Genomic DNA, 226,702 nt, shown 5'->3' on the forward strand with positions numbered 1-226,702 from the left:
TGCGCCGTGCGGTATATTCGCGCGCCAGACCGGGCATTGACAACGCTGACGAAACCGCCCGGCAAGCTGCCGCAGGGCGTGAATCTTGAGTATCCATGACTGTAATTCCGCCTTCCCCCTCCGAAGACAGCGACCTCCAACTGGTGGAGCGCACGGTTGCGGGCGACCAGCGCGCGTATGAATTGCTGGTCATCAAGTACCAGCGCCGCATTGAGCGACTGATCGGTCGCATGGTGCGTGATACGGACTCGGTCCAGGACATCGCCCAGGAGACTTTCATTCGTGCCTACCGGGCGCTGCATCAGTTCCGAGGGGACGCCCAGTTCTACACGTGGCTGTACCGGATTGCCGTCAATACGGCCAAGAAGGCGTTGATGGACATGAAGCGCAACCCGGTCATTTCCGAGAATGCGTTCCGTGGTTCTGAGGATGAGGATGAAACTTCCCGCCTTGGACACGAACTAACCAGCGACGAAACCCCCGAAACTGTCCTTGCGGCCCAGGAAATCGCCCAGGTCGTGAACGCAGCCATGGAGGCCTTGCCCGACGATCTGCGTCAAGCGGTCACGCTGCGAGAGATCGAGGGGCTCAGTTACGAAGAAATTGCCACCGCGATGGGGTGCCCCATTGGTACGGTGCGATCTCGAATTTTTCGGGCGCGTGAAGCCATTTCGGCCAAAGTGCGTCCCTTGCTTGAAAACCAGTCGGGCAAACGGTGGTGAGGTGATGGAATGAACAAGGCGGAAACAGGTATCAATGTCTCGGCAGGTGTCAGCCTGCGCGAGGGGCTGGGGCGCGGCGAGCAGTTATCGGCCCTGGCGGACGGCCAACTTCAAGGCGATGAGTTCGCTGCTGCGCTGGCCTGGGCTGCAGAGGATGAAGGGCGTGACACCTGGGAGGTCTATCACCTCGTGGGTGACGTGCTGCGCTCTTCGGAGCTGGCGCGACCTGTGAGTCCGGCATTTCTGTCCCGCTTGCGCGAAGAGCTTGCCAAGGAAGCCCCGCCGCAGCGCCCCCAAGTTCCGGCCCAGTTGGATAACGTAGCGGTCCACCTGCCTGTGGCTGCCAACGCTTCGGTCTTCCGTTGGAAGATGGTTGCGGGTTTTGCTTCACTCGCTGCCGTGGCAGCCATCGGCTGGACTTCTTTCTCCCAACTGCAGGGGGCGGGCGGGGCAGGTTCTCAGTTGGCTGCTGCCCCAGAAGGTGCGCGGGCCCAGGGTGCACCTGTCGTGGCTGTTGCTGACGCAGACGGCCAGCAAGTGATGATTCGGGACCCACGCTTGGACGAGCTGCTGGCCGCCCACAAGCAGTTCGGCAGCACGTCTGCGCTGCAGATGCCGGCAGGCTTTTTGCGCAACGCTACTTTTGAGACTCCTGGCCGCTGAACCTTGAATGGCAATTTCTGGCGCTGAGATTGTGTGATGAACCCCTCTGGAGTAGCGAAGGTCTTTGAAATTCCCTGGGTTCGATGGTTTGGCACGCTGATAGCTGCCGTTCTGTGCGGATTGTGCGCGGCACCGGCGATGGCAGCTTCTGCCGCATCCCCTGAATCCACAGCCAGCGCCGCGGCAGAACGCGATACGGCACAGTGGATCGAGCGCATGCACAGCGCACCCTGCAGCCGCGCCTATGCCGGGACCTTTGTGGTGTTGGCGGCCAACGGTGCGATGTCCAGTTCGCGCATTTGGCATGCCTGCGATGGGCAGCAACAATTGGAGCGGGTCGAGTCACTCAGCGGCACACCGCGCACCGTCTATCGGCGCAATGACGAGGTTCGTACCTTCCTGCCTCAGGCGCGCATCGTGCGATCAGACCGCCGCGATGCGTCGGGGCTCTTTCCGCGCGTGCCTGTGGTCAGCGGCACATCCATCGCCCAGTTCTATACACCCCGCATGCTGGGGCAGGAGCGGGTGGCGGGCTTCGTGTCGGATGTGGTGTGGCTTCAACCCACAGACACCCTGCGCTTTGGCTACCGCCTATGGAGTGAGCGTGAAACCGGATTAGTGATGAAGCTGCAGACGCTGGCCCCAGACGGCCGGGTGCTGGAGCAGGCGGCCTTTTCGGAGTTGGACCTGAATGCCTCGGTGAAGGTCGATCAGCTTGCACGCCTGATGGACACCACCTCGGGCTACAAGGTTGTGGCGCCCTCGGTGGTCAAGACCACGGCCAAGGCTGAAGGCTGGGCCTTGCGGCAGCCCGTGGCGGGCTTCGTGCCCGTCAGTTGCCATCGGAGGGCGGTGTCTGACGCGCAGGACGCCCCCAGCGTGCTGCAGTGTCTCTACTCCGATGGACTGGCCTCTGTGTCGTTGTTCATGGAGCCCTTCGACCCTCAGCGGCACCCTGCTCAGCCCCAGGTATCGAGCATGGGTGCTACACAGTTGCTGGCCCAGCGCGGGCCATCGGACGTGTGGGTCACCGCCGTAGGTGAAGTGCCATTGCAGACATTGCGCCTTTTTGTGGGCCAGTTGGAACGCCTGCGCTGAGGGGCGGGGTGCAGCGGTCTGAGTTCTCATCTCCGTGTCTGTGCCCGGCCGTGGGGACATGGAGAGAGCCACACGTCCGGGGAACCATTTGGCGTCACACTCTTCACAGTCACACACAATTCGTGAACAGCATTCGCCAAAAATCAAGAAAGGTCAAAGATGCCGAAGTTTGATGGAAGTATGTTGCGTTCGATGGCACTGGCATCCCTGATGGGTGTTCTGGCCACGGTCTCGTTAGCACCCCATGCTGCGTTGGCACAACCCGCCTCGTCGGTTCGGGGTTTGCCAGATTTCACCGATTTGGTTGATCAGGTGGGGCCTTCCGTGGTCAATATTCGCACCGTGGAAAAAGCGTCCAGCCGAGCCAACGCCAATGGCATGGACGAAGAGATGCTGGAATTTTTTCGCCGGTTCGGGGTGCCTATTCCCAATGTTCCGCGCCAGCAGCGGCCTCAACGCCCTCAGCAAGAAGAAGAGCCGCAACCACGCGGCGTAGGGTCGGGTTTTATCTTGACTGCCGACGGCTTCGTGATGACCAATGCGCACGTGGTTGAAGGCGCCGATGAGGTCATCGTGACCTTGACCGACAAGCGCGAGTTTAAGGCGCGCATCGTGGGAGCAGACAAGCGCACCGATGTCGCCGTGGTGAAGATCGAAGCGTCTGGCCTGCCTGCGGTGAAGGTGGGGGATGTGAGCCGTCTCCGCGTGGGTGAATGGGTGATGGCGATTGGCTCACCCTTCGGGCTGGAAAACACGGTCACTGCGGGCATCGTCAGCGCCAAGCAGCGTGATACGGGAGACTATTTGCCCTTTATCCAGACCGACGTGGCCATTAACCCCGGAAATTCCGGCGGCCCCCTCATCAATATGCGTGGCGAAGTGGTGGGCATCAATAGCCAGATCTATTCCCGCTCGGGCGGGTTCATGGGGATCTCGTTCGCCATTCCCATGGATGAAGCCATGCGTGTGAGCGAGCAGTTGCGCGCATCGGGCCGTGTCACGCGTGGTCGCATTGGTGTGCAGATCGGGCAGGTCACCAAGGACGTTGCTGAATCGATTGGCTTGGGCAAGGCACAAGGTGCGCTGGTGACCGGCGTGGAGACAGGATCGCCCGCTGACAAGGCAGGCGTGGAGGCGGGGGACATCATCACGCGCTTCGATGGCAAGCCCATCGAGAAGGTGGCCGACCTGCCGCGCCTGGTGGGCAACACCAAACCAGGCAGCCGCAGTACTGTGACGGTATTTCGTCGCGGAGCATCCCGCGACCTAGCCATCACCATCGCGGAGATCGAGCCCGACAAGCCAGCTGCCAAAGCGACCGAGCGCGAGGAGAAGCCCAAGGCTTCTGCGGCGGCACAACAGATCGGGTTGTCGGTGACGGACCTGACGGATGCGCAGAAGAAGGAGCTCAAGCTCAAGGGCGGGGTGGTGGTAGCTGCCGCTACCGACGCGGCGGCACGCGCTGGCCTGAGGGAAGGGGACATCATCTTGTCGGTCGCCAACACCGAAGTGTCGGGCGTGAAGGAGTTTGAGTCCGTGCTGTCCAAGGCCGACAAGAGCAAGTCCATCAACGTGCTCTATCGCCGTGGAGAGTGGGCGCAGTACGCGCTGATTCGCCCTGGCAAGTGAGCGTTGTAAACCCACAGGGGATGGTCCAACAGCGGGCGATTCCCTACCTGGTGAGGGGGCCATTGCAGCAGTTGGTGGATTTTTTATCGAACCGATTCCGGGTGTCTTGATCTGCCTGGATGTTAGCTTTTGCTAACTTTTTGGAGGCCCATCAACCAGTTTCGATAGAATAGAGACTTGCGTTCAACGCTTATCTGCATATCGACCGGCTCACTGTTCACGATGTGGGATGTTTTTGTGCAATGCACAGTTGATCCACAGCTCACCCACAAGTTGTCCAGCGTTGTTCTTGTGCAGACTGTGTATAAACTGTGTATAAAATTCCTGTTGCACCCTGGCAACTTCCCTGGGATACCGAGGGACGGGCTTTTTCAGATGGCCTTTTTGCCTACAATGAAGCTCCAACTATCGCAGTTGCCAATGATTGTTGGTTCAGGGCGCGTCGCCACTCGACGCGCCCTTTTTTCTTGTGCGCGCTGTTTTAATTCAATCACTTGACGCTTTCCGTTGATGAATCACATCAGAAATTTTTCCATCATTGCGCACATCGACCATGGCAAGTCGACGCTTGCCGACCGCTTGATTCAGCGGTGCGGAGGTCTTGCAGACCGTGAGATGGAGGCCCAGGTTCTGGACTCGATGGATATCGAAAAAGAGCGTGGGATAACCATCAAGGCGCAGACCGCTGCGCTGCAGTACAAGGCCCAGGACGGACAGGTTTACAACCTCAATCTGATCGACACGCCGGGGCACGTGGACTTCTCTTACGAAGTGAGCCGCTCGCTGTCTGCGTGCGAAGGTGCACTGTTGGTGGTGGACGCATCGCAAGGGGTGGAAGCGCAGACCGTGGCCAACTGCTATACCGCGCTGGACTTGGGCGTGGAAGTGGTCCCGGTGCTCAACAAGATGGATCTGCCCAATGCCGACCCGGAGAACGCGAAGGCTGAAATCGAAGATGTGATCGGCATCGATGCGACCGACGCGATTCCCTGCTCCGCCAAGACCGGCATGGGCATCGATGAGATTCTGGAAGCCATCGTTGCCAAGGTTCCCGCACCGCGAGGCCGTGCCGACGGTCCGCTGCGGGCGATGATCATCGACAGCTGGTTCGACAGCTATGTGGGCGTGGTCATGCTGGTGCGTGTGGTCGATGGCCGTTTGCTCAAGGGTGAGCGCATCAAGATGATGGCCACGGGCGCGGTGTACAACGCCGATAACCTGGGAGTGTTCACGCCTGCCAACGAGCCGCGCAACTCACTCGACGCTGGGCAGGTGGGCTACATCATTGCGGGTATCAAAGAGTTGCAGGCCGCCAAGGTGGGCGACACCATCACGCTGGAGAAAAAACTCCCCAACAACGCCGGCCCAGCGGCCGAGGCGCTGCCAGGTTTCAAGGAAATCCAGCCGCAGGTGTTTGCCGGCCTCTACCCGACCGAGGCGAGCGAATACGACTCCCTGCGCGACGCCCTTGAGAAGCTCAAGCTCAACGATGCCTCGCTCCACTACGAGCCCGAGGTAAGTCAGGCGCTGGGGTTCGGATTCCGCTGCGGATTCCTGGGGCTTTTGCACATGGAGATCGTGCAGGAGCGGCTGGAGCGTGAGTTTGACCAGGACCTCATCACGACCGCCCCCAGTGTGGTCTATGAGGTCGTCAAGGCCGACGGCGAAGTGATCATGGTCGAGAACCCTTCCAAGATGCCTGACCAGGGTCGTCTGGAGGAAATCCGCGAGCCCATCGTGACGGTGCACCTGTACATGCCGCAGGACTACGTGGGCCCGGTGATGACACTGGCCAACCAAAAGCGTGGTGTGCAAATGAACATGGCGTACCACGGTCGCCAGGTGATGCTCACTTACGAAATGCCGCTGGGCGAAATCGTGCTGGACTTCTTCGACAAGCTCAAATCGGTCTCGCGTGGCTATGCGTCCATGGACTATGAGTTCAAGGAGTACCGGGCCTCCGATGTGGTGAAGGTCGATATCCTGCTCAACGGCGACAAGGTGGACGCCTTGTCCATCATCGTGCACCGCTCGCAGTCGCAGTACCGTGGCCGCGCGGTGGTCGCCAAGATGCGGGAAATCATCAGCCGCCAGATGTACGACGTGGCCATCCAGGCCGCCATCGGGGCCAACATCATTGCGCGCGAAACCATCAAGGCGCTGCGCAAGAACGTGCTGGCCAAATGTTATGGGGGCGACATCACCCGTAAACGCAAGCTTCTTGAGAAGCAGAAAGCCGGCAAGAAGCGCATGAAACAGATCGGATCGGTCGAAGTGCCCCAAGAGGCGTTTCTGGCCATTTTGCAGGTGGAAGACTGATGCAGTTCATGCAAATTTTGACGTCGCTGGTCCTGGCAGCCTTCGTTGGCTATATCGGTGCCTGGTACACCGGCGCGATCGAGGGCAACTTTGCGCTGCTCCTGTTTCTGGCGACGCTTGTGACCGGTGTCTACTGGCTGGCAGAGCGTATTTATTTTCTGCCCCGGCGCCGCAGGGCGGCGCAGGCCATCGAGGACGCTGCAACCGAGCGCCGTGCAGAACTTGATCGCATGGGCATCCAGAAGGTGGACGTCGATGTGCAGGAGACCAAGGGCCGCATCCTCATGCAACCCTGGTGGCTGGACTGGACGGCTGGTCTGTTCCCGGTGATTGCTGCAGTGTTCTTCTTGCGCTCTTTCCTTTTTGAGCCCTTCAAGATTCCTTCCGGCTCGATGATTCCAACCCTGCTGGTGGGGGACTTGATCCTGGTGAACAAATTCACCTACGGCATCCGGCTGCCCGTCATCAACACGCGGTTGACCGAGGGCACGAGGCCGGTGCGTGGCGACGTGTTGGTGTTCCGTTATCCGCCCCAGCCCAGCATGGACTACATCAAGCGGGTGGTGGGGGTGCCGGGCGATGAGGTGGCCTATCTCAACAAGCGCCTCACCATCAATGGCAAAGCTGTTGATACCAAGGCGCTGCCCGACTTCCTTGAAGAAGACTCGATGCGCTACTTCAAGCAATTTGAAGAGCAGCTGGGCGACCAGCGACACCGGCTGTTGAACAACCCCGATGTGCCTGCCTTTGTGCAGGGCGCCAGCAACTTTGCCTATCGTGAAAACTGCCGCTACAGTGTGGAAGGTGTCACCTGCAAGGTGCCGGAGGGGCACTACTTCATGATGGGCGACAACCGCGACAACTCGCTCGATTCCCGTTATTGGGGGTTCGTGCCTGAGGGCAATATCGTGGGCAAGGCCTTTTTTGTCTGGATGAATTTCGGTAATCTCAAGCGGATCGGCGCGTTCCATTGAACGCGAGCGGTTGCACACAACATTGAGGGGGTCATTGATGAAGACACATCGCACTGCAAGCCGCTCGCGCCAACGTGGGCTGTCGTTTTTTGGACTGATTTTTGTGGGACTGATCGCAGTAGCTGTCTTTGCCATTGGCGGTCAGTCAGTACCGATCTTTCTGGAGTACGCATCAGCCAAGAAGGCCATTGAAAAAGCCAAGGTCGAAACCACAGTGCCTGGAATTCGTGCTGCTTTTGACCGCGCCGCGTCCATTGATGACATCCGATCCATCAAGGGGTCAGACCTGGAGGTGACAAAGCGTGGCGAGAAGGTGGTGGTGTCGTTTAAATATGCGCGCGAAATTCCCCTGGCGGGTCCGGCCTATCTGGTCTACCGCCTTGAAGCGCAGACCAACTAGGTGCAGGCCGGTCTCCTCGCGCTGCAGGGGCGCCTGCAGCATGTGTTTGCTGATCCCTCACTGCTCCAGCGTGCCACCACACACCGCAGCTTTTCTGCGGACCACAACGAGCGGCTTGAATTTCTGGGTGACTCCGTTTTGAATCTGGCGGTGGCCAGCCTGCTCTACCTCCGGCTGTCGGCCTTGCCTGAAGGCGACCTCTCTCGGGTGCGTGCCAATCTGGTCAAGCAGGACACCCTGCACCAGCTGGCCCTGCGGCTCAAAGTGGCTGATGTGCTGCGTTTGGGCGAGGGTGAGGCCAAATCCGGGGGGCAGCAGCGTCCATCCATCCTGGCGGATGCATTGGAAGCGTTGATTGGGGCGGTGTATCTGGATGCCGGTTACGCCAGCGCGGAAGCCCTGGTGCATCGTCTCTTCGAGGGCGTGGAGATCAACCCGCAGATGCAGGCGGCGTCCAAGGACGCCAAAACCGCATTGCAGGAGTGGCTCCAGGGCCGCAAAATGAAGCTGCCGCAATACAAGGTGGTGGCGACGGTGGGGGCGGCCCACCGCCAGACCTTTGACGTCGAGTGCGATATTCCGGAACTGGGCCTGACCGAGCGTGGCATCGGTGGGTCCCGCAGGGCGGGCGAGCAGGCCGCCGCTGCTGCCATGATGGCCACATTGAAAGCAAAGAATTTATGAATGACGCTACCCAAGATGTAGCTGCTGACGACGGTGCTGAGGGCGCCCCGGTGCAAAACGATCTGGACGCTATGCTGGCTGCCGCGGGCGCGCCTGCTGCAGTGCTTGGCCAGCGCTGCGGCGTGATCGCCATCGTTGGCAAGCCCAACGTGGGCAAATCCACCCTTCTCAACGCCTTGGTGGGGCAGAAGATCAGCATCACCTCGCGCAAGGCGCAGACCACGCGCCATCGCATCACGGGCATCCGCACCCTGGAGCAGACGCAGTTCATCTTTGTGGACACCCCGGGCTTCCAGACCCGGCACGCTACAGCCCTCAATAAGTCGCTGAACAAGACCGTGATGGGCGCGATTGGCGACGTGGACCTGATCCTCTTTGTGGTCGAGGCCGGTAATTTCACCCTGGCCGACGCCAAGGTGCTGTCGCTGTTCAAACCCGGCATTCCCACGCTGCTGGTGGCCAATAAACTGGACATGGTGCACCGCCGTGCTGAGCTGGCCCCCTGGCTCAAGAGCATGCAGGAGCGCCATCCGTTCGCCGAATTCGTGCCCATGTCGGCCAAAAACAAGGGCGACATCGAGCGCTTGTTTGGCATCTGCGCCAAATACCTGCCCGAGCAGGCTTGGTGGTATGCCGAAGACGAGTTGACAGACCGTAGCGAGAAGTTTCTGGCCTCCGAAACGGTGCGCGAGAAGCTGTTCCGCTTTACCGGCGACGAGCTGCCCTACACCTCGACTGTGGTGATCGACAAGTTCGACGAAGAAAAGAGCAAGCAGCACAAACGCTTGGTCAAGATCGCAGCCACCATCGTGGTGGAGCGTGACAACCACAAGATGATGGTGATTGGTGACAAGGGCGAGCGCCTCAAGCGCATTGGCACCGAAGCCCGTCAAGAGCTGGAAAAGCTCATGGACGCCAAGGTGTTCCTCGAGCTGTGGGTCAAGGTCCGTTCCGGTTGGGCCGATGACGAAGCCCGGGTGCGCTCCTTCGGTTACGAGTGAACCCCGAACGCTGAATTCCCTTGCCTCCTGCGCGCGCACTGCGCAGCAGGCGTCACAGGCGATCCCTCCGTACCATTCATCCCCGTAGCACCGTGGCCGTAGCCAAGCGCATTTCCGATGAACCTGCGTTCGTGCTGCACAGCTACGACTGGAGCGAATCCAGCCTGATCCTGGAGACTTTCTGCCGCCAGCAAGGCCGGACCGCTCTGGTGGCCAAAGGGGCCAAGAAGCCCAGCTCCAACTTCCGCCCGGTGCTGCTGCCGCTGCAGCCCTTGCTGGTCACCTACACACTCACGGGCGATGGCCATGCGGACATTCATACGCTCAAGGGCGCCGAATGGGTGGGTGGGCATGTGATGCCCACGGGGGATGCTCTGCTGTCGGGCATGTACCTCAATGAACTGCTGCTGCGCCTGCTGGCGAGGGCAGACCCGCACCCGGCATTGTTTGATGCCTATGCAGGGGTGGTGCGCGTGCTCGCCAGTGAACATGGCGATGCGCTGGAGGCGGTGCTGCGCAGTTTTGAGCTGCTGCTCTTGCGCGAGATCGGCCTGTTGCCCGGCCTGGACGTGCAGACCATGACCTTCGCGCCCCTGGAGCCCGAAGCCCGCTACACGCTGGTGCCCGAAGGCGGCCTGCGCGCTGCGTCCGCCGCAGACCGTGCAGGCCTGACGGGCAGCCAGTGGCAGGCCCTGCAGCGTGGCCTGGATGACGTGGCCAGCTACACCGCCACCTTGCGCGCTTGCGCCTCCGTGGCGACCGAACTCAAGCCGCAGCTGCGTGCCCTGCTGCAATACCATTGCGGTAGCCCGACGCTGCGCACCCGCCAGCTCATGATCGATTTGCAGGCTTTATGAACCCATCCTCCCGTTCCCTCCGGCGCACCGCCTTGTCCGTCAACGTCAACAAGGTGGCCCTGCTGCGCAACACGCGCCATCTGGGCATTCCCAGCGTCACCCGCGCGGCCGAGCTGTGCCTGACGGCGGGGGCCCAGGGCATCACGGTGCACCCGCGGCCTGACGAGCGTCACATCCGCAGCCAGGACGTGCATGAGCTGGCAACGCTGATGAAGGCCTGGCCCGAGCGCGAATACAACATCGAGGGCAACCCTTCGCAGAACCTGATGGACTTCATCCGCCAGGTTCGCCCCCACCAAGCGACCTTTGTGCCCGACAGCGAGGACCAGTTCACCAGCGACCACGGCTGGAGCTTTCCGCAAGATGCCGAGCGTCTGGCGCCCCTGGTGGCCGAATGCAAGGCGTTGGGCGTGCGTGTGAGCCTCTTCATGGACCCGGTGCCCGAGCAGATGGCCGCCGCCAAGGCGGTGGGCGCTGACCGGGTGGAGCTGTACACCGAGCCCTATGCAGCCGCTTGGGGCTCGCCGCAGCAGGCGTTGGAGCTGAAACGCTATGCCGCAGCCGCCCAGGCGGCGCTGGATGCAGGTTTGGACGTGAACGCAGGCCATGACCTCAACCGGGACAATCTGGCGGCCTTTGTGCGCGAAGTGCCGGGCGTGCTCGAGGTCTCGATCGGCCATGCGCTGATCGCCGATGCGCTGGAGCTGGGCTACACCGCGACCGTACAGGCCTACCTGGATTGCATTGCCCAGGGATTTGCGGATGTGGGAAACTCCTGATTTGATAGCTTTAGAGGCATATCACACTAGCGCTTCCAGCCATTTTGATTGAAATTTCATGATCTACGGTATCGGTACCGACATCTGCGACGTGCGGCGCATTGCGGCCAGCTTGGCCCGCCACGGCGACCGTTTTGCAGAAAAGGTGCTGGCCGAGGGCGAACTGGCCACCTGGCGTGAACGCAGCGCGCGCTGGCCCGACCGGGGCTTGCGCTACCTGGCCACCCGGTTCTCCGCCAAAGAGGCTTTCAGCAAGGCGGTCGGCCTGGGCATGCGCATGCCGATGACGTGGCGCCACTGCGAGGTCGCCAAGCTGCGCAGCGGCCAGCCCGTCATCGTGCTGCACGGCGCGCTCAAGGAATGGTTTGAGGCCCAGGGCCTGCAGGCGCACCTCAGTGTGACCGACGAGACCGACTATGCCGCCAGCTTCTGTGTGGTGGAGAAAATTCGAACCAAATCACCTTGAAGCGCTGGATTGATATGCGCTGATAGCTATCCATTGAGTAGCAATTGCCCTTTGAAATGTCCCATGACTGAACACGCTCCCCTGATCCTTGACGTCGCTGGCACCACCCTCAGCGCGGATGACCGCCGTCGCCTGGCGCACCCGCTCACGGGCGGCGTGATCCTATTTGCCCGCAACTGGGAAAACCGCGCGCAGCTGCTGCAGCTCACCAGCAGCATCAAGGCCGTGCGCGACGACCTGCTGATCTGTGTGGACCACGAAGGCGGCCGCGTGCAGCGCTTTCGCACCGATGGTTTCACCCACTTGCCGCCCATGCGCGCGCTGGGCGAGATGTGGATGGACGATGGCAGAGGCGCCAAGGCCGTGCCCGGTAGCGGCGCCCTGCGTGCCACCAACGCAGCCACGGCGGCGGGCTATGTGCTGGGGGCGGAGCTGCGTGCCTGCGGCGTGGATTTCAGCTTCACACCGGTGCTGGACTTGGACTGGGGCGAAAGTGGTGTGATCGGCGACCGCTCGCTCCACCGCGACCCCCGTGTGGTGGCGCTGCTCGCCAAGAGCCTCATGCACGGCCTGCTGCAGGCGGGCATGGCCAACTGCGGCAAACATTTCCCTGGACACGGCTTCGTCAAGGCCGATTCGCACACTGAAGTACCCGTGGACAAGCGCAGCCTCAAGGCCATCCTGGCCGACGATGCAGCGCCGTACCCCTGGCTCAGCAGCACGCTTACCAGCGTAATGCCGGCCCACGTGATCTACCCCAAGGTCGACAGCCGCCCCGCCGGTTTTTCGCAGCGCTGGCTGCAAGACATCCTGCGCCGCCAGATGCGCTTTGACGGCGCTATCTTCAGCGACGACCTCAGCATGGAAGGGGCTCGGCGCCTGGACGGCCAGGTGGTCAGCTACACCGATGCCGCCGTGGCGGCGCTGGAAGCAGGTTGCGACCTGGTGCTGCTGTGCAACCAGAGCGTGGGCGATGGCAAGGCAGTGGACGAACTCATTAATGGCCTGGAAAAGGCTCGCAACCAGGGCCGCTGGCAGCCCAGTGTGGACAGCGAATCCCGCCGCCTGGCGTTGCTGCCCGAAACCCTGCCGCAGGCCTGGGACGAACTCATGTACCAGCCCGCCTACCTGCAGGCGCTGGATCTGTTGCTCTGACCTCGCCGGTGGCGGGACGTGCGCTGCGGCGCTACCCCGCGCGGCGGTGCACCCGCACCCGCTAGGGCGTGTTGAAAGGCCCCGGCATCACCGGCGTCGGTGCGGCCGGGGAGGCGTTGGCTACCCCATCCGTGGCGGTAGCCGGTGGTGTGGGTGGGGTGGGGGGCGGTGGCACTCCCTGAAATCGGCGCACTACGCGCTGGAACACCAGCGCATTCGGAATCTGCAGCCAAGCCACCTGGCCGGTTGCTGCGCCGTGGTCTTCCAGCGTGGTGTAGAGCAGGTTGATGTCCACCACGCGCCCCTTGGCGCCTGGCTTCTCGGCGGTGTCTAGCACCTCGATGTAGTCGCCAATCTTGAAAGGCCGCACGGTAAAGATCAGCAGCGCGCAAAACAGATTGGACAGCACGCTCCAGGCCGCGAAGAACGCCACGGCCCCCACGGTGGCAAAGCCGGTGAACGCGGTCCAGAGCACCGTGGCTGACACCCCCATGCGCTCCAGCACCAGCAGCAAGGCGCTCGCAATGATGGTCCATCGGATCAAGCCGTTGATGGGCACCAGCAGTTCATTGGGCAACTGGTAGTGCGCGCTCGCACGGCGCACCAGGCGGCGCAGGGTGCGCTGCAGCAGCCAAGCAGCGAACAGGATCAGCAGGATCTGCGAGCCCGGAATAATGACTTCGAGCCAGTCCTGCATCCACTCGGGCAGTCGGGTTTTCAAAACTTGCATGCGGGAGACGGCGGTGCGGGCGTTGCGTTCGGTCGCGTCAAACGAGAGGAAATGAAAGAAACTCAATTGCGCAACTGCTCCACGGTGTCCATCTGCATTTCAAAGCTGAAGAAGCGGTTGCGGCCCTGGGCCTTGGCGGCGTAGAGCGCCTGGTCGGCACGCATGATCATGCTTTCGGCGTTGGTGCTGTCGTCGGGCACGCAGGTGGTGATGCCGCCCGACAGGGTCAGCGTGTCACCCAGTGGAGAACCAGCGTGCGCAATGGCGCGGACCTTGAGCACTTGCCCCAGAGCCCGCGCAAAGGTCATGGCGCCCGAGCGCGGCGTGTTGGGCAGAATGAGGGCGAACTCTTCACCCCCGTAGCGCGAGGCCACATCCCGGGGCCGCACGCAGACCTCACGCAGCAGCCGGCCCACCTCTTTCAGGCAGGCATCGCCTTGCACATGGCCGCTGGCATCGTTGAACAGCTTGAAGTGGTCTAGGTCGCACAGCATCAGCGTCAGCGGCGTGCCATCCCGTCGTGCGGCCAGGATCTCGTTGTGCAGGATGCGATCAAACCCGCGGCGGTTCACGAGGCCTGTGAGGGCATCGATTTCCACCATTTCATTGAGCCGCTGGTTGGCCGCGTGCAATTCGGCCGACATCGACACCAGCCGTCGGCGCATGTCCAGCAGGCGCCGCATGGCGCGCAGCTTGGCCATAAGCACGATGGGTGTGACGGGTTTGACCAGGTAGTCGTCGCCCCCCACCTCAATGCCGCGCCACACGTCCAGTTCATTGTCAAGGCCCGACAGGAAGATGATCGGCGTCCAGTCCCCGCCTTCACTCGCGCGCATCTGCTGCGCCACCCAGTAGCCGTCTTGGCCGGGGAGCCGGATGTCCAGCAGCACCAGGTCGGGGCGATGGGTTTTGAACAGATGCAGCGCTGCGCTGCCTTCAGGGGCCTCAAAGATGTCTGATACGCCCGCCCGCCGCAGTTCGGCCACGAGCGCCGCCCGCACGGAGCCCTGGTCTTCGACCACCAGCACCGAGAAAGCATTGCCAGAAGGCAGGGGAGACCCGGTCGAAGGGTAGGGAGCGCTGCTGGAACTGAAGGGCACGGTGTGTCTCCTTGGGGCCGGGGGCGAGGACGGTCAAGACCGCCCTCAGGGCAAATCCAGGCCTCAGGACTCGCGGCGCAGCGCGGGGAACAGGATCACGTCACGAATGCTGGGGCTGTCGGTCAACAGCATCATGAGACGGTCAATGCCAATGCCGCAGCCCCCGGTGGGAGGCATGCCGTATTCCAGCGCGCGCACGAAGTCGTGGTCATAGAACATGGCTTCGTCGTCGCCGCTGTCCTTGGCGGCCACCTGGGCGTGAAAGCGTGCTGCCTGGTCTTCGGCATCGTTGAGCTCGCTGAAGCCGTTGCCGAACTCGCGGCCGGTGATATACAGCTCAAAGCGCTCGGTCACCTCGGGGCGGTTGTCGTTGGCGCGGGCCAGGGGCGAGATCTCGGTGGGGTGTTCCATGATGAAGGTGGGCTGCCAGAGCTTGTCCTCCACCGTTTCTTCAAAGTACAGCACCTGCAGGCTGGCCAGGGTTCGGGCCGAGAGCTTGTCCTTCTCTTCGGTCATGCCCAGCTTCTTGAGCGCACTGATGAGCCAGGCGGCGTCGTCCACATGGGCACCGGCCTCGGTGTACTGGAAGATGGCTTCGCGGATGGTCAGGCGTGCAAAGGGTTGCGACAGGTCTACCGCGCGGCCCTGGTAGGTCATCTGCAGCGAACCGGTGGCCTTGAGCGCCACTTCACGGATCAGCGTTTCGGTGAAGTCCATCAGGTCCAGGTAGTTCCAGTACGCCGCGTAGAACTCCATCATGGTGAACTCGGGGTTGTGGCGCACCGAGATACCTTCGTTGCGGTAGCTGCGGTTGATCTCGAACACGCGCTCAAAGCCGCCCACGATCAGGCGCTTCAAGTACAACTCGGGCGCGATGCGCAGGTACATCTCCTGCTCCAGCGCGTTGTGGTGTGTGACGAACGGCTTGGCATTGGCGCCGCCCGGGATGGGGTGCAGCATGGGTGTCTCGACTTCGAGGAAACCATGGCTCACCATGAACTCGCGCAGGCCACTCACGGCCTTGCTGCGCGCCATGAAGCGTTTGCGGGCTTGCTCGTCGGTGATCAGGTCCACATAACGCTGGCGATATTTCTGCTCCTGATCGGCCATGCCATGGAACTTGTCGGGCAGGGGGCGCAGGCTCTTGGTCAAGAGTCGCAGGCTGGTCACCTTGACCGACAGTTCGCCGGTCTTGGTCTTCATCAGCGTGCCTTCGGCGCCCACGATGTCTCCCAGGTCCCAGTGTTTGAAGGCCGCATACAGTTCTTCGCCCACAGCGTCGCGCGTCACGTAGAGCTGGATGCGTCCGCCTACTTCGCCGAGAGAACCATCTTGGATGGTCGCGAAGCTGGCCTTGCCCATCACACGCTTGAGCATCATCCGGCCTGCCACGGAGACGCTCACGGGCGCAGCTTCCAAGGACTCGTTGGTCGCAGCGTTGTGCTCCAGGTGCAACTGTGCCGCCTTGTGGCCAGGTTTGAAGTTGTTGGGAAAAGCAACGCTACCGCCATTGGCCTGGGCTTCGCGCAGAGCGCGGAGCTTTTCGCGGCGCTCTGCGATGAGCTGGTTGTCGTCCTGGGGTGCGGGGGCGTGGATTTGGTCTGACATAGGTGCCGTCGATGCGGGGCGTGAAATGGAGGGCTGGGTTCAGCCGAACCACTGATTTTATCGGCTACGGGCTGTCTTCCGGCGCCATGCCCTTGGCAGGGCGGTCGCTCCATAGTGCCCTGGCGGTCATGGCGATGATTTTCACGTCGGTCCAGAGCGGGTGCGAGCGGGCATACTCGGCGGCATAGCGCAACTTGATGGGCAGTATTTGCTCCACATACGTGCGCTCCGGGTCTTTGCTATGGCTCAGCAGGGTGCTTTCGTCGCGGAATTCGATGGAGGCGCGGTCGGTGATGCCTGGCCGCACGCTGAGCACCAGATCCCGCACGGTGTCCGGGTAGAGCGCGACATAGTGCGGCACCTCGGGCCGGGGGCCGACGAGACTCATGTCACCCCGAAGCACGTTGAAAAGCTGCGGCAGCTCGTCGGCCTTGGTGCGTCGCAGCCAATGGCCAGCCCGGGTAATGCGAGCGTCTGCCCCGATGGTGATGGCCGGGCCCGCAGCTTCTGCGCGCGAGTGCATGGTACGGAACTTGTAGATGCGGAACAACCTGCCCGCGCGGCCCACACGCTGTTGGCGAAAAAGTGCCGGACCGGGCGAGTCCCACACCACCCACAATGCCACGGCCAGCAGCACGGGGGCGAGCAGCAGCAGCCCGAAGGCGGCAATGCACAGGTCGAACAGCCGCTTGGGCATGTTCAGCCCAGCACCTCGTGCAGTGCTGCAATCACGCGGTCCTGGTCGCTGTCACCCATGGCGGTGAACAAGGGAATGCTGATCATGGCTTGGTAAGCTGCATCGGCCTGGGGGAACATTGCCGGCGTAAGCTGATAGCGGTCCCGCCAGTACGGGTGCCGGTGCAGCGGCACATAGTGCACGCTGGTGCCGATGCCCCGGTCTGACAGCGCCTGGATCGCCTCGTCACGACCCATTGGCGCATCCGCTCGCAGCCGGATGACATAGAGGTGCCAGGCGTGGGTGTCGCCTTGAGGAGCCCGGGCGGGCAAGGTCAGGGGCAGGGGCGCCAACTGCTCATGGTAGCGGCTTGCCAGCACCTCGCGCCGCTGCACAAATTGCGGCAGCCGCGCTAGTTGCTCCACGCCCATGGCGGCGGCTACGTCCGTCATGTTGTACTTGAAGCCGGGCGCGACGACCTCGTAGTACCAAGCGGGGGTTTTGGAGGTGAATCGGTCAAACGTATCGCGGCTCATGCCGTGCAGCCGCATGGTGCGCATGCGCTGCGCAAGTGCCGGGTCGCGCGTGACGGCCATGCCCCCTTCACCGGTGGTGATGGTCTTGTTGGCGTAGAAGCTAAACACCGTGACATCGGATGCCAACTGCCCCACCAGGGTGCCACGCCATGTGGTGGGCAAAGCATGAGCCGCATCTTCCACCACCTTGAGGTGATGCTCTTTAGCGATGGTCAGTATGGCGTCCATGTCGCATGCCAGCCCCCCGTAGTGCACCGGCATGATGGCTTTTGTACGGGGTGTGATGGCCGCACGTGCTTTGGCCGGATCGATATTTAGAGTCACCGGGTCTACGTCCACCAGTACCGGTTCGGCGCCCAGATAGCGCACCACCTCTACCGTGGCGGTAAATGTGAGGGTGGGTGCGATCACTTCGTCGCCCGGGCCGATGCCTAGAGCTTCCAGCGCCAGGTGCAGCCCGGCTGTGGCGGAGTTGACGGCGATGCTCTGTAGCTCATTGCTTCCCAGATAATCTGTAAAGGCTTGCTCGAAAACGCGTGCCTTTGGGCCAGTGGTCACCCAGCCCGAGCGCAGGGCCTCGGAGACGGCCGCGATCTCGGCCTCGCCGATATCAGGGCGAGCGAAGGGGAGGAAAGGCTGGATCATGACTTGGCAATCCAGCAAATGATGTGTGTGCGCAGCCAGGGCAGGCTGTTAAACAGGGTGTAAAGCATGGGGTGAATGGGGGCCACGCGGCGCGCGAGTGGCGGGGCGAGTGTGACGCGCTGTGCACTGATGGTAGCTTGGGGGAACAGTGCTTTCACGCGCTGTAGCGGTACACCGCGCACGTCAGGATTATGTGGGTTATCGAAGGTGAAGTCGTACCAAAGCACTGCGCCGCCTGGCTTGACCCATTGCCACAGGGCGGCGGCCAGTTGCTGTTGAAATAATTCATCCAGCAGCGAAGAAAAAACCGTAGAAACCATCACGACGTCTTGAGACCCGGGAGCAATGGGGACTTGCAGCGCATCGCCCTCCACTAGCTCCAGCGTCAGCGGAAGCGTCTGGCGCGCTTGGCGGTAGCGTTCGGGCAGCAATTCAATGCCGCTGAGGTGTTGGGGGGCGAAACCCACGCGCAGAAGTTCCAGCAAATTGCCGCCGGTACCGCAGCCGACCTCCAGCAAGCGCAGCGCTGCCAGGTCGGTCATGCTGTGCTGTCTGAATAGCTGCAGCATCGCGCGCTGCCGTTCTTGCACGCCCAAATAAACCTCGGGGCGCAAGAAGTTGTAGCGCCCATCGCCCGGCGAGCGGCGGGCATACCTAATGCTGACCGCGCTGGGCTCGTCCGCGGGGCTCATGCCATGGCCTCCAGAAACTGCTGCGCAAGCACAGGGTAGGTGTGGTGAGCCAACACAAAAGCGCGCCCTCGTTGGCCCATGTCGCGTCGTTGTTGGGGTGTGGCTGCTGCGAGTTGGCGCAAGCCCTGAGCCACGGCCTGGGGTGACTCAGGCGTCACGGTCAGCCCGCAGTTTGCCTCTGCCACGGGGTCATTGCCCGCCTCTACCGAGTGCAAAACAGCGCAGCCCGCCATCATGTAGTCCATGAGTTTGTTGGGGGCAATGCCGAACCGATACAAAGGTGTGCGCTGCCAGCCAATATAGGCAATATCGAACTGTGCTAACAAAGCCGGTATCTGCGTTTTAGGAATGGGATCAAACAGCGCGACGTTGTTCAGACCCTCGCTCTGCACCCGTTGTGCAAGCCGCGCCTTTTCATGACCGCTGCCCACCAATACGAAAGAGAACGGTGCATTGCGTAGCAGCACAGCAGCATCCAGAAGCACATCCATCGCGTTAGGCAGCCCGTGCGAGCCAGCGTAGCCGACGATGGTTCTGTCTACGCTCTTCAGTACCTTCAGGTAATCCGCCAGTGGGCCCGTCAGCGGCGCTGGTAGGTCGGGCCAATCTTCTGGCGATATGCCGTTGGGCACGATGTGCAGCTTGTGAAGGCTCAACCCGTGATTGGCCATATGCTCTGCCACCTTGGGCAGCATGGACACCACACAATTCGCATCGCGGTAGGCGTCGTTCTCTGCCTTTTGACACAGCAGAATGAAGGGGTGCCACCAGGGCATGCCTGAAAGTTCCATTGGCGAGGCCGGCCAGAGGTCATGCACCTCATAGACTAGCTTTGCGTTCGCCAGCCGGGCGATGCGCCTTGCAACCCAGATATCCATGGGGTAAGTGCTGGATGCAATCACCACGTTGGGCTTGCACTCGACCACCAGTGAAGGCGCCATTCGCCACACCTGGTGCAGAAAACTCCAGATGTTCTTTACCCGGCCTAACCCGTTACCTTGATAGGCTGGGGTGGGTAGCCAACGGTAAGCAATCCCGTCCACTTCTTCTCGTGCCTTTCGCGGCTGCCGGGCGCGTACGTGCGAGAAGTCGGCCGCAACGATGGTGACCTCGTGGCCAGTCCGCACCCATTCGCGGGCCAGGTAGTAGGGGCGGTATTCCATGCCCAGCGATGGGGTGCCGGCATAGTGATTGAGGTAGAGGACGTTCACGTACACAGGTCCGCGTAAAAGTACTGCACAACGCGCGGTGCAACGTACCCCTCGCCATTGGGGCGGATGTCTGAGCCCTGAGTACACACCGTCTGAAGCACTGTCACGCCGACAGCCCCGGGCGAAAGTGAGGGGGGCAAACAATTCCAACCCGATTCCATGTGAGCAATTACGTGTAATGTTATGCCTGTCTTGATAAATTGCAGATTGACGTCCAGGATGGCGAGGGGGTTTTTCATTGTGAACTACGAGACATCAACCGGGGGACTCGACGTTGGATTGATATCTGAATAGTCCTATCAAACTACAAACGATACACATGCTTATCAGCAAGCTAAAATTGATAAAATGGATCAACGGCTGGTCCAGTTCGATTGACTTCATGATGAAACCTATACCGAGAAAAACTATATAGGCCAATACTGCGAGAACGATTCGTCCGAGCTGAATCGGCAGTCGGTAGCTTTGCTGGCTTGCTCGGGCCCAAATCCAAAGATATAGCACTGCAGTGATCAGAGTGGAGATTGCAGCGCCTAAGCCTTGAGCTATTGGGACAAAGATGAGGTTGAGAATCAATGCTACTAGACCGGTTAGCACGGTGATTGATAGCTGGGTCAGTGAGCGACGCGCAAGGGCTAAGCCCGGGAAGAATACATACATTTGCGACAGTAGTGTCGCTGGAACTAACCAAGCTACTAGTACGGCACTTGACAGGTATGCGGGTCCCGAAATCCACAAAATGAGATCTTGCGCATACAAGCTCAAACCCAAGCTAAGTACCAATGCCACTGTGGTGAAGCCTTCGAGCAAGCGAACTAATTGCCCCGGGGTTGCGGGTGCCGCATGGTAGCGGTACACGAGTGGGGTCAGGGCAGTCTGAACGCCGACGGTCAGTAGCGCAGTAACTGCCGCCGCTCTTGACGCGACAGCGTAGTATCCCACCTGCTCCAAATTAGCATAGGCGTTCAGAATGAAACGATTTACGTGAAAGCTGGTGAAGGTTGCCAGGCCTGCTGGAGCCAACGGCAGTGAGTAGGCAAGCATGCTGCGCAAAGGTTTCAGATCGAGCGTCCAATCGAACTGGGTTCGCAAGGCCCAGATGCTCACCCCGACCGCGCTGGCAGCCGCTAGCGTCTGGCCTGCCAGCACACCGGTAACGCCCCACTCGCGACCGAGGCTATACCCGAGTAGTAGTGTCAACAGGCTATACAAAACGCTAGTTGCAGCGTAGCTTAACGGTCGCATCGACCAGCGGAATTGGGCTTGTAGCTGAAGATACAATGCGTTGCAAGCGATGTAAGCTAGACCTGCCTGTACCAAGCTTGAGCGGTTTGTGGTGCGGTACAGAATTTCGGACAACGACTCAGAAAACGACAGAGCTAGCGCTAGAAAAGCACTGTGCATCAAAGTAGTGAAGCTTAGTGCGGTGCCTGCCATCTTGCGCCGTGCCTCCGGGTTCTGCAAGGCGGCCCACTCACGAGCTAGGCCTTGACCAACTTCCAGGGCAACTACTAGTGTTACTAGGACGCCCGAAGTGAGGATCAGATCTAGTGCGCCAAATGCTTCAGGGTCAAGGAAGCGAGTGTAAACAGGCACAGTGAGCAAAGCGAGTCCACGTGACGCGATCGCGCTGGCGGCATAAATACTGCCGTCACGCGCGAGTTGCTTCAACATTGCTTGCCTTGGATTCGTCGTGCCGGGCCCAAAAGAGGTAGGCTTTGCTAAGCGATGGCTTGTCGTCCAAGCCCAGCGCACTTTCTCCATACGCGTCAACCAACTCGCGAACGCGACGGCGTCCTTCAATTTCGTCAAGCCCGCAACCGTGTAGGTAGGTTGCCGTCCGCGGGTCAAACCACCAAGCATCTGGCACCTCACCCCTTAGACATGCCACCAAACGACCTGCCACTGCCTCGCAGGACCACGTAGATTGGACAAAATTGATGGCAGCTTTGCCCAAAGATCGACGTGCGTCTGCGTCTCTCACCAACGCCTCCAGCGCCGACTCGAATTGATCAGGATCTACGAAGCGGCTGGGGGGCATTGGCCAATCGCCTTCTATCAAGCTCGGTGCGCGTGCGAGGTAGCTGCCTACGATTGCAGGCTTGCCGAGCTGGGCTGCCTCGGTTGCTAGCCCAGCCATCGGTGTATCAGAAAACAATTGATCCACAACCAGATCGCAACGTCGGATTTCGTCGAGCACGTGGGCGTTACTGAGGCCGCTGATCTTTATCCACTCGATTTGAAGTCCACGCGACAACAAAGAGTTGACTATCCGCTCGATCCTCTCCGTTCCCTTCACTTGAGGATTGGAAGGGCTGTGGAGTAACTTAATTTTTTTATTGGTGGGTGTGGTCTGTATATCCAAGTGCTCGTCTTGCATTGAGGCTGGTTGTGCTTGACGTTCAGTGAGCGTGCAGGGAAAACCAAAGGCAAACCAGTTGATGACAGGTCTGCGATTGAACTGCGCGGTGCCCGGGGCATTGATGCAAGTCACTCCAGCACTTTCGAAACGATGAACGCGTCGGCGAATCTTTTGAGTGAGTCGTTTCATCGCCTTTGCTCCAGACCAAGGCCAGGCACCATTAACGTATGGCGGACGAGCATCTGAGCCTACAAATAGCACTATGGTGCGTTTACCAAGATGACGCATCAAGAGGAGTTCAAAGCGAGTATTCGTGATGGACTTGCCAGATAGAAATACAAACGCTTCGTACCGGATCAAAGAAAGCACAAGGACCGGCCATGCCAACAGCAGGTGGATCGCCGCGACCGGCCAAGTCCACACAGAACCTCTGGACCGCAGGTTGCGCGAAATACCTCCAGTGGCATGCCACCATCGAGTGACGATATTAGTGTGTTGAACTGCCTCGTATGCGAAAGGGTGCGGTGACTCGAAGACTCCGTCGGCGTGGTAACCCAGACGGCGCAAACCGTGTGTCAGGCCATGTCCAATGCCAGCAACCTCAGTTGGACCGATAAAGATTCTCACGTATTTTCTCTATTCAGACTTACTCACCGCGTTGAGCCTGCAACTCAGCTTGGAGTGCGGTAAGAAAGCTGTCATTCACTTGGCCAACCGGCCGCGCAGGTGCGCCAGCGACTATCACTCCGGCTTCCACATTGGATGTGACGCACGAATTGGGAAGTACAACCGCACCGTCTCCGATCGTTATCCCTGGATTGAGTACGGTATGACCAACGATGTAGCATCGGCTGCCGATGCGTGTCTGGCGTTGAATCACGTGTGCTCCACCGGGTATATTTGTTCCTAGTAGGTTGGCTAAGATACTGGTATGAGTCCAAACGTACACGCCAACACCTATCGTCGTGTGGTCGCCGATCTCAAGTCCTCCTGATGCATCTATATAAGTATTTTCACCAATCCAGACATGCTCGCCGCAGATCAACTTCTCTGGCATAAGAATTTTGGTTTGCTCGCGGACTCGGCAACTTTCAGGTAATCCATAGAGCTTGGCTCGTTCGTCGTCAGCCAGTAATTCAGAGAGCCATCGAAGCGATATTTGCCGACGCAGCGCGGCGTTTCTTGGACTTTCTATTTTGGCCGCTAAGACTTCATCAATCAGGCCATCAAGATTTGGTACAAAGGCTCTTAGTAGTTGATCAAGGGCATCCATCGCGAGTAATCAGGTGGTCTAATGGTTGTTTGGGTGCAACAGCAGTCGACTCAGCAAATTGGTGACTCGCTCCACCTCTGGTGATCCATAGCTTTCGCAGAACGGGAGTGCCAACCCGTGCTTGTAAAGATTCGAGGCATGGACTCCAGTTGGTAGGGGTTGAATATTTTCAAACGCCGGTTGCATAGAAAGGCATTGGGCGCCAATGTTGGTCTCGATACCTTCTCCGGCCAAGTCGCGTATCAGCCTGTCCCGGTCGATGTCGGCTCTCAGCACGACCATGAAGGTTTGCCAACTGTGTCCTGGATGTTTGGCTGGGAGGGTCATGATCCCCGCAGACACCATAGGTGCTAAGGCTTGGCAGTAATTAGCTGCAAGTACGCGCCGTTGATCAATCCAACGTGGCAGATGCGGTAACTGGACTACTCCCATTGCGGATTGAATGTCTGTCAATCTCAGGTTGTAGCCAGGCTCCTCGAATCGGACTCCCTGGGGTTGACGAACGATGCCATGATTACGTAAGAGGCGAAGCTTGGCCGCCAAGACGTCGTCGTCCGTCGAAAGAATGCCGCCTTCACCAGTGGTCAGAGTCTTGCGCGGATGCAATGACCAGCAGCCGATGTCTCCCTGCGTGCCGCAAGCCTTCCCGTTCTCAGTTGCGCCTATGGCGCAGGCCGCGTCTTCGACCACCTTCAAGCCGTGATATCGTGCGAGCGGGAGGAGCGCTCGCATGTCGGCGGGATGGCCAAATTCGTGTACAGGGATGAAGGCTCGTAATAGTTCAGGGCCTCGCCATGCGTCGATTGCGGCCGCGACTGAGTCAGGTGTGACGCAATAGGTCGAAGGGTCAACGTCTACCAGAACGGGGTGGGCGCCTACCAAGCGAACGACATTACCAGTGGCTGGAAACGTGAAATTTGGAATGAGCACTGCATCACCTGGTCCGATGCCTAGTGCTACGAGCGCAAGGTGTAAAGCCGCCGTGCCGGAGGAGACGACTATTGCATGGCGCACGCCAAGAAAGTCTTGCAATATGGCTTCGAAGTGCTGACCTTGCGCGCCATAAATGAGTTGACCCGATCGCAAAACAGCGTTGACAGCCTCGATTACAGACTCGTCAATTGAGGGAGTGGACAGGCGAAGCATCGAAGCATTCCGATTCAGTTAAGGAAGATCGGCGCTAAGCTAGGCAGACTTGTTTCGTTAGCTGCGATCCATTTGGCTGTTTGTCGTAAACCATCTTCAAGCTCGATGGCCGCTGAGAAACCGATTAGTTCCCGCGCCTTCTCGACATTGGGAATTCTTAACTCAATGTCTGCGGATAAGGCTGGGCGAAATTGTACCCGCGAACGGCTTCCGGTCACGCGTAATACTGCCTCGGCTAGACCATAGATGGTCACCACGGCACGAGCATTACCGATGTTGAAGGATTCGCCGATGGATTTGGGATGCTGCAGACACTGCATAACGCCCTCTACCATATCATCGACAAAACACCAAGCGCGAATTTGAGTGCCATCTCCAAAGATGAGTAGATCCTCGTTTTTTAGTGCTTTGCGGATGAAGATGGAAAGTGCGCCCTCTCCGGTTTGCCCTGGCCCGTAGACGTTGAAGGGCCGTACCGTTACTGTCGGTAAGCCGTACTGCTTGAAGTATGCGTGAGCAAGGTGTTCCCCAGCTAGTTTGCTGACTGCATATGTCCAGCGCGCTTCACCGACTGCGCCGGTTACTGTACTGGCTGTTTCCTGCACCCGAAAGGCGTGGGAGCCGAATACTTCGGAAGTTGAGAATTCCAAAAAACGCTCTACGCCACCGATCTGGTGGGCCGCTTCGAGTGTATTAGCTGTGCCGATCATATTGACCCGCATTGTGGTCACCGGGTTACGAACCGTGCTCTCGATACCTGCAATTGCGGCAGCGTGTACCACCAACTGGGAACCAGCCATAGATTTCTTTAGATGGTCAAAATCCAGCACATCCCCTCGAATTTGCCGTACGTTTGAATGATTGGCGTAGGTGGTGTCTTTCAAAGTATTGCGCGTATAGTTATCAAAAACAACGATGTGATTGTGGTCTGCCAAGCGTGCAATTAGAGTGCTGGCGATGAAGCCGGCACCGCCGGTGATGAAAATTGTTTTATTGCTAATCATTTTTTTCTGTGGACCCAGTAAATAGCCCTTGGGGTTCAACTTTGCAAGTGTCCTTGCCAGATGCCTGCGATATTAGCCTTTATCAGAGCGCGGGGCAAATGAGAAGATTAAACTGAACTCTCGTCTCTGCGATGAGGTACTGTTTTTAGATCGATTTTTAATTATCGTCTTTCCCCCAAAGGGGCTAAAAATAATATTTTCCAAAAGCAGCCTCGATAGTGGCTTGTGCGACGCGATGAATAATATTTACATCCAAATACGGGTGCATAGGCAAACCCAGCACACTTTGTGCTACCGCATCGCCCACGGGTAAAATGGCGCGGGTATCAGCTACGGCAGGTTGTTGATTCAAAGGGAGTGGATAATGCACCGCGGTGGGGATGCCAACTAGCTTCAGTTGGTCTTTCACTTGTTCGCGGTGGGGCACTTGCACGGTGTATTGTGCCCAGGCACTGGTATTGTGGGGTTCGATATGAGGCGCGGTGATAGCGAGAGGGCCATCACTTCCGCCCTCTCCTTGAAGTAGGCGAGGGCGTAATAGCGCGGTGTAATGTTTGGCCGCTTGTTGGCGGGCTGCAATTTCTTCGTCCAGGATACCTAGCTTGGGCAGCAGAATGGCGGCCTGCAGCGTGTCCAGTCGGCTATTGACGCCCACGCGGATGTGGTGGTAACGGCGGTCCTGGCCATGGCGGGCGATCTGGCGCATCACCTTGGCCAGTTCATCGTCATTAGTGAAAATAGCTCCGCCGTCCCCGTAGCAGCCCAGGGGTTTGCTGGGGAAGAAGCTGGTACAGGCGATTGAAGTCAAGTTACAACTTTTGCGGCCTTTGTAAGTGGCGCCAAAGCTTTGAGCCGCGTCTTCGATGACGGTAATGCCGTGTTTTTGGGCGACAGCGTTAATGGCGTCGTAGTCTGCACACTGGCCGTAAAGACTGACGGGGATGATGGCTTTGGTACGTGGTGTGATTGCGGCCTCCAGCAGGGCTGGATTCAAGTTGTAGGTACGCGGGTCAATGTCCACATATATGGGTTTGGCGCGCAGCAATGCCACTGTTTCTGCTGTCGCAATGTAGGTAAAACCGGGTGTTATGACTTCATCGCCCGGGCCTATGCCCAGGGCCATTTGCGCGATCTGCAGTGCGTCAGTGCCATTGGCCACAGTGATGCAGTGTTTGGCGCCAGTGTAGGCGGCCAACCTTTCTTCCAACTCGGCGACCTCAGGGCCTAGGATGTACTGCCCGTGTGCCAACACACGGGTAATCGCGGAGTCGATCTGACTTTTGATACGTGCCTGCTGGGCCTTGAGGTCGATGAAGTCAATCATGGCGTGACGTCGGCAGCTTGGTAACCGTTTGGTCTTTAAGCATATAGCGGGCCCCAGTGTGGGGGCAGGTGGCTTCACCGTGGCCTTGCAGGGGGAGCGCGAGTTGCTCGCCATATTCACTCATCCAGCCTACGTGTCGTGCGGGCACTCCCACCACCAAGGCATAGGCGCGTACGTCCTTGTTGACCACTGCGCCAGCCCCTACAAAGGCGTATTCGCCAATAGTGGTGCCGCACACAATGGTGCAGTTGGCACCCAAGGTGGCGCCTTTTTTGACCAATGTGTTGCGGAACTCGTTCTTCCGTTCGATGAATGCGCGCGGGTTGTGGACGTTGGTAAATACCATGCTTGGACCGCAAAAAACACCGTCTTCGAGCGTGACGTTGTCGTAAACGCTGACGTTGTTTTGTATCTTGCAGTGGTCGCCAATCGCAACCCGGTTGCCCACAAAGACGTTCTGGCCTAGCGTAACGCTTTTGCCAATGCGTGCACCGCTGCACACGTGAACCCAGTGCCAGATTCGCGACCCTTCGCCAATGGCTGCACCTTCGTCCACGACGGCGCTGTGATGGATGGTGGTTCTCATTTCAACCGCGACACAAACGGGTGCATTTCGCGCAGCGTGCTGATGTGCGGCATGGCTGTGCGAATGGCGTGCACAGTTTCAATACAATGGCGCGCATCTTCGAGTCCATAACCCCGGCCCGCCAGAATTTCGGCATAACTTATGGTGTGCAGGTCGGTAAAGCCGTCAGAGAACTCGAGAGGCTCTCCGCGGATGTCAATGTTACGGTAGGTTGTCTTTTTGCCTTTGACTGCATCGGGCAGGTCGTGGGCATCAATGGAAAGAAACCACCGAACCCGTGCGCGCTGGTATTCGAGATACCCGCCAGCCTTGGTTTCGCCGTTGTAATGGACTTCATTGTGCTGCAGCGCACCAAAAATGAAGTGCAGCATGTCGAAAAAATGGACGCCGATGTTGGTGGCAACGCCAAACGATTTGCGGGGGTCACCCTTCCAGCTGGCGGCATACCACTTGCCGCGCGAGGTGATGTAGGTCAGATCGACATCAAACTTGGTGTCTTGTGGGGCTGCAGCCACCTTGTCGCGTAGCCGGACAATCGCTTCGTGGTGGCGCAGTTGCAATATGTTGAATACACGTTGACCGGTTTCTTGTTCCACCCGAGCGAGCTCATCCACCATTGAGGGCGTGGGTACCAAGGGCTTCTCGCAAATCACGTCACCGCCCAGGCGCAATCCTGCCGCGATGTGCGCGTGGTGCAGATGGTTGGGGGAGCACACAGCCACGTAGTTCAGCGCCCGATCAGGGTTGCGCCTCAGCGTGTGTGCATGCTCGTAAAAGCACTCGAAGTCGGTGAAAAAATCGGCGTCCGGCGCCAAGCTGTCGATGATGCCCACGGAGTCGTTCACGTCGTAAGCGGCGGCTAAGCGATTGCCGGTGTCTTTGATGGCGCGCATGTGGCGCGGGGCTATGTAGCCAGCGGCACCGATCAGTGCAAAGTTTTTCATGGGTTCAAAGTCGGTATACGGTGAATCCCGCTTGACTCAGCTCGTCTCGGTCATACAGTGACTTGATGTCCGTCAGAACCGGGCTGGGATGGCGGCAGTAGGAGCGCAGTTGTACGGCGCTCAAGGTGCGATAACTATTGTGTCCAACAGCTACCACCAGTGCATCCACGGGGTGGGTTTCGTCCACAATGCCGAGGTTCAGGTTGTATTCATGACGCACTTCGTCTGCGCTGGCTACCGGATCGGCCACAACAACTTCTATGCCCCAGGCCTGCAACTCGTGCACCAGATCGACGACCTTGCTATTGCGGATGTCGGGGCAGTTCTCTTTGAAGGTGATGCCGAGCACTCCTACTTTGCAGCGCGGCGCATCCATGCCCGCGCGCAGCATCATCTTGATGGTATTGCGCGCAGCGTACCCCGCCATGGTGTCGTTGATGCGGCGTCCTGCCAGAATGATTTGCGGGTGGTAGCCCACTTGCTCGGCTTTATAGGTCAGGTAGTACGGGTCAACCCCGATGCAGTGGCCGCCGACTAGACCAGGGCGGAAGGGAACAAAGTTCCATTTGCTGCCAGCGGCTTCTAGAACATCCAGCGTGTCAATATTCAGTCGGTCGAAAAGCACAGAAAGCTCGTTCATCAGCGCGATGTTCAGGTCGCGCTGTGTGTTCTCGATGACTTTGGCCGCCTCTGCTACCTTGATGCTGGGTGCTTTGTAGGTGCCCGCTGTGATGATGCGGCCGTAGAGTTCATCAATGGCGTCTGCAGCTCCCGGCGTGCTGCCGCTCGTGATCTTCCGAATGCGTGTGAGGGTGTTTATCTTGTCGCCGGGGTTAACGCGCTCGGGACTGTAACCGCAAAAGAAGTCTTGGTTGAACCGGAGTCCGGACGACTGTTCTAGTACCGGCACGCAGACCTCTTCGGTGACGCCTGGATATACCGTGGATTCATAGATCACCAGGACATTCTTGCTCATGGCGCCGCCAACGGTCTGGCTTGCTTTGATGAGCAGCGACAGGTCCGGACGGTTGGCCGAATCCACGGGGGTGGGCACGGTGACAATGAATACATTGCAATCGTGCAGGTCCGCCGGGTTGGCGCTGTATTGCAACAGTCTGGCTGCCTGCAACTGCTCGACCGATGTTTCACGCGTGCGGTCATGCCCGGACTGAAGTTCATGGATGCGTTGCGGCAGTATGTCGTAGCCGATGACAGGGAGCACTTTCCCAAATTCCACGGCCAGTGGAAGGCCTACGTAGCCCAGGCCAATGACTGCAATTTTTTGGGGAATGTTGGGCTGGTGCATCATGGGCTGATTATTGTTTCTGACCGATAGCCGGGCACGATTTGATTTAACAATTGTTTCAAGGTTGCTTCATCGCCACTTTGCGCTGCCTGGTACAGAGGCTGTAGGAGCGCACGTAAATCAGGCCAGGTACGGTGCTCTTCCCTCGCCCGCAGGATGCGCGGGTGTGCGGTGGGCAAGGGGTTGTCGCCGATGAGTAATTCTTCGTAGAGCTTTTCGCCGGGGCGTAGGCCGGTGAATTCGACGGCGATGTCTGCGTCTGGGTGTTGCGCGTCGCGTACGGTCAGGCCTGATAGTGCAACCATACGCCGAGCCAGCTCCAGGATGCGGATCGGCTCGCCCATATCGAGCAGAAACAGGTCGCCGCTTTCGGCCATGGCGCCGGCCTGTAGGACAAGCTGGGCGGCCTCTGGGATGGTCATGAAATAGCGTGTGACATCTGGGTGCGTGACCGTGACGGGGCCACCCGCTGCGATTTGGCGTCGGAACAATGGAATCACGCTGCCGCTCGAACCCAGCACGTTCCCGAACCGAACCATGGAAAAGCAGGTGGGACATTGCCACTGTCCGTTGCTCAGGTGCTCTTCCTCAAAGGGCGGTTGACGGCTAGCCGCAATAGCCTGCAGAACCAACTCAGCAACACGCTTGCTTGCTCCCATGACGTTGGTGGGGCGAACAGCTTTGTCGGTGGAGACGAGTACGAAGTGAAGTGTGCCGCTCTCCAGAGCCATCTGGACCATGTTGAGCGTGCCAAAAATATTGTTCAGAACGCCCGCGCCTGCGTTGATCTCGACCATGGGTACATGCTTGTACGCAGCTGCGTGATAGATGGCGTAAGGGCGGTGTAGCCGGCAGATGTCGGCCATGCGGACGGAATCCACCACACTTGCCAGCAGCGGCAGTAGTTCACACCGAAGTTGACCCTGGTCGCGCAACGTCTGAAGTTCCTGGTGGATGAGGTACAGCGCGTGTTCGCTGTGGTCCACCAGCAGTAGGTGAGATGGACCTTCGTGGATGATCTGGCGGCATAGTTCACTTCCTATGCTTCCCCCGGCTCCAGTGACCAGAATCACTTTATCTTTTAGGTTGCGGCTCAACAGCTCGGGGTTGGCTGCCACAGGTTCACGGCCCAGCAGGTCTTCAATATCCAAGTCTTGAAAGTCTGTGACGGTGACTTTTCCGCTGGCGAGGTCTGTCAGGCCTGGCAGCGTACGTATCCGCACAGGCAAATCGCGCAGGCTTTGGATGATTTCGCGGCGGCGTTGGCGAGAAGCACTGGGCAACGCCAACAATACGTCGGTGATACCGAATCGATCAACGATTGTCGGTAGCTCTTTCGGTGCGTATACCCGGGTGCCGTTGATACTGCGCCCGGCCTTAGCAGGGTCGTCGTCGACGAAGCCCTGGAGTTGGTATTGGTGTACGCCACCAAGCCCCGCTGCAGTTTGGGCTCCTGCACTCCCTGCGCCATAGATCAGTAAGCTGCTGGACGCTTTGCCTGGTCTTCCCTTGAGCCAAAGCCAGCCAAGCGCGCGGCTGGCGCCGACCAATAGCAAGAAGATGAGTGGCTGTAGGATACCTACGCTACGTGGAACACCTTCCCACTGCACGTTCAAGAGGATGGCCAGCAGCATTGCGCCGTAGATGGCCACCGCTCTGCCCGTGGTAATGAGTGCGGTGATCCCGGTGTACCGAAAGATTGCGCGGTAGAGTCCTTGATTCACAAGAACGGGGAACGCCAGGGCGGGTGCCAGGGCGTACGCAATCCACTGTAGTCCCTCGGGCCAATGCAATGTGTCAAGCCGCAAACTGAAGGCAAGCCACATGGCAAACACGCCCATGACCGCGTCCATTGCAGCTACAAACAGCCGCTTGGCTGGGCGTGGCCACTCAAGAATATGACTCAGCAGATACGGGCCTGGGTTCATCGATTTACTGGGGCGCTATCCCTGTCCGCTCCAACACATCCCCCACCAACTCCAAGCGCACCAGCGGATTGTCCAGCTCCATCAGCCGTTGTTTCAGCTCCAGCGGCACAGGCAGTAGTTCGCACCATCGGTTCGCCACCCAGCCGCAATCATCCAGTTGCGCCGCAGTGGGGGTCAGCAGGTGGGGCATGTCCGGGTCGCGCAATTGCAGTGTGTGCAAAACCTGCGCCAAAGCGGTGGATGCCTTCTTGAGATCGTCAGGAACCGGTATCGGCAGATCTTTTTCGATGTGGCCTACATCGGCAATCCACAGGCCGTGTGGCAGGTAGTGGCGCTGGGTGATACGGAAGCGCTGGCTGCCTCGGCACAACAGCGTGATCAGACCAGGCTGGGGGGTGTCGATCTGCTCGATCACGGCCAGGGTGCCGACGTCATTGAAACGTTCCTCCGGAGCGCCGGCCTGGCGCACTTCCTGGCCGTGCGTGAGGGCGACCACGCCGAAGGGGGCTCCAGCCTGGTGGCACTTGCGCACCATGTCCAGGTAACGCACCTCAAATACCCGCAGTGCCAGCACTCCGTCAGGGAACAGAACGGAGCCCAGGGGGAAAAGCGGCAGAGACGACAAGGTAAGGGGTGGGGTCATGGACGCGTGAATGCCTTCGCCCGCTATCATCCCATGACACTGTCGGCTTTTGCTGCGCCCCACTGCTTTTGTCTCATCCATGCTCTATCAGATCGCCTCTTTCCTGCTTGATGTTGTTGGCGGCTTGCTGACCGGGGCCTGCCTCTTGCGGCTGTACATGCAGTGGCAACGGGTGCCGTTTTCCAACCCCGTCGGTGGGTTGGTGTTTGCGTTGACCGACTGGTTGATCATGCCGCTGCGCCGGGTGATACCTCCCGTGGGGCGTTGGGATGTGTCCAGCCTGGTGGCAGCGATGCTGGTCCAGCTGGTGCAGTACGCGTTGTTGACGTTGCTGCTGGGAGCTGGCTCGGCGTGGGCATGGTTACCCTGGCTGGCCTTGTTCGGGCTGCTGCGCGTGGCGGTCTCGGGGCTGATCGGCCTGTTGATCGTCTATGCGGTCCTGTCCTGGATACAAGGCGGTCGTTCGCCCCTGGCCGATGTGATTGCGCGCTTGTGCGAGCCAGTGTTGCGACCATTTCGCCGGGTGATTCCGCTGATGGGTGGCTTTGATCTGTCACCCTTGGTGGCGCTGGTGGTGCTGCAGGTCGCGATGATCGTTTTGGGCCATTTGCAGGCCAGTGTGATGCGTTGAAGCACCAAAAGGCCTGATGTGCTAGTCGTGCATGTCTTGTTTGCTATTGAAAATATAGCATTGGCGGGCGGATGGTAGGCCCGACCCAGTCCCCTCGCGAGGACTGGGTGTTGTTCACATCACCGCATCGGCGGGCAGTCGCTGCAGCATGGCCAAGCTGCTGGCCACGGTGTTGCGCAGTTCACGGCGGTCGCAGATGAAGTCCACGGCGCCCTTGGTCTGCAGGAATTCGGCGCGCTGAAAGCCCTCGGGCAGGGTCACACGCACGGTGGATTCGATCACTCGGGGGCCGGCAAAGCCAATCAGGGCCTTGGGCTCGGCAATCACGATGTCGCCCACAAAGGCAAAGCCAGCGCTCACGCCGCCCATGGTCGGGTCGGTCAGCACGCTGATGTAGGGCAGGCCCTTCTTGGCCAGGCGGGTGAGGGCCGCGTTGGTCTTGGCCATCTGCATGAGCGACAGCAGGCCTTCTTGCATGCGCGCGCCGCCGGTGGCGGTGAAGCAGATGAAGGGTACTTTTTGCTCGATGGCGGTTTCCACGCCGCGCACGAAGCGCTCGCCCACCACGGACCCCATGGAGCCGCCCATGAAGTCGAACTCGAAGCAGGCGGCGACCACGTTGATGCTCTTGACGGCACCGCCCATCACGATGAGGGCGTCGGTCTCGCCGGTGTTCTCCAGGGCTTCCTTCAGGCGCTCGGGGTACTTGCGGCTGTCCTTGAACTTGAGGGCGTCCACGGGCAGCACTTCCTGGCCGATTTCATAGCGGCCTTCGGCGTCCAGAAACGCATCCAGGCGCGCACGGGCGCCGATGCGGTGGTGGTGGCTGCAGTGGGGGCAGACGTTCTGGTTCTGTTCCAGATCGGCCTTGTAGAGCACCGTTTCGCAGCTCGGGCACTTGATCCACAGGCCTTCGGGCACCTGGCGGCGCTCGGTGGGGTCGGTTTGCTGGATTTTGGCGGGCAGAAGTTTCTCGAGCCAGGACATGGTGTTCTCCTCTTCATTGGCGCGACCTGTTGCAAAGCCCGTGGGCACTTGCGGGGCAGGCCGGGTGTGAATCTGTCGGCGCACCCCGCAGGATGCGCCGGGCTGCATTATGCGACTAGGCGTCCAGGGCCTTGCGGATGCCGCGCAGGAAGTCGATGGTCAGGGGCACCACCTTGGCGTGCTCCTGGTCTTCAATCAACTGGATGATGCGGCTGCCGATGACCACGGCGTCGGCCACCTTGCCGATGGCCTGGGCGGTGGCTGCGTCGCGGATGCCGAAGCCCACACCCACGGGAATGGTCACATGCTGTCGGATGCGGGGCAGCATCTGCTCCACGGCCGCCGTGTCCAGCGCGCCTGAGCCGGTCACGCCCTTGAGCGACACGTAGTACACATAGCCGCTGGCCACACGCGCTACCTGGGCCATGCGCTCGTCCGTGCTGGTGGGAGCCAGCAGGAAGATCAGGTCCATGTCATGCGCGCGCAGGCTAGCAGCAAAGGCTTCGCATTCTTCGGGCGGATAGTCCACGATGAGCACGCCGTCCACGCCCGCTGCCGCGGAGTCGCGCACAAACGCGGCGTCACCGTGCTTCTGGTCGTAGCGTTCCACGGGGTTGGCATAGCCCATCAGCACCACGGGCGTGGTGTTGTTGCGCTTGCGGAACTCGCGCACATGGTCCAGCACTTGAACCATGCCAATGCCCAGGCTGAGGGCCTTTTCGCCCGCTTTCTGGATCACCGGGCCATCGGCCATGGGGTCGGAAAATGGCACGCCCAGCTCAATCACGTCGGCACCGGCCTCGACCATGCCATGCATGAGCGCGGGGGTGATGTCAGCGAACGGGAAACCGGCGGTCACATAAGGAATCAGCGCCTTACGGCCCTGCGCCTGCAGGGCAGAGAAGGTGGATGCGATACGGCTCATTTATTTCACCACCTTGATGGGTTGCTCGCCGCCCTTGACAGACTGCCCCTGGCAGCTGGGTCGGCAGTAAAAGTCGGCGCCGCTCAGATCGGCCACGGTGCCGATGTCCTTGTCGCCCCGGCCCGAGAGGTTGACCAGGATCGACTGGTCTGGGCGCATGGTTTTGGCCAGCTTCATGGCGTAGGCCATGGCATGGCTGGATTCGAGTGCGGGGATGATGCCCTCGGTGCGACACAGGTAGTGGAAGGCTTCCAGCGCCTCCTGGTCGGTGATGCCGACGTATTCGGCGCGGCCAATCTCCTGCAACCAGGCGTGCTCCGGGCCCACCCCGGGATAGTCCAGGCCCGCGCTGATGCTGTGGGTTTCGGTGATCTGGCCGTTGTCATCCTGCAGGATGAAGGTGCGGTTGCCATGCAGCACGCCCGCGCTGCCTTTCTGCAGCGATGCCGAGTGCTTGCCCGACTCCAGGCCTTCGCCTGCGGCTTCGACGCCGATGAGGCGCGTTTTCTCGAACGGGATGTAGGGGTGGAAGATGCCCATGGCGTTGCTGCCACCGCCCACGCAGGCAATCACGGCGTCAGGCTGATTGCCCAGCACCTTTTGCTCGGCCAGCATGGCAGGCATCTGCTCGATGCATTCCTTACCGATCACGCTCTGGAAGTCGCGCACCATCATGGGGTAGGGGTGCGGGCCCGCCACCGTGCCGATGATGTAGAAGGTGTTGTCCACATTCGCCACCCAGTCGCGCATGGCGTCGTTCAGGGCGTCCTTCAGGGTCCTGCTGCCCGATTCCACGGGCACCACGGTAGCACCCAGCAGCTTCATGCGGTACACGTTGGGGCTTTGACGCTTGACATCCTCGGCGCCCATGTAGACCACGCATTCCAGGCCGTAGCGCGCGCAGATGGTGGCGGTGGCCACGCCGTGCTGGCCGGCGCCGGTCTCGGCAATCACACGGGGCTTGCCCATGCGCTTGGCCAGCATGGCCTGGCCGATCACGTTATTGATCTTGTGCGCGCCCGTGTGGTTCAGGTCTTCGCGCTTGAGGTAGATCTGCGCGCCGCCCATTTCGCGGCTGGTGCGCGCTGCGTGGTAGACGGGGGAGGGGCGGCCGACGAAGTGCTTGAGTTCGTAATGGAATTCGGCCAAAAACTCAGGGTCATTCTGGTAGCGCGCGTAAGCCTCGCGCAGTTCCTGGATGGCGTGGGTCAGGGTTTCGCTGACGAAGCTGCCGCCATACGGGCCGAAATGCCCGGAGGCATCAGGTTGCTGATAGGAATTCATGGGGGTTCTTTGCAAGTTGGGCATCGGCCGCACGCACGGCGGCAACGAAACGTTGAATCTTCACGGCGTCCTTGATGCCCTTGATGGGCTTGCCATCAGGGCCATCGGCTTCGACGCCGGAGCTGACATCAACCGCCAGCGAGTAGCCTCGCGGGCGGACTTGCAAAATGCCATCGGTCACGTTTGCAGGCGTGAGTCCACCAGACAAAACGAGGTGAGAGCTGACGCTTGGTGGAAGGAGTGACCAATGGAATGCCTTGCCGCCGCCGCCAAAACCTTCGACATGGGCGTCGAGCAGGATGGCCTGGGCGTGAGAGTAATCGTGCGCATATTTTACGAGGTCAAACTGTGCCGCTCCGTCACCGAGGGGAATTCGGGCGGCGCGCAGGTAGGGGCGCGCGCCTTGGCTGGTGGCGGCGAGGCAGTCCTGGGGTGTCTCATCACCATGAAATTGCACGGTGGCGCCGGCAATCATTGTGCTGGCTGCTATCACATTAGGAGTGGACTCGTTCACGAACAGCAGTACGGGCGTGACAAACGGCGGCAGGCGACGGGCCAACTGTGCGGCCCGCTGGGGGGTGACCGCGCGTGGGCTGGGGGCGTAGAGCACAAAGCCGACCGCGTCGGCGCCTGCAGCCACGGCTGCATCCACGTCTTCCTCGCGGGTCAGCCCGCAGATCTTGATGCGGGTGCGAACGTTGGCGGACGCCTGCAAAGGGGCGTGGAGGCGTTGGCTGGCAGCGGTGGTGGTGGCGGTCGGAGCAATGGCCTGGTTCATGGAAGCCAATCATACGCAGCCGTGCGCTGGGGCAGCCCCCAGACGGCGTCGTAGACGGGCCCTTGAAAGTACAGCCCGTCCGGTGAGAACGTCGGTGCCGCCACCTTGCGCGACCGGGCGGCGAGCACCTGGGCCATCCACTCAGGAGGCTGCGTGCCCTGACCGATGGCGATCAGGCAGCCCATGATGTTGCGGATCATGTGGTGCAAGAAGGCGTTGGCTTCGAATTCGAACCGCCAGTAACAGGGGCTCCAGCCCAGCTCCGGGTGCGGGGCGGTCGCGCCCCGCCGCACGATATCGATGCGGTGCAAGGTCTTGACGGGGGTCTTGGCCTGGCAGGCAGACGCGCGAAACGAGGTGAAGTCGTGCTCGCCCAGCAGGCAATCGGCCGCTTGCCGCATGGCATCGTGGTCCAGCGGGTGAAACACCCAGCCCACCCGCCCGGCATCTACGCTGGGCCGGACCGGGGACTGCAACAGCACATAGGCGTAGCGCCGCGCCACGGCACTGGCGCGCGCGTGAAAGTGGTCGGGTACGGCCTGCGCCCACTGGACCGCAATGTCGGGTGGCAAGAAGGTATTGGTGCCTCGGACCCAGGACGCGGGGGGGCGATTGAGGGGGGTGTCAAAGTGGACCACCTGCATCAGTCCGTGTACCCCGGCATCGGTACGGCCTGCGCACAGCGTGCTGACAGGATGCGTAGCAAAGCGGCCCAGGGCCGCTTCGAGTTTGTCCTGTACGGTGTTGCCAGACAGCTGACTTTGCCAGCCACTGTACGCCTGGCCGTTGTAGCTGACACCCAGCGCCACCCGGGTCATGGGGTGGCCTGGAGAAGTGCTGGGGGCTGGATCAGCGCCAGAACTGGGCGGCATCAGCCCAGTTCGGCCAGCATGCGCTGGGCGCGGGTCTTGAGGGCTCCGCTGGACTCCGCCACAACCTCTTCAATCAGCGTGCGGGCTCCATCGGTATCGCCAATGGCGTTGAACTCTTCGGCCAGCGCAAGCTTGGTGGCCAGTGGGTCGTCCTGCGCTGCTGCCGAGCCATCGTCGGTGAATTCTGGTGCAGGGGCCGGGGCTTTGGCGGCAGGCGCCGCCATGGGCTTGGAGGGAGCGTTCAGGTCCAGCGACAGGTCGCCCAGATCAAACTCCATCGGGCCGGAATCCTGGGGCTCGCCGCTCAGCGGCATGGGGCCCGAGGGCGCCATGGTCAGGTCGTCGCTGCTGGGGAAGTCCAGGTTGGCAACCGGCGGCGGTGCCATCGCAGGGCTGGGAGCGATGTCCTGGCTGCTCCAGGCGGCTGTGGGCTCGTCGGGAAGGCTGGGCAGGTCGAATTCGGGGTGCAGCGTCTGGGGCTCGTTGGCCTCGCTGTGGCTGTTGGCTGCGGCGGCGGCCGCTGCAGCGGCAAAGCCACCGGCTGGTGCGGGGGGAGCGTCCGTCAGCGCGTCATCGGGAAGGTCCAGATCCAAGTCCAGATCCAGGTCTGGCGGCAGGGCGGCTGCAGGGGCTCCTGCGCCGGAGAAGGTGCTGGGGAATCCGCCCGGTGGCACGGAGGGGGATTCGTCCTCGCCCATGCCAGGGCGGCCGCCGGGTTGGTACAGACGGTTTTCTGGCTCCAGATCGCGCCCGAGTTCGGCAATGCGGTTCCAGTCAGGCCCTTCGCCCTGGGTCAGCTTGAACACTTCACCCGCAACGGCCTCCAGGGCTTTGCGGTCTTGGCGCTTGGCGTAAATTTCACCCAGCTTGACGTGTACGGAGACGCGGCCGGGATTGTGGCGTACGGCTTCTTTCAGGATTTCTTCGGCCTGGAGGTCGCGGCCATAGGCCAGATAGACGTCTGCTTCAGCCACAGGGTCTACGTCGCCGCCCGCGTCCAGCTGGCTGGGCGAATAGGCCATGGACGAACCGGTGGTCATGTCGCTGTTGGCGGTATCCACGCGCTGGCCGCCGCTGGCACCAAAGAAGGAGTCGGGCTGAATGCGGCTTTCGAGGAAGGAACTGTCCACCCCGCCGTTCTGGCGACGGCGCTGCACCAGGCGGTATGCGCCAAAACCGAGCAGACCAGCTACCAGAATGCCGCCACCGATGGGCAGCAGCGGGTCGTCCATGAGGGTGGACAGGAAGCCTGGCTCTTCCACGGGAGCGGGAGCAGATTTGGGAGCCGGTGCTGGCTTGGGGGCCGGTGCTGGTGCAGATGCCTCTGCGGCGGGCGCCGAGGCCGCCGCTTCCGCTGCCACTGCGGTATCTGCCGGGGTGCTGGCCGCCGCTGTGGGGGCAGATGCCGGGGTTTCGGGAGCCGGTGGTGCGGTCGGCGTTGCGGGAACGGCTGGGGCCTGCACGGCCACCCCTGCAGGAGTGCTGGCCGCACCGGCTGCGGCTGGCGCAGGGCTGCTGCCGGCGGCTGCAGATGCCGCGCTCAGCTTGTTCAGATCGGTGATGTTCTTGGACAACTCCGCCATCCGGGTGGCGGATTCATTGGCCTGTTTGTCCTTGGCGACTTGTTCTTCAGCCGCCTTTTGGCCCTTGACCGAGCCCTTGGACAGGGTGAGTTTGTCGGGTGCCGCCGTCGCGGGCTTTTTGTCTTCGACGCGTGTCTGGACGGTGCCGGAGGCGGATCGCTGGGCCGCAGCCACCTCGGTCGAAGGGGCTGCACCGGCAAGCTTGCGGCGGAAGTCGTTGAAGTCGCGGGCCTGCGCAGTCAGAATCTGACGCGCCTCCGGGGCCGTCGTGGACTGGGCCGTGGCCTGATCGGGCATCTGCAGCACAGCACCCGCCTTCAGGCGGTTGACGTTGCCCTGGATGAAGGCGTCCGGGTTAGTGCGCATCATCGCCACCAGCATCTGGTCGAGCGAGACGCCTGCAGGTTTGTATGCGTTCGCAATCCGGCCTGCGGTATCACCCGCTTGCACTGCAACGCCATCTGCCGGTGCCGGGCGTGGTGCTGCTGCAGCGCGGGGCGTGGCTGGTGCGGCCGCTGGCTCGGTAGCGCGGGTCGCTGCTGCGGAGCGCGCTGCAGGTACCTGGGGCGCGGTGGGGGCCGAAATCTGGGGGGCAGCTGTGACGGCAGGCGCGGCACGGCGCATGCTTGGAGGGTCAAACAGCATGGTGTAACTGCGAACGATACGGCCGGAGCCCCAGTTGGCGTCCAGTACCAGATCCAGGAAGGGCTCGTTCACAGGCCGGTCGCTCGACAGGCGCAACACGGCGGTGCCGTCGGCACGGCGCTGCAGCTGGATCTGCAGGTTGTTCATGGTCTGTGTGTATTCCATGCCCTGGGCACGGAAGACCTCAGGCGTTGCCATCGTGGCACGCAGCGAGTCGGCTTCGGCGGGAGTGATCTGTGGCAGGTCGATTTCAGCGCGCAGGGGCTCGCCCAGGGCAGACTGCACGGTGATGCGGCCCAATGCCAGCGCAGACGCGTCGCTGGTGTAGAAGCCAGCGCAAGCCACGGCAGCCGCCGCCAGGACAGAAAATTTCCAACGATGCATGTTTGCCAACAACTGATTAGGATTTTTTGCGGCTCGGACGAGCGGTGCTTTTGTTCTCATGGTCTGGTCCCGCCCCGGCGCGTGAAAATATGTAAAAAGCACCATAGCATCAATGTTTTGCACTGACAAGCTGAGGTGGCTCCGAAGCTTTGAGAGGGGTCCCGGCGCCCCAAATTGGGGCGTGAGGATGTTGCCAATTGCCAACGTCACGTAACCGAGTGTGTCTGTCGCTTCAGACGTAAAAAAGCGCGCGCAACGGAGTTGCGCGCGCTTTTTGAGGCGGGGTGATCAGGCGTCGAGCAGGATGCGCAGCATGCGGCGCAGGGGCTCTGCAGCACCCCACAGCAACTGGTCACCAATGGTGAAGGCGCCCACATACTCGGGGCCCATGGCCAGTTTGCGGATGCGGCCCACAGGGATGGTCATGGTGCCGGTGACGGCCACAGGGGTCAGGTCCTTGATGGTGGCTTCGCGGGTGTTAGGTACCACCTTCACCCACTCATTGTCCGCAGCGATCATGGCTTCCAGGTCGGCCACAGGCACGTCTTTCTTGAGCTTGAAGGTCAGGGCCTGGCTGTGGCAGCGCATGGCGCCCACGCGCACGCAGAAGCCGTCCACGGGAATGGCCGCAGAGCCGAAGCCCTCGCCCAGTCCGAGGATCTTGTTGGTCTCGGCCATGCCCTTCCATTCTTCCTTGGACATGCCGTTGCCCAGGTCCTTGTCGATCCAGGGGATCAGGCTACCGCCCAGGGGCACACCAAAGTTGGCGGTTTCTGCGCCGGTCAGTGCGCGCTGCTTGGCGATGACCTTGCGGTCGATTTCCAGGATGGCGCTCTTGGGGTCGTCGAGCAACGCCTTCACTTCGGCGTTCAGCGTGCCGTACTGCGTGAGCAGCTCGCGCATGTGTTGGGCGCCGCCGCCCGAGGCCGCCTGGTAGGTCTGGGTGCTCATCCACTCGACCAGGCCGGCCTTGTAGAGTGCGCCCACGCCCATCAGCATGCAGCTCACGGTGCAGTTGCCGCCCACCCAGTTCTTACCGCCGTTGGCCAGCGCGTCCTTGATGACGGGCATGTTCACGGGGTCCAGGATGATGACCGCGTTCTTTTCCATGCGCAGGGTGGAGGCGGCGTCGATCCAGTGGCCGTTCCAGCCCGCAGCGCGCAGCTTGGGGAAGACTTCGGTGGTGTAGTCGCCGCCTTGTGCGGTGATGATGATGTCGCAGCGCTTCAGGGCGTCGATGTTGAAGGCGTCTTGCAGGGTGGTTTCGTTCTTGGCCTGTGCGGGGGCCTTGCCGCCCGCGTTGGACGTGGAGAAGAACAATGGCTCGATCAGGTCGAAGTCTTTTTCCTCGACCATGCGGTCCATCAACACCGAGCCGACCATGCCGCGCCAGCCGACCAAACCTACCAACTTGCTCATTTCAACGCCCCTTTCAGATTAAGAAACAGTGCCAGACCAGACTGTTTGCCCCGGCTCGTCTGGCCGGGAGAGGGCGCACGACGGTACCGGAGCTGGATCAGCCCTTAATAATGGTCGTGGTTTTGGTGGTGATTGCGCGCACAGCCACGCCTGCCAGGGCGGCAGTAGCGGTGTTCAGGGTGAACGGGCGGGCGGCAAACATCATCGCGATTGTAATGGATAGAGTCTTGCACGGGGCTTGCAGCGTTGCTTGGGCACCCAGCGCAGCCCGGGTTTGATGTGCCGGCCAGCCAGACGGGTGTGTGAATCGGTACCCCGCAATAAGAAAGGCGACCACAGAGGGCCGCCTTCTCGGTCACGCAACGCGCCGCCGCTGGGGGCAGGAAGGCGCGGGAGTCTGGGGCCGGTCAGCCTCTGAGCGCGCGCACCACCGCGTCGCCCATTTGCTGCGTGCCGACCTTGGTCGTGCCTTCGCTGTAGATGTCGGGCGTACGCAGGCCCTGGGCCAGCACCTTTTGCACCGCGGCTTCGATGCGCTGGGCGGCTTCCTCCTGGTTCAGACTGAAGCGCAGCATCATCGCGGCGGACAGGATGGTGGCCAGCGGGTTGGCCACGCCCTTACCAGCGATGTCGGGCGCGCTACCGTGGCTGGGTTCGTACAGACCCTGGTTGCTGCTGTTCAGGCTGGCTGAGGGCAGCATGCCGATGGACCCGGTGAGCATGGAGGCTTCGTCCGACAGGATGTCGCCAAACATGTTGCCCGTCACGACCACGTCAAACGCCTTGGGAGCCTTGACCAGTTGCATGGCGGCGTTGTCCACATACATGTGCTGCAGTTCCACGTCGGGGTACTGCTGGCCCACTTCGGTCATCACGTCCTTCCAGAACTGGAAGGTTTCGAGCACGTTGGCCTTGTCGACGCTGGTGACCTTCTTGCTCCGCTTGCGGGCGGCCTGGAAGGCGACGTGGGCGATACGCTCGATCTCGGGGCGGCTGTAGCGCATGGTGTCGAAGGCTTCCTCGGCACCGGGGAAGTGGCCGTCGGTGGCCACGCGGCGGCCACGGGGCTGGCCGAAATAGATGTCGCCGGTCAGCTCGCGGATGATGAGGATGTCCAGGCCCGCGATCAGTTCAGGCTTGAGGCTGGAGGCGCCCACCAGCTGCTCGTAGCAGATGGCGGGGCGGAAGTTGGCGAACAGGCCCAGGTTTTTGCGCAGGCCCAGGATGGCCTGCTCGGGGCGCAGGGGGCGGTCGAGCTTGTCGTACTTCCAGTCGCCCACAGCGCCGAACAGGATGGCGTCGGCCTCCTTGGCGAGCTTGAGGGTGGACTCGGGCAGCGGGTGGCCGTGGGCGTCGTACGCCACGCCACCCACGAGGGCGGATTCCATCTCGAAGGGAAGCTCCAGCGCTTCGAGCACCTTCACGGCTTCAGAGACGATTTCTGTGCCAATGCCGTCACCCGGCAGAACTGCGATTTTCATGAATGTTGCTTTGTTTTTGATAGCTGCTAGCGCAGATGGATGAAGCGCTAGCAGCCAATTTGGCTGAAATTTAGTGGATCACGACACCATGGTGTGTGCCAGCCAGGGCTTGGTAGCCAGGCGTTGGGCTTCAAAGGCCTTGATCTTGTCGGATTGGCGCAGGGTCAGACCGATGTCGTCAAAACCGTTGAGCAGGCAGTACTTGCGGAAAGCCTGCACGTCGAACGGAATCTCTTCGCCTTGGGGGCGAACAATCACCTGGCGCTCCAGGTCGATGGTGAGCTGGTAGCCGGGGAAGGCCGCCACTTCGTCGAACAGCTGGGCCACGGTGGCCTCGGGCAGCACGATGGGCAGCAGGCCGTTCTTGAAGCAGTTGTTGAAGAAGATGTCGGCAAAGCTGGGGGCAATCACGGCGCGAAATCCGTACTGGTCCAGCGCCCAGGGCGCGTGTTCGCGGCTGGAGCCGCAGCCGAAGTTCTTGCGCGCCAGCAGGACGGAGGCGCCCGCATAGCGCGGCTGGTTCAGCACGAAGTCGGGGTTGGGCTTGCGGCTGGCGGGGTCCTGGCCGGGCTCGCCGTGGTCCAGGTAGCGCCATTCGTCAAACAGGTTCACGCCAAAGCCGGTCTTCTTGATCGACTTGAGGAACTGCTTGGGGATGATCGCGTCGGTGTCTACGTTCTCGCGGTCCATGGGGGCCACAAGGCCCTTGATCAAGGTGAATTTTTGCATGGCGGTACGGGTTACTTGGCAGCGCGCTCGATGGCGCTGCCGGCTTTGCCAATGTCCTGGCCCACACCCTTGACGGTGTTGCAGCCAGCCAGCACAAAGGCCAGCGACAGGGCGATGAGGGTGGCGGTCTTTTTCATGACAAGGCTCCTTCAGGCAAATTGACGAATATCCACAAAGTGGCCATGCACGGCCGCGGCGGCTGCCATGGCGGGGCTCACCAGGTGGGTGCGGCCACCGGCGCCCTGGCGGCCTTCAAAGTTGCGGTTGCTGGTGGATGCGCAACGCTCGCCGGGCTCCAGGCGGTCGGCGTTCATGGCCAGACACATGCTGCAGCCGGGCTCGCGCCACTCGAAGCCTGCGGCCACGAAGATCTTGTCCAGGCCTTCGCGCTCGGCCTGTTCCTTGACCAGGCCCGAACCGGGCACCACCATCGCCAGCTTGACGTTGCTGGCCACCTTGCGGCCCAGGTTCTTCACCACGGCAGCGGCTTCGCGCATGTCTTCGATGCGGCTGTTGGTGCAACTGCCGATGAACACCTTGTCGATGGTGATGTCGTTGATCGGCTTGCCGGGTTGCAGGCCCATGTAGGTCAAGGCGCGCTCGATGGCGCCACGCTTGTTGGCGTCCTTTTCCTTGTCGGGGTCGGGCACGCGGGCATCCACGCCCAGCACCATCTCGGGCGAGGTGCCCCAGGTGACCTGCGGCACGATCTCTGCAGCGTCGAGCTTGACGACGGTGTCGAACTTGGCATCGGCGTCAGAGTGCAGCGTCTTCCAGTAGGCCACGGCCTGGTCCCATTCCACGCCCGTGGGCGACAGGGGGCGGCCCTTGACGTATTCGATGGTCTTGTCGTCCACCGCCACCAGACCGGCGCGTGCGCCGCCTTCGATGGCCATGTTGCACACGGTCATGCGGCCTTCCATGCTCATCGCGCGGAATACGGAGCCGGCGAATTCAATGGTGTAGCCCGTGCCACCCGCCGTGCCGATCTTGCCGATGATGGCCAGTACCACGTCCTTGGGCGTCACGCCCTTGGCCAGCGTGCCGTCCACCTGCACCAGCATGTTCTTGGCCTTCTTGGCCAGCAGGGTTTGCGTGGCCATCACGTGCTCGACCTCGGAGGTGCCGATGCCGTGGGCCAGTGCTCCGAACGCGCCGTGCGTGCTGGTGTGGCTGTCGCCGCAGACCACGGTCATGCCGGGCAGGGTGGCGCCGTTTTCAGGGCCGATCACGTGCACGATGCCCTGGCGCTTGTGCATGAAGGGGAAGAACGCCGCCGGTGTGATCTGTGCGATGTTGTCGTTCAGCGTGGTGATCTGTTCCTTGCTGATCGGGTCAGTGATGCCGTCGTAGCCGTTTTCCCAGCCCGTGGTGGGCGTGTTGTGGTCGGCGGTGGCCACGATGGAGCTCATGCGCCACACCTTGCGACCGGCTTCGCGCAGGCCTTCAAACGCCTGGGGGCTGGTGACCTCGTGCACCAGGTGGCGGTCGATGTAGAGGATGGAGGTGCCGTCCTCTTCGGTGTGGACGACATGCTCGTCCCAGATCTTGTCGTACAGGGTGCGTCCCATGGCGTGGCTTTCTTTCTGCTTTCAGGTGGGTGATTGGATTTTAGTGTCGGGGGCTGGGTGCGTCGGGGCGGGTTCTGCCCGGGGTGAGAGGTGTTCCACCAGCAAGCGCGCCGTGACAGGCAAGGCATCAAAGTCGCGGGCCACCACCCGCAGCTCGCGGTGGGCCCAGGCATCGGTCAACGGGATGGCCTGCAGATTGCCCACGCCGCGCATCAGCGCAAACGCCCGGTCGGGCAGCAGGCCCACGCCCAAGCCGTTGTCGATCATGCGGCACATGGCGTCCAGCCCGGTGACCTGGATGCGCTGGCGCAGCGGGCGCCCGGCGGCAGCGGCGGCTGCGCGCATGGCCAGGCTGATGCTGCTATTGGCGTGCAGGCCTACGATGTCCCAATCCAGGATTTCTTCAAAATTGATAGCATTCAGCGCAGATAAATCGTGCGCCCGGGGCACAACCAGCACCAAATTGTCGGCACGGTAGGGGCGGCTTTGCAGTGCAATGACGCCCCCGCTGTTCGCCATGCCGATATTGCAGATGCCCAGGTCGGCGGCGCCTTCTTGCACGGCGTGCAGCACGTCGCTGGAGAGGTGCTCCTGCAGGTCGATCTTGATCTGGCTGTGCTCGCGCGCAAAGGCGCCCAGGTCTTCTGGCAGAAACTGGAAGATGGCGGAGATGTTGGCGTGCATGCGCACATGGCCGCGCACGCCGTCGGCGTATTCGCTCAGTTCGCCTTGCATGCGCTCCAGGCCGAACAGTACGGTGCGCGCATGGTGCAGCAGGCTCTCGCCAGCGGGCGTGAGGGTCACGCCCCGGCTGTGGCGGTAGAGCAGCGCGGTGTCCACGGCCGTTTCCAGGTCCGACAGGCGCTTGCTGACGGCCGATGCCGCAATGAACTCGCGCTCGGCCGCGCGACCAATGCTGCCGAGCTCGCACACCGCCACAAACAGTTGCAGCGAGGTGAGGTCGATACGGCGCGCAAAACTGCGCTCGGAGCTTTTCATGGTGGGGGCGGAGTCTTCTTGCTTTGAGAAGACTGGTTATTTTCCACCTATTATTTTGCCCTTGTCATCGCTGAATGCGATGGCATTCATCGTGCAAGGGCGATGAAACCTCAAAAAGTGAGCTGCTCACGCTCCGTTGAAATGCATTTCAGGTGTTTTTGTCCAGAAACCCAATGGATGCGTGCGCTGGCAGCTCATCTTTTTGATGCATTGCGGTGGGGGTGCACCTTATGCGGGCAATGTGCTGTCATGTTCCGGCACGGCGGCCCGCCAGCGCAGTTCGTGCTCAATGCGCTGGCGCAGCATGTCGGCGGCGCCCATTTCGCCGTGCACCACATACACCTGGTCGGGCGCGTGGCCCATGCTGCGCAGCCAGGCAATGAGCTGGTTGCCGTCGGCATGGGCCGACGCGGAAGACAGTTTGACCACCTCGGCGCGAACGGCCACGTCCTGGCCGTGGATGCGGATGGTCTTTTCGCCCTCTGCCAGGCGCGCGCCACGGGTGCCCGGCGCCTGGTGGCCCGTCAGGATGATCATGTTGCGGTGGTCGCCCGCGTGCAGCGCCAGGTGGTGCAGCACACGGCCCCCGGTGGCCATGCCACTGGCCGACAGGATGACCATGGGACCATGCAGCCGGGCCAGGCCCTTGGATTGCTCGGGCGTCTGGACCATGGTGGCACCATGCTCCAGCGCCTGCACCTCGCGGCCGCTCAGGCGGTGCTCTTGCATGTGGTGCTGGAACAGCCCGGTCGTGCTGACAGCCATGGGGCTGTCCAGGAAGACCTTGAGCGATGCGGGCACCACGCCCTGCGCTTTCAGCAAGCCAATCGCATGCAGCACCACCTGCGCTCGGCCCACGGCGAACACCGGCACCACGGCAATACCGCCGCGCGCTGCCAGGCGCTGCAGCGCGGGGCCCAGCTCTTCGAGCAGGCCCTCGGGCGGGTGCTCGCGGTCGCCGTAGGTGGACTCAATGAGCACCGTGTCGGCCTGGGGGGGCGCGTCGGGCGGGTTCATGAGCAGGTCATCGGGCCGGCCCAGGTCCCCCGAGAACAGGATGCGCTTGCCGCCTACCTCCAGCAGCACGCTGGCCGCACCCAGGATGTGGCCAGCCGGCGAAAACGTCACGCGCCAGCCGGGCAAAGGCTCGAAGGCTTTGTGAAAGGGATGGATCTGGAACTGCTTGAGGCAGTGCAGCGCATCCAGCCGGGTATAGAGGGGCAGGGCGGGGCTGTGGCTGCTGAGCTGGTGGCGGTTGAGGAAGGCCGCGTCTTCTTCTTGCAGATGCCCGCTGTCAGGCAGCAGGATGGTGCACAGGTCGCGCGTACCGGGCGTGCAGTGGATGGCATGGGTGTAGCCATCGCGTGCCAGCAGTGGCAGGTAGCCGCTGTGGTCCAGATGGGCATGGGTCAGCACCACGGCGTCGATCTGGTGCGGCGTGACGGGCTGGGGCTGCCAGTTGCGCAGCCGCAGCTGCTTGTAGCCCTGGAACAGGCCGCAATCGACCAGCAGGCTTTTGCCGTTGTAGCGCACCAGGTATTTGGAGCCGGTGACGGTGCCGGAGCCTCCCAGGAAAGTGATGTTGACGTTCATAGGTCCAAACTCCCGGGTGATCATCGATAGAACCCATCCTACTTTGCCGATCGCGCTGGTGGACGTTGCCAGGGAGTTTCTTGCCCTGCATCAAGAAAAAAACCGCCTGGGGCCAAAGGCCCCAGGCGGTTTTCGGTGGGAGACCGGGGTGCGGTCAACTGAAGAAGTTCTTCAACCGGTCCGTCCAGCTCTCGCCGCTGGGCGAATGGCGTGCTCCGCCTTTCTTGAGGGAGTCCTCCAGCTCGCGCAGCAGCTTGCGCTGGTGCTCGGTGAGCTTGACGGGCGTTTCGACCGCAATGTGGCAGTACAGGTCGCCGGGGTAGCTGGCGCGCACACCCTTGATGCCCTTGCCGCGCAGGCGGAACTGCTTGCCGGCCTGCGTGCCCTCGGGGATATCGATCGCGGCCTTGCCCGCCAGCGTGGGCACCTCGATCTCGCCACCCAAAGCGGCCGTGATGAAGCTCACAGGCACCTGGCAGTGCAGGTCGTCGCCATCGCGCTCGAAGATGTCGTGCTTCTTCAGGCGGATCTCGATGTACAGGTCGCCCGGTGGGCCACCATTGGTGCCTGGCTCGCCGTTGCCGGTGGAGCGGATGCGCATGCCATCGTCGATGCCGGCGGGGATCTTCACTTCCAGCGTCTTTTGCTTCTTGAGCTTGCCCTGGCCGTGGCAGGTCGTGCAGGGCTCAGGAATGATCTTGCCCGTGCCGCGGCAGTGGGGGCAGGTCTGCTGCACGCTGAAGAAGCCCTGGCGCATCTGCACCGTGCCCGCACCCTGGCAGGTGCCGCAGGTCTTGGCGCTGGTGCCGGGCTTGGCGCCGCTGCCGTGGCAGGTGTCGCAGGTGTCCCACGAGGGGATGCGGATCTGCGCGTCCTTGCCACGTGCGGCTTCTTCCAGCGTGATCTCCATGGCGTAGCTGAGGTCAGAGCCCCGGTACACCTGACGGCCACCGGCTCCACGCCCGCGTCCGCCTTGCTGGCCGAACATGTCGCCAAAGATGTCGCCAAACGCCTCGGCAAAGCCGCCAAACCCTTCCGCACCCGCACCGCCGGGCCCGCGCATGTTGGGGTCCACCCCGGCATGGCCGTACTGGTCGTATGCAGCACGCTTTTGCGGGTCGGAGAGCATCTCGTAGGCCTCCTTGGCCTCCTTGAACTTCTCTTCAGCAGGCTTGGCCGCATCACCCTGGTTGCGGTCAGGGTGGTGCTTCATCGCCAGCTTGCGATAGGCCTTCTTGATTTCTTCGTCCGAGGCGTTTTTTGGAACGCCCAGGATTTCGTAAAAGTCTCGTTTGGACATAGTGATTCAGAACCCGGTTGGAACAGGAACGCCGCGCAGCCCCTCAGAGCAATGCGCGGCGGCTCGGATCAACGGGGGCTCGTTCAGCCCTTCTTGACTTCCTTCACCTCGGCATCAACGACGTTGTCGTCATCTGCGGGCTTGTTGGCTGCACCAGCCGATGCGCCTGCGGCGTCTGCACCACCGGCCGCCTGGGCGGCTTGCGCTGCCTGCGATTCGGCGTACATCTTCTCGCCCAGCTTCTGGCTGGCGGCCATCAGCGCCGTCGTCTTCTCGTCGATGGCAGCCTTGTCTTCACCCTTGAGGGCTTCTTCCAAGTCCTTCACGGCGGCGGTGATCGCATCCTTCTCGCCTGCGTCAAGCTTGTCGCCGTGTTCGGCCAGGCTCTTGTTCACGCTGTGCACGGCGGCTTCACCCTGGTTGCGGGCCTGCACCAGCTCCAGCTTCTTCTTGTCGTCGGCGGCGTTCAGCTCGGCGTCCTTCACCATCTGCTGGATTTCTTCTTCCGACAGGCCGGAGTTGGCCTTGATGGTGATCTTGTTTTCCTTGCCCGTGCCCTTGTCCTTGGCGCCCACGTGCAGTATGCCGTTGGCGTCGATGTCGAACGACACTTCGATCTGTGGCACGCCGCGCGCTGCAGGCGGAATGCCTTCGAGGTTGAACTCGCCCAGCAGCTTGTTGCCCGTGGCCATTTCGCGCTCGCCCTGGTAGACCTTGATGGTCACTGCGGGCTGGTTGTCATCGGCCGTCGAGAAGGTCTGTGCAAACTTCGTCGGGATGGTCGTGTTCTTGGTGATCATCTTGGTCATCACGCCGCCGAGGGTTTCGATACCCAGCGACAGGGGCGTCACGTCCAGCAGCAGCACGTCCTTGCGGTCGCCCGACAGCACCTGGCCCTGGATGGCAGCGCCCACGGCCACGGCTTCATCGGGGTTCACGTCCTTGCGGGGGTCCTTGCCGAAGAATTCCTTGACCTTCTCCTGCACCTTGGGCATGCGGGTCATGCCGCCGACCAGGATCACGTCATGGATGTCGCCGACGCTGACGCCAGCGTCCTTGATCGCCATGCGGCAAGGCGCGATGGTGCGCTCGATCAGCTCTTCCACCAGCTGTTCCAGCTTGGAGCGGGTCAGCTTGATGTTCAGGTGCTTGGGGCCCGACGCATCGGCCGTGATATAGGGCAGGTTGATGTCGGTGGCGGCCGAGTTCGACAGCTCGATCTTGGCCTTTTCGGCGGCTTCCTTCAGGCGTTGCAGAGCCAGCACGTCCTTGGACAGGTCCACGCCCTGTTCCTTCTTGAACTCGCCGATGATGAAGTCGATGATGCGCTGGTCAAAGTCTTCGCCGCCCAGGAAGGTGTCGCCGTTGGTCGACAGCACTTCGAACTGCTTTTCGCCATCCACGTCGGCGATTTCGATGATGGACACGTCGAACGTGCCGCCGCCCAGGTCATACACGGCGATCTTGCGGTCGCCCTTTTCCTGCTTGTCCAAGCCAAAGGCCAAGGCCGCAGCGGTGGGTTCGTTGATGATGCGCTTGACGTCCAGGCCTGCGATGCGGCCAGCGTCTTTGGTGGCCTGACGCTGGGCGTCGTTGAAGTACGCGGGCACGGTGATCACGGCCTCGGTCACGGGCTCGCCCAGGTAGTCCTCGGCCGTCTTCTTCATCTTGCGCAGGATGTCGGCAGAAACCTGCTGGGCCGACAGCTTGTTGCCGCGCACTTCGATCCAGGCATCGCCGTTGTCGGCAGCCACGATCTTGTAGGGCATCAGGTCGATGTCCTTTTGCACTTCTTTTTCGGTGAACTTGCGGCCGATCAGGCGCTTGACGGCGTACAGCGTGTTCTTGGGGTTGGTCACGGCCTGGCGCTTGGCCGATGCGCCGACGAGGATCTCGCCGTCTTCCTGGTAAGCCACGATGGAGGGCGTGGTGCGAGCACCTTCGCTGTTTTCGATCACGCGGGTCGTGTTGCCCTCCATGATGGAAACGCAGCTGTTGGTCGTGCCCAAGTCAATGCCGATGATTCTTCCCATGATTTTTCTCCGAATGCTTGAATGGTTTGGATGGCTAGTAACTTGTGGATAACTTGGTTTGGTTCAAGTCTTCCAGGTCGATTTTTTTGAGGCTTACTTGGGCGCCGTCACGGTGACCAGAGCTGGGCGCAGCACGCGCTCGGCGATCACGTAGCCCTTTTGCAGCACTGCCACCACCGTGTTGGCTTCTTGCTCGGCGGGTACCACGCTGATGGCCTGGTGCTGATGGGGGTCGAACTTGGCACCTGCGGCGGGGTTGATGGCCACTACCTTGTTGCGCTCCAGCGCAGACGTCAGCTGACGCAAGGTGGCGTCGGCGCCTTCGCGCAGCTGCTGGGGCGTGGCTTCCTTGATGGCCAGGGCGGCATCCAGGCTGTCGGCCACGGGCAGCAGGCTCTCGGCAAAGCTCTCGATGCCGAACTTGCGGGCCTTGGACACTTCCTCTTCAGCCCGACGGCGGGCGTTCTCAGCCTCGGCCTTAGCACGCAGGAACTGGTCAGCCAAATCGGCACTTTTGGCCTTCAGCTCGGCCAGCTCGCCCTGCAGGCGTGCCAGCTCATCGGAGGCGTGGGCAGCCATGGCGGCTTCGACTTCTTCGGGGGCGGGGGCGCTTGGGGCGGGGTTGGTTTGGCTGTGGTCTGACATGTCAGGATTTGAAGGGGTGAAAAAAAGGTACGCGCGGCAGTTGGGGGCTTGCCGGGCAATATCAAGGTCCGCGCCAGGGATATGCCATTGTGATGGCCCCGACTCGCGCGCCTTGTTGTAACGCATGTCGGCCCGGCCGTCGTTTTTGCAAGGGCCGGGCCTCTGGTGGCTGGGTAATTTGGCGCGGCCGATGCGGTTGCGGGAGCCTTGAGTGTACAAGCGCAAGCGGCCGGGCTATAATCGCAGGCTTTCCCTTGCCACACCACTTCTAGACGCGGTGGGTGGTCTCACCCAAAAGGAGTCTGCATGCGTCATTACGAAATCATTTTGTTGATCCATCCGGATCAAAGCGAACAAGTTCCAGCCATGCTGGAGCGCTACAAGGGCATGATCACCACTGGCGGTGGCAAGGTGCACCGCGTGGAAGACTGGGGCCGTCGTCAACTGGCGTACCTGATCAACAAGCTGGCCAAGGCCCACTACCTGTGCGTGAACATCGAAGCCGACCAGGCTGTGATGGCTGAACTGGAGCACGCCTTCAAGTTCAACGACGCTGTGCTGCGCCACCTGACCGTGCAAAAGAAGAAGGCTGAAACCGGCCCATCTTCCATGATGAAGACGGTCGAGCGCGAAGAAGCCCGCAAGGCCAGCCAAGCTGAATACGCAGCGGCCGGCGAGCGCTGATCTTCTCTCTTTGGAGTGGAGAACCGCGTTGCCCTGACCGCCTGTATCGCAGAGGCTGAACCCCTGCGCTACACGCCCGCCGGATTGCCTGCTCTCACGCTGCGCCTCGAACACGAGTCCCGGCAAACAGAGGCAGGCCACCCCCGCGAAGTCAAGGCTGCCATGAAAGCCATTGCGTTTGGAGCGATGGCCGAGCGACTGGCAAGGCAGAACATCGGAAGTCTCTGGACTTTTCATGGATTTCTGGCCAATCCGCGCAATGGCAAGACCGCAGTGCTGCACATCCAGGATATTCAACAAAATTAATTTTCAAGGGGTCCGCAATGGCCACGTTCAAGAAGTTCAACAAAGACAAGCGCCCAAAGCGCAACACCCAGTCCCTGCTGTTCAAGCGCAAGCGCTTCTGCCGCTTCACGGTGACCGGTGTTGAAGAAATCGACTACAAGGATGTTGATACGCTGCGCGATTTCATCGCCGAAAACGGCAAGATCATCCCCGCACGCCTGACCGGCACGCGCGCCATCTTCCAGCGTCAGCTGAACACCGCCATCAAGCGCGCACGCTTCCTGGCCCTGGTGCCTTACAGCGACCAGCACAAGATCTAAGGAGCACAACCCATGCAAATCATCCTGCTCGACAAGGTTGTGAACCTCGGCAACCTCGGTGAAATCGTCAAGGTCAAAGACGGCTACGCCCGCAACTTCCTGATCCCCGCTGGCCGCGCCCGTCGCGCCACCGAAGCTGCCAAGGCAGAGTTCGAAGCCAAGCGCGCTGAACTCGAAAAGGCTGCTGCCGCCAAACTGGCAGAAGCCCAAGCCCAAGGCGAAAAGCTGGCCGGTACCACCGTCAAGCTGACGCAAAAGGCTGGTGTGGACGGTCGTCTGTTTGGTTCCGTGACCAACCACGACATCGCTGAAGAGCTGAACAAGCAAGGCTACAAGGTCGCCAAGTCGCAAATCCGCCTGCCCAACGGCCCGATCAAGGTCGTGAGCGAAAGCACCGTGAGCGTTGCTCTGCACACCGACGTGGTGGTGGACGTGACCGTGTCGGTCTACGGCGAAACTGCCTGATTGATCGTCCCTCAGGACTTTTCAAAAAAGCCGCCTTCGGGCGGCTTTTGTCTTTGTGTGACTGTGATTTGTACACGGTTGCCCACGGGTTACCCCCGCCTTATCCACAGACTTGTGCCATGACGACGCGCCGTGTGGGCGATAGCATGCCGGGTTAGCTCCAAGGATTCCATGTCTGCCGTGTTCCCCCCCCTTGACGATGGCTTCACACCCGTGCCGGACCGTGAAATTGCCCAGTTGCGTGTGCCGCCGCACTCCATCGAGGCAGAGTCCAGTGTGCTGGGTGGCTTGCTGCTGGACAACAACGCCTGGGACCGCGTGGGCGACCTGCTGGTAGAGAGTCATTTCTACCGCCATGAACACCAGATGATCTACACGGCCATCGGCGCTCTCATCAACGCCAGCAAGCCGGCCGACGTGATCACGGTGTTCGAGCACCTGCAGAACCAGGGCAAGGCCCAGGAGATGGGCGGGCTGGCCTATCTGAACAACCTGGCGCAGTATGTCCCGAGCGCCAGCAACATCCGGCGCTACGCCGAGATCGTTCGCGAGCGCGCCATCCTGCGCAAGCTGGTCACCGCCAGTGACGAGATCTCGACCAATGCATTCAACCCCCAAGGCAAGACGGTCGAACGCATCCTGGACGAGGCCGAGGCGAAGATCTTTGCCATTGGCGAAGAAGGTTCGCGCACCAAGCAGGGTTTTCAGTCGCTTGACACGCTGGTCATCGACCTGCTCGACCGGGTGCAGGAAATGGCGGATAACCCGGTGGATGTCACGGGCGTGCCCACCGGTTTCGCCGACCTTGACCGCATGACCTCGGGCCTGCAAGCGGGTGACATGGTGGTGCTGGCAGCGCGTCCCTCGATGGGCAAGACTTCGTTTGCGGTCAACATCGCCGAGCATGTGGCGCTCAACGAGGGTCTGCCGGTTGCCATCTTCTCGATGGAAATGGGCGCTGCCCAGTTGGCTGTGCGTATCGTGGGCTCCATTGGCCGCGTGAACCAGGGCAACCTGCGCACCGGCAAGCTCACCGACGACGAATGGCCGCGCCTGACCGAGGCCATCGAGAAGCTGCGCACGGTGTCGCTGCACATCGACGAAACCCCGGGCCTCACGCCCAGCGAGCTGCGCGCCAACGCCCGGCGACTGGCGCGCCAGTGCGGCAAGCTGGGCCTGATCGTGGTGGACTATTTGCAGCTCATGAGCGGCTCAGGTTCGTCGGGCTCGGACAACCGGGCCACGGAGCTGGGCGAAATCTCCCGGGGCCTCAAGATGCTGGCCAAGGAGCTGCAGTGCCCGGTGATCGCGCTGTCTCAGCTCAACCGCTCGGTGGAGCAGCGCACCGACAAGCGCCCCATGATGTCCGACCTGCGCGAGTCGGGCGCCATCGAGCAGGACGCGGACATCATCATGTTCATCTACCGCGACGACTACTACAACAAGGACTCCAAGGAGCCCAACGTGGCCGAGGTCATCATCGGCAAGCAGCGTAACGGCCCCACCGGTACCGTGAAGCTGTTCTTCCAGAAGAACCAGACGCGCTTCGAGAACCTGGCGATGGGTTCGGGCGACGATTTCTAATAAAAATAGCTGCTAGCGCATGATTTATATACGCGAGCAGCTATTGAATGCATAGCAAACGAAGGCGGGCGCTATGCAACCCTGCTTTTGTGGCCCCGGTCGCGCAGCGTGCGTGTTGGCTCTATTGCCGCAACACCCACACCAGCAACCCCGTGCATGCCACGGCAAGGACGCCTGCGGCTACCGTGAGCCGTTGCTGGCGTTGGCGTAGCACTTCCACAGCCCGCACCACCTGGGCATTCTGTTCGGCCAGCGACTGGATCAACACGGCAGACTCTTGCTGCTCCTGCTCCAACTGCGCCACCCGGTCGCGCAGATGCTGGAGCTGCAAGGCGACCGGCATGGCGGGTTCGCCACCCGTGCCGCCTTCCAGTGCACCCGCGGCAGCGTCGGCATTTCCTTTTTGGGTGGTGCCCAGCAGCTTCCTGGCTGCCTGCAGGATCTGGGGCGTCGCCTCGATGACGTCGCCCCAGGGCACCAGCTTCAGTGCTGCAACCCAGCCCGCCGCCAACTCAGAGCACCTCGCTCGCGAAATCCGCCAGGCGCGAGCGTTCGCCGCGCGCCAGCGTGATGTGGCCGCTGTGTGGCCAGCCCTTGAAGCGGTCGACCGCGTAGGTCAGACCCGACGAGCCCTCAGTCAGGTAGGGCGTGTCGATCTGCGCCAGGTTGCCCATGCAAATGATCTTGGTGCCAGGGCCGGCGCGGGTGATCAGCGTCTTCATCTGCTTGGGCGTCAGGTTCTGGGCCTCGTCGATGATCACGTACTTGTTCAGGAAGGTGCGCCCGCGCATGAAGTTCATGCTCTTGATCTTGATGCGGCTGCGGATTAGCTCGTTGGTGGCCGCACGGCCCCACTCGCCGGCGTTGCCGCCGTCGCCCTTGGCCAGGAACTCCAGGTTGTCGTCCAGCGCGCCCATCCAGGGGCCCATCTTTTCTTCTTCGGTGCCGGGCAGGAAGCCGATGTCTTCGCCCACGCTCACGGTGGCGCGGGTCATGATGATCTCGGTGTAGCGGCGGTCGTCCAATACCTGGGTGAGGCCTGCGGCCAGGGCCAGCAGGGTCTTGCCGGTGCCAGCGGTGCCGGTCAGCGTCACGAAGTCAATCTCGGGGTCCATGAGCAGGTTCATGGCGTAGTTCTGCTCGCGGTTGCGCGTGGTCACGCCCCACACCGCGTTCTTGGCAGAGCCGTAGTCCTTGAGCGTCTGCAGGACCGCCGTCTTCTCGCGGATCTCGCTCACCCGTGCAAACAAGCTGGGCTCGCCAGGGGCCTCGAAGTACACGAACTGGTTGATCATCAGCTGCGGCACGATGGGCCCGCCGATGCGGTAGTAGGTGTGTGCGCCGCTCTGCCAGCTTTCCACATTCTTGCCGCTCTTGGCCCAGAAGTCGGGGGGCAGGGCGAGCACACCGGCGTACAGCAGGTCGCCGTCCTCCAGTGTCTTGTCGTTCTGATAGTCCTCGGCGTTCAGGCCCAGCGCGCGTGCCTTGACACGCATGTTGATGTCCTTGGACACGAGCACGACCTCGCGCGGGGCGTGCAGCTTGCGCAGCGCCTCGACCACCCCCAGGATCTGGTTGTCGGCCTTGCCGGGGGGCAGACTGGTGGGCAGGCTGTAGTCCAGCGGTACCGTCTGGAAAAACAAGTGGCCGCCCGCGGCGCGCTGGCCGGTGGAGTCGAGCTTCAGGCCATGGGCGATATCGGCACCTTGCACGCCGGCCAGCGCGTCGAGCGTGCGGCTGGTCTGGCGGCCATTGCGGGCGACTTCGGTCATGCCCTTCTTGTGACCGTCGAGCTCTTCCAGCACGATCATCGGCAGGAAGATGTCGTGCTCTTCAAAGCGGAACAGGCTGGTCGGGTCGTGCAGCAGCACGTTGGTGTCCAGCACAAAGAGCTTGGTCGGGCCTTGGGGTGCCGATTTGCGTGTACGGGGGGTCGTCGTTGTAGCGGGTGCGGCGCCGGCGGCAGCAGCGGTGGTGCCGGTGCTGCGGGCCTTGCGTGTACCGGTGCTGCGGGCCACGGCGGGGGTTGCCGCGGGTTCGGGAGCGCGTGCGCGGGTCTCGACCTGGACCAGCGAAGCCGTGTCTGGTGCAGCCGGCGAAGATGCTGCACTGTCCGCCTTGCGTCCTGCGCGGGCCGGGGCTGCAGCGGTGCGCTGAGGGGTGGCAATGGCCTCGTTGGCCGAGGCAGTGGCTATGCGGGGGCGGGCTGTGACTTCAAAGGCTTCTGGCGCGAGGAGTGCAGCGCGCCGGCTGGGGGCGGGGGGCAGGGGCATGGTGGCAGGGCCTCGGTCGGTAGATGGAAAACGGGCGGTCAAAAAGCAAAAAGCCGCCTGGAGGCCAAGGCGGCTTTTGGGGGAAGGGTTGGCGGTGCAATAACCAGGGGCATTGATCCATTATGCCCACTCCGTGTGTCATGCCAGGGCAAAACCAAGAGGGTGTAGCGTGGATGCTCCAAGCCCCTGTGGCGGCGCGACGGCCCGGACGACCCTTATGCAACCAGATCGTCAGCTAGATCATCAGCTCAGGCAGCCTTTTTCAGGGCCTTCAGGGACTTGACGGTCTTGAGGACCTCGTCCACATGGCCCGGCACCTTGAGGCCACGCCATTCTTGTACCAGCAGGCCATCGGGGCCGATCAGGAAGGTGCTGCGTTCAATGCCCTTGACCTTCTTGCCGTACATGATCTTGTTCTTGACCACACCGAACATGTGGCACATCTTCTCTTCGGTATCAGCGATCAGCTCGAAAGGCAGTTCCAGCTTTTCCTTGAAGTCGTCGTGCGACTTCATGTTATCGCGCGACACGCCGAACACGGCGGCGCCAGCCTTCACGAAATCCTTGTACTTGTCGCGAAACTGCATGGCCTCCGTGGTGCAGCCCGGTGTGTTGTCCTTGGGATAGAAGTAGAGAACCAGAATTTGGCCAAGGTGGGAGGTGTTGGAAACCTTGATACCACCGGTTGCGTTGGCTTCAAATTCAGGGAGGGGTTTGTTGACAACGATCGCCATATCACTTCAATCTCTCAGGATGTAGTCGTTGGTAAGCCGGGGGAGTGGGTGTGTTATTGCTCTTGGTGGTGCCCCCGACCGCAACCCGTGATTTTACCCTGAAATCGGTTCCCGGCCAAATGTAAGACAGTGTGTCTTGCACGGGTTGGCGGGCACTTTGGCAAGGCCGTGCATAGGTTGCAGTGCTGGTACGCCCGGCCCCCGCGGCAGGCGATGGGCTGGTGCTCAGACTTCCAGGATCAGCGCGGCGACCACGTTGCGCCCTTCGCTGGCCAGGATGTTGTAGGTCCGGCAGGCTGCCTGGGTGTCCATGGTCTCCAGCCCGAGTCGGCGCGCGATCAGGGGCGCGAGCCACGCGGGCGGTGGAAAACGGTTGCGCAGACCGCTGCCAAAAATGACCAGCTCCGTCTCCAGTCCGGCCAATTGGGCGAAGTGCTCCGGGGTCAGGTCCTCGAAGCGGGTGCAGGGCCAGGGCTGGCGCAGCCCCCCAGAGCCGATGATGACGCTGTGGTTGATTTTGTCGGCGTCGATGCCGATCCAGCCGGGGCCGTAGCCGCTGATGGTCTGTGCGTTGGAACGATCGGGCTGGAATTTCATGGCGGGAGGTGGTGGGCCGCAGGCGCCGCGGCGGGTGGCAGCGGCGCTGGGCGCCGAGGGAGGGCTGCGGTTCTGTGGTCAAATTATAGGTTTCGCCTGAGGGCGCCGTCTCCGGCTGCCTCCTGACCCCACCGCACTACTGTCAGCGCATGAAAACCGTCCAAAAATCTGCCAAGCTTGCCAATGTTTGCTACGACATCCGGGGCCCGATCATGGACGCGGCCAAGCAGATGGAGGAAGACGGGCACAAGATCATCAAGCTCAACATCGGCAATCTGGCGGTGTTCGGCTTTGACGCTCCCGAGGAGATCCAGCAGGACATGATCCGCAACCTGCCCAACTCGGCGGGCTACTCGGACAGCAAGGGCATCTTCGCCGCCCGCAAGGCGGTGATGCACGAGACCCAGAAGCAAGGCATCAAGGGCGTGGCGCTGGACGACATCTATCTGGGCAACGGCGCCAGCGAGCTGATCGTGATGGCCACCAATGCGCTGCTGGACACGGGCGACGAGCTGCTGCTGCCGTCGCCGGATTACCCGCTGTGGACCGCTGCGGCCAGCCTCTCAGGCGGCACGCCCGTGCACTACCTGTGCGACGAGGCCAATGGCTGGATGCCTGACCTGGATGACATTCGCGCCAAGATCACGCCGCGCACCAAAGGCATCGTGGTCATCAACCCGAACAACCCTACGGGCGCGCTGTACTCGGATGCGCTGCTCAAGGGCATCGTCGCCATTGCCCGCGAACATGGCCTCGTGATCTTCGCGGACGAGGTGTACGACAAGGTGCTGTACGACGGCGCCAAGCACACGGCCATTGGTTCGCTGAGCGAGGACGTGCTCACACTCACCTTCAACTCGCTGTCCAAAAGCTACCGCTCCTGCGGCTACCGCGCGGGCTGGCTGGTGGTGTCGGGCGACAAGAAGCCCGCCCGTGACTACATCGAGGGCCTGAACATGCTCTCCAACATGCGGCTGTGTGCCAACGTGCCGGGCCAGTGGGCCGTGCAGACGGCGCTGGGCGGCTACCAGAGCATCAACGAGCTGGTGTGCGAAGGGGGCCGCCTGCGCAAGCAGCGTGATCTGGCGTACGAGCTGATCACTGCCATTCCGGGCGTCACCTGCGTGAAGCCGCAGGCCGCGCTGTACATGTTCCCGCGCCTCGACCCGGCGGTGTACCCCATTGAGGACGACCAGCAGTTCTTCCTCGAACTGCTGCAGGAAACCAAGGTCATGCTGGTGCAGGGCACAGGCTTCAACTGGCCCGCACCTGACCATTTCCGCATCGTGTTCCTTCCCCATGAAGACGATCTGCGCGATGCCATTGGCCGCGTTGCACGCTTCCTGGAGCAGTACCGCAAGCGCAAGCAGTCCGCAGCGGCTCTCGCGGCCTGATCCGGCGCATTGCTCATAGACAAGGCGATCAGTTCCATGCGTTGCCTCCCCGCTTTTGACCTGGCTCGGCTTGCTGTTGCCTGTGTGCTTGCGGTGGCGGGGTTTCACGGCTCTGCGCAGGCCGCCGACAAGGGCAAGGAGCCCGTGAGCTTCCAGCACAAGGACTGGGCCTTGCAATGCGACAACACCCGCACTTGCCGGGCCGCGGGCTACCAGTCGGAGGGTGGCGAATCAGAGCCGGTCTCCATGCGCCTGACCCGCGAGGCCGGGCCTGATACGCCGGTGCTGGTAGACCTGCAGGTGTCCACCGAGAAAGCCTCCCCGGCGTCGCTGCACCTCAAGGTGGGCGCGCTCTCGTTGCCGGGGCTCAAGGGCGACACACCCAGCGTGCCTGCAGCGCAAGTGCCCCGCCTGCTGCAAGAGATGCTCAAGAACGAAGAGGCCACGGTGGCTGCTGGCAAGGACCGCTGGGTGCTGTCACTGGCGGGTGCCACCGCTGTTCTGCTCAAGATGGACGAGGCCCAGGGCCGGGTGGGTACGCCGGGCGCTCTGGTGCGCAAGGGCACCAAGCCAGAGGCTTCCGTGCTGGCGCCCTTGCCCGCTCCCGTGATCAAGTCCGTGACCCCGTTGCCTGCGCGCAAGGGGGATTCGGCGCTGGCCAAGCCGCTACTGGCAGCGTTGGACCGTGCGAGCACGGAAGGGCAGTGCAACGGCGACGATGCGTTCAACCCCGCCAATGTGCAGGTCTATCGCCTGACCGAGCGCAAGGTGTTGCTGTCCGTGCCGTGCGGCATGGGGGCCTACAACTTCAGCAGTCTGCTGTGGGTAGCCAATGACCGTCCCCCTTACAAGCCGGAGGCCTTGCAGGATGTGGATGGCGATTTTGATCCTGCATCGGGCTCTGTGCACTCCGCCATGAAGGGCCGCGGCATAGGCGACTGCTGGTGGGTGCGTGAGTGGCAATTCGACGGTCGGGGCTTTGTGCTCAGCAGCGAGGCGGGCGACGGCATGTGCCGGGGCTTTGCGGGCGGCGCCTGGCAGTTGCCGACCTACGTCACGCGCTGATGGAGTCCTGACAAAACACCGCGCCTCCTTCGTCCTCTCTGATTCATTGTTTTTGTTTCTCTTTCTATTGCTATGAAACCCATCCAAGTAGGCCTTCTGGGCATCGGCACCGTCGGTAGCGGCGTGTTCAACGTGCTGCAGCGCAACCAGGACGAGATCAGCCGCCGCGCTGGCCGTGGCATCGAGATCACCATGGTGGCCGACCTGGACGTGGAGCGCGCCAAGGCCGTGGTGGGTGACGGCGTCCAGGTCGTCAACGACGCCCGCGCCGTCATTGCCAACCCCGACATCGACATCGTCATCGAGCTCATCGGTGGCTACGGCATTGCGCGCGCGCTGGTGCTGGAGGCGATTGCCGCAGGCAAGCATGTGGTCACCGCCAACAAAGCGCTGCTGGCTGTGCACGGCACCGAGATCTTCGCGGCCGCGTCGGCCAAGGGCGTGATGGTGGCTTTCGAAGCGGCTGTGGCCGGTGGCATCCCCATCATCAAGGCGCTGCGCGAAGGCCTCACCGCCAACCGCATCCAGTGGATCGCCGGCATCATCAACGGCACCACCAACTTCATCTTGAGTGAGATGCGTGACAAGGGCCTGGACTTCGACGTGGTGCTCAAGGAAGCCCAGCGCCTGGGTTATGCCGAGGCCGACCCCACCTTCGACATCGAAGGCGTGGACGCTGCGCACAAGGTCACGCTGATGAGCGCCATTGCCTTCGGCATTCCGGTGCAGTTCGACAAGGCCTACGTCGAGGGCATCACCAAGCTCGGCGCGGCCGACATCAAGTACGCCGAGCAACTGGGCTACCGCATCAAGCTCTTGGGCATCACCAAGCGCGCGGACAAGGGCATCGAGCTGCGCGTGCACCCGAGCCTGGTGCCCTCCAAACGCCTGATCGCCAACGTCGAAGGCGCGATGAACGCCGTGGTAGTGCAGGGCGATGCCGTGGGCAGCACGCTGTATTACGGCAAGGGTGCGGGCAGCGAGCCCACGGCCAGCGCCGTGATTGCCGACCTGGTGGACATTGCCCGCCTGCACACGGCCGACCCTGAGCACCGCGTGCCTCACCTGGCCTTCCAGGCGAACACCCTGGCGGACGCCATGGGCACGCTGCCACTGCTGCCGATGAGCGAAGTGGTCACCAGCTACTACCTGCGCCTGCGCGTGGCCGACCAGGCCGGTGTGCTGGCCAAGGTCACCGGCCTGCTGGCCGAGGCGGGTGTGAGCATTGACGCGGTGCTGCAGCGCGAAGCCGACGAAGTGGGTGGCGAAGGATCGACGCAAACCGACCTCATCATCCTGACCCACGACACCCGCGAAGGCACCATGGATGCCGTCATTGCCCAGATGCAGGCCCTGCCCACCGTACTGGCGCCCATCACGCGCATCCGCAAGGAGGAACTGAACTGATGCTGTACATCTCCACGCGCGGCCATGCCGACCGCAAGCATTTCTGCGACATCCTGCTCGAAGGCCTGGCGCCCGATGGCGGCCTGTATCTGCCCGAGCAGTACCCCAAGGTCAATGGCACCGTGCTCACGCGCCTGCGCAAGGCCTACCATGAGCAGGGCTACGCGGAGCTGGCGTTCCAGATCCTGTCGCTGTACATCGACGACATCCCCGCTGCGGATCTGAAGGCCATCTGCGCCAAGACCTACACCGCAGAAGTCTTTGGTACGGGCGAGATCGTGCCCCTGCGCCACCTCGAAGATGGCCTGTGGCTCGAAGCCCTGTCCAACGGCCCCACGCTGGCCTTCAAGGACATGGCGATGCAGCTGTTGGGCAATTTGTTTGAGTACGAACTCAAGCGCCGTGGCGAGCAGCTCAACATTCTGGGTGCTACCAGTGGCGACACCGGCAGCGCCGCCGAATACGCCATGCGCGGCAAAGAGGGCGTGCGTGTTTTCATGACCAGCCCGCACGGCCGCATGAGCGCCTTCCAGCAGGCGCAGATGTTCAGCCTGCAGGACGAGAACATCCACAACATCGCCATCGAAGGCGTGTTCGACGACTGCCAGGACATCGTCAAGGCAGTCTCCAACGACCATGCCTTCAAGCACAAGTACAAGATCGGCACGGTCAACTCGATCAACTGGGCGCGCCTTTTGGCGCAGGTGGTGTACTACTTCGCCGGCTACATCCAGGCCACCGAGAGCAATAGCCAGAAGGTCAGCTTCACGGTGCCCTCGGGCAACTTCGGCAACGTGTGCGCAGGCCATGTGGCGCGCATGATGGGCCTGCCGATTGCCAAGCTGGTGGTGGCCACCAACGAGAACGACGTGCTCGACGAGTTCTTTCGCACCGGCGTGTACCGCGTGCGCGCCGCGGCCGACACGCACGAAACATCGAGCCCGTCGATGGACATCAGCAAGGCCAGCAACTTCGAGCGCTTCATTTTTGATCTGCTGGGTCGCAACGGCCAGCGCACCAAGGCCTTGTTCAGCGCCGCGCTGCAAACCTACGGCCGGTTCGACCTGAGCGCCGACCCGCTGTTTGCCGATGCCGCCAAGAAATACGGCTTTGAAAGTGGCAAGAGCACGCATGCCGACCGCCTGGCCACCATCAAGGACACCTATGAGCGCCATGGTGTCACCATCGACACCCACACCGCCGACGGCGTGAAGGTGGCCCGCGAGCACCACAGCGACGCCAAGGTGCCCATGATCGTGCTGGAGACCGCACTGCCCATCAAGTTCGCCGAAACCATCGTCGAGGCCCTGGGCCATGCGCCCGAGCGGCCCGCCAAGTTCGCGGGCATCGAAAACCTGCCCAAGCGGGTTCAGGTGATGCCCGCTGACGTGGAGCTGGTCAAGGCCTACATCGAGCGCCATTGCGCCTGAACCGGCGCGGGTGGAGGGCTCTGCCAGGGTCCAGGCCGACGCGAAGTGCCTGCAGGCACTTCGTGGGCCTGGGTGGCACGGATTTGTGATCAAAATTGCCCCAAGCGCTAGTCTGATATGCGCTGAAAGCTATAAATAGCATAGCTAATCAAGGAGCCGTGGATGAAGGTTGTCGGTTTTGCGGGGTTCTCCGGCAGTGGCAAGACCACGCTGGTCGAGCAGTTGATCCCGGCGCTGCGGCTGCGGGGCCTGCGGGTATCGGTGGTCAAGCACGCGCACCACAGTTTTGATGTGGACCACCCGGGCAAGGACACGTACCGCCACCGCGAGGCGGGGGCTTTCGAGGTGGTTGCCGCATCGGACAAGCGCCTGATGCTGGTGCGCGAGTTCGAACAGCCCGCCACCCTCAGCGTGCACCATCTGCTGGCCGAGCTGTACCAGGGCGTGGACTGGGTGCTGGTGGAGGGCTTCAAGGACAGCGATCTGCTCAAGATCGAAGTCTGGCGAGCGCCCGAGCCGGGCCAGCTGGCCAAGGCCGTGCGCTATCCCGAAGACGACTTTGTGGTGGCCGTGGCCACCGACGCGCCCGACAGCCTGCCGGTGCCCACGCAACTGCCCCTGCTGGACCTGAATGCGCCCGACCAGGTGGTGGACTGGCTCCTCCAGTACGAGCACCGCTTTGAATACAACTGGGAACTGCACGGAGGGTTGCTGCCATGCGCCCCGCAATGAAGCCCCTGAAGCCGCTGGACGAAGCGCTGCGAGACCTGCTGTTGCAGGCGGCGCCGCTGCAAGGCCAGGACACGGTCACGACTTTTGACGCCGACGGTCGCGTGCTGGCACAAAGCTGCGTGTCGGCGCTGCAGGTGCCACCACAGGACAACAGCTCCATGGACGGCTACGCCGTGCGCTGCGCCGATGTGACGGCGGCGGGCGTGGTGCTGCCGGTGTCGCAGCGCATTGCTGCGGGCAGCGCAGGCGACCCGCTATTGCCAGGCACGGCGGCGCGTATCTTCACCGGCGCGCCGGTGCCTGCAGGCGCCGATGCGATCCTGATGCAAGAAGACTGCGAAGTGCTTGCCGCCGCTGCGGCCGAAGATGGCCTGGGCTCGGTACGCATCAACGCCGTGCCCCAAGCAGGCCAGTGGATCCGCAGCGCGGGTGAGGACATCACCCGAGGAGCTGTGGTGCTGTCCGCTGGCACGCGGCTCACCCCCGCCGAGCTGGGCCTGGCGGCCAGCATCGGCCAACACCAGCTGCAGGTGGCGCGTCGACCGCGCGTGGCGCTGTTCTCCACCGGTGATGAACTGGTCATGCCTGGCGAGGTGCCCCCCGAGCAGATGCGCCCCGGGGCCATCTACAACAGCAACCGCTTCTTTCTGCGCGCCATGCTGCTGCGCCTGGGCTGCGAGGTGACGGACTTCGGCATCGTGCCCGACCGGCGCGAGGCCACCATCGAGGCCTTGCGCGCGGCCGGCGCGGAGCATGACCTGATCCTGACCAGCGGTGGGGTGAGCGTGGGAGAGGAAGACCACATCAAGCCCGCCGTGGAATCGCTGGGGCGGCTCGACCTCTGGCAGATTGCGATGAAACCCGGCAAGCCGTTTGCCTACGGCCAGATCCCGCGTGAAGTCGGCACTGCCCACTTCATGGGCCTGCCTGGCAACCCGGTGTCGAGCTTTCTGACCTTTGCCTTGTTGGTGCGGCCGTTTGTGCTGCGACTCCAGGGCGTTACCAAGGTGGCTCCTCAATCCACGGCTGCACGTGCAGATTTCACCTGGCCCAAGGCCGACAAACGCCGCGAGTTTCTGCGCGTGCGGCACAACGCGGCGGGCGGGCTGGACCTGTTCCACAACCAGAGCTCGGGCGTGCTCACATCGGCTGCCTGGGGCGACGGCGTGGTGGACAACCCGGCGGGGCAGACGATTGGGCCCGGCGATACGGTGCGTTTCATTGCGTTTTCGGAGTTGCTGGCATGACAGGCATGAAGATATCTGTGCGCTACTTTGCCTCGATCCGCGAGGCCATTGGGCAAGGCAGCGAGGCGGTCGAGACCTCTGCCACCACGCTGGGCGCACTGCGCGACGAACTCATCGCACGCGGCGGTGCCCATGCCAGCAGCCTGGCGCGGGGCCGTGCCGTGCGCATGGCGCTCAACCAGACCTTGAGCGAAGAAACCGCCACCCTGGCCGATGGGGCCGAGGTGGCTTTCTTCCCCCCGGTTACCGGGGGCTGAGCCCCGGCAGGGTTTGCAGGCGCTGCATCAGGGCGGCCGAGGCCGCCACCATCGGTGCGCGCAGTTCATTGCGTATCCAGCCCGCGTGTGCCAGTGCGGCCTTGAGCGGCGCGGGGTTGGGTTCGGCAAAGCAGGTCTCCACCCACGGTCGCAAGATTTGCCACACGCGGCGGGCCTCGGGCAGGTTGCCCACACGCAGCAGATCCACCAGTTCCACGAAATGCGGCGCGTGCCAATGCGCGCTGGCGGCAATGGCGCCGTGGCCGCTCCATGCCAGGGTGCTGAACATTTGCGCATCCTCGCCCGCCAGCACGGCCAGGCGCCCATCGGCAATCAACGCCTGCGTCTTGGCGGTGTCGCCTCCACAGTCCTTGATGGCGCGGATGCGCGGGTGCTCGGCCAGGGCCAGCAGGGTGTCGGTGGTCAGCGTGGCGCCGGTGCGGTAGGGAATGTCATAAACGATCAATGGCACAGCGCTGGCATCGGCCAGCGTGCGGAACCAGTGCAGCAAGCCCTGCTGTGATGGGCGGATGTAGTGCGGTGGGGGCACCAGCAGCCCGGCCAGCGGGTACTGCGCCAGGGCCGTCACCCATTCCACCGTATGGCCCATGTGGTAGCCCGACAGCCCCATCACCACCGGCAGGCCCTGCGCCGCGCCGAGCACGGTGTCCAGCACGGCCAGTTGCTCGGCCTCATCGAGCGCAGCGGCTTCGCCGGTGGAGCCACAGGCCACGAAGCCTGAGACACCTTGTCGGGCCAATGTGGTGGTCAAGGCCGCGAGAGCAGGGTGGTCCACGGCGCCGTCCTTGAACGGGGTGACCAGGGGAATCCAGAGGCCCTGAAATGGGGTGAGGGAAGCAGAAGCTGCAGGCATGCGAAAAATCCTTAGAAGGTTCGACCGATGGAAGAACCGTTTCAGGTGCGCGTGGAGTGCCAAGATTCAAAAAAGGAGAGTTTTTGCCAAGGGTTCCGTCGCTCATCCGGGACGGAACCGCACAGCTCCGGTCAGATGAGCTGGGGTTTTTTGGCTTTGACCACGCACTGCAATGCCAACACGGAAGCGGTGGTCATGGCAAAGAGGCTGCGCGTGGTCATCGGCGGAGTATAGCGAAGCGTGCGTTCAGCTGGCCGGCCTGACTTCTGGCGCTACCAGCTCAGGACACGGCCAGTTCAGCAGCTCGGCCAGTCGGATGGTGATCCAGGTGGCCTCCGCCACTGGGACGCCCGATTCGGCAGTGCACAGGCCGGCGTGGATGCGCCGCAGGATTTCGGCTTCGGAAGGAGCCTGCAGGTGGTAGAGCGTCTGCGCTTGCTCCACCAAGTGGCCGGCCAAGTCCTCGCACAGCTCGTAGCGGGTGCGCACGCCGTCTGCCTTTTCGGTCAGGCGCCCCCGTGCGTCGGTGTATACCGCCATGAAGGATGGCGGCACATGAATCTGGTTGTCGTCGTACATGGAGGTCTCAGTCCGGCGTGAATAGCCGCTCGAACTTGGCCTGGTCCGAGGCCAGCTCGAAGGTCACGACCTGACCCATTTTCATGTCCGACAGGCGGCACGCGCCAAACAAGGTGGTTTTTCCTGCCAGCTCCATCACATCCAGGTCGATGATGGCGTAGGGGTGAGGCACGAACACCTGGTGCTCGAACACGTCACGGACCATATTGCGTGGGGACGGGTAGAGCTTGTAGAGATCGGTCTGAATCGTTTGGGTGGCCATGGGCTTTGAGGGCTTGGAAGATCGCGGACAGGATCGCATGCGGGTACAGTGCGGGCGAATCGTACAGACAAACCCTTTTACCGATCTATGGCACGCAACAAAAGTGAATGGCCCGCCAAGGTGCTGGCGCTGGTCCGTGGCGGCAACCTTCCTGCCGCCATCGCACAGATCAAGGTGGCGCCCACCGTAGGTGACATCACGCGCCTGCAGACCCTTTTGTCCCAACTGCCCTCATCACCCGCCCTGGCGCAGTTGAACAAGGTGGTGGAAGAAGAGCGCGCCCTGTTGGCCGCCCCACGGCTGCACCGCTCGCCCTGATGCGCCTTCGTGCCCGACGTTCACATGCCCCGCTGAGAGTTTTTTGCCATGACTTTGCCCCGCGTTTCCATCCAGACCGAAGATTTTGACCTCTCCGCTGAGATCGCAGCCCTGCGCCGCGAAAACAAGGGAGTGGGCGCCGTCTGCAGCTTTGTGGGTACCGTGCGTGATCGCAATGATGGCGACCAGGTGTCCTCCATGGAGCTGGAGCACTACCCCGGTATGACCGAAAAATCCATCGAAGCCATGGTGGACGAGGCCTTTCGGCGCTTCGATATTTTTGGCGCCCGCGTGATCCATCGTGTGGGGCTGCTGCAGCCTCTGGACCAGATCGTGCTGGTGGCGGTGACCAGTGCCCATCGGGGCCAGAGTTTTCAGGCCTGCGAGTTTTTGATGGATTACCTCAAGACCCAGGCGCCATTCTGGAAAAAAGAGGAAACAGCCCAGGGCGCCCGTTGGGTCGATGCGCGTGTGAGCGACGACGCGGCGCTGGCGCGCTGGGGAATCGCTGTGACAAATGCCTGAACCAAGGGGCCGTCATCGCATCGCACAGCCTCTGCGCGAAAGCCGAGGGTGGGACCCGGTCGTCACGGCGCGCGGGCTGAGCGGCGGTGCGTTAGCTCACGGCTTTTGCGTATAACCCAGGCAAGCGCCCGCGTTGGCGCGGCCCTTGCACTCCCGGTAAAGCCGGCGATCACGCTCGGAACGGCTTTCTTCTGAAGGGCTGCGTTCTTGTTTCACTTTGGTGGATTTCTTCTTTTTGCTGACTTCGCCGTGGGCGCTCCTGGTCGAGTCCTTGGTGGTGGCATGGCCCACCCCGGGTAGCGGCGCCAGGAATAACGTCAAAACCAGCAAGAGCAGTGGTGCCGCCCCCTTGCGGCGCGCGGATGAGCGGGTGAACTGTTGACGTGATGGAAATGGCATGGCGAGTCTTCTGGAATATTGCGTGGCCTGAAACTGGGGTGCCGCGCCATCTTAAGGCGCCCCGTGGCTGACTGGGGGGGGGCATGCTCGTCCCGCAACACAGCGGCTGTGGACAACCCGCGACGGTCTGCGGGCGCGCAGACAGGGCGTCGGCCGTGCCATCCGTGGTTTTGGGCGCTCGGGTTATAATCCGCAGGTTTTGCATGGTGCAAGACGCACGCCTGCGGCCGTTCCAGCTGCTGGCGCAAGTAAAACCATGGCCTTCCGCCTGCGGCAGGCCACATCCAAGGAAAAAACATGATTGCATCCTCCATCAAGGCCGAAGTCGTCAAGGCGAACGCCCGTGCTGCCAACGATACTGGTAGCCCAGAAGTGCAAGTGGCCCTGCTGACCGCTCGCATCAACGAACTGACTCCCCACTTCAAGACGCATGCCAAGGACCACCACGGTCGCCGTGGCCTGCTGCGCATGGTGAGCCGTCGTCGCAAGCTGCTGGACTACCTCAAGGCCAAGGACGCTGACCGTTACACCGCGCTGATCGCCAAGTTGGGTCTGCGCAAGTAATCTTCATTGCATGCCAAAACGCCTGGGTTAGTCCGCTAGCTCAGGCGTTTTTTACTTCGGAGCCGCAAAACAGAGCGAAGCTGTGTCATTCCAATGAAGTTGTTGCCACTGTACGGCGCAGCGCTTCCCTGGAATGGCATCGTGTTCTGAATTGCTCTCCAAGACAATCTGGTAGGGCACTACCAGCTATTAAATCAGGAGCTGAACATGAGCATTTTCAACAAAGTCACCAAGACCTTCCAATGGGGTGGCAAGACCGTCATCATGGAAACGGGCGAGATCGCCCGCCAAGCCTCCGGCGCCGTGCTGGTGAACATTGACGACACCGTGGTGCTGGCCACCGTGGTGGCTTCCAAGTCCGCCAAGCCCGGTCAGGACTTCTTCCCCTTGACGGTGGACTACATCGAGAAGACGTACGCTGCCGGCAAGATCCCTGGTAGCTTCTTCAAGCGCGAAGCCAAGCCCAGCGAGCACGAAACCCTGACCAGCCGCCTGATCGACCGCCCGATCCGCCCGCTGTTCCCCGAAGGTTTCTTCAACGAAGTGCATGTGGTGATCCACACGGTGTCGCTGAATCCTGAAGTGGACGCTGACATCGCGGCCCTGATCGCTACCAGCGCAGCCCTGGCCGTCTCTGGCATTCCGTTCAACGGCCCCATTGGTGCAGCCCGCGTGGGTTACATCAACGGCGAATACGTGCTCAACCCCGGCCAGACTGCGCGCAAGAGCTCGCAGATGGATCTGGTGGTGGCGGGGACCGAGGCCGCTGTGCTGATGGTTGAATCCGAAGCCCAGCAGCTGTCCGAAGAAATCATGCTCGGCGCCGTGGTGTTCGGTCATGAGCAAGGCAACGTGGCCATCAACGCCATTCACGAACTGGTGCGCGACGCAGGCAAGCCTGTGTGGCAATGGGAAGCACCCGCCAAGGACGAAGCCCTGATCGCCAAGGTAGTGGCTCTGGCTGATGACAAGCTGCGCGCTGCCTACCAAATCCGCAACAAGCAAGCCCGCACCCAAGCGTGCCGTGAGGCCTATGCCGCTGTGATGGCTGGCCTCAAGGCCGACGGCGTTGAATTCGACTCCGTCAAGGTCGAAGGCATGCTGTTCGATATCGAAGCCGGTATCGTGCGCAGCCAGATTCTCGCCGGCGAGCCCCGCATTGACGGTCGCGACACACGCACCGTGCGCCCCATCGAGATCCGCAGCAGCGTGCTGCCCCGCGCCCACGGCTCGGCCCTGTTCACGCGCGGCGAAACCCAGGCGCTGGTCGTGACCACGCTGGGTACCGAGCGCGATGCGCAGCGCATTGATGCGCTGGCTGGCGAGTACGAAGACCGCTTCATGATGCACTACAACATGCCTCCCTTTGCCACCGGCGAAGTGGGCCGCATGGGCTCGACCAAGCGCCGCGAAATCGGCCACGGTCGTCTTGCCAAGCGCGCGCTGGTGGCTGTACTGCCAACCAAGGAAGAGTTCCCCTACACCATGCGTGTGGTGTCGGAAATCACCGAGTCCAACGGTTCTTCGTCGATGGCTTCGGTGTGCGGCGGCTGCCTGTCGCTCATGGACGCTGGCGTGCCCATGAAGGCGCATGTGGCGGGTATTGCGATGGGCCTGATCAAGGACGCCAGCCGCTTCGCCGTGCTGACCGACATTCTGGGTGACGAAGATCACCTTGGTGACATGGACTTCAAGGTGGCGGGTACCACGGGCGGTATCACGGCCCTGCAGATGGACATCAAGATCCAGGGCATCACCAAGGAAATCATGCAGGTGGCACTGGCCCAGGCCAAGGAAGCGCGCATGCACATCCTGGGCAAGATGCAAGAGGCCATGGGCGAGGCCAAGACCGAAGTGTCGAACTTCGCTCCCAAGCTGTACACCATGAAGATCAACCCTGAGAAGATCCGTGACGTGATCGGCAAGGGCGGCGCCGTCATCCGTGCGCTGACCGAAGAAACCGGCTGCCAGATCAACATCGAGGAAGACGGCACCATCACCATCGCGGCCACCGACGCTGCCAAGGCTGACGAAGCCAAGAAGCGCATCGAGCAGATCACCGCGGAAGTCGAAATCGGCAAGATCTACGAAGGCCCTGTGACCAAGATTCTCGATTTTGGCGCGCTGATCAACCTGCTGCCTGGCAAGGACGGCCTGTTGCACATCAGCCAGATCGCTCACGAGCGTGTCGAGAAGGTGTCCGACTACCTGACCGAAGGCCAGATCGTGAAGGTCAAGGTCATGGAAACCGACGAAAAGGGACGCGTCAAGCTGTCCATGAAGGTGTTGGCCGATCGCCCGGCAGGTGGTAGCGACCGTCCTGCGCCCGCAGAGCGTGGTGATCGCGAGCCGCGCCGCGACCATGGCCGTGATGGTGGACGTCATCCCGCAGAGCAGCAACAGCAGCAGGCCTTGCCTGCAGATGGTGCGCCTGCTCAGGTGAACGGCTAAATTGTTGATCTGCTATTGATTTGGTAGCTGCCGGTGCATATAAATCAAGCGCTAGCGGCCCAAATCACCTCTATCCATCCCTGATGAACCCTGCTATGCATGCTGTCGAGATCACGTCTTTCGGTGGGCCTGACGTGCTGCGTCTGGGCGAGCGCCCGGTGCCCCTGGTGGGTGCTGGTGAACTGCTGATCCGCGTCACGGCCAGTGGCATCAACCGACCGGACGTGTTGCAGCGCCTGGGTCACTATGCGCCGCCTCCTGGGACCTCGGATCTTCCGGGGCTGGAAGTCGCGGGTGTGGTCGAGTCGGGTGATGCGTCGTCCATGGCAGAGGCGGGTATCCGTGTCGGTGACCGCGTTTGCGCGTTGGTGGCCGGCGGTGGGTACGCGCAATGGTGTGTTGCGCCGGTGGTGCAGTGCCTGCCGGTGCCCGAAGGCTTCAGTGACGTGGAGGCCGCCTCACTGCCTGAGACGTTTTTCACGGTGTGGAGCAATGTCTTTGACCGTGCCCGCCTGCAAGCGGGTGAGACGCTGCTGGTGCAAGGTGGGACGAGTGGCATTGGTGTGACAGCCATCCAGCTGGCTCGCGCTTTTGGTGCCACCGTGATTGCCACTGCTGGTAGCGATGACAAGTGTGCAGCCTGCCTGACGCTGGGCGCACACCATGCCGTCAACTACAAGTCTCAGGACTTTGCGGCCGAGGCGAAGCGAATCACCGGAGGGCGTGGTGTTGACGTGGTGCTCGATATGGTCGCTGGTGACTATGTCGCTCGCGAGGTGGAGTGCCTGGCGGAGGATGGCCGTATCGTCATCATCGCCGTGCAAGGGGGAGTGCAAAGTGGCTTCAATGCCGGGCTGGTGCTGCGCAAGCGGCTCACCATCACGGGGTCTACCTTGCGTCCGCGTCCCGTGGGTTTCAAGGGGGCGATTGCACGGGCACTGCGTGAGCATGTCTGGCCCCTGCTGGCTGCTGGCAAGGTGCGACCGGTCATTCACAGCACGTTTGCTGCTGCCGACGCTGCCCAAGCGCACGCACTGATGGAATCCAACCAGCACATCGGCAAGATTGTTTTGACCTGGTAATCACATGAGCAACAAGAAAAAACTCATCGCAGGCAACTGGAAGATGAATGGCAGCCTGGCTGCCAACGAGGCCTTGTTGAAGGCCTTGATGGCAGGTGTGGCGGATGTGGCTTGCGATGTGGCCGTCGCAGTGCCCATGCCTTACCTCGCGCAGGTGCAGGCGCTGACGGTTGGCACCGCGATTGCGGTGGCGGCGCAAGATGTGTCTTCGCACGAGATGGGGGCCTACACGGGTGAGGTGTCGGTGGGCATGCTGAAGGATTTTGGTGTGCAGTACGCTTTGGTGGGGCACTCGGAGCGTCGTCAGTACCATGGCGAGACGGATGGGGTCGTGGCTGAGAAGGCTCAGCGCGCATTGGCGGCAGGCGTAACCCCCGTGGTCTGTGTGGGTGAGACGCTGCAAGAGCGCGAAGCAGGGCAGACCGAGGCCGTGGTCAAGCGGCAACTCGCGGCGGTGATTCATCTCAACGGCCACTGCATCAGCGAAATCGTGGTGGCTTATGAGCCTGTATGGGCGATCGGCACGGGGCGCACGGCGTCGCCGGAGCAGGCGCAGGCCGTGCATGCGGTGCTGCGCACCCAGCTTGCTGCGGCGAGCGAGCATGCCGACCGCATCCGGTTGCTGTACGGCGGCAGCATGAACGCCGCCAATGCGGCTCAACTGCTGGCGCAACCCGATATCGACGGCGGTTTGGTCGGCGGTGCCTCGCTGAAGGCGCCCGACTTTCTACAAATCATTGCAGCGGCCCGTTGAGGCGGCTGCGAAGCAAACAATTCAATCAGGAGTGAACAGAGAATGAACGTGATCGTGAATGTGATTCTGGCGGTGCAGATGTTGGCGGCCTTGGCCATGATTGGCCTGATCCTGATCCAGCATGGCAAGGGTGCTGACATGGGGGCGGCCTTTGGCAGCGGTAGTTCGGGCAGTCTCTTCGGTGCCAGCGGAAGTGCCAACTTCCTGTCGCGCACAACGGCCGTGTTGGCTGCTGTGTTCTTTGTTTCGACGCTCGCGTTGGCCTATTTTGGTAACTCGCGTCCCGTCAGTTCGGGCAGCGTTCTTGAAACGCCTGCGACCGCTGTACCTGCGGGCGCGCCCGCCTCTGAGGCTGTAGTGGCGCCTGCTGTTCCTGCCTCCGGTGCAGCGCAGATTCCGACCAAATAATTGAACTGAATTTCGGCCTGTTGGGCCGAAGCAGGGTTTTTCCGGAGTAGAATTCTGGATTGTCTGGAAAGCGAAAAGCCGCAAGGTTCCTCATGCCATCCAGATGCAAAAATCAGCCGTCGTGGTGAAATTGGTAGACACGCTATCTTGAGGGGGTAGTGGCGAAAGCTGTGCGAGTTCGAGTCTCGCCGACGGCACCAAAACAAAGGCCTGCCTGCATGACCCGGCTTGGGTCCTGGCGGGCAAGGCCACAGCGGTGAGCACATCCTCAAGATGAACCTCGATCAGTACCTCCCCGTCCTTTTGTTCATCTTGGTCGGCATCGCCGTTGGCGTTGTCCCCCTCGTACTCGGCTACATACTGGGCCCCAATCGCCCGGATGCCGCAAAGAACTCCCCCTACGAATGTGGCTTTGAAGCCTTCGAGGATGCGCGCATGAAATTCGATGTGCGCTACTACCTCGTGGCCATCCTCTTCATTCTGTTCGACCTTGAAATCGCATTCCTTTTCCCTTGGGCGGTGACGCTGCATGAGGTGGGTGTGGCTGGTTTTGTGGCGGTCGTGATTTTCCTGGCCATCCTGGTCGTGGGTTTTGCCTACGAGTGGAAAAAGGGTGCCCTGGATTGGGAATGAGCGGACTTCAACAAGGACAATGCAATGATTGAAGGCGTGATGAAGGAAGGCTTCATCACCACGAGCTATGACTCTGTGGTGAATTGGGCCAAGACCGGTTCCCTGTGGCCGATGACGTTTGGTCTGGCCTGCTGTGCTGTCGAGATGATGCACGCTGCAGCTGCCCGGTATGACATTGGCCGTTTTGGTGCGGAAGTGTTTCGTGCCAGCCCCCGTCAGTCCGATCTGATGATCGTGGCGGGCACGCTGTGCAACAAGATGGCACCTGCGCTGCGTAAGGTGTACGACCAGATGTCCGAGCCGCGCTGGGTCTTGTCGATGGGCTCGTGTGCCAATGGCGGTGGTTACTATCACTACAGCTATTCGGTGGTGCGCGGTTGTGATCGCATCGTGCCTGTGGATGTCTACGTGCCCGGCTGCCCCCCAACGGCAGAAGCCTTGATCTACGGGATCATTCAGCTGCAGCAGAAGATCCGCCGCACCAACACCATTGCTCGCGTCTGAAGGGTTGATGATGACAGCTGTTGCCATTCGGCCGGAAAAGCTCAAGGACAATATCTCTGCGGCGCTGGGTGCCAAGGTGCGCCAGATCTCTGTAGCCCTCGATGAAGTGACTGTGGTCGTTGCGCCTGCGGACTACCTGGACGCCATGCTTCTGTTGCGTGACGCGGAGGGTTGCCGTTTCGAGCAATTGATCGATTTGTGCGGCGTGGACTATTCCGCGTACGGCGATGCTGTCCACGAAGGTGCTCGCTACTGCGTGGTGTCTCATCTGTTGTCTGTCAGCCTGAATCAGCGCGTACGTGTGAAGGTCTTCTGCCAGGATGATGATTTCCCGGTGGTTTCCTCGGTGTCCGAGTTGTGGAATTCTGCCAACTGGTATGAGCGGGAAGCCTTCGACCTGTTTGGCATCGTGTTTGACGGTCATAACGACCTGCGCCGCATTCTCACCGACTACGGATTCATCGGTCACCCTTTCCGCAAGGACTTCCCATTGTCCGGTCATGTCGAAATGCGGTACGACGCCGAGCAGCGCCGCGTGGTGTACGAGCCCGTGTCCATCGAGCCGCGTGAAATCACGCCGCGCATCATCCGCGAAGACAAGTACGGAGGCCTGCACTGAGCCGCTTTGCGTCTCATGTGATCCATCATGGCTGAAATCAAGAACTATTCCCTGAACTTTGGTCCGCAGCACCCTGCGGCGCACGGTGTGTTGCGTCTGGTGCTCGAGCTCGATGGCGAGGTCGTGCAACGCGCTGACCCGCACATCGGTCTTCTCCACCGCGCCACCGAAAAGCTGGCCGAGCACAAGACCTACATCCAGTCGCTGCCCTACATGGACCGCCTGGACTACGTGTCGATGATGTGCAATGAGCACGCCTACTGCCTGGCCATCGAAAAGCTGCTGGGCCTGGAAGTGCCGGTGCGCGCGCAGTACATCCGCGTGATGTTCTCCGAGATCACGCGCCTGCTGAACCACCTGATGTGGCTGGGCTCGCACGGTAATGACTGTGGCAGCTCCACCATCCTGATCTATACTTTCCGCGAGCGTGAAGACCTGTTCGACATGTACGAAGCCGTCTCTGGCGCGCGCATGCATGCGGCCTATTTCCGGCCTGGTGGTGTGTACCGCGATTTGCCCGACAGCATGCCGCAGTACAAGGTCAGCAAGATCAAGAACGCCAAGGCGCTGGAGGCTTTGAACCAGAATCGCCAGGGTTCGATGCTTGACTTTATCGACGACTTCACCCAGCGCTTCCCCGGCTGTGTGGATGAGTACGAAACCTTGCTTACCGATAACCGTATCTGGAAGCAGCGTACCGTGGGTATTGGCGTGGTGCCGCCTGAGCGTGCTCTGAATCTGGGCATGACGGGGCCCATGCTCCGGGGCTCCGGCATCGCCTGGGATCTTCGCAAGACCCAGCCCTACGACGTCTATGACCGCATGGACTTCGACGTGCCGGTGGGCAAGACGGGCGACTGCTACGACCGTTACCTGGTGCGCGTGCAGGAAATGCGCGAGTCCAACCGCATCATCAAGCAGTGCGTGGACTGGCTGCGCGCCAACCCCGGCCCTGTGATCACCGACAACCACAAGGTGGCTGCACCGGCACGCGAATCCATGAAGTCCAACATGGAAGAGCTGATCCACCACTTCAAGCTCTTCACCGAAGGTTTTCACGTTCCCGAAGGCGAAGCCTATGCGGCCGTCGAGCACCCCAAGGGCGAGTTCGGCATTTACCTCGTGAGCGATGGCGCCAACAAGCCTTACCGCCTGAAGATCCGCGCGCCGGGATTCGCGCACCTGGCCACGCTCGATGAAATGGCTCGCGGCCACATGATCGCCGACGCCGTGGCCATCATCGGCACCATGGATATCGTGTTCGGGGAGATCGACCGATGAGCAGCAGCACCAATACCAAGATTACCGACTCCACGCTCGCCCGCTTTGCGCGCGAAGTGGCCAAGTACCCGCCCGAGCAGGCGCAGTCCGCCGTGATGGCCTGCCTGTCCATCGTGCAGCAGGAGCAGGGCTGGGTCAGCGTCGAGAGCGAGGCTGTGATTGCCGACTACCTGGGCATGGCCCAGATCGCGGTGCATGAAGTCACCACGTTCTACAACATGTACAACCAGCAGCCGACGGGCAAATACAAGCTCAACGTCTGCACCAACCTGCCTTGCCAGCTGCGCGACGGCCAGAAGGCGCTGCACCACCTTGAGAAGAAGCTCGGCGTGACCATGGGCGAGACCACGCCGGACGGCCTGTTCACGCTGCAGCAGTGCGAATGTCTGGGCGCCTGCGCCGACGCGCCCGTGATGCTGGTCAACGACCGTACCATGTGCAGCTTCATGGACAACGACAAGCTCGACCAGCTGGTCGATGGCCTCAAGGCAGCGGAAGGGCAAGCATGACCACCGCCGCACAAATCCTCTCGCAGTTCCAGGCCACCGGCGTCCAGACCTGCTTCCATGACCGCCACATCAACCCGCAGATCGTCGCGGGCCTGGATGGCACGAACTGGAGCATCAAGGACTACGAAGCACGTGGCGGCTACGCCGCGCTGCGCAAGATCCTGGGCACTGACGGCGGCGAACCGCTGACACAGGACCAGGTCATCGCCACCGTCAAGGAATCGGGCCTGCGCGGTCGTGGCGGTGCGGGCTTTCCCACCGGTCTCAAGTGGAGCTTCATGCCCCGCTCGTTCCCTGGCCAGAAGTACCTGGTGTGCAATTCCGACGAGGGCGAGCCGGGCACCTGTAAGGACCGCGACATCCTGCAGTTCAACCCGCACATCGTCATCGAAGGCATGATCATCGCGGCCTACGCGATGGGCATCTCTGTGGGCTACAACTACATCCACGGCGAAATCTTCCAGACCTACGAACGCTTTGAAGAAGCGCTCGAGGAAGCACGCGCGGCGGGCTACCTGGGCGACAAGATCCTGGGCAGCAACTTCAGCTTCCAACTGCACGCCGCGCATGGTTTCGGCGCCTATATCTGCGGTGAAGAGACCGCGCTGCTCGAATCGCTGGAAGGCAAGAAGGGCCAACCGCGCTTCAAGCCACCATTTCCGGCCAGCTTCGGTCTGTACGGCAAGCCCACCACCATCAACAACACCGAGACCTTCGCTGCCGTACCGTGGATCATCCGCAATGGCGGGGCTGCCTATCTTGAGTGCGGCAAGCCCAACAACGGCGGCACCAAGATCTTCTCGGTCTCAGGTGACGTGGAAAAGCCCGGCAACTACGAAGTCCCCCTGGGGACGCCGTTTGCCAAGCTGCTCGAGCTCGCCGGTGGCGTTCGCAAAGGCCGCCAGCTCAAGGCCGTGATCCCCGGCGGCTCGTCTGCACCGGTGCTGCCAGCGTCCATCATCATGGAATGCACGATGGACTACGACTCCATCGCCAAGGCCGGCTCCATGCTGGGTTCGGGCGCCGTCATCGTGATGGACGATTCCCGCAGCATGGTCGAAAGCCTGTTGCGCCTGTCGTACTTCTACTCGCACGAATCCTGCGGGCAATGCACGCCCTGCCGCGAAGGCACGGGCTGGATGTGGCGCGTGATCGACCGCATCCAGCACAACCAGGGCCGTGCGGGCGACCTGGACCTGCTCAATTCGGTGGCAGACAACATCCAGGGCCGCACGATCTGTGCGCTGGGTGACGCTGCCGCGATGCCGGTACGCGCCATGATCAAGCATTTCCGTCCCGAGTTTGAAGCACTGATCCGGAACAACGCCTCCCAGGCCGCGACCTCCGCCTGATCGCGAGAAGACATATGGTTGAAATTGAACTGGACGGTCAGAAAGTGGAAGTCGCCGAAGGCTGCATGGTGATGCATGCAGCCGAAAAGGCGGGCACCTACATTCCGCATTTCTGCTACCACAAGAAACTCTCGATTGCCGCCAACTGCCGCATGTGCCTGGTGGACGTCGAGAAGGCTCCCAAGCCCATGCCCGCCTGCGCCACGCCCGTGACGCAAGGCATGATCGTGCGCACCAAGAGCGACAAGGCCATCAAGGCCCAGCAGTCGGTCATGGAGTTCCTGCTGATCAACCACCCGCTGGATTGCCCCATCTGCGACCAGGGCGGTGAGTGCCAGCTGCAGGATCTGGCCGTGGGCTACGGGGGCTCTTCCTCGCGCTACGAAGAGGAAAAGCGCGTAGTGCCCGTCAAGGACGTGGGGCCGCTGATTTCCATGCAGGAAATGAGCCGCTGCATCCACTGCACCCGCTGCGTGCGCTTCGGCCAGGAAGTGGCCGGCGTGATGGAGCTCGGCATGATCCACCGTGGCGAGCACTCCGAAATCACCACCGTGGTGGGCGACACGATCGACTCCGAGCTGTCGGGCAACATGATCGACATCTGCCCTGTGGGTGCCCTGACCAGCAAGCCGTTCCGCTACAGCGCCCGCACCTGGGAGCTGTCGCGCCGCCGCTCCGTCAGCCCGCACGACTCCACCGGCGCGAACCTCATCGTCCAGGTCAAGAACCACAAGGTCATGCGCGTCGTTCCGCTCGAGAACGAAGCCGTGAATGAATGCTGGATCGCCGACCGCGACCGCTTCTCGTACGAATCGCTCAACAGCGACGACCGCCTGACCCAGCCCATGCTCAAGCAGGGCGGGGTGTGGAAGACCGTCGACTGGCAGACCGCTCTCGAGTACGTGGCCAACGGCCTCAAGAACATCAAGAACGACCATGGCGCCAACAGCATCGGCGCCTTGGTGAGCCCGCACAGCACCGTGGAAGAGCTGTACCTTGCCAGCGCCCTGGTGCGCGGCATAGGCAGCGACAACATCGACTACCGTCTGCGCAACGCCGAGTTCGCGGCGCCCGAAGGCATTCGCTGGCTGGGCACTTCCATCGCTTCGCTGTCCACGCTGCAACGCGTGCTGGTGGTGGGCTCCAACCTGCGCAAGGACCATCCGCTGTTTGCCCAACGCATCCGCCAAGCGGCTCGCCATGGCTGCCAGGTCAGCGCCATCGCTTCGGCCGCCCACGACTGGGCCATGCCTGTGCAAACACTCGTCGCCCAAAGCGCCGGCGCATGGGTCCAGACGCTTGGAGGCATCGCCTTTGCCATCGCCCAGGAAAAGGGTGTTGCCGCTCCGCAAGGCGCGACTGCTGCCAACGACGCTGCCCAAGCCATCGCCCGCTCGCTGCTGGGCGGCGAGCGCAAGGCCTTGCTGCTGGGCAACGCGGCAGCGCACCATGCGCAAGCCACGCAATTGCTGGCGCTGGCCAATTGGATCGGCGAGAACACGGGAGCTTCCGTGGGCTACCTGACGGAAGCTGCCAACACGGTGGGCGCGCAGTTCGCGGGTGCTCATCCGGTCAACGGTGGTTTGAATGCGGGCCAGATGCTCTCCGGTGGTCTGAAGGCGGCTGTGCTGCTCAACACCGAGCCGGTGCATGACTCGGCTGTCGGTGCCAGCGCCGCTGCTGCACTGTCTGGTGCTGACATGGTGGTGACCATGAGCCCCTTCAAGGCCAACATGGAGTTCAGTGACGTTCTGTTGCCAATTGCTCCGTTCACCGAAACGTCGGGCAGCTTCGTCAATGCCGAAGGCCGCCTGCAGAGCTTCCACGCCGTGGTGCGTCCGCTGGGCGATACCCGCCCCGCATGGAAGGTGCTGCGTGTGCTGGCCAACCTGTTGGGCGTTCCAGGCTTCGACTTCGAAACCTCGCAAGACGTGCTGGCCCGCGCCACCAACGCAGCAGCCGGTGCGGTCACTGAAGTGCCTGCAGCCCAACTGTCGAACGTGGTGACGAACGCCGCGCCTGCGTCTGCCGCCGCTGCTGGTGAGCCCGTGGTGGCCTCCATCTATCAACTTGACGGCCTCGTGCGCCGTTCGACGTCGCTGCAGCTCACCGCTGACGCACGCCTGGCACGTGAAGGAGTGGCCGCATGATCGACGCGATCTACAACGCGGGCCTGAACCTGCTCTCCTTTGGCTGGTGGACGGGCATCGTCTGGCCAGTGCTATGGATCTTGATCAAGATCGTCTGCATTCTGGCGCCCCTGATGGGGGCGGTGGCCTATCTCACTTTGTGGGAGCGTAAGCTGCTGGGTTTCATGCAGGTGCGCCATGGTCCCAACCGCGTGGGCCCCATGGGTCTGCTGCAGCCTATCGCTGATGCGCTGAAGTTGTTGACCAAGGAAATCATTCAGCCCACGGCGGCCAGCAAGGGGCTGTTTGTGCTGGGCCCGGTCATGGCGATCATGCCTGCCCTGGCTGCCTGGGTCGCCATTCCGTTCGGACCTGACGTGGCCCTTGCGAACGTAAACGCCGGTTTGCTGCTCGTCATGGCCATCACCTCCATCGAGGTCTATGGTGTGATCATTGCCGGCTGGGCGTCCAATTCCAAGTACGCTTTCCTGGGCGCTCTGCGCGCCTCGGCCCAGATGGTGAGCTATGAAATTGCGATGGGGTTCTGCTTCCTCGTTGTGATCATGGTGTCGGGCAGCATGAATCTGACCGAGATCGTGTTGGGGCAGGGCCGTGGCATGGCCGCGGACAAGGGCCTGACTTTCCTGTCCTGGAACTGGCTGCCGCTGCTGCCGATTTTCTTGGTCTACCTCATCTCCGGCGTGGCTGAAACCAATCGCCATCCCTTCGACGTGGTGGAGGGCGAGGCCGAGATCGTGGCCGGCCACATGGTCGAGTATTCGGGCATGGGGTTTGCCATCTTTTTCCTGGCAGAGTACGCCAGCATGTGGCTCGTATCCATCTTGGCCGCGCTCATGTTCCTGGGCGGCTGGTTGTCGCCTATCGATAGCGCGGTGTTCAACTGGATTCCTGGTTGGATCTGGCTGGGTATCAAGACCTTCCTCGTGGTGTCCATGTTCATCTGGATCCGGGCGACTTTCCCCCGATTCCGGTATGACCAGATCATGCGTCTGGGCTGGAAGATCTTCATTCCGGTCACGCTGGTGTATTTGTTGTTTGTCGGCGGGTGGTTGCTCTCGCCTTGGAATATCTGGAAATAGGCGGGGACACAAATGACTGCTGTTGCTGCTGCTGCACCTTTTTCATTCAGGGACTTCTTCAAGAGCTTCATGCTCGTGGAGTTGCTCAAAGGGATGGCCTTGACAGGCCGCTATGCGTTTCGCCGCAAGGTGACCGTGCAGTTTCCCGAAGAGAAGACGCCTTTGTCGCCACGTTTTCGTGGCCTGCATGCACTGCGCCGTTATGACAACGGTGAGGAGCGTTGCATTGCCTGCAAGCTGTGCGAGGCCGTATGCCCCGCGATGGCCATCACCATCGAATCGGATGTGCGCGCGGACGGCTCGCGCCGTACCACGCGCTATGACATCGACCTGACCAAGTGCATCTTCTGCGGGTTTTGCGAGGAAAGCTGCCCGGTCGATTCGATTGTCGAAACGCACATCTTTGAATACCACGGTGAGAAGCGTGGTGACCTGTATTTCACGAAGGACATGCTCTTGGCCGTGGGCGACCGGTACGAAGGTGAAATTGCGGCAGCCAAGGCTGCAGACGCCAAATACCGCTGAGCGGTGTTGGGTTCAGCCTCTTTGCCAGACTTTCTATAAAGACCCGATTCATGGACGCCAAGACTGGTTTTTTCTATCTCTTCTCGGTGGTGCTGCTGTTTGCTGCCTTCCGGGTGATCACTGCGCGCAACCCTGTGCATGCGGTGCTGTACCTCATCCTTGCTTTCTCGCAGGCCGCAGCTGTCTGGCTGCTGCTCAAGGCGGAGTTTCTGGCCATCGCACTGGTGCTGGTGTACTTGGGCGCGGTGATGGTGCTCTTCCTGTTCGTTGTGATGATGCTGGACATCCACATCGATGCCGTGCGCAAGGGATTCTGGAAGCACTTTCCGTTGGCGGCCTCCGTGGGTGCGTTGATTGCGCTCGAAATGGCGGCGGTGTTGATGGGCGGTTTCCGCAGCATTGACGAACCCAAGGCGGTGGCGACGGCAGTGGATGCTGCGGGGCACGTCGTACAGTATTCCAACACCAAGGCGCTGGGCAAGCTGCTGTACACCGAGTACCTGTATCCCGTCGAGGTCGCGGCTGTCATCCTCTTGGTTGCCATGGTCGCTGCCATCGCTTTGACCCTGCGCCAGCGCAAGGACAGCAAGGCCATTAATCCTGCATCTCAGATCCGTGTACGCGCTGCCGATCGCCTGGCGGTGATCAAGGTGGCTGCCACCCAGAAGCCAGCGGCCGAGGAGTCGGTCCAAGCTGCTGTCGAGGAGAAAAAAGCATGACGCTGACTTTGGGCCACTTCCTCTCGCTGGGCGCGATGCTGTTCGCGCTCGCGGTGATCGGCATCTTTCTCAACCGCAAGAACCTGATCGTGCTGCTGATGGCGATCGAGCTCATGCTGCTGGCAGTGAACATGAACTTCGTGGCTTTCTCCCATTATTTGGGAGATATGCACGGCCAGGTGTTCGTGTTCTTTATCCTGACCGTGGCGGCTGCTGAGTCGGCGATCGGCCTGGCCATCCTGGTGCTGCTGTTCCGCAACAAATCCAGTATCAACGCGGAAGACCTCAACACCCTCAAGGGTTGACGGGTCACGAGTATTCCCAAGGTTCTCAAGAATGAGTCAAACCCTCTCTGCTTCAACGCTCCTGGCTGTGCCACTGGCTCCGCTGGCGGGCGCCCTGCTGGCCGGTATCTTCGGTACGACCTTCGGTGGTAACTGGATCGGTCGCCGCCTGAGTCACACCCTGACCATCCTCGGGGTACTGGCTGCGTTCATTCTCTCGGCCATGACGCTCAAGAGCGTTGCGATCGATGGTGCCCGCTTCAATGAAACCCTCTACACCTGGATGGTGGTCGGCGGCTTGAAGATGGAAGTGGGCTTCCTGATCGACAGCCTGACGGCCATGATGATGGTGGTGGTGACGTTCGTGTCGCTGATGGTCCACATCTACACCATCGGCTACATGGAAGAGGACGAGGGCTACAACCGCTTCTTTGCCTACATCTCGCTGTTCACGTTCTCCATGCTCATGCTGGTCATGAGCAACAACCTGCTGCAGCTGTTCTTTGGCTGGGAAGCCGTGGGCCTGGTGTCCTACCTGCTCATCGGCTTCTGGTTCAACAAGCCTTCCGCCATCTTTGCGAACATGAAGGCGTTTTTGGTCAACCGCGTGGGTGACTTCGGCTTTATCCTGGGCATCGGTCTGATCGCAGCCTACACCGGCACCTTGAACTATGGCGAGATCTTCGCCAAGGCCGGTGATCTGGGCGCCTTGTCGTTCCCCGGCACCAGCTGGATGCTGGTGACCGTGATCTGTATCTGCCTGTTCATCGGTGCCATGGGCAAGTCGGCACAGTTTCCTCTGCACGTCTGGCTGCCGGATTCGATGGAGGGTCCCACCCCCATTTCCGCGCTGATCCACGCCGCCACCATGGTGACTGCGGGCATCTTCATGGTGTCGCGCATGTCACCCCTGTTCGAGCTGTCGGATACCGCACTCAATTTCATTCTGGTGATCGGTGCCATCACGGCGCTCTTCATGGGTTTCCTGGGCATCATCCAGAACGACATCAAGCGTGTGGTGGCGTACTCGACGTTGTCGCAACTGGGCTACATGACGGTGGCACTGGGTGCTTCGGCCTACTCGGTGGCCGTGTTCCACCTGATGACGCATGCGTTCTTCAAAGCCTTGTTGTTCCTGGGCGCTGGCTCGGTCATCATGGGCATGCACCACAACCAGGACATTCGCTGGATGGGGGCTGTGCGCAAGTACATGCCCATCACCTGGATCACCTCGCTGCTGGGCTCGCTGGCCCTGATCGGCACGCCGCTGTTCTCGGGCTTCTATTCCAAGGACAGCATCATCGAGGCAGTGCATTTCAGCCACCTGCCAGCCGCCGGTTTCGCGCATTTTGCGGTGCTTGCAGGTGTCTTCATCACGGCGTTCTACTCCTTCCGCATGTACTTCCTGGTGTTCCATGGCAAGGAGCGTTACGACCAGAACCCGGACGCGCATCATGACGATCACCATGGTCACGGCCATGACGACCACCATGAGCCGCACGAATCCCCTTGGGTGGTGACCGTGCCTCTGGTTTTGCTGGCAATCCCTTCGGTGGTAGTGGGCTTCCTGTTCATTCAGCCCATGCTGTTTGGTGATTTCTTCAAGGATGTCATTTTTGTGGATGCGGCAAAGCACCCCTCCATGGCGCACATGACAGAGCACTTCCACAGTGCCTGGGCCATGGCATTGCATGGTTTGCAAACGGCACCGTTCTGGTTGGCATTGGCGGGTGTGGCGCTGTCGTACTACATGTACATGGTCAATCCCGCGCTGCCCACTGCGATCAAGGCGCGCGCGCAGCCCATCTACACCCTGCTGGAAAACAAGTACTACCTCGACTGGATCAACGAGAACATTCTGGCCCGTGGTGCCCGTGCGCTGGGCATGGGGTTGTGGAAGGGCGGAGATCAGGCAGTGATCGATGGCGCCTTGGTCAATGGTTCTTGGAAACTGGTGCGTGGCGTTTCCGGAGTCGTCCGTTGGGTGCAGTCTGGCTTTATCTTCCATTACGCGCTGGTGATGATCCTGGGTGTATTCGCACTGATGACCTGGTTTGTCTGGGGCGATGTGTTCATGCAGCTCATCAAATAAGGAAAACAACAAATGGGTCTGTTGAGTCTTGCAATCTGGACACCGATTGCTTTTGGCGCGCTGTTGCTCGCCATCGGGCGCGACGAACATGCGCGTGCGGTGCGGTGGTTGGCGCTGGTGGGTGCCTTGATTGGGTTCCTGGTCACGTTGCCTCTGTACGACGGTTTCAAGCTGGGTACGGCGGCCATGCAGTTTGTGGAGAAGGCCGACTGGATCGAGCGTTTCAATGTCCACTACCACCTCGGGGTGGACGGCATTTCGTTCTGGTTTGTGCCGCTCACGGCCTTCATTACCGTCGTCGTGGTGATTGCCTCATGGGAGTCCATCACTGAGCGCGTGAACCAGTACATGGGCGCATTCTTGATCCTTTCGGGGCTCATGATCGGCGTGTTCAGCGCACTGGACGGCATTCTGTTCTACGTGTTCTTCGAGGCAACGCTGATCCCGATGTACCTCATCATCGGGATCTGGGGTGGTCCGAACAGGATCTACGCTGCGTTCAAGTTCTTCCTGTACACGCTGCTTGGCTCGCTGTTGATGCTGATCGCGCTGATCTACCTGTACAACCAGTCCGGCGGCAGCTTCGACATCGCCACCTGGCACCAGTTGCCTTTGAGCGGTCGTGCGCAAACCCTGTTGTTCTTCGCCTTCTTTGCCGCCTTCGCTGTGAAGGTGCCCATGTGGCCTGTCCATACCTGGCTGCCTGATGTGCACGTGGAAGCACCCACTGGCGGTTCTGCGGTGCTGGCTGCCATCATGCTCAAGCTGGGCGCCTATGGTTTCCTGCGGTTTTCGCTGCCGATCGCTCCTGACGCAGCACGTCAATGGGCTTGGCTCATGATTGCCCTGTCGCTGATCGCGGTGATTTACGTGGGCCTGGTGGCCATGGTCCAGAAGGACATGAAGAAGCTGGTGGCCTACTCGTCGGTGGCGCACATGGGGTTTGTGACCCTCGGCTTTTTCATCTTCAACGACCTGGGTGTTTCGGGCGGCATCGTCCAGATGATTGCGCACGGTTTCGTGTCCGGTGCGATGTTCCTGTCCATCGGCGTGTTGTACGACCGTGTGCACTCGCGTGAGATCGCCGCCTATGGCGGCGTGGTCAACACCATGCCCAACTTCACCGCGTTTGTTCTGTTGTTTGCCATGGCCAACTGCGGCCTGCCGGGTACGGCCGGTTTTGTGGGTGAGTGGATGGTGATCCTGGGCGCGGTCAAAGCCAACTTCTGGATTGGTCTGGCTGCGGCCACGGCGTTGATCTTTGGCGCCGCTTACACCTTGTGGATGTTCAAGCGCGTGTACCTGGGCCCTGTGGGCAACGACAACGTCAAGGGCTTGACGGATATCGACAGCCGTGAATTCCTCGTGCTTGCGGTGCTTGGCATTGCGGTGCTGGCCATGGGCCTGTATCCCCGTCCGTTTACCGATGTGATGGACGCCTCGGTGGCAGAACTGCTCAAGCATGTGGCGCTGACCAAGCTGAACTGAACAGACCAGACTGAACTGAGAGATTCGAGATGATTGACAACATCAGCTGGCTAGCGATCTACCCTGAAATTGTGCTGTTGACGATGGCCTGCGTGATTGCGCTGGTCGATCTGGGTGTTCACAGCCCTCGCCGCACCAGCACCTATGTGCTGACGATGCTCACCTTGGCCGTGGTGGCCGCCTTGCAGGCCATGTACGCAAGCAGCGGCAATACCTTCTACGGTTTCGGCAACATGGTGGTGAGCGACGCCATGGGCAACTGGCTCAAGTGTTTTGCCACCGTGGCCATGATGGTCACCCTGGTGTACGGACGTCCTTACGCAGCTGACCGCGACATGCTGCGGGGCGGCGAGCTCTTCACGTTGTCCATGTTTGCCTTGCTGGGCATGTTCATCATGATTTCGGGCAACAACTTCCTGGTGATCTACCTGGGCCTGGAACTGCTCACGCTGTCGAGCTATGCCCTCGTGGCATTGCGCCGCGACAACGCCACGGCCACGGAAGCAGCGATGAAGTATTTTGTGCTGGGTGCCATGGCCAGCGGCTTCCTGCTTTATGGCCTGTCCATGGTGTACGGAGCCACGGGCTCGCTGGATATTGGCCAGGTGTTCAAGGCCGTTAACTCCGGCCAGATCAAGCATCAAGTGTTGGTGTTCGGTCTGGTGTTTGTGGTGGCGGGTCTGGCTTTCAAGCTGGGCGTGGTTCCGTTCCACATGTGGATTCCCGACGTGTACCAAGGTGCGCCTACGGCCGTGACGCTGATGATTGGCGGCGCCCCCAAGTTGGCAGCCTTTGCCATTACGGTTCGTCTGCTGGTCGATGGCTTGCTGCCACTGGCCATTGACTGGCAGCAGATGCTGGCTGTGCTGGCAATTGGGTCACTGCTGGTCGGTAACCTGGCGGCCATTGCACAGACCAACCTCAAACGCATGCTGGCGTACTCCACGATTTCCCAAATGGGTTTCGTGTTGCTGGGCCTCATGTCGGGCGTCATCAACGGCAATGTGGATGCCACTGCAGTGGAGAACGCCTACAGCGCGTCCATGTTCTACGTCATCACTTACGTGCTGACTACCCTGGCTGCTTTTGGCGTGATCCTGCTGCTTGCTCGCGAGGGTTTTGAGAGCGAAGAGATTTCCGACTTTGCGGGTCTCAATCAACGCAGTCCTTTGTATGCTGGCGTGATGGCAGTGTGTCTGTTCTCGATGGCGGGTATTCCTCCGCTGGTGGGTTTCTATGCCAAGTTGGCCGTCCTGCAGGCTCTGGTGGCCTCGGGCCAGGCGATCTACATCGCAATGGCTGTCTTTGCGGTGATCATGTCGTTGATTGGTGCGTTCTACTACCTGCGTGTGGTGAAGGTCATGTACTTCGACGCGCCACTGACGGCCACCAGTGTTTCTGCACCCGTCGATGTGCGCGTGGTGCTGACCATCAACGGCGCTCTGGTGCTGGTGTTGGGCTTGCTGCCGGGCGGTTTGATGGCCTTGTGCGCCGACGCCGTGGTCCGCGCGTTGGCAACCTGAGCCGTTGCGCCGGCGCATGCATAGCGTCGGCTGCATTTCCCACTCCTTTCTGCTGCCTGGATCCCTTATTCTGTGTCACTCACCGGTTCGGTTTGGCTTGTGATTGTGGCGGCGTTGGTCGCTGCCAATCTGCCATTTGTCAATCAACGCTGGATGGTGGTTGGTCCTTCGGCGGCCGCTGGCAAGCCGCTGGTAGGGCGTTTGGCCGAGCTGATCCTGCTGTATTTTCTGGTGGGTGGCCTCGCCTTGTTACTGGAGCGCCGCGCGGGTCAGATTGCGCCGCAGGGCTGGGAGTTTTACGCCATCACCGGCACCATGTTCCTGACCCTGGCCTTCCCTGGCTTCGTCTATCGGTACCTGTTGCGCAGGCACAGCTGAGTGGACTGCGAGCCATTGGTCAAGGGCTACAGGGTTTGTGGCCTTGCAGCATCCTGGCCACTCCGGCTGGGAAAGGCACCTCCGAGCATGATGACGCAGCTCGACGTGCGTGATCGCGCCCATCACCGGTTTTCGCCCTCCGGCGTACCATGTCAGCTATGAAGGTTCTGGATCTCCAATGTCAGCATGGCCATGTCTTTGAAGGCTGGTTTGGTTCTGAAGATGACTTTCAGAGCCAAAAGCAACGCGGATTGGTGCAGTGTCCCTTCTGCGCCGATGACCAGATCGACAAGCGCCTCAGTGCACCGCGTTTGAACCTTGGTGCGCGCGAGCCCGCTGCGTTGACAGCCTCCTCCCATTCCTCTTCTGTCACGCGCCCTCGCACCACCCCCAGCGCGCCGGTCGAGGCATCGATGCTTCCCCCTGCGCTGCAGGCCGCATGGCTGGAGCTGGCCCGAAAGGTGGTAGCGGGTACGGAGGATGTGGGCTCCCGCTTTGCCGACGAGGCCCGGCGCATGCACCATGGCGAGGTGCAGGAGCGGGCCATTCGTGGGCAGGCCACGGCGCACGAGGCGTTGCAGCTGCTGGACGAGGGCATCGCCGTCATGCCCTTGCCACTGCCTGCCGCAGCCAAGGAGACGCTGCAGTAACTGGCGTTGTCACCCGCGGCTATCCAGGTGCTTGTGGTGAGGCTACCGGCTCCCGATGGGAGTCACGCCGTGAACTGCAGAGCAGCCAGACGCGCATACACCCCACCTTGTGCCAGCAAGGTGCTGTGAGTGCCTTGCTCCACGATCCGCCCATGGTCCAGCACCACGATGCGGTCTGCATTCTGCACGGTGGCCAGCCGATGCGCGATCACCAGCGTGGTCCGTCGCCCGGTGTGGCGTTGCATCGCGGTGTCCAGAGCTGCCTGCACCATGCGCTCGCTTTCTGCATCCAGGGCGCTGGTTGCCTCGTCAAGCAACAACAGGGGCGGGTCCTTGAGCATCGCACGAGCGATGGCAATGCGTTGGCGCTGCCCGCCCGATAGGCGGACACCCCGTTCTCCCAGAAAGGTGTGGTAGCCCTCGGGCAGGGCCATGATGAAGTCATGTGCGAAGGCGGCGCGGGTCGCTGCCATGACATCCTCGTCGGACGCGTCTGGGCGCCCATAGCGGATGTTGTCCATGGCAGAGGCGGAGAAGATCACTGCGTCCTGGGGAACGGTGCCCGTATGTGCGCGCAGCGTGTCGAGCGCAATGTCTCGGATGTCCACGCCATTGAGCAGGATGCGTCCTGGCCTCGGGCGGTGCGCTACGGCGGCACTGGCGCCTCCCGTCGCATGCTCGTCCACGTCATAAAACCGCTGCAGCAACTGGAACACCGTGGTTTTGCCTGCACCGCTGGAGCCGACGAGTGCCACGGTCTCACCGGGAGACAGGTGCAGCGAGAAGTCTTGCAGCGCAGGCTGATCCTGGCGCGACGGATAGTGGAACCAGACGTTGTCAAATCGCACCTCCAGACCCTGCCCGGACGTCGGGAGCTGTTGGGGCGACGCAGGGTTCGCCACGGGCGAGCGGCTGGACAGCAGTTCCATCAACCGCTCGGTGGCACCGGCGGCTCGCAGCAGGTCTCCATACACCTCACCCAGCACCGCCACTGCACTCGCCAGCAGGATGACGTACACCACGGTCTGACCCAGGTGGCCAGCGCTCATCTGTCCGGCCAGCACGGCTTCCGTGCCCCGGTACAGCCCCCACAACAGCAGGGCCGCGTTGGCGATGATGATGAAGGCCACGAGCAAGGCGCGCGCCTTGGTGCGTTTGACGGCGGTGTAGAAGGCGTCCTCCGTTGCCCGCGCAAACCGCGCGGCCTCGCGCGGCTCGGCGGTGTAGCTTTGCACCACGGGAATGGCGTTGAGCACCTCTGCGGCGATGGCGCTCGAGTCCGCTACCCGGTCCTGGCTGTCCCGTGACAGCCGGCGAACCCTTCGGCCTATCCACATCGTGGGTAGCACCACCAACACGACTGCCAGCAGCACCACGGCCATGACGTAGGGATTGGTCCACACCAGCATGGCGAGGGCCCCCAGGCCCAGCACAGCGTTGCGGAGTCCCATGGACAGCGAAGAACCGACCACCGTCTGCACCAGCGTCGTGTCGGAAGTCAGGCGCGACAGCACCTCTCCGGTCTGTGTGGTTTCAAAGAACTCTGGACTCTGCTGCAGCACATGGCCATACACGGCGTTGCGCAAGTCGGCGGTGACGCGCTCACCCAGCCAGCTCACCATGTAAAAGCGTGCCGCAGAAAAACCACCCAAGGCAATGGCCACGGCAAACAGCTCTTCAAAGTGCCCGCGAAGTGCCATGGCCTGCGCGCCCCGGTCGCCGGTGGCACTGACCAGGCCTCCATCAATGAGATTGCGCAATGCCATGGGAAACGCCAGTGTGGCCAACGCGGCCAGCACCAGGAACACCAGCGACAGTGCAATGCGGGCCCTGTAGGGACGCAGAAAGGGCAGCAGACCCGTGAGTGAGCGGGGCGCACCCCGGGCGGGTGTGGAAGAGGGGAGGGATGCCATCTTGGCAGTGTAGGGCGCGGTGAGGGAGGCCGGGTGAACGGGCGCGAAGGCCCCAGGTTCGAGGTGACTGCGCCCGCCGCGCAAGGCGACGGATGTCAGCAAAAAGTCAGTGATGAGCGCGAGGCCGCGCGACCTTCGTGTGCCGGTCTTCGAGCTTGGAAAGGCGTCAGATCGAGCGCTGGCGCGCAGCACATGCCCGCGCCATTGCCTCGCAGTGGATGCTCAGGGCGGGTACGTAGGCATTTATACATAGGCATTAGTCCCAGTATCTACGGCAGGGTTGGGGGACATACGATGCGTTGCGATCCAAACTACCTGGAGACCTTGTCGCAAGGCTCCTCTTTTCAGCACCCAACGGAGCGGCCAAGGCGCAATGAGCGACGTCATTCTTGAAACCAACAGCCTGACCAAAGAGTTCAAGGGCTTCACCGCCGTCAGCGATGTGAACCTGGCCGTTCGCCGGGGCTCCATCCACGCGCTGATCGGCCCCAATGGGGCGGGCAAGACCACGTGCTTCAACCTGCTCACCAAGTTCCTGGAGCCCACCTCGGGCGTCATCCGCTTCAACGGACATGACATCACTCGGGAGCAGCCCGCGCAGATCGCGCGCCGCGGAGTGATTCGCTCGTTCCAGATTTCGGCGGTGTTCCCGCACCTAACACTCATCGAAAACGTGCGCCTGGGTTTGCAGCGCAAGCTGGGCACCTCGTTCCATTTCTGGCGCAGCGAGCGCACCCTGCGCCAGCTGGACGACCGCGCCATGCAATTGCTGACCGAGGTGGGTCTGGAAGACTTGGCCGACGAAGTCACCGTGAACCTGCCCTACGGCCGCAAGCGCGCGCTGGAGATCGCCACCACGCTGTCGATGGAGCCGGAGTTGATGCTGCTGGACGAGCCCACGCAGGGCATGGGCCACGAAGACGTGGACCGCGTCACACAGCTCATCAAGAAAGTGTCGGCGGGCCGCACCATCCTGATGGTGGAGCACAACATGAAGGTGGTTTCCACCATCGCCGACCGCATCACGGTGCTGCAGCGCGGCGCTGTGCTGGCCGAAGGGCCCTACGCAGAAGTGTCCAACAACCCCCAAGTCATGGAAGCCTACATGGGCACGACCGACGGCCAACTGCAGGGAGCGCACTGATGGCTGGCGTTCCCGCACTCGAAATCAAGAACCTCGAAGCCTGGTATGGCGAGTCGCATGTGCTGCACGGCGTGGACATCGTGGTCCAGCCGGGCGAAGTGGTCACACTGCTGGGTCGCAACGGCGCGGGCCGCACCACCACCATGCGCGCCATCATGGGCCTGACCGGTGCCCGCAAGGGCTCGGTCAAGATCAATGGCGTGGAAACCGTGAACATGCCCACGCACCGCATCGCGCACCTGGGCGTGGGCTACTGCCCCGAAGAGCGTGGTATTTTTTCCAGCCTCTCTTGCGAAGAAAACCTGCTGCTGCCGCCCGCCCTCAAGACGGGCACGCCGGGCATGTCGGTGCAGGAGATCTACGCCATGTTCCCCAACCTGGCCGAGCGCAAGAACAGCCAGGGCACGCGCCTCTCGGGGGGCGAGCAGCAGATGCTGGCCGTGGCCCGCATCCTGCGCACAGGGGCCAATCTGCTGCTGCTGGATGAAATCTCCGAGGGCCTGGCGCCCGTCATCGTGCAGGCCCTGGCCCGCATGATCACCATGCTGCGCCAAAAGGGCTACACCGTGGTCATGGTCGAGCAGAACTTCCGCTTTGCCGCACCGCTGGCTGACCGCTTTTATGTGATGGAGCACGGCCGCATCGTCGAGAAGTTCGGCGCCGCCGAACTCGAGGCGAAGATGCCTGTGCTCAACGAACTGCTGGGCGTCTGAGCCACGTCCACACCTTTTCCCCACCGTTTTCTTCCACCACACCAACAGGAGACAAATTCATGAAGAAACAACTCAAAGTGCTGGCACTGATGCTGGGCGTTGCAGGTCTGGCCACCTCGGCCGCGCACGCGCAGGACAAGGTCAAGATCGGTTTCATCACCGACATGTCCAGCCTGTACGCGGACGTGGAAGGCAAAAACGGCGCAGTGGCCATTCAGATGGCCATTGACGACTTCGGCGGCAAGGTGCTGGGCATGCCCATCGAACTGATGAGCGCCGACCACCAGAACAAGGCCGACATCGCAGCCTCCAAGGCCCGCGAATGGATCGACACCCAAGGCCTCACCATGGTGTTTGGTGGCACCAATTCGGGCACCGCACTGGCCATCGCCAAGGTGGCAGCCGAGAAGAAGCGCGTCTACATCAACAATGGTGCTGCCAGCTCCGCGCTGACCAACGAACAGTGCTCTCCCTATACCGTGCACTATGCCTACGACACCGTGGCACTGGCCAAGGGAACGGGCTCGGCCATTGTGGATGGCGGCGGCAAGAGCTGGTACTTCCTGACGGCAGACTACGCCTTCGGCCATGCGCTCGAGGCCGACACCACCTCAGTGGTTAAGGCCAAGGGCGGCAATGTGGTGGGTGCAGTTCGCCACCCATTGAACGCGTCCGACTTCTCGTCCTTCCTGCTGCAGGCGCAGAACTCCAAGGCGCAGATCCTGGGTCTGGCCAATGCAGGTGGTGACACCATCAACTCCATTAAGGCCGCCAAAGAGTTCGGCATTGGCAAGAGCATGAAGCTCGCTGGCCTGCTGATCTTCATCTCCGACGTGCACAGCCTGGGCCTGCGCAACACCGAAGGCCTGCAGTTCACCACCAGCTGGTACTGGGACCTGAACGAAGACACCCGCAAGTTCTCGGCCCGCTTCTTCGAGAAGACCAAGCGCATGCCCGGTGAAATTCAAGCGGCAGACTACTCGGCCACCATGAACTACCTCAAGGCCGTGGAAGCAGCCAAGACAGTGGATGCCGACAAGGTCATGGAAACCTGGCGCAAGATGAAGATGAACGACTTCTTTGCTTCGGGTCAGATTCGTCCGGACGGCCGTTATGTGCACGACATGTACCTGATGGAAGTGAAGAAGCCCGCCGAGTCCACCAAGCCCTGGGACTACTACAAGCTGATCAAGAAGCTGCCTGGTGACTCGGTGTTCACCACCAAAGCCGAGAGCAAGTGCCCGCTCTGGAAGTAAACCCCTGAGAGGGCTCACGCCGGCCTGGCTGTCCCTGCGGGGCGCCGGGCCCGGTGTGGTCCTCTGACCTGAACTCTCTCCACCTGCCGCTGCCTCCCATGGAAATCTTTGGTGTCTCATTGCCTGGTTTGTTGAGCCAGCTCCTTCTGGGGCTGGTCAATGGATCGTTTTACGCAATCCTCAGCTTGGGGCTGGCTGTGATCTTTGGCCTGCTCAACGTCATCAACTTCGCGCATGGTGCGCTGTTCATGACCGGGGCGTTGTTGACATGGATGGCCATGAACTACTTCGGCATCAACTACTGGTTGATGCTGGTGCTGGCACCGCTGGTGGTGGGCCTGTTCGGGGTGCTGATAGAGCGCCTGTTGCTGCGCTGGATCTACAAGCTCGACCATCTGTACGGGCTGCTGCTCACGCTGGGCCTCACGCTGCTGATCGAAGGCGTGTTCCGCTCCATCTACGGCGTCTCAGGCCTGGGCTACGACACGCCTGAACTGCTGGAAGGTGCTACCAGCCTGGGCTTCATGATCATGCCCAATTACCGCGCCTGGGTCGTGGTGGCTTCGGTGGTGGTGTGCCTTGCCACCTGGTATGTGATCGAAAAAACCAAGCTCGGTGCCTACCTGCGCGCCGGCACTGAAAACCCGCGTCTGGTCGAGGCCTTCGGCATCAACGTGCCGGTGATGGTGACACTGACCTACGCCTTTGGCGCAGCGCTGGCCGCCTTTGCCGGGGTGTTGGCCGCCCCGGTGTACCAGGTTACGCCGCTCATGGGCCAGAACCTCATCATCGTGGTGTTTGCCGTGGTGGTGATCGGTGGCATGGGCTCCATCATGGGCTCCATCCTCACCGGGCTGGGCCTGGGGATCATCGAAGGTTTCACCAAGGTGTTCTACCCCGAAGCGTCTTCCACCGTGGTGTTTGTCATCATGGTCATCGTTCTTCTCATTCGCCCCGCCGGCCTGTTCGGCAAAGAAAAATAAGGGGCTGCCAGCATGAATCCCAAGAACACTGCCACCATTGGTTACGGCCTGCTGTTGCTGGCCCTCATTGCCGCACCGTTTCTCGGCGCCTACCCGGTCTTTGTGATGAAGCTCATGTGCTTTGCACTGTTTGCTTCAGCGTTCAATCTGCTGCTCGGTTACACCGGCCTGCTGTCTTTCGGCCACGCGGCCTTCCTCGGTGGCGCTGCCTACGTGGCTGGCCACGCCATCAAGGTGTGGGGCCTGACGCCTGAAGTGGGCCTGCTGCTGGGCACCGCCGGGGGGGCGCTGCTGGGCTTGCTGTTTGGCTGGCTGGCCATTCGTCGCCAGGGCATCTACTTCTCCATGATCACACTGGCGCTGGCGCAGATGCTGTTCTTTGCCTGCCTGCAAGCTCCCTTCACGGGCGGTGAAGACGGCCTGCAGGGCGTGCCGCGCGGCAAGCTGTTTGGCGTGATTGATCTCCAAAGCGACCTGGTGATGTACTACGTGGCGCTGGTCATCGTGGTCGCAGCCTTCCTGCTGATCGTGCGCACCATCCATTCGCCTTTTGGCCAGGTGCTCAAGGGCATCAAGGAGAACGAGCCCCGCGCCATCTCGCTGGGCTACGACACACACCGCTTCAAGCTGCTGGCATTTGTGCTGTCGGCCGCGCTGGCTGGCCTTGCTGGCTCTCTCAAGACCCTGGTACTGGGCTTTGCCACGCTGTCCGACGTGCACTGGACGGCGTCGGGCCAGGTCATCTTGATGACGCTGGTGGGGGGGCTGGGCACGTTGTCGGGTCCGCTTATCGGCTCGGCCGTGGTGGTGCTGCTGGAGAACAAGATTGGCGAATTCGGCAACCTGCTGGCCGCACTGACCAGCGTCGAATGGTTCAAGACCTTGGGCGAGTCCGTCACCATGGTCACTGGCCTGATCTTCGTCGTCTGCGTGCTGGCCTTCCGCCGCGGCATCATGGGCGAGATCATCGCCTGGCTGGCACAACGCCGCGCAGGGAACTCCGCCAAGCATTGAGGATGTGACACCGCCCGATCTGGCGGTATCTTTCTGACACCAAGCCGCTGCAGCCTTTAGATGCGCAGCGGCTTTGCATATCCGGTCATCTCCAGGTACCCCCTGCCTACGGGTTGGCCTTTGGCACCCATCAGGTCCGACAGCCCTTCCCAATAGATCGCACCTGTCGATCCGCTGCTGTCCAGCTCCTGGTTGTCCAGTAGCGCGTTCACTGCAAAGGTGCCTGCGGGCGTTTGCACCTGCCATTGCACCGGGTAGCGCGCGCCACTGCGCGGGCTGGTCCACCACCGCAAGGGCGTGAACGCCACAGATTGCGCCCCAAACACCTGCGCCGGCTGCCCGGGCGCCCGCCACGACCCCCCCGCCCATAACGCAGTACCATCAGCCCGCCGCAGTCGGAAGGCGGTCAGCGCGCTGCCGTCGTGCAGGTTCATGCCGATCCAGTCCCACCCTTGGGCCTCGGGGTGCAGCAGTGCCTCGCTCCACTCGTGGTCCATCCAGGCGCGGCCCGTGTCGGGCGTCACCGCCATGCGTTTATTGCCCACCTGCAAGGTTCCGCTGACGGCGAGCTGGGGCTGGCTGTAGTAGTAGCTGGCCTGCTCGGCGTCCGGCCCCTTGCGGGACAGCCCTTGTTGCCCCTGCAGCAGTGCGGGCTGTGTGCTGTCAAACACCAGGTCCAGCCCAAATTCGCTGCCCACGATGTGGGTGGTGTAGCGGCTGGCTGCAAAGTCTGGCTTGCCGCGTGCGGTGTTGCTGCGCTCCAGCGTCCAGTCCTGCAGGCGGATGCGGGTGTCGGCCTCACTGGCTTGCGCCACCCCAAAACCGGCACGCGCAATCCGCTGGTCATGCACCAGCCGCTGGCCGCGCACATCGGTGATGGCGGCGTGTGCAAACAGCAGGTGTTTGGCCGCAAAGGCCGACTGCAGCTGCTGTGTGCCATCTACCCGAGAGCGGAAGAACGTGATCTGAAAACCCCAGGGTTGCCCCTGCGCCTGCACATGACCGGTGATGTACCACCACTCGGTGCGCAGCTCCGGGTGGCTGCCGTGATCGCGTGGAAAGACCAGCGTACGTGCCGGCAAGGCATGCGCGGCAGGGGGCAACCACCCTGCAGCCCCCACGGCCGCCAGGCCCCAGGGCATCTGCTGTGCCAGCCACTGCCGGCGCGTGACCATGGGGCCGGGGACGAGCGGCAAAGAACCTAAGGGCAACGGAGAAGAGGGCATGGTGCGGTGCGTGGCTGGCATCAGCCGATCAGGCCATCCACCTTCTGCTGTGCGGCCGAGCAATCGCCAAACGTGCGGTCTACCCACGCCGTGTCGAAATACGTGGGTAGGTAGCGCTCGCCCGCATCGCACAGCAGCGACAGGATCGAGCCGCGCTCGCCCCGCTCACGCATCTCGCTGGCCAGTGTGAGCATGGCCACAAAGTTGGTACCGGTGGATGGCCCCACGCGCCGCCCCAGCAGCTGCGACAGCGCGCGCATGGCGGCGATGGATTCGCAGTCCGCCACATCCACCATGCGGTCCACGAGCGTGCGGATAAAGCTCGGCTCCACACGCGGGCGGCCAATGCCTTCAATGCGCGATCCTGGTGCCGTCAGCTGGGCATCGCCCGTGCGGTGGTAGGCGCTGAACACCGACCCCGCCGGGTCGGCCACACACACCTGCGTGGCATGGCGCTGGTAGCGCACATAGCGGCCAATGGTCGCACAGGTGCCACCCGTGCCCGCGCCCACCACAATCCAGCGCGGCACAGGGTGCGGCTCGCGCGCCATCTGCGTGAACATGCTCTCGGCAATGTTGTTGTTGCCCCGCCAGTCGGTCGCGCGCTCGGCATAGGTGAACTGGTCCATGTAGTGGCCGCCCGTTTCTTCGGCAATCGCACGGGCTGCGTCGTACACCGCGCCCGCGCTGTCCACAAAGTGGCAACGCCCGCCATGGAACTCGATCTGTGCGATCTTTTCGGGCGAGGTGCTGCGCGGCATCACCGCCACAAACGGCAGCCCCAGCAGGCGTGCAAAGTAGGCCTCGCTCACCGCCGTGGAGCCGCTGGACGACTCGACGATGGTCGAGCCCTCATGCACCCAGCCATTGCACAGCGCGTACAGAAACAGCGACCGCGCCAGTCGGTGCTTCAGGCTGCCCGTGGGGTGGGTGGATTCGTCCTTGAGGTACAGGTCAATGCCATGCGCGGCAAAGGCGGGCAGGCGCAGCGGGATGAGGTGCGTGTCGGCGCTGCGCTGGTAGTCGGCTTCGATGCGGGCGATGGCTTCGTGGAGCCAGGGGGAGGGGAGGGGCATGGGGGCGCTTGTGTGTAGTCACACAATGGTTTCTGCTGCAAGCCAAGAACAGCCGACAGTCAAAAGAGAACATTGACAACCGAGGATGTTTAAAAGCTATGTTCCTCGAATACTCTTGATGAGATTCGCAAGCTGTTCCGCACCATCAAATGTCGAAGGAATACCTTCGCTCTCTGGAACTAGGCTGCTAAAAACGACTGCTTCAAACTTTGCGAGAGTGCTCGGATCATCCTTTTTTATTTTCGCTGAATACTCGGCATAGCTCTGAATAAATTGGCACAACACTATGCGGAGGTCAAGCTGAAGTACCTGGGCCTTTACGGATCTGAACTGGCCTAAGACTACGCGAAAGAAGTAAACCAGCAAGACTTCGATAGTCAGGATAGTAGGGAGCGTGTAGAGAAGCAGTCCTTTTTTCGATTCGATGATTTCCATGTGCGCAAGTACATATCCAATTTGGGCTGCGGGTGGAACGACCATCACCAAAGCAAGTGCCATCAATGACCAAAATGCGATTCTGCGCTCGGTGACCTTCGCCGTTGCCAACTGGCGGAATCCATCCACAAGTCCAACAAAGTTGTAGGAAGACGTTAGTCCTTTTAAACCCTCGCTGAGGGAGTCAACGTGGGCTCGTCTCTGATCCAGTTCTGAGTCCCAATCTTCCTTGAGCTTAGTCGCCGCTTCCACGGTCTGAGAAAACTTACGGAACTCGGCAATAGCAGGATCATTCAGCAGTTTTTTTGCGATTTGCACCGGCATCGCGTATCTTGCGAAAGTAATTTGGTGCCTATCGTTTCCCTTGAACATCTCAAGGTTCTCGTCGACAAAGTTCCCGATCCGCCGGATTTCGAAGCTAGGTTCGGCCGGTTGCGTGAACTCCAGCTCACACAAGAATCGATAGGCTGAAGTGAAGTCGGAAGTGACCGCTTCTGCTTTCTTGTCATGTGGTAGGTCGGGGAAGTCACGTACGGCGCGCATGAAACTATCGCCGATCCACTCAATGTTGACTGCGCAGTACTCGTCAAACTTTGCGGCGTTGGAGATCATCAATTCAATGATCTATAGTAGCAACTTGGCAATCTGAGGTGATTCAGAGAGAGATGCATAGCTTCGCAGCGTTCTGGAATAGTGTCGCAGTGCTTCCAGATTCTCTGGCGTGGAGAAGAAGAGCATTTGAGAGTGTCTCGTCGTAGTTGCTCTGCTGACTATATCGTTCAGATCCCGCAGCTTGAGAGCGCTTGCATATGGGGACGTTTAACGGTTTGGCTTACCTACCAATCCTCCTTCACCGCCATCACCGCATCCCTCCCCGCCGCAGCCCGCCCCGCCAGCCACGCGGTGACCGTGCCAGACACGATCACCGCAGCACACAACCCCAGCAGCCTCCCCCCCGGCACCGCCAGATCCATCGTCCAGTGAAAACTCTGCGGGTTGACCACGTGCACCAGCACTACGGACACGGCCAGCCCCAGCAGTACGCCCGCCGCTGCACCCACCGCGGTCCATGCGGCGCCTTCGCCCGCCACCACGGTCAGGATCTGCCGACGTGTGAGGCCCAGGTGGGCAAGCAGGCCAAACTCCTTGCGGCGGGCCAGCACCTGGGCGCTGAAGCTGGCGGCCACGCCGAACAGGCCGATGCCGATGGCCACGGCCTGCAGCCAGTAGGTGACGGCGAAGCTGCGGTCGAAGATGCGCAGCGAGCGCTCGCGGATGGTGGCGGCGGAGCTGAATTCCACGAGGCCCTCGCCGCTGTCGCCCGTTGCGGCACCCGCCGCATTGGAGGGTTGGCGGCCGGCTTGCGTGGCAGCGAGCGCGCGGATGGACGCCTGCAGGGCCGACACATCGGTGCCCTCGCTGGGCCACAGGGCCAGGTCGCTGGTGCGGGCGTCGCCGGTCAGGCGCAGCCACACGGCGCGGTCCATCACCACGGCGCCGGTTTGTCGGGCATAGTCGCGCCAGATGCCTGCTATGTAAAAGATAGCTGCTGGCGCATGATTCTCTATCGCTTGGGCGCTAAAAGCCTTGGAAAGCGCAGGCCACTCCATGCCGGGGCGCAGGCCGTACAGGTCCACCACGGCCTCGCTGATGTACACGCCGGTGCGGCCAGGGGGCACGGGCAGGGCCTCGCCCACCAGGGGCAGGGTCTGCGCGGGCTCATCGCCCAAGGGGCGGCTTAGCACCGTAAGCGAGGGCAGGGTGGGGGACAGCTGCAGCGGGCTGGCGCGCAGGGGCTGCACGCGGTCCAAGCCCGGCAACTGGCCCACCGCCTCCGCAAAGCCCGCAGGCAGCAACGCGGCCTCACCGCCGCCCGTGCCACCCGCACTGAGGGCCGAGCGCACATACAGCGGCGACGGCAGCACCGCGTCCAGCCACTGTGTGACCGAGCCGCGAAAGCTGGACACCATCACCGTCAGCGCCACGGCCAGGCTCAGCGACGCCACCACGCCGCCCACCGCGATGGCCGCGCTGCCGCGCATGCGCCGCGCGCGCTCCAGCGCCAGCAATGGCAGCGCATAGCGCGCTGCCAGGGGCTGCAGCCACTCCAGCAACCGCGCCATGCCCCAGGGCAGCAGGGCAATGCCGCCCACCAGCAGCAGCGCAATGGCCATGTAAGCGGCCAGTGGAATGCCAAATACGGGTGGAGCGCTAGTGAGCAGTGCCCCGGCAGCTATCAAAATAATACCAATGGTGCCTTTGTCCGCCTGGCTGGCTGCGGCACCAAGGCCTTTCAGGGTCTGGGCGGGGGGCAAGGTCTGCGCGGCGCGGGCAGGCCACCAGCCACCCGCCAACGCGGCTGCCACGCCGAGTGCGCCGTACACCAGCGCGGCGGGGGCGCTCCATTGCAGCGCGGGCCGCACGCCCGCAAAGTAGCCGCCGCCCAGGTCGCCGCCCAGCAGTTGCAACGCCGTGGCTGCCAGCGCGGTGCCCAGGGCAATGCCCAGCACGCTGCCCAGCAGGCCCAAGGCTGCCGACTCTGCCAGCACCAGCGCCAGCCGCTGGCGCGGTGTGGCGCCCAGCACGGCCAGCAACGCAAATTGCGGCCCGCGCTGCGCCACGCTGAGGGCCAGCACCGAGAACACCAAAAACGCCCCGGTGAACAGCGCCACCAGCGCCAGCACCGTCAGGTTGACCCGGTAGGCGCGCGACAGGTTGCTGATGCGCTGGGTGGCATCGCCGGGCTGCGCCAGCACCAGGTTGGCGGGCCAACCGGGCTGCGCGCGCAGTGCGGCCTCCCACGCGGCGCGGTCGGTGCCTGGCTGCAGTTGCAGGTCGATGCGGGTGAGTGCGCCTGCGCGGCCAAACAGGTCTTGCGCGGCGCCAATGTCCATCACAGCCAGCGGCGCGCCGCCGGCGGTCACGGTGCCTGCCACCTGCACGGTGAGCGCTGGCTGCAAGCCCACCTGCAGCGTGAGGCGGGGCGGGGATGACGATGCAGAGGGCGCGGTGGCAGGCAGCCCGAGTGCCTGCAGCGCCGCCGTGTTGAGGAACACCGTGGCGGGTGCGAACAGGGCGAACCGGTCGGCGCTGTCCCAGGGGCGTGGCACCAGCGCTGGGGCTGTGGTGGGCAGCAGCAGTGCATCAGCGCCCAGTACGCGGATGGGAGTGGGAGTGCGGGGGGACTGGGCCTTGGCGCCCGCTGCATTCGCGCCCCCTGTGGTGGCTGCCTGCGCCACGGCCGACAGCTCCAGCAGCGGGCTGGCGCGGGCCACTTGCGGGTCGGTGGCCAGGCGTTCGTATAGCGCCTCGGGCAAGCTGCCCTGCATGGCGCGCAGTTCCAGGTCGGGCTGGCCGTTGACGGCGCGCACAGCCTGCGAGAACTCGTCCAGTGCCGACGCATTGATCACATGCACGGCAAACGCCAGAGCCACACCGAGCATCACGGCCGCCACCGCTGCGGCGCTGCGCCAGGGGTGGTGGCGCAGGTCTTGCCAGGAGAAGGTGCGGAGCAGGGCGAGCATGGCCTGCATTGTGGCCGCAGGGGCCCGGCGCAGCAGCGTTTGATGCATATCAACCTTGCGTTTTGCACCCTCTTGAAGTGCTGAAAGGCTGCGCCTATCTTGGCATCAGGGTCTGCACTCCTGCGCAGGCTCAGTTGTCCGTTTCAACCCCTTTTCAGGAGCCATAACCATGAACTCTCTCGTGAACCGCGGCAGTCTGTTTGATGACTTTTTCAAGGACATTGCCCCCGGCTTTTATGTGCGCCCGCTGCATGGCGACAACCTGCCTTCGCCCAGTCAGATCAAGGTGGATGTGAAGGAAACCGAAAGCGGCTACACGGTGCAGGCCGAAGTGCCCGGCGTGGCCAAGGAGGACATCCATGTCTCGCTCGAAGGCAATGTGGTGAGCCTGCGCGCCGAGGTGCGCCAGCACGATGAAAAGCGCGAGGGCGAAAAGGTGCTGCGCAGCGAGCGCTACTTTGGCGCTGTGGCCCGCAGCTTTCAGCTGCCTGCCGATGTGGACGCCGCGCAGGCCAAGGCCAAGTACGACAACGGCGTGCTGACGCTGACTTTGCCCAAGAAGGTGAACAAGGCGGCGCAGCGGCTGAACATCGAGTAAGCGCGGCTCACACAACCCTTCTGGCGTTGTTGCTGCGTCTTGTCGTACTAAAAGTACTGCCTGCGACGCAGCGCCTAGCCAGAACCGCTGCGCTGGGTTGTGTGATCCGCTTCAAGTCTTCGCGCGGCCTCCGCTGAGCGCGCGCGAGGCCTAACCGGCGATGCCGCTGGCCGTGAGGCGCAGCACCCGATCGGCCCGTGCGGCGGCAGCGTCGGAATGGGTGACCAGCACCAGCGATGCGCCGTGCTCGCGCGTCTGGGCCAGCAGCAGGTCCATCACGCGCGTGGCGGTGGTGGGGTCGAGGTTGCCGGTGGGCTCGTCGGCCAGCAGCAGGGCGGGGCGGTGCACCAGCGCGCGGGCGATGGCCACACGCTGCAGCTGGCCGCCGCTGAGCTGCTGCGGCAGCCGTGTACCCAACCCTTCCAGGCCCACGGCGGCCAGCATGTGCTGCACGCGGGCCACATCGCTTTGGCCCAGCAGCATCAGCGGCAGGGCCACGTTCTGCGCGACGTCCAGGTGCGGCAACACGTGGAAGGCCTGGAACACAAAACCCACCTGCGCGCGGCGCCACAGGGCGCGGGCAGTGTCGTCCAGCTGGCCCAGGTCGGTGGTGCCGTGGGTAATGCTGCCGGTGTCCCAGGTGTCGAGTCCCGCCAGGCAGTTGAGCAACGTGGACTTGCCCACACCCGAATCGCCCACGATGGCCACAAACTCGCCCGGCGCCACGGCGAACTGCACGTTGGCAAACACCGGCGTGCTGCCGTAGTGCTTGCCCAGGTTCTGCACACGCAGCAGCGTCATGGTGTGCGCTGCTCCAGGCGCTTCAGCACGGCCTGCACCAGGTGGGCCACGGCATGGGGCTGGTCGCAGGCGATGGCGTGGCGCTGCGGCATGCTGCGCAGCCAGGTGATCTGGCGCTTGGCCAGCTGGCGCGTGGCGGCAATGCCGCGCTCGCGCAGGAAGGCGGTGTTCAATGGCGTGCCTGCGGGGCGGCTGGCCTGGAAGTCCAGCTCCTCCCACACCTGCCGGTAGCCCACGCAGCGCATGGAGGGCAGGTCGGGGTGCAGGTCGCCGCGTGCGCGCAGGGCCGTTACCTCGTCAATGAAGCCACCGGCCAGCATGGCGTCAAAGCGCTGGGCAATGCGCTCGTGCAACCAGGCCCGGTTGTCGGGTTCCAGGGAAAAGAGTGCGCTGGCGCCGGTGTTGTTTGTGTTGTCTGCTACTTTTTTGATAGTGTGAAAGCTCGACAGCGGCTGGCCTGAGACATGCCACACCTCCAGCGCGCGCTGGATGCGCTGGCTGTCACCGGGGGCCAGGCGTGCGGCCGTTACCGGGTCTACGCGGGCCAGCTCGGCGTGCAGGGCGGGCCAGCCTTGCTCGGCCGCCTGGGCTTCGATCTTGGCGCGCACCTCCGGGTCGGCAGCGGGCATGTCGTCGATGCCATCAAACAGCGCCTTGAAGTACAGCATGGTGCCGCCCACCAGCAGCGGCAGTGCGCCGCGCGCGCGGATCTCGGCGATGAGCCGGGTGGCGTCTTGCACAAACTCGGCGGCGCTGTAGGCCTGCAGCGGGTCGCGGATGTCGATGAGGTGGTGCGGCACCGCAGCGCGCTCGTCGGGCGTGGGCTTGGCGGTGCCAATGTCCATGCTCCGGTACACCAGGGCCGAGTCCACGCTGATGATCTCGACCGGCCGGCCCTGCTTGCCCAGCACGGCAGCCAGCGCCAGCGCGCCGGCCGTCTTGCCGGATGCGGTGGGGCCTGCCAGAGCGATGGTGGGGAGGGTGTCAGGCGTGCTCACGGGGCGCTCCAAACTTCTGCACCAGGGTCCACGAGATCACGGCCAGTGCTACCGACCAGAACCAGATGCCATTGACCAGCGGCCACACCGTGCCATCGAGCCGCATACCCAGCCAGCCGCCGATGGCAAACGCCGCCAGCATCATCATGAAACCGTTCAACGCCGATGCCACGCCGGCCGCCTTGGGGAAGGGGCCCACCGCACCGCTTTGCCCGCAGGGCTGGTGGATGCCATGCCCCACCATGAACAGGTAGAACGGCAGCGTCAGCGCCCAGGGCTGGTGCCAGCCCATCCAGGCCACCAGCGCCATCAGCGTGCCGCCCCCGGCGCTCAAGGCCCCGGCAATGGCCACCGTGCGCTGCAAGCCAAAGCGTGCCAGCAGAGCGCGGCACACGAAGGTGCCCCCAAAGTAGGCCACGCAGGCCGAGGCCATGACCCAGCCGTACATGGTGCGCGTGAGGCCCAGCACATCGATGTAAACGAACGAGGACGACGCCAGAAACGTGAACAGGCCGCCGTAGGTGGCGGTGGTCTGCAGCGAAAACGCCCAGAAGGTGGGGTTGCGCAGCACGTGCAGCCAAGTGCCCACCAGCGCACGGGGCTGCAGGGCCTGCGGGTTGCGGTGGGCCAGGGTCTCGGGCAAGCGCAAGGCCACCAGCGCCAGCGTGACCACGGCATACACCGTGAGGGCCAGCAGCGCAGCGCGCCAGCCCAGCCATTCACTCAGCAGGCCCCCCATGGGCGCGCAGATACAGGCCACGACGCCGAGCCCCGTCAGCGCCTTGGACATGGCGCGGGCTCCCTCCAGTGGGGTGTACAGGTCGCGCACGATGGCACGCGCGCACATCACCACGGCGCCCATGGCAGCCCCTTGGGCGATGCGCCATAGGATGAGCAGCCCCATGGTCGGCGCAAAGGCGCTGCCCAGCGAGGCCACGGTGTAGATAGTGAGCCCTGCCAGCAGGATGGGGCGGCGGCCAAAGCGGTCAGACAGCGGGCCCCACACCATTTGCGAGCAACCGAACGCCAGCAACAGCCCGCTGAGCGTGAGCTGCGCGGCCGCCATGGGGGCGCCCAGGCTGCGGGTGAGCGCGGGCAGGGCGGGCAGGTACAGGTCGGTGGTGACGGGCTGGATGGACAGCAGCAGGGCCAGCACCAGAATGGCCAGGCCGGGACGGATCGAGACAGGGGCGGCCGCAGACGCTGCGGTGGCGGAGGGGGCAGACATATCTGTCTGAGCGTACCAGAAGGGGTGGGCGCGCCGCTGGCAGGTTGATTGCCGTGGGCCCGTGAGAACTTGCGCAGATTTGTGTATGACAAAGGTCGCACCGGTGACATCCTGGCGAGCGCGGGGCGAAGCACCATGGCGGCGCGGTGGCTGGCGGACCGACTGGCCTTGGACGCTGTTCTGAGGGGTGCCGCGCCCAGATGCTGCACAACACTACATAACGAGGAGACAAGACATGCAAAAGATCCACAGCGCCTCTGTGGCGTACCCCCATACCTCCTCAGTGCGCTCTGCACCGCCCCGGCGTTCTAGTACAGCCGCTGCTACGCTGTGGCAAACTGCCTGCGCCGTGGCGGCGTTGGGTGTGGCCTTGGCGGGCCCAGCCCAGGCGCAGGCCCCGGCATTGCCTGCGCCCGAAACGGTGACGCTGGACAAGCTGGGCTACATGAGCACCTTCCCGCCCGAGGGGGCGCAGCGGGTGGACCTGAGCAACTCGTACAAATACCCGCAGCTGCGCTGGGCCGTGCAGCACCTGCGCGAGCTGCAGCCCACGCGCAATATCCGCAGGGGGGGTGCCGCGCCCTCGGCCCTGCCCGCCGACCCGCGACCACTGGGCACTGTGGCATTCGATGACGACAAGGGCCAGCCCATCACGGTGGACCAATGGTTCACCCGCACCTACACCGATGCCCTGGTGGTGATGCACAAGGGCCGCGTGGTGTACGAGCGCTACGACAACCAGATGAAGCCCTACACGCCGCATCTGCTGTTCTCGGTCACCAAATCGTTCACCGGGCTCATGGCGGCGCAGCTGGTGCACGAGGGCAAGATCGACCCCGAGGCGCTGGTGACCAAGTACGTGCCCGAGCTGGCAGAGTCGGCCTGGGGCGACATGAAGGTGCGCGATGTGATGGACATGACGGGCGCCGTGCGCTTCCGCGAGGTCTACACCGACCCGACCACCGAGATCTTTGGCTACAGCTGGTCCAGCGGCCTGCTGCCCCGTCCGCCGGGCTACCAGGGGCCGACCAACGTGTACGACTTCCTCAAGACGCTCAAGAAGGAAGGCGAACACGGCGCCGGGTTTGTGTACCGCACCGTACATTCGGAGGTGCTGGGCTGGATCGTGTCGCGCGCTACCGGCAAACACTGGGCGGAGCTGATGAGCGACAACATCTGGCAAAAGCTGGACACCGAGGAAGACGCCCATGTGATGGTGGACAGCGTGGGTACGCCCCTGCAGGGCGCAGGCCTTAACGCCACGGCGCGCGACCTGGCGCGGTTTGGCGAGATGCTGCGCCTGGGCGGCAGCTTCAACGGCCAGAAGATTTTTGACAAGGCCGTGATCGACGACACCGCCAAGGGCGGTGACCGCGAGAAGTTCAAGATGGGGGGCATGGCCTTTCGGCCCGGTTACAGCTACCGCAACCAGTGGTGGGTGCTGCACAACGCCGATGGTGCCTACGAGGCTGCGGGCATCCACGGCCAGTTCATCCATGTGAACCCTGCCGCCGAGATGGTGGTGGTCAAGCTGTCGTCCCACCCTGTGGCGGGGGCAGGCTTTACGCACCCGCTTACCCTCAAGGCCTGGGCGGCGCTGGCGCAGGCGGTGCGCCGCTGACGATACGCCTACTTCAGGTGAAACAGCGAGGCCACGGCCTCGCGGTACTGCCGCTGCCCCACAGAGTTGGTGTTGTGGTGTGAGCCGCCTTCCACCAGCACAAACTGCTTGGGCTCCCGCGCTGCCTCGTACAGCTGGCGGCCCAGCGTGGGGCGGATCAGGCTGTCGTCGCTGCCATGCACCACCAGCAGCGGCGAGCCGATGTCGGCCACCTTGCGGATGGATTCAAACCGCTGCGTGATGAGCGGCGACACCGGCAGCCAGCCCCACTTGAAGGTGCTGACCACGTCGGGAATGCTGGTGAAGGTGCCTTCGACGATGGTGCCCTGCTCGTCGGGCACCTGGCGCGCCAGGTCGATGGCAATGGCACCGCCCAGCGAGTGGCCGAAGATGTAGCGGGGCTTGCCCGGTTGCTGAGCGGCCAACCAATCCCAGGCGGCGCGGGCGTCTTCGACGGCCGTGGCCTCCGACGGCAGGCCCGCGCTGCTGCGGCCAAAACCCCGGTAATCGATGGCCAGTACCGAGAAGCCCAGCTCCTGCATGCGCCGGATGCGGCCCGACGAGCCCGCCACGTTCCAGCGCGCGCCGTGCAGGTACAGCAGCACCGGCGCGCTGGCCTTGCCATGGGGCAGCCACAGGCCGTGCAGGCGCTCGGCCTTGCTGCTGGTGTCAGAGGTGAAGTCAATCCACACGTCCTGCATGCCTTCGGTGGACTGCGCGCCGCCCCAGCTGCGGTCGCTGGGCTGGAAGATCCATTCGCGCTGCTTGGCGTCGAGCGTGGCGCAACCGACGCTCACGGCCACAACCACTGCGAGGGACACAAGGAGGGGGGCTCTTTTCATCATCCAGCAGATTCTGGCCGAGGCACAAAAGTTCGGTGAGGCTGGGGATACCGCAGGAAGCAGCTGGCAGTCGGGTAACAGGCGGCGTTGCCGAGCGCTGGCTCGGCACCGTCGCTACCCACTGTTACGACAACCGGGAGGCCGACTGCATCGGCGAGGACGTGTCGATGGAAAGATCCCCCGCATCCTGCGTGGTCACGCCCGCCGCCAGGCGCACACGCAGCGCCAGGTCGGTGCGTGAATCCGCGTTGTGCAGCGCCTCGTCCAGTGCGATGCGGCCGTCGGTGTAGAGCTGGTACAGCGCCTGGTCAAAGGTGCACATGCCGATCTCGGTGCTGTGGCCCATGGCCTCCTTGATGCCCGAGAACTCGCCCTTGGCGATCAAATCGGCGATGTAGGGCGAGTTGAGCATCACCTCCACCGCAGGGACCAGTTTTTCGTGCAGGCCGGGGATGAGGCGCTGCGAGATCACGCCGGCCAGGTTCAGGCTCAGATCCATCAGCAGCTGGTGGTGGGCGTCCTCGGGGAAGAAGTTGATGACCCGCTCCATCGCCTGGTTGGCGTTGTTGGCGTGCAGCGTGGACAGGCACAGGTGGCCGGTCTCGGCATAGGCAATGGCCTGCTTCATGGTGTTGCGGTCGCGGATCTCGCCGATCATGATCACGTCCGGCGCCTCGCGCAGCGCGTTTTTCAGGGCTTCTTCGTACGACTGCGTGTCGATGCCCACCTCGCGCTGGTCCACCACCGAGCGCTTGTGCGCGTGCAGGAATTCGAGCGGGTCTTCGATGGTGAGGATGTGGCCCGTCACGTTCTCGTTGCGGTAGTTGATCATCGACGCCAGCGTGGTTGATTTGCCCGAGCCGGTGGCGCCGGTCACCAGCACCAGGCCGCGCTTGCGCAGCACCAGCTTTTCCAGCACCTGGGGCAGGCCCAGCGCGGCCAGCGGCGGGATCTTGTTCTTGATGTAGCGCACCACCATGCCGGTTTCGCCGCGCTGCACAAAAACGTTGACCCGAAAGCGCCCCAGGTTCTCGGCCGAGATCGACAGGTTCATCTCCTGCTTGGCCTCGAACTCGCCGATCTGCTTTTCATTCATCACCGAGTAGGCCAATTGCTTGACCTGGCCTGGCAGCAAGGCAGGCATCTTCAACGGGTGCGTAACCCCTTCGATCTTGAGATTGACCGGCGCACCGACACTGAAGAAAAGGTCCGAGCCTCCCTTTTCGACCATGACGTTCAAGAAGCTGAAGATTTCCATGGCGGACTCCCGAAAGTGTGCGTATTTGTTTCCAGGTGCAGCATAGCCTGCACTGCCCTGAGCACCAAAAACAAAGGGGCCGAAGCCCCAGTGATTTGCTGTGTGAACAGGCTCTTGGAACGCAAACACGTTCCAAGGCCCGGCCCTTCCCCCTACACCACGCCCTGCGCCAGCATGGCGTCGGCCACCTTCACAAAGCCGGCGATGTTGGCGCCGTCGATGTAGCTCACGCTTCCGTCAGCCCGCTTGCCGTAGTGCAGGCAGGCTGCGTGGATGCCCTGCATGATCTGCAGCAGGCGGGCGTCCACCTCTTCGCGCGGCCAGGACAGGCGGGCCGCGTTCTGGCTCATCTCCAGGCCAGATGTGGCCACGCCACCCGCGTTGCTGGCCTTGCCGGGCGCATACAGTACGCCTGCGGCTTCAAAGGCCTTGGCCGCTTCGATGGTCGAGGGCATGTTGGCACCTTCGGCCACGCATAGCACACCGTTTTGGATGAGCAGCTTGGCGTCGTTGGCGTCCAGCTCGTTTTGCGTGGCGCAGGGCAGGGCCACATCCACCTTCACATGCCAGGGGCGGACACCAGGCCCGAACTTCACACCCGTGCGAGAGGCGTAGTCGCTGACGCGGCCGTACAGGTGGTTTTTCACGTCCATCAGGATGGCGAGTTTTTCGGGGGTGAAGCCGTCTTCGTCCACCACCGTGCCGCTGGAGTCCGACACCGTCACCACCTTCGCGCCCAGTTCCATCGCCTTTTGCACCGCGTATTGCGCCACGTTGCCCGAGCCCGACACCGACACGCGCAGGCCGTCAAACGAGCGGCCCCGGGTCTTGAGCATCTCTTGCGCGAAGTACACGGTGCCATAGCCCGTGGCTTCGGGGCGGATCAGCGAGCCGCCGAACGACAGGCCCTTGCCGGTGAACACGCTGGCCGCGTTGTTGGCCAACTTCTTGTACATGCCCGCCATGAAACCCACCTCACGGCCGCCCACGCCGATGTCGCCGGCGGGCACATCGGTGTCCGGGCCCACATGGCGGTACAGCTCGGTCACGAACGCCTGGCAAAAGCGCATGACTTCGCCAGGGCTCTTGCCCTTGGGGTCGAAGTCGGAACCGCCTTTGCCACCACCCATGGGCAGCGTGGTCAATGCGTTCTTGAAGGTCTGCTCAAACGCCAGGAACTTGAGCACCGACAGGTTGACCGACGGGTGAAAGCGCAGGCCGCCCTTGTAGGGACCAATGGCCATACTGTGCTGGATGCGGTAGCCGCGGTTGACCTGCACGGTGCCATGGTCGTCCACCCAGGACACGCGAAACATCACGACGCGCTCGGGCTCCACCAGCCGCTCCAGCAGGCCGTGCTCGGCATAGCGCGGGTGCTGCGCGATGAACGGCCACAGGCTTTCCATCACTTCGGTGACAGCTTGCAGAAATTCCGGCTGGCCGGGATTGCGGAGCGCCACGTGGGAAAGGAAGCTTTCGGCGGTCGCGTGTTTCATGGTTCAAAGGGCTTTCAGCATTAAAGGGTCAACAACATCGAAGGCAGCAACGCACCGGTTTGGCGCGCTGCAACATCGAATTATGTCCAAAAGTTATACGTTCATGCCGATGTCTATGCACAATGGTGGGGAATGTGGTCCGGGTATTTGCCACATGTTGGTGCGTTTGGTGCGCGGTCTGGCCGTCATGCGTTTGCAAAACACGGGTCATGGCCTTGTCACATGCCGAGCCCACAGTTCGGCGGTTCTACCAACAACATAGCGAGGAGAAGAGCATGCACATCACTGGTGTGAAATGGGGAGCGCTGGCCTTGGTGGCCACGCTGGCAGCTTGCGGCGGCAGCGATAACTATCCTTACCCCACGTTGAACGGCGACAAGCCCCTGGTCATCGGTCACCGTGGCACGGCGGGCTACCGGCCCGACCACACGCTGGAGGGCTACAAGCTGGCCATCGACATGGGCGCCGACTTCATCGAGCCCGACCTGGTCGCCACCAAGGACGGCGTGCTGGTCGCCCGCCATGAGCCCAACATCACGGGCACCACCGATGTCTCCACCCGCCCCGAATTCGCCAGCCGCAAGACCAAGAAGATGGTTGACGGCGTAGAGGAAGAAGGCTGGTTTGTCACCGACTTCACCCTGGCCGAACTCAAGACCCTGCGCGCCATCCAGCCCCTGTCCGACCGTGACCAGTCGTACAACGGCAAGTTCCAGATCCCCACCTTTGAAGAAGTGCTGGACCTGGCCAAGTCCGAAGGTGCCAAGGCGGGTCGCACCGTGGGCGTATACCCCGAGACCAAGCACCCCACCTACCATGTCAAGCAGGGCCTGCCGCTGGAAGACCGCCTGCTGGCCATCCTGGCCAAGTACGGATACACCTCCAAGAGCTCGCCCGTCATCATCCAGTCGTTCGAAGTCTCCAACCTCAAGTACCTGCGCACCAAGACCCAGGTGCGCCTGGTGCAGCTGGTGGACGCAGACGATGTGAACCCCGATGGCACCATGTCGCTGGTGGCCCCATACGACAAGCCCTATGACTTTGCCGTGGCCGGTGACTCGCGCACCTTCGCCAGCCTGCTGACCCCCGCAGGCCTCAAGGAAGTCAAGACCTATGCCGACGGCATTGGTCCCTGGAAGCCCTACCTGATCCCCTCCAAGCAAGTGGATGCCAACAAGGACGGCAAGGCCGATGACCTGAACGGCGACGGCAAGATCGACGAGCGCGACCGCGTGATGATGGCGCCCACCGATGTGGTGAAGAACGCCCACGCCGAAGGCCTGTTTGTGCACGCCTACACCTTCCGCAACGAAGCCAAGCGCCTGGCCTCGGACTTCAAGGGCGATCCCAAGGCCGAATACAAGCTGTTCTACAACCTGGGTGTGGACGGCGTGTTCAGCGACTTTGCCGACACGGCCAAGGCAGCGCGGGACAACTGAGAATTCATAACGGCAACCGACCGCTACAACGCGGCCCGCTTGCTGTGCAGCCGTTAAAAAGCCCGCTCTGGCGGGCTTTTTTCATGCGGCGGAGTGGTGCGGGGTCAGAACCCCAGCGCAAATCCCACGCTGAGCAAGGTGCGCCCCTGTTGCCGGCCTATGGTGGCGTCGAGCTGCCTGCCGGGCGCCCATTCCCACCGCGCGCCGGTCTGGAACGTGGGGGCGCTGTGCTGGGTGCCAAAGGCTTCCAGGTGCGGGGTGATGGCACCCCAGCTGCGTTCCACCGAGGCGCCCCAGGTGGCGCGCCAGGACTGGCCGCGCTCGCGCTGGCTGCCCAGGTTGGCATTGACCACGCCCCAGGTCGCGGCGCAGGTGCCGATGAGATTGAGTGCGACCACGCTGTCTGCGCTCTGCCCGGCACCTTGGCGCCTGTGCACGACGCCGACGCTGCTGCCTGCGTTGCAGCCTTGTTCTTGCGCGGGGCTCCACAGCCACTTGGCCTGCAGGCCTTGCAGGGTATGGCGCTCGTTGCGGTCACGCGCCAACACGGCGCCCAGCTCCAGACCAGCGATGGGGGTGAAGGCAGGGGCCATGTACACCGTGCCGGGCTGGCCGCGCTGGCCCTCCCACCACACTTCTATGTGGCCATGGCCCACCTCGTCCACGCCGGCATCGTCCACGGACAGGGGGCGCCCGGCGTGGGCGGGCCAGGCCAGGCACAGGGCAGTGGTGGCCGCCAGCAGGTTTAGGGCGGGTGTAGGAGCGGTGCTGCAACGAGGGGTCATGGAGGGCGATGGGCAATGGCTGGAGGAGAGGGCTCTGGCTATGTCGCGGGCGGTGCGGTGCCCGCCGCTACCGTCCACGCAGGAACAGCGCGTCCAGCTCCTTCATGCTCAGCTGCCGCCAGGTGGGGCGGCCGTGGTTGCACTGGTCGGAACGGTCGGTGGTTTCCATCTGGCGCAGCAATGCGTTCATCTCGTCGATGGTGAGCTTGCGATTGGCCCGCACGGCGCCGTGGCAGGCCATGGTGCCCAGGATTTCATTGCGGGCGCGTTGCACTACGGTGGTGGCGTCGTGTGCGGCCAGCTCGGCCAGCACGCTGCGGGCCAGCTCCACCGGGTCGCCCTGCGCCAGGGTGGTGGGCACGGCGCGCACGGCCAGCGTCTTGGGGGAGAAGGGCACCACCTCCAGGCCCAGCGTGGCCAGCACCTCGGCAGACTCTTCGGCTGTGGCGACTTCCTGTGGCGTGGCGGCGAAGGTGGCAGGGATCAGCAAGGGCTGGCTCGCGATGCGCGCGCCGCTGTCCACCTGGGCCTTCAGGCGCTCGTAGACGATGCGTTCGTGGGCGGCGTGCATGTCCACCACCACCATGCCCTGGGCGTTTTCGGCCAGGATGTACACACCGTGCAACTGGGCCACGGCCTTGCCCAGGGGCCAGGCGGCTTCCTGGCCATCGCGGCCCACGGGCCAGGCCGTGGCCGGGTTGCTGGCGAGGGGTGCGGTCGTGGACGCTGCAGAGGGTGCAGCTACCTCTGCAGGCTGCGCGCCGTCCCACCCCGTGGCAGAAGCGCCGGATGCGCCGGGCATCGCGGGCGCTGCGTTCGCATCGGCCTGGGCCGAAGGTGCCCACAGCCCGCCCACTGCAGCGCCAGACGCTGGCTCAGCCATGGGGCTCGCGGAGGGCGCACCGCGGGGCGCCCACAAGGCCGCCAGATCTTCCACACGGTGACCACGTTCTTCAAATTTGATAGCGGCCTGGGTATTCCACACCGGCGCTTGGGGCGTCTGGGGCTTGAAATGCTCCGCATCACCGGCTGGAGTGGAGTTGGGCGCCGCCGCAGCCGCTGCCAGTGCGGCGGCACGGGGCGCAGCCAGCGCGTTCTCTACCGCATGGCGCACGGCCTGGTGCACCTCGCGGCTGTCCCGGAAGCGCACCTCGATCTTGGTGGGGTGCACGTTCACGTCCACACGCGCCGGGTCGATCTCGACATACAGCGCGTAGATGGGCTGCTTGTGGCCGTGCAGCACGTCTTCGTAGGCGCTGCGGGCAGCGTGGGTGAGGACCTTGTCGCGCACAAAGCGGCCATTGACGTAGCAGTACTGGTGGTCGGGCCGCGAGCGGGCAGCGTCGGGCAGCCCTGCGCGGCCGGTGACGGTGACGGGCCCTACGCGGTGCTGCACAGCAACCGACTGGGTGACGAAGTCTTCGCCCAGCACGTCCGACAGGCGGCGTGCCAGCGCGTCATGGGCGTCCTGCACATCGCCCTGGCCGGGCACGAAGGTGGCGCGCCACTGCTCCACCAGCTTGCCTTCGTGCCAGATGGCAAAGCCCACATCGGGCCGCGCCAGCGCGTGGCGGCGCACCGATTCAATGCAGTGCGCCAGCTCGGTGGCGTCGGTCTTCAAGAACTTGCGGCGCGCGGGGGTGGAGAAGAACAATTCCTTCACCTCCACCGTGGTGCCGGTGCTGCGTGCGGCGGGGCGCAGCTCGCCGCTGCGGGCGTCCAGCAAGAAGGCGCTGGCCTGAGCGGCCGGGCGCGAGAGCAGGGCCATCTCCGACACCGACGCAATCGCAGCCAGTGCCTCGCCCCGAAAGCCCATGGTGGCCACGGTTTCCAGGTCGTTCAGGTTGGTGATCTTGCTGGTGGCGTGGCGGCGCAGGGCCACGGGCAGTTCTTCTTGCGGAATGCCGCCGCCATCGTCTTCCACCGTGATCAGCCGCACCCCGCCTGCCGAAAGGCGCACGGTGATTTGCGTGGCACCCGCGTCCAGCGCGTTGTCCACCAGTTCTCGCACCACCGAGGCCGGGCGCTCCACCACCTCGCCGGCCGCGATCTGGCTGATCAGCTCGTCGGGCAGATCGCGGATGGGGCGGCGCGCGTTGGTGGGGGGGGTAGAGGCAGGTTGCGCCGCAGCGAGGGAGGGAGTGGTGTCGTTCACCCGGGTGATTTTAGGGCGGGGCTGCGCAGGGGTATCGGGCCGGGTCAGGGTGCGATGGGGATAATGCGCCCACCTTTTTTAGCGGCGCCAGGACCCCTTCTTCATGGAACTTGTCACTTTTCTCATCGACTTCATCCTGCACGTGGACAAGTACCTGGAGGCGTTTGTGCAGGCCTACGGCATGTGGGTGTATGCGCTGCTGTTCGCCATCGTGTTTGTCGAGACCGGGCTGGTGGTGATGCCGTTCTTGCCGGGCGACTCGCTGCTGTTCATCGTCGGTGCACTCTGCGGTGCGGGCATGATGAACTTTCCGCTGGCGTGTGCGGTGCTGCTGGCGGCGGCCATCCTGGGCGACCAGTGCAACTACTCGATCGGCCGCTACTTTGGGCCCAAGGTGTTCCAGTGGGAGGATTCGCGCTGGTTCAACCGCCGGGCGTTCAACCAGGCGCATGAGTTTTATGAGCGCTATGGCGGCATCACCATCGTGATTGCGCGCTTCATGCCCTTCATCCGCACTTTCGCGCCCTTTGTGGCAGGCGTGGCCGAAATGGGGCGTGCCAAGTTCACGGCCTACAACGTGGGCGGGGCGCTGCTCTGGGTGCTGGGCATTGCCACGGCGGGGTACTTCTTTGGCAACTTTGCCTGGGTAAAGGAGAACCTGGACAAGATCATCTGGGCGATGATCTTTGTGCCCGGCCTGATTGCCATCTTTGGCGCATGGCGCGCCGGACGCCAAGCCCGCGCGGCCTGAGCGTCGATTAATTTGCTACCAAAAGAAGAGCGGCAGGCGCATGTGATTCATGCGCCTGCCGCTTTTTTGATGCCTGAAGTGGTGTAACGAGCATCAGCCAGGGCGCTCAGGGCCCTGCGGACTGATTAACGGCGGTAGGGGCGACGCTGATCGCGGTCCTCACCCACTTCATGGCCGATCAGTGCGCCAGCTGCGGCGCCGCCAATGGTGCCCACGGGGCCACCGAAGATCGCGTTGCCGGCAACGCCGCCGACCACGGCGCCCACGCCGGTGCCGACTTGTGCGTTGGTGGGGTTGGAGGCACAACCACCCAGAGCCAGGGCCGCAGTGCAGGTGGTCGCAAGAAGGATGTGACGGATGTTCATGGCGAGATTCCTTGATGGTTGTGGAGTCAGGCCGTGGACCCCAATCCGCGGTGGCGGCTGAAGCTCGACCTGTGCCTCTACTGTGGCTCGTCATGCCGCCCGCCGGTGTAGGCAGGCGAGGGCGCCGACTGTAGGACAGGCTCTAAGGGTTTCCCTGAGCCCGGTGCTGTTGCCAATCGCGTTTCACAGGCAGATCATTTCCTTGATTTACAAAATTTACACAAGGACACGCGATGACCCAGCACATCCAGCAGGCCGGCCGGGGGGGCGTCGGCGCTCAGTTGACGGTGGCGCAGCAGATCGGTTTGATCGTGGGGGTGGCGGTGCTGGCGCTGGTGGTCGTCCTGGCTTTGAGCCTGGTGCGGGTGCAGCATCTGGGGGCCACGGTGGATCACCTCGCATCTGAGCAGGTGGAGCGGTTGCAATTGGCGCTGCGCTGGCGCAGCAACATTGCCGTCAATTCCACGCGGGTGTTCTCCATCGCCCAGACCGAGGGCGACGACCTGCAGAACTATTTCAAGGAGGCAGTGGCAGCCACCACCGCCGACACCAGCAAGGTGCAAAAACGCTATACCGAACTGGAAAACAGCCCTGAGGGCCTGCGCATCCAGGAGGAGCTGGCCACCATTCGCAAGTCGTACCTGGAGGCCCGCGACAAGTCGCTGGAGCTGAAAAAGGCGGGCGACATGGCCCAGGCCCGCGCTTATGCGCTGGGCACGTTTGCGCCCGTGCTGGACAAGTACAACGCCATTGCCGACAAGATGGTGGATTACCAGGTGCGCCGCTCGGCCGAGCAGGCGGCCGAGGCGGCAGAGCTCATCCGGTCCTACCGCATGACCGTGCTGGTGGCCGGTGTGGCGGGGCTCGCGCTGCTGGTGGTGCTGTCCTGGGTGGTGGTGCAGCGCATCCGCCGCTCGCTGGGGGCGGTGAGCGCAGTGGCGCAGCGGATTGGCGAGGGCGACCTGTCGCATCCTATCGAGGTGCAGGGGCGTGGCGAGGTGGCCGAGATGATGCGGGCCATGCAGGGCATGCAGACCTCGCTGGTGCGCATCGTGGGCGACGTGCGGCACAGCAGCGACAGCATTGCCACGGGCTCCAGCGAGATCGCCATGGGCAATGCCGACCTGAGCCAGCGTACGGAAGAGCAGGCCAGCAACCTGGAGGAAACGGCCGCCTCGATGGAGCAGATCACCAGCACCGTGAAGAACAACGCCGACACCGCGCGCAAGGCGGCCACGCTGGCCGGCTCGGCATCGCAGGCGGCGGTCAAGGGTGGCGAGGTGGTGGGCCAGGTGGTGACCACCATGCAGGACATTTCGGCTGCATCCCGAAAGATCACCGACATCATCAGCGTGATCGACGGCATTGCGTTCCAGACCAACATCCTGGCGCTGAACGCGGCCGTGGAGGCCGCACGTGCCGGTGAGCAGGGTCGGGGCTTTGCCGTGGTGGCCAGCGAAGTGCGCAACCTGGCCCAGCGTAGCGCCGAGGCCGCCAAGGAGATCAAGGCCCTGATCGGCGCCAGTGTGGAGAAGGTGGAAAACGGTACCCAGCTGGTGAGCAATGCCGGGCAGAGCATGCAAGACATCGTCGCCCAGGTGCAGCGGGTGAGCGACCTGATTGGCGAAATCTCCAGCGCCACGGGCGAGCAGACCGTTGGCATCAGCCAGGTGGGCGAAGCAGTGATGCAGCTCGACCAGGTCACCCAGCAGAATGCCGCGCTGGTGGAGCAGAGCGCGGCGGCGGCCGACAGCCTCAAGCACCAGGCAGCGCGGCTGTCAGAGATCGTGAGCGTGTTCCGGCTGGGGTGAACAGGCCCTAATCGCCCTTGCAGTCTGCGGCCGCTCAAGCGGTCTGAGCAGGCCTGAGGCACATCGTGACCAGCAGTGAGGCAGGCTCCACGGCCTTCAGGGAATGCAGCGCGCGCGGCGCCAGGTGCACAAAGTCGCCGGGGTGCAACTGCTGCACGCCCTGCTCGCTGACGAACTCCACCACGCCCTCGACGCACTGCACGGTGGCCTCGCCAGGTGTCTGGTGTTCTTTCATGGATTTGCCAACGGGCAGGACAACCCGCATGACCTCAAGCTGGCCCGCTTTGAGGATGGCGGTGGTGACGGTGTCGGCCAGCCGCGCCCCCAGGGGGCGCACGCTGACGATCTGGCCAGATAGGGCGTGGGGCAGTGCCATGGCGGTTCTCCTTCCTTGCCGGGGCGCGGTGCGCGCCCGGCCGATGAAGGCTACTGTGCCTGCAGTTGGCTGCGCGCGCAAGGTGGGCGAACCACCCCGTGGAGGACGACCGGCCCGGCCTATACCGACCGGCTGCGCGCCAGCGGCGGGTTCTTGGCGAAGTAGCGGGTGATGCCGCGCATCAGCGCGTCGGCCAGCTGTTCCTGGTAGGCGCTGCTGCGCAGGCGGCGTTCTTCGTCAGGGTTGCTGATGAAGGCGGTTTCGACCAGCACGCTCGGGATGTCGGGAGCCTTCAGCACCGCAAAGCCCGCTTGCTCCACGCGCGGCTTGTGCAGCTTGCCCACGTTGCCGATCTCGCCCAGCAGCACGGTGCCGAGCTTGAGGCTGTCGTTGATCTGCGCGGTGGTGCTCATGTCCAGCAGCGCGCGCTGCACATGCTGGTCCTTGGACTGCACGTTGATGCCGCCCACCAGGTCGGCCTGGTTTTCCTTGTTGGCCAGCCAGCGCGCCGCAGTGCTGGAGGCGCCGCCCTGGCTCAGCGCAAACACGCTGGCGCCACGCGCCTCAGGGGTGGTGAAGGCGTCGGCATGGATGCTCACGAACAGATCGGCCTGCACGCGCCGGGCTTTTTGCACGCGGGTGCCCAGGGGCACAAAGTAGTCGCCGTCGCGCGTGAGGTAGGCGCGCATGGGGTTGCCGCCAATGGTGGTGGCGTTGATGCGGTCGCGCAGCAGGTGGGCCACGCGCAGCACCACGTCTTTTTCGCGGGTGCCGGAGGGGCCGATGGCGCCGGGGTCTTCGCCGCCGTGGCCGGGGTCCAGCGCCACGATGATGATGCGGTCGGTCTCGGTGGCTGTGGCGCGGTTGCCGGGGCGTGTGGGGGCGGCCGCGGCGGGGGCTGGTGAGGGGGCCGCAGCCACCAAAGGCGGTGCAGCCGGGGGTGACGCGGGCACGGTGCCGTTGGCGCGCTGGGCAATCAGGTCGCCCAGCGGGTCGTGCTCCGCAGGCGGCGTGGGCGCGCGGGTGGTGGCTGCCGGGGAGGGCGTGGAAGCGGGGGCATCGCGCAGGCGCTCTGCAATCAGTGCCTCCAGCGGATCCACCGGCGCGGCCGGGTAGAGGTCGAACACCAGCCGGTGCCGGTACGCTGCCACGGGGGGCAGCGTGAACACCTGCGGTATGGCCGCCTGTTTGAGGTCTACCACCAGCCGCACTACCCCCGGCGCGTTCTGCCCGACGCGAATACCCGCAATGTTGGGATCGTCGGGCTTCACCTTGGCCACCAGTTCGCGCAGTTCGGGGCTGAGGTCAATGCCCTCGATGTCCACCGCCAGCCGCGGTGGGGTGGTCACGAAAAACTGCTTGGCCACCAGCGCGCCATCGGATTCGATGGTCACCCGCGAATACTCGGGGGCGGGCCAGACGCGCACGGCCACGATGGTGGCGCCGCGTGCAATCTGCTGTGCGCCCAGCAACAGCACCAGGCTGCTGGCGCGCAGCACGGCGCGGCGCGAGGGCAGGGGGGCTTGGCGGGCAGGCAAGGTGGGTTGGTTCACGGCGTCTCAGAGAGCTTGCAGCAGGCTGCGTCCGGTGGCTGTGTGGGCATGCAGCGTGACCTTCCTTTCGGTGTCATCCGTTGCTTCAATGTGAATAGCAAGGTCTGCAAGCGGAGTAAGCGCTGCAGCCTTTTCCGGCCATTCTGCCACCTTGAGACCGGGGTTGGCAAAAATGTCCCTGAAACCGGCGTCTTCCCACTCGCGCGGATCGTCAAAACGGTAGAAGTCGAAGTGCCAGATCGAAAGGCCTGGTGCGTCGTGGGGCTCCACCACCGCATAGGTGGGGCTCTTGATACGGCCCTGCACGCCCAGCGCGCGCAGCAGGTGGCGCACCAGGGTGGTTTTGCCCGCTCCCAGGTCGCCGTGCAGGGTCACGAAGGCGTTGGCCAGCAGGGGCTGCGCGGCAAGGCGTTGCGCAAAGGCGCTGGTGTCTTCCTCGCCATGCCAGATGAATTGGCGCGTAGGTTCGGCGGTGTGGGCGGCAGGGGCATCGCTGCCGCTTTCTACAATCTGGCCGGTATGTGGTGCAACAGTCAACTCGTTCCTCAAATTCGGGAGTGGGCCCGCGAGCTGGGATTTTCCCAAATCGGCGTGGCGGGTGTGGACCTGTCTGCGGCAGAGTCAGGTCTTGCGGCCTGGCTGGCGCAGGGCTTCCATGGTGACATGCATTACATGGCATCCCACGGCATGAAGCGCGCACGCCCGGCCGAACTGGTGCCCGGCACCGTGAGCGTGATCACGGCGCGCATGGATTATTTGCCGCGCGACACGGTCATGGACACGCACGGGGGCTGGCAGGCGGTCGAATTCTCCCGCCTGCAGCGCCCGCAGGAGGGCATCGTCTCGGTTTACGCCCGGGGCCGCGACTATCACAAGGTGCTGCGTGCGCGGCTGCAAAAGCTCAGCGACCGCATTGCTGAGGCCATCGGCCCGTTTGGACACCGCGTGTTCACCGACTCCGCCCCGGTGCTGGAGGCCGAACTGGCTGCGCGCAGCGGCCAAGGCTGGCGCGGCAAACACACGCTGGTGCTCAACCGCGAGGCCGGGTCCATGTTCTTCTTGGGCGAAATCTATGTGGACATGGCGCTGCCCCAGAGTGAGCCCGTCACCGCGCACTGCGGCAGCTGCAGCGCGTGCATCGACATCTGTCCCACGCAGGCCATCATCGCGCCGCACCGCATCGACGCGCGGCGCTGCATCTCGTACCTCACCATCGAACACGCCGGGCCCATCCCTGTAGAGCTGCGCCCGCTGCAGGGCAACCGCATCTATGGCTGCGACGACTGCCAGCTGATTTGCCCCTGGAACAAGTTTGCGCAGGTCAGCCGCCTGCCCGATTTTGATGAGCGCAAGGGCCTGGCGGGCCAGCAGCTGGTGCACCTGTTTGCTTGGGACGAAGCCACCTTCTTGCGCATGACCGAGGGCGGCCCCATTCGCCGCATTGGCCATGAGCGGTGGCTGCGCAACGTGGCAGTGGCGCTGGGCAATGCGCTGCGCGCCACCGGCGACGAGGCCTTGCGCACTGCGCTGCAGTCGCGCGCAGAGGACGCCAGTGCGCTGGTGCGGGAGCATGTGGCCTGGGCGCTGGATGCGGGTTGAGGGTGTTTTTGAAAGAAATTACCTGGTAGCGCTAGTGCAACATGCCTGGGCAGCTATCAAAATGGTAGTGAATGCCGTGGCGCCGGGGCCTCACTGCACCAGCAGCCCCGTCTGCCGCAACGTGCCCACCAGCCCCTGGGCAAACTCGGCGTAACCGGCGGCGTTGGCGTGGATTGGGTCGGACCGTAGCCGCTCTTGCGCGAGCACGCTCGACCAGCCCTTGGCGTGCAACGGGATCTTCAGCTCTTCGGCAATCTCTTCGTACATCGGGTGGTCGCTCAGGCGGCCGGCAGCGGCCAACAGCGACAGCTCGGGCACGGCCACCAGCAACACCTGGGCGCCGCTGCCCTTGGCCTCGGTGCAGATGCGCAGGATGTTGGCGCGCGCGGTGGCCGCACTCTGGCGCCGCAAAAAGTCATTGCCGCCGATGCCCACGATGACCAGTGCCGGCTGGTGCTGCTGCAGCAGGCCCGGCAGGCGCGCAAGCGCCTGGGCCGAGGTGTCGCCCGACACGCCCCCGTTGACCACCTTCCAGCCCGTCAGGCGCGCCAGCTCGGCCGGGTAGGCCGTGTCGGCCGAGGCCCCCACGCCCGATGTGAGCGAGTCGCCCAGCGCCAGCACCGTGGCGGCTGCCGGTACCGCCTGGGCACGCGGCGGTTTGCGGCCGCAAGCGGCCAGTCCGAAGGCAGCGACCAGGCTGGCACCGAGCAGCCGCCTGCGGTTCAGACCCTGGTTCATCGCAGCACCCCCAGCGCAAACGGCAGGCTCACCATGCCCAGCAAGGTGGACAGCGTGACCAGCCCCGCTACGTAGGGCCCGTTGTAGCCCATGCGCGCGGCCAGCACATAGCAGGTCGATGCCGTGGGCAGCGCCGCAAAGGCCAGCAGCACGGTGGTCTGCACAGCATCGAGTCCGAACATGCGGGCCATGCCAAACGCCACCAGCGGCTGCACCAGATGGCGGATGGCCAGCACGGACACGCTCAGTACCTTGCCCCGCGTGAGCAGGCCAAACTGCAGACCGGCACCGGCCGCCATCAGGCCCAGCGCCAGCGATGCGGCGCTGATGCGGCTGACCGTGGGCACCGCCCATTCGGGGATCTGAAAGCCCAGCAGGTTGGCCGCCAGCCCCGAGGCGGTGGCGATGATCAGCGGGTTGCGCAACAGCTCGCGCGCAAAGCTGTGCTGTCCGTGCCGGGCCATGGGCCACACGGCGGCCACGTTGAACAGGGGCACGCACACCCCGATCAGCACGGCAATCATCAACAGGCCCTGGGTGCCCGCCAGCCGCTCGGCAATCGCCAGGCCAATGAAGGAGTTGAAGCGGAACGCCACCTGCGCGCTGGCCGCGTGGTCACGCACGTCGATGTGCTTGCCCAGCCAGGGCCAGTGCGGCAGGCTGTAGGCCAGCGCGATGCCGATCACGCCCGACAGCATGCCCGCCCCGATCAGCCCTGACGCCGCGCCAATGTCCATCGGGCTCTTGACGATGGACTGAAACAGCAGCACCGGGAACAGCAGGTAGTACACCAGGCTCTCGACCGGCTGCCAGACCGAGCGGTTCAGTGCGGTGTACCGGCAGATCAGGTAGCCCAGGAAGATGAGGGAAAAGTCGGGGAGCAGAAGGAAGGCGTAGTTCACACGCCGAGAATACTTGATGCATGGCAAGCCGCCCGGGGGGCTCCCTGCCGGTTGAATGGCGCTGGGCGGGCTGCCCACCCGCTCGGTTTTTAGGGTTAGCCCTTATGTGGAATCCGCAGGGCGGTTTGCCGGGTGTTGGGCATACCATCGGCGCTGTTTGTTGTTACCCCGCACGAAGGAGATTTCCATGCATCGTCGTCAATGGCTTGCGCTGACCGTACTGGCAGCCGCCGCTGGATCCGCCGCCGCACAAGGCTACCCCAACAAGGTGATCCGGCTGGTGGTGCCCTTTGCACCCGGTGGCACCACCGACATCATTGCGCGCGTGATCGCCGAGCCGCTGGGCCGCGTGCTCGGCCAGAGCGTGATCGTGGACAACAAGGCCGGTGGCGGCGGCATTGTGGGTGCGGCCGAACTCGCCCGCGCCACGGCCGACGGCTACACGCTGGGCGTGGCGACGGTGTCCACCACCGCAGCCAACCCTGCCATCAACCCCAAGACGCCGTACAACCCGCTGACGGACTTCTCGCCCATCATCAACATCGCGGCCACGCCCAACATCATTGCGGTGAACCCCAGCTTCCCGGCCAAGGACTACAAGTCGTTCGTGGCCGAACTGAAGAAGTCGCCCGGCAAGTACTCGTACTCGTCGTCCGGCACGGGCGGCATTGGCCACCTGCAGATGGAGCTGTACAAGAACCTCTCGGGCACCTTCGTGACCCACATCCCCTACCGCGGTGCGGGCCCGGCCCTGAACGACACCGTGGCCGGCCAGGTGCCCATGATTTTTGACAACCTGCCCTCGGCGCTGCCCTTCATCAAGGAAAACCGCCTGGTGCCCATCGTCGTCGCAGCGCCCCAGCGCGTAGCGGCCCTGCCCAATGTGCCCACCTTCAAGGAACTGGGCCTGGAGCCGGTGAACCGCATGGCCTACTACGGCATCGTGGGCCCCAAGGGCCTGCCCAAGGATGTGGTGGACAAGATCAACGCCGGTGTGCGCAAGGCCCTGGAAGACCCGGCAGTGAAGAAGCGCATCGAAGACACGGGATCACTCGTGATCGGCAACACGCCCGAGCAGTTTGCCGAGCAGATCAAGGCCGAGTTCGCGGTCTACAAGGACGTGGTCGTCAAGCAGAAGCTGACGCTGGAATAAAAGCCACCGCTTCCATCCCCAGCCGCCTGCGGGCGGCTTTTTTGTGCCCGTGGAGTCGAATGCACGCGATGCATGCTATGGTTTTTGGATGCTTGCTCCCAGTCTGAACGCCATCGACACCTTTGTGGACGCCCTGTGGCTGGAGGACGGCCTGTCGCGCAACACGCTGGCCGCCTACCGGCGCGACCTGACGCTGTACGCACAGTGGCTGGCCGACCAGCAGCCCGCGCTGGCGCTGGACGACACGGCCGAACACCACCTGCAGGCCTACTTTGCCGCACGCCACGCGCAGACGCGCGCCACTTCGGCCAACCGGCGCCTCACGGTGTTGCGCCGCTACTTTCACTGGGCGCTGCGTGAGCGGCGCATCACCGCCGACCCCACGGTGCGGCTGCAGGCCGCACGCCAGCCGCTGCGTGTGCCAAAGACGCTGTCGCAGGCGCAGGTGGAGGCGCTGCTGAACGCGCCCGACCTGGGCAACCCCCTGGGCCTGCGCGACCGCACCATGCTGGAGCTGATGTACGCCAGCGGCCTGCGCGTGACCGAGCTGGTCACGCTCAAGACCTTCCAGGTCGGCCTGAACGAGGGCGTGCTGCGCGTGATGGGCAAGGGCAGCAAGGAGCGCCTGGTGCCGTTCGGCGAAGAGGCGCGGGCGTGGCTGCAGCGCTATCTGAACGAGGCCCGCGGCGCCATCCTGGGCGGGCAGCAGACGGACGACCTGTTCGTCACCCAGCGCGGCGGCGGTATGACGCGGGTGATGTTCTGGGTCATCGTCAAGAAGTGGGCGCAGGTAGCGGGCATCACGGTGCCGCTGTCGCCCCACACGCTGCGCCATGCGTTTGCCACGCACCTGCTCAACCATGGCGCCGACCTGCGCGTGGTGCAGCTGCTGCTGGGCCATGCGGATATCTCCACCACCACCATCTACACCCATGTGGCGCGCGAGCGGCTCAAGTCGCTGCATGCGCAGCACCACCCGAGGGGCTAACGCGGCAGATGGTCTCCTTTCGTTTTTCCCTCTCTCCGTTGACAAGAAAGTCCTGCATGAAGCAACTGATCATTGGCGCCTGCCTGGCGGGTGCCACCGCGCTGGCCTTAGCGCAGACCTGGCCCACGGCCAAACCCATTCGCATCGTCGTGGCCTACCCGGCCGGGGGCGTGAGCGACAACATCGCCCGCGCGCTGGCCGACAAGCTGGCCATGCAACTGGGCACACCGGTGGTCATTGAAAACAAGGCAGGCGCCAGTGGCAGCCTGGGCGTGGACGCGGTGGCCAAGGCGGCGCCGGACGGCTACACCCTGGGTTTTGCGGCGGTGAGCCCTCTGGCGCTCAACCCGCACCTGGGAAAGTCCCCCTTCGATCCGCAGAAGGACATTGCCCCGGTGGTCAGCGTGATGTATTCGCCCGTGCTGTTGCTGGGCACGCCTGCGAGCCGCGCGACCGACTTCAAGGACCTGATCGCGCGTGCACGGGCCCAGCCCGGTACGGTGCGCTGGGCCACCTCGGGCCAGGCGTCGCTGGGGCACATCATGCTTGAGCAGATCCAGTCGGTGGCGCAGGTGCAGATCACGCACATCCCGTACAAGGGCGGTGGCCAGCAGATGAACGACGCGCTGGGCGGGCAGTTCGAGGTGTTGTCGACCAACGCCGGCCCTGCGGTGCTGCAGCACATCCAGGCGGGCAAGCTCAAGCCGCTGGCGGTGGGGGCTCCGGCGCGGCTCGATTCGCTGCCCCAGGTGCCCACGCTGGCCGAGCTGGGGCAGCCAGCGGCCAATCTCTCATCCCTGTTTGGTCTCTATGCCCCGGCGCAGACGCCCAAGACGGTCATCACCCGCATCAACGCCGAGGTGAACAAGGCCCTGGCCCTGCCGGACATCCGCGCCAAGCTTGATGCCACCGACAACGTGCCCACGGGCGGCACCACAGCCGAGTTCGCGCGCCAGATCGCGCTGGAGTCCGAGAGCAACGCGCGCATCATCCGCGCGGCGGGAATCCAGGGCAACTGACCGTGTGCAGGGGCTGAGCCCCAGAAACGCCACAGGCCCTTTCAAAGCAGGGCCTGTGGGCTTTTGAAGGGGAAGAACGGGGCTATTCGTCGCTCAGGCTCTCTGCCCAGGTCAGCGCCTGCAGGTGGGCCCAGTTCACCTGGCGGTTGGACAGGTGCAAGGCATCGGCGTTTTTGGCAAAAGCCACTTCATCGCCGCTTTCGCAGGCCTTGGTCAGCTCCAGGAAAGGCGCGAACACGCCGGTGCCGCGCAGCAGAGCGTCCATCACCGGCTCGGGCAGGGCTACGGACTCCAGCGCTTTTTCGATCGGCACGCCCAGCATGGTGTCCAGCAATGAGAACACGCCCACCACAAAGGCGTTGTCGCATTCTTCGGGCGGCAGCAACTCGGCAGCTAGCAACTCCATGAGGCGGCCACGCACCACGGCGGTCTGGCCTACGGCTGGCGGAGCACCGCCTGCGCGCGAGGTGGTCATCAGCAGCGCGGCCCAGCGGAAGAGCTTTTTCAGGCCCAGGATCATCACCGCATGGCGGAACGAGGTGATCTCGCACGACAGGCCAAAACCCGACGAATTGATGAAACGCAGCAGGTTGAAAGACAGGGTGGGGTCTTTTTTGAGCAGGTCTTCGATCTCGGCCGTGCTGGCCTGTTTGCGCACCAGGTTGATGAGCTGAATGATGGTCGCTTGCGAGGGTCGGATGGTGGTGGCCTTGACCAGCGAGGGCTTGGCAAACCAGTAGCCCTGGAACAGCTTGACGCCCAGGTCGCGCATCAGCTCGTACTGCTCGGCGGTTTCGACCTTTTCGGCCACCAGCGTGGCCTTGCTGTGGGTGTTGGCAAATTTGACCAGCGGTGCGGCCAGCTCGGGCTTGAAGGCCTGCATGTCCAGCTTGATGAAGGCTGCCATGGGCAGCCAGCTGGTGTAGGCCCGTTTGAGCGCCTGCTGGTCGAACGCGAGGCGAAAGCCGCGCGTGCGCAGCGCCTCCAGCGTAGGCAGGCGGCCTTCGATTTCTTCGGGGGTGGCGTTGTCGGGCAGCGGGGGCACCTCCAGCACCACCTTTTCGGGGTAGATCAGCTCCAGGTGGCCGCCAGAGAGGCTGTCGTGCGTGCAGTTGATGAACACCGTCTTCTTGCCGACCAGGGCTTCGGTGCCCGCATAGGACAGCGCGTTGAACAGCAGGGCTGCATCGCTGGCGGCGGTGTGCGAGTCGGAGGCGGTGGACCGGTCAAACAGTTCGTAGCCATAAACCGCGCGGTTTTCGTCCACGATGGCCTGGCGCGCAATGATGGCCAGGTTCTCGTCCACGGGATCGGCGGCAGGCGCTGCGGCGTCCGGGGTGTCTTGTTCGGGTGTGCTCGACATGGGGTCCACTGAAATGAAGGGCTGTGCGACCATTCTAGACCGCAAGGGGCCCTCTGGACGACCGCTGCACGAATGAACGCGCCATATGCCTGTGCGGTCTTGAGCAGCCTGCGTTTTGGGCCCTTCAGCCCTCCCGATCCGCCGCGTGCACTTTCCGCTCGGTGCGTGCAGGAAGTCCCCGGGGCACTCGCAGAAAATTCAAAGTCGGCCCGCCATCCACGGCGATGGCGGCCGCGCTTGTCAGTCGCTGATGTGGTCGGCCCAGGCCAGAGCTTGCAGGTGGGCAAAGTTGATCTGCTGGCTGGTCAGGTGCAGCAGGCCGGCGGTGCGGTCAAACACGGCGTCGTCGCTGGACTCGCAGGCCTCGGCCAGCGTGAGAAGGTCGCCCAGGAAACCTTCGCGCCGCAGGAGCGCGGCAGCCACGGGTTCGGGCACGTTGAGCAGGCCGATGGCGGACTCCATGGGCATGGAGAGCATCACATCCAGCAGCGAGAAGATGCCCACGACAAAGGCCTGGTCGGCCTCCTCGGGGGGCAGCGTCTCCAGCGCCAGCAGCTCCATGAGGCGCCCGCGCACCACGGCCGTGTGGCCCACCGATGACGGCGTGCCGTTGTTGCGCGATGCGGTCAGCAGGAGCGCCGCCCAGCGGAACAGCTTCTTGAGGCCCATGAGCATCACGGCCTGGCGGAACGAGGTGATCTCCCGCTGGAGGCCAAATCCGGCCGAGTTGATGAGGCGCATGAGGTTGAAGGCCAGGCCCGCATCCTTCTTGAGCACTTCCTCGATGTCTTCGGTGCTGGCCTGTTTGCGCACCTGGTTGATCAGCTCGATGATGCTGGCCTGCGACGGCGTGAGCAGTTTGGTCTCGACCAGCGCAGGACGGGCAAACCAGTAGCCCTGGAACATCTGCACGCCCTGGCTGGACACCATGTCGTATTGCTGGGCGGTCTCGACCTTCTCGGCAATCAGCTCGGCTTTGCAGTGGCGGCCCGCGTAGCTGATCAGCACCGCCAGCTGGTCCGGCGCCAGCACCGACAGGTCGAGCTTGATGTAGTCGGCCAGTGGCAGCCAGGGCGCGTAGGCCGACTGCAGCACCGTGTGGTTGAAGGCCAGGTGAAAGCCCCGGTCGCGCAGCTCGCTCAGGATGGGCAGGCGCGTGGCGACCTCTTCGGCGGCGACATGGCCCAGCGGTGGAATCTCCAGCACCACCTTGTCCGGGTCCACCAGCTCCAGATGGCCGCCCGACAGGCTTTCGTGGGTGCAGTTGACGAAGATGAGTTTTTTGCCGACCAGCTCCTCCGTCCCGGCATGCGACAGGGCGGTGAAGACCAGGATGACGTCGGTGGCGGCGGTGTGGGCGGCGCCGCTGCGCGAGCGGTTGAACAGCTCGTAGCCAACGACCACCTGCTGCGCGTTCACGATGGCTTGTCGCGCAATCATGGCGACCGACGACTGGTTGCCGGAGGGGGGCGCGGAGGGCGCGCCTGGGGTGGAGGCTTGGGTCATGGGCGTGTTCTTGAAATAGTGTGCGCGGGCCCGCCGGGGGCATTGCCAAGAATTGTAGGAGCCATCGTATTCCCCTCAGATCGTGAGCAGCCTCTTGGCCATGGCGTGGGAGTCAGGCCTGCTGCAACCAGCGCAGCTCGGCATCGCTGAAACCGGCGCTGCGTCGCGCGGACTCATTGAACGGCGGCTTCAGGCGCGGGGCTTCGTACCGCTGCACCAGGGTGCCGTAAAGGGTTTCAGGGTCCTGGCCCGTGCGGTCGCACAGCCAGCGGTACCAGTGGTTGCCGATGGCGACATGGCCCACCTCGTCGTGCAGGATCACGTCCAGGATGGCGACGGCAGTCAGGGCATCGGGTGTGCCCACCTGGCGCAGCTTGGCCTGGATCTGCGGCGTGGCGTCCAGCCCCCGGGCCTCCAGTGTGCGTGGCACCAGGGCCATGCGCGCCAGCACATCGTGCTGTGTCTTCTCGCACATGGTCCACAGCCCCTGGTGGGCCGGAAAGTCCCCGTAGTCGTGCCCCTGGCTGCGCAGGTGGTCGCGCAGCAGCCGGAAGTGCTTGGCCTCTTCGGCCGCCACGCGCATCCAGTCCAGGTAGTACGCGCGGGGCATGCCATCAAAGCGCCACACGGCGTCGAGTGCCAGATTGATGGCGTTGAACTCGATGTGGGCGATGGCGTGGATGAGGATGGCTCGGCCCTCGGGCGTGGCGGGCGAGCGGCGCGCCACCTGGGTGTGTCGCAGCAGTTCGGGGCGCTCGGGGCGGCCGGGAAGCGCGCCTGGCTCACTAGGGCCCTGCGGGGCGGTGTCTGCTATTGAAAGCGTAGCTGCATGGGCATACAAGTCCAGCGCTGCAGCCGCTTTTTGTTCGGGGTCTGACAGGCTCAAGACCTGCAGTGCACGGTGGCGAAGCTCCATCCTTACAATTCTAGGCCTTGCCATCGGCACCAAGGCTTGCGCTTTGTAACGATTGGCGACCTCTTTGAACAGGTCCTTGAGGTGCGCCATGGCGTGCCGTTTTTTTGTATCGAAGGAGTGGGTGCATGGCAATTTACGAACTCGACGGTGTGTCGCCCCAGCTGGCGGCATCGGCCTGGGTGGCCGACAGCGCGCAGGTGATGGGCAATGTGGTGCTGGGCGAAGACGCCAGCGTGTGGTTTGGCACCGTGGTGCGCGGCGACACCGAGAGCATCACGATTGGCGCTGGCTCCAACATCCAGGATGCGAGCGTGCTACACGCCGACATCGGCAAGCCCCTGGTAGTGGGCGAGCGGGTGACGGTGGGCCACCAGGTCATGCTGCACGGCTGCACCATCGGCGACGAGTCGCTGATCGGCATTGGTGCTGTGGTGCTCAACGGCGCCAAGATCGGCAAACACTGCCTGGTGGGCGCTGGGGCGCTGGTCACCGAAGGCAAGGAGTTTCCCGACGGCTCCATGATCATCGGCAGCCCCGCCAAGGCCGTGCGCGAACTCACGCCGGAGCAGATCGAAGGCCTGCGCCAGAGCGCGCAGCACTACATCGACAATGCGCGCCGCTTTCAAAGTGGCCTGCACAAGATCGGCTGAACGCTGCCCACTGGCGCTCGCTGCTGTTTTTTTCTCCTGGAACCCTTGCGTGTCTGAACTTCACAAGTTTCTTTTCGATGGTCTGCCGGTGCGCGGCATGATCGTGCGCCTGACGGATGCCTGGACCGAGATCCTGCGCCGCCGTGCCAGTAACACCAGCACGGGCGCCTATCCCGCGCCGGTGAGCGAGCTGCTGGGCGAGATGGCCGCCGCTGGCGTGCTGATGCAGTCCAACATCAAGTTCAACGGCGCGCTGGTGCTGCAGGTGTTTGGTGATGGCCCCGTCAAACTGGCCGTGGTCGAGGTGCAGTCAGACCTGAGCCTGCGCGCCACTGCCACGGTGAATGGCGAGTTGCCCGAGGGCGCGCGCCTGTCCCAGATGGTCAATGTGGGCGGCGGTGGCCGCTGCGCCATTACGCTGGACCCCAAGGACCGCCACCCCGGCCAGCAGCCCTACCAAGGTGTGGTGCCGCTGCACGGCGACCACCACGAAAAACTGGAGCGCCTGTCGGACGTGCTGCAGCACTACATGCTGCAGTCCGAGCAGCTCGACACCATCCTGGTGCTGGGTGCCAACGAGCAGGTGGCGGCGGGCCTGCTGATCCAGCGCATGCCCATCAAGGGCGAGGGCAATCTGGCTGCCGGTCTCACGCACCGGGAGAACGAAGACCAGATCGGCCACAACGAGGACTACAACCGCATTGCGCACCTGGCCTCCAGCTTGACCCGTGAGGAACTGCTGACCCTAGACGTGGATACCATCCTGCGCCGCCTCTTCTGGGAAGAAAAGCTGCTGCGCTTTGAACCTCAACAGGGGACCAGCGGCCCGCGTTTTGCCTGCACCTGCAGCCGAGAGCGTGTGAGCAACATGCTGCGCAACCTGGGGCCGGAAGAGGCCGAGAGCATCCTGGCCGAGCGCGAAGACATTGAGGTGGGTTGCGAGTTCTGCGGCCAGCAATACCGCTTTGACGCAGTGGATGCGGCGCAGATTTTTGTCTCGCCAGCGGCTGCGCAGCCCCCGGGGCCCACGGGCATCCAGTAACCCCCGGGGGGCTCACCCCGCGCTGCGGGGGCTCCTGCGCTGTTGCGCGGAAGGTGCTCAGGCGCGGTCTGGCGCGATACCGGATGGCGGCGGAGTGTCGCGCTGCTCAACAAGCGCAGTGAACAACCGGTGCTCGCAGGTGGGGTCGCTGCATTTCTCGCAGTTCCAGGCCCGCAGCCGAGCGGCCTTGGAAGCATTTTCGATGCCTCTTGCGGCCATTGTGCTGGTGGGGTATGCCTGGGGCGCTATTTTTTGTATAGCAATGAGGGCATTGCGGATGCGTTGCTCGCCAGCGCCGTACACCACGCGGTAGGGGATGGATGCAGCCGCCAGGGCGGTGCGCAGATGCGCGTCGGTAGCTTCTTGCGCGGTCCGCTCCCCGGCCGGGCATGGTGAATCAAGTCCCATCAGCAAAGTCAACGCCACCGCGTCTGGCTCTGAGGACCTTGCGGGCAGCGGGCTGGTCAGGTGAGGGTGGTGGAGGCTGATGCGCACCGAGCCTGGGGCGATCTGCTGCCGCAGCGCCTGGGCCAATGCTTCCACACCCGTGTGGGGGGCGCCCAGCAAGGCAATCAAGGGGGATGGGGGGGCAGGCTGCAGCACGGAGAGGAAAAGGGGCACGCCGCTGCCACGTCGGTATTGTTGGGGGAGATGCTGTGGGGCTCAACGCGGTGGTCGGGCCCACACGGCGGCTCAACGGGGGGTGAACTGCACGTACACCTCGTTGGGCTTGACCATGCCCAGCTCGCTGCGCGCCTTTTCTTCCACCATGTCCAGGCCCTCCTTGAGGTCGTGCACCTCCGAGGTCAGCCGCGCATTCACCTGGCGGGCCTGCTCGTTGGCCGCCTTCTGCACATCAATCTGCCGCTGCATCGCATTGACGCGCGGCACGCTGCCCCGCCCCAGCCAAAGCTGGGCGTGCAGCGCTGCCAGCAAAGCCAGCAGGATGACGGGGACGATGCGGGAGACCAAGGCGGGGCTCGCTCAGGCGAGGGGTGCCAGGGCTCAGCGCAGGTTGTAGAACGCAGCGCGGCCGGGGTACTGCGCGATCTCGCCCAGGTCTTCCTCGATGCGCAGCAGCTGGTTGTACTTTGCGATACGGTCAGAACGGCTCAGGGAGCCCGTCTTGATCTGGCCTGCGTTGGTGCCCACGGCGATGTCGGCAATGGTGCTGTCTTCGGTTTCGCCCGAGCGGTGCGAGATCACGGCGGTGTAGCCGGCGCGCTTGGCCATCTCGATGGCGGCAAACGTTTCAGTCAGCGTGCCGATCTGGTTGATCTTGATGAGGATCGAGTTGGCGATGCGCTTGTCGATGCCTTCCTTCAGGATCTTGGTGTTGGTCACGAACAGGTCGTCGCCCACCAGCTGGACCTTGTCGCCCAGGCGTTCGGTGAGGTGCTTCCAGCCGTCCCAGTCGCCTTCGTGCATGCCGTCTTCGATGCTGATGATGGGGTACTTGTCCACCCAGGCCGCCAGCATGTCGGTCCACTGCTGGGCGGTGAGCTTCAGGCCGCCTTCGCCTTCCAGCACGTAGTGGCCGTCCTTGTAGAACTCGCTCGCGGCGCAGTCCAGGCCCAGTGCAATCTGTTCGCCGGCCGTGTAGCCAGCGGCTTCGATGGCTTGCAGGATCAGGCGGATGGCCGCTTCGTGGTTTTCGACGCTGGGGGCAAAGCCGCCTTCGTCGCCCACGGCGGTGCTGATGCCCTTGTCGTGCAGGATCTTCTTCAGTGCGTGGAACACTTCGGCGCCCCAGCGCACGGCTTCGCGGAACGTGGGCGCGCCCACGGGAATGATCATGAACTCTTGCAGGTCCAGGCTGTTGTTGGCGTGTGCGCCGCCGTTGATCACGTTCATCATGGGCACGGGCAGTTGCACGCTGCCCATGCCGCCCAGGTAGCGGTACAGGGGCAGGCCAGACTCTTCGGCGGCGGCGCGGGCCACGGCCATCGACACGGCCAGCATGGCATTGGCGCCCAGGCGGCTCTTGTTCTCGGTGCCATCGAGATCAATCAGGGTCTTGTCCAGGAAGGCCTGCTCGGAGGCATCCAGGCCCAGCACGGCTTCGCTGATCTCGGTGTTGATGTATTCCACGGCCTTTAGAACGCCCTTGCCCAGGTAGCGGCTCTTGTCGCCGTCGCGCATTTCAATGGCTTCGCGACTGCCGGTGGAGGCGCCCGACGGCACAGCGGCCCGGCCCATCACGCCCGATTCGAGCAACACGTCGCATTCGACGGTGGGGTTGCCGCGGCTGTCCAGAATCTCGCGACCGACGATGTCAACGATGGCACTCATGGTTTTCCTTTTGCAGAAGTTTTAAATCAAATCAGTCTCTAGCGCACAATGTATAAGCGCTAGTAGCTATCAATTAATGAGCAAAGCTGGTGTGTGCGCTCAGACGCCTTCGACGCACACCATGCGCATGATGGCTGCGCCTTCGCGGGCCGCCTTGGCTTTTTGATACTCGGGCGTGTCGTAGAAGGCGCGCGCGGCCTCGAAGCTCGGGAACTTGAGCAGCACGGTGCGGCCGGGGTTCCAGTCGCCTTCCAGCACTTCCACCTTGCCGCCGCGAATGCACACCTCGGCGCCATGCGCCTGCATGGCCAGCGTGCTCCACTTTTTGTACTCTTCGTACTGCTCAGGGTTGGTGACGGTGACGGATGCGATGACGTAACCACTGCTCATGTCTCAAGCTCCAAAGTTGTTTTCGAGGAATCCGTTTTTCTTGGTGACGTCGTCCAGTGCCACCAAGGTCTCCAGCAGCGCCTTCATGTGCTTGAGCGGCACGGCGTTGGGGCCGTCCGACCAGGCCTCGGCGGGGCGGGGGTGGGTTTCCATGAACAGGCCCGCCACGCCCACGGCCACACCGGCACGCGCCAGCACGGGCACCATCTCGCGCGCGCCGCCGCTCACGGCTCCCAGGCCGCCAGGCTTTTGCACCGAGTGGGTCACATCGAACACCACAGGTGCGCCGGAGTTGCGCATCTCGGCCAGGCTGGTCATGTCGGCCACCAGGTTGTTGTAACCAAAGCTCACGCCGCGTTCGCAGGCCAGAAACCGGTCTTCCGACAGGCCGACTTCGGCCGCTGCAGACCGGGCCTTGTCAATGACGTTCTTCATGTCCCAGGGCGCGAGGAACTGGCCCTTCTTGATGTTCACCGGCTTGCCGCTTTGCGCCACGGCACGGATGAAATCCGTCTGGCGGCACAGGAAGGCGGGCGTTTGCAGCACGTCCACCACGCTGGCCACCTCGGCCACATGCGAGGTGTCGTGCACATCGGTCAGGATGGGGAGTTGCAGCTGGCGGCGCACTTCGTCCAATATCTTCAGGCCGGCTTCCAGCCCCACACCGCGCTTGCTGGTGCCGGAGGAACGGTTGGCCTTGTCGAAGGAGCCCTTGTAGATCAGCGGAATACCCAGCGGTGCACAGGCTTCCTTGAGCTGGCCCGCGACGTCAAGCGACATCTCCAGGCCTTCAATGGAACAGGTGCCCGCGATCAGGAAAAAGCGATGTTGAAGGCCGACATTGAATCCGCACAGCTGCATGGTGAGGTCCCCTTAGGCTTTTTTCGCGGCTTGCTGGTGTTCCACGGCCGCCTTGATGAAGGCGTTGAACAGCGGGTGGCCGTTCCAGGGCGTGGACTTGAACTCGGGGTGGAACTGCACGCCGATGAACCAGGGGTGCACGTTTTGCGGCAGCTCCACGATTTCGGTGAGTTCTTCACGCTGCGTCAGCGCCGAGATCACCAAGCCCGCCTTGCGCAGCTGGTCCAGATAGTTCACGTTGGCTTCGTAGCGGTGGCGGTGGCGCTCGGTCACCACGTCGCCATAGATGCTGTGGGCCAGCGTGTCCTTGGACACGTCCGAGCTTTGCGCGCCCAGGCGCATGGTGCCGCCCAGGTCCGAGTTTTCATCACGCTTCTTGATGGTGCCGTCCGCATCCTTCCACTCGGTAATCAGCGCGATCACGGGGTGGGGCGTGGCGGGGTCGAACTCGGTGCTGTTGGCGTTGGCCAGGCCCGCCACGTGACGGGCGTATTCGATGGTGGCCACCTGCATCCCCAGGCAGATGCCCAGGTACGGCACCTTGCGCTCGCGAGCGAACTGGGCGGTGGCGATTTTGCCTTCCACGCCGCGCACACCAAAGCCGCCGGGCACCAGGATGGCGTCGTATTGGGCCAGCTTGGCGGCTGCGTCGGCGCTATCGATGGTTTCGGAATCGACATGGTCGATTTTCACGCGCACGTGGTTGCGCATGCCGGCATGGCGCAGGGCTTCATTGACGGACTTGTAGCTGTCCGACAGGTCCACGTACTTGCCGACCATGGCGATGGTGACTTCGCCTTGGGGGTGCTCGGTCTCGTGCACCAGATCGTCCCAGCGCTTGAGGCTGGTGGGTGGGGTGTTCAGGCGCAGCTTGTCGCAGATGAGGCCGTCCAGGCCCTGCTCGTGCAGCATGCGCGGTACCTTGTAAATGGTGTCCACGTCCCACATGCTGATCACGCCCCATTCGGGCACGTTGGTGAACAGCGAAATCTTGGCGCGTTCTTCCTCGGGAATGCGGCGGTCGGCACGGCACAGCAGGGCGTCGGCCTGGATGCCGATTTCGCGCAGCTTCTGCACGGTGTGCTGGGTGGGCTTGGTCTTGAGTTCGCCCGCTGCCGCAATCCAGGGCAGGTAGGTCAGGTGCACAAAGGCCGCGTTGTTCGGGCCCATGCGCAGGCTCATCTGGCGCACGGCTTCGAGGAAAGGCAGCGATTCGATGTCGCCCACCGTGCCGCCGATCTCGACGATGGCCACATCCACGGCATCGGGCGTGCCGATGCCGGCGCCGCGCTTGATGAACTCCTGGATCTCGTTGGTGACGTGGGGGATGACCTGCACGGTCTTGCCCAGGTAGTCGCCGCGGCGTTCCTTCTCCAGCACGGACTGGTAAATCTTGCCCGTGGTGAAGTTGTTGGTTTTCTTCATGCGCGTTTCGATGAAACGCTCATAGTGGCCCAGATCGAGGTCGGTTTCTGCGCCGTCATCGGTCACGAACACCTCGCCGTGCTGGAACGGCGACATGGTGCCCGGGTCTACGTTGATGTAGGGGTCAAGCTTGATGAGGGTGACTTTGAGTCCCCGCGATTCGAGGATCGCGGCAAGGGAGGCTGAGGCGATTCCCTTACCGAGGGAAGACACCACACCGCCGGTGACGAAGACAAATTTGGTCATGTCTTTTTTGGTGGTGGGAAATTGGGATTATAGATGGCGCCCCGGCGACACCCCCGCGGGCAGGGTCACCCCCGTCTGCTAAATTCGCCCCATGAATGAGCTTGCTGGCAAACACATTGTTCTGGGTCTGAGTGGAGGCGTGGCTTGCTACAAGGCGGCCGATCTGTGTCGCCAGCTGATCAAGGAGGGCGCCACCGTGCAGGTGGTGATGACCGGGGCGGCCGAGCAGTTCATCACTCCGGTCACCATGCAGGCCCTGTCGGGCCGCACGGTGTACGGCTCGCAATGGGATGCCCGCGAGCCCAACAACATGCCCCACATCAACCTGAGCCGCGAGGCGGACGCGATCTTGATCGCGCCCTGCAGTGCGGACTTCATCGCGCGCCTGGTGCAGGGCCGGGCGGATGAGTTGCTCAGCCTGATGTGCCTGGCGCGCCCCGCGCAGCGCGTGCCGTTGCTGCTGGCTCCTGCGATGAATCGCGAAATGTGGGCCCACCCCGCGACGCAGCGCAATCTGGCGCAGGTGGCGCAGGATGGTGCCGTGGTGCTGGGCGTGGGCAATGGCGACCAGGCCTGTGGCGAGACGGGTGACGGCCGCATGCTGGAGCCGCTGGAGATGCTGGACGAGCTGATCGCTTTTTTCACGCCCAAGACCCTCGCGGGCCGGTCGGTGCTCGTTACGGCAGGGCCCACGTTTGAAGCCATCGATCCGGTGCGCGGCATCACCAACCTGTCGAGCGGAAAGATGGGCTTTGCCGTGGCCCGTGCGGCGCGCGAGGCAGGTGCCGATGTCACCCTGGTCGCGGGGCCTGTGCATGTGCCCACGCCACGCGGTGTGCGGCGCGTCAATGTGCAGTCTGCCCAGGAGATGTTGGCGGCGGTGGAGCGGCATGTCCAGGCTGTGTCGGTGTTTGTCGCCACGGCTGCGGTGGCCGACTGGCGCCCGGCCCACCAGTCTGATCAGAAGATCAAAAAAGACGGTTCGGGCCAGTCCCCGTCGCTGGAGTTTGTCGAGAATCCTGACATCCTGGCCACCGTCGCTCGATCGCCCCATGCGTTGCAGGGCGACCTCTTTTGTGTGGGTTTTGCGGCCGAAAGCCATGATCTACTCGCCCATGCCACGGCCAAGCGGGCACGCAAGGGTGTGCCGCTGCTGGTGGGCAACATCGGCCCGGCCACTTTTGGGCAGGACGATAACGCGCTGTTGTTGGTGGATGCGCAGGGCCATCGCGAGCTGTCCCGCGCCTCCAAGCGCGTGCTGGCGCAGCAGCTCATCGCCGAAATTGCCGCGCGTTTGCCACCCTTGCATGCTTGACCGCCACTGCGGTGGGGAGGTGTGATGACAACTGGTGCGACCAAGCCCGACTGGGACACGCCGCCCGATGGCGACTTCGCGGCCTATGTGGAGCGCCTCACGGCCCCGCTGCCTGCGCAAGAAGCCCGAACACCGCAGGCAAATGCAGCGGTCGCCACCAGGGCTGCGCAGCCATCCGCGCCCGGTGCCAAGCCCATCCCGGTGGCCCAGGCACTGCCGCCCGATCTGCTGCAGATGATGCGGCCCCTGGCTGGGGTACTGCGCACGGTGCGTGCGTTGTTGCTGGTCATGATTGTTCTGCATGGCATCGCGCTGCTCCTGCTGGGCAGGGGCTCGCTGGCGGGGTTGGTGGTCATGGGGTCTGTGTGGTGGGCGCTGGGCTGGCTGATGCAGTCGGCTGCGCAAGTTGGGGGGGCTCAGGCCGCGGATGTGCGCGCGGGGGCGCAACCGTTGCAAGAGCGCCTGCGGCAAGTGGCGCAGCAGCGCAGTAGTACAGGAACAGGAAAGAAAAAACCGTGAAGATTGACGTCAAGATTCTCGATCCGCGCATGGCGGACCAATTGCCCACCTATGCCACGCCCGGTAGCGCGGGGCTGGACCTGCGTGCCTGCCTGGATGCGCCGCTGACGCTGCAGCCTAACGCGTGGCAACTGGTGCCCACGGGTATTGCGATCTACCTTCAGGATCCGGGTTACGCCGCGCTGATCCTGCCGCGCTCGGGTCTGGGTCACAAGCACGGGATCGTGCTGGGCAATCTGGTGGGGTTGATCGACAGCGATTACCAGGGGCAGCTCATGGTGAGCGCATGGAACCGCAGCAACGTGGCTTTTACCCTGGAGCCCATGGAGCGCCTGGCTCAGCTGGTGATCGTTCCGGTGGTGCAGGCGCAGTTCAATGTCGTCACCGAGTTTGCGGCCACGCAGCGGGGCGAGGGCGGGTACGGCTCCACCGGCAAGTCCTGAAGCGCAACTTTGTCCGGCTCTGGGCTGGTTGCTCGTTTGCGGCCGGGTTGTAAGACCCCGCTTACGTTTCGATGGACCTGTTACCGACAAGGCGATGGCTCCTGTGTCTACGCAGCGGCATCCTCAAGCGTTGTTCCAATCTGCACATGGGCCCCGAGCTTCGTTCGCCAGGGCCTCTCCCCAACAACTTCAGGAGATTGAAAATGCAATTCACCCGTCCTCTCGCCCTCGCGGGTACCGTGGTTCTGGCTGCTTCGCTGGCCGCTTGTGGCCATAGCCGTCCAGCGCCTGCTCCGCAATATTCCGGCGGTTATTCCAGCGGCTATCAGACGGCGCCTGCCTATCCCCAAAACCAGACGGGCACCGAATATGGGCGCGTATCCAACATCGAGGTGCTGCAAGGCCGCAGTCAAGGGCAGACCACTGGCACTGGTGCCGTGCTGGGTGCGGTGGTCGGCGGCGTTCTGGGGAACCAGGTGGGCAAGGGCACCGGTCGCGCCGCAGCGACCGCCGTTGGGGTATTGGGCGGCGCGGTGGCTGGCAACGCCATCGAGGGGCGCAACAACCAGGAGTCCGTGCAGGGGTATCGCTTGTCGGTGCAGCTCGACCAGGGGGGCTACCGCGTGTATGACGTGAGCAGCCCCGGCGATCTGCGCATTGGCGACAGGGTGCGCCTGTACAACGGCCAGATTTCGCGCCTGTAAGCGAACAGGCTGACCTAACTGCCACGGGCGCCCTGAAACGATTCAGGGCGCCCGTGGTGCTTTTGAAAGGGCGCTCTCAGTGCAGCAGCGAGTTGCCCGGCGCCTGGGGCTGGACGCGGAAGAAGCCGGTTCCGGCTGTGCCGCGTCCGATTTCGTCTTCGGTGGCTTCGCGCACGGCCTGTACCGTCAATTGCAGGCGCAATGCAATGCCTGCGAGCGGGTGGTTGCCGTCGAGCACGATATGGTCGGGATAGATCTCGGCCACGGTGTAGAGAGCCGTGCGGGGGGCATCAGGGTTGCAGCCTTCGGGCAGGGCCATGCCGTCAAAGGTCATGCCTTCTTCAATCTCGGCGGGGAAGAGGGCGCGGGGCTCCAGAAACAGCAATTGGTCGTTGAAGTCACCGAAAGCGTCCTCGGGTTCGAGGTGCAGCGCCAGCGTGGCGCCGGGGCCGTGGCCCTGCAGGGCTTCTTCGATACGGGGCAGCAGATCGTCACCGCCGACCAGAAACTCCACGGGCTCGTCGAGCACGTCGAGTTCTTCGCCCAGGGTGTCTTTCAGGGTCCAGGTCAGTGCGACCACACATTGTTGGGTAATTTCCATAGGAGAATTGTCGCAGTTTGACCAACGGCCCCACCAAGGGGCAACACTTCTCCCATGGACATCCAGCAACCCCTGGCCCTGCTCGGCGGCCTCACTCCCGCGCAATTCATGCGCCGTCACTGGCAGAAGAAGCCTCTGCTGGTGCGCCAGGCCATTCCACAGTTTGCGCCACCCGTACTGCGGGCCGAGCTGTTTGCGCTCGCGGGGCAGGAGGGGGTGGAGTCCCGTTTGGTGCAGCAGCTCAAAGGCGCCTGGAAGCTGCGTCACGGGCCCTTCAATCGCCGCGCTCTGCCTGCGTTGCAACAGCCGGACTGGACGCTGCTCGTACAGGGCGTGGACTTGCACAACGACGCAGTGCATGCACTGATGCAGCAGTTTCGTTTTGTGCCCGAAGCCCGGCTGGACGACCTCATGATCAGCTATGCCAGCGATGGTGGTGGCGTGGGGCCGCATTTCGACAGCTATGACGTCTTTTTGCTGCAGGCGCATGGCAAGCGCCGCTGGCGCATCGGACGCCAGAAGGACCTGTCGCTGCGCGACGGCATTCCGTTGAAGGTGCTGGCCCAGTTCGAGCCCGAGGAGGAGTTTGTGCTGGAGCCGGGCGACATGCTGTACCTGCCCCCGCGCTACGCCCACGACGGCATTGCCGAAGGCGAGTGCATGACCTACTCCATCGGGTTTCGCGCTCCGGCCCGCGCCGAGATGGCGCAGGAGCTGCTCGTGCGGCTGGCAGAAGACGCCGGCGATGACGACCACCCACTGCTGTACCGTGACGCCGGCCAGGAAGCGGTGGCACAGCCGGGGGCCATTCCCGCCGGGCTGCAGGACTTTGCGCGCGAGGCGCTGTCCCGCGCGCTGGCCCAGCCCCTGGTGCTGGAGCGTGCGCTGGGCGAGTACCTGACCGAGCCCAAGCCCAGCGTGTGGTTTGAGCCTGGTGACGCGGGCGTGATGCTGGAAGGGGTGCGCCTGGACCGCAAGAGCCGCATGATGTACGACGCACAGCACGTTTTCATCAACGGTGAAAGCTACCGCGCAGCAGGTCGCGATGCCACCCTGATGCGGCGTCTGGCGGATGAGCGCCAGCTGTCGGCGCGAGAGTTGGCACGCGCCAGCGACGACGCGCTGGAGCTGCTTTCGTCGTGGTGCGATGCAGGCTGGGCCCACGTCTGGACCGGCCGAGACTGACCAGGAGCTGGTGATGAACGACACGGCCGCCCCTTCCGCCGAGCCCTTGCGTGATCTGCCCACCGGGCGATTCAGCGGGCGCGATGCGTTTCAGCAACTGGTGCGCGACGCCATTGCGACGGCGGCGCGGGATGGCTGGCAGGAGATCTTCGTCAGTGACGCGCATTTTCATGACTGGCCCCTGGGCGAGCGCGCGGTGGTCGAGGCTTTGCAGGACTGGGCCCGCAGCGGCAGGCGCTTTACGATGCTGGCCTGCAGCTATGACGATGTGATCCGCCGCCATGCGCGGTTTGTGCGCTGGCGCAGCACCTGGGACCACATCATCACCTGCCGCCGCAGCCCGGCAGCGGATCCGCTGGACCTGCCGAGCGCCTTGTGGTCGCCGCGCTGGGTACTGCACCGGCTTGATCCGGAGCGCTGCGTGGGGGTCACCGGCAGTGAGGCAGACCGCAGGGTGCTGCTGCGCGAGACGCTGAACGAGTGGGTGCGCAGCAAGAGCGCCCCGGGGTTCCCTTCGACCACACTGGGTTTGTAGGGGCCACCGGCCCCCCGAGGCGTGGCCGTTGGAGGGATGCCCTCTGGCAGACGTGCCCCGGCAGCGTACTGTGTAAAGTCAAGCTGGCGTAAAGCTTTCGTCAGTGTTAGTCAGTATTGACTAAATACCAATATAATCTGCGGCTGTGCCCAAAAAGGTGCAAACAAGTGCATTGTGCCAATGCGTGCATGGGCTCAGGAAGCCTGACGCCGTGGCTTTTCAAGATTCTGTCTGTCCAAATAGGAAAATCGAAATGAAGAACTCCCTCGTTCTGGCCGCCCTGATCGCTGCTGCTGCACTCGCCGCTTGTGGCAAGAAGGAAGAACCCGCTCCAGCACCCGCTCCTGTGGAAGCTCCTGCCGCTGCTCCTGCTCCTGCCGCTGAGCCAGCAGCTCCTGCCGCTTCCGACGCTGCTGCTCCTGCCGCCGCTGCACCTGCTGCTGACGCTGCTGCTCCTGCCGCTGACGCTGCCAAGGCTGCTGCTGACGCTGCTGCCACCGCCGCTACTGGCGCTTCCGCAGCCAAGTAAATCGCTGCAGGCTCTGGCTGACCGTCAGGTCGGCCTGTGCCACGGCCCCGCACCGCAAGGTCCGGGGCTTTTTTTATCCCCTTCGCTGGGGTGAGGCATTCATGGGCACAGGGTTCGGGCCATCAACCGTTCACGCTGAACCATTCCGTTCCTTCGGTCGGGCTGGCGACCTGGATGTTCTCGGCAGCCCAGCCCAGCGCGGCGGCGAGTGACTGCTGTGCCAGGTGAGGGTGGTTGTTTTGCGCGCTCAGGTGCGCCGCCACCACGCGCTGCAGCCCGTCATGCTGCACCGCACGCAGGATTCCCGCTGTGGCCGAGTTGGCCAGGTGGCCGTACAGCCCGCCCACGCGGCGTTTCAGGAACGGCGGGTAGCGAGAGGCCGCCAGCATGTCGGGATCGTGATTGGCCTCGATCATCAGGGCGTGGCATCCCTGCAGTTGCTGCAGCACATGGGGGCTGGCGTGGCCCAGGTCGGTCAGGACACCCAGGTGTGCGGCGCCGTCAGAGCAGCGCAGCTGCAGGGGCTCGCGGGCATCGTGCGGCACGGTGAACGGGCGTGCTTCGAAGGCGCCCATGTCGATCGCTTCCATGTCGTGCGCCACCCGCAGCAGGCCGCCCAAGTCCGGCGCGCCTATGGCCGCGTAGGTGCCTTCGCTCATCCACACGGGAATGCGAAAACGCAGCGCCAGAGTCTGGGCGCAGCCGATGTGGTCGGAGTGTTCGTGGGTGATGAAGAGGGCGTCCAGGTCTTCCACCTGCAACTGCGCTTGTGCCAGACGGGCTTGCAACTGCCGGATGCCGAGCCCGCAATCGATCAGGAGGCGGCGCACCTGGCCGCCACTGCGGCCTTCGACGACCGTGGCATTGCCGGTGCTGCCGCTGCCCAGGTTCTTGAATCGAAGCATGGCGGGCGAAAGAAGTAGTGTGGACGGCCCAAAAAACCAGAGCCACCGTCCGCCAGAAGGCAGAGGGGGCTCTCGAGGTGGGTGGCGGCCTTTCGGCCTGCGCCGCTTATTTCAGATCGTCAGCAATCACGCGCACGATGCGCTCGGCATTGGCCGAGGTCTCGGGGGCGCCGGCTTCGTTGAGCACCGACACGGTGGTTGCTTCACCCTGGCTGCGCACCACGATGCGGTACTTGAGCGGAGGCGTTGCGGACGTGGAGCTGAACAGCTTGCTGAAGAAGCCGGGCTCTTTCTTCTCGGTGTCCGGAGCCACGTAGCGCACGAAGTACGTGCCCTCATTGCGGTTGCGGTCTTCCACCGTGAAGCCTGTGCGGTCCAGGGCCAAGCCCACACGGCGCCATGCGCGGTCAAAACCTTCGTCCAGCTGCACCACCGGCACGTTGTTCACGGTGGCCATGCGGGCTGCCTGGGCACGCGGTGCGGGGGCTGCGGCGACAGCCTTGGACTGCTCCTGGCTCACGCCCAGCTTGACCATGAGGCGGCGCAGGAATTCGGTTTCGAGTTCCGGGTCGGAGGGGCGGGGCTGCCAGACGGTGCTGTCCTTGGTGACGTTGCCGTAGACCTCGATCATCCCGCGGTGGGTGATGTAGATCTCGGTGCCGCCATTGGCAGTGCGCTCCAGCCGGGTGCGGAACTTGTCCCGTTCGCCAGTCGAGTACAGGGACTCCATCAGCTTGCCGATGGTGGAACGGATGAAATCCTGGGGCAGTTTGGCGCGGTTCTCCGCCCAATCGGTTTCCATGATGCCGACATTGGCTTCGGACTGGGCCAGCGTGAAGCCGCTTTCCTGCCAGAAGTCGCGCACGGGCTCCCACAGCTTGTCGGCGGGGCGGTTGACCACCAGCCAGCGCTGGCTGCCGTCTCGCTCGATCCGCACGTCGCCCAGCGACAGGGCAGCCGCGTTGGCGTTGCCCGACGGCTGCGCGGCCTGGCCTGCCTGCATGGCAGCGGCAGACACCGAGCCACCCGGCATGGCGTAGCGCGTGTCGCGTGACAGCTGGGTGAGGTCCGGGGGTACTTCCAGTGACGAGCCCTTGGCGGCGCTCTTGTAGTCGATCTTGTCGCCCTCCAGAATGCTGGTGGAGCAGGCGGACAGGGCCATGGCAAGGGCCAGCAGGCTCAGGCGGGTGGTAGCAGCTTTCACGCGGAAATCCTTGGGAAGTGTCTCTGAGAGCGGGCGCAAGCCCGGATTAGATCAGGCCGCTGTTGCGCAGTGCCGACTCGACCACAGCCTCATTGCTGCTGGCCAGGGGCGTCATGGGCAGGCGCATGGTGCCACCACACAGGCCCATGCGGGCCATGGCCCACTTGACCGGGATGGGGTTGGCTTCGACGAACAGGTGCTTGTGCACAGGCATCAGCTTGAATTGGATTTCCATGGCCCGGCGCGCGTCGCCCGCCAGGGCGGCCACACACAGCTCGTGCATCAGGCGCGGGGCCACGTTGGCCGTCACGCTGATGTTGCCGTGGCCACCACACAGCATCAGGGCCACGGCGGTCGGGTCGTCGCCCGAGTACACGCCAAAGCCCTTGGGCACGTCGCGGATGAGCCACTGGGCGCGCTCGATGTTGCCGGTGGCTTCCTTGATGCCAATGATCCCGGGCACCTGGGCCAGGCGCAGCACGGTGTCGTGCTGCATATCGGCCACCGAGCGGCCGGGCACGTTGTAGAGCACGATGGGCAGGTCGCCCGTGGCTTCGGCAATGGCCTTGAAGTGCTGGTACTGGCCTTCTTGGGTGGGCTTGTTGTAGTAGGGCACAACCTGCAGCTGGCTGTCGGCCCCCACGCCGCGCGCGAACTTGGCCAGTTCGATGGCCTCGGCGGTGGAGTTGGCGCCGCAGCCGGCCATGATGGGCACGCGCTTGGCGGCCTGTTCCACGGCCACGCGGATGATCTCGCAGTGTTCTTCCACGTTCACCGTGGGGGACTCGCCCGTGGTGCCCACCACGCCGATGCAATCGGTGCCTTCGGCGATATGCCAGTCGATCAGTTTGCGCAGGGTGGGGTAGTCCACGCTACCGTCCTCATGCATGGGGGTGACGAGGGCGACGATGCTGCCGGTGAGTGGCACGGAAGAAGAAGTCATGTCCGCAGTGGTAAACGGTAAAAGGGCATTCTAACTAGCCCCGACGGGCAAAAGATGTCGTGAGGGTCCGCCCGCCTGCGGGAGTTCCCGTACGGCCGTGATGCGTTGCACGAAACGCGCGGGTTCGTCGATGAAGCCGTTCTCATAGGCCACCACACTCAGATCCTGGCATGCCTGCAGCAGCTCACCAGGGGCCAGCAAGAACTCCGCTCGCGCGGGGCGCCCCACGGTTTCGTTGCCCTGGGCAAAGGTCTCGTAGACCAGCACCCCACCCGGCGCCACACTGGCGACGATGGTGGGCAGCAGCGGGCGCCACAGGTAGTTGGTGACGACCACGCCGCCAAACTGGCGACCTCCCAGGGGCCAGGGGCCGTTTTCGATGTCGGCCTGCACCATCTCGCCCAGGCCTTCGCAGGCGGCAATGGCCTCGGCCGACCGGTCCACGCCCACCACGGCGTGCCCCAACGCGCGCAGATAGCGCAGGTGGCGGCCCGCACCGCAGGCCACGTCCAGCACGGTACCGTGGGGGGCGATCAGGTGGCTCCAGCGCCGCACCCATTCCGAAGGGGCTTCTGTACCGTGCATGAGACTATAAAAATGATAGCTGCCAGCACATGATTTACTAGCGCTTGCAGCCAAAAACGCTTGAAAATACCGCCAAGGGTGTCAAAAACACGCCCACATCTGGTCGGCCAGCATCACCATGAATTCGGGCACGGTGTAAAAGCCGAATACCACCAGGCACAGGAGCACCGCCATGGCCCCGCCCAGCCAGCGCAGGGCGCGCGGCACGGGTTTCTGGGGTGGTAGCTGGTGGTTCATGCTGGGTTCAGGCGGGTTGTGGGCTGCTGCGCGTGATCGGGCTTTCCTTGACGGGCAGGTTCACCAGCCCGGCAAAAATACCCAGACCAATAGCGATGTACCAGACGATATCGTAGCTGCCGGTGGCGTCATACAGATAGCCGCCCAGCCAGACGCCCAGGAAGCTGCCGATCTGGTGGCTGAAGAACACAAAGCCGCCCAGCATCGACAAATGCTGCACGCCAAAGATCTGGGCAATGGTGGCGTTGGTGGGCGGCACGGTGGACAGCCACAGCGCGCCCATCACCGCCGAGAACACATACACCGACAGCGGCGACAGCGGCACCAGCAAGAAGATGCTGATCGCCACCGCGCGGGCAAAGTAGATGAAGGCGAGGATGTGGCGCTTGGGCATGCGCTGGCCCAGCGTGCCGGCGATGTAGGTGCCGAACACATTGAACAGCCCGATCAGCGCCAGCGCATAGCTGGCCACCTGGGGCGACAGGCCGTGGTCCTTGAGGTAGCTGGGCATGTGCACGCCAATGAACACCACCTGGAACCCGCACACAAAATAGCCCGCCATCAGCAGATTGAAACTGGGGTAGCGGAAGGCCTCGCCCAGCGCCTGTGTAATGGTCTGGTCGCGCTTTACCGGGGCTGCGCCCTTGAAGCCCGGCTCCCGCAGGCCAAAGGCCAGCGGCACGATCAGCAGCACCGCCATCGACAGCGCCAGCAGGGCCTGCTGCCAGCCCAGCCCGGCAATCAGCCAGCCCTCGACCGGCACCATCAGAAACTGCCCGAACGAGCCCGCTGCCGCTGCCACGCCCATGGCCCAAGAGCGTTTCTCCGGCGCAATCTGCCGCCCCAGCACGCCATAGATCACGGCATAGGTGGTGCCCGCCTGGGCCGCGCCAATCAGCACGCCGGCCGTCAGTGCAAATAACGTGGGCGTGGGCGACAGGGCCATGCCCGCCAGGCCCAAAGCATATAAAACCGCACCACCGAGCAGAACGCGGAAGGCCCCAAACCGGTCGGCCGCCATGCCCGCAAAGATCCCGATCACGCCCCAGGACAGGTTCTGGATGGCAATGGCCAGGGCGAACGACTGGCGCGTCCAGCCCATCTCCTGGGTGATGGGGAGCAACCACAGCCCGAACCCGTGGCGGGTGCCCATGGACAGGGTCACGATGGCCGCGCCGCAGGCCAGCACCTGGAACATGGATAGTTTGGGAGGATTCATATGCATGCGCAGGAATGTAGCCAGATTGTGTGAAACGCGCTGATACACCCGCGACCAATACAGTTGCCACCAGGGTCGCGAGAGGACTGTCTTTTTATCCAGCCCCGGGGCGGTGGCCGCACTACAATCCGCCGCTATGTCTGCCAAACCGTCTTCTGCTTCTGCCAGCGAATATTCCGAAGGTTCGATCCGCGTGCTCAAGGGCCTGGAGCCCGTCAAGCAGCGCCCGGGCATGTACACCCGCACCGACAACCCCCTGCACATCATCCAGGAGGTGCTGGACAACGCCGCCGACGAGGCGCTGGCGGGGTACGGCAAGAAGATCCGCGTCACGCTGCACGCTGATGGCTCTGTCAGTGTGGAAGACGACGGCCGGGGCATCCCCTTTGGCCTGCACCCGGAAGAAAACGCGCCGGTGATCGAGCTGGTCTTCACCCGCCTGCACGCGGGCGGCAAGTTCGACAAGGGCAAGGGCGGGGCCTACAGCTTCTCAGGCGGCCTGCATGGCGTGGGCGTGTCGGTCACCAACGCGTTGGCCACCCGGCTTGAAGCCACCAGCTACCGCGAGGGCAAGGTGGCGCGCCTGGTGTTTGCGGCCGGTGATGTGGTCGAGCCCCTGGTGGCCCGGCCGCTGGAGGCGGGCGAGCGCAAGCAGGGCACCTCGGTGCGCGTGTGGCCCGACGCCAAGTACTTTGAATCCAGTGCCCTGCCCATGGGCGAGCTGACCCACCTGCTGCGCAGCAAGGCCGTGCTCATGCCCGGCGTGACGGTGCAGCTGGTCAACGAGAAAACCCGCGACACACAAACTTGGCAGTACAAGGGCGGCCTGCGCGACTACCTGATGCAGACGCTCAACGGCGACCCGGTGATCCCGTTGTTTGAGGGCGAGGGCTTTGCCGACAGCGGGAACGAGAGCTTCGCTGAGGGCGAAGGCGCATCGTGGGCCGTGGCGTTCACCGAAGACGGCCAGCCCATGCGCGAAAGCTACGTCAACCTGATCCCCACCAGCGCTGGCGGCACGCACGAAAGCGGCCTGCGCGACGGCCTGTTCAACGCGGTCAAGAGCTTCATCGAACTGCACAGCCTGTTGCCCAAGGGCGTCAAGCTGCTGCCCGAGGACGTGTTTGCGCGCGCCAGCTACGTGCTGTCGGCCAAGGTGCTGGACCCGCAGTTCCAGGGTCAGATCAAGGAGCGCCTGAACTCGCGCGACGCGGTGCGCCTGGTCAGCGGCTTTGTGCGTCCTGCGCTGGAGCTGTGGCTGAACCAGCATGTTGAATACGGCAAGAAGCTGGCCGAGCTGGCCATTAAGGCCGCGCAGACCCGCCAGAAGGCGGGCCAGAAGGTTGAGAAGCGCAAGGGCTCCGGCGTGGCCGTGCTGCCCGGCAAGCTCACCGACTGCGAAAGCCGCGACATCGCCCACAACGAAGTGTTCCTGGTCGAAGGCGACTCGGCCGGCGGCAGCGCCAAGATGGGCCGCGATAAGGAAAGCCAGGCCATCCTGCCGCTGCGCGGTAAGGTGCTCAACACCTGGGAGGTGGAGCGAGACCGTCTGTTTGCCAACAACGAAATCCACGACATCTCGGTGGCGATTGGCGTGGACCCGCATGGCCCCAACGACACGCCGGACCTGAGCGGTCTGCGCTACGGCAAGATCTGCATCCTGTCAGATGCCGACGTGGACGGCTCGCACATCCAGGTGCTGCTGCTCACGCTGTTCTTCCGCCACTTTCCCAAGCTCATCGAGACCGGTCACATCTACGTGGCACGCCCTCCGCTGTTCCGTGTGGACGTGCCCGCGCGTGGCAAGAAGCCTGCGGCCAAGATGTATGCGCTGGACGATGGCGAGCTCACCGCCATCCTCGACAAATGCGCCAAGGACGGCGTGGCGCGCGAAAAGTGCCAGATCAGCCGCTTCAAGGGCCTGGGCGAGATGAACGCCGAACAGCTGTGGGAAACCACGCTCAACCCCGACACTCGCCGGCTGCTGCCAGTGCAATTGGGCGATATGGACTTTGCCGCCACCGAAGGGCTCATCACCAAGCTCATGGGCAAGGGCGAGGCCGCGGCGCGCCGCGAGCTGATGGAGCTGCATGGCGATGCGGTCGAGATCGATATCTGAAGAGCTGAGTCGTATGCGCCCGCGCTGCCTGCCATGACCTCATTTCGCCAAATCGGCCGCTTGCGCTGGTATGTATTGGGTTGTTTGCTCTGTTTTTTGCAGCAAGCGGCCCACGCAGATCTGTGGGCGCATGTGGACGAGCGCGGCGTGACGCACTTTGCGGCCGAGCAGGTCGATGCGCGCTACCAGCTGTTTTTTCGCGGCAACGACTTTGACTCCACCCGCGATGCGCCTGCCAATGCGTCGCCCATGCCCTATGCGCTGCCCGCAGCGGGCGCGCGCCTGCTGGCGTTTTTCGACATCGCCCCCGACTACAAACGCGTCAAACACCACCTGCGCGCTGCGTCTGCCAAACACGGTGTGGACTACGAGCTGCTGCAGGCCGTGATCGCGACCGAGTCCGGCTTTGACGCCACCGCCGTGTCGCCCAAGGGCGCCGTGGGCCTGATGCAGGTGATGCCCGCCACCGCCAACCGCTTTGGCGTGAGCAGCGACGCCAAGCGCACGGTGGAACAGAAGCTGGCCGACCCGGCGGTGAATGTGCCCACTGGCACCCGTTACCTGCGGCATCTGCTGGACCTGTTCCCCGGCCGCATGGATCTGGCCGTGGCCGCCTACAACGCCGGCGAAGGCGCCGTGCAAAAGGCGGGCAACCAGGTTCCGGCCTTCAAGGAAACGCAGAACTACGTGCGCACCGTGCTGGGCCTGTACGCCCAGCTCAAGCCGCCAGCGCCCGTGCTGACACAGCGTGCCCTGCCGGGCCGCGTGCGCATGGAGCTGTCGGGCGGCGCGCAGAACCGGGGCAACCTGCCGCCCTCCCAGGTGGCACAGACCCGCAGCGCGCCGCAGACCGCGTTTGAACCCTTACCGACGATTCCGAACGAATGAGCGACCAACCCACTCTTGATTTCACCACTGCAGGCGATGACGGGGGCGACTCCCTGGGCCTGGCGGGCTACGCCCAGCGCGCCTACCTAGAGTACGCGCTGTCGGTCGTCAAGGGCCGTGCGCTGCCCGATGTGTGCGACGGCCTCAAGCCCGTACAGCGACGCATCTTGTATTCGATGGACCGCATGGGCCTGGGCTACAGCGGCCCCACGCGCAACACGGCCGCCAAGCCCGTCAAGAGCGCCCGCGTGGTGGGCGATGTGCTGGGCCGCTTCCACCCCCACGGCGACCAGTCGGCCTACGACGCGCTGGTACGCATGGCGCAGGACTTTGCGCAGCGCTACCCGCTGATCGACGGCCAAGGCAACTTCGGCAGCCGCGACGGCGATGGCGCCGCCGCCATGCGCTACACCGAGGCGCGCCTGTCGCGCATCACCAGCCTGCTGCTCGACGAAATCGATGAGGGCACGGTCGATTTCATGCCCAACTACGACGGCAGTACGGACGAACCCCGCCAACTGCCTGCCCGCCTGCCATTCGCGCTGCTCAACGGCGCCAGCGGCATCGCCGTGGGCCTGGCCACCGAGATCCCCAGCCACAACCTGCGCGAGATTGCCGACGCCTGCATTGCGCTCATCAAGACGCCATCACTGAGCCAGGAAGAGCTGCTGGCCATCGTGCCCGGCCCGGACTACCCCGGTGGCGGCCAGATCATCAGCAGTGCGGGCGACATTGCCGACGCCTACCGCACCGGCCGGGGCAGCCTCAAGGTGCGCGCGCGCTGGAAGATCGAAGACATGGCGCGCGGCCAGTGGCAGCTCGTAGTCAACGAACTGCCGCCCGGCGTGAGCACGCAGAAGGTGCTGGAAGAAATCGAAGAGATCACCAACCCCAAGGTCAAGGCGGGCAAGAAGGCGCTGAGCCAGGACCAGACGCAACTCAAGGCCAGCATGCTGGCCGTGCTGGACGTGGTGCGCGACGAGTCGAGCAAGGACGCGCCCGTGCGCCTGGTGTTTGAGCCCAAGACGGGCAAGACCCCGCAGCAAGAGCTGATCACCGCGCTGCTGGCCCACACCAGCCTGGAAACCTCGGCGCCCATCAACCTCACCATGGTGGGGCTCGACGGCAAGCCTGTGCAGAAGTCGCTGCGCCAGATGCTGGAAGAGTGGATCGCCTTCCGCCAGACCACCATCACCCGCCGCAGCCAGCACCGGCTGAACAAGGTTCTGGACCGCATCCACATCCTCGAAGGGCGGCAGCTGGTGCTGCTCAACATCGACGAGGTGATTGCCATCATCCGCCAGGCCGAAGACCCCAAGGCCGCGCTGATTGCACGCTTCAACCTCAGTGACCGCCAGGCCGAGGACATCCTCGAAATCCGCCTGCGCCAGCTCGCGCGGCTTGAAGCCATCAAGATCGAGCAGGAGCTGAAAGAGCTTCGCGAAAGCCAGGGCAAGCTCGAAGACATCCTGAACAACCCAGGCTCGTTGCGCCGCACCATGGTGAAAGAGATCGAGGCCGACGCCAAGACCTTTGCCGACGCTCGCCGTACGCTGATCCAGGCCGAGAAAAAGGCTGTGGCCGAAGTGAAGGTGGTGGACGAGCCCGTCACGGTGGTCGTTTCGCAAAAGGGCTGGGTGCGCGCCCGCACCGGCCACGGCCACGAGGCCGCCAGCTTTGCCTTCAAGGCGGGCGACGGGCTGTACGGCACGTTTGAATGCCGCACGGTCGATACCCTGCTGGCCTTTGGCAGCAATGGCCGCGTGTACTCGGTGGCCGTGTCGCTGCTGCCGGGCGCCCGGGGTGATGGCCAGCCGGTGACCACGCTGATTGAGCTGGAAGCAGGCACGCAGTTGCTGCACTACTTTGCGGGGCCCGCCAACGCCACGCTGCTGCTGTCCAACTCTGGGGGCTACGGCTTTCTGGCAGCGGTGGAGAACATGGTCTCGCGCCAGAAGGGCGGCAAGGCCTTCATCACCCTGGGCGAGGGCGAAACCGTGTGTGTGCCCTCGCACGCCGCGGGCACCACAGGCGGCAAGCCGTTGTTGCCTGCCACGCATGTGGCCTGTGCGTCCACGGGCGGGCGCATCCTCACGTTCGAGATCACCGAGCTAAAGACCATGGCCAATGGTGGCCGGGGGCTGATGCTGATCGACCTGGAAGACAAGGACCAGCTCGCAGGCGCTGCCGCCTACACGCGCAGCATTCGCCTCGATGGCATTGGCCGGGGCGGCAAGCAGCGCGATGAGACGCTGGAGATACGCAGCCTGAACAATGCCCGTGCCGCGCGCGGCCGCAAGGGCAAGGCGGCGGACCTGGGCTTCAAGCCCCAGACAGTGACGCGCGTCGAATAGCCGCTTCCGCTACGGGGCTCGGTCGTCTGCCCAGTGCGGGGTCGCGGCCTGCCCTGCCAGCGGCGCAGGATGCGGGCTCTGTGTAGGGGCGCCAAGGCGAGCTCCGTGCAGGGCAAGGGCAGACCCTGATGCCGCGGCGGGATGTTTGTGCGATGGTTAAAAAAAGAGCAACATCTGTACACAAACACAACCCTTCGGGAGACACCCATGCCCAAACAGTTCCGGATGGCGCACAAACTCTGGCTGGCGGTGGTGCTGATCGTGGTGCTGCTGGCCGCCGTGGTGGGCTTCTCGGGCTACCGGTCGGCCAAGGTACAGGCCGAGGCCGATGCGATGGCCCAGGACATGGAAGCCCGTGTGCAGGCCGCGATCCGCTGGTCAGGCCTGACCGAGACCAATGCAGCCCGCACCCAGGCACTCATTGTCAGCAGTGAAGCGGCGGTGGAAGCCGAGTTCAAGGATGTGATTGCGGCCACCACGGCGCAGATCACCGAGGTGCAGAAGTCGCTGGAGGCCATGGCCCTGTCGGAGGCAGACAAGGCGCAAATGGCCAAGATCGCCCAGGCCCGTAAAGCCATGATCGACCTGCGCGGCCAGGCCCGCAAGCTCAAGGCCGACGGTCAGCAGGACCAGGCCATTGCCCTGGTCAAACAGTCATACAACCCGGCCGTGGCCACCTACCTGCAAGCCCTGCGCGACTTTGTGCAGCAGCAGCAACAGACCGCTGCCGCCAAGCAGCAGGAGATGGCGGCCTCGCGCATGCTCACCGTCAAGTTCGCGGCGGTGGCCGTGGGCCTGCTGTTGCTGGCCATCATCGTGGGCGCGTACTACCTGATCGGCAGCATCCAGCGGCCTTTGGCCCAGGCCAATGGTTTGGCCGAGCGCATTGCGGGCGGCGACCTGAGCCTGCAAGAGGCCGTCACGCGGGGCGACGAATTTGGCGACCTGCTGCGCTCGCTCTATGCCATGAGCAATGCGCTGGGGCGCATGGTGCACCAGGTGCGCCAGAGCACGGACAGCATCGCCATTGCCAGTGCCGAGATCGCGACGGGCAACCAGGACCTGTCGGCCCGTACCGAGCAGACGTCCAGCAACCTGCAAGAGACTGCTGCGGCCATGGAGGAGTTCACCAGCACCATCCAGCAAAGCGCAGGCAGCGCCCAGCAGGCCAGCAGCCTGGCAGCGGGAGCGACCGGTGTGGCGCGCAGGGGCGGCGAGGTGGTGACCCGGGTGGTGGCCACCATGGAGGACATCAACCACAGCAGCAAGAAGATTGCGGACATCATTGGCGTGATCGACGGCATTGCGTTCCAGACCAACATCCTGGCGCTCAACGCAGCGGTGGAAGCCGCGCGGGCGGGGGAGCAGGGGCGCGGATTTGCCGTGGTGGCTAGCGAAGTGCGCAGCCTGGCCCAGCGCAGTGCCGAGGCGGCCAAGGAGATCAAGCAGCTCATCAGTGCGTCGGTTGAAAAGGTGGAGACGGGTTCGCGCCTGGTGTCTGACGCGGGCACCACCATGACCGACATCGTGCAGTCGGTGCAGCGCGTGACCGACATGATCGGCGAGATCACTGCCGCATCGTCCGAGCAGAGCGCGGGGGTGTCGCAGGTGAACAAGGCGATCAGCAACCTCGACCAGATGACCCAGCAGAATGCCGCGCTGGTGGAGGAGAGCGCCGCAGCGGCGCAGAGCCTGCGCGAGCAGGCCGATCACCTGGCACGCGAGGTGTCTATGTTCAAGGTGAACGCGGCCAGCTACGGGCCCGCGCAGGTTGCCATTGGGGTCGCACGCGGTGCCGCCAAGGCGACGTCCACCATGCCTGCGACTCGCGCAACGCCCCAAGCGTTCGCCACGGCCGCAGCAATCAAAAAAGGGGGAGGTGCCCCGACGGCTCTGGCCAAGGCGCCCGCGCCGTCGCCTGGCGCCAGGCAGGGCGCTACGGCCGGTGCGGAGGAGGATTGGGAGTCTTTCTGAGGCACCGGGCTGTGCGGTGCCGACTGCCGCAGACCGCCACGGCCGGCCCCTGCTCCGCGCTGACAAAAAAACCCATGGCAGCGATGCCATGGGTTTTTTGCTGGGGCGTGGGGCCTCGGGGCGGTCAGGCCAGTTCGGCGATCAGTTCGATTTCAACGCATGCGCCCATGGGGATCTGGGCGACACCGAAGGCGCTGCGGGCATGCACGCCCTTTTCGCCAAACACCTGGCCCAGCAGTTCGCTGGCGCCATTGGTCACCAGGTGCTGCTCGGTGAAGTCGCCGGTGGAGTTCACCAGGCTCATCACCTTGACGATGCGCTTGACCCGGTTCAGGTCGCCACCGCAGGCGGCTTGCAGCGTGCCCATCAGGTCGATGGCGACGGCACGTGCGGCCTGCTTGCCTTCTTCGGTGCCGATGTCACGGCCGAACTGTGCGGCCCAGGGCTTGCCATTCTTGCGGGCGATGTGGCCGCTCAGAAACACCAGGTTGCCGGTCTGCACATAGGGCACGTAGGCGGCAGCGGGCACCGACACGGGGGGCAGGGTGATGTTGAGTTCATTCAGCTTGTCGTAAACGCTCATGGTGGTCCTCGTTAGGAAGTGCGGGTGGATAGACGAGAGCGGTCTGGTGTACAGGCCGCCGAGCGCGGTAAGTGTTACACAGCCCCCCACCCTCGCGCCGACGTGGCAGGCCCTGGCGGCGCATTAGCATCAGCGCATGTCCGCCATAAGCGCCCCTAATGCCGCGCCGCTGTCCGCCCCAGGCCAGGGGGTGGCGGCGCCTTTGCCCCCACGTCCTTGGCTGTTGCCCGCTGTGTTGCTGGGCGTGGTGGCGGGGGCTGCGCTGCAACTGCAGCAGCCCACACTGTGGTCCGCTGCGGCCTATGGCTGGATGCTGGCGGCCGGCCTGCTGCTGGGCGGTGGTGCGGTGGCCGCTGCGCGGCGGCACCTAGGGCTGCGCCGGGCTCGCAGCGCAATTGCCATGGCACCCTGGCTGATGTTGCTGGCGGGGGCTCTGGCCATGGCGGGCGGCACCGGCCTGCGGGCCGCGGCCTACCAGGCCCAGGCCTTGCCTGCGGCCCTTGAGGGCAAGGACCTGCGCATCACCGGCGTGGTGGCCTCCATGCCGCAGGTCAACGAGGCAGGCACCCGCTGGCGCATGGCGGTGGAGGCTGCAACGCTGCAAGGCTCGCCCGTGTCCATGCCGCCGCAGATCGACGTGGCCTGGTATGGCGGCGCCTTTGGCGGTGGGGGCGAGGTGCTGGACCTGCAGCGCCAGCCCGCGCCGGTGCGGGCGGGCGAGCGGTGGCAGATCACCGTGCGCTTGAAGGCACCCCATGGCCTGCGCAACCCGCACGGCTTTGACTATGAGCTGTGGATGTGGGAGCAGGGCGTACAGGCCACAGGCTATGTGCGCGCCGGCCCCAAGGACGAGCCGCCGGTGCGCGTGGCCGCCACCTGGCAGTACCCGGTGGAGCAACTGCGCCAGCGCGTGCGGGATGCCATCCTGGAGCGTCTGGTGTTTGGGCGAGATGGGTCGGGCAATGACAACACCGACACGGCTCGCACGCGCACTGCAGGCGTGGTGGCGGCGCTGGTCACGGGCGACCAGCGCGCTATCGACCGTGCGGACTGGGATGTGTTCCGCGCGACCGGGGTGGCCCACCTCATGAGCATTTCGGGCCTCCACATCACGTTGTTTGCCTGGCTGGCGGCGTTGGTGGTGAGGGCGCTGTGGCGGCGCTCGCCCCGGCTGAGCCTGGCGGTGCCAGCGCAATCTGCCGCGCTGGTGTCGGGTGTGCTGCTGGCCACGGCGTACGCGCTGTTCAGCGGCTGGGGCGTGCCCGCACAGCGCACCGTGACCATGCTGGCCATCGTGGGGCTGCTGCAGCTGAGCGGGCGCCGCTGGCCCTGGCCGCAGGTGTGGCTGCTGGCCTGCGGGTCCGTGGTGGCGCTGGACCCGTGGGCATTGGCTCAGGCGGGCTTCTGGCTCAGCTTTGTGGCGGTGGGCGTGCTGTTTGCTACCAATCCGATAGCTGCTGAGGCAAGTAGTATTAGCGCTACAGGCCATTTTTATGCATTGGTGCGTGAGCAATGGGTGGTCACGCTCGCGCTCACGCCCCTGGGCTTGCTGCTGTTTGGCCAGGTGTCGCTGGTGGGTTTTGTGGCCAACCTGGTGGCCATCCCCTGGGTCACGCTGGTGGTCACGCCGCTGGCGCTGGGTGGCGTGCTGTGGGCGCCGTTGTGGAGCGCGGCGGCCCTCAGCCTGCAGCCGTTCACCGCGTTGCTGCAATGGCTGGTGCAGTGGCCCTGGGCTGCCGTGTTTTTGCCCGCAGCGCCGCTCTGGGCGGGCGTGGCGGCGGTGGCTGGGGGCGCACTCTTGGCCATGCGCCTGCCCTGGCGCCTGCGTTTGCTCGCGTTGCCTTTGCTGCTGCCGGTGTTGTGGTGGCAGCCCGCGCGGCCCGCAGCGGGGCAGTTTGAGCTGCTGGCCGCCGACATCGGCCAGGGCAATGCCGTGCTGGTACGCACCGCCAACCACACGCTGCTCTACGACGCGGGTCCGCGTTTCAGCCGCGAGAGCGACGCGGGTCACCGCGTGCTGGTGCCGCTGCTGCGGGCGTTGGGCGAGCAGGTGGATGTGCTCATGCTCAGCCACCGCGATGCCGACCACACGGGCGGCGCGGCGGCCGTGTTGGCCCAGCAACCCCGTGCCGAACTCACCGGCTCCATCGAAGCTGAGCACGCCCTGCAGCGCTTGCGCCCGAGCAGGCCCTGCCTGGCCGGCCAGCGCTGGGAATGGGATGGTGTGGTGTTTGAGGTACTGCACCCCCTGCCCGGCGACGACGCCCCGGGGGCGGCCAAGCCACCGCGCCCTAACGCGCTCAGCTGCGTGCTGCGCATCTCCGCCGCAGGCACCGAGGGCGCATCCGCCTTGCTGGTAGGCGACATCGAAGCGCCGCAGGAGCAGGCCCTGCTGGCGCGTGGCGCACCGGTGCGGGCCGATTTGCTACTGGCGCCCCACCATGGCAGCAAGACCTCGTCGTCGGCGGCTTTTCTGGAGGCCGTGCAGCCGCGCACCGCTTTGGTGCAGGCTGGGTATCGCAACCGCTTTGGCCACCCGGCGCCGGATGTGCTGCAGCGCTATCTGGAGCGCCACATTGCGGTGGTGGAGTCCTCGCGCTGCGGGGCGGCCCGGTGGTCCTCGTCACAGCCTGGGCAGGTGGGCTGCGAACGCGATACCGGCGAGCGCTATTGGCAGCACCGCATGGTGCCACGGGACGGCTGACCTGGGGTCGATGGCGCAGCGCCGCCAGGGGTGTTGTGCCGAGGCGGGCTCACAAATTGCTATCCTGAACGCAGGAGGCCCGTTCATGCAGAAATTTGACGAGATGTACGCCATGCTGCCGTTTGACGGCAGCGACGTGCGGGAGCACTACAAGCGCTACGCGCAGTGGTTGAGCAAACAGCCCCCTGACGTGATGCAGGCCCGCAGGGCCGAAGCCGAGATGATCTTCCGGCGCGTGGGCATCACCTTTGCCGTGTACGGTGCCAAGGACGAAGGCGGCGCTGGCAACGAGCGGTTGATTCCGTTCGACCTGATCCCCCGCATCATCCCCGCCCACGAGTGGAGCAGCATGCAGCAGGGGCTGGTGCAGCGGGTCACCGCGCTCAACCGCTTTATCCATGACGTGTACCACGGCCAGGACATCATCCGCGCCGGCATCGTGCCTGCCGACCTCATCCTGAACAACGCGCAGTACCGCCCCGAGATGGCTGGCGTGCATGTGCCCCAAGACATCTACGCGCACATCGCCGGTATCGATATCGTGCGTGCCCCCGATGCCCAGGGCAACGGCGAGTACTACGTGCTGGAAGACAACCTGCGCGTGCCCAGCGGCGTGAGCTACATGCTTGAAAACCGCAAGATGATGATGCGGCTCTTCCCCGAGCTGTTCAGCCTGCACAAGGTGGCGCCCGTGGCGCATTACCCCGACATGCTGCTCGAAACCCTGCGCGCCAGCGCCCCGGCCACGGCCGACGAGCCCACGGTGGTAGTGCTCACGCCCGGCATGCACAACAGCGCGTACTTCGAGCATGCCTTCCTGGCCCAGCAGATGGGTGTGGAGCTGGTCGAAGGGCAGGACCTGGTCGTCAAGGACAAGTTCGTCTACATGCGCACCACGCGCGGCCTGCAGCGGGTGGATGTGATCTACCGCCGCGTGGACGACGACTTCCTCGACCCGCAGGTGTTCCGTCCCAATTCCACATTGGGCTGCTACGGCCTCATGGAGGCCTACCGCGCGGGCAACGTGGGCATCTGCAACGCCGTGGGCACGGGCGTGGCCGACGACAAATCGGTGTACCCCTATGTGCCCGAGATGATCCGCTTCTACCTGGGTGAAGAGCCCATCCTGAAAAACGTGCCCACCTGGATGTGCCGCAAGCCGGACGACCTGCAGCATGTGCTGGCCCACCTCAAGGACCTGGTGGTCAAGGAAGTGCACGGCGCGGGCGGCTACGGCATGCTGATCGGCCCGGCCGCCACGCAGGCCGAGATCGAAGACTTCCGCCGCGCGTTGATCGCCAACCCCTCGGGCTACATCGCGCAACCCACGCTCAGCCTTTCCAGCTGCCCCACGTATGTGGAGAGCGGCATTGCCCCGCGCCACATCGACCTGCGCCCCTTCGTGCTCAGTGGGCGAGAGGTGCAGATGGTGGCAGGTGGGCTCACGCGTGTGGCGCTGCAGGAAGGTTCGTTGGTGGTCAATTCCTCGCAGGGCGGGGGTACCAAGGACACCTGGGTGCTGGGCGAGGGGGCGACCGCTGCGTCATCCAAGGCAGGGCAGTCCCAATCCCAGGGTCAGTCGCAAAGTCAATCGCAAGGGAGCTTCTGAACATGCTGAGCCGTACCGCCGACCATTTGTTCTGGATGTCCCGCTACACCGAGCGGGCGGAGAACACCGCGCGCATGCTCAATGTGAGCTATGAAATGTCCCTGCTGCCCCAGTCCGCTGACGCGGCGCAGGCCGGCTGGGAGGGGCTGCTGTCCATCAGCGAGCTCATCCCTGCCTACACCGCCAAGCATGGCGAGGTCACGCCCGCCAACGTGCTCGAGTTCATGGTGCGCGATGGCAACAACCCATCGTCCATCCTGTCGTGCCTGCGCGCAGCGCGCGAGAACGCACGCGCTGTGCGCGGTGCGCTGACCACCGAGGTGTGGGAGACCCAGAACCAGACCTGGCTGGAGCTGCACCGGCAGCTCCAAGGTGGCGCGTTTGAGCGCGATCCGGGCCAGTTCTTTGAGTGGGTGAAATACCGCTCGCACCTGTCGCGTGGCGTGGTGCTGGGCACCATGCTGCAGGACGAGGCGTTTCACTTCTTGCGCATGGGCACCTTCCTGGAGCGTGCGGACAACACTGCGCGCCTGCTGGATGTGAAGTTCCATGCGGTCAAGAACGACTTTTTTGGCCGGCCCAGCGAGCGCAACCAGGAGAGCGACTTCTACCACTGGAGCGCGATCTTGCGCAGCGTGTCGGCGTTCGAGGTGTACCGCAAGGTGTACCGCGACGTCATCACGCCCGGCCGTGTGGCCGACCTGCTGATCCTGCGCCGCGACATGCCGCGCTCGCTGCACGCTTGCCTGCGCGAGGTGGTGGACAACCTGGCTGTGCTGGCCAACGGCCAGTCCGCCGAAACGAGCCGCAGGGCAGGGCGCTTGCTGGCCGACCTGCAGTACGGTCGCATCGACGAGATCCTGGCCACCGGCCTGCATGCGTTCCTCACGCAGTTTCTGGACCGGGTCAACGACCTCGGGGGGGGGATCAGCCGCGATTTCCTGGTGACGTCCGGCGATTGAAAACCAGCAGGACTGCGCCATGCAAAGCCAGCCCCGCTCCGTAGGGGAGGAGTGGGGCCCAGGGTGATCCCAGCAAGGCCTTTGCCTGCGTGCCGCGCAGCCAGTCGGGCATTGCCACGCCCCAAGGGGCGTGCAGGCTCGCCACCAGAACCCCATAGGCCGTGAGTCCCAGACCCACAAACGCACCCAGAGCGATGCCGTAGGCCACCGGGAGCTTGCGACGACCCGCCATGGCCATGAAGGCGGCACTGAAGAAAATCCCCAGGAACACGGTGGCCAGCCAGGCCACCGGCCACCAACCCGCATCACCCGTTCCAGACCGGGCCACCAGCAGCGCATTGAAGCCACCCACGGTGCACAGCGTCAGCAGGGGTACCAAAAAATTGCGATACCGAGCGCTCAGCTGCGCTGAATACGCCGTCTGGGCTGGTGGTGTCTGGTGTGGGGTGGCGTGCATCGCAGGTCATTCCTGCGCGTTGCGCCGCTGGTCCCGCAGCATGAAGAGGTAGAGGCTTTCGACCTTCTCGCGCGCCCAGGGGGTCTTGCGCAGGAATTTGAGGCTGGAGCCCACGCTGGGGTCGATCTGGAAGCAGCGGATGGGAATCTGCCGCCCCAGTTCATCCCAGCCAAAGTAATCGGCCAGGCCCACAACCATGGCTTCGAGTGTCACGCCGTGCAGGGGATTGCGCGGCTGGGCGGGCTTGTTGGCCGGCGGGGCGGGCGGCGGGGTCTCTGGAGTGCTCATGGCGCCAAGCATACAGACTGGGAACGTGTCCACACTCTGGATGTGGCCCCCGTCGTGTGCCACAGGCGAGAAACCCACTGGCGCCACTGTAAGGCTGAAGCTGCCAAACCACGGTTCCTGTCAACCTCAGAGGGGCGACGCACAGCGGCCCAAAGTGCGGGTCAGGCTTTGCGTTGCAGATGGTCTTCCCGCTGAAAAAGCTCGGCCGCCCAGTCCACAAAGGCGCGCACCTTGGCGCTCAGGTGGCGGTTCGGGGGGTACACCACGTACACGGGCAGCAGGGGCTGGGTCCAGTCGGGCAGCAGTTGCACCAGGGCTCCGCTGTCAAGGTAGCGCTGGGCCTGCCAGCTGGTGATCTGGCCAATGCCCAGGCCCGCCACGATGGAGGTGACGTAGGCATTGGCCTCGTTCACGCTCAGCTGGTAAGGGCCGGTGATGTCGATGGACTCATCCCCCCGGCGAAACTCCAGCGGGTAGTGCCGCCCGCTTTGGGGCGAGAAGTAGATGACGCTGGCGTGTTTCTCCTCGATCTCCAGCGGGTGCGTGGGGGTGCCCTTGCGCTCCAGGTAGGCGGGCGCGGCGGCGGTGATGAACTCCAGGTTGCCAATGCGGCGCGCCACCAGCGACTGGTCGCTCAGCTCGCCCCCCCGGATCACGCAGTCCACGTTGTCGCCGATCAGGTCCACCGTGCGGTCGCTCACGCCCAGGTCCACCTGGATGTCCGGGTAACGGGCATGGAACTCTGCCAGGTGCGGAATGATGAGCAACTGTGCCACCGATGTGCCCACGTCGATGCGCAGCCGCCCGCGCGGGTTGGCGCGCGCGTTGGTCATGCTGGCCTCGATGTCGTCCAGGTCGGTCAGCAGCCGCACCGTGCGGTCGTAGTAGGCTGCGCCGTCGGGCGTCACCGTCACGCGGCGCGTGGTGCGGTTGAGCAGCTTCACGCGCAGCCGCTCCTCCAGCGCCTGCACATGCTTGGTCACCGTGGCTTTGGGCAGGTTCAGCGAATCTGCTGCCCGGGTAAACGTACCGGCCTCCACCACCCGCACGAATATGCGCATGGCCTGAATCTGGTCCATGGCTTCTCCTTGAGTCATCAGCACCCAGATTGGGTGCTGAGGAATTCTCACACGGGCACCTCGGTTTGATTGTTGAGCTTTTGGAAACAGTGCGGTGGTGTTTGACCTGTTTATCAGAAAAGCCCAAGCCACTACATTTCATCCATCGTCAACCGATCCTCCACCTCATCACCTAACTACTGGGTACCTGCCATGCAGCCCGACCACCCGTCCTCGTCCTCTTTGCCCACGCAGCCCGCTGCGGCGCCTGCCAAGGCGTCTGGTGCGGCTTCGTCCGTCTGCACCGATTCCACCATTGAGGTGGCTCAGGGGCAGGACGTGGCCGTGCGCATGTACGGCCGCAAGAAGACCGGCCACACGTCGCCGGTGGTCGTGCACTTCCATGGCGGGGCCTTCATGTCGGGCGACCTGGACAACGGCTGCACGGTGGCCTCGCTGCTGGAGAGCGCCGGGGCGGTGGTGGTGTCGGTCGCGTATCCGCTCACGCCGTTTCCGCAGCCGGTGGACACGGGCTACGGGGTGCTCAAGTGGGTGCACAAGCACCGTACCAAGCTCGGCGGGCAGGGCGCTGCCGTGTACCTGGCGGGCGAAGAAGCCGGTGGCAACCTGGCGGCGGCCGTGGCGCTGATGGCGCGCGACCAGTCGCACCCTCCGCTGGCCGGGCAGATTCTGCTGTCGCCCATGCTGGACCCCTGTGTGGGCACCGCGTCGCTGCGCGAGGCCACGGGGGATTCCACGGGCTGCAAGTGGACCGAGGGCTGGCGCAACTTTCTGCGCTGCCCGCGCGATGCCGAGCACCCCTATGCCGTGCCGGCCGGCGCACAGCGCCTGGCGGGGCTGCCGCCCACGCTGATCCTGGTGGGTGACACCGATCCCATGCACGACGAGGCGCTGGCCTACGCGGCCCGGCTGGAGGCTGCCGGCCTGTCGGTCACCCGCCACGTGTTTTCCAAGAACCCGCAGTGGCCCGATGCCCTGCTGCAGACCGGCCCACACGAATGCCCTTGTGCGGTGGGTGCGCAGGAGCAGTTCCGGCAGTTCTTCGCGGCCACGCGAAGTCCGGTGCCGTCCTGACGGCCCCTGACACCCTTTCATACCCCTGAAAGCTGCTGACCTTCACCTTGGGTGGAGGCAGAGAAATGCGGGCTCGGCGCGAGCCCCCTTCCTTTTTTTACCTTGATTTCCGGCCTGGCGTGCCGGAGGGGAAACGCTTGCCCGGCGTTGTCCGGTCTGCACGTCCTGGAGCCCGCGCTAACCATTCAAACGATACGGAGGAAAGAACACACCATGCATGCACCCCTGATCTCGCTGGCCTGCGGCCGCTGTCACAGCGCACCCGGCCGTACCGTCTTTTGACGATGACCCGCAGGCCGCCCCGGTGTTTGTCGCCGGGGTATTGACCTTTCCACCGTGTCATTGCCGAGACTGCGTTCCGCCCCCTTTGCATTGACCCCTGCCAAGCGCAGCCCACAGGCGCCAGCGCACGGCAGACCCATTTCACAGCGTGCTTCACAAGGGCACACCTACTGATCGAAAGTGACCATGAACTTCCCATCCTTCTCCAAGTTCTCCCAGCGCCGCCCCCTGGGTCTGGCCACCCTTGCCACGGCCGTGACGGCCACCGTGGCGGCTGCCGTTCTGGTGTTCCAGGCACCCGTGGCGCAGGCAGATAGCGCCCCCGCTGCACCGCCCGCCATGCCGGTGTCGGTGGCTGCCGTGCTGCAAAAAGACATCGCCCTGTGGGACGAATTTTCCGGCCGGTTGGAAGCCGTGCAGCGCGTGGATGTGCGCCCCCGCGTCTCGGGCGCGGTGCAGGCCGTGCACTTCCGCGAAGGCTCGCTGGTCAAGCAGGGCGACCTGCTGGTCACGGTGGACCCCGCCCCCTACGCCGCCGAAGTGGACCGCGCCGAAGCCCAGGTGGTGGCCGCGCAGGCCCGCGTGTCGTACACCCGCAGCGAGCTGGAGCGCGCCACGCGCCTGCTCGACGAAAAAGCCATTGCCCAGCGCGAGCATGACGAACGCCTGAACGCCCAGCGCGAGGCCGATGCCAACCTGCGTGCGGCCCAGGCTGCGCTGCAGACCGCGAAGCTGAACCTTTCGTACACCCAGGTGCGTGCCCCCGTGGCGGGCCGTGTGGGTCGCATTGAAGTCACGGTGGGCAACCTCGTGGCGGCCGGTGCGGGCGCCCCGGTGCTGACCACGCTGGTGTCCGTGAGCCCGATCTATGCGAGCTTTGACACCGACGAGCAGATCGTGGTGAAGGCGCTGGCAGACCTGCAAAGCGGCTCCAAGGGCCACAGCGCGCGCCAGCTGATCGAGCGCATCCCTGTGCAGATGGGCACGGGCACCACGGGCGGCACGCCGTACACCGGGCGCCTGCAGCTCATCGACAACCAGGTCGATGCCAAGAGCGGCACCGTGCGCGTGCGCGCCGTGTTCGACAACGAAGACGGCTCGCTTATCCCCGGCCAGTTCGCCCGCATCCGCATGGGCCAGGCCCGCAACACGCAGGCGCTGCTGATCAACGAGCGTGCCGTGGGCACCGACCAGAACAAGAAGTTCGTGATGGTGGTGGGCGAGGGCAACAAGGCCGAGTACCGCGAGGTCACCCTGGGCGCGCCGATTGACGGTCTGCGCGTGGTCACCTCGGGCCTGAAGGCGGGCGAGAACATCGTCGTCAATGGCTTGCAACGCGTGCGCCCCGGTGCCGTGGTCGCGCCCCAGTCTGTGCCCATGACCGCCAAGGCCGAGATTGCGGGTGATCGCAAGGAAGCCAAGAACAACAGCAAGTCGCCCGCCGCCTGAGCGTGCGAACCAGCGACGCAAGGAATTTGCATCCATGAACCTGTCCCGCTTTTTCATCGACCGCCCCATCTTCGCCGGGGTGCTGTCGGTGCTCATCTTCCTCGGGGGGCTCATCGCATTGCGCGGTCTGCCCATCTCCGAATACCCTGAAGTCGCGCCGCCCTCCGTGGTGGTGCGCGCCCAGTACCCCGGCGCCAACCCCAAGGTGATCGCCGAGACCGTGGCCACGCCGCTGGAGGAATCCATCAACGGCGTGGAAGGCATGCTCTACATGGGCAGCCAGGCCACCACGGACGGCGTGATGACGCTGACGGTGACCTTTGCCCTGGGCACCGACCCCGACAAGGCCCAGCAGCTGGTGCAGAACCGCGTCTCGCAGGCCGAGCCGCGCCTGCCCGAGGAAGTGCGCCGCCTGGGCGTCACCACCGTCAAGAGCGCGCCGGACCTGACCATGGTGGTCCACCTGGTCTCGCCCAACAACCGCTACGACATCGACTACCTGCGCAACTACGCGGTGCTCAACGTGAAGGACCGCCTCGCCCGCATCGGCGGCGTGGGCCAGGTGCAGGTCTTCGGCGGTGGCGACTACTCCATGCGTGCATGGCTCGACCCGCAGAAGGTCGCGCAGCGCGGCCTGTCGGCCAGCGACGTGGTGGCCGCCATCCGTGGCCAGAACGTGCAGGCGGCCGCCGGCGTGGTGGGGGCATCGCCCGGCCTGCCCGGCGTGGACCTGCAACTGTCCATCAACGCGCAGGGCCGCCTGCAGACCGAAGAGGAGTTCGGCGACATCATCGTGAAGACCGGTGCCGATGGCGCCGTGACGCGCCTGCGCGACGTCGCCCGCCTGGAACTGGGCGCGGCCGACTACTCGCTGCGCTCGCTGCTCAACAACGATCCGGCCGTGGGCATGGGCGTGTTCCAGGCCCCGGGCTCCAACGCGCTCGACATCTCAGCCAACGTGCGCAAGACCATGGACGAGATCCAGAAGAACATGCCCGAAGGCGTGGAGTACCGCATTGCGTACGACCCCACCCAGTTCGTGCGTGCGTCCATCCAGTCCGTGATCCACACGCTGCTCGAAGCCATCGCCCTCGTGGTGCTGGTGGTGATCCTGTTCCTGCAGACCTGGCGCGCCTCCATCATCCCGCTACTGGCGGTGCCGGTGTCGGTGGTGGGCACGTTCGCGGTGCTGCACCTGCTGGGCTTCTCGATCAACGCGCTCTCGCTGTTCGGCCTGGTGCTGGCCATCGGCATCGTGGTGGACGACGCTATCGTGGTGGTGGAAAACGTGGAGCGCAACATCGAGGCGGGCCTGACCCCGCGCGAGGCCACCTACCGCGCCATGCGTGAAGTGTCCGGCCCCATCATCGCCATCGCGCTGGTGCTGGTGGCGGTGTTCGTGCCGCTGGCCTTCATCAGTGGACTCACGGGCCAGTTCTACCGCCAGTTCGCGGTGACGATCGCGATCTCCACCGTGATCTCAGCCATCAACTCGCTGACGCTGTCGCCGGCGCTGAGCGCGCTGCTGCTCAAGGGCCACGACGAGCCCAAGGACGCGCTCACGCGCGGCATGGACAAGGTGTTTGGCGGCCTGTTCCGTGGCTTCAACCGCCTGTTCCATCGCGGCTCTGAAGCGTATAGCGGTGGCGTCAAGCGCGTCATCGGCCGCAAGGCGCTGATGTTCGTGATCTACCTCGCACTGGTGGGCGCCACCGTGGGCCTGTTCAAGATCGTGCCCGGCGGCTTCGTGCCCGCGCAGGACAAGCAGTACCTGATCGGCTTTGCCCAGCTGCCCGACGGCGCTACGCTGGACCGCACCGATAACGTGATCCGTCGCATGGGCGAGATCATGAAGGAGAACCCGAACGTCGAAGACGCGATCGCCTTCCCCGGCCTGTCTATCAACGGCTTCACCAACAGCTCCAACTCCGGCATCGTGTTCGCCACGCTCAAGCCCTTTGCCGAGCGCACCCGCGCCGACCAGAGCGGCGGCGCCGTGGCAGGCCAGCTGAACCAGGCCTTCGGCAGCATCCAGGATGCGTTCATCGCCATGTTCCCGCCACCCCCAGTGGCGGGCCTGGGCACCACGGGCGGCTTCAAGCTGCAGATCGAAGACCGCGCCTCGCTGGGCTACGAAGCCATGGACAACGCCGTGAAAGCCTTCATGGGCAAGGCCTACCAGACGCCCGAACTGGCGGGCTTGTTCACGAGCTGGCAGGTCAACGTGCCGCAGCTGTACGCCAACATCGACCGCACCAAGGCGCGCCAGCTGGGTGTGCCTGTGACCGATATCTTCGACACGCTGCAGATCTACCTGGGCAGCCTGTACGCCAACGACTTCAACCAGTTTGGCCGCACCTACAGCGTGCGCGTGCAGGCCGATGCAGCCTACCGGGCGCGGGCGGAAGATGTGGGCCTGCTCAAGGTGCGCTCTGCCACCGGCGAGATGGTGCCCCTGTCGGCCCTGATGAAGATGGAGCCGAGCTTCGGCCCCGAGCGCGCCATGCGCTACAACGGGTATCTCGCGGCCGACGTGAACGGCGGCCCCGCGCCCGGCTATTCATCGGGCCAGGCCCAGGCGGCCATCGAACGCATCGCCAAGGAGACGCTGCCCCAGGGCATCACCTTCGAGTGGACCGAGCTGACCTACCAGGAGATCCTGGCCGGCAACTCTGCCGTGCTGGTGTTCCCGCTGGCCATCCTGCTGGTGTTCCTGGTTCTGGCCGCGCAGTACGAAAGCCTGACGCTGCCCATCGCCATCATCCTGATCGTGCCCATGGGCATCCTGGCCGCGATGACCGGGGTGTGGCTCACCAAGGGTGACAACAACGTGTTCACGCAGATCGGGCTCATCGTGCTGGTGGGGCTGTCGGCCAAGAACGCCATCCTGATCGTGGAGTTTGCGCGCGAGCTGGAGTTTGCCGGGCGCACCCCTGTGCAGGCCGCCATCGAGGCCAGCCGCCTGCGTCTGCGCCCCATCCTGATGACCTCGCTGGCGTTTGTGATGGGCGTTTTGCCCCTGGTGCTGTCCACCGGCGCGGGCGCCGAAATGCGCAGCGCCATGGGTGTGGCGGTGTTCGCCGGGATGATTGGGGTGACGGCCTTTGGCCTGTTCCTCACGCCCGTGTTCTATGTGCTGCTGCGCAAGCTGGCTGGCAACCGCCCTCTGGTGGAGCATGGCGCGCATGTGGCGCCCATCTCGCACAACCAGGGCACCGGTGGCACCGCCCACCCTGTGCTGGCCGCGCCGCGCAAGGAGCACGAGTGATGCTTCTGACCACGGTGACAACAAACATCTTTGTAGCCCCCGCCAAGCACTCCGCGCTGCCGAATGCAGCGGGTGCAGCGGCTGGGGCAGGAGAACAACTATGACCGATTTGCTTTTGACAAAGAACTCCACCGACGGAGCCCTCGCAGTGCGCAAGCGCAGCCTGCTGGCGCCCCTGGCCGCCGCCCTGGTGCTGGCCGGTTGCATGACCCAGCCCGTGGCCCCCGCGCCGCATGCGGGGGTGCCCGTGCCCGCCAGCTTCACGGCAGGGGGCGACGCGCTGCCCACGGCCCCCTGGACGGTGGCCGCTCCCGCCGAGGCGCAGCCGCGCGGCGAGTGGTGGCTGGGCTTTCAAGACCCGGTGCTGGCCGACCTGGTGCAGCGTGCGGGCCAAGCCAACACCAGCATCCAGCAGGCCGCAGCACGATTGGCCGAGGCGCGCACGCTGCTGCGCTCTGCCGACGCCGCACGCTCGGTGCAAGTGGGCGCATCGGCGGGAGTGACGCGCCAGGCAGGCGCTGCCACCACCGGTAGCGCAGCGCCCGCCACGCTGGGCACGGGGGGGCTCAACGCCTCGTACGAACTGGACCTGTTTGGCCGCCTGTCGCAGACCAGTGACGCCGCACGGCTGGACGCCGACGCGCGCGAAGCCCTGCTGCAAAGCACGCGCCTGATGGTGCAGGCCGATGTGGCGCAAACATACCTGCAGCTGCGCGCCGTGCAGGCCGAGCAGGTGCTGGTGCAAGAGAACCTGGCCGCTTACCAGGACACCCTGCGCCTGACGCAGCGCCGCCTGCAAGCGGGCGACGTGGCTGAGCTGGACGTAGCCCGTGTTCAGACCGAGGTAGCCGCTACCGAGTCCGACGCGCTGGCCTTGCAGCGCCAGCAGGCCCTGCTCACCAATGCGCTCGCTTTGCTGGCGGGCGAGGTGGCCAGCGGCTTTGTGCTGCCGCCCGCGACGGGCGATGCTGCGTTGCCGGTGATTCCCCCCGGTGTGCCCGGAACGGTGCTGGCGCGCCGACCCGATGTGTCTGCCGCACAAACTTCCGTGCTGGCCGCGCAAGCGCGCGTGGGCGTGGCGCAGAAGGCGTGGTTCCCGGCCGTCACGCTCACCGGCAATGCGGGGCATGCGTCGCCCGAGCTGGGCGATCTGTTCAAGTGGTCCGCGCGTGCCTGGGGCGTGAGTGCGCTGCTGTCGCTGCCGATCTTTGACGGCGGCCAGCGCGATGCGCAGATCGAGGGCGCGAAGGCGCGCCTGGAGGCTGCGCTGGCAGACCACCGGGGGCAGGTGCTCAACGCGTTTCGTGACGTGGAGGATCAGCTGACCTCGCTGCGTCTGTTGTCCGGCCAGGCCGAGGCGCAGGGGCGGGCGGTGACGGCCGCGCGGCGGGCGACGCAGTTGTCGGATGTGCGGTATCGCAATGGGCTGGTGAGCCAGCTGGAGTTGTTGGACGCGCGGCGCAGCGAGTTGCGCAATCGGCGGCAGGCGTTGCAGGTGCGGACGGCGCAGTATGTGGCGACGGTGGGGTTGATTCGGGCGCTTGGGGGAGGGTGGGGGGATCAGCCTGCGGTGAAGATGGCTGCTGTGTCGCAGTAGTTTTTTCGCGAATTTGGCTGCTTGCGCTAGCGGGATATGCGCTGGTAGCTATTGATTTTGTAGTGTTTGGTTGCGTGCTCTGGTTGGGGGGCGTGCCTTTGTTAAGGGCGGAGGCCGGGAGTCGCCCCGGCGGGCGAGGTACTTTTCTTTGCTTCGCCAAAGAAAAGTACCCAAAAGAAAGGCGACCCCCAGTCTGCGACCCCTTCGCGGTGCGAAGGGGCAAACCTGCGTCGGGGCGGTTGCAGGGTGCGCCGCAGAACTCACTGCGCGCCTGCGGCGCTCCGTTCAAACAACTGCGGCGAGTCAGTTCACGAGGCATGGGCGCTCCGACGCCCATGCTCACCCCGCAACCGCCCCGCCGCAGGCGCAGCCAGCAGGGGTGGGACAGCCGAACAGCCGAACAGCCAACATCCATTCGGGCCATCGCTGCGCTCGGCTTCGTCTTGCGGGCGCAAGCGCCGCGCGCTTGGCAAACTGGGCCGAGCGAAGCAAAGGCCCGTGTGGCTGTTCTGCTTCCTTTGCCCCTCTGGATGCGCCGAGGAGCGCAGGGTTTGGCGGATCAGGGCTCGCGATTGTCTGAGCGCAGCGAGCTCGAGCGAGACCCCGCCAAACCCGAGCACCGCAGGTTGCCCCGTAGCGAAGCGCAGGGGACGCAGACAGTGGGGTCGCCCTTTCTTTGGTTCCTTTCTTTCGGCGACGCGAAAGAAAGGGACTCGCACGCCGGGCGACTCCCGGCCTCCGCCCTCAATCCAGGCATGCGGCCAACTCAGCACCCACAAGAAAGCACTACAAAATCAATAGCTACCAGCGCATATCCCACTAGCGCCTGCGGCCCAAAAGGCTCAAAAAGCAGCAAATCACCCCTTCAACCACCCCCTCAACCTCCCCACCCCTTCCTCCAATCTCCCCACATCCCGGCTCGCAAAACACCACCGCAACCACCCCGACGCCTCGCCCCCAAACGCACTGCCCGGCGCCAACCCCAACCCCGCCTCCCGCACCAGCCGCTTGGCCAGCGTCAGGCAATCGTCATGCCCGTCGATGCGGAAAAACGCATACATCCCCCCACGCGGCGTGGCTACGGACACCCCCGGCACATCGGCCAGCAGCGGCACCAGCGTGTCCCGGCAGGTCTTCAGATGCGCCACCAGCGCAGGCGTCACCTCATCCGTGCGCTGTAGCGCCACCGTCGCCCCGCGCTGCACAAACACCGGCGCACACGAGGTGTTGAACTCGATCAGCTTGCCGACGGCATGCGTCAGCGACGGCGGCAGCACCAGCCACCCAAGGCGCCAGCCGGTCATCAAAAAACTCTTGGAAAAGCTGTGCGTCACGATCAGCCGGTCCTCGGGCTCAGCCACGTCCAGAAAGCTGGGTGCCGCGCCGTTGGCCGTGTCACCCGCGTAGTACAGCCGCTCATACACCTCGTCCGCCAAAATCCAGGTACCCGTGCGGCGGCAGTGCGCCAGGATGGTGGCTTGTTCCTCGCGCGTCAGCGTCCAGCCTGTGGGGTTGTTAGGCGCGTTCACCACCAGCAGGCGCGTGCCGGGCGTGATGGCGGCCAGTAGCGCGTCCATGTCCAGGCGCCAAGCGCCCTGTGCGTTGGCCACCAGCGGCACGGTGCGCACCTGCGCGCCCAGAATGCGCGGCTGCGCCACCAGGTTGGGCCACACGGGCGTGACTAGCACCACTTCGTCGCCTGCGTCCACCAGTGCCTGCACGGCCACCATCAGCCCGTTCACGCCGCCCGATGTGACGGCGATGCGGTCAAACCATGCATCGGTGTGTTGCTGGGGGTGCAGGCCGTGCATGTAGCCCGCAATCGCGTGGCGCAGCTCGGGCAGGCCCAGGTTGTGGGCGTAAAAAGTCTCGCCCTTTTGCAGCGAAGCAATAGCCGCCTCGCGGATGAAATCGGGCGTCACCTCGTCGCTCTCGCCAAACCAGAACTTCAGCACATCGCTGCGCCCCAGGCCTTCGTTGGCCACTTCGCGGATGCGCGACTCTTCGAGGCTTTGGACTACTTCTCGCATGCAATCTCCTTGAAATACACAGCCATCATCGCAGGCGTATAGTCGTTTTTTTGATTTTTTCACCACATTGGCTGACCAACCAACGCTCATGACCTATCCCAACACCCAGCTCTTCATCGCAGGCCAGTGGCAAGACGCCGCCGAAGGCAAGACCCTTGCCGTGTTCAACCCCTCCACGGGCAAAGAAATTGGCCGTGTGGCCCACGCCACCAAAGTGGACCTGGACCGTGCGCTGGACGCCGCACAAAAGGGCTTTGAAGCCTGGCGCGACATGCCCGCCGCCGAGCGCGCCAAGACCATGCGCCGCGCTGCCGCCCTGATGCGCGAGCGCGCCGAATCCATAGCCGCCATCATGGTGCAAGAGCAGGGCAAGCCCCTGGCAGAGGCCAAGGTCGAGACCATGGCATCGGCCGACATCATCGAATGGTTTGCCGACGAGTCGCTGCGTGTGTACGGCCGCATCGTGCCGTCTCGCAACCTCAAGGCCACGCAGATGGTGCTGAAGGACCCCGTGGGCCCCGTGGCGGCCTTCACGCCGTGGAACTTTCCCATCAACCAGGTGGTGCGCAAGCTCGCCGCCGCGCTCGGGGCGGGCTGCTCCATCCTGGTCAAGGCACCTGAAGAAACCCCGGCCAGCCCCGCCGAGCTGATCCGCGCGTTTGCCGATGCGGGCGTGCCTGCAGGCACCGTGGGCCTGGTCTATGGCGACCCGGCGGAAATCTCCAACTACCTGATTCCGCACCCCATCATCCGCAAGGTCACGTTCACGGGCTCTACACCCGTGGGCAAGCAGCTGGCCGCGCTGGCGGGCAAGCACATGAAGCGCGTGACGATGGAACTGGGCGGCCACGCACCGGTCATCGTCGCGGAAGATGCCGACCTGGAACTGGCCATCAAGATCGGCAGCGGCGCCAAGTTCCGCAATGCGGGCCAGGTCTGCATCTCGCCCACGCGCTACCTGGTGCATGAAAGCATCCGTGCCGACTTTGCGGCCGCGTTTGCCAAGTACGCTCAGGGCCTGAAGGTGGGTGACGGCCTCACGGCTGGCACGCAGATGGGGCCGCTGGCCAACCCGCGCCGCATCACCGCCATGGCCGACTTGCTGGCCGACGCGGTGCAGCAGGGCGCCAAGGTGCTTACAGGTGGCGAGCGCATCGGCAACGAAGGCAACTTCTTCCAGCCCACCGTTCTGAACGACGTGCCCCTGTCGGCCCGCATCGTGAACGAAGAGCCCTTTGGCCCCGTGGCGGCGATTCGCGGGTTTGAGAAGATTGAAGACGCCATTGCCGAAGCCAACCGCCTGCCGTTTGGTCTGGCGGGCTATGCGTTCACCTCGTCGCTGAAAAACGCGCACCTTCTGGCCCAGCGCCTGGAAGTGGGCATGCTCTGGATCAACCAGGCCGCAGCCCCTGCGGCCGAGCTGCCCTTTGGCGGCCTGAAGGATTCGGGCTACGGCTCCGAGGGTGGCCCCGAGGCCATCGAGGCGCATATGAACACGCGCCTGGTGTCGATCATGAACGTGTGAGTGTGACCATCGCGCTTTCTGGACAGGTTCTGAGCGCGTTAGTCACAGGCCCCCGGTGCCATGGGCACCGGGGGCCTTTTTGCTTTTTGAAGACTGCACGAGGCGGCACAATGGCGTGGCGTTGAAGATCTGCGGCCACCACAGGTGGCAGTTACCCAGCGTCACCCCCCCCCAATTCAGGAGTGCCCCGCTCATGCTGCCCCGGCAATGCCTTGCCCTCATCGTTGCGCTGGCCTGCGTGCCACTCGCCTGGGCGGGCGAGGAGAAGGAGAGCTCCAGCCAGCGTCCCGGGCTGTTCTTTGCCTGGCTGTCGCCCGACGATGGCCCGGTGTGGGCGCACTTTGAGAACCCCGCAAACTTGCAGCAACTGGTGCGGCACTGCCATACCAGTGCCCCAGTGTTTGCGCTGCAGGCAGGCACCCGCTACCAGTGCAAGGCGGAGCTGCCGCAGAAGTCTGCCGGCCAGGAAGAACCCTACGCTGCAGGCATGACCGTGCAAGGGCCCGTGCCGCAATCAGACACCCGGCAGTACCGGCTCTTCGCCCTCACGCCGCCGCGCACGCCCCAGTGGCTGGTTGCAAAACCAGACGCCGAGCAGCTGGGCGCGCTGCAGTCGTTCGTGCAGTCGGACGACCGCCGGTTTGGCGCGCTGCGCCGCCAGCTCCAATGGGGTGCGGCACGCACGGTTCAGCAGACCGAGGGCGCACGCACCACCGTGGTGGTGCCTGGCAGGGTGGTGCGCGACCCTGACGCTTTTTACGGAGCCCAGCGGCACCATGTTTTTGTGCGTGGCAGTAGCGGCTATGCCTACATGGGCGAGGTGCCCGGCAAGCCCGACAGCTACGTGGACATCGACGGCAACGATCTGCCGGGCCTTGTGGTGTCGGAGGGGTGTGACGGCTGGTGCGTTTCGCTCTGGGGCCTGACGGGCGGGCTGCGGCAGGTGGCGACGTTCGGCGGGCACTGACGTACCGCTGGGCACTGCGGGCCTGCCCCTCAGCGCTGTTTCACCGGGTCGTACACGCAGCGAAAGCCGATGTACACCGCATAGAAGTCTGCAGGCTTCCAGGCCTCGACATCCGCGTGCATTTGCGACGCGGGATACCACCAGGACCCGCCCATCGTGCGCCGCTCTTCGCCACGCGCATCGGCCGCCCATTCCCACACATTGGCGCCCATGTCGTGCAGGCCGTTCACCCCGGCCGCTGTGGCATTGACGGGCGCGGCGCGGGCCCAGTGGTCGGGGTCGCTGGTGTTGGCGCCCTGCGGGCTCTGGCCCGTTGTCCAGGGGTAGGTGGTGCCACGCGCCCAGGGGGCGGGCGGTTGGCTGCGCAGCTCGGTAAAGCCGGCGGTGCGCCACTCGTCGGCGGTGGGCAGGCGGCCGCCTGCCCATTGGCAGTAGGCCTGGGCCTCGGCGTGGGTGAGGTGCACGGCGGGCAACTGGTCGGTGTCGGGCGGTGAGCCGTCGGGGCGCTGCCAGGTCCAGCCGGCGCGGCGCTGCCAGCCGCCCATGTATTCAAAACCGCCGCCTTCGCGCTCGGCACGGGTGGCGGTGCCGGTGGCTCGCGCGTAGCGCGCAAACTGGGCGATGGTGACTTCGGTCTTGTCGATGCGCAGGCCGCGCAGGTCGTCCAGCACCACGGGTGCTGGGGTCTGGGCAGATGCGGCCAGGGACCAGATCGCCAGGGTGGCGATGGCTGCGTGGCGCGGTGTTGGCATGGTCCTGTGTTTCCCGTTTCAAGGCCAGGCAGCCATTGCCCGGCCAGTGTGGCGCAGAGTATCTGCCGCTACAAAAGCCTGTGGGCGGGCTGGGTTTGCCGTGGCTGAACGACCCTGTGGGGGCGCCGGGTTGGGTGGTCGGCGCTGCGCCCGCCCAAGGGCTGTGTGCCTTTTCCAGCCGGTAGCAGGCATAAAAAACCCCGCACTCCCCAGAAAAGGAGTGCGGGGTAATTGGCTGTGTGTCTGCCCTCCCACCAGTCAGGGCAGCAGCGTGTGGGGCGCTATCAGAAGTTGTGGCGCACGCCCACGGCGAAGGAGCTGAAGTCGTTACCCGGAGCCGACACGCCGTAGGTGGCTGCCTGGCTGTTGTTGATGCGGGTGTAGTACGTGTAGATCTTGGTGCGCTTGCTCAGGTTGTAGTTGTAGCCCAGCGTGTATTGGGTAGCGGCGCTATCGGCCACGTTGGAGTACTTGCCGGCACGGCCCACGTTCACGTGGAACTCGGACACGCCCATGATGTAGGCGGCCGACAGGCGCAGGTTGGTGCGGTTGCCGCCGTTGGCGATGAATACGTTCTTGTCGCGTTGCACGTAGGCGCCCATCACGAAGGGGCCTGTGGAGTACGAAGCGCGCACGGCGAACTGGTTCTGGTCGCCCAGCTTGGAGTAACCAGCGCCCAGGCCCAGCTTGCCGATTTCGTAGTTGGCAGCCAGGTCCATGCTGTTCTTGCCGCCAGTGCCGCTGGGCTGCTCGTGCTGGGCCCAGCCGGCTTCGAACGTTGCGCCGCCCAGGCTGGGGGTGCGGTAAGCGATCTTGTTCACGTCACGGGCGGGGTAGGCGTACAGAGCGTCAGCCGACGAGCCGGTGTCGTGGTTGTGGTTGCTGATGAAGTCGGCCGTTGCGTAGTACGACTCGGACGTGAAGTTGCCCAGACGCACCATGCCGAAGCCGCCGGACAGGTTCACTTCGCTTTGGCGGGCAAAAATGCCGCGCGAGTCGGAAGCGCCGGAGCTGGAGTCAAAGCCGCTTTCCAGCTGGAAACCCGCCATCAGGCCGCCGCCCAGGTCTTCCTGGCCCTTGAAGCCGAAGCGCGAGGAGTTGTTGAACAGGCCGGTCTTGGAGACATCGCCATCTTTTTGGTGTTCGAAGCTGGTGTTGACCCGGCCGTACAGGGTGACGCTGCTCTGTGCAAAGGCTGCAGACGTTCCCACCAGGGCCAGCGCGGCGAGGGCGCAGCGGTTCAATGTTTTCATTCGCGAGTTCCTTAAATCAAATTTTGTTTGATGACAAATAATCACCGGCCAAAAACGCACAGGGGTGATGCCTTTGGGCCGCCGCTACAAGCAAGTTTGATGCCTGTGGTGATGTGATCGTTGCACTTTGCAACGGAGGGGGATGCTACTGGCCGCCGTGATTGGCCGCCAGCGGGGTAAACACCTTTTTGTCATCCAAATGTCGTTGCGGCGCAACATGGTTCTGGTAAGGCACGCCAGAACCGACCGAGGGCGTAGCCCAGCGCCCCAGCCAAGGTCGCGAATGCGGTGCAAGCCCCCTGCGGGCTTCCATCGGCGTGCCGCAGCGCCCAGGCTGCTGCCGGCGGGCAGGCGCTGCTAGGACTGCGAGCGCTGCAGGGCGGCTGGTTGGGTTTGTGGAGTGGGCGACGACCCCTTGAGGGATCGTCAACGGGCCCCTAGAACCGGTACGTCGAGGTCAGCGTGTAGGTGCGCGCCTGTCCGTAGAAGCAGTCCCCGCGTGCCAGGCATTGGGTGATGTGCACCTTGTCGGTCAGGTTCACCACGTTGAAGGCCACGCGCCAGTCGCCCGCGTCGTACGCCACCATGGCATCGGCCAGGGTGGCCGCCGGGGTGGTGATGGCGCTGGTGCCGCTCCACTGCGAGCCGGTGTAGCGCACGCCCGCGCCCACCACCCAGCCGCCACGGCCCTGGGCTGCAAAGCGGTGGCTCAGCCAGGCCGATGCGGTGTGCCGGGGCACGCTGGCCACGGGCTGGCCCTGGTCGCCTGCGTTGCTGCGGCTGATTTTTGCGTCGGTGAAGGCGTAGCCCACCGTGAAGTCCCACTGGCGCGCCAGGCTGGCCTGCACTTCGGCCTCGAAGCCGTTGACCTTTACCTCGCCGATCTGCAGGCTGTTGAGCGGGTTGCTGGGGTCGGTGGTCTTGCGGTTCTTCTCGCGCAGGGTGTACACGGCGGCAAACGCACTGATGCCCTGGCCCGGGGGCTGCCACTTCACACCCGCCTCCCATTGCTCGCCGCGCTGTGGTTTGTAGGCAGTGCCGTACGCATCGACCCCACCCAGGGGCTGGAAGGATTCGGAATAGCCCGCATACGGAGCCCAGCCGCCGTCCATCTGGTAGGTGACGCCCGCGCGTTTGGTCCAGGCCTTGTCGTCCACGGCAGCGGCGGGGCGGCCTTCGGTGTCGGTCTGGGCGCTGTCATGGCGCAGGCCCAGCGTGGCCGTCCAGCGGCCCCATTGGATCTGGTCTTGCGCGTAGAAACCCAGCTGCTTTTGCACCACGCTGGGCTGGCGCACCAGCTGTGCCGCCGTGGGCGGCGTGAAGTTGCCGTACACCGGGTTGTACACATCGATGGACGACGCCACCGCGCGCCAGGCCTGCTGGCCGGTGTGGTTGCGCTGGACGTCCAGGCCGGCCAGCAGCGTATGCGCGGTGCTGCCCGCCTGCAGCTTGCCTTCGAGCTGCGTATCGACGAGCAGCATGCGCCCGGTGTTGAGGTTCCACACCGCGTCGCGCACCAGCGTGCGGTTGTCGCTGTTGAACACGGGGCGCGCAGGGCGGCCCGTGGCGGCGTTGGCCGTGAAGCTGGTGTAGATGGTGCGGTAGTCCACCTCGCTCACGGTGCGGCGCAGGTTCTGGCGCACCGTCCAGTCGCTGTTCAAACGGTGACTGAACAAGTAGCCCCACGAGTTGTTGTTGGTGTCATACGCATCCCAGCCCGGCTCGCTGATGAAGGTGTTGCGCGGAATCTGGCCGTACTGGCTGGGCAGTTGCGTGCCTTGCCACGGGAAGAAGCCGATGAGCGAGCCGCTTTGGTCCTTCTGGTGCAGCGCCTGCAGCGTGAGCGACGTGTCGGCATTGGGCTTCCAGGTGAGCGATGGGGCAAACACCACGCGGTTGTCGTCCACATGGTCCACCTGCGTGCCGCTGTCGCGGCCCACGGCCACCAGGCGATAGAGCCACTGGCCGTCCTGGTCAAGCGCGCCTGTCAGGTCGGCCGCAATTTGTTTGCGCGCGTTGTTCCCCAGCTGCACCTGTACCTCGCGCAGGGTGTCGGTCTGCGGGCGTTTGCTGGTGAGGTTGAGCACGCCGCCCACGCTGCCCTGGCCGTACAGCACGGACGTGGGGCCGCGCAGAAACTCCACGCGCTCCAGCGTGTACGGGTCTGGCCGGCTGGTGTTGTAGGTACCGTAGGTGCGCAGCAGGCCGTCCTGGTATTGCGACACGGTGCCGCCGCGCGAGGCAAAGCTGTCCACGCGGCTGTCAAAGTAGTTGGACACCGCGCCCGCGGTGTACGCCGTCACCTGCCGCAGCGTTTGCACGCCCTGGGCGTCCATCTGGTCGCGCGTGATCACGCTGATGGCCTGGGGGGTTTCGATGAGCGGCGTGTCGGTCTTGGTGGCCGACAGTGCGCGTTGGGCCACGAAGCCGGTGACCGGGGCGGTCGGGTTTTCCTGCCCGCTGCCCCCGCTCACGGTGACCGGGGCGAGGGTCTTTTCTGCGGAAGGTGCAACGGCTGCGGTCGCCGCGGGGGCCGGGGTGCCTGCAGGCGCGGCCTGCTGCGCGTGAGCGCCGCCGCACAGGGCGAGCAAGGCCGCGTGGGCGATAGCGGTGCGGCAGGCAGTGATGCCGGGTGTCATGGTGCTGTTCTCCGATGGTTCAAGAAATGGGCAGGGCGAGGACGCCGGGCGCGGGGTGGTTCAGTGCCCGGGGCCCGGCCTGGTGGCGGATGGCGGGCGGCGGTCAGAACGTGTAGTCCAGCGATACCTGCACCGTGCGTGGCTGACCGGGCACCACCGCGCCGAAGCCGGCAGCGGTGGTGGTGGCGTCCAGGTAGTAGCGGCGGTTGCCGGCGTTCTTCAGGTTGGCCTGCAAGCGCATGCCGCCCGCGAACTGATAGCCCATGGCCAGGTCGACGACCGTGTAGCCCGGCAGGCGCCATTGGTTGTCGTTGGCGGTGAACTTGTCGCCCTGGTGCACCAGGCCGCCGCCGATCCACAGGCCGGGCAGCTGGGGCAGGCGGTACTGCGTCCACAGCGATGCGGTGCGGCGCGTGGCCAGCGCGACGCGGTTGCCCACGTTCGCGCCGGCGGCGGTGTCGGCGAGCACCTTGGGGTCGTGGAAGCTGGCCTGCGCCGTCACCGTCCAGCGGGGGGTGATACGGCCCTGCAGCTCCAGCTCCACGCCCTTGATGCGCTGGCGCGCGGTCAGCACCGAGTAGCCCGCGTGCTGCGGGTCGGTGGCGGGCGCGTTGGTCAGCTCCAGGTCGAAGGCGGACACAGTGGTCATCAGGCGTTTGTCCAGCCATTCCTGCTTCCAGCCCACTTCAAACTGCTTGCCCTCGGACGGCGGCGCGGCGCGGTCGCCCCACAGCAGCGTGCCGGTGTTGGCCTGGAACGAGCGCGCGTGGCTGGCGTACAGCATGCTGCCGGGGCGCGGCTCCCAGCTGAGTGCGGCGCTGGGCTGGGTCTTGCTCAGGTCGGTGACGGGCGTGGTGTAGGCGTCCTTAAAGCGGTCATGCCGCAGGCCCAGCAACAGGCCGAAGTCGCCCAGCACCAGGCGGTCCTGCACGTACACACCCGTGTTGCGCGTGTCCGAGGACAGCCGGGCCACGCCGGTGGAGGCGGCGGGCGGCACCAGGCCGGTGACCGGGTTGTAGAGGTCGACCGCACCCAAGTTGCCGGTGGCGCGCGCACCGTAGACCCCTTGGATGGTGCGCCAGTCCAGGCCGGCCAGCAGGGTGTGCCGCACCGGGCCGGTCTGTACCTGCGCGCGCAGTTCGGCCAGCGCGGTGTCGGAGGTGTATTCCTGCCCGGGCGCGAGCCAGTAGCCGCGCGCCACGCGGCCGTTGGTGACGGGGCCGATGGGGGAGGGCAGGTTCACGTTGCGGTCGGTCTCGTTGCGCGACAGGTGCACGCGGCCCTGCAGCGCGTCGGTGAAGCGGTGCTGCAGCTCGGTGGAGTAAAAGCGCATGCGGCCGTCGGTGGTCAGCCATGGCTCACCGTAGAAGGTGCCCACGGGCAGCGCGTCGGCGCTGCGCGGGTTCTTGGGGTCGGGCACGGCCAGGCCCACGGTGGAGGTGCCTTCGATGCCCTGGTACTCGGCCTGCGCGCGCCAGAGGGTGTCGGGCGTGACCTGCCATTCCAGGCTGCCCGCGATGCCCTGCTTGCGCGGGGTGTTGCCGTCCACAAAGCTGCCGCCCCGGCTGGCACTGCCGTCGAGCCGGTAGCGCAGCGTGCCGTCGGCGTTGAGCGGGCCGGTCAGGTCGAACTCAGCATGGCGCCAACCGTCGCTGCCCGCGCCGACCTTCACGTTGCGCAGCGCCTCGGCCTGGGGCCGCTTGCTCACGTAGTTGACCAGGCCGCCCGGCGCCACCTGGCCGAACTCCAGCGCGGCAGGGCCCTTGATGACCTCGACACGTTCGATGTTGAACAGCGGTGGGTCCAGCAGGTGGACGAACTTGGCGCCGTCGCGCAGAAAGTTGAAGGTGTTGTTGGCCCACAGCCCGCGGATGGCGAACTGCGAGTACGAGCCGTAGTACTCGCTGCGCGACGAGACGCCGGAGGCGTTGCGCAGCACGTCGCGCTCGGTGGTCGCCATCTGCTGCTCCAGCAGCGCGCCGTCGATCACGCTCACGGCGCGGGGTGTCTCCAGCACCGACAGGCCCAGGCGCGAACTGCTCTGGGCGCGCCGCGCGGGGGTGGCCGCTGCGCCTGCGGTGGAGTCCACCACATCGACCTGGCGCAAGGAAGGTGCGGAGGGGGACGCGTCGGCGGCAACCGGCGCCTCACTGGTTTGTGCCAGGGCCGAGCCCCAGGCGGTGAACAGCACGGCCTGGGCCACGGCGGTGCGCAGGAAGTTGGGGTGGATCATGATGCTATGTATTTGGTAGCTATGGAGGTATATGAATCAGGCGCTAGAAGGCGATTTGCTTTGAAATCAAGCCGCGGGGGGCTGTTGCCTAGCGCCTTTGTGCTAGCGCTTGCGGGCTGGCGCTCGCACGGCATGCCCTGGTTTCGCTTCGACCCTTTGGCAGGGGGCCGCACGACTACACAGCGCCAGCGCGCCTTCGGCACGACCGAGCGGAGCGGCCCTGCGTTCGCGCCACGCCGCGCCAGCGCGGGCAAAGCCCTGGGCAGGTGCTGTGCGCCGCGCCGGGGTGGGGCGAGGGTGGGCCTGGCCTCAATGGCCTTTGGGGGGCTCGGGCAGGGCGGGCGACGCCATGCCGTCGGCCTGCACAAACGTCAGCGTGGTCACGTAGCTGGCTTCGCCGTACTTCTCGCCTTGGGCCGTGGCGCCTTCGGTCTTGTCGCTGTGCTTCACTTCGGCCACGTACTGGCCCTTCCACGGGGTGACAAAGCGCACGGTGCCGTCTTCACCGGTCTCGGCCTCGCGCGTCCAGCCCGAGGGCGCCGCCAGCTGCACTTTGGCCTTGGGCAACGGTGCGCCCTTGTAGATCGCTTTCAGCTCGCCGGGCTTACCGGTGGGCACCAGGTCCAGCGGGGCAGTGGGCGCCACGGCGTGCGTCAGGCCAGCCACCCAGCGGGCCGAGGGCTGCCAGAACATCGCAGGCAGGCTGCGTTTGCTGCGGTCGATCAGCGGGTAGGCGGCCACTGCCAGCAAGGTGTCGGAGGCACCGGTGGTGGCGTACACAAAGGCGTCCTTGCCCAGTTGGCCCTCCACACGCTGGGCAGTGGCGCCCGGGCGTTGCTGCTCCAGTAGGGGCACGCCCTTGAACTGGTCGAGCCGACCGGGCGAGGTTTCGCGCAGGTTTTCGTTGAACTCGCCAAAGTGCAGGCGCGCCTGGCCCCCGGCGTTTTCAAGCCAGACCTGGTGGGCGTGGGCGCTGTTCGCCGCAGTGAGGGCGGCGCAGGCCAGCAGTGCGGCCAACAGCGGGGCCTGGCGCGTGGGTTGGGAGGACATGGACGATTTCCTTTCAGTGGTTAACAACATCAAAAAACAAGGGGTGCGCTGCGCCACGCCCCGTGCTGCGCAGGGGGCGGGTGCTCATTGATTGATAGCTGCCAACGCTGAATGGATCAGCGCCCGGTGGCTTTACGGCCTGTGCCGTGCTGCGCCAGGCGTGGGGTACGCGCTGGGACAGGCCGGATCAGGCCAGGGGCGGCGCGGTGGGCGCGGCCCGTGCGGTCATGCTGCGTCAGGGGGCTTTTGCACGATCACCACGGCCGTGGCTGCGCTCGGGCTGCCACTGCAACCCATCGCTTGTGCAGCGCACACTTTCCGCTCGATTCGTGCGAAGGCGCTTCAGGCCTTAGAAATCCACGCTCACGCTCAGCGACAAGGTGCGCGGTGCACCCACCACCAGGTAGCCCTGGCCGGGGTAGCCGCCCACCGACGCCCAGTAGTTGCGGTTGGTCAGGTTGTCGATGCGCGCACGCAGCGTGACGAGTTTGCCTTGCACTTCGGTGAGGTAGCGGGCGCCCACGTCCAGGCGGTTCCAGCAGGGTACTTGCAGCGTGTTGGTGGCGTTGGCGTAGCTGGCGCCGGTGTGCACCCAGCGGCCGTCCACGGCCAGGCCGGGTACACCGGGCACGTCCCATTCGGCACCCAGGTTGGCCTGCAGCTTGGGCACGCCGATGACGCGCTGGCCGTCGGTGGTGGCAGAGCCGGTGCTCAGCTGCTTGGCATCGAGCCAGGTCAGCCCGCCCAGCACGCGCAGGCCCTTGGTGGCCTCGCCCTGCAGGGCCAGCTCCACACCCTGGTGGCGGTCCTTGCCGCTGGTGCTGAAGAGGTTGGCGGCGTTCAAGAAAGCGCGCGGCTTGGTGGTGGAGAACAGCGCGATGCTGCCGCCCACACGGCCGGCGTCAAACTTCACGCCCACTTCCTTTTGCTTGGAGACATACGGCGCCAGCATCTCGCCCCGGTTGGTCGCCGTGCTGGGCGCGGTCTGGCCCTGGCTCAGGCCCTCCACGTAGTTGGCGTACACCGACAAGCCTTGGTCCACCTTGTAAACGGCGGCCAGCAGCGGGCTGGTGCGGCTCTGGTCGTAGCGGTCGGTCTGCACGGCCGTGCCGTAGGCGTAGTTGGCGATCTCCAAGGTCTGGTGGCGCAGGCCTGCGGTGAGCAGCAGGCGCTTGTCCAGCAAGGCCAGGGTGTCGCCCAGCGCAAAGCTGGTCAGGCGCGTGCTGCCGGTGCGGCGCGGGTCGGCCAGGTCGCCCCCCCGGAAGGCCCCTGCGCTCAGGGCCGGCAAGGCCGCGTCCACGGGGTGGTAGAGGTTGGTGGCCTGCGTGTTGGCGAAGTCCATCGCATACGCGTTCTTCTTGTCAGAACTGAAGTGCGAAACCACCGCCACCCATTCGTGGCCAACGCCACCGGCCTGCAGCTTGCCGCGCAGGCCCAGCTCACCGGTGTTCACGCTGTCCTTGCGGGTGTTGTCGAAGCGGTAGGTGGTGCCCGCGCCGGTGACGCCATCGGTCAACGTGAGGTTGGCCAGCGAATTGGCTTCCGAGCTGCGGCGCGCGCCAGCGGCGGCCCAGCCTGTGATGTCGGGCGTGATGTCCCATTCGCCGCGCAGCGTGCCAAAGGTGTCGCGCTCGTTCGAGTAGCTCCAGGGCTGGGCGAAGTTGGTCTGGTTGTCAGGGGCGCTGGGCACGGCGGTCACTCCACCGCCCAGGGTCACGTTGGTGCGCGTGTTCTTGAGCTTGTGCTCTTGCCAGCCGATGTCGCCCGACAGGCGCACGTCGCGGCTGCGCCAGTCCAGTCCCACTGCCACCAGGCCCAGCCGCACGTCTTCATCGTCCACCGCCGTGCCACCGTTGTGCGAGGCCGCATTCACGCGGATACCGGTATTGCCATCAGGCCCGAAGCGGCGCGCGATGTCGGCCGAGACCTGCGTCTGTCCGCCACCGGCCACGCCAAAGCCCACGCGGTTCAGGGGCTCGTTGGGTGCGCGTTTGGGCAGCAGGTTGATGCTGCCGCCGATGCCGCCGCCGCTCGGGCTCGCGCCGTTCAAAAAGGCCGAGGCGCCACGCAGCACCTCCACGCGCTCGAACAGTTCGGTGGCGATGTACTGGCGGGGCAGCAGGCTGTACAGGCCGTTGTAGGCGGTGTCGTCCGAATCCAGGATGAAGCCCCGGATGAAATAAGCCTCCTGAAAGTTGCCAAAGCCCCGGGCGACACGCACGGTGGGGTCGTTCTGCAGCACGTCACCCACGCTGCGGGCGTGGCGGTCCTGAATCAGTTCATTGGTGTAGCTGGTAGCGGAAAACGGCGTGTCCATCGCGTCCTTGGTGCCCAGCAGGCCTGCACGGGCGCCGCGTGCCACCTGGCCTCCGGCATAGGCGGGCGACAGGCCCTGGGCCGAGGCGTCGGCGCTGGCGTTGACCGTGACGGTGGACAGCGTCTGGCCTTCTGCCACCGGGCCGGTGGTGGTGGCCTGCGCCCAGGCAGGCGCTGCGAGGCTGAACAGCACGGCGGCCGCGAGGGCGGCAGGGGTGTGGGCAAAGCGGGGGAACGTGGTGCAGGAAGGAGCGTGACGCATGGTGTGAAAGGAGGGTGTGTTGGGTTCTCAGCGTGGCGTGGAGCGCGCTGGGGCGCCCTGGCCGCCGTCGTGGGAGGTGCCAGGAGTGCGGGTCGGCGTGCCGACCTGGGTGTGCGGGGCAGGGGCTGCAGAAGCTGTGCGTGGCCAGGCAAACCAACCCATCACCGCGACCGGAACACCCAGGCCTACCCACGACCACCAGTCGCCCCAGGTGTCGGACACGAGGGCGGTGGTCAGTCCGGTGGTGGTGAGCACGGCCATCACGAGGGGCCATCCCCACAGCGACCACAACGGGCTCGGCTTCATGCACGGCCCTCCGTGCGGCGCAGCGGGCTGCTGGCGCGTGCAGCGACGTTGGCGGGCCGGCCGGCGGGGCCTGGCAACGGTGGGGCCGCGATGGTGCCGGGGTTGGCGTTGTTGTTGGTACCGCTGCCCGCCTGCACGCCCTTGCGCAGCCACAGGTAGAGCCCGCTGCCCAGCACCACGATGGTGGCCAGGTCGAGCAGCGCCCAGAGGATCTTCATCGGCATGCCGCCGTAGTCGCCAAAGTGCAGCGGCTGCGACACCAGCAAGGCCGTCAGATACCACGGCAGCCGGGGCGAGGCGGTGACCTCGGCCGTGCGCGCATCCACCAGCACGGGCTTGAGCAGCTTGGATGTGAGCGGCTCGTTGCCGCGCATGAAGAACGTGTTGTGGTGCGGGCTGGAGAACGCCGTGCCCGGAAACGCAATGAACGACAGCTTGGTGCCCGGCGCCTGGGCCTGCGCCGCCTCCAGCGCCTGCTGCAGCGGGCCGCGCTCGGCTGCGGGCACGATGGGCTGTCCTGCATAGGGCTTGAGCAGCACGGACAGCTGGTCGTACTGCCAGTATTTGATGAGCAGGTCCGCCCACGTGTTGATCATGCCTGTGCCGCCGACCACCAGCGCCCACACCAGCGTGACGATGCCCAGCAGGTTGTGCAGATCGAGCCATTTCACGCGCCTGGAGCGGTCGCGCCGCACCTCGCCAAACGCCAGCTTGCGCATGAACGGCGCATACAGCACCACGCCGGTGACGATGGCCACCAGCAGCAGCAGGCCCATGAACCCCAGAAACAGCTTGCCCGGCAACCCGGCGAACAGGTCCACGTGCAGCTTGAACATCACATACATGAAGCCCTCGTCAAAGCGCGGCTGCGCCAGCACCTTGGCGGTGCGTGCATCCACGGCCACCGACTTGAAATCGTCCGTGGGTGCCGGGGTGGGCGTGAGCGTGACGAACCAGACGTTGTCATCGTCCTCGGCGTGTGACGCGAACTGCACCACGCGCTCGGGGTGCAGTGCCTTTGCCGTGGCCAGCACCTGGTCCAGGCTCGCGCGGGGCGTGCTGGCGGGCATGGCGGGTGCCTCCACCTCGGTGCCCAGCAGGTGGCCAATTTCGTGGTGAAAGATCAGCGGCAGGCCGGTAAGGCACAGCAGCAGCATGAAGACGGTGCACACCAAGCTGGACCACTTGTGGGTCCAGCTCCAGCGGCGCAGGGCGGCGGGGCTCAGCATGGCGTGGAGGGACTGTCGGAGGAGTCCCGCTGGCGTGCGGCGTTGGCGTTGCGGTGTGCCCCGGCTGCCGCAAGCACGCGGGGCCGCCACGGCTTGGAAGCGGTTTTACGGACAGGGGAAAAAGAATGGTTCAAGCCAGGCAACCCGAAAACATCTGAGGACGGTGGGTGCTGGCTGCTGCCGAAGAAGAGGCAGTGGCTCGCGGAAACCTAATTTTACATCGCAAATGAGAATGATTTAGTTTTGCATTGTTTTGTGTTGTAGGGAATGCACAACGGCATCTTTCGCTGTATTTGTAAATGATGAAAATGAATTTGACAAAAATGATAAATTCGTAAAAAATTTGATTTTCAGCAAAACTTCGATGTGATTCCATGACCCGCCAACGCATGACTGTCCGTACCAAACTGAGCCTGGCCTTTGGGCTCATGGTTGTCTTGATCCTGCTGGTGGCGGGGACCTCCATCCATGACATGACGCAGGAGAAAGAGCAGTTTCACGACTTCGTCACCGGCATCAATGCCCGGGCCCACATGGCGCAGGAGGTCCAGGCGTCGGTCAACCGCAGGGCAGTTGCCGCCAGAAATCTCGTGCTGGCCACCAACGACGCCGATCGCGCCACCGAGAAACTGGCGGTGGCCGGTGCCCATGCCGATGTGCAGGAACGATTGGCGCGGCTCAAGGACATGGTGGCTGCTGGCCACGTGCCTGCCAACATCAAGGCGCTGGTGGACGACATCGATCGAATCGAGCAGTCCTACGGCCCGGTGGCATTGCAGATCGTGGAGCTGGCGCTGAAGGGGCAGCGTGATGAGGCGATTGCGAGGATCAACGGCGAATGCCGTCCGCTGCTGGCTGCCCTGATCGCCAAGACCCGTGAGTACCAGCTCGTCACGGACGCCCGGGCCCAGGACCTTGTCAAAGAATCCGAGGCTGAAATGGTGGCCCAGCGGACCCGTCTGGTGGTGCTTGCGTTGCTTGCGACCGTGGTGGCACTGCTCTCTGGTTTCTTCATCACACGTAGCGTGGCACGGGCACTGGGGGCCGAGCCTGGTGCGCTGAGCGAAGCCGCGCAGCGTGTGGCCAATGGCGATCTGTCATCGGTTCCGGGTGCAGACCGTGCGGCCCAGGGGAGTGTCCTGGCCTCGCTGAGCGTGATGCAACAGAATCTCGCCGACATCGTTGCGAAGGTGCGTGGTGCATCGGATTCCATTGCCATCGGCACCTCGGAGATTGCACGCGGCAATGTGGATCTGAGCCAGCGCACCGAAGAGCAGGCCAGCGCCCTGCAGCAGACCGCCGCCACCATGGAGCAGTTCAGCACCACGGTTCGCAACAACGCAGAAAGCGCCAAGGTGGCGGACCGGCTGGCCATCAGCGCGTCCACGGTGGCCACCCAGGGGGGCGATGCAGTCTCTCGCGTGGTCGACACCATGAAGGGGATCAACGACAGTTCGCGCAAGATCTCCGACATCATCGGTGTGATTGACGGCATTGCCTTCCAGACCAACATCCTGGCCTTGAATGCCGCGGTCGAGGCGGCCCGCGCTGGCGAGCAGGGACGTGGGTTTGCCGTGGTCGCTACCGAGGTGCGCAACCTTGCTGAGCGCAGTGCGTCTGCCGCCAAGGAGATCAAGGCGCTGATCAGCGACAGCGTGGAGAAAGTGACCGTGGGCTCCCAGCTCGTGGATCAGGCGGGCCAGACCATGGAAGAGGTGGTGGGGGCCATCAAGCGCGTGACCGAAATCGTGGGAGAGATCAGCTCTGCCAGTGCAGAGCAAAGCTCTGGCGTGGCGCAGATCGGTCAGGCGGTGAACCAGATGGACCAGGTCACGCAGCAGAACGCCGCGCTGGTCGAAGAGAGTGCAGCCGCAGCCCAGAGCTTGGACATGCAGGCCAGGCAACTGAGCCAGGCGGTGCAGATCTTCAAGCTGGATGGCCTCGCGGGCGCGGGCGCAGCGCTGGGAGCCGTCCCTCAGCGGCTCCAGCTGGGCTACGCAGCGTGATCGGCGTCGCGTGTCCTGGCAGCATGTGCGCTGATATGGCAATCCGCCGTGGTGCAGACCAGACACATACCGGACTCCTGGGGAGTGGGCGATGACCGAAGAGTCCACAAAGCTCATCCAGCAACTGATGGCTCGGCGGTTCGATGACTTGCCCGCAGTTCAAAGCCCTGAGCAGCGCAAGGGTGCGCTGGGCATCGTGAACCTGTTTGCATTGGCATCCCACATGCTGACAGCCATGTCCGGCACCCTGGCCATCGTTTCGGTCGAAAAGGACGTCGCAGGGGATTGGCATGCCGCCGGTGCCTGCGACGAGGTTCACAGGCTGGTGGATCTGGCCGTGCAGACCTCGGCGTCGTTGACGCGACTGCTCGGGATGGCGATGGTGGCGCTGCACAGCGAGCAGATCACCACCCGAAGCGCGACCGAGCGCCACAGCATTCAGCAGCTCGTGGCCACGGGATACCTCTACGTGGAGTCTTTGAATGCAGTGTCGCTGGAGGCCACCAACATGGCCCGCTGGCGCGGTTTGTGGGGTCGTGGTGGCTACGTCCACCGCCCCTTGGTGCCTTCGCAACAGTTTGACCCCGAACGCGACCGGGCCAGAGAATCGGTGCGTACCTTGATAGCGCAGATCATTGAGCTCGGGCTGAGGGCGGAGCTTTTCGACGGCACCTGGGCCATGGAATGAAAGGTATTGGACGGAATCAGGACCGCGCACAGCCGCCGCCGCTGGCACGGACCCGATACCTTGTCCCGCCGATGCATTCATTGGCTCCGTCAATACCTGGTTTTGCTATAAATTAAATAGCTGCTAGTGCTTGAAATACGCGCACTAGCGCCAAGTTGAATGCATCTTTTGTGCTCTGTGGGTCTCAGGAGTTCGCGGAGACCCAGGCGCCTATCGCATGGGTCAGAACCGCGTGCGCAGCGTGACCTGCAGCGCACGCGGCGAGCCGGGCAGGATCAGGTTGTCGTTGCTGCCGTGGGCCGACACGTAATACTTGCGGTTGGCCAGGTTCTTGATGTTCACGTCCACATCCCACTGGCCCAGCGTGTACTGCAGCGCTGCGTCGAGCGTGGTGTAGCCGGGCAGGGTCACCAGGTTGGTGAGCGAGGTGAAGCGAGCACCGACATAGTTCACGCCGCCGCCCACGCGCAGGCCGTGGCCCAGGTCTTTCATGGCCCACAGGAAGGCGGAGTTGCGCGGCGTGAGCGCGGCGACCTTGCCCTGCGCGGGGACGGCGGCCGTAGGCAGCTGCAGCGAGCCCGTGGTGGCCAGCGACTTCGTCATGCGCCCGTCCAGCCAGGCATAGCCCGCGCTCACGTCCCAGCGGTCCGGCAGGCGGCCATTCGCGGCCAGCTCGAGCCCGTTGGTGCGCTGCGTGCCCACGTTGATCTGGCGCGACGGGTTGCTGGGGTCGGTGTTCTTGATGTTGGTGCGCTCCAGGTTGAACAGCGCGCCGGTCACATTCAGGCGGCCGTCCAGCAGGTCGAGCTTCACGCCGATTTCCTTGTTCTGCGTGATCTCGGGCTCGTTGGCGGTGTTGTTGGCGGCCAGCGCAAAGGTCTCTGCCGAGGGCTGGAACGACTTGCTGTACGACACGTAGTACGACACGGTATCGCTGGGCTGCCACACCAGGCCTGCGCGGGGGCTGAACTTCTTGTCGGTGCGCGACAACGCGGAGAGCTTGCGGTCAAACTCTGTCTGCTGCTTGAACACGTCATAGCGCGCACCCACCAGCGCCTTCCACTGGGGCGCCAGCGTGATCTGATCCTGCCAGTACAGCGCGGCGGTGTCCTGCGTGGTGTGGCTGGGGATGGCGCTGTCGGCGGTGTAGCTGGCGGCCGGAATCACTGGGGCGGCCACGCCCGCGGGGTTGAAGATGGAGACGCGGTCCGCACCGCCCGAGACGGATTCCGCGCGTTTCTTCTGCTGGCCCAGTTCCATGCCCATCAGCCATTCCTGCTTCAGGCCGCCCAGCTGGTTGCGCCAGGTCACGTCGGTCTGGTTGAAGATGCCGCTCTCGTCGCGCAGGATGAACGAGCGCGTGCGGCCCACGGTCAGGTTCACCGGGTTGGTGGTGCCGCCGGGCAGGGTGTTGTAGCGGTCCAGAGCGTAGTCATAGGCGCGCGTCACATTGCGCACCGACCAGTCATCGTTGAAGCGATGGTTGAGCGTGGCCGCCAGCGATTGCATGGTGCTGGTGGTGGTGTCGTCTTGCGCGGCGTTGCTGGAGCCGTAGTAGGTGCTAGCGGGCACGTTCACCGGGCGGCCGTTCAGGGCCGGGATACCGAAGTCTGTCAGGCGCTTGTCGCGTGCGTTGGTGTACTGCAGCAACAGGTCGGTCTGCGCGGCGAGCTTGAGGGCCAGCGAGGGCGCGAAGTTGTGGCGCTTGACGAACTGCTGGTCGCGGTAGCTGCCCGAGTCTTCCACGGCGGCATTGATGCGGAGGGCCGCGGTCTCGCTGATGCCCACATTCACGTCGGCCGTGGCGCGGCGGTAGTCAAAGCTGCCCAGGCCCAGGCTGGCCTCGCCCGACGTCTCGCCGAACTTTGGTTTCTTGGTCACGCGGTTGATGAGCCCGCCCGAGGAGCCGCGCCCGTACAGCACGGCGGCCGGGCCCTTGAGCACTTCCACGCGCTCGATGTCGGCCAGGTCGCGGAAATACAGCGCATCGTCGCGCACGCCGTCCACAAACTGGTCGGCGATGGCGGTAAAGCCGCGGATCACCACTTGGTCTCGCTGGCCGTCGCCGTGGCTCATGGCCACGCCGGGCACGTTGCGCAGCACGTCCTCCATCGAGCGCGCGCCCTGGTCGCGCATGAGCTGCTCGGGCACCACGTTCACAGCCTGGGGCACGTCGCGCAGCGGTGCGCTGCCCTTGGTGGCGGAGGTGCTGGCGGCGGGTGAGTAGCCGTCGTCGCCGGTGGTGGATTGCACCGTGACCTCGCTCAGCGTCTGAGGGGGCTTGGCGGGCGGGGCGCTTTGCGCCAGGGCCGTGCCGCAGAAAGCGGCCAAGACGGCAGCGGCCAGCGGGTGCAGGGCCTGGGGGTGGCGAAGGCGGAGGGGTGCGTGCATGATTTTTCCTAGGTGTGTGCGCAACGCGGTTGACATTGGCTCCGACGGCACCGGGCCTGGCGGGGCCCGTGCGGGCCACTGGCTTGGGGGGCGCAGAGCGAGGGGAGAGAAAACGAAGAAGAGTGAACAGGGCGCAGCAAGAGCGGGGCTTTAACGCCCGAACCTGCAGGGGATGAGGCGGGGCCTCATCCGCTCACCAGCCCCCGGCCCTGGCCGCGAGGCCTGACACCAGGGCCGCCCCTGCCAGCAGTGGGGTGCGTCGGGGCTGCCAGGTCATGGCGGCGGTCACGGCCACGGCGGCCATCGACAGGGCCACCGTCCACGCCGTCACTGCCAGCGAAGCCAGTGCACCACCCGTGGGGCGGGCAGCGAGCCAGAGCGAGAACAGCAGCAGCAGCCATCCGGCGCAGCGCAGCTGTTGCAGGCGGTGGGCCGTGCCCTCGTGCCCCGTGGCGTCTTCATGGTGCCGGTCCATGCCAAGCGCGATGGCCGACCAGCCTGCAAAACACAGCAGAAAAGCGGACATGGTGTTCAGGTCCCCGAGGTAGAAACCGAAACATCGGGAGCAGCGGGCAATGCTGCCGAAGGCGCGGTGCGTGCCACCTTGGCGGCAGTGGCATGGCCCCGGGGCGCACGGCCCGGAAGCAGCCGCCATGACACCCAGCCCAGCAGCACGCCGGTGGCCAGGAAGGCCAGGTCCATGCTGGCCCATACCCATTCACCCGCAGGCAGCGTGATGCCCAGGTGGGTGTGGGTGGTCAGGGCGTTGATCACCGGGAGCAGGGCCCACACCAGGCCCGCTGCGCCCAGCGGCACCGACCAGCCCATGCGGCTGGGCCGGACCACGGCACTGGCCAGCGCCCACAGCAGGGCAAAACCCCAGGCGCTGAAGAACCAGGCCAGTTCCACATCTGCCCGGCCCTCGATGCCGAGGGGGATCAGGCGGTTGGAGGCGATGTACACGCCGCACGCCAGCGGCAGTCCCGCCAGCGTGGCGATGTTGATGGCGGCCACCAGGCGTTCGCCAAACGGCGCCTTGCCGGTGTTGCTGGCCACAATCCCTTTGCGGCTGGCCTGCAGGTGTGACTTGGCGCTGCGCTTGACCGACCACAGCACCAGGCCGGTGGCGATCATCAGGCTGCCCAGCAGGCCAAAGGCGAACAGCGCCCAGCGCAGGCCGATGTCGGCAAACCGCGCCATGTGCAAGCCGTACAGCACGCCATAGGTGGTGACGGCGGGGCTGGCCGGGTCGGCCTGCTCCAGCCACTGGCCGGTGGTGCCATCAAACAGCAACCGGGGCGGTCGGTACTGAAGACGGTCGCCGGCATGCCGTGACACTTCGACCACCACCCGACCCTGGGCATCGCGCCGCGCCTGCACGCCGCCAATGCGGCCGCCTTCCCATCGGGTGGTGGCGGCTTGCAGAATGGGCTGGAGCGCGATGGGTGGAAGCGGGTCTATCTGCTCGCTGGGTCCGCGCCGCACGCGGCGTTCGGGTTTTTCGCCCTGCAAGTCGGCAAAGTAGGCGTTGGCATCCACACCCTTGTCGCCCCGGTAAGCGGTGGCGATGCCCGAGGGCAGGTACAGCGTGTGAAAGATCATCAGCCCGCTGAAGGTGATCATCAAATAGAACGGCAACACCAGCACGCCACTGACGTTGTGCGCATCCAGCCAGGCGCGCTGCCCGCCCTTGCCGGGGCGGAAGGTGAAGAAGTCCTTGAAGAAGCGCCGGTGCGTGACGATGCCACTGAGCAGCGCCACCAACATCATGAACGTGGCGGCGCCCACCACCCAGCGGCCCTCCAGCGCCCAGCGGCCTTTGGCGGCGGTGCGCAGTTCAAAGTGAAAGCGGTAGAAGAAGTCGCCACCCATGGTCTCCCGAGCGGGGATGGCCTCGCCCGTCTGCGGGTTCATGTGCAAGGTCTCAAAGCGGCCGTTGGCTTTGTCGCGCCAGAGTACGGTGACGGTGGGGTCGCGTGCATCGGGCAGGCGCAGGATCCATTGCGTCACGCTCGGGGCCTGGCGTTGCAAGGCGGCCAGCGCCTTGTCGGCCGCCTGGTGGTCGGTCGCCAACGGGTCGGCGCTCTGCAGGCCATGCCACTCGGGGTGCATCCAGCGCGTGAACTCGCTTTTGAAGAACGACAGCGTGCCGGTGAGGAAGATGGCAAACAGCAGCCAGCCCAGCACCAGACCGGCCCAGGTGTGCACCCAGGCCATCGCCTGGCGAAAGCCTTCGCGGTCCTTGGAGGCGGCGCAGGCCTGGGGGGATGCCGCGCCCTCAACGTTGCGCGAGGAGCGGGGGGCGCGCGCCGTCATGCTGCGCTCCCCAACGATGCCAGCCACTGTGGCGCAGTCGCATAAGCGCCCAGTGCCAGCGCGGGTAGTACGGTGCCGCCCCAGGCCCCCCAGGCGGTGCGCGCATAAAACGCCCAGGCCACGGCCCCTGCATAGGCCAGCCATGCGAGCATGGTGGCAGTGAGCACCGCCTCCACCCGTGGCAGGCCGGGCACCAGTGCGAGGCTCAGTGCCCCAGCCAGGCTGGCTGCCAGCGCGTAGCCACCTGCCGCCGCCGCAACGGCGCGCGACGCAATGGCCAGGCGGTAGCGCACATCTACGCATGCCGTTTTCATGGCCGCAGCGCCGTCGGTGCAGCGCGTTGGCAATCAGGGTGTGGCAGCACTCCCAAAGGGCGGGGGCAGGCAGGGCGGCGCAGCATGGACAGGGCTCCAGTCGTTGGATGGGTAAACAAACCAAACGCTGGCTGTTGCAGGTGACATGGGTCACCGGCTGGCTGGCTTCCAGGTGAAGTCATCCCCCTGTGGGGGTGGGCTGAGCGCCTGCCCTTGTTGCGTGCACAGACAAATGTCAGTGCGCGCGACGCGGCGGGAGATGATGGTTCGGTATTTTAATGTGGTTGCAAATCATTCGCATTAAAGAATGAAGAAATTGCGAAGGTTGATGTGCAGTTGCAACAGAGTGTGATCGGGCCTGCCGATGCGGGGCGAAAAAAAACGGGCCGAAGCCCGTTGGGAGGTCCGCAGCCGTTTATTCGATGTCGCCCATCTGGGACTGCAGGTAGTTGGGCAGCCCCACCTTGCCGATCAGGTCGATCTGGGTTTCGAGGAAGTCGATGTGCTCCTCGGTGTCGTCCAGGATCTTTTGCAGCAGGTCACGCGACACATAGTCCCGCACGCTTTCGCAGTGGGCAATGCCGTCCTTGATGGTGGCCTGGGCGCCTTGTTCGGCGCGCAGGTCGCAGGCCAGGATCTCCGGCACGTCTTCGCCCACCTGGATCTTGGCCAGGTCCTGCAGGTTGGGCAGGCCGTCGAGCGTGAAGATGCGGTCCATGAGCCAGTCGGCATGCTTCATCTCGCCGATGGACTCCGAATATTCCTTCTTGGCCAGCTTGTCGAAGCCCCAGTGCTTGAGCATGCGGTAGTGCAGAAAGTACTGGTTGATGGCCGTGAGTTCGTTCTTGAGCTGGGCCTGCAGATGGCCAATGACCTGTGCGTCACCTTTCATGGGGACTCCTTGTAGTGTGTGGATTCGGCGTTGATTGTCGTGAGCCACATCAAGTCGCGCAAGGCAAGCCCCTGTCACCGCGTGCGGGGTGCGTGTGATGCTGAGAGGCATTCGTGTTCACGCGCATGGGTTCCCTCTTCTGCATGGGGTGGCTGGCCGTGGCTGTGGATGTTGTCGTTGTATAGTAATTAGCAATTGATTCAATTCAATCAATTAATTGGATTGATGGGTGGGAAATGCCTAAACTCCAGTCCTGTTCAGTTAACCAACCACTAAGGAAACAGCAATGTCCCTGATCAATACGCAAGTTCAGCCCTTCAAGACCACCGCTTTCGTCAATCGTGACGGCAAGGGTGAATTCATCGAAGTGACCGAGCAGTCCCTCAAGGGCAAGTGGTCCGTGCTGATCTTCATGCCTGCAGCCTTCACCTTCAACTGCCCTACCGAAATCGAAGACGCTGCCGACAACTACGCTGAATTCCAGAAGGCCGGTGCCGAGGTCTACATCGTGACCACCGACACGCACTTCTCGCACAAGGTGTGGCACGAGACCTCCGACGCCGTCGGCAAGGCCAAGTTCCCTCTGGTGGGCGACCCAACGCACCAGCTGACCAACGCTTTTGGCGTGCACATCCCTGAAGAAGGCCTGGCACTGCGCGGCACGTTCGTGATCAACCCCGATGGCGTGATCAAGACGATGGAAATCCACTCCAACGAAATCGCCCGCGACGTGTCGGAAACCCTGCGCAAGCTCAAGGCTGCCCAGTTCACCGCCGCCAACCCTGGCCAGGTCTGCCCCGCCAAGTGGAAGGAAGGCGCCAAGACCCTGACGCCTTCGCTGGACCTGGTCGGCAAGATCTAAGCCTCCGTATTCGGCCCTCCCAAGCCGGACAGCGTCGTGGCGCGTGTGCGCCATGCCGTCCGGCTTTTTTACGCCCGGAAGTTGACTTGCAGGCTGGACCTACCAGCTGCTTGCCGTCACCCTTCCCGCAACACCACTCAAAATTCAAAGGACACCGCCATGCTCGACGAACAACTCAAAACCCAGCTTTCCGCTTACCTCGAGCGCGTACAGCAGCCGTTTGAGCTGGTGGCCTCCCTGGACGACAGCGAGACGGCGCGCGACATGCGCGAGCTGCTGACAACCATCCAGGCGCTGCGCAGCGACAAGATCACCCTGCGCACCGATGGCAACGATGCGCGCAAGCCGTCCTTCAGCCTGCAGCGCGTAGGCGCCACCAACAGCCTGCGCTTTGCCGGCCTGCCCCTGGGCCACGAGTTCACGTCGCTGGTGCTGGCCCTGCTGTGGACGGGCGGCCACCCACCCAAGGTGGAGCAGGACGTGATCGACTCGATCAAGGCGCTGGAAGGTGACTTCAACTTCGAGGTCTACATGAGCCTGACCTGCCACAACTGCCCCGACGTGGTGCAGGCGCTGTCGCTCATGGCCATCGTCAACCCCCAGATCAAGACCACAGTGATCGAGGGCGGCGCCTTCCAGCAGGAAGTGACCGACCGTGAAATCATGGCCGTACCCATGGTGTTCCTGAACGGGCAGGTGTTTGGCTCGGGCCGCATGACGATTGAAGAGATCGTGGCCAAGCTCGACACCGGCTCCGCCGCCCGTGAAGCTGCCAAGCTCAGTGCCAAGGCACCGTACGACGTGCTCATCGTCGGTGGCGGCCCCGCAGGCGCCGCCGCTGCCGTGTATGCGGCCCGCAAGGGCATCCGCACCGGCGTGGCTGCCGAGCGCTTTGGCGGCCAGGTCAACGACACGCTGGGCATCGAGAACTACATCTCGGTGATCGAGACCGACGGCCCCAAGTTTGCCGCCGCGCTGGAGGCCCACACCCGCGCCTACGACGTGGACATCATGAACCTGCAGCGCGCCCACAAGCTGATTCCGGCCGCACAGCCGGGCGGGCTGATCGAGGTGCAGCTGGCCAATGGCGGCACGCTCAAGGCCAAGACGGTGATCCTGTCCACCGGCGCGCGCTGGCGCAACGTCAACGTGCCCGGCGAAGCCGAGTACAAGAACAAGGGCGTGGCCTACTGCCCGCACTGTGACGGCCCGCTGTTCAAAGGCAAGCGCACGGCGGTGATTGGCGGCGGCAACTCGGGTGTCGAGGCCGCCATCGACCTCGCAGGTATCGTGGCGCACGTCACGTTGGTGGAATTTGCCGACCAGCTCAAGGCTGACGCCGTGCTGGTCAGGAAGCTCCAAAGCCTGCCCAACGTGACCATCCACACCAACGCGCAGACCACCGAGATCACGGGTGCCGACGGCAAGGTCAATGGCCTCAAATTCAAGGACCGCGCGACGGGCGAAGAGCAGCTGGTGCCGCTGGAAGGTGTGTTTGTGCAGATCGGCCTGGTGCCCAACACCGACTGGCTCAAGGGCACGGTGGCCTTGAGCAAGTTTGGCGAGATCGAGATCGATGCCAAGGGGCACACCAACGTACCCGGTGTGTTTGCCGCGGGCGACTGCACCACGGTGCCCTACAAGCAGATCGTGATTGCTGCAGGCGCTGGCTCCACGGCCGCGCTGAGCGCGTTCGATCACCTGATACGCACCAGTGTGCCAGCGTGATTTTTAGAGAAAATGGGCTGGTAGTGCTTATCCAATAAACCTATCAAGCTATCAAATTAGAAGCGGCGGAGCTGTGAAGAGCAGCCCCGCCGTTTTCTTTTTGCCCTGAATGCCCGCGTGTGAATCCGGGTCAGAAGGTGTGCAGCACGCCGGTGGTGATGCCGGTGGCGCGGTCCTTGTTGGCGGTGCCCTGGAAGCCGTCGCGCCACTGGGTGCGGTCCAGCTCTGCATACAGTTTGGTGCGGCGTGAAAGCTTGTACTCGGCAAACAGAAGGGCCCGGGTGTAGCCGTCTTCCTGCTTGCCGGTTCGCTGGCGGTCCAGGCGGTACACGGCGACGGTGATGTCCAGCAGGCCCGTGGCAGACCACGTCGCACCCGCTGACTGCACCCGCTGCTCCGTGCGTGCCGTGGTGGATGTGTCGGCTTCGCTGCGCGCGGTGTTGGCGGCCAGGCGCACGCTGCCCAGCTGGTAGGCGGCGCCCAGTGTGAAGGCCTGCAGTGCCAGGTTGTCTGCCGTTTTGAAACGCTGGACGGCGCCCGAAGCGGTCCAGGCCCCTGTGGCATAGGTCAAGCCCGCACCTGCCGAGGACTGGGCCGAGGTGCTCCCGGCGTTTTCTCCGAAGCTGTACATGGCGCGCGCGGTGACGGGACCGAACCGGCCCGTGTATTTGAGGGCGTTGTCCAGCCGGTAAGAGCCGCTGGAAGAGCCTGCCGTGCCATATTCAATGCCCAGGCCATGGCTGCTCAAGGCCGCCGTGGCGATGTTGGGGTTGAACGACGCGAAGCGCATGCCGGCTGCGTCAACGGGGCTCACGGCGTCGGCCAGCAAATTGGTCTGCCGGCCCACCGTCACCTGGCCCCAGGCGCTGCCCAGGCCGACGATGGCGGCGCGGTCAAAAAACTTGGTGCTGGCGGTACTGCCGCTGTCGATGTTCAGGCCGGTTTCGAAGTTGAAGAGCGCGTAGAGGCCGTCCCCCAGTTCCTCCCGGCCCCGCAAGCCGAAGCGGCTGGTGCTGTTGACGCCGGTGGCCAGGGTGGTCGCAGAGGCGGCGCTGGGCGCGTTGGCGGCGGTCATGCCGGTGGTGTGGCGCACGCCGGCATCGGCTATGCCGTACAGGGTGGTGCTGCTCTGCGCCAGGGTGAGTGCGGGCGTGGCCAGTGCGGCCAGCCATGCCAGATGTTGGGGTTTCATAGGTCTCCTTGTCGTTGTTGTGGCGCGCACAGCGGTGCGCCGCACGGAGTGCCCGCGTGCGGTGGGGTGGGTTGCTTTTTTTTGGAAGGTGGCGCCGCAGTGGACGCCTGGCGCGGCGCCAGGATGGCTGCCGCGCTATCGACTGAGCGTCAGCGGGCGGCCGCAGGCTCCATGCCGGTGCTGCGCACGATGGGTGCTGCCGCCGGTGCCGCCAGGAAGCGGATCAGATGCCGCGCCGCGTCGGGGTTCTCTGCCCCTGCGGCCACGCCAGCCGAGAAGAAAACGCGCTGCTGGACTTCATCCGGCAGCGGTCCGACGAACTCCAGCTCTTTGAAAGGCAGCAGCTCGCTGACCTGCTGGAAACCGATCTCGGCGTCGCCACGCAACACCACCGCGCCCACGCGCTCGCTGAAGATCTTGGTGGCCTTGCCCTTGATCTGCTCGGCCACGCCCAGGCGCGGGAACAGTTCGTCCGAGAGGTAGGTTCCGCTGGCGCTGGCGGAATAGGCGATCGATCTGGCATTCAGCAAGGTGTGTTTGAGTGCCTCCACCGTGCTGATGTCGGGCTTGGGCGTGCCCTTGCGCACGCTCATGCCGATCATGGAGCGGGCCAGGTCCACGCGGCTGCCTGGCTGCACCTTGCCCTGCGCCACCAAAGCCTCCAGTCCTGAATCGGCCAGGATGACGATGTCGAACTGCTCGCCGCGGGCGAAGCGGCTGGGGATGGAGTCGGGTGCCTTGCCCATCGACGCGCCCCGCGCGGTGACCACCTTGTGGCCGGTGGCCTGTTCGTACAGGGGAATCAGCTGGTCATAGGCGGCGGAAAAACCGCCCGAGGTGACGACGCGGATTTCTGCCGCCTGCGCGCCGGAGGGCGCTGCCGCGCCCAGCGCCAGGCCCAGGCTCAACGCCGCGCCGAGCAGGGCGCTCAGCGCCCGGCGGCGGGGCATTCCGGGGGGGCTCACAGTGGCTGGCTTGAAGGGTTGCATGTCATGTCTCCTGGTTGTTGTAGTTGGGGTTGCGGGCTGCTTTGTCAGTCGGCGGTTATCTTGCGCTCGTGGATGATGCGGCCCCACTTGCTGTATTCGGAGGCAATGAATTTGCCCAGCTCATCGCGGGTGCTGGGCGATGCGGTCTGGCCATGCTTGAGCAGGCTTTCGCGCACTTCGGGGGTGTTGAGCACCTTCACCAGTTCGGCATTCCAGCGGTCCAGCAAGGGTTTGGGCGTCTTGGCCGACGCCACGAAGGCGTACCAGTTCGTGGCGTTGAATCCAGGGAAGGTCTCTGCCACCGTGGGTACGTTGGGCAGGTAGGCGGGACGCGTCAGTCCGGTGGTGGCCAATGGAATGAGCTTGCCCGACTCGATGTGGGGCAGGGCGGTGGGGGGCGCTGCGTAGAACGCGGTCACACGACCTCCCAGTACATCCTGCAGCGCGGGGGCGCCGCCCTTGTAGGGCACGTGCACGGTATCGATCTTGGCGACGTCGTTGAGCAGTTCACCCGCCAGGTGCGCTGCCGAACCGGGGCCGGTGGACGCAAAGTCGAACTTGCCCGGCTCGCGCTTGGCCTTGGCCACGAATTCTCCCAGGGTCTTGATGCCGGTGCTGGCGGGCACCACCAGCACGTTGGGGAAGCTCACGCCCATGGTGATGGGCGCCAGATCCTTGAGCGGGTCGTAGCGGACGCTCATGAAATGGGGGGCGATGCTGAGCGGGCCAATGGAGCCGAACAGCAGCACCGAGCCGTCCGACGGGCCCGTGGCGACCTGGGTGTGGGCCAGGTTGCCTCCCGCGCCGGGCTTGTTGTCCACCACCACGCTCTGGCCGATGTTCTCGCCCAGCTTCTTGGCGATCAACCGCGCCGCGATGTCTGCTGAACCGCCCGCAGCAAAGCCGACCACCAGGGTCACCGGCTTCTTGGGAGGAAAGTCCTGGGCTTGGGCGGCTGTGTGGACCAGGGGGAGGCATGTGGCCAGGGCGGCGGCCGCGATCAGTGAGCGTCGTTGCATGGTGGATTCCAGAAGTGGCCGATGCACGGTCGGCCTTGCGAAAGGAAGCCAGTCTAGGTAGCGGGCAATAATCTGTGAATTGCAATTTATGACAGGACTATTGCATGCTGCGCATCAAATTCGATCTGGGTGAACTGCAGGCATTCGTGGTCACTGCAGAGAAAGCGAGCTTTCGCCTGGCGGCCGAAGCCCTGTGCCTGTCGCCGCCGGCCCTCAGCCGCAGGGTCGAGCGGTTGGAGGCGGCTTTGGGGGTGCGGTTGCTGGAGCGCACGACCCGCAGTGTGGAACTGACTGCCGTAGGGCAGGAGTTTTTGCATGAGGCGCGCGCGGCCCTGGTGGGTCTGGATGAAGCGGTGCAGCGCGTGAATGACCAGGTGCATCTTCGCCGTGGTCGGGTGGCGATCGCCTGCATTCCATCCGTGGCAAGCCATTTGCTGCCGCGCGTTCTGCGGGCCTTCGCGGTGGCGCAGCCGGAGGTGCAGGTGCACGTCATCGACGAAAGCGCCAGCCAGGTCCTCGATGCAGTGCTGCGGGGGGACGCCGATTTCGGGCTGAGTTTTACCGGCAGCCAGGAGTCGGCACTGCGTTTCGAGGCATTGATGCGCGAGCGCTACGTCCTGGCCATGCAACGCGGGCACCGCTGGGCCGGGCGCAAGGAGGTGGCGTGGGCTGAGCTGGCGGGGCAGCGCCTGGTGTCCGTCTCGCGCGACAGCAGCAACCGGCTGCTTCTGGACCAGGCCACGGCCGATCTGCCGGAGCAGCCCGTGGCGTGGTACGAGTGCAACCATGTTGCCGGTGCGCTGGCCCTGGTGGAGGCCGGGTTGGGCCTGGCCGTGCTGCCGCAACTGGCGCTGCCGGCTGAGCACCCCGAGGTTTGCGGCGTGCCGCTGATAGAGCCCGACCTCTGGCGCACCTTGGGGTTGCTGCAGCGGCGCGAACGTGTGCTAGGTCCCGCCGCAGAGGCCTTGCGCCAGCGCCTGATGCAGTTGCGTGTGGGGGTGTGAGGGGGCGCGAAGGTGGAGGGCCCGCGCGCGGCCGCATCACCTCAATACACCAGCCGGTCTGGCTGCACCTCTTGCAGGATGGTGGTGGCAATCTCTTCGATGGACTTGGTGGTGGTGGATAGCCACCGAATGCCTGCGCGGCGCATCATGGCCTCGGCCTCGGCAACCTCGGCCCGGCAGTTTTCGATGCTGGCGTATTTGGAGTTGGGGCGGCGCTCGGCGCGGATCTCGGCCAGGCGGTCGGGACTGATGGTCAGGCCGAAGATCTTGCTGCGAAACGGCACCAGTGCGGGGGGGAGCTGGCGGCGCTCGAAGTCTTCGGGGATCAGCGGGTAATTGGCCGCTTTCAGGCCGCACTGCATGGCCAGGTACAGGCTGGTAGGGGTCTTGCCGCTGCGGCTCACGCCCACCAGGATTACATCGGCACCGGCCAGGTCGCGGTTGCTCTGGCCGTCGTCATGCGCCAGGCTGAAATTGATGGCCTCGATGCGGTCCGTGTATTCCTTGCTGCGGCTCACGTCGCTGAAGCGGCCGATGCGGTGGTTGGACTTGATGCCCAGCTCCTGCTCCAGGGGGTGCACAAAGGTGCCAAACATGTCCAGCAGCATGCCCTTGCAGCCGTCCTGGATCACTTTGAGCACCTCCATGTTGACCAGGGTGGTGAAGACGATGGGTTTTTTGCCCTCGACCTCACCGGTGTGGTTGATCTGCCGCACCGCCTGGTGCGCCTTGTCCACCGTGTCGATGAAGGGCAGGCGCACATGGCGCGGCTTCATCTCAAACTGGGCCAAGATGGCATTGCCAAAGGTTTCGGCGGTGATGCCGGTGCCGTCGGAGACAAAAAATACAGTGCGCGAGTGCATGGAGCCCCTTTTTTTGATGCGGCTTGCGCCAGCGGGGTGGGCACCACAAAGAAGTGGAGATTCCCCGTTTTGCGTCAGTCGCGTGAAAGCGTCAGCCCGTTGCCAGATGCGCGGGCCTACAATTGTCACAATTATCCAATTCTCACCATGCACCGCGTCGGCCTACAACCACAACGACAAAGCTACAGCCTGTGCATGGCCGCCTGCCTGATGCCCGCCGGGGCCAGGCACGCAGACCCAGTTTCAACTTCTGGAGCTTTCCCATGTCTGCACTTTTCAGCCCGACCGCCCTGGTCGTACCGTTTGAAAACCTGAGAATGACCGATGTCGAGGCCGTTGGCGGTAAAAACGCCAGCCTCGGCGAGATGATCTCCCAGCTGCCGCAAGGCGTGCGCGTGCCCACGGGGTTCGCCACCACCGCCCACGCGTTCCGTGAATTTCTGGCCTACGACGGCCTGGCCGACCGCATCAGCGCCAAGCTCAAGAGCCTGGACACCGAAGACGTGCGCGCCCTCGCGCAGGTCGGCGCGGAAATCCGCGCCATGGTCGAGGCCCAGCCCTTCCCGGCGGATCTGCAAAAGGCCATTGCCGACGAATTTGCCAAGCTGAGCGCTGGCAACCCCGCTGCCTCGTTTGCCGTGCGTTCGTCCGCCACGGCCGAGGACTTGCCCGACGCATCGTTTGCCGGCCAGCAGGAAACCTTCCTGAACGTGGTGGGCATCGACGAAGTCATGCACAAGATGAAGGAAGTGTTTGCGTCGCTGTACAACGACCGCGCCATCTCTTACCGCGTGCACAAGGGCTTCGAGCACGACGTGGTGGCCCTCTCGGCTGGTGTGCAGCGCATGGTGCGCTCCGACCTGGGCGCCGCAGGCGTGATGTTCACCATCGACACCGAATCCGGCTTTGAAGACGTGGTGTTCATCACCAGCAGCTACGGCCTCGGCGAGACGGTGGTGCAGGGCGCCGTGAACCCCGACGAGTTCTACGTGCACAAGCCCATGCTGCAGGCGGGCAAGAAGGCGCTGATCCGCCGCAACCTGGGCAGCAAGCTGATCCAGATGGTGTTCTCCACGCCTGAGGAAAAGGCCGCCAGCGGCAAGCTGGTCAAGACCATTGATGTGCCCACCGAGCAGCGCAACCGCTACTCGCTGACCGACGCCGATGTGGAGCAACTGGCCCGCTACGCGCTGGTGATCGAGCAGCACTATGGCCGCCCCATGGACATTGAGTGGGGCAAGGACGGCACCGACGGCCAGCTCTACATCCTGCAAGCCCGCCCAGAGACGGTGAAGAGCCAGGCCAAGGGCCAGGCCGAGCTGCGCTACAAGCTCAAGGGCCACGGCACCGTGCTGGCCGAGGGCCGCGCGATTGGCCAGAAGATCGGTACCGGCCCCGTGCGCCTGGTGCACAACGTCAGCGAGATGGACAAGGTCCAGCCGGGCGATGTGCTGGTCACCGACATGACCGACCCCAACTGGGAGCCCGTGATGAAGCGCGCCAGCGCCATCGTTACCAACCGGGGCGGCCGCACCTGCCACGCCGCCATCATTGCGCGTGAACTGGGCATTCCGGCCGTGGTGGGCTGCGGCGACGCGACTGAGCGGCTGAAGGACGGCACGCTGGTCACGGTGAGCTGCTCCGAGGGCGACACGGGCAAGATCTATGACGGTCTGCTCGAAACCGAAGTCACCGAAGTGCAGCGCGGCGCGATGCCCCCCATCAAGACCAAGATCATGATGAACGTGGGCAACCCCCAGCTGGCGTTTGATTTTGCCCAGCTGCCCAACGGAGGCGTTGGCCTGGCGCGGCTTGAGTTCATCATCAACAACAACATTGGTGTGCACCCCAAGGCCATCCTGGACTACCCCCAGATCGATGCCGACCTGAAGAAGGCCGTGGAATCGGTGGCGCGCGGCCACGCGTCACCCCGTGCGTTCTATGTGGACAAGGTCGCTGAAGGTGTGGCCACCATCGCCGCCGCCTTCTGGCCCAAGCCCGTGATCGTGCGCCTGTCGGACTTCAAGTCCAACGAATACCGCAAGCTGATCGGCGGCAGCCGCTACGAGCCCGAGGAAGAAAACCCGATGCTGGGCTTCCGTGGCGCGGCCCGCTACATCAGCGAAGACTTCGGCGAAGCCTTTGCGATGGAATGCGAAGCGCTCAAGCGCGTGCGCAACGACATGGGCCTGACCAATGTGCAGGTGATGGTGCCGTTTGTGCGCACGCTGGGCCAAGCCGAGCGCGTGACCAAGCTGCTCGCATCGCATGGCCTGCAGCGTGGCAAGGACGACCTCAAGGTCATCATGATGTGCGAGGTGCCCAGCAACGCCATCCTGGCCGAGCGCTTCCTGGAGTTCTTCGACGGCTTCTCCATCGGCTCCAACGACCTGACCCAGCTCACGCTGGGCCTGGACCGCGACTCGGGCCTGGAGCTGCTGGCACAGGACTTTGACGAGCGCGACCCGGCCGTGGAGGCACTGATCCACCAGGCCATCAAGGCCTGCCTGGCCCAGGGCAAGTACATCGGTATCTGCGGCCAGGGCCCCAGCGACCACCCTGACTTTGCGCAGTGGCTGGCCAAGGAAGGCATCTCGTCGATCTCGCTCAACCCCGACAGCGTGATTGCCACCTGGCAGCAACTGGCAGGCTGACGCACCGACCGGGCTGCCCTGTGCACCATGTGCCCACTGCACCACCCGCCATCGCGTCCGTGATGCCGCGCCCGTGATGCCGTTGCAGCAGCCCGCCAACCGCCCCGCCGACGCCGAGATGGCGGGGCCGTTTCCCCCCGATTTGCACGACGTGCGCCACCTGTGGCTCAAGGCAGGTTTGCTCCTGCTCTGGGCCCTGGTGTCGTTTGGCGCTACCTACTTCGCCCGCGACCTGCAGGTGCTGGTGGTGGGGGGCTGGCCCCTGGGCTACTGGATTGCGGCGCAGGGTGCGGTGCTGGTGTTCATCGCCATCGTGGTCGCTTACGGCTGGGCCATGAACCACTTTGAGCGGCAGGACCAGCAGCAGCGCGAGGCGCTGGAGCTTTCCGCCCCTGCCGCAGAAGACCGCGCCCATGGCTGAGCGCAAGCCAGGCAGCGCTGCGGCGGACCGCGCCTATTTGTGGCGGCTGCACCGCATCCTGGCGCTGTACGTGGCGGGGGTGCTAGGTTTTCTGGCCCTGATGACCTGGGCTGAGCACCAGGGGCTGTCGCGCCACTGGATCGGCCCGATTTTTCTGTTCCTCACCGTGATGGTGTACGCCGGCATCGGCGTGTATGGCCGTACGACCGACCCCGAGGACTACTACGTGGCGGGGCGGCGCATTCCGCCCATGTACAACGGCATGGCCACGGCGGCCGACTGGATGAGTGCGGCGTCCTTCATCAGCCTGTCGGGCGCGCTGTACCTGCAGGGCTTTTCGGGCACGCCAGGGCAGGCCGGTGGTTTGGCCTATCTGCTGGGGTGGACAGGGGGCTTCTGCCTGGTCGCCATGCTGATTGCGCCGCACCTGCGGGCCATGGGGCTGTACACGATTCCCGATTTTTTCCATGTGCGTTTTGGCGGGCGCTGGCCGCGTGTGATTGCAGCGCTGGCGGCTGTCTTGTGCTCGTTCACTTACGTGGTGGCGCAGATCTATGGCGTGGGGCTGATTGCGTCGCGCCTCACCGGCGTGCAGTTCGAGATCGGCATCATGCTGGGCCTGGGCGGGGTGCTGCTGTGCTCGTTTCTGGGCGGGATGCGGGCCATCACCTGGACGCAGGTGGCGCAGTACGTGGTGCTGCTGCTGGCGTTCATGATCCCAGTGTCGTGGCTGGCATACAAGCAGCTCGGCAGCCCGCTGGCGCCGCTGGTGTATGGCGCGCAGATCAGCAAGATTGCCGACCTGGAGGCGCAGCTGCTCGACTCTCCGGCCGAGCACCAGGTGGTGCAGGCCTACCTGCAGCGCGCCAAGGACTTCGAGGCGCGTCTGCAAGATGTGGAGGCGGCCCTGGAGCGGGAGCGTGAGAAAGGGCGGGAGCGCATCCGTGCCCTGCGTGCCCAGAACGCCGATGTGGGCCTCATCGTCTCCGCCAGCCGCGAGCTCGCGGGGCTGCCGCGCGATGCGGCTTCGGCCCGCGAACGCTGGACCCGCGAAATGCGCGAGAACTACGAACGCGCGCGCCCCTTGGGTGGGTTGCCCCCCCACAGCCAGGCCTATGCGGGTGACCCCCACGGCACGCCTGAGGAGCAACGTGACTACGAGCTCACGCGTCGCAATTTTCTGGCGCTGATGTTCTGCCTGATGGTCGGCACCGCCGGGCTGCCCCACCTGCTGACCCGTTACTACACCTCGCCCACGGTGTCTGCGGCGCGCGCGTCGGTGGGCTGGTCGCTGTTTTTCATTGCGCTGCTGTACCTCAGCGCGCCTGCGCTGGCCGTGCTGGTGAAGTTCGAGGTCATGCAGAACCTGGTGGGCAGCAGTTTCGAGGCACTGCCCACCTGGATGGCGCAGTGGGCGCGGGTGGACAGCTCGCTGCTGTCGGTGGAAGACGTGAACGGCGATGGCCTGATCCAGTTTGGCGAGATCCGCCTCGGTGCCGATCTCATCATGCTGGCCACGCCCGAGCTGGGCGGGCTGCCCTATGTGGTGTCGGGTCTGGTGGCGGCGGGGGGGCTGGCGGCGGCGCTGTCCACGGCCGATGGCTTGTTGCTCACCATCAGCAACGCGCTGGTGCGCGACCTGTATTTTCAGGACACACGCCGACAGGCGTCTCCCGAGCAGCGGGTGATCCTGACCAAGTTCACGCTGCTGGCGGTGGCCCTGTCGGCTGCGTTTGTGGCGGCGCTCAAGCCGTCTGAAATTTTGCCCATGGTGTCGGCCTCGTTCTCGCTGGCGGCATCGGCGTTTGTACCGGTGATGGTGCTGGGCATCTTCTGGCGGGGCACCACGCGGCAAGGCGCGGTGGCCGGCATGCTGGGCGGGCTGGCCATCACGGTGTACTACATGCTGTCGCATGTGCCGGCCATGCAGGTACTGCCGCGCTGGCTGCTGGCCGATGGTTTGTGGTTTGGCATCCAGCCCATCTCTGCAGGTGTGTTTGGTGTGCCGTGTGGCCTGCTCGTTACCCTGGTGGTCAGCTGGATCACCCGGCCCCCGCCGCCGCTACCCCGCATCCGTTCCGAGATGTAGCGCCCACGTCATGGGGGTTATGTGTAAACCCCGATTTGCAGAGGTGCCAAAACATGGGATTCTGGTTTGCGGGTGACGGCCTCGCAGCCGTCCCCTGCATTGCCCACTACTAGGAGACTCATGGTTCTCGTCAAAACCCCCGCAGGCCAGGAAGCACTCAAGGACCGTCACGGCAGCCTGAGCTCGCGCCAGCGTTCGGCCTTCATTCTCTTTGACGGCAAGCGCACCACGGGGGAGATTTTGGCGGCCACAGCAGCCATGGGCATCACGCAGGACGATGTGCAGTCCATGATCGCCCAAGGGCTGCTGGCGCCGGTGGGGGGGCAGGCTTCTGCTGCCGCCGTGAGCCCCGTTGCCACCAGTGCAGCGCCAGCACCCGCCGCCTTGGCAGAAGCTCCCGCCACCGATCTGGGCACGGTGGCATCGCCCGTGGAGGGTTCCGGGCGTTCGCCCATGGAGCGCTACCAGGCGGCGTACCCCATTGCCACCGAGCTGACCGCAGCGCTGGGCTTGCGCGGGTTTCGGCTGAACCTGGCGGTGGAGGGGGCCGGCAGTTTTGAAGACCTGGCCGCCCTGGCCCCCAAGATCCGTGAGGCGGTGGGCGATGTCAAATTTGCGCGGCTGGACAAGGCGCTGTTTGATTGAGACCCCGAGGTTCCGGCGCGGTCTTGCTGGATAGAAGCCTGGGTGGGGCGCCAGTTCCACAGACCGTTCGCAAGATGCGCGAGCATGAAAAAGCGGCCCGAAGGCCGCTTTTGTTTTTGCCGATGCAGGCAGGAAAGCAGGACAGACGCTGAGATCAGCGGCCCACCTTCAGCAGTTCCACGTCGAACTTGAGCGTGGCGTTCGGGGGGATCACGCCGCCCGCGCCGCGTGCGCCGTAGCCCAGGGCGGCGGGGATGATCAGCGTGCGCTGGCCACCGATCTTCATGCCTTGCACGCCTTCGTCCCAGCCCTTGATGACCATGCCGGCGCCCAGTGCAAATTCAAAGGGGTCGTTGCGGTCGCGGCTGGAGTCGAACTTGGCACCTTGTTCGCCGTTGTTGTACAGCCAGCCGGCGTAGTGCACCGACACGTTCTGGCCCTTGGTGGCTTCGGCGCCTTCGCCCACGGTGGTGTCTTCGTATTGCAGGCCGGATGCGGTGGTGGTCAGTGCCATGGGAGTTCCTTGGTTGCTATTAAAAATATAGCTTCAGGCGCATGTGTTAATTGCGCTTGAAGCTATTTTGACCCCTATTTTAACGAAAGCCCCGCGCGGAGGCCCGGCGGGGCTTTTCCCTGCGTGCACAGGGCGGGGCGGGAGTGGCGCGTCAGGCCTTCTTGGCGCGGCCTGCGACCCAGCGGGTGGCAAAGGCCTGCACGTCCGACAGGCGCTTGAGCAGGTCGGCGCCCGAGGGGGTAACGGTGTAGCCGTCGCTGCCGTGGTCCACAAAACCGGCTTCGCGCAGCTCTTTGATGCGGGTGTTGAGCGTGTTGGGGGTGATGCCACCCACGCTGTCCTGCAGCAGGCGGAACGTCTGTGGGTGGCCGTCCTTCAGGGCCCACAGCACGCGCAGCGCATAGCGGCATTCAAGTCTCTCGAAGAGCTGATTGATGGAAGCATTTTCTTTGGAGCTCATGGACGCTTCTCCTCGCGCAAATATTGGATCTGGATTCAGTGCGGGTGGCTGTCAACCGGGCCCGCTGATGCGCTGAGACTATAGCGCGGAACCCATTTTGCTACAAGTTTAGTAGCTCAGAACGCACAGCACACATGCGCTAGTGGCGAAAATTGCCATGTTACGTATCAAACTGTTGCGACAGGGCCACGGTTTTCGGCCCCGGTCAGGCGCGCCCCAGCCCCGCCAGATGCCCCACCAGCAACTGGGCCGCGGGGGGCAGCCACTGCGCACTGCGGTAGCAGATGGCAAAGCGCCGCTGGGCCCAGGGGTCGCTCAGCGGGACGATGCGCACCGGCGCCAGCTGGGCAAACGGCTGGGCCACCTCGCGCGGCACCACGCTGATGGCCAGGTTGGCGCGCACCACCCGCAGGGCGGCGTCAAAGTTGGACACCAGCACCCGGTGGGCCAGCATTTTCCCTTCCACTGCGGCGGCGCGCGCCAGCAGCACCTGCACCGCGCTCAGCGCGGGCATGCTGACGAATTCATGCTCCAGCACGTCGGCAAACCGCACGCTCTGCAGCTGGGCCACGGGGTGCGACTCGTGTGCCACCACGGCCAGGTGGTCGCTGCGGTAGGCGCTGGTTTCCAGGCCCGACAGATCAGCCGCGTCCCAGCAGATGCCGATGGACGCGCTGCCGTCGCGCACGCCCTGCACCACATCCGGGCTCACCCGTTCTTCCAGGCTGATCTGGATGTTGCGGTACGCCGGGTCTTGCAGAAAGGCCGCTACGTCGTCGGCCAGCGACTCGGCCATGACCGAGGCCGTGACCAGCATGCGCACATGGCCCCGGGTGCCGGTGGCATAGGCCGCCATGTCGCGCTCGATCTGCCCCACGTTGGCCAGCATGGTGCGGGCGTGCTCCAGCAGCGTCTCGCCCGCCGGGGTGGGCACCACGCCCCGGCGCTTGCGCAGCAGCAGCGGCGTGCCCACGGTGTCTTCCAGCTGCGCCAGCCGCTTGCTGATGGCCGAGCCCACGATGGACTCCTGCTCCGCGACGCGCGCGATGCTGCGTTGCTCGCACACGGCGGCGAACAGCCGCAGGGTCTGTAGATCCAGATCGCGCATTCGTGGTCTCTCAGGTGGGTTGTGATGTTCCTTTTAGGAATCTTACGGGTTCCGAGATGTATTTTCTGATTCCGTAGGGAATTTCTAGAATACGTTCATTCACCGCACCACAAAGAGATCACCGTGAGTCCAGCGAACACCCCCTCCGAGATGCCCCGCGCCATCGTCCGCGAAGTGGGCCTGCGCGACGGCCTGCAGAGCATTGCCACCGTGGTGTCCACCGCGCACAAGATTGAATGGATCAGCGCTGCCTACGCCGCCGGCCAGCGCGAAATCGAGGTGGGCTCCTTCGTGCCCGCCCGCCTGCTGCCCCAGCTGGCCGACACGGCCGAGGTGCTGGCCCATGCCAAGACCCTGCCCGGCCTCGTCGCCTCGGTGCTGGTGCCCAACTACAAAGGTGCCGAGCGCGCGCTGGAGCAGGGCGCCGACCTGATGATCGTGCCCCTGTCTGCCAGCCACGCCCACAGCCTGGCCAACCTGCGCAAGACGCCCGACGAGGTGGTGGCCGAGGTGGCCCGCATCCGCGCGCTGCGCGACGCCAGCGGCAGCCGCACCCTGATTGAAGGCGGCGTTGGCACGGCCTTTGGCTGCACCCTGCAAGGCGAGGTGGCAGAAACCGAAGTGCTGCGCCTGATGCAAGCGCTGCTGGATGCGGGCGCCGACCGCGTGAGCCTGGCCGACACCGTGGGCTATGCCGACCCTGCCTCGGTGGCCCGTCTGTTCGGCAAGGCGCGTGCGTTGGTGGGCGACCGCCTGGCCTGCGCGCATTTCCATGACACGCGCGGCATGGGCCTGGCCAATGTGTATGCCGCCTGGCAGACCGGCATCCCCCGCTTTGATGCCTGCCTGGCCGGCATTGGCGGCTGCCCGCACGCGCCAGGTGCCAGCGGCAACGTCACCACCGAAGATCTCGTGTTCATGCTGGAGCGCATGGGCGTTGCCACCGGCATCGACGTGACCGCGCTGCTCGCGCTGCGCCAGCGCGTGGCAGGCTGGCTGACGGGCGAGACCCTGCACGGCACGCTGTGGCAAGCGGGGCTGCCGCAGAATGCCGCACCTGCGGTGCTGCGCGAAGCCGCAACGGCCTGAACCCCTTTTTCTGAACGCTCTGAACATGCACGACACACCCGCCACTCCCCCTTCCCCCCGCCTGCCGCTCGAAGGCCTGCGCGTGGTGGAGTTCACCCACATGGTCATGGGCCCCACCTGCGGCATGGTGCTAGCCGACCTGGGCGCCGAGGTCATCAAGGTCGAGCCCGTGGATGGGGACCGCACGCGCCACCTGCTGGGCGCAGGCGCCGGTTTCTTCCCCATGTTCAACCGCAACAAGAAGAGCATTGCGCTCGACCTGCGCAGCCCCGAGGGGCTGGAGGTGGCGCGCAAGCTGGCGGCATCGGCCGACGTGGTGGCGCAGAACTTCAAGCCCGGCGTGATGACGAAATACGGCCTGGACTACGCCGCGCTGAGCCAGGTCAACCCGCGCCTCATCTACGTCAACCACACGGGCTTTCTGCCGGGCCCTTACGAGCACCGTACGGCGCTCGACGAGGTGGTGCAGATGATGGGCGGCCTGGCCTACATGACCGGCCGCCCGGGCGACCCGCTGCGCGCGGGCAGCAGCGTGAACGACATCATGGGCGGCATGTTTGGCGCGATTGGCGCGATGGCGGCGCTGATGCAGCGCGGCATCACCGGGCGCGGGCAGGAGGTGGACTCGGCCCTGTTCGAGAACAACGTGTTCCTGGTCGGGCAGCACATGATGCAGTACGCCGTCACTGGCCAGCCCGCTGCGCCCATGCCCGACCGCATTTCGTCGTGGGCCGTGTACGACGTGTTCAGCGTGAAAGACGGCGGGCAGATCTTTTTGGCCGCAGTGAGCGATGCGCAGTGGCAGACCTTTTGCGACGCCATGGGCTATGCCGACCTGAAGGCCGACGCCAGCCTGGCCACCAACAACGAACGCGTACGCGCCCGCCCCACGCTGATGCCCGTGCTGCGCGAGCGCCTGGCGCAGCACACTGCCGACGAACTGGCCGCGATCTTCGAGCGCCATGGCCTGCCGTTTGCGCCCATCCGCCGGCCCGAAGAACTGTTTGACGACCCGCACCTGCAAGCCACCGGTGGCCTGGCCGACATCACGCTGCCCGATGGGGAGCGCGCAGGGCAGACCGCACAGATCACGCTGATGCCGCTGCGCCTGGCGGGCCAGCGGCTTGATGTGCGCTGCGATCCGCCGCGCCTGGGCCAGCACACGGCCGAACTGCTGCAGGGCCTGGGCTATACGGCCGATGCCGTGGCAGAGCTGCAGGCATCAGGGGCCATCGCCTGATTTTTTGACGAACTGGTGGCATGAAAACGCGGCGCAGACCGCAGCCCCAGGATTCCCCACCAACGACCGGAGACAACCCCATGCGCAAGACCACTTCTTTCATTGCCTCATCCCACGCTGCGTCTGCTGCAGCGGGCCTCCTCACGCGCCGCCAGGCACTGGCCACCGGCGCCGCCGCGCTGGGTGCTGCGGCCTGGGGTCTGCCCCGCATGGCGCACGCCCAGGGCGACGGCAAGCCGCTGCGCGTGATCCTGCCGCTGTCGGCGGGCTCGGGCGCGGACGGCGCCATCCGCGCCATCAGCACCAGCCTGGCAAAGGCGTTGGGCCAGCCGGTGGTCATCGAAAACCTGCCGGGCGCGGGCGGCATCACTGGCACGACCCAGATCGTGCGCGCGCCCAAGGATGGCTCGGTGATTGGCGTGGTGTCCAACAACCACGTGGTCAACCCCAGCGTGTACAAGAACATCCCGTTCGACTCGCTGGCCGACATCACGCCCATCACCATCCTGGGCGCCACGCCGTTTGTGCTGGTCGCGCACCCTGCGCTGCCCGCCAAGACGGTGCAGGAGCTGATTGCCCTGGCCAAGTCCAAACCCGGCGTGCTCAACTACGGCTCGTCGGGCAACGGCACCATCCTGCACTTGGGCGCAGCGATGTTTGTGGACCAGGCCAAGCTCGACATCAAGCACATCCCCTACCGGGGCATGGGCCCGCTGATGAACGACATTTTGGGAGGGCAGGTGCAGCTGGGTGTGGTGGCTGTAGCACCGGCGGCCGCGCACATCAAAGCGGGCTCATTGCGCGCCCTGGGCGTGACCACGGCCACCCGCGTGGCGGCACTGCCCGGCGTGCCCACCATCGCCGAGCAAGGGCTGCCGGGCTATGAGCTGGACGGGTGGATTGCCCCGGTGGCGCCTGCGGGCCTGCCCAAGGCCGAGCTGGCGCGGCTGTACAACGGCTTCAAGGCCGCCATGGAGATGCCCGAGGCGCGCGACGCGCTGATTGCGCAGGGCTACGAGATCAAGCTCACGCCGCCCGAGCCGGCTGCCGCCTTCTTCCGCAGCGAAGCAGCGCGCATGGCGCAGGTGGTGAAGAACGCCAACGTGAAAATCGACTGACGCAGCGCAGGGGCTGTGTGCGGCGTGCTTTTGCAGGGCGTCAGGCAGGTTTTGAGGGTTTTTGGGCACATGCGCTAGTGCAATATGCCTGAGGTGCTATTTTATTGATAGCAATTGCATGGGTGCCGAGGCCCAGCGCCCACAGGGCTGCGGCGCCATCGCAGAGCAGTGTGAGGGGCGGCTGCCTTGCGGCCCCGCATCAGGCGCGCGGCGCGGGCAGTGCAGGGTGGGCGTGGCGCAGGCGGAACACCTCCACGGCCTGCACCAGTTGCTGCGCCTGCCCGCTCAGGCTGCCTGCGGCGGCGGCGCTTTCTTCCACCAGGGCGGCGTTCTGCTGCGTGGCCTCGTCCATGCGCACGATGGCCTGTGTCACACGCAGCATGTCGCTGGTCTGCGCGGCGCTGGCCTGGCTGATCTCTTCCATCAGCGCGCTCACGCCCTGGATGGACGACACCACCTCGGCCATGGTGATGCCTGCATTGCGCGCCAGGTCCGAGCCGGCCTGCACACGCTCCACGCTGGTCTGGATGAGCTGCTTGATCTCGCGCGCGGCGCTGGCGCTGCGGGTGGCCAGGTTGCGCACCTCGCTGGCCACCACGGCAAAGCCCCGGCCTTGTTCGCCCGCGCGCGCGGCCTCGACAGCGGCATTGAGCGCGAGGATGTTGGTCTGGAACGCGATGCCGTCGATGACGCCAATGATGTCGGCAATGCGGCGCGAGCTGTCCTGGATGCCTTGCACCACCTCCACCATCTGCGTGACCACATCCCCACCGCGTTGTGCCACCGAGGCCCCGTTTTTGGCCAGCTCGTTCGCGCGCAGGGCGTTGGACGCGTTTTGCTGCACGGTGGACTGCAGCTGCTGCATGGACGAGGTGGTTTCGTCCAGCGATGAGGCCTGCTCTTCGGTGCGATGGCTCAGGTCGGCGTTGCCCTGGGCGATTTCAGCGCTGGCACTGGCCACGCCTTCGGCGTTGCTGCGCACGCCGGAGACCACGTTTTCCAGGTTGTCTTGCATGGCGCGCAGGGCCTCCAGCAAGCGCGCGGGCTCATCCTTGCCCTCCACCTCGATGCGGGTGGTGAGATCGCCCGCCGCCACCTTGTGCGCCACCGATACCGCGACGCCCAGAGGGCGCACCACCGACCGCGTCAGCAGCCAGCCCGCACAGGCGCCCAGCGCCGTGACCAGGGCGAGTGCCACCAGGCTGCTCACCAGCGCCCGGCGCGCATCCTGCGCCGCCTGCTGGGCAATGGCCGCGCTGCTGGCGGCCACCTGCTCGCTCAGCGCCGTCAGCAGCTTGGCGGGGCCCTGGTCGATGTCGGCCACGTCGGCATCGCCGGCCGACGGCACAAAGCCGAGCGACTGGAACACCTCGAAGCCCTTGCGGTAGCCCTGTGCCATCTGGGCGTGGGCCTGGGTGAACTTTTGCAGCGCCGCTTTTTCCTGCGCGTCGGTCAGTTGGGGCTCCAGCGCCTTGGCCGCATCGGCCACCCGCTTTTCGCTGGCCTGGAAGGCGTTCCAGTGCAGTTCGCGCTTGCGCGAGTCCTCGCCCCGCAGCAGGGTGTTCTTCCACTCCAGCACCTGGGTCTTGAACTCGCTTTCCATGCGGCTCACGGCGCGCTCCTGGGCCATGCGCTGTTGCACCGTGGTGTCGTACGTGCCCAGGGTCTGGTACAGCGCAGCAATGCCGAACAGTGCGGCCCCCAGCAGCAGGGCCAGCACCAGGCCCAGGGCGGTGGCCATGCGTGCACCGATGGAGTAGTTGGACATTTTCATCAGGGGCTCCAAAGGTTCTGCAGCAGGCCCGTGGGCTGGTGCTAAGAGGCGCTGGTGGCTCAGGCCTTCAGCTTGAGCAGGTACACCATCACGCGGGCGGTGGTGAGATCCAGTTCCATGAACTCTGCCAAATCCTTGCCGGTGAGCCAAGAGGGTTCCCACCGGTTCTGCTTGAGCGTGCGCAGCCAGGATTCGTGGCGGGTGGCCGCCTCGACGGCGGCCAGCATTTCAGCGGTGCGCGCAGCGGGCACGCCCTTGCCGGTGAACACGCCGCGCCAGTTGGCCATCACGGCGTCCAGCCCTTGTTCACGGAACGAGGGCAGACCAAAAACGCTGCGGCGCGACGACACGCCCACGGCACGCAGCTTGCCTGCCGCGATGGCGTCGTTGAACTCGCTGTAGCCCGACAGGCCCAGCGCCGCGTTGCCCGACAGCACGGCCTCGACCACCTCGGCACCGCCGGGGAAGGGCTTGTAGACCAGCCCTTCGGGGTTGGCCTTGGCGGCGCGGGCCAGCACGCCTGCGTAGATGTGGTCTACGCCACCGGCCGAGCCGCCGGCAATGGGCACGGCCTTGAGGTCGGCACGCAGCGCATCGGCGAGGTCCTTGGTGGTCTTGATGGGCGAGTTGGCCGCTACAGCTGCCACCAGGTAGTCGCTGGTGAGGCGCGCCAGGGGCTGGATGTGTGTCATGTCCACCGCTGGCTTTTGCAGCGCCACGGCGCCCACCATCACCATGCCACCCATCAGCAGCGTGTTGGGGTCGTTGCTGTACTTTTCGGCGTACTTGGCCAGGCCGATGGTGCCGCCCTTGCCGCCGATGTTTTCGTACTCCACCTGGTCCGCAGCACCAGCTGCGACCATGGCGGCACCCAGAGCACGGCCTGTCTGGTCCCAGCCGCCACCCGCATTGGCAGGGATCACGATGCGCACGGTGCCTGCCAGCTTGGCCGCCTTGGCGGCTGCAGGGGCAGGGCGTGCAGTCGTCGCAGCGCTCTGCGCCCAGGCGGCGGAGGGGCCGAGTGTGGTCCAGGCCAGGGCTGCGGCAACGGATTGGGCGATGGCCCGGCGGCGGTCGATCTCTGCAGACATGGAAAGTCCTTTGACAAAAGGGGAGGCAGGAAGGGCGTTGCGAGTCAGAGCCCAGGCCGCTGCCGGAGCGCCCTGGCTGCGCTGCTTACGCGCTGCCACGCCGAAGCAGCGCAGTCAGCCTGCGGTGGCATGCAAAGGGGCGCGCACGCCACCACCCGGGCTGTGCGCGCAATGGTCGCCATCCAAGCTGTCAGTCTGCTGTCGGTGGCATCAGGGTAAACGCGGAGATTGGGGTGCCAAACAGAGCGGTCGAGCGGATCTGTGCACCATGAAAAACGCCCTGCGCCGCAGATGCGGGGCAGGGCGCTCGTGCCAACGAAGGCTGGTTCGCGAGGCTTACAGCGAGTCGATAAAGCTGCGCAGCTTGTCAGAGCGGCTGGGGTGCTTGAGCTTGCGCAGCGCCTTGGCTTCTATTTGGCGGATGCGCTCGCGGGTCACGTCGAACTGCTTGCCCACTTCTTCCAAGGTGTGGTCGCTGGTCATCTCGATACCGAAGCGCATGCGCAGCACCTTGGCTTCGCGCGGCGTGAGGCCGTCCAGGATGTCCTTGACCACGTCGCGCAGGCCGGCCTGCATGGCGGCTTCGATAGGAGCGGTGTTGGCTCCGTCCTCGATGAAGTCGCCCAGATGGCTGTCGTCGTCGTCGCCGATGGGCGTTTCCATGGAGATCGGCTCCTTGGCGATTTTCATGATCTTGCGGATCTTGTCCTCGGGGATCTCCATCTTGGCCGCCAGGATGGATGCATCGGGCTCAAAACCAAACTCTTGCAAGTGCTGGCGCGAGATGCGGTTCATCTTGTTGATCGTCTCGATCATGTGCACCGGGATACGGATGGTGCGCGCCTGGTCGGCGATCGAGCGGGTGATGGCCTGGCGAATCCACCAGGTGGCGTACGTCGAGAACTTGTAGCCCCGGCGGTATTCGAACTTGTCCACCGCCTTCATCAGGCCGATGTTGCCTTCCTGGATCAGGTCGAGGAACTGCAGGCCACGGTTGGTGTACTTCTTGGCAATCGAGATCACGAGGCGCAGGTTGGCCTCGATCATTTCCTTCTTGGCATCGCGCGAGGTGGCTTCACCTTCGTTCATGCGCTTGTTGATGCCTTTGAGCTCGGCCAGTGGCACCACAACGCGGGACTGCAGGTCCATCAGCTTTTGCTGCAAGTCCTGGATGGGCGGGATGTTGCGCGCAATCACGGCCGACCAGGGCTTGCCTGCGGCGGCCTGCTTCTCGACCCACTGCAGGTTCAGCAGGTTGGGCGGGAAGTCCTTGATGAATGTCTCCTGGGGCATGCCGCACTTGTCCACGATGATGCGGCGCAGCTCACGCTCCTTCTTGCGCACGTCGTCCACCTGGCCGCGCACCATGTCGCACAGCTTCTCGATGGTCTTGGCGGTGAAGCGGATGGTCATCAGCTCGGCCGACAGGGCGTGCTGGGCCTTCACGTACGCGGGGGTGCCGTAGCCTTCCTTGTCGTACACCTTGTGCACTTTTTCAAACAGCTCGCGCAGCTTGTCGAAGCGCTCCAGCGCCTGCTTCTTGAGTTCTTCGAGCTTCTTGGTCAGCGCCTTGGAGCCGCCCTTGCCGTCGTCATCGTCGGCTTCGTCGAACTCGTCGAAGTCTTCTTCGGCCACATAGTCGTCGGCCTCGTTGGGGTTGGAGAAGCCGTCCACGATGGTGGAGATGACGACCTTGCCTTCGCGGATTTCCTCACCCATGTTGAGGATCTCGGCGATGGTGGCGGGCGATGCGCTGATCGCCTCCATCATGGCCATCAGGCCGCCTTCGATGCGCTTGGCGATTTCAATTTCGCCTTCGCGCGTCAGCAGCTCCACCGTGCCCATTTCGCGCATGTACATGCGGACCGGGTCCGTGGTGCGGCCGAATTCCGAGTCCACGGTGGACAGCGCGGCTTCGGCGGCTTCTTCGGCTTCTTCTTCGGTGGCGCCTGCGGGAGCGTTGTCCGTGATGATCAGGGCTTCGGCGTCAGGCGTCTGCTCGTACACCGCCACGCCCAGGTCGTTCAGGGTGGTGATGACGGCTTCGAGGGTTTCGGCATCGACCAGCTTGTCGGGCAAGTGGTCGTTGATTTCAACGTGCGTGAGGTAGCCGCGGGTCTTGCCCAGCTTGATCAGAGCCTTCAGGCGCTGGCGGCGCTTTTGCATGTCTTCTTCGGACAGGACGGTTTCGTCCAGGCCGAATTCCTTCATCAAGGCGCGTTCCTTCGCCTTGCTGATCTTCATGCGCAGGGGCTTGACCTTCTCGACCGTGGCGGCAGCCTCGGGGGTCTCTTCGATCTCGCCTTCGAGGTCGGCTTCGATGTCGGACAGGTCGGTGTCGTCCACGCTCTCATCGCCGCCGGCGGCTGCCTTGGGCTTGCGGCCGCGCTTGGCGGGGGCTTTGGCTTCGGCGGCACCTGCGGCCTTGGCAGGGCGGCCGGGCTTTTTCTTGGGCGCTTCTTCGTCGTCGGCAGCCGCTGCCTTGGCGCGGGCAGGCTTTTTCTTCAGCAATTCATCGGCAGCTTTGATCAGCTCGGCAGTACTTTTCACGGGCACAGTTTTCACTTTCTTGGCGACCGGGGCGGGCGCAGCGGCAGCAGCCTTTTTGGGGGCCGCCTTGGCCGGCGCTTTGGCCGCGGTTTTGGAGACAGCCTTTGCGGAGGTGCCTGAGGCAGACTTGGGCGACTTCGCGGACTTTTGAGCGGGCATGGAGCAACCTCAGAATCAAAAACGGACACAAAGAAAACGCAAGCGCCTCAGATCCCGGCGCGGGTGGCAACGCAAAGCAACAAGGGCTTTGCGCCTGGAGGGGACACCCTCAGCGGCAAGATGTCTGGGCGATCATTTGGTGTGCAGTCCTTGCGATAAGTGGGCCCATCAGCGCATAGGTGCGCGTTTGTCACGGTGGCCCGGCTCGGAGGTGCTGCTGTCGCTCTTGCCAATAACTAACCTTATATTATACCGCCAGCGCCCGATTCAAGCGGCTTTTGGCGCTATTTGCTCCAATTCCTTGCGCTTTTCGGCCAGCGCTCGGTAGCGCTCCAGGGCTGACGGGTCTTGTGCTACTTGCAGCACCAGCACTTTTTGCTGCTCCTTGATGTCTTCGATCTGCATGCGGGTGAGCAAGTCGCGCAGCTCCAGCCGCAATTCGTGCAGTTCGCCCTCGGTCTGCGCGTGCGAGCCGGTCATCACCTTGACGGCCAGCTCTTCGCACTCGTGGTCGCGCAGGCTCTCGCGCAGCACGGCCCAGGCCAGGGGGCCATGCTCATGGAACTGCGCTTCCAGCCACGCGAACAGCGGCCCATGGGACCCCGGCTGGGCCGCCAGTGTGGTGTGGTCGTCGTGCGTCAGCTCTTCCAGAAATGCCATGTGCGACAGCAGCAGCCGCGCGGCGTGGTCGGCGCGGCTCATGGCCGGTGTGCGAGGCAGGCGGGGTTGGGGCGGCCACGGGGCGTCCTTGTCGCGCTTTTTCCATCCTCCGCCGCTTTTCCAGTCGCCCCCTTTGCGAAATGGGGGCTTGCTGCCCCCATAGCTGCTTTGGCCTCCGTAGCCGCCCTGGTTGCTGTAGCCGCCGTATCCGGGGTCGTAGGCGGGGTCGTAGGCGGGGCCTGCCGACTCGGTGTGGGGCTGCCAGCCATCGGCGTCGGGCGGGGCATCCCAGCTGGGGGCGTCATCCGCAGCTGGGCGGGGTTGTTGGCGCTGCGGGGGCGCGTGGTGGGCGGCGCGCAGGCCATCGCGGGCGGCGGCCTGGCCCCACAGGTCTGACAGGTCGCGGGCATTGAGCTGGGTCAGCTCAGCCAGCTCGCCCAGCAGCTGGCGCTTGAGCACGCCGTCCGGCAGCGCCGTCCACAGTGGGCGTGCGTTGCTGGCCATGTGGGCGCGGCCCTCGGCGGTGGCCAGGTCGCAGCCTTCGCTGGCTGATTCGACCAGGAAGCGGCTCAGCGGCGTCGCTTGCTCGACATGGCGTGCAAAGGCCTCCGTACCGTGCTCGCGGATGAAACTGTCCGGATCATGCTCAGCGGGCAGGAACAGAAACTTGATGCTGCGCGTGTCGGTGGCGTGGGGCAGGGCGCCGTCCAGCGCCTTGCGCGCGGCACGCCGCCCAGCGCTGTCGCCGTCAAAGCTGAACACCACTGCGTCGGTAAACCGCAGCAGCTTTTGCACATGCTCGGGCGTGCAGGCCGTGCCCAGCGTGGCCACCGCGTTTGGAAAGCCCAGCTGGGCCAGTGCCACCACGTCCATGTAGCCTTCGGTGACCAGCGCGTACCCGGCCTCGCGGATGGGCGTGCGGGCCTCGAACAGACCGTACAGCTCGCGCCCCTTATGGAACACCGGGGTTTCGGGGGAGTTGAGGTACTTGGGCTTGTCGTCCCCCAGCACCCGGCCGCCAAAGCCGATGTATTCGCCCTTGACGTTGCGGATGGGGAACATCACCCGGTCGCGAAACCGGTCGTAGCGCTTGCCGCCGTCTTCGTCGTTGACGATGACCAGGCCGCTTTCCTCCAGCAGCGGGTCGTCGTAGCTCGGAAACACGCTCGCCAGGCTGCGCCATCCCTCGGGGGCGTAGCCGAGGCCGTAGCGCTTGGCCACCGCGCCCGAGACGCCCCGACCCTTGAAGTAGCCAATGGCGCGCTGCGACTCGCGCAGCTGGCGGCGGTAGGCGTCGGCGGCTTTTTCGAGCACATCGTTCAGTGTGGCCTGCTTCTGGCGTGCGGCGGCGGCCCGTTCCTTTTCTTGCGGGGAGATGTCGTCATCGGGCACCTGCAGGCCCACGCTCTGGGCCAGGTCCTGCACCGCCTCGACAAACCCCATGCCCGCGTGGTCCATCAGAAAGCTGATGGCGTTGCCGTTCTTGCCGCAGCCAAAGCAGTGATAGAACTGCTTGGCGGGGCTGACGCTGAAGGATGGCGATTTCTCCCCATGGAAGGGGCACAGCCCCATGAAATTGGCGCCGCCCTTCTTGAGCTGCACGTAGCGCCCCACGATATCCACCACGTCCACACGGGTGAGCAGTTCCTGAATGAAAGACTGAGGGATCGTCACACGGCCTATTGTCCGCGTAAACTCTTTGTAACCAGTTATTGCTGGAAAGGCTTTTGGCATGGGGTTCGCGGCATGTGGGCGGGCGTTGGTGGGCAGGGCGCTGCACAGGTGGCGCGCCAGCCTGCCCGGGCTGTTGCTGGCCCTGTCAGGGCTCGCGTTGCTGCAGCCGGGGGCCGCCCAGGCCGCGACGGTGCTCCGGGTGCTGGCCTGGCCGGGCTATGCCGACCCGGACTTTGTGGCGGTGTTCGAGAAGCGCCATGGGGTCAAGGTCGAGATCACCACGGTAGCGTCGGACGATGTTTTGCGCGCCAAGATGGACAGCACGGACGGGCCGGGCTTTGACCTGGTGGCCGCCAACACCGCAGAAATCGCGCGGCTGATCCTGCATGACAAGCTCGCGCCGTTGCCGCTGAGCAACATCCGCAACACCGCAGGGCAACTGCCCCGGTTTCGCCAGCTGCACACCATCTCGGGCATTGGCTGGCGGGGCGAGGTCTATGCCATGCCCTTTACCTATTCCGAAATGGGGCTGGTGTATGACCGGCAGCAGTTCAGCGCGCCGCCGCAGTCGATTGCCGTGCTGTGGGACCCGCGCTGGCAGGGCAAGGTGCTGGCGTTTGACGGCAGCAGCCACGGCTTTTCGCTGGCGGCCATGCGCCGCGGCCTGCCGCCGTTTCGCATCGATGCCGACCGTTTCAGCCCGCTGGCCAAGGACCTGGTTGCCCTGCGGCGCAACGTGCGGTCGTTCTACAGCCTGCCGGAAGAGTCGGTGGAGCTGTTTCGCAAGCACAAGGTGGCCGTGATGCATGCCAACTACGGCCAGCAGCAGCTCAAGCAGCTGCGCGACGCGGGGCTGGATGTGGGCTATGTGGTGCCCAAGGAGGGCGCGCTGGCCTGGCTGGACTGCTGGGCCATCACCCGCCGCTCCACCCAGGTGGACCTGGCCGCCGAGTGGATCAACTACATGCTCGACCCCGCTGTGAGCCGTGAATTCACGCGGCGCCAGGGACTGGCCAACACCCTGGACGAGCCACCGGCGCTGGCGGGCGATGTGCCGATGGGCCCCATCGTGTGGCTGGAGCCGGTGGAAGACGAAGCCTTGCGCGCGCGGCTGTGGCAGCGCATCGTGTCGGGCGACCGACCCAACCGGTTCTGATCGGTCCTGACCCATGGCCCGCATGAAATGGAGCATCGCGCTGAGGTTGGGGGCCCTGCTGGCCTCCTTCAGCGTGTTCGCGGCCATTCTGGCGGGCTACTACACGTTTGACTCGAGCCGTGAGCGCCTGCAGGGGCGGGCCGAACGCTCGCTGCTGGCCACCACACAGGTGCTGGCGCGCCACATGCAGGCGGGTTTTGGCACGGTGGCGCGCGACACGGCCTTTCTGGCCGACGCCGCTGCCGTCGAGCAAGACCAGGCGCGGCTGGCCGACCTGTTCAAAGCCAACCTGCAGGCCCACCCCTCGTACCTGCAAATCCGCTTCATCAGCGCCAAAGACTATGGGCTGGAGCTGGTGCGCATCGACCGCCAGGGCGACAAGCTGGTGCGCGTGCCCGATGACCTGCTGCAGGAGAAGTCGCACTTCCCGTTCGTGTTCGAGGCCCTCAGCCTGCCCGATGGCGAGGTGTATGTGTCCGAATTCGGCATCAACCACGAAGACGCCGCGCAGGAGGCTGCCGTGCCCGTGTTCAACATGGCGTCGCCCGTGGTGCAGGCAGGCCAGCTGCGGGGCGTGGTGGTGGTGCGGGTGGCGGCCGCGCCGTTCCTGCACAAC

205 protein-coding genes and 1 tRNA gene (1 of these 206 only partly in view) are annotated in these 226,702 nt (G+C 64.1%); 100 read left to right on the top strand and 106 right to left on the bottom strand.

Translation table 11 applies throughout. The features are described 5' to 3' along the window. The first annotated feature begins 95 nt into the window (after positions 1–95). The 13 genes from rpoE to nagZ all read left to right on the top strand — a co-directional run bounded on the left by rpoE (position 96) and on the right by nagZ (position 12,747). Positions 96–722 (top strand): RNA polymerase sigma factor RpoE, encoded by a 627-nt coding sequence (rpoE, locus tag C8C99_RS21670; protein ID WP_056646232.1) that lies wholly within the window; start codon positions 96–98, stop codon positions 720–722. 9 nt (positions 723–731) lie between these two features. Further along, entirely contained in the window at positions 732–1,385 is a 654-nt protein-coding gene (locus tag C8C99_RS21675; protein ID WP_082576942.1) for a sigma-E factor negative regulatory protein, read from the top strand. A 36-nt stretch (positions 1,386–1,421) separates the two neighbouring features. Continuing rightward, positions 1,422–2,483 (top strand): MucB/RseB C-terminal domain-containing protein, encoded by a 1,062-nt coding sequence (locus C8C99_RS21680; RefSeq protein WP_082576941.1) that lies wholly within the window; start codon positions 1,422–1,424, stop codon positions 2,481–2,483. A 159-nt stretch (positions 2,484–2,642) separates the two neighbouring features. Beyond that, entirely contained in the window at positions 2,643–4,112 is a 1,470-nt protein-coding gene (locus C8C99_RS21685) for a DegQ family serine endoprotease (RefSeq protein ID WP_056646229.1), read from the top strand. A gap of 510 nt (positions 4,113–4,622) precedes the next feature. Next, entirely contained in the window at positions 4,623–6,431 is a 1,809-nt protein-coding gene (gene lepA / locus C8C99_RS21690) for a translation elongation factor 4 (RefSeq protein WP_056646226.1), read from the top strand. Further along, positions 6,431–7,405, top strand: coding sequence for a signal peptidase I (lepB, locus tag C8C99_RS21695; protein ID WP_108626856.1), 975 nt, complete (start codon positions 6,431–6,433; stop codon positions 7,403–7,405). The genes lepA and lepB overlap by 1 nt, the downstream gene beginning before the upstream one ends. Before the next feature lie 37 nt (positions 7,406–7,442). Then, on the top strand, positions 7,443–7,805 hold the full coding sequence (locus C8C99_RS21700; protein ID WP_108626857.1) for a DUF4845 domain-containing protein: 363 nt from the start codon (positions 7,443–7,445) through the stop codon (positions 7,803–7,805). Then, positions 7,806–8,489: a ribonuclease III gene (rnc, locus tag C8C99_RS21705; protein WP_108626858.1), complete on the top strand. Its 684-nt coding sequence runs from the start codon at positions 7,806–7,808 to the stop codon at positions 8,487–8,489. After that, positions 8,486–9,490, top strand: coding sequence for a GTPase Era (era, locus tag C8C99_RS21710; RefSeq protein ID WP_108626859.1), 1,005 nt, complete (start codon positions 8,486–8,488; stop codon positions 9,488–9,490). The genes rnc and era overlap by 4 nt, the downstream gene beginning before the upstream one ends. A gap of 92 nt (positions 9,491–9,582) precedes the next feature. After that, positions 9,583–10,347 (top strand): DNA repair protein RecO, encoded by a 765-nt coding sequence (recO, locus tag C8C99_RS21715; RefSeq protein WP_108626860.1) that lies wholly within the window; start codon positions 9,583–9,585, stop codon positions 10,345–10,347. Beyond that, complete coding sequence (locus tag C8C99_RS21720; RefSeq protein ID WP_108626861.1) at positions 10,344–11,126, top strand: pyridoxine 5'-phosphate synthase; 783 nt, start codon at positions 10,344–10,346, stop codon at positions 11,124–11,126. The genes recO and C8C99_RS21720 overlap by 4 nt, the downstream gene beginning before the upstream one ends. Before the next feature lie 58 nt (positions 11,127–11,184). Next, the gene (gene acpS / locus C8C99_RS21725; RefSeq protein WP_108626862.1) at positions 11,185–11,592 is read left to right on the top strand and encodes a holo-ACP synthase; all 408 of its coding nucleotides are present in this window, start codon (positions 11,185–11,187) and stop codon (positions 11,590–11,592) included. A 63-nt stretch (positions 11,593–11,655) separates the two neighbouring features. Next, entirely contained in the window at positions 11,656–12,747 is a 1,092-nt protein-coding gene (nagZ, locus tag C8C99_RS21730) for a beta-N-acetylhexosaminidase (RefSeq protein ID WP_056646203.1), read from the top strand. Positions 12,748–12,808: 61 nt separating this feature from the next. On the opposite strand, the gene C8C99_RS21735 is transcribed toward nagZ, so the two are convergent. From C8C99_RS21735 to C8C99_RS21815, 18 genes are all read right to left on the bottom strand, one after another. Continuing rightward, positions 12,809–13,477, bottom strand: a complete 669-nt coding sequence (locus tag C8C99_RS21735) for a mechanosensitive ion channel family protein (protein ID WP_056646602.1) — start codon at positions 13,475–13,477, stop codon at positions 12,809–12,811. A 62-nt stretch (positions 13,478–13,539) separates the two neighbouring features. Further along, entirely contained in the window at positions 13,540–14,577 is a 1,038-nt protein-coding gene (locus tag C8C99_RS21740; protein ID WP_056646200.1) for a diguanylate cyclase domain-containing protein, read from the bottom strand. Positions 14,578–14,640: 63 nt separating this feature from the next. Then, on the bottom strand, positions 14,641–16,185 hold the full coding sequence (lysS, locus tag C8C99_RS21745) for a lysine--tRNA ligase (RefSeq protein ID WP_056646197.1): 1,545 nt from the start codon (positions 16,183–16,185) through the stop codon (positions 14,641–14,643). 64 nt (positions 16,186–16,249) lie between these two features. Continuing rightward, on the bottom strand, positions 16,250–16,882 hold the full coding sequence (locus tag C8C99_RS21750) for a sugar transferase (protein ID WP_056646194.1): 633 nt from the start codon (positions 16,880–16,882) through the stop codon (positions 16,250–16,252). A 2-nt stretch (positions 16,883–16,884) separates the two neighbouring features. Beyond that, positions 16,885–18,042, bottom strand: coding sequence for a DegT/DnrJ/EryC1/StrS aminotransferase family protein (locus C8C99_RS21755; RefSeq protein ID WP_056646191.1), 1,158 nt, complete (start codon positions 18,040–18,042; stop codon positions 16,885–16,887). Then, a complete protein-coding gene (locus tag C8C99_RS21760) occupies positions 18,039–18,734 on the bottom strand; it encodes a bifunctional 2-polyprenyl-6-hydroxyphenol methylase/3-demethylubiquinol 3-O-methyltransferase UbiG (RefSeq protein ID WP_056646188.1) in 696 nt (231 codons plus the stop codon). The genes C8C99_RS21755 and C8C99_RS21760 overlap by 4 nt, the downstream gene beginning before the upstream one ends. Continuing rightward, positions 18,731–19,945, bottom strand: a complete 1,215-nt coding sequence (locus C8C99_RS21765) for a glycosyltransferase family 4 protein (protein WP_056646600.1) — start codon at positions 19,943–19,945, stop codon at positions 18,731–18,733. The genes C8C99_RS21760 and C8C99_RS21765 overlap by 4 nt, the downstream gene beginning before the upstream one ends. Positions 19,946–20,200: 255 nt before the next feature. Further along, positions 20,201–21,619: a lipopolysaccharide biosynthesis protein gene (locus C8C99_RS21770; RefSeq protein WP_056646185.1), complete on the bottom strand. Its 1,419-nt coding sequence runs from the start codon at positions 21,617–21,619 to the stop codon at positions 20,201–20,203. Next, complete coding sequence (locus tag C8C99_RS23975) at positions 21,597–22,934, bottom strand: glycosyltransferase (RefSeq protein ID WP_158274185.1); 1,338 nt, start codon at positions 22,932–22,934, stop codon at positions 21,597–21,599. Before C8C99_RS23975 ends, C8C99_RS21770 begins: the two co-directional genes overlap by 23 nt. A gap of 19 nt (positions 22,935–22,953) precedes the next feature. Next, entirely contained in the window at positions 22,954–23,580 is a 627-nt protein-coding gene (locus C8C99_RS21775; protein ID WP_108626863.1) for an acyltransferase, read from the bottom strand. Positions 23,581–23,598: 18 nt separating this feature from the next. Beyond that, on the bottom strand, positions 23,599–24,726 hold the full coding sequence (locus C8C99_RS21780; protein ID WP_108626864.1) for a DegT/DnrJ/EryC1/StrS aminotransferase family protein: 1,128 nt from the start codon (positions 24,724–24,726) through the stop codon (positions 23,599–23,601). 14 nt (positions 24,727–24,740) lie between these two features. After that, positions 24,741–25,769 (bottom strand): NAD(P)-dependent oxidoreductase, encoded by a 1,029-nt coding sequence (locus C8C99_RS21785; RefSeq protein ID WP_199226475.1) that lies wholly within the window; start codon positions 25,767–25,769, stop codon positions 24,741–24,743. A gap of 145 nt (positions 25,770–25,914) precedes the next feature. Continuing rightward, on the bottom strand, positions 25,915–27,054 hold the full coding sequence (locus tag C8C99_RS21790) for a DegT/DnrJ/EryC1/StrS aminotransferase family protein (protein WP_056646179.1): 1,140 nt from the start codon (positions 27,052–27,054) through the stop codon (positions 25,915–25,917). Next, positions 27,047–27,640, bottom strand: a complete 594-nt coding sequence (locus tag C8C99_RS21795) for an acyltransferase (protein ID WP_056646176.1) — start codon at positions 27,638–27,640, stop codon at positions 27,047–27,049. Before C8C99_RS21795 ends, C8C99_RS21790 begins: the two co-directional genes overlap by 8 nt. Beyond that, entirely contained in the window at positions 27,637–28,584 is a 948-nt protein-coding gene (locus C8C99_RS21800) for a Gfo/Idh/MocA family protein (protein WP_056646173.1), read from the bottom strand. Before C8C99_RS21800 ends, C8C99_RS21795 begins: the two co-directional genes overlap by 4 nt. A gap of 4 nt (positions 28,585–28,588) precedes the next feature. Then, positions 28,589–29,893: a nucleotide sugar dehydrogenase gene (locus C8C99_RS21805; RefSeq protein WP_369818077.1), complete on the bottom strand. Its 1,305-nt coding sequence runs from the start codon at positions 29,891–29,893 to the stop codon at positions 28,589–28,591. Next, the gene (locus C8C99_RS21810; protein WP_056646598.1) at positions 29,890–31,800 is read right to left on the bottom strand and encodes a nucleoside-diphosphate sugar epimerase/dehydratase; all 1,911 of its coding nucleotides are present in this window, start codon (positions 31,798–31,800) and stop codon (positions 29,890–29,892) included. The genes C8C99_RS21805 and C8C99_RS21810 overlap by 4 nt, the downstream gene beginning before the upstream one ends. Positions 31,801–31,822: 22 nt before the next feature. After that, the gene (locus tag C8C99_RS21815) at positions 31,823–32,461 is read right to left on the bottom strand and encodes an LON peptidase substrate-binding domain-containing protein (protein ID WP_056646597.1); all 639 of its coding nucleotides are present in this window, start codon (positions 32,459–32,461) and stop codon (positions 31,823–31,825) included. A 79-nt stretch (positions 32,462–32,540) separates the two neighbouring features. Between C8C99_RS21815 and C8C99_RS21820 the strand changes: the two genes are divergently transcribed. Continuing rightward, entirely contained in the window at positions 32,541–33,092 is a 552-nt protein-coding gene (locus C8C99_RS21820) for a YggT family protein (RefSeq protein WP_056646596.1), read from the top strand. Positions 33,093–33,206: 114 nt separating this feature from the next. Here the strand turns inward: C8C99_RS21820 and accD are convergent, their stop codons facing one another. The 16 genes from accD to grpE form a co-directional block, all read right to left on the bottom strand. After that, the gene (accD, locus tag C8C99_RS21825; RefSeq protein WP_056646167.1) at positions 33,207–34,079 is read right to left on the bottom strand and encodes an acetyl-CoA carboxylase, carboxyltransferase subunit beta; all 873 of its coding nucleotides are present in this window, start codon (positions 34,077–34,079) and stop codon (positions 33,207–33,209) included. Between the two features lie 115 nt (positions 34,080–34,194). Next, positions 34,195–35,004 (bottom strand): tryptophan synthase subunit alpha, encoded by an 810-nt coding sequence (gene trpA, locus C8C99_RS21830; RefSeq protein ID WP_056646164.1) that lies wholly within the window; start codon positions 35,002–35,004, stop codon positions 34,195–34,197. Next, positions 35,005–36,288: a tryptophan synthase subunit beta gene (gene trpB, locus C8C99_RS21835; RefSeq protein ID WP_108626865.1), complete on the bottom strand. Its 1,284-nt coding sequence runs from the start codon at positions 36,286–36,288 to the stop codon at positions 35,005–35,007. It lies immediately after the preceding gene. Then, on the bottom strand, positions 36,266–37,066 hold the full coding sequence (locus tag C8C99_RS21840) for a phosphoribosylanthranilate isomerase (protein WP_233247280.1): 801 nt from the start codon (positions 37,064–37,066) through the stop codon (positions 36,266–36,268). The genes trpB and C8C99_RS21840 overlap by 23 nt, the downstream gene beginning before the upstream one ends. After that, the gene (gene truA / locus C8C99_RS21845; RefSeq protein ID WP_108626866.1) at positions 37,063–37,884 is read right to left on the bottom strand and encodes a tRNA pseudouridine(38-40) synthase TruA; all 822 of its coding nucleotides are present in this window, start codon (positions 37,882–37,884) and stop codon (positions 37,063–37,065) included. Before truA ends, C8C99_RS21840 begins: the two co-directional genes overlap by 4 nt. Before the next feature lie 53 nt (positions 37,885–37,937). Then, on the bottom strand, positions 37,938–40,550 hold the full coding sequence (locus C8C99_RS21850; protein WP_199226477.1) for a FimV/HubP family polar landmark protein: 2,613 nt from the start codon (positions 40,548–40,550) through the stop codon (positions 37,938–37,940). 288 nt (positions 40,551–40,838) lie between these two features. Next, positions 40,839–41,969 (bottom strand): aspartate-semialdehyde dehydrogenase, encoded by a 1,131-nt coding sequence (gene asd / locus C8C99_RS21855; protein ID WP_108626867.1) that lies wholly within the window; start codon positions 41,967–41,969, stop codon positions 40,839–40,841. A 407-nt stretch (positions 41,970–42,376) separates the two neighbouring features. Further along, on the bottom strand, positions 42,377–43,450 hold the full coding sequence (gene leuB, locus C8C99_RS21860; protein WP_108626868.1) for a 3-isopropylmalate dehydrogenase: 1,074 nt from the start codon (positions 43,448–43,450) through the stop codon (positions 42,377–42,379). 78 nt (positions 43,451–43,528) lie between these two features. Next, the gene (gene leuD / locus C8C99_RS21865; protein ID WP_108626869.1) at positions 43,529–44,179 is read right to left on the bottom strand and encodes a 3-isopropylmalate dehydratase small subunit; all 651 of its coding nucleotides are present in this window, start codon (positions 44,177–44,179) and stop codon (positions 43,529–43,531) included. An 11-nt stretch (positions 44,180–44,190) separates the two neighbouring features. Continuing rightward, positions 44,191–44,316 carry an entericidin A/B family lipoprotein gene (locus C8C99_RS21870; protein ID WP_005795904.1) on the bottom strand — a complete coding sequence of 42 codons (126 nt, stop codon included), beginning with the start codon at positions 44,314–44,316 and terminating at the stop codon, positions 44,191–44,193. Positions 44,317–44,328: 12 nt separating this feature from the next. Further along, a complete protein-coding gene (leuC, locus tag C8C99_RS21875) occupies positions 44,329–45,750 on the bottom strand; it encodes a 3-isopropylmalate dehydratase large subunit (protein WP_108626870.1) in 1,422 nt (473 codons plus the stop codon). 21 nt (positions 45,751–45,771) lie between these two features. After that, entirely contained in the window at positions 45,772–46,749 is a 978-nt protein-coding gene (locus tag C8C99_RS21880) for a LysR family transcriptional regulator (RefSeq protein WP_108626871.1), read from the bottom strand. 228 nt (positions 46,750–46,977) lie between these two features. Continuing rightward, positions 46,978–48,342, bottom strand: a complete 1,365-nt coding sequence (locus C8C99_RS21885; RefSeq protein WP_108626872.1) for an MBL fold metallo-hydrolase — start codon at positions 48,340–48,342, stop codon at positions 46,978–46,980. Positions 48,343–48,496: 154 nt separating this feature from the next. Then, positions 48,497–49,642, bottom strand: a complete 1,146-nt coding sequence (dnaJ, locus tag C8C99_RS21890; protein ID WP_108626873.1) for a molecular chaperone DnaJ — start codon at positions 49,640–49,642, stop codon at positions 48,497–48,499. Between the two features lie 83 nt (positions 49,643–49,725). Continuing rightward, a complete protein-coding gene (gene dnaK, locus C8C99_RS21895; RefSeq protein WP_056646131.1) occupies positions 49,726–51,675 on the bottom strand; it encodes a molecular chaperone DnaK in 1,950 nt (649 codons plus the stop codon). A gap of 93 nt (positions 51,676–51,768) precedes the next feature. Continuing rightward, positions 51,769–52,320: a nucleotide exchange factor GrpE gene (gene grpE / locus C8C99_RS21900; protein ID WP_056061476.1), complete on the bottom strand. Its 552-nt coding sequence runs from the start codon at positions 52,318–52,320 to the stop codon at positions 51,769–51,771. A 306-nt stretch (positions 52,321–52,626) separates the two neighbouring features. On the opposite strand from grpE, the gene rpsF reads away from it, so the two are divergent. From rpsF to dnaB, 5 genes are all read left to right on the top strand, one after another. Further along, positions 52,627–53,004, top strand: a complete 378-nt coding sequence (rpsF, locus tag C8C99_RS21905) for a 30S ribosomal protein S6 (protein ID WP_056646128.1) — start codon at positions 52,627–52,629, stop codon at positions 53,002–53,004. A gap of 15 nt (positions 53,005–53,019) precedes the next feature. Next, a complete protein-coding gene (gene priB / locus C8C99_RS21910; protein ID WP_056646124.1) occupies positions 53,020–53,310 on the top strand; it encodes a primosomal replication protein N in 291 nt (96 codons plus the stop codon). A 17-nt stretch (positions 53,311–53,327) separates the two neighbouring features. Then, entirely contained in the window at positions 53,328–53,609 is a 282-nt protein-coding gene (rpsR, locus tag C8C99_RS21915; protein WP_005795932.1) for a 30S ribosomal protein S18, read from the top strand. Positions 53,610–53,621: 12 nt separating this feature from the next. Beyond that, positions 53,622–54,074 (top strand): 50S ribosomal protein L9, encoded by a 453-nt coding sequence (gene rplI, locus C8C99_RS21920; protein ID WP_056420937.1) that lies wholly within the window; start codon positions 53,622–53,624, stop codon positions 54,072–54,074. A gap of 171 nt (positions 54,075–54,245) precedes the next feature. Then, positions 54,246–55,658 carry a replicative DNA helicase gene (gene dnaB / locus C8C99_RS21925; RefSeq protein ID WP_056061481.1) on the top strand — a complete coding sequence of 471 codons (1,413 nt, stop codon included), beginning with the start codon at positions 54,246–54,248 and terminating at the stop codon, positions 55,656–55,658. Positions 55,659–55,779: 121 nt separating this feature from the next. On the opposite strand, the gene C8C99_RS21930 is transcribed toward dnaB, so the two are convergent. The 4 genes from C8C99_RS21930 to C8C99_RS21945 form a co-directional block, all read right to left on the bottom strand. After that, positions 55,780–56,169: a hypothetical protein gene (locus C8C99_RS21930; RefSeq protein ID WP_056646121.1), complete on the bottom strand. Its 390-nt coding sequence runs from the start codon at positions 56,167–56,169 to the stop codon at positions 55,780–55,782. Between the two features lies 1 nt (position 56,170). Further along, positions 56,171–57,931, bottom strand: coding sequence for a PhoH family protein (locus C8C99_RS21935; protein ID WP_108626874.1), 1,761 nt, complete (start codon positions 57,929–57,931; stop codon positions 56,171–56,173). Between the two features lie 248 nt (positions 57,932–58,179). Beyond that, positions 58,180–58,665, bottom strand: coding sequence for a peroxiredoxin (locus tag C8C99_RS21940; RefSeq protein WP_015013251.1), 486 nt, complete (start codon positions 58,663–58,665; stop codon positions 58,180–58,182). A 225-nt stretch (positions 58,666–58,890) separates the two neighbouring features. Then, positions 58,891–59,262 carry an Mth938-like domain-containing protein gene (locus C8C99_RS21945; RefSeq protein ID WP_056646115.1) on the bottom strand — a complete coding sequence of 124 codons (372 nt, stop codon included), beginning with the start codon at positions 59,260–59,262 and terminating at the stop codon, positions 58,891–58,893. Between the two features lie 149 nt (positions 59,263–59,411). Here C8C99_RS21945 and C8C99_RS21950 point away from each other — a divergent pair, with 149 nt between their 5' ends. The 7 genes from C8C99_RS21950 to moaD all read left to right on the top strand — a co-directional run bounded on the left by C8C99_RS21950 (position 59,412) and on the right by moaD (position 66,794). Next, a complete protein-coding gene (locus C8C99_RS21950; protein WP_108626875.1) occupies positions 59,412–60,656 on the top strand; it encodes a pyridoxal phosphate-dependent aminotransferase in 1,245 nt (414 codons plus the stop codon). A gap of 36 nt (positions 60,657–60,692) precedes the next feature. Further along, positions 60,693–61,721 carry a DUF1176 domain-containing protein gene (locus C8C99_RS21955; RefSeq protein ID WP_108626876.1) on the top strand — a complete coding sequence of 343 codons (1,029 nt, stop codon included), beginning with the start codon at positions 60,693–60,695 and terminating at the stop codon, positions 61,719–61,721. A 72-nt stretch (positions 61,722–61,793) separates the two neighbouring features. Then, complete coding sequence (locus C8C99_RS21960; protein WP_108626877.1) at positions 61,794–63,128, top strand: homoserine dehydrogenase; 1,335 nt, start codon at positions 61,794–61,796, stop codon at positions 63,126–63,128. Next, entirely contained in the window at positions 63,128–64,558 is a 1,431-nt protein-coding gene (thrC, locus tag C8C99_RS21965; protein WP_108626878.1) for a threonine synthase, read from the top strand. The genes C8C99_RS21960 and thrC overlap by 1 nt, the downstream gene beginning before the upstream one ends. A 162-nt stretch (positions 64,559–64,720) precedes the next feature. Continuing rightward, the gene (gene mobB, locus C8C99_RS21970) at positions 64,721–65,290 is read left to right on the top strand and encodes a molybdopterin-guanine dinucleotide biosynthesis protein B (protein WP_108626879.1); all 570 of its coding nucleotides are present in this window, start codon (positions 64,721–64,723) and stop codon (positions 65,288–65,290) included. Next, complete coding sequence (gene glp, locus C8C99_RS21975; protein ID WP_108626880.1) at positions 65,275–66,537, top strand: gephyrin-like molybdotransferase Glp; 1,263 nt, start codon at positions 65,275–65,277, stop codon at positions 66,535–66,537. The genes mobB and glp overlap by 16 nt, the downstream gene beginning before the upstream one ends. Positions 66,538–66,542: 5 nt before the next feature. After that, complete coding sequence (moaD, locus tag C8C99_RS21980) at positions 66,543–66,794, top strand: molybdopterin converting factor subunit 1 (protein ID WP_056646094.1); 252 nt, start codon at positions 66,543–66,545, stop codon at positions 66,792–66,794. Here the strand turns inward: moaD and dapA (C8C99_RS21985) are convergent. From dapA (C8C99_RS21985) to C8C99_RS21995, 3 genes are all read right to left on the bottom strand, one after another. Beyond that, the gene (gene dapA / locus C8C99_RS21985; protein ID WP_108626881.1) at positions 66,781–67,668 is read right to left on the bottom strand and encodes a 4-hydroxy-tetrahydrodipicolinate synthase; all 888 of its coding nucleotides are present in this window, start codon (positions 67,666–67,668) and stop codon (positions 66,781–66,783) included. The two genes, moaD and dapA (C8C99_RS21985), sit on opposite strands and share 14 nt — an antisense overlap. A 246-nt stretch (positions 67,669–67,914) precedes the next feature. Continuing rightward, entirely contained in the window at positions 67,915–68,247 is a 333-nt protein-coding gene (locus tag C8C99_RS21990; RefSeq protein ID WP_108626882.1) for a hypothetical protein, read from the bottom strand. Positions 68,248–68,254: 7 nt separating this feature from the next. Next, on the bottom strand, positions 68,255–68,509 hold the full coding sequence (locus C8C99_RS21995; protein WP_108626883.1) for a hypothetical protein: 255 nt from the start codon (positions 68,507–68,509) through the stop codon (positions 68,255–68,257). A gap of 87 nt (positions 68,510–68,596) precedes the next feature. Between C8C99_RS21995 and C8C99_RS22000 the strand changes: the two genes are divergently transcribed. After that, the gene (locus C8C99_RS22000; protein WP_056646083.1) at positions 68,597–68,827 is read left to right on the top strand and encodes a hypothetical protein; all 231 of its coding nucleotides are present in this window, start codon (positions 68,597–68,599) and stop codon (positions 68,825–68,827) included. 48 nt (positions 68,828–68,875) lie between these two features. Beyond that, positions 68,876–69,352 (top strand): molybdenum cofactor biosynthesis protein MoaE, encoded by a 477-nt coding sequence (locus C8C99_RS22005; RefSeq protein ID WP_199226479.1) that lies wholly within the window; start codon positions 68,876–68,878, stop codon positions 69,350–69,352. 96 nt (positions 69,353–69,448) lie between these two features. On the opposite strand, the gene C8C99_RS23875 is transcribed toward C8C99_RS22005, so the two are convergent. Then, a complete protein-coding gene (locus tag C8C99_RS23875) occupies positions 69,449–69,751 on the bottom strand; it encodes a hypothetical protein (protein WP_146186039.1) in 303 nt (100 codons plus the stop codon). 297 nt (positions 69,752–70,048) lie between these two features. Here C8C99_RS23875 and rpsO point away from each other — a divergent pair, with 297 nt between their 5' ends. The 22 genes from rpsO (at position 70,049) to C8C99_RS22120 (ending at position 90,796) form a co-directional block, all read left to right on the top strand. After that, on the top strand, positions 70,049–70,315 hold the full coding sequence (rpsO, locus tag C8C99_RS22015) for a 30S ribosomal protein S15 (RefSeq protein WP_005793232.1): 267 nt from the start codon (positions 70,049–70,051) through the stop codon (positions 70,313–70,315). 207 nt (positions 70,316–70,522) lie between these two features. Then, the gene (gene pnp / locus C8C99_RS22020) at positions 70,523–72,766 is read left to right on the top strand and encodes a polyribonucleotide nucleotidyltransferase (protein WP_108626885.1); all 2,244 of its coding nucleotides are present in this window, start codon (positions 70,523–70,525) and stop codon (positions 72,764–72,766) included. A gap of 95 nt (positions 72,767–72,861) precedes the next feature. Continuing rightward, entirely contained in the window at positions 72,862–73,848 is a 987-nt protein-coding gene (locus C8C99_RS22025; protein WP_108626886.1) for an NAD(P)H-quinone oxidoreductase, read from the top strand. Positions 73,849–73,852: 4 nt separating this feature from the next. After that, entirely contained in the window at positions 73,853–74,602 is a 750-nt protein-coding gene (tpiA, locus tag C8C99_RS22030; RefSeq protein ID WP_108626887.1) for a triose-phosphate isomerase, read from the top strand. Between the two features lie 42 nt (positions 74,603–74,644). Further along, complete coding sequence (secG, locus tag C8C99_RS22035; protein WP_108626888.1) at positions 74,645–75,010, top strand: preprotein translocase subunit SecG; 366 nt, start codon at positions 74,645–74,647, stop codon at positions 75,008–75,010. A gap of 115 nt (positions 75,011–75,125) precedes the next feature. Next, positions 75,126–75,210 (top strand) — tRNA-Leu (locus tag C8C99_RS22040). Positions 75,211–75,283: 73 nt separating this feature from the next. Further along, the gene (locus C8C99_RS22045) at positions 75,284–75,643 is read left to right on the top strand and encodes an NADH-quinone oxidoreductase subunit A (protein ID WP_056061547.1); all 360 of its coding nucleotides are present in this window, start codon (positions 75,284–75,286) and stop codon (positions 75,641–75,643) included. A 24-nt stretch (positions 75,644–75,667) separates the two neighbouring features. Continuing rightward, a complete protein-coding gene (locus tag C8C99_RS22050) occupies positions 75,668–76,147 on the top strand; it encodes an NADH-quinone oxidoreductase subunit B family protein (protein ID WP_007849129.1) in 480 nt (159 codons plus the stop codon). 10 nt (positions 76,148–76,157) lie between these two features. Beyond that, positions 76,158–76,766, top strand: coding sequence for an NADH-quinone oxidoreductase subunit C (locus C8C99_RS22055; protein WP_056646593.1), 609 nt, complete (start codon positions 76,158–76,160; stop codon positions 76,764–76,766). A 27-nt stretch (positions 76,767–76,793) separates the two neighbouring features. After that, a complete protein-coding gene (locus tag C8C99_RS22060) occupies positions 76,794–78,047 on the top strand; it encodes an NADH-quinone oxidoreductase subunit D (RefSeq protein ID WP_056646066.1) in 1,254 nt (417 codons plus the stop codon). After that, positions 78,044–78,556: an NADH-quinone oxidoreductase subunit NuoE gene (nuoE, locus tag C8C99_RS22065; protein WP_108626889.1), complete on the top strand. Its 513-nt coding sequence runs from the start codon at positions 78,044–78,046 to the stop codon at positions 78,554–78,556. The genes C8C99_RS22060 and nuoE overlap by 4 nt, the downstream gene beginning before the upstream one ends. After that, positions 78,553–79,908 (top strand): NADH-quinone oxidoreductase subunit NuoF, encoded by a 1,356-nt coding sequence (gene nuoF, locus C8C99_RS22070; protein WP_108626890.1) that lies wholly within the window; start codon positions 78,553–78,555, stop codon positions 79,906–79,908. Before nuoE ends, nuoF begins: the two co-directional genes overlap by 4 nt. Positions 79,909–79,922: 14 nt before the next feature. After that, entirely contained in the window at positions 79,923–82,058 is a 2,136-nt protein-coding gene (gene nuoG / locus C8C99_RS22075) for an NADH-quinone oxidoreductase subunit NuoG (protein ID WP_108626891.1), read from the top strand. Beyond that, entirely contained in the window at positions 82,055–83,137 is a 1,083-nt protein-coding gene (gene nuoH / locus C8C99_RS22080; RefSeq protein ID WP_108626892.1) for an NADH-quinone oxidoreductase subunit NuoH, read from the top strand. The genes nuoG and nuoH overlap by 4 nt, the downstream gene beginning before the upstream one ends. 12 nt (positions 83,138–83,149) lie before the next feature. Next, positions 83,150–83,662, top strand: a complete 513-nt coding sequence (gene nuoI / locus C8C99_RS22085; protein ID WP_108626893.1) for an NADH-quinone oxidoreductase subunit NuoI — start codon at positions 83,150–83,152, stop codon at positions 83,660–83,662. Between the two features lie 50 nt (positions 83,663–83,712). After that, the gene (locus C8C99_RS22090; protein ID WP_108626894.1) at positions 83,713–84,381 is read left to right on the top strand and encodes an NADH-quinone oxidoreductase subunit J; all 669 of its coding nucleotides are present in this window, start codon (positions 83,713–83,715) and stop codon (positions 84,379–84,381) included. Then, complete coding sequence (gene nuoK, locus C8C99_RS22095) at positions 84,378–84,686, top strand: NADH-quinone oxidoreductase subunit NuoK (protein ID WP_005793248.1); 309 nt, start codon at positions 84,378–84,380, stop codon at positions 84,684–84,686. Before C8C99_RS22090 ends, nuoK begins: the two co-directional genes overlap by 4 nt. Before the next feature lie 31 nt (positions 84,687–84,717). Continuing rightward, complete coding sequence (gene nuoL, locus C8C99_RS22100; protein WP_158274186.1) at positions 84,718–86,757, top strand: NADH-quinone oxidoreductase subunit L; 2,040 nt, start codon at positions 84,718–84,720, stop codon at positions 86,755–86,757. Positions 86,758–86,769: 12 nt separating this feature from the next. Beyond that, positions 86,770–88,245 (top strand): NADH-quinone oxidoreductase subunit M, encoded by a 1,476-nt coding sequence (locus C8C99_RS22105; RefSeq protein WP_108626896.1) that lies wholly within the window; start codon positions 86,770–86,772, stop codon positions 88,243–88,245. Between the two features lie 29 nt (positions 88,246–88,274). Beyond that, entirely contained in the window at positions 88,275–89,768 is a 1,494-nt protein-coding gene (nuoN, locus tag C8C99_RS22110) for an NADH-quinone oxidoreductase subunit NuoN (protein WP_056646045.1), read from the top strand. 72 nt (positions 89,769–89,840) lie between these two features. Then, positions 89,841–90,146, top strand: a complete 306-nt coding sequence (locus C8C99_RS22115) for a DUF2818 family protein (RefSeq protein WP_056646043.1) — start codon at positions 89,841–89,843, stop codon at positions 90,144–90,146. Between the two features lie 158 nt (positions 90,147–90,304). Further along, positions 90,305–90,796 carry a DUF1178 family protein gene (locus tag C8C99_RS22120; RefSeq protein WP_108626897.1) on the top strand — a complete coding sequence of 164 codons (492 nt, stop codon included), beginning with the start codon at positions 90,305–90,307 and terminating at the stop codon, positions 90,794–90,796. A gap of 62 nt (positions 90,797–90,858) precedes the next feature. On the opposite strand, the gene C8C99_RS22125 is transcribed toward C8C99_RS22120, so the two are convergent. Next, the gene (locus tag C8C99_RS22125) at positions 90,859–92,709 is read right to left on the bottom strand and encodes an ABC transporter transmembrane domain-containing protein (protein WP_108626898.1); all 1,851 of its coding nucleotides are present in this window, start codon (positions 92,707–92,709) and stop codon (positions 90,859–90,861) included. A 373-nt stretch (positions 92,710–93,082) separates the two neighbouring features. On the opposite strand from C8C99_RS22125, the gene C8C99_RS22130 reads away from it, so the two are divergent. The 5 genes from C8C99_RS22130 to C8C99_RS22150 all read left to right on the top strand — a co-directional run bounded on the left by C8C99_RS22130 (position 93,083) and on the right by C8C99_RS22150 (position 97,819). Next, on the top strand, positions 93,083–93,853 hold the full coding sequence (locus tag C8C99_RS22130; RefSeq protein ID WP_015013285.1) for an ABC transporter ATP-binding protein: 771 nt from the start codon (positions 93,083–93,085) through the stop codon (positions 93,851–93,853). Continuing rightward, entirely contained in the window at positions 93,853–94,566 is a 714-nt protein-coding gene (locus tag C8C99_RS22135; protein WP_056061588.1) for an ABC transporter ATP-binding protein, read from the top strand. Before C8C99_RS22130 ends, C8C99_RS22135 begins: the two co-directional genes overlap by 1 nt. 59 nt (positions 94,567–94,625) lie before the next feature. Next, positions 94,626–95,822, top strand: coding sequence for an ABC transporter substrate-binding protein (locus C8C99_RS22140; RefSeq protein ID WP_056646032.1), 1,197 nt, complete (start codon positions 94,626–94,628; stop codon positions 95,820–95,822). Positions 95,823–95,920: 98 nt separating this feature from the next. After that, positions 95,921–96,805: a branched-chain amino acid ABC transporter permease gene (locus C8C99_RS22145; RefSeq protein WP_056646029.1), complete on the top strand. Its 885-nt coding sequence runs from the start codon at positions 95,921–95,923 to the stop codon at positions 96,803–96,805. 12 nt (positions 96,806–96,817) lie between these two features. Continuing rightward, positions 96,818–97,819 (top strand): branched-chain amino acid ABC transporter permease, encoded by a 1,002-nt coding sequence (locus C8C99_RS22150; protein WP_056646026.1) that lies wholly within the window; start codon positions 96,818–96,820, stop codon positions 97,817–97,819. Between the two features lie 56 nt (positions 97,820–97,875). On the opposite strand, the gene C8C99_RS22155 is transcribed toward C8C99_RS22150, so the two are convergent. The 4 genes from C8C99_RS22155 to C8C99_RS22170 form a co-directional block, all read right to left on the bottom strand. Beyond that, positions 97,876–99,045 (bottom strand): lipocalin-like domain-containing protein, encoded by a 1,170-nt coding sequence (locus tag C8C99_RS22155; RefSeq protein ID WP_199226481.1) that lies wholly within the window; start codon positions 99,043–99,045, stop codon positions 97,876–97,878. A 20-nt stretch (positions 99,046–99,065) separates the two neighbouring features. Beyond that, positions 99,066–100,121, bottom strand: coding sequence for a PLP-dependent cysteine synthase family protein (locus C8C99_RS22160; protein WP_056646022.1), 1,056 nt, complete (start codon positions 100,119–100,121; stop codon positions 99,066–99,068). A 96-nt stretch (positions 100,122–100,217) separates the two neighbouring features. After that, positions 100,218–101,168, bottom strand: a complete 951-nt coding sequence (locus C8C99_RS22165) for a hypothetical protein (protein ID WP_056646019.1) — start codon at positions 101,166–101,168, stop codon at positions 100,218–100,220. A 224-nt stretch (positions 101,169–101,392) separates the two neighbouring features. Beyond that, positions 101,393–104,089 carry an ABC transporter permease gene (locus C8C99_RS22170; RefSeq protein WP_108626900.1) on the bottom strand — a complete coding sequence of 899 codons (2,697 nt, stop codon included), beginning with the start codon at positions 104,087–104,089 and terminating at the stop codon, positions 101,393–101,395. 160 nt (positions 104,090–104,249) lie between these two features. Here C8C99_RS22170 and C8C99_RS22175 point away from each other — a divergent pair, with 160 nt between their 5' ends. Beyond that, positions 104,250–104,678 carry an Hsp20/alpha crystallin family protein gene (locus tag C8C99_RS22175; RefSeq protein WP_056640077.1) on the top strand — a complete coding sequence of 143 codons (429 nt, stop codon included), beginning with the start codon at positions 104,250–104,252 and terminating at the stop codon, positions 104,676–104,678. A 150-nt stretch (positions 104,679–104,828) separates the two neighbouring features. Here the strand turns inward: C8C99_RS22175 and C8C99_RS22180 are convergent, their stop codons facing one another. Genes C8C99_RS22180 through C8C99_RS22190 form a run of 3 tightly spaced genes read right to left on the bottom strand, consistent with a single transcriptional unit; the run spans position 104,829 to position 107,705 of the window. Next, positions 104,829–105,479, bottom strand: a complete 651-nt coding sequence (locus C8C99_RS22180) for an ABC transporter ATP-binding protein (RefSeq protein WP_056640074.1) — start codon at positions 105,477–105,479, stop codon at positions 104,829–104,831. Further along, positions 105,476–106,477 (bottom strand): tRNA (adenosine(37)-N6)-dimethylallyltransferase MiaA, encoded by a 1,002-nt coding sequence (gene miaA / locus C8C99_RS22185; RefSeq protein WP_056640071.1) that lies wholly within the window; start codon positions 106,475–106,477, stop codon positions 105,476–105,478. Before miaA ends, C8C99_RS22180 begins: the two co-directional genes overlap by 4 nt. Beyond that, positions 106,464–107,705, bottom strand: a complete 1,242-nt coding sequence (locus C8C99_RS22190; protein WP_056640069.1) for a multidrug effflux MFS transporter — start codon at positions 107,703–107,705, stop codon at positions 106,464–106,466. The genes miaA and C8C99_RS22190 overlap by 14 nt, the downstream gene beginning before the upstream one ends. A 235-nt stretch (positions 107,706–107,940) precedes the next feature. On the opposite strand from C8C99_RS22190, the gene C8C99_RS22195 reads away from it, so the two are divergent. Next, positions 107,941–109,326: a serine hydrolase gene (locus C8C99_RS22195; RefSeq protein WP_108626901.1), complete on the top strand. Its 1,386-nt coding sequence runs from the start codon at positions 107,941–107,943 to the stop codon at positions 109,324–109,326. 8 nt (positions 109,327–109,334) lie between these two features. Here the strand turns inward: C8C99_RS22195 and C8C99_RS22200 are convergent, their stop codons facing one another. The 3 genes from C8C99_RS22200 to gdhA form a co-directional block, all read right to left on the bottom strand. Then, the gene (locus tag C8C99_RS22200) at positions 109,335–110,168 is read right to left on the bottom strand and encodes an alpha/beta hydrolase (RefSeq protein WP_108627274.1); all 834 of its coding nucleotides are present in this window, start codon (positions 110,166–110,168) and stop codon (positions 109,335–109,337) included. Between the two features lie 124 nt (positions 110,169–110,292). Beyond that, positions 110,293–111,426 (bottom strand): PilT/PilU family type 4a pilus ATPase, encoded by a 1,134-nt coding sequence (locus C8C99_RS22205; RefSeq protein ID WP_056640066.1) that lies wholly within the window; start codon positions 111,424–111,426, stop codon positions 110,293–110,295. A 152-nt stretch (positions 111,427–111,578) separates the two neighbouring features. Next, positions 111,579–112,922 (bottom strand): NADP-specific glutamate dehydrogenase, encoded by a 1,344-nt coding sequence (gdhA, locus tag C8C99_RS22210; RefSeq protein ID WP_056640063.1) that lies wholly within the window; start codon positions 112,920–112,922, stop codon positions 111,579–111,581. Between the two features lie 275 nt (positions 112,923–113,197). Between gdhA and C8C99_RS22215 the strand changes: the two genes are divergently transcribed. Further along, positions 113,198–114,361 carry a glycerophosphodiester phosphodiesterase gene (locus tag C8C99_RS22215; protein ID WP_108626902.1) on the top strand — a complete coding sequence of 388 codons (1,164 nt, stop codon included), beginning with the start codon at positions 113,198–113,200 and terminating at the stop codon, positions 114,359–114,361. 104 nt (positions 114,362–114,465) lie between these two features. On the opposite strand, the gene C8C99_RS22220 is transcribed toward C8C99_RS22215, so the two are convergent. Both C8C99_RS22220 and mutL read right to left on the bottom strand, forming a co-directional pair. After that, positions 114,466–115,146 (bottom strand): hypothetical protein, encoded by a 681-nt coding sequence (locus C8C99_RS22220; RefSeq protein ID WP_108626903.1) that lies wholly within the window; start codon positions 115,144–115,146, stop codon positions 114,466–114,468. Positions 115,147–115,213: 67 nt separating this feature from the next. Further along, positions 115,214–117,301 carry a DNA mismatch repair endonuclease MutL gene (gene mutL, locus C8C99_RS22225; RefSeq protein ID WP_056640054.1) on the bottom strand — a complete coding sequence of 696 codons (2,088 nt, stop codon included), beginning with the start codon at positions 117,299–117,301 and terminating at the stop codon, positions 115,214–115,216. 103 nt (positions 117,302–117,404) lie between these two features. On the opposite strand from mutL, the gene C8C99_RS22230 reads away from it, so the two are divergent. Further along, positions 117,405–118,052, top strand: coding sequence for a DedA family protein (locus tag C8C99_RS22230; protein WP_056640051.1), 648 nt, complete (start codon positions 117,405–117,407; stop codon positions 118,050–118,052). Between the two features lie 125 nt (positions 118,053–118,177). Here the strand turns inward: C8C99_RS22230 and C8C99_RS22235 are convergent, their stop codons facing one another. Then, positions 118,178–118,417 (bottom strand): glycine zipper 2TM domain-containing protein, encoded by a 240-nt coding sequence (locus C8C99_RS22235; protein WP_056061634.1) that lies wholly within the window; start codon positions 118,415–118,417, stop codon positions 118,178–118,180. A gap of 233 nt (positions 118,418–118,650) precedes the next feature. Here C8C99_RS22235 and C8C99_RS22240 point away from each other — a divergent pair, with 233 nt between their 5' ends. Further along, the gene (locus C8C99_RS22240) at positions 118,651–120,228 is read left to right on the top strand and encodes a methyl-accepting chemotaxis protein (RefSeq protein WP_056640048.1); all 1,578 of its coding nucleotides are present in this window, start codon (positions 118,651–118,653) and stop codon (positions 120,226–120,228) included. A gap of 34 nt (positions 120,229–120,262) precedes the next feature. Here C8C99_RS22240 and C8C99_RS22245 read toward each other — a convergent pair whose 3' ends face one another. The 3 genes from C8C99_RS22245 to tsaE all read right to left on the bottom strand — a co-directional run bounded on the left by C8C99_RS22245 (position 120,263) and on the right by tsaE (position 122,694). Continuing rightward, on the bottom strand, positions 120,263–120,604 hold the full coding sequence (locus tag C8C99_RS22245) for a cupin domain-containing protein (RefSeq protein WP_056640046.1): 342 nt from the start codon (positions 120,602–120,604) through the stop codon (positions 120,263–120,265). 119 nt (positions 120,605–120,723) lie between these two features. After that, positions 120,724–122,157, bottom strand: coding sequence for an N-acetylmuramoyl-L-alanine amidase (locus C8C99_RS22250; protein WP_056640043.1), 1,434 nt, complete (start codon positions 122,155–122,157; stop codon positions 120,724–120,726). A gap of 6 nt (positions 122,158–122,163) precedes the next feature. Further along, positions 122,164–122,694, bottom strand: coding sequence for a tRNA (adenosine(37)-N6)-threonylcarbamoyltransferase complex ATPase subunit type 1 TsaE (gene tsaE, locus C8C99_RS22255; protein WP_056640131.1), 531 nt, complete (start codon positions 122,692–122,694; stop codon positions 122,164–122,166). Between tsaE and queG the strand changes: the two genes are divergently transcribed. Then, entirely contained in the window at positions 122,677–123,756 is a 1,080-nt protein-coding gene (gene queG, locus C8C99_RS22260) for a tRNA epoxyqueuosine(34) reductase QueG (protein WP_369818038.1), read from the top strand. The two genes, tsaE and queG, sit on opposite strands and share 18 nt — an antisense overlap. 90 nt (positions 123,757–123,846) lie before the next feature. On the opposite strand, the gene C8C99_RS22265 is transcribed toward queG, so the two are convergent. Together C8C99_RS22265 and C8C99_RS22270 are read right to left on the bottom strand one after the other, a co-directional pair. Continuing rightward, positions 123,847–124,494 (bottom strand): GDSL-type esterase/lipase family protein, encoded by a 648-nt coding sequence (locus tag C8C99_RS22265; RefSeq protein WP_108626904.1) that lies wholly within the window; start codon positions 124,492–124,494, stop codon positions 123,847–123,849. After that, positions 124,491–125,396, bottom strand: a complete 906-nt coding sequence (locus C8C99_RS22270) for an AEC family transporter (protein WP_056640036.1) — start codon at positions 125,394–125,396, stop codon at positions 124,491–124,493. The genes C8C99_RS22265 and C8C99_RS22270 overlap by 4 nt, the downstream gene beginning before the upstream one ends. A gap of 187 nt (positions 125,397–125,583) precedes the next feature. On the opposite strand from C8C99_RS22270, the gene C8C99_RS22275 reads away from it, so the two are divergent. The 3 genes from C8C99_RS22275 to C8C99_RS22285 all read left to right on the top strand — a co-directional run bounded on the left by C8C99_RS22275 (position 125,584) and on the right by C8C99_RS22285 (position 128,556). Then, positions 125,584–126,549, top strand: a complete 966-nt coding sequence (locus tag C8C99_RS22275) for a tripartite tricarboxylate transporter substrate binding protein BugE (protein WP_056640033.1) — start codon at positions 125,584–125,586, stop codon at positions 126,547–126,549. Between the two features lie 88 nt (positions 126,550–126,637). Next, positions 126,638–127,537, top strand: a complete 900-nt coding sequence (gene xerD, locus C8C99_RS22280) for a site-specific tyrosine recombinase XerD (protein ID WP_108626905.1) — start codon at positions 126,638–126,640, stop codon at positions 127,535–127,537. Between the two features lie 56 nt (positions 127,538–127,593). Further along, positions 127,594–128,556, top strand: coding sequence for a tripartite tricarboxylate transporter substrate binding protein (locus C8C99_RS22285; protein WP_108626906.1), 963 nt, complete (start codon positions 127,594–127,596; stop codon positions 128,554–128,556). 82 nt (positions 128,557–128,638) lie between these two features. On the opposite strand, the gene C8C99_RS22290 is transcribed toward C8C99_RS22285, so the two are convergent. From C8C99_RS22290 to C8C99_RS22300, 3 genes are all read right to left on the bottom strand, one after another. Next, a complete protein-coding gene (locus tag C8C99_RS22290; RefSeq protein ID WP_056640126.1) occupies positions 128,639–129,919 on the bottom strand; it encodes an EAL and HDOD domain-containing protein in 1,281 nt (426 codons plus the stop codon). 240 nt (positions 129,920–130,159) lie between these two features. Further along, the gene (locus C8C99_RS22295) at positions 130,160–131,425 is read right to left on the bottom strand and encodes an EAL and HDOD domain-containing protein (RefSeq protein ID WP_056640124.1); all 1,266 of its coding nucleotides are present in this window, start codon (positions 131,423–131,425) and stop codon (positions 130,160–130,162) included. A 112-nt stretch (positions 131,426–131,537) separates the two neighbouring features. Then, on the bottom strand, positions 131,538–132,341 hold the full coding sequence (locus tag C8C99_RS22300) for a ferritin-like domain-containing protein (RefSeq protein ID WP_108626907.1): 804 nt from the start codon (positions 132,339–132,341) through the stop codon (positions 131,538–131,540). A gap of 125 nt (positions 132,342–132,466) precedes the next feature. Here C8C99_RS22300 and C8C99_RS22305 point away from each other — a divergent pair, with 125 nt between their 5' ends. Both C8C99_RS22305 and C8C99_RS22310 read left to right on the top strand, forming a co-directional pair. After that, the gene (locus tag C8C99_RS22305; RefSeq protein WP_056640021.1) at positions 132,467–132,991 is read left to right on the top strand and encodes a gamma carbonic anhydrase family protein; all 525 of its coding nucleotides are present in this window, start codon (positions 132,467–132,469) and stop codon (positions 132,989–132,991) included. A gap of 49 nt (positions 132,992–133,040) precedes the next feature. Further along, on the top strand, positions 133,041–134,033 hold the full coding sequence (locus C8C99_RS22310; RefSeq protein ID WP_108626908.1) for an Hsp33 family molecular chaperone HslO: 993 nt from the start codon (positions 133,041–133,043) through the stop codon (positions 134,031–134,033). A gap of 57 nt (positions 134,034–134,090) precedes the next feature. On the opposite strand, the gene C8C99_RS22315 is transcribed toward C8C99_RS22310, so the two are convergent. From C8C99_RS22315 to C8C99_RS22340, 6 genes are all read right to left on the bottom strand, one after another. Beyond that, the gene (locus C8C99_RS22315) at positions 134,091–134,636 is read right to left on the bottom strand and encodes a hypothetical protein (protein ID WP_158274187.1); all 546 of its coding nucleotides are present in this window, start codon (positions 134,634–134,636) and stop codon (positions 134,091–134,093) included. A 90-nt stretch (positions 134,637–134,726) separates the two neighbouring features. Continuing rightward, on the bottom strand, positions 134,727–135,005 hold the full coding sequence (locus C8C99_RS22320; protein ID WP_015013327.1) for a septum formation initiator family protein: 279 nt from the start codon (positions 135,003–135,005) through the stop codon (positions 134,727–134,729). A 33-nt stretch (positions 135,006–135,038) separates the two neighbouring features. After that, positions 135,039–136,325 (bottom strand): phosphopyruvate hydratase, encoded by a 1,287-nt coding sequence (eno, locus tag C8C99_RS22325; protein WP_108626910.1) that lies wholly within the window; start codon positions 136,323–136,325, stop codon positions 135,039–135,041. 99 nt (positions 136,326–136,424) lie between these two features. Then, a complete protein-coding gene (locus tag C8C99_RS22330) occupies positions 136,425–136,715 on the bottom strand; it encodes a DUF1330 domain-containing protein (protein ID WP_056640013.1) in 291 nt (96 codons plus the stop codon). Positions 136,716–136,718: 3 nt separating this feature from the next. Continuing rightward, positions 136,719–137,576: a 3-deoxy-8-phosphooctulonate synthase gene (kdsA, locus tag C8C99_RS22335; RefSeq protein ID WP_056640010.1), complete on the bottom strand. Its 858-nt coding sequence runs from the start codon at positions 137,574–137,576 to the stop codon at positions 136,719–136,721. A 12-nt stretch (positions 137,577–137,588) separates the two neighbouring features. After that, positions 137,589–139,247, bottom strand: a complete 1,659-nt coding sequence (locus C8C99_RS22340; RefSeq protein ID WP_056640007.1) for a CTP synthase — start codon at positions 139,245–139,247, stop codon at positions 137,589–137,591. 91 nt (positions 139,248–139,338) lie between these two features. Between C8C99_RS22340 and coaBC the strand changes: the two genes are divergently transcribed. From coaBC to C8C99_RS22360, 4 genes are all read left to right on the top strand, one after another. Next, entirely contained in the window at positions 139,339–140,562 is a 1,224-nt protein-coding gene (gene coaBC / locus C8C99_RS22345; RefSeq protein ID WP_108626911.1) for a bifunctional phosphopantothenoylcysteine decarboxylase/phosphopantothenate--cysteine ligase CoaBC, read from the top strand. A gap of 24 nt (positions 140,563–140,586) precedes the next feature. Further along, positions 140,587–141,081: a hypothetical protein gene (locus C8C99_RS24240; RefSeq protein WP_233247281.1), complete on the top strand. Its 495-nt coding sequence runs from the start codon at positions 140,587–140,589 to the stop codon at positions 141,079–141,081. Further along, positions 141,078–141,524, top strand: coding sequence for a dUTP diphosphatase (dut, locus tag C8C99_RS22355; RefSeq protein WP_015013334.1), 447 nt, complete (start codon positions 141,078–141,080; stop codon positions 141,522–141,524). Before C8C99_RS24240 ends, dut begins: the two co-directional genes overlap by 4 nt. 203 nt (positions 141,525–141,727) lie before the next feature. Continuing rightward, positions 141,728–142,228, top strand: coding sequence for a glycine zipper 2TM domain-containing protein (locus C8C99_RS22360; protein ID WP_056640000.1), 501 nt, complete (start codon positions 141,728–141,730; stop codon positions 142,226–142,228). 76 nt (positions 142,229–142,304) lie between these two features. Here C8C99_RS22360 and C8C99_RS22365 read toward each other — a convergent pair whose 3' ends face one another. Continuing rightward, positions 142,305–142,829 carry a peptidylprolyl isomerase gene (locus C8C99_RS22365; protein ID WP_056639997.1) on the bottom strand — a complete coding sequence of 175 codons (525 nt, stop codon included), beginning with the start codon at positions 142,827–142,829 and terminating at the stop codon, positions 142,305–142,307. 54 nt (positions 142,830–142,883) lie between these two features. On the opposite strand from C8C99_RS22365, the gene C8C99_RS22370 reads away from it, so the two are divergent. The 3 genes from C8C99_RS22370 to C8C99_RS22380 all read left to right on the top strand — a co-directional run bounded on the left by C8C99_RS22370 (position 142,884) and on the right by C8C99_RS22380 (position 145,078). Continuing rightward, positions 142,884–144,014 (top strand): cupin domain-containing protein, encoded by a 1,131-nt coding sequence (locus C8C99_RS22370; protein ID WP_108626912.1) that lies wholly within the window; start codon positions 142,884–142,886, stop codon positions 144,012–144,014. A gap of 13 nt (positions 144,015–144,027) precedes the next feature. Continuing rightward, complete coding sequence (locus C8C99_RS22375; protein ID WP_108627277.1) at positions 144,028–144,549, top strand: hypothetical protein; 522 nt, start codon at positions 144,028–144,030, stop codon at positions 144,547–144,549. Positions 144,550–144,802: 253 nt separating this feature from the next. Next, positions 144,803–145,078 (top strand): hypothetical protein, encoded by a 276-nt coding sequence (locus C8C99_RS22380; RefSeq protein ID WP_108626913.1) that lies wholly within the window; start codon positions 144,803–144,805, stop codon positions 145,076–145,078. Positions 145,079–145,200: 122 nt separating this feature from the next. Here the strand turns inward: C8C99_RS22380 and C8C99_RS22385 are convergent, their stop codons facing one another. From C8C99_RS22385 to C8C99_RS22405, 6 genes are all read right to left on the bottom strand, one after another. Continuing rightward, positions 145,201–145,983: an MBL fold metallo-hydrolase gene (locus C8C99_RS22385; protein WP_056639985.1), complete on the bottom strand. Its 783-nt coding sequence runs from the start codon at positions 145,981–145,983 to the stop codon at positions 145,201–145,203. A gap of 106 nt (positions 145,984–146,089) precedes the next feature. Next, entirely contained in the window at positions 146,090–147,187 is a 1,098-nt protein-coding gene (bamC, locus tag C8C99_RS22390; RefSeq protein ID WP_108626914.1) for an outer membrane protein assembly factor BamC, read from the bottom strand. Between the two features lie 46 nt (positions 147,188–147,233). Next, a complete protein-coding gene (dapA, locus tag C8C99_RS22395) occupies positions 147,234–148,130 on the bottom strand; it encodes a 4-hydroxy-tetrahydrodipicolinate synthase (protein ID WP_108626915.1) in 897 nt (298 codons plus the stop codon). A gap of 30 nt (positions 148,131–148,160) precedes the next feature. After that, on the bottom strand, positions 148,161–148,715 hold the full coding sequence (locus C8C99_RS22400; protein ID WP_108626916.1) for a bifunctional 2-polyprenyl-6-hydroxyphenol methylase/3-demethylubiquinol 3-O-methyltransferase UbiG: 555 nt from the start codon (positions 148,713–148,715) through the stop codon (positions 148,161–148,163). 81 nt (positions 148,716–148,796) lie between these two features. After that, positions 148,797–148,952 (bottom strand): hypothetical protein, encoded by a 156-nt coding sequence (locus C8C99_RS23980; protein ID WP_158274188.1) that lies wholly within the window; start codon positions 148,950–148,952, stop codon positions 148,797–148,799. A 7-nt stretch (positions 148,953–148,959) separates the two neighbouring features. Continuing rightward, complete coding sequence (locus C8C99_RS22405) at positions 148,960–150,177, bottom strand: MFS transporter (protein WP_108626917.1); 1,218 nt, start codon at positions 150,175–150,177, stop codon at positions 148,960–148,962. A 130-nt stretch (positions 150,178–150,307) separates the two neighbouring features. On the opposite strand from C8C99_RS22405, the gene C8C99_RS22410 reads away from it, so the two are divergent. The 4 genes from C8C99_RS22410 (at position 150,308) to C8C99_RS22425 (ending at position 157,506) form a co-directional block, all read left to right on the top strand. Next, complete coding sequence (locus C8C99_RS22410; RefSeq protein WP_108626918.1) at positions 150,308–152,290, top strand: DNA topoisomerase IV subunit B; 1,983 nt, start codon at positions 150,308–150,310, stop codon at positions 152,288–152,290. A gap of 33 nt (positions 152,291–152,323) precedes the next feature. Further along, on the top strand, positions 152,324–153,178 hold the full coding sequence (locus C8C99_RS22415; RefSeq protein WP_108626919.1) for a lytic transglycosylase domain-containing protein: 855 nt from the start codon (positions 152,324–152,326) through the stop codon (positions 153,176–153,178). Then, a complete protein-coding gene (gene parC, locus C8C99_RS22420) occupies positions 153,175–155,532 on the top strand; it encodes a DNA topoisomerase IV subunit A (protein ID WP_108626920.1) in 2,358 nt (785 codons plus the stop codon). Before C8C99_RS22415 ends, parC begins: the two co-directional genes overlap by 4 nt. Positions 155,533–155,739: 207 nt before the next feature. Next, complete coding sequence (locus C8C99_RS22425; RefSeq protein WP_108626921.1) at positions 155,740–157,506, top strand: methyl-accepting chemotaxis protein; 1,767 nt, start codon at positions 155,740–155,742, stop codon at positions 157,504–157,506. 124 nt (positions 157,507–157,630) lie between these two features. Here the strand turns inward: C8C99_RS22425 and C8C99_RS22430 are convergent, their stop codons facing one another. Then, complete coding sequence (locus tag C8C99_RS22430; protein WP_108626922.1) at positions 157,631–158,089, bottom strand: RidA family protein; 459 nt, start codon at positions 158,087–158,089, stop codon at positions 157,631–157,633. A 136-nt stretch (positions 158,090–158,225) separates the two neighbouring features. Here C8C99_RS22430 and C8C99_RS22435 point away from each other — a divergent pair, with 136 nt between their 5' ends. The 3 genes from C8C99_RS22435 (at position 158,226) to C8C99_RS22445 (ending at position 163,364) form a co-directional block, all read left to right on the top strand. Then, on the top strand, positions 158,226–160,793 hold the full coding sequence (locus C8C99_RS22435; RefSeq protein ID WP_108626923.1) for a DNA internalization-related competence protein ComEC/Rec2: 2,568 nt from the start codon (positions 158,226–158,228) through the stop codon (positions 160,791–160,793). An 85-nt stretch (positions 160,794–160,878) separates the two neighbouring features. Continuing rightward, positions 160,879–162,402 (top strand): circularly permuted type 2 ATP-grasp protein, encoded by a 1,524-nt coding sequence (locus tag C8C99_RS22440; RefSeq protein WP_108626924.1) that lies wholly within the window; start codon positions 160,879–160,881, stop codon positions 162,400–162,402. A 2-nt stretch (positions 162,403–162,404) separates the two neighbouring features. Then, the gene (locus C8C99_RS22445; protein WP_056639955.1) at positions 162,405–163,364 is read left to right on the top strand and encodes an alpha-E domain-containing protein; all 960 of its coding nucleotides are present in this window, start codon (positions 162,405–162,407) and stop codon (positions 163,362–163,364) included. Here C8C99_RS22445 and C8C99_RS22450 read toward each other — a convergent pair. From C8C99_RS22450 to C8C99_RS22460, 3 genes are all read right to left on the bottom strand, one after another. Next, on the bottom strand, positions 163,330–163,821 hold the full coding sequence (locus C8C99_RS22450; RefSeq protein ID WP_108626925.1) for a hypothetical protein: 492 nt from the start codon (positions 163,819–163,821) through the stop codon (positions 163,330–163,332). The genes C8C99_RS22445 and C8C99_RS22450 overlap by 35 nt on opposite strands. 6 nt (positions 163,822–163,827) lie before the next feature. Continuing rightward, entirely contained in the window at positions 163,828–164,109 is a 282-nt protein-coding gene (locus tag C8C99_RS22455) for a VF530 family DNA-binding protein (protein ID WP_015013353.1), read from the bottom strand. A gap of 161 nt (positions 164,110–164,270) precedes the next feature. Further along, positions 164,271–165,188 (bottom strand): LysR family transcriptional regulator, encoded by a 918-nt coding sequence (locus tag C8C99_RS22460; protein WP_056639950.1) that lies wholly within the window; start codon positions 165,186–165,188, stop codon positions 164,271–164,273. Between the two features lie 192 nt (positions 165,189–165,380). Between C8C99_RS22460 and C8C99_RS22465 the strand changes: the two genes are divergently transcribed. The 4 genes from C8C99_RS22465 (at position 165,381) to C8C99_RS22480 (ending at position 172,858) form a co-directional block, all read left to right on the top strand. Beyond that, positions 165,381–166,262 (top strand): alpha/beta hydrolase, encoded by an 882-nt coding sequence (locus C8C99_RS22465; RefSeq protein WP_056639947.1) that lies wholly within the window; start codon positions 165,381–165,383, stop codon positions 166,260–166,262. Between the two features lie 468 nt (positions 166,263–166,730). Then, positions 166,731–167,993, top strand: a complete 1,263-nt coding sequence (locus C8C99_RS22470; RefSeq protein WP_108626926.1) for an efflux RND transporter periplasmic adaptor subunit — start codon at positions 166,731–166,733, stop codon at positions 167,991–167,993. 34 nt (positions 167,994–168,027) lie between these two features. Continuing rightward, positions 168,028–171,261: an efflux RND transporter permease subunit gene (locus C8C99_RS22475; protein WP_108626927.1), complete on the top strand. Its 3,234-nt coding sequence runs from the start codon at positions 168,028–168,030 to the stop codon at positions 171,259–171,261. 100 nt (positions 171,262–171,361) lie between these two features. Beyond that, positions 171,362–172,858 carry an efflux transporter outer membrane subunit gene (locus C8C99_RS22480; protein WP_108626928.1) on the top strand — a complete coding sequence of 499 codons (1,497 nt, stop codon included), beginning with the start codon at positions 171,362–171,364 and terminating at the stop codon, positions 172,856–172,858. Positions 172,859–173,715: 857 nt separating this feature from the next. Here C8C99_RS22480 and C8C99_RS22490 read toward each other — a convergent pair. After that, entirely contained in the window at positions 173,716–174,888 is a 1,173-nt protein-coding gene (locus tag C8C99_RS22490; protein ID WP_108626930.1) for a pyridoxal phosphate-dependent aminotransferase, read from the bottom strand. An 88-nt stretch (positions 174,889–174,976) separates the two neighbouring features. On the opposite strand from C8C99_RS22490, the gene C8C99_RS22495 reads away from it, so the two are divergent. Both C8C99_RS22495 and C8C99_RS22500 read left to right on the top strand, forming a co-directional pair. Continuing rightward, entirely contained in the window at positions 174,977–176,413 is a 1,437-nt protein-coding gene (locus C8C99_RS22495; protein ID WP_108626931.1) for an NAD-dependent succinate-semialdehyde dehydrogenase, read from the top strand. Between the two features lie 193 nt (positions 176,414–176,606). Further along, positions 176,607–177,380 (top strand): hypothetical protein, encoded by a 774-nt coding sequence (locus C8C99_RS22500; protein ID WP_108626932.1) that lies wholly within the window; start codon positions 176,607–176,609, stop codon positions 177,378–177,380. Positions 177,381–177,409: 29 nt separating this feature from the next. Here the strand turns inward: C8C99_RS22500 and C8C99_RS22505 are convergent, their stop codons facing one another. From C8C99_RS22505 to C8C99_RS22540, 8 genes are all read right to left on the bottom strand, one after another. After that, positions 177,410–178,132, bottom strand: coding sequence for an SUMF1/EgtB/PvdO family nonheme iron enzyme (locus tag C8C99_RS22505; RefSeq protein WP_108626933.1), 723 nt, complete (start codon positions 178,130–178,132; stop codon positions 177,410–177,412). A 284-nt stretch (positions 178,133–178,416) separates the two neighbouring features. Beyond that, positions 178,417–179,385 carry a porin gene (locus C8C99_RS22510; protein ID WP_056639924.1) on the bottom strand — a complete coding sequence of 323 codons (969 nt, stop codon included), beginning with the start codon at positions 179,383–179,385 and terminating at the stop codon, positions 178,417–178,419. A gap of 437 nt (positions 179,386–179,822) precedes the next feature. Next, positions 179,823–182,024 carry a TonB-dependent siderophore receptor gene (locus C8C99_RS22515; RefSeq protein ID WP_108626934.1) on the bottom strand — a complete coding sequence of 734 codons (2,202 nt, stop codon included), beginning with the start codon at positions 182,022–182,024 and terminating at the stop codon, positions 179,823–179,825. Between the two features lie 103 nt (positions 182,025–182,127). Next, positions 182,128–184,257, bottom strand: coding sequence for a TonB-dependent siderophore receptor (locus C8C99_RS22520; protein WP_056639918.1), 2,130 nt, complete (start codon positions 184,255–184,257; stop codon positions 182,128–182,130). 309 nt (positions 184,258–184,566) lie between these two features. Beyond that, entirely contained in the window at positions 184,567–185,307 is a 741-nt protein-coding gene (locus C8C99_RS22525; RefSeq protein WP_108626935.1) for a TonB-dependent receptor, read from the bottom strand. 349 nt (positions 185,308–185,656) lie between these two features. Beyond that, positions 185,657–187,885 (bottom strand): TonB-dependent siderophore receptor, encoded by a 2,229-nt coding sequence (locus tag C8C99_RS22530; protein ID WP_108626936.1) that lies wholly within the window; start codon positions 187,883–187,885, stop codon positions 185,657–185,659. Positions 187,886–187,912: 27 nt separating this feature from the next. Beyond that, a complete protein-coding gene (locus C8C99_RS22535) occupies positions 187,913–188,191 on the bottom strand; it encodes a hypothetical protein (RefSeq protein WP_108626937.1) in 279 nt (92 codons plus the stop codon). Continuing rightward, entirely contained in the window at positions 188,188–189,420 is a 1,233-nt protein-coding gene (locus tag C8C99_RS22540; protein WP_108626938.1) for a PepSY domain-containing protein, read from the bottom strand. The genes C8C99_RS22535 and C8C99_RS22540 overlap by 4 nt, the downstream gene beginning before the upstream one ends. A 374-nt stretch (positions 189,421–189,794) precedes the next feature. Here C8C99_RS22540 and C8C99_RS24365 point away from each other — a divergent pair, with 374 nt between their 5' ends. Both C8C99_RS24365 and C8C99_RS22550 read left to right on the top strand, forming a co-directional pair. Continuing rightward, positions 189,795–191,426: a methyl-accepting chemotaxis protein gene (locus tag C8C99_RS24365; RefSeq protein ID WP_056639903.1), complete on the top strand. Its 1,632-nt coding sequence runs from the start codon at positions 189,795–189,797 to the stop codon at positions 191,424–191,426. 91 nt (positions 191,427–191,517) lie between these two features. After that, positions 191,518–192,114: a hypothetical protein gene (locus C8C99_RS22550; protein WP_108626939.1), complete on the top strand. Its 597-nt coding sequence runs from the start codon at positions 191,518–191,520 to the stop codon at positions 192,112–192,114. Between the two features lie 222 nt (positions 192,115–192,336). Here the strand turns inward: C8C99_RS22550 and C8C99_RS22555 are convergent, their stop codons facing one another. The 5 genes from C8C99_RS22555 to bfr form a co-directional block, all read right to left on the bottom strand. Beyond that, positions 192,337–194,505: a TonB-dependent siderophore receptor gene (locus C8C99_RS22555; RefSeq protein ID WP_108626940.1), complete on the bottom strand. Its 2,169-nt coding sequence runs from the start codon at positions 194,503–194,505 to the stop codon at positions 192,337–192,339. 193 nt (positions 194,506–194,698) lie between these two features. Further along, a complete protein-coding gene (locus tag C8C99_RS22560) occupies positions 194,699–195,031 on the bottom strand; it encodes a DUF3325 domain-containing protein (protein ID WP_108626941.1) in 333 nt (110 codons plus the stop codon). Between the two features lie 5 nt (positions 195,032–195,036). Next, a complete protein-coding gene (locus C8C99_RS22565; protein WP_233247409.1) occupies positions 195,037–196,722 on the bottom strand; it encodes a PepSY domain-containing protein in 1,686 nt (561 codons plus the stop codon). Positions 196,723–196,817: 95 nt separating this feature from the next. Then, entirely contained in the window at positions 196,818–197,135 is a 318-nt protein-coding gene (locus tag C8C99_RS22570; RefSeq protein ID WP_108626943.1) for a DUF3649 domain-containing protein, read from the bottom strand. 415 nt (positions 197,136–197,550) lie between these two features. Continuing rightward, the gene (gene bfr, locus C8C99_RS22575) at positions 197,551–198,027 is read right to left on the bottom strand and encodes a bacterioferritin (protein WP_056639890.1); all 477 of its coding nucleotides are present in this window, start codon (positions 198,025–198,027) and stop codon (positions 197,551–197,553) included. A 286-nt stretch (positions 198,028–198,313) separates the two neighbouring features. On the opposite strand from bfr, the gene ahpC reads away from it, so the two are divergent. Further along, on the top strand, positions 198,314–198,889 hold the full coding sequence (gene ahpC, locus C8C99_RS22580) for an alkyl hydroperoxide reductase subunit C (protein WP_056639888.1): 576 nt from the start codon (positions 198,314–198,316) through the stop codon (positions 198,887–198,889). A gap of 159 nt (positions 198,890–199,048) precedes the next feature. After that, positions 199,049–200,617 (top strand): alkyl hydroperoxide reductase subunit F, encoded by a 1,569-nt coding sequence (gene ahpF / locus C8C99_RS22585; RefSeq protein WP_108626944.1) that lies wholly within the window; start codon positions 199,049–199,051, stop codon positions 200,615–200,617. A 130-nt stretch (positions 200,618–200,747) separates the two neighbouring features. Here the strand turns inward: ahpF and C8C99_RS22590 are convergent, their stop codons facing one another. The 3 genes from C8C99_RS22590 to C8C99_RS22600 form a co-directional block, all read right to left on the bottom strand. Then, positions 200,748–201,809, bottom strand: a complete 1,062-nt coding sequence (locus C8C99_RS22590; protein ID WP_108626945.1) for a porin — start codon at positions 201,807–201,809, stop codon at positions 200,748–200,750. A gap of 149 nt (positions 201,810–201,958) precedes the next feature. Beyond that, the gene (locus tag C8C99_RS22595) at positions 201,959–202,798 is read right to left on the bottom strand and encodes a substrate-binding domain-containing protein (protein WP_108626946.1); all 840 of its coding nucleotides are present in this window, start codon (positions 202,796–202,798) and stop codon (positions 201,959–201,961) included. 44 nt (positions 202,799–202,842) lie between these two features. Continuing rightward, positions 202,843–203,817: a tripartite tricarboxylate transporter substrate binding protein gene (locus tag C8C99_RS22600; protein ID WP_108626947.1), complete on the bottom strand. Its 975-nt coding sequence runs from the start codon at positions 203,815–203,817 to the stop codon at positions 202,843–202,845. Between the two features lie 104 nt (positions 203,818–203,921). Between C8C99_RS22600 and C8C99_RS22605 the strand changes: the two genes are divergently transcribed. Continuing rightward, entirely contained in the window at positions 203,922–204,821 is a 900-nt protein-coding gene (locus C8C99_RS22605; RefSeq protein WP_056639873.1) for a LysR family transcriptional regulator, read from the top strand. A gap of 41 nt (positions 204,822–204,862) precedes the next feature. On the opposite strand, the gene C8C99_RS22610 is transcribed toward C8C99_RS22605, so the two are convergent. After that, complete coding sequence (locus C8C99_RS22610; RefSeq protein WP_056639870.1) at positions 204,863–205,684, bottom strand: pyruvate, water dikinase regulatory protein; 822 nt, start codon at positions 205,682–205,684, stop codon at positions 204,863–204,865. Between the two features lie 263 nt (positions 205,685–205,947). Between C8C99_RS22610 and ppsA the strand changes: the two genes are divergently transcribed. The 4 genes from ppsA to C8C99_RS22630 all read left to right on the top strand — a co-directional run bounded on the left by ppsA (position 205,948) and on the right by C8C99_RS22630 (position 211,493). After that, positions 205,948–208,338: a phosphoenolpyruvate synthase gene (gene ppsA, locus C8C99_RS22615; protein WP_108626948.1), complete on the top strand. Its 2,391-nt coding sequence runs from the start codon at positions 205,948–205,950 to the stop codon at positions 208,336–208,338. Between the two features lie 76 nt (positions 208,339–208,414). After that, on the top strand, positions 208,415–208,759 hold the full coding sequence (locus C8C99_RS22620; RefSeq protein ID WP_108626949.1) for a DUF4212 domain-containing protein: 345 nt from the start codon (positions 208,415–208,417) through the stop codon (positions 208,757–208,759). Next, on the top strand, positions 208,752–210,848 hold the full coding sequence (locus C8C99_RS22625; RefSeq protein WP_108626950.1) for a VC_2705 family sodium/solute symporter: 2,097 nt from the start codon (positions 208,752–208,754) through the stop codon (positions 210,846–210,848). The genes C8C99_RS22620 and C8C99_RS22625 overlap by 8 nt, the downstream gene beginning before the upstream one ends. Before the next feature lie 120 nt (positions 210,849–210,968). Then, the gene (locus C8C99_RS22630; RefSeq protein WP_108626951.1) at positions 210,969–211,493 is read left to right on the top strand and encodes a hypothetical protein; all 525 of its coding nucleotides are present in this window, start codon (positions 210,969–210,971) and stop codon (positions 211,491–211,493) included. A 154-nt stretch (positions 211,494–211,647) separates the two neighbouring features. Here the strand turns inward: C8C99_RS22630 and C8C99_RS22635 are convergent, their stop codons facing one another. The 3 genes from C8C99_RS22635 to C8C99_RS22645 form a co-directional block, all read right to left on the bottom strand. Beyond that, positions 211,648–212,007: an FKBP-type peptidyl-prolyl cis-trans isomerase gene (locus C8C99_RS22635; protein WP_108626952.1), complete on the bottom strand. Its 360-nt coding sequence runs from the start codon at positions 212,005–212,007 to the stop codon at positions 211,648–211,650. A gap of 151 nt (positions 212,008–212,158) precedes the next feature. After that, the gene (locus C8C99_RS22640; protein WP_056639856.1) at positions 212,159–212,467 is read right to left on the bottom strand and encodes a helix-turn-helix domain-containing protein; all 309 of its coding nucleotides are present in this window, start codon (positions 212,465–212,467) and stop codon (positions 212,159–212,161) included. Between the two features lie 205 nt (positions 212,468–212,672). Beyond that, the gene (locus C8C99_RS22645) at positions 212,673–213,575 is read right to left on the bottom strand and encodes a LysR family transcriptional regulator (protein WP_056639853.1); all 903 of its coding nucleotides are present in this window, start codon (positions 213,573–213,575) and stop codon (positions 212,673–212,675) included. A gap of 150 nt (positions 213,576–213,725) precedes the next feature. Here C8C99_RS22645 and C8C99_RS22650 point away from each other — a divergent pair, with 150 nt between their 5' ends. The 3 genes from C8C99_RS22650 (at position 213,726) to C8C99_RS22660 (ending at position 217,022) form a co-directional block, all read left to right on the top strand. After that, on the top strand, positions 213,726–214,664 hold the full coding sequence (locus tag C8C99_RS22650) for a hydroxymethylglutaryl-CoA lyase (RefSeq protein WP_108626953.1): 939 nt from the start codon (positions 213,726–213,728) through the stop codon (positions 214,662–214,664). Positions 214,665–214,689: 25 nt separating this feature from the next. Further along, positions 214,690–215,904 carry a CaiB/BaiF CoA-transferase family protein gene (locus C8C99_RS22655; RefSeq protein ID WP_108626954.1) on the top strand — a complete coding sequence of 405 codons (1,215 nt, stop codon included), beginning with the start codon at positions 214,690–214,692 and terminating at the stop codon, positions 215,902–215,904. A gap of 80 nt (positions 215,905–215,984) precedes the next feature. Continuing rightward, positions 215,985–217,022 (top strand): tripartite tricarboxylate transporter substrate binding protein, encoded by a 1,038-nt coding sequence (locus C8C99_RS22660; RefSeq protein ID WP_108626955.1) that lies wholly within the window; start codon positions 215,985–215,987, stop codon positions 217,020–217,022. Positions 217,023–217,221: 199 nt separating this feature from the next. Here C8C99_RS22660 and C8C99_RS22665 read toward each other — a convergent pair whose 3' ends face one another. The 4 genes from C8C99_RS22665 to dnaG all read right to left on the bottom strand — a co-directional run bounded on the left by C8C99_RS22665 (position 217,222) and on the right by dnaG (position 224,930). Further along, positions 217,222–218,346 (bottom strand): methyl-accepting chemotaxis protein, encoded by a 1,125-nt coding sequence (locus C8C99_RS22665; protein ID WP_369867777.1) that lies wholly within the window; start codon positions 218,344–218,346, stop codon positions 217,222–217,224. Positions 218,347–218,855: 509 nt separating this feature from the next. Then, on the bottom strand, positions 218,856–219,887 hold the full coding sequence (locus tag C8C99_RS22670) for a tripartite tricarboxylate transporter substrate binding protein (RefSeq protein WP_056639843.1): 1,032 nt from the start codon (positions 219,885–219,887) through the stop codon (positions 218,856–218,858). Positions 219,888–220,223: 336 nt separating this feature from the next. Then, the gene (rpoD, locus tag C8C99_RS22675) at positions 220,224–222,596 is read right to left on the bottom strand and encodes an RNA polymerase sigma factor RpoD (RefSeq protein ID WP_108626957.1); all 2,373 of its coding nucleotides are present in this window, start codon (positions 222,594–222,596) and stop codon (positions 220,224–220,226) included. A gap of 267 nt (positions 222,597–222,863) precedes the next feature. Beyond that, positions 222,864–224,930, bottom strand: coding sequence for a DNA primase (gene dnaG, locus C8C99_RS22680; protein WP_108626958.1), 2,067 nt, complete (start codon positions 224,928–224,930; stop codon positions 222,864–222,866). Positions 224,931–224,988: 58 nt separating this feature from the next. Between dnaG and C8C99_RS22685 the strand changes: the two genes are divergently transcribed. Then, positions 224,989–226,086, top strand: coding sequence for a PotD/PotF family extracellular solute-binding protein (locus C8C99_RS22685; protein ID WP_233247282.1), 1,098 nt, complete (start codon positions 224,989–224,991; stop codon positions 226,084–226,086). A gap of 13 nt (positions 226,087–226,099) precedes the next feature. After that, on the top strand, positions 226,100–226,702 hold the 5' portion of the coding sequence (locus C8C99_RS22690; protein ID WP_233247283.1) for a GGDEF domain-containing protein. 1,065 nt of this gene lie beyond the right edge of the window; the window shows 603 of its 1,668 coding nt (coding positions 1–603); the start codon lies at positions 226,100–226,102; its stop codon lies beyond the right edge, outside the window.

It is taken from the genome of Acidovorax sp. 107, from assembly GCF_003058055.1.
Taxonomy (GTDB): domain Bacteria; phylum Pseudomonadota; class Gammaproteobacteria; order Burkholderiales; family Burkholderiaceae_C; genus Acidovorax.

What these genes read in the sequence shown, in the direction of transcription:
- rpoE (WP_056646232.1), top strand. Translation starts at nt 96, where the DNA reads ATGACTGTAATTCCGCCTTCCCCCTCCGAAGACAGCGACCTCCAACTG.
- C8C99_RS21675 (WP_082576942.1), top strand. Translation starts at nt 732, where the DNA reads ATGAACAAGGCGGAAACAGGTATCAATGTCTCGGCAGGTGTCAGCCTG.
- C8C99_RS21680 (WP_082576941.1), top strand. Translation starts at nt 1,422, where the DNA reads ATGAACCCCTCTGGAGTAGCGAAGGTCTTTGAAATTCCCTGGGTTCGA.
- C8C99_RS21685 (WP_056646229.1), top strand. Translation starts at nt 2,643, where the DNA reads ATGCCGAAGTTTGATGGAAGTATGTTGCGTTCGATGGCACTGGCATCC.
- lepA (WP_056646226.1), top strand. Translation starts at nt 4,623, where the DNA reads ATGAATCACATCAGAAATTTTTCCATCATTGCGCACATCGACCATGGC.
- lepB (WP_108626856.1), top strand. Translation starts at nt 6,431, where the DNA reads ATGCAGTTCATGCAAATTTTGACGTCGCTGGTCCTGGCAGCCTTCGTT.
- C8C99_RS21700 (WP_108626857.1), top strand. Translation starts at nt 7,443, where the DNA reads ATGAAGACACATCGCACTGCAAGCCGCTCGCGCCAACGTGGGCTGTCG.
- era (WP_108626859.1), top strand. Translation starts at nt 8,486, where the DNA reads ATGAATGACGCTACCCAAGATGTAGCTGCTGACGACGGTGCTGAGGGC.
- C8C99_RS21720 (WP_108626861.1), top strand. Translation starts at nt 10,344, where the DNA reads ATGAACCCATCCTCCCGTTCCCTCCGGCGCACCGCCTTGTCCGTCAAC.
- acpS (WP_108626862.1), top strand. Translation starts at nt 11,185, where the DNA reads ATGATCTACGGTATCGGTACCGACATCTGCGACGTGCGGCGCATTGCG.
- nagZ (WP_056646203.1), top strand. Translation starts at nt 11,656, where the DNA reads ATGACTGAACACGCTCCCCTGATCCTTGACGTCGCTGGCACCACCCTC.
- C8C99_RS21735 (WP_056646602.1), bottom strand. Translation starts at nt 13,477, where the DNA reads ATGCAAGTTTTGAAAACCCGACTGCCCGAGTGGATGCAGGACTGGCTC.
- lysS (WP_056646197.1), bottom strand. Translation starts at nt 16,185, where the DNA reads ATGTCAGACCAAATCCACGCCCCCGCACCCCAGGACGACAACCAGCTC.
- C8C99_RS21750 (WP_056646194.1), bottom strand. Translation starts at nt 16,882, where the DNA reads ATGCCCAAGCGGCTGTTCGACCTGTGCATTGCCGCCTTCGGGCTGCTG.
- C8C99_RS21755 (WP_056646191.1), bottom strand. Translation starts at nt 18,042, where the DNA reads ATGATCCAGCCTTTCCTCCCCTTCGCTCGCCCTGATATCGGCGAGGCC.
- C8C99_RS21760 (WP_056646188.1), bottom strand. Translation starts at nt 18,734, where the DNA reads ATGAGCCCCGCGGACGAGCCCAGCGCGGTCAGCATTAGGTATGCCCGC.
- C8C99_RS21770 (WP_056646185.1), bottom strand. Translation starts at nt 21,619, where the DNA reads ATGTTGAAGCAACTCGCGCGTGACGGCAGTATTTATGCCGCCAGCGCG.
- C8C99_RS21775 (WP_108626863.1), bottom strand. Translation starts at nt 23,580, where the DNA reads ATGGATGCCCTTGATCAACTACTAAGAGCCTTTGTACCAAATCTTGAT.
- C8C99_RS21780 (WP_108626864.1), bottom strand. Translation starts at nt 24,726, where the DNA reads ATGCTTCGCCTGTCCACTCCCTCAATTGACGAGTCTGTAATCGAGGCT.
- C8C99_RS21790 (WP_056646179.1), bottom strand. Translation starts at nt 27,054, where the DNA reads ATGATTGACTTCATCGACCTCAAGGCCCAGCAGGCACGTATCAAAAGT.
- C8C99_RS21795 (WP_056646176.1), bottom strand. Translation starts at nt 27,640, where the DNA reads ATGAGAACCACCATCCATCACAGCGCCGTCGTGGACGAAGGTGCAGCC.
- C8C99_RS21800 (WP_056646173.1), bottom strand. Translation starts at nt 28,584, where the DNA reads ATGAAAAACTTTGCACTGATCGGTGCCGCTGGCTACATAGCCCCGCGC.
- C8C99_RS21805 (WP_369818077.1), bottom strand. Translation starts at nt 29,893, where the DNA reads ATGATGCACCAGCCCAACATTCCCCAAAAAATTGCAGTCATTGGCCTG.
- C8C99_RS21815 (WP_056646597.1), bottom strand. Translation starts at nt 32,461, where the DNA reads ATGACCCCACCCCTTACCTTGTCGTCTCTGCCGCTTTTCCCCCTGGGC.
- C8C99_RS21820 (WP_056646596.1), top strand. Translation starts at nt 32,541, where the DNA reads ATGCTCTATCAGATCGCCTCTTTCCTGCTTGATGTTGTTGGCGGCTTG.
- accD (WP_056646167.1), bottom strand. Translation starts at nt 34,079, where the DNA reads ATGTCCTGGCTCGAGAAACTTCTGCCCGCCAAAATCCAGCAAACCGAC.
- trpA (WP_056646164.1), bottom strand. Translation starts at nt 35,004, where the DNA reads ATGAGCCGTATCGCATCCACCTTCTCTGCCCTGCAGGCGCAGGGCCGT.
- trpB (WP_108626865.1), bottom strand. Translation starts at nt 36,288, where the DNA reads ATGAATTCCTATCAGCAACCTGATGCCTCCGGGCATTTCGGCCCGTAT.
- C8C99_RS21840 (WP_233247280.1), bottom strand. Translation starts at nt 37,066, where the DNA reads ATGAACCAGGCCATTGCTCCGACCGCCACCACCACCGCTGCCAGCCAA.
- truA (WP_108626866.1), bottom strand. Translation starts at nt 37,884, where the DNA reads ATGACCCGGGTGGCGCTGGGTGTCAGCTACAACGGCCAGGCGTACAGT.
- C8C99_RS21850 (WP_199226477.1), bottom strand. Translation starts at nt 40,550, where the DNA reads ATGCATCGTTGGAAATTTTCTGTCCTGGCGGCGGCTGCCGTGGCTTGC.
- asd (WP_108626867.1), bottom strand. Translation starts at nt 41,969, where the DNA reads ATGAGCAAGTTGGTAGGTTTGGTCGGCTGGCGCGGCATGGTCGGCTCG.
- leuB (WP_108626868.1), bottom strand. Translation starts at nt 43,450, where the DNA reads ATGAAAATCGCAGTTCTGCCGGGTGACGGCATTGGCACAGAAATCGTC.
- leuD (WP_108626869.1), bottom strand. Translation starts at nt 44,179, where the DNA reads ATGCAAAAATTCACCTTGATCAAGGGCCTTGTGGCCCCCATGGACCGC.
- C8C99_RS21870 (WP_005795904.1), bottom strand. Translation starts at nt 44,316, where the DNA reads ATGAAAAAGACCGCCACCCTCATCGCCCTGTCGCTGGCCTTTGTGCTG.
- leuC (WP_108626870.1), bottom strand. Translation starts at nt 45,750, where the DNA reads ATGGGACGCACCCTGTACGACAAGATCTGGGACGAGCATGTCGTCCAC.
- C8C99_RS21880 (WP_108626871.1), bottom strand. Translation starts at nt 46,749, where the DNA reads ATGAAAAGCTCCGAGCGCAGTTTTGCGCGCCGTATCGACCTCACCTCG.
- C8C99_RS21885 (WP_108626872.1), bottom strand. Translation starts at nt 48,342, where the DNA reads ATGAACGTCAACATCACTTTCCTGGGAGGCTCCGGCACCGTCACCGGC.
- dnaJ (WP_108626873.1), bottom strand. Translation starts at nt 49,642, where the DNA reads ATGTCCAAACGAGACTTTTACGAAATCCTGGGCGTTCCAAAAAACGCC.
- dnaK (WP_056646131.1), bottom strand. Translation starts at nt 51,675, where the DNA reads ATGGGAAGAATCATCGGCATTGACTTGGGCACGACCAACAGCTGCGTT.
- grpE (WP_056061476.1), bottom strand. Translation starts at nt 52,320, where the DNA reads ATGTCAGACCACAGCCAAACCAACCCCGCCCCAAGCGCCCCCGCCCCC.
- rpsF (WP_056646128.1), top strand. Translation starts at nt 52,627, where the DNA reads ATGCGTCATTACGAAATCATTTTGTTGATCCATCCGGATCAAAGCGAA.
- rpsR (WP_005795932.1), top strand. Translation starts at nt 53,328, where the DNA reads ATGGCCACGTTCAAGAAGTTCAACAAAGACAAGCGCCCAAAGCGCAAC.
- rplI (WP_056420937.1), top strand. Translation starts at nt 53,622, where the DNA reads ATGCAAATCATCCTGCTCGACAAGGTTGTGAACCTCGGCAACCTCGGT.
- dnaB (WP_056061481.1), top strand. Translation starts at nt 54,246, where the DNA reads ATGTCTGCCGTGTTCCCCCCCCTTGACGATGGCTTCACACCCGTGCCG.
- C8C99_RS21935 (WP_108626874.1), bottom strand. Translation starts at nt 57,931, where the DNA reads ATGCCCCTGCCCCCCGCCCCCAGCCGGCGCGCTGCACTCCTCGCGCCA.
- C8C99_RS21940 (WP_015013251.1), bottom strand. Translation starts at nt 58,665, where the DNA reads ATGGCGATCGTTGTCAACAAACCCCTCCCTGAATTTGAAGCCAACGCA.
- C8C99_RS21945 (WP_056646115.1), bottom strand. Translation starts at nt 59,262, where the DNA reads ATGAAATTCCAGCCCGATCGTTCCAACGCACAGACCATCAGCGGCTAC.
- C8C99_RS21950 (WP_108626875.1), top strand. Translation starts at nt 59,412, where the DNA reads ATGAAAACCGTCCAAAAATCTGCCAAGCTTGCCAATGTTTGCTACGAC.
- C8C99_RS21955 (WP_108626876.1), top strand. Translation starts at nt 60,693, where the DNA reads ATGCGTTGCCTCCCCGCTTTTGACCTGGCTCGGCTTGCTGTTGCCTGT.
- C8C99_RS21960 (WP_108626877.1), top strand. Translation starts at nt 61,794, where the DNA reads ATGAAACCCATCCAAGTAGGCCTTCTGGGCATCGGCACCGTCGGTAGC.
- thrC (WP_108626878.1), top strand. Translation starts at nt 63,128, where the DNA reads ATGCTGTACATCTCCACGCGCGGCCATGCCGACCGCAAGCATTTCTGC.
- mobB (WP_108626879.1), top strand. Translation starts at nt 64,721, where the DNA reads ATGAAGGTTGTCGGTTTTGCGGGGTTCTCCGGCAGTGGCAAGACCACG.
- glp (WP_108626880.1), top strand. Translation starts at nt 65,275, where the DNA reads ATGCGCCCCGCAATGAAGCCCCTGAAGCCGCTGGACGAAGCGCTGCGA.
- moaD (WP_056646094.1), top strand. Translation starts at nt 66,543, where the DNA reads ATGAAGATATCTGTGCGCTACTTTGCCTCGATCCGCGAGGCCATTGGG.
- dapA (WP_108626881.1), bottom strand. Translation starts at nt 67,668, where the DNA reads ATGCCTGCAGCTTCTGCTTCCCTCACCCCATTTCAGGGCCTCTGGATT.
- C8C99_RS21990 (WP_108626882.1), bottom strand. Translation starts at nt 68,247, where the DNA reads ATGTACGACGACAACCAGATTCATGTGCCGCCATCCTTCATGGCGGTA.
- C8C99_RS21995 (WP_108626883.1), bottom strand. Translation starts at nt 68,509, where the DNA reads ATGGCCACCCAAACGATTCAGACCGATCTCTACAAGCTCTACCCGTCC.
- C8C99_RS22000 (WP_056646083.1), top strand. Translation starts at nt 68,597, where the DNA reads ATGGCACGCAACAAAAGTGAATGGCCCGCCAAGGTGCTGGCGCTGGTC.
- C8C99_RS22005 (WP_199226479.1), top strand. Translation starts at nt 68,876, where the DNA reads ATGACTTTGCCCCGCGTTTCCATCCAGACCGAAGATTTTGACCTCTCC.
- C8C99_RS23875 (WP_146186039.1), bottom strand. Translation starts at nt 69,751, where the DNA reads ATGCCATTTCCATCACGTCAACAGTTCACCCGCTCATCCGCGCGCCGC.
- rpsO (WP_005793232.1), top strand. Translation starts at nt 70,049, where the DNA reads ATGATTGCATCCTCCATCAAGGCCGAAGTCGTCAAGGCGAACGCCCGT.
- pnp (WP_108626885.1), top strand. Translation starts at nt 70,523, where the DNA reads ATGAGCATTTTCAACAAAGTCACCAAGACCTTCCAATGGGGTGGCAAG.
- C8C99_RS22025 (WP_108626886.1), top strand. Translation starts at nt 72,862, where the DNA reads ATGCATGCTGTCGAGATCACGTCTTTCGGTGGGCCTGACGTGCTGCGT.
- tpiA (WP_108626887.1), top strand. Translation starts at nt 73,853, where the DNA reads ATGAGCAACAAGAAAAAACTCATCGCAGGCAACTGGAAGATGAATGGC.
- secG (WP_108626888.1), top strand. Translation starts at nt 74,645, where the DNA reads ATGAACGTGATCGTGAATGTGATTCTGGCGGTGCAGATGTTGGCGGCC.
- C8C99_RS22045 (WP_056061547.1), top strand. Translation starts at nt 75,284, where the DNA reads ATGAACCTCGATCAGTACCTCCCCGTCCTTTTGTTCATCTTGGTCGGC.
- C8C99_RS22050 (WP_007849129.1), top strand. Translation starts at nt 75,668, where the DNA reads ATGATTGAAGGCGTGATGAAGGAAGGCTTCATCACCACGAGCTATGAC.
- C8C99_RS22055 (WP_056646593.1), top strand. Translation starts at nt 76,158, where the DNA reads ATGACAGCTGTTGCCATTCGGCCGGAAAAGCTCAAGGACAATATCTCT.
- C8C99_RS22060 (WP_056646066.1), top strand. Translation starts at nt 76,794, where the DNA reads ATGGCTGAAATCAAGAACTATTCCCTGAACTTTGGTCCGCAGCACCCT.
- nuoE (WP_108626889.1), top strand. Translation starts at nt 78,044, where the DNA reads ATGAGCAGCAGCACCAATACCAAGATTACCGACTCCACGCTCGCCCGC.
- nuoF (WP_108626890.1), top strand. Translation starts at nt 78,553, where the DNA reads ATGACCACCGCCGCACAAATCCTCTCGCAGTTCCAGGCCACCGGCGTC.
- nuoG (WP_108626891.1), top strand. Translation starts at nt 79,923, where the DNA reads ATGGTTGAAATTGAACTGGACGGTCAGAAAGTGGAAGTCGCCGAAGGC.
- nuoH (WP_108626892.1), top strand. Translation starts at nt 82,055, where the DNA reads ATGATCGACGCGATCTACAACGCGGGCCTGAACCTGCTCTCCTTTGGC.
- nuoI (WP_108626893.1), top strand. Translation starts at nt 83,150, where the DNA reads ATGACTGCTGTTGCTGCTGCTGCACCTTTTTCATTCAGGGACTTCTTC.
- C8C99_RS22090 (WP_108626894.1), top strand. Translation starts at nt 83,713, where the DNA reads ATGGACGCCAAGACTGGTTTTTTCTATCTCTTCTCGGTGGTGCTGCTG.
- nuoK (WP_005793248.1), top strand. Translation starts at nt 84,378, where the DNA reads ATGACGCTGACTTTGGGCCACTTCCTCTCGCTGGGCGCGATGCTGTTC.
- nuoL (WP_158274186.1), top strand. Translation starts at nt 84,718, where the DNA reads ATGAGTCAAACCCTCTCTGCTTCAACGCTCCTGGCTGTGCCACTGGCT.
- C8C99_RS22105 (WP_108626896.1), top strand. Translation starts at nt 86,770, where the DNA reads ATGGGTCTGTTGAGTCTTGCAATCTGGACACCGATTGCTTTTGGCGCG.
- nuoN (WP_056646045.1), top strand. Translation starts at nt 88,275, where the DNA reads ATGATTGACAACATCAGCTGGCTAGCGATCTACCCTGAAATTGTGCTG.
- C8C99_RS22120 (WP_108626897.1), top strand. Translation starts at nt 90,305, where the DNA reads ATGAAGGTTCTGGATCTCCAATGTCAGCATGGCCATGTCTTTGAAGGC.
- C8C99_RS22125 (WP_108626898.1), bottom strand. Translation starts at nt 92,709, where the DNA reads ATGGCATCCCTCCCCTCTTCCACACCCGCCCGGGGTGCGCCCCGCTCA.
- C8C99_RS22130 (WP_015013285.1), top strand. Translation starts at nt 93,083, where the DNA reads ATGAGCGACGTCATTCTTGAAACCAACAGCCTGACCAAAGAGTTCAAG.
- C8C99_RS22135 (WP_056061588.1), top strand. Translation starts at nt 93,853, where the DNA reads ATGGCTGGCGTTCCCGCACTCGAAATCAAGAACCTCGAAGCCTGGTAT.
- C8C99_RS22140 (WP_056646032.1), top strand. Translation starts at nt 94,626, where the DNA reads ATGAAGAAACAACTCAAAGTGCTGGCACTGATGCTGGGCGTTGCAGGT.
- C8C99_RS22145 (WP_056646029.1), top strand. Translation starts at nt 95,921, where the DNA reads ATGGAAATCTTTGGTGTCTCATTGCCTGGTTTGTTGAGCCAGCTCCTT.
- C8C99_RS22150 (WP_056646026.1), top strand. Translation starts at nt 96,818, where the DNA reads ATGAATCCCAAGAACACTGCCACCATTGGTTACGGCCTGCTGTTGCTG.
- C8C99_RS22155 (WP_199226481.1), bottom strand. Translation starts at nt 99,045, where the DNA reads ATGCCCTCTTCTCCGTTGCCCTTAGGTTCTTTGCCGCTCGTCCCCGGC.
- C8C99_RS22160 (WP_056646022.1), bottom strand. Translation starts at nt 100,121, where the DNA reads ATGCCCCTCCCCTCCCCCTGGCTCCACGAAGCCATCGCCCGCATCGAA.
- C8C99_RS22165 (WP_056646019.1), bottom strand. Translation starts at nt 101,168, where the DNA reads ATGATCTCCAACGCCGCAAAGTTTGACGAGTACTGCGCAGTCAACATT.
- C8C99_RS22170 (WP_108626900.1), bottom strand. Translation starts at nt 104,089, where the DNA reads ATGCAGGCCATGCTCGCCCTGCTCCGCACCTTCTCCTGGCAAGACCTG.
- C8C99_RS22175 (WP_056640077.1), top strand. Translation starts at nt 104,250, where the DNA reads ATGAACTCTCTCGTGAACCGCGGCAGTCTGTTTGATGACTTTTTCAAG.
- C8C99_RS22180 (WP_056640074.1), bottom strand. Translation starts at nt 105,479, where the DNA reads ATGACGCTGCTGCGTGTGCAGAACCTGGGCAAGCACTACGGCAGCACG.
- C8C99_RS22190 (WP_056640069.1), bottom strand. Translation starts at nt 107,705, where the DNA reads ATGTCTGCCCCCTCCGCCACCGCAGCGTCTGCGGCCGCCCCTGTCTCG.
- C8C99_RS22195 (WP_108626901.1), top strand. Translation starts at nt 107,941, where the DNA reads ATGCAAAAGATCCACAGCGCCTCTGTGGCGTACCCCCATACCTCCTCA.
- C8C99_RS22200 (WP_108627274.1), bottom strand. Translation starts at nt 110,168, where the DNA reads ATGAAAAGAGCCCCCCTCCTTGTGTCCCTCGCAGTGGTTGTGGCCGTG.
- C8C99_RS22205 (WP_056640066.1), bottom strand. Translation starts at nt 111,426, where the DNA reads ATGGAAATCTTCAGCTTCTTGAACGTCATGGTCGAAAAGGGAGGCTCG.
- gdhA (WP_056640063.1), bottom strand. Translation starts at nt 112,922, where the DNA reads ATGAAACACGCGACCGCCGAAAGCTTCCTTTCCCACGTGGCGCTCCGC.
- C8C99_RS22215 (WP_108626902.1), top strand. Translation starts at nt 113,198, where the DNA reads ATGCACATCACTGGTGTGAAATGGGGAGCGCTGGCCTTGGTGGCCACG.
- C8C99_RS22220 (WP_108626903.1), bottom strand. Translation starts at nt 115,146, where the DNA reads ATGACCCCTCGTTGCAGCACCGCTCCTACACCCGCCCTAAACCTGCTG.
- C8C99_RS22230 (WP_056640051.1), top strand. Translation starts at nt 117,405, where the DNA reads ATGGAACTTGTCACTTTTCTCATCGACTTCATCCTGCACGTGGACAAG.
- C8C99_RS22235 (WP_056061634.1), bottom strand. Translation starts at nt 118,417, where the DNA reads ATGAACATCCGTCACATCCTTCTTGCGACCACCTGCACTGCGGCCCTG.
- C8C99_RS22240 (WP_056640048.1), top strand. Translation starts at nt 118,651, where the DNA reads ATGACCCAGCACATCCAGCAGGCCGGCCGGGGGGGCGTCGGCGCTCAG.
- C8C99_RS22245 (WP_056640046.1), bottom strand. Translation starts at nt 120,604, where the DNA reads ATGGCACTGCCCCACGCCCTATCTGGCCAGATCGTCAGCGTGCGCCCC.
- queG (WP_369818038.1), top strand. Translation starts at nt 122,677, where the DNA reads ATGTGGTGCAACAGTCAACTCGTTCCTCAAATTCGGGAGTGGGCCCGC.
- C8C99_RS22265 (WP_108626904.1), bottom strand. Translation starts at nt 124,494, where the DNA reads ATGAACCAGGGTCTGAACCGCAGGCGGCTGCTCGGTGCCAGCCTGGTC.
- C8C99_RS22275 (WP_056640033.1), top strand. Translation starts at nt 125,584, where the DNA reads ATGCATCGTCGTCAATGGCTTGCGCTGACCGTACTGGCAGCCGCCGCT.
- xerD (WP_108626905.1), top strand. Translation starts at nt 126,638, where the DNA reads ATGCTTGCTCCCAGTCTGAACGCCATCGACACCTTTGTGGACGCCCTG.
- C8C99_RS22285 (WP_108626906.1), top strand. Translation starts at nt 127,594, where the DNA reads ATGAAGCAACTGATCATTGGCGCCTGCCTGGCGGGTGCCACCGCGCTG.
- C8C99_RS22290 (WP_056640126.1), bottom strand. Translation starts at nt 129,919, where the DNA reads ATGTCGAGCACACCCGAACAAGACACCCCGGACGCCGCAGCGCCTGCC.
- C8C99_RS22295 (WP_056640124.1), bottom strand. Translation starts at nt 131,425, where the DNA reads ATGACCCAAGCCTCCACCCCAGGCGCGCCCTCCGCGCCCCCCTCCGGC.
- C8C99_RS22300 (WP_108626907.1), bottom strand. Translation starts at nt 132,341, where the DNA reads ATGGAGCTTCGCCACCGTGCACTGCAGGTCTTGAGCCTGTCAGACCCC.
- C8C99_RS22305 (WP_056640021.1), top strand. Translation starts at nt 132,467, where the DNA reads ATGGCAATTTACGAACTCGACGGTGTGTCGCCCCAGCTGGCGGCATCG.
- eno (WP_108626910.1), bottom strand. Translation starts at nt 136,325, where the DNA reads ATGAGTGCCATCGTTGACATCGTCGGTCGCGAGATTCTGGACAGCCGC.
- C8C99_RS22330 (WP_056640013.1), bottom strand. Translation starts at nt 136,715, where the DNA reads ATGAGCAGTGGTTACGTCATCGCATCCGTCACCGTCACCAACCCTGAG.
- kdsA (WP_056640010.1), bottom strand. Translation starts at nt 137,576, where the DNA reads ATGCAGCTGTGCGGATTCAATGTCGGCCTTCAACATCGCTTTTTCCTG.
- C8C99_RS22340 (WP_056640007.1), bottom strand. Translation starts at nt 139,247, where the DNA reads ATGACCAAATTTGTCTTCGTCACCGGCGGTGTGGTGTCTTCCCTCGGT.
- coaBC (WP_108626911.1), top strand. Translation starts at nt 139,339, where the DNA reads ATGAATGAGCTTGCTGGCAAACACATTGTTCTGGGTCTGAGTGGAGGC.
- C8C99_RS24240 (WP_233247281.1), top strand. Translation starts at nt 140,587, where the DNA reads ATGACAACTGGTGCGACCAAGCCCGACTGGGACACGCCGCCCGATGGC.
- C8C99_RS22360 (WP_056640000.1), top strand. Translation starts at nt 141,728, where the DNA reads ATGCAATTCACCCGTCCTCTCGCCCTCGCGGGTACCGTGGTTCTGGCT.
- C8C99_RS22365 (WP_056639997.1), bottom strand. Translation starts at nt 142,829, where the DNA reads ATGGAAATTACCCAACAATGTGTGGTCGCACTGACCTGGACCCTGAAA.
- C8C99_RS22370 (WP_108626912.1), top strand. Translation starts at nt 142,884, where the DNA reads ATGGACATCCAGCAACCCCTGGCCCTGCTCGGCGGCCTCACTCCCGCG.
- C8C99_RS22375 (WP_108627277.1), top strand. Translation starts at nt 144,028, where the DNA reads ATGAACGACACGGCCGCCCCTTCCGCCGAGCCCTTGCGTGATCTGCCC.
- C8C99_RS22380 (WP_108626913.1), top strand. Translation starts at nt 144,803, where the DNA reads ATGAAGAACTCCCTCGTTCTGGCCGCCCTGATCGCTGCTGCTGCACTC.
- C8C99_RS22385 (WP_056639985.1), bottom strand. Translation starts at nt 145,983, where the DNA reads ATGCTTCGATTCAAGAACCTGGGCAGCGGCAGCACCGGCAATGCCACG.
- dapA (WP_108626915.1), bottom strand. Translation starts at nt 148,130, where the DNA reads ATGACTTCTTCTTCCGTGCCACTCACCGGCAGCATCGTCGCCCTCGTC.
- C8C99_RS22400 (WP_108626916.1), bottom strand. Translation starts at nt 148,715, where the DNA reads ATGCACGGTACAGAAGCCCCTTCGGAATGGGTGCGGCGCTGGAGCCAC.
- C8C99_RS23980 (WP_158274188.1), bottom strand. Translation starts at nt 148,952, where the DNA reads ATGAACCACCAGCTACCACCCCAGAAACCCGTGCCGCGCGCCCTGCGC.
- C8C99_RS22405 (WP_108626917.1), bottom strand. Translation starts at nt 150,177, where the DNA reads ATGCATATGAATCCTCCCAAACTATCCATGTTCCAGGTGCTGGCCTGC.
- C8C99_RS22410 (WP_108626918.1), top strand. Translation starts at nt 150,308, where the DNA reads ATGTCTGCCAAACCGTCTTCTGCTTCTGCCAGCGAATATTCCGAAGGT.
- C8C99_RS22415 (WP_108626919.1), top strand. Translation starts at nt 152,324, where the DNA reads ATGACCTCATTTCGCCAAATCGGCCGCTTGCGCTGGTATGTATTGGGT.
- parC (WP_108626920.1), top strand. Translation starts at nt 153,175, where the DNA reads ATGAGCGACCAACCCACTCTTGATTTCACCACTGCAGGCGATGACGGG.
- C8C99_RS22425 (WP_108626921.1), top strand. Translation starts at nt 155,740, where the DNA reads ATGCCCAAACAGTTCCGGATGGCGCACAAACTCTGGCTGGCGGTGGTG.
- C8C99_RS22430 (WP_108626922.1), bottom strand. Translation starts at nt 158,089, where the DNA reads ATGAGCGTTTACGACAAGCTGAATGAACTCAACATCACCCTGCCCCCC.
- C8C99_RS22435 (WP_108626923.1), top strand. Translation starts at nt 158,226, where the DNA reads ATGTCCGCCATAAGCGCCCCTAATGCCGCGCCGCTGTCCGCCCCAGGC.
- C8C99_RS22440 (WP_108626924.1), top strand. Translation starts at nt 160,879, where the DNA reads ATGCAGAAATTTGACGAGATGTACGCCATGCTGCCGTTTGACGGCAGC.
- C8C99_RS22445 (WP_056639955.1), top strand. Translation starts at nt 162,405, where the DNA reads ATGCTGAGCCGTACCGCCGACCATTTGTTCTGGATGTCCCGCTACACC.
- C8C99_RS22450 (WP_108626925.1), bottom strand. Translation starts at nt 163,821, where the DNA reads ATGCACGCCACCCCACACCAGACACCACCAGCCCAGACGGCGTATTCA.
- C8C99_RS22455 (WP_015013353.1), bottom strand. Translation starts at nt 164,109, where the DNA reads ATGAGCACTCCAGAGACCCCGCCGCCCGCCCCGCCGGCCAACAAGCCC.
- C8C99_RS22460 (WP_056639950.1), bottom strand. Translation starts at nt 165,188, where the DNA reads ATGGACCAGATTCAGGCCATGCGCATATTCGTGCGGGTGGTGGAGGCC.
- C8C99_RS22465 (WP_056639947.1), top strand. Translation starts at nt 165,381, where the DNA reads ATGCAGCCCGACCACCCGTCCTCGTCCTCTTTGCCCACGCAGCCCGCT.
- C8C99_RS22470 (WP_108626926.1), top strand. Translation starts at nt 166,731, where the DNA reads ATGAACTTCCCATCCTTCTCCAAGTTCTCCCAGCGCCGCCCCCTGGGT.
- C8C99_RS22475 (WP_108626927.1), top strand. Translation starts at nt 168,028, where the DNA reads ATGAACCTGTCCCGCTTTTTCATCGACCGCCCCATCTTCGCCGGGGTG.
- C8C99_RS22480 (WP_108626928.1), top strand. Translation starts at nt 171,362, where the DNA reads ATGACCGATTTGCTTTTGACAAAGAACTCCACCGACGGAGCCCTCGCA.
- C8C99_RS22490 (WP_108626930.1), bottom strand. Translation starts at nt 174,888, where the DNA reads ATGCGAGAAGTAGTCCAAAGCCTCGAAGAGTCGCGCATCCGCGAAGTG.
- C8C99_RS22495 (WP_108626931.1), top strand. Translation starts at nt 174,977, where the DNA reads ATGACCTATCCCAACACCCAGCTCTTCATCGCAGGCCAGTGGCAAGAC.
- C8C99_RS22500 (WP_108626932.1), top strand. Translation starts at nt 176,607, where the DNA reads ATGCTGCCCCGGCAATGCCTTGCCCTCATCGTTGCGCTGGCCTGCGTG.
- C8C99_RS22505 (WP_108626933.1), bottom strand. Translation starts at nt 178,132, where the DNA reads ATGCCAACACCGCGCCACGCAGCCATCGCCACCCTGGCGATCTGGTCC.
- C8C99_RS22510 (WP_056639924.1), bottom strand. Translation starts at nt 179,385, where the DNA reads ATGAAAACATTGAACCGCTGCGCCCTCGCCGCGCTGGCCCTGGTGGGA.
- C8C99_RS22515 (WP_108626934.1), bottom strand. Translation starts at nt 182,024, where the DNA reads ATGACACCCGGCATCACTGCCTGCCGCACCGCTATCGCCCACGCGGCC.
- C8C99_RS22520 (WP_056639918.1), bottom strand. Translation starts at nt 184,257, where the DNA reads ATGATCCACCCCAACTTCCTGCGCACCGCCGTGGCCCAGGCCGTGCTG.
- C8C99_RS22525 (WP_108626935.1), bottom strand. Translation starts at nt 185,307, where the DNA reads ATGTCCTCCCAACCCACGCGCCAGGCCCCGCTGTTGGCCGCACTGCTG.
- C8C99_RS22530 (WP_108626936.1), bottom strand. Translation starts at nt 187,885, where the DNA reads ATGCGTCACGCTCCTTCCTGCACCACGTTCCCCCGCTTTGCCCACACC.
- C8C99_RS22535 (WP_108626937.1), bottom strand. Translation starts at nt 188,191, where the DNA reads ATGAAGCCGAGCCCGTTGTGGTCGCTGTGGGGATGGCCCCTCGTGATG.
- C8C99_RS22540 (WP_108626938.1), bottom strand. Translation starts at nt 189,420, where the DNA reads ATGCTGAGCCCCGCCGCCCTGCGCCGCTGGAGCTGGACCCACAAGTGG.
- C8C99_RS24365 (WP_056639903.1), top strand. Translation starts at nt 189,795, where the DNA reads ATGACCCGCCAACGCATGACTGTCCGTACCAAACTGAGCCTGGCCTTT.
- C8C99_RS22550 (WP_108626939.1), top strand. Translation starts at nt 191,518, where the DNA reads ATGACCGAAGAGTCCACAAAGCTCATCCAGCAACTGATGGCTCGGCGG.
- C8C99_RS22555 (WP_108626940.1), bottom strand. Translation starts at nt 194,505, where the DNA reads ATGCACGCACCCCTCCGCCTTCGCCACCCCCAGGCCCTGCACCCGCTG.
- C8C99_RS22560 (WP_108626941.1), bottom strand. Translation starts at nt 195,031, where the DNA reads ATGTCCGCTTTTCTGCTGTGTTTTGCAGGCTGGTCGGCCATCGCGCTT.
- C8C99_RS22565 (WP_233247409.1), bottom strand. Translation starts at nt 196,722, where the DNA reads ATGGCCTGGGTGCACACCTGGGCCGGTCTGGTGCTGGGCTGGCTGCTG.
- C8C99_RS22570 (WP_108626943.1), bottom strand. Translation starts at nt 197,135, where the DNA reads ATGAAAACGGCATGCGTAGATGTGCGCTACCGCCTGGCCATTGCGTCG.
- bfr (WP_056639890.1), bottom strand. Translation starts at nt 198,027, where the DNA reads ATGAAAGGTGACGCACAGGTCATTGGCCATCTGCAGGCCCAGCTCAAG.
- ahpC (WP_056639888.1), top strand. Translation starts at nt 198,314, where the DNA reads ATGTCCCTGATCAATACGCAAGTTCAGCCCTTCAAGACCACCGCTTTC.
- ahpF (WP_108626944.1), top strand. Translation starts at nt 199,049, where the DNA reads ATGCTCGACGAACAACTCAAAACCCAGCTTTCCGCTTACCTCGAGCGC.
- C8C99_RS22590 (WP_108626945.1), bottom strand. Translation starts at nt 201,809, where the DNA reads ATGAAACCCCAACATCTGGCATGGCTGGCCGCACTGGCCACGCCCGCA.
- C8C99_RS22595 (WP_108626946.1), bottom strand. Translation starts at nt 202,798, where the DNA reads ATGCAACCCTTCAAGCCAGCCACTGTGAGCCCCCCCGGAATGCCCCGC.
- C8C99_RS22600 (WP_108626947.1), bottom strand. Translation starts at nt 203,817, where the DNA reads ATGCAACGACGCTCACTGATCGCGGCCGCCGCCCTGGCCACATGCCTC.
- C8C99_RS22605 (WP_056639873.1), top strand. Translation starts at nt 203,922, where the DNA reads ATGCTGCGCATCAAATTCGATCTGGGTGAACTGCAGGCATTCGTGGTC.
- C8C99_RS22610 (WP_056639870.1), bottom strand. Translation starts at nt 205,684, where the DNA reads ATGCACTCGCGCACTGTATTTTTTGTCTCCGACGGCACCGGCATCACC.
- ppsA (WP_108626948.1), top strand. Translation starts at nt 205,948, where the DNA reads ATGTCTGCACTTTTCAGCCCGACCGCCCTGGTCGTACCGTTTGAAAAC.
- C8C99_RS22620 (WP_108626949.1), top strand. Translation starts at nt 208,415, where the DNA reads ATGCCGTTGCAGCAGCCCGCCAACCGCCCCGCCGACGCCGAGATGGCG.
- C8C99_RS22625 (WP_108626950.1), top strand. Translation starts at nt 208,752, where the DNA reads ATGGCTGAGCGCAAGCCAGGCAGCGCTGCGGCGGACCGCGCCTATTTG.
- C8C99_RS22630 (WP_108626951.1), top strand. Translation starts at nt 210,969, where the DNA reads ATGGTTCTCGTCAAAACCCCCGCAGGCCAGGAAGCACTCAAGGACCGT.
- C8C99_RS22635 (WP_108626952.1), bottom strand. Translation starts at nt 212,007, where the DNA reads ATGGCACTGACCACCACCGCATCCGGCCTGCAATACGAAGACACCACC.
- C8C99_RS22640 (WP_056639856.1), bottom strand. Translation starts at nt 212,467, where the DNA reads ATGAGCTCCAAAGAAAATGCTTCCATCAATCAGCTCTTCGAGAGACTT.
- C8C99_RS22645 (WP_056639853.1), bottom strand. Translation starts at nt 213,575, where the DNA reads ATGCGCGATCTGGATCTACAGACCCTGCGGCTGTTCGCCGCCGTGTGC.
- C8C99_RS22650 (WP_108626953.1), top strand. Translation starts at nt 213,726, where the DNA reads ATGCCCCGCGCCATCGTCCGCGAAGTGGGCCTGCGCGACGGCCTGCAG.
- C8C99_RS22655 (WP_108626954.1), top strand. Translation starts at nt 214,690, where the DNA reads ATGCACGACACACCCGCCACTCCCCCTTCCCCCCGCCTGCCGCTCGAA.
- C8C99_RS22660 (WP_108626955.1), top strand. Translation starts at nt 215,985, where the DNA reads ATGCGCAAGACCACTTCTTTCATTGCCTCATCCCACGCTGCGTCTGCT.
- C8C99_RS22670 (WP_056639843.1), bottom strand. Translation starts at nt 219,887, where the DNA reads ATGTCTGCAGAGATCGACCGCCGCCGGGCCATCGCCCAATCCGTTGCC.
- rpoD (WP_108626957.1), bottom strand. Translation starts at nt 222,596, where the DNA reads ATGCCCGCTCAAAAGTCCGCGAAGTCGCCCAAGTCTGCCTCAGGCACC.
- C8C99_RS22685 (WP_233247282.1), top strand. Translation starts at nt 224,989, where the DNA reads ATGGGGTTCGCGGCATGTGGGCGGGCGTTGGTGGGCAGGGCGCTGCAC.